The sequence below is a fragment of the Halobacillus sp. B29 genome (assembly GCF_052246755.1).
GTDB classification, from domain to species: Bacteria; Bacillota; Bacilli; order Bacillales; family Halobacillaceae; genus Halobacillus; species Halobacillus halophilus.
In genome coordinates this window covers 1-180,071 of the sequence record NZ_JBQQCM010000009.1, presented here as the reverse complement: position 1 = coordinate 180,071, position 180,071 = coordinate 1, and the positions used below count along the sequence as shown (strand labels likewise).

The 180,071-nt window shown below is 41.6% G+C and carries 167 protein-coding genes, 3 pseudogenes and 1 riboswitch; of the genes and pseudogenes, 40 read left to right on the top strand and 130 right to left on the bottom strand.

Annotated features, from left to right (window positions below; translation table 11 throughout):
• Positions 1-169 precede the first annotated feature (169 nt).
• Entirely contained in the window at positions 170-1,156 is a 987-nt protein-coding gene (locus tag ACTWP7_RS13270; protein ID WP_443123593.1) for a potassium channel family protein, read from the bottom strand.
• 265 nt (positions 1,157-1,421) lie between these two features.
• Between ACTWP7_RS13270 and ACTWP7_RS13265 the strand changes: the two genes are divergently transcribed.
• From ACTWP7_RS13265 to ACTWP7_RS13235, 7 genes are all read left to right on the top strand, one after another.
• Positions 1,422-2,639: a M20 metallopeptidase family protein gene (locus ACTWP7_RS13265; RefSeq protein WP_443123592.1), complete on the top strand. Its 1,218-nt coding sequence runs from the start codon at positions 1,422-1,424 to the stop codon at positions 2,637-2,639.
• A complete protein-coding gene (locus ACTWP7_RS13260; protein ID WP_443123591.1) occupies positions 2,629-3,930 on the top strand; it encodes an amidohydrolase in 1,302 nt (433 codons plus the stop codon). The genes ACTWP7_RS13265 and ACTWP7_RS13260 overlap by 11 nt, the downstream gene beginning before the upstream one ends.
• A complete protein-coding gene (locus tag ACTWP7_RS13255; RefSeq protein WP_443123590.1) occupies positions 3,923-5,176 on the top strand; it encodes a M20 family metallo-hydrolase in 1,254 nt (417 codons plus the stop codon). Before ACTWP7_RS13260 ends, ACTWP7_RS13255 begins: the two co-directional genes overlap by 8 nt.
• Positions 5,173-6,477 carry a hypothetical protein gene (locus tag ACTWP7_RS13250; protein WP_443123589.1) on the top strand — a complete coding sequence of 435 codons (1,305 nt, stop codon included), beginning with the start codon at positions 5,173-5,175 and terminating at the stop codon, positions 6,475-6,477. Before ACTWP7_RS13255 ends, ACTWP7_RS13250 begins: the two co-directional genes overlap by 4 nt.
• Positions 6,478-6,584: 107 nt before the next feature.
• Positions 6,585-8,114 (top strand): AbgT family transporter, encoded by a 1,530-nt coding sequence (locus tag ACTWP7_RS13245; protein ID WP_443123588.1) that lies wholly within the window; start codon positions 6,585-6,587, stop codon positions 8,112-8,114.
• Positions 8,115-9,039: 925 nt separating this feature from the next.
• A complete protein-coding gene (locus tag ACTWP7_RS13240) occupies positions 9,040-9,399 on the top strand; it encodes an STAS/SEC14 domain-containing protein (protein ID WP_443123587.1) in 360 nt (119 codons plus the stop codon).
• A gap of 42 nt (positions 9,400-9,441) precedes the next feature.
• The gene (locus tag ACTWP7_RS13235; RefSeq protein ID WP_443123586.1) at positions 9,442-9,798 is read left to right on the top strand and encodes a DUF488 domain-containing protein; all 357 of its coding nucleotides are present in this window, start codon (positions 9,442-9,444) and stop codon (positions 9,796-9,798) included.
• Between the two features lie 23 nt (positions 9,799-9,821).
• Here the strand turns inward: ACTWP7_RS13235 and ACTWP7_RS13230 are convergent, their stop codons facing one another.
• From ACTWP7_RS13230 to ACTWP7_RS13125, 22 genes are all read right to left on the bottom strand, one after another.
• A complete protein-coding gene (locus ACTWP7_RS13230) occupies positions 9,822-10,226 on the bottom strand; it encodes a PaaI family thioesterase (protein ID WP_443123585.1) in 405 nt (134 codons plus the stop codon).
• Entirely contained in the window at positions 10,210-10,614 is a 405-nt protein-coding gene (locus tag ACTWP7_RS13225; RefSeq protein WP_443123584.1) for a PaaI family thioesterase, read from the bottom strand. The genes ACTWP7_RS13230 and ACTWP7_RS13225 overlap by 17 nt, the downstream gene beginning before the upstream one ends.
• Positions 10,615-10,629: 15 nt before the next feature.
• Complete coding sequence (locus ACTWP7_RS13220) at positions 10,630-11,814, bottom strand: thiolase family protein (protein ID WP_443123583.1); 1,185 nt, start codon at positions 11,812-11,814, stop codon at positions 10,630-10,632.
• Between the two features lie 19 nt (positions 11,815-11,833).
• Entirely contained in the window at positions 11,834-12,985 is a 1,152-nt protein-coding gene (locus ACTWP7_RS13215) for an acyl-CoA dehydrogenase family protein (protein ID WP_443123582.1), read from the bottom strand.
• A gap of 53 nt (positions 12,986-13,038) precedes the next feature.
• Positions 13,039-14,673: a long-chain-fatty-acid--CoA ligase gene (locus ACTWP7_RS13210; protein WP_443123581.1), complete on the bottom strand. Its 1,635-nt coding sequence runs from the start codon at positions 14,671-14,673 to the stop codon at positions 13,039-13,041.
• A gap of 16 nt (positions 14,674-14,689) precedes the next feature.
• Entirely contained in the window at positions 14,690-15,898 is a 1,209-nt protein-coding gene (locus tag ACTWP7_RS13205; protein WP_443123602.1) for an acyl-CoA dehydrogenase family protein, read from the bottom strand.
• A gap of 827 nt (positions 15,899-16,725) precedes the next feature.
• Positions 16,726-17,949 (bottom strand): ABC transporter substrate-binding protein, encoded by a 1,224-nt coding sequence (locus tag ACTWP7_RS13200; RefSeq protein WP_443123580.1) that lies wholly within the window; start codon positions 17,947-17,949, stop codon positions 16,726-16,728.
• Positions 17,950-18,022: 73 nt separating this feature from the next.
• Complete coding sequence (locus ACTWP7_RS13195; protein WP_443123579.1) at positions 18,023-18,730, bottom strand: ABC transporter ATP-binding protein; 708 nt, start codon at positions 18,728-18,730, stop codon at positions 18,023-18,025.
• A complete protein-coding gene (locus tag ACTWP7_RS13190; RefSeq protein WP_443123578.1) occupies positions 18,723-19,487 on the bottom strand; it encodes an ABC transporter ATP-binding protein in 765 nt (254 codons plus the stop codon). The genes ACTWP7_RS13195 and ACTWP7_RS13190 overlap by 8 nt, the downstream gene beginning before the upstream one ends.
• 3 nt (positions 19,488-19,490) lie before the next feature.
• Positions 19,491-20,522 carry a branched-chain amino acid ABC transporter permease gene (locus ACTWP7_RS13185; RefSeq protein WP_443123577.1) on the bottom strand — a complete coding sequence of 344 codons (1,032 nt, stop codon included), beginning with the start codon at positions 20,520-20,522 and terminating at the stop codon, positions 19,491-19,493.
• Positions 20,523-21,386: a branched-chain amino acid ABC transporter permease gene (locus ACTWP7_RS13180; RefSeq protein WP_014641812.1), complete on the bottom strand. Its 864-nt coding sequence runs from the start codon at positions 21,384-21,386 to the stop codon at positions 20,523-20,525.
• Positions 21,387-21,481: 95 nt separating this feature from the next.
• Positions 21,482-23,152: a long-chain fatty acid--CoA ligase gene (locus ACTWP7_RS13175; protein WP_443123576.1), complete on the bottom strand. Its 1,671-nt coding sequence runs from the start codon at positions 23,150-23,152 to the stop codon at positions 21,482-21,484.
• Positions 23,153-23,221: 69 nt separating this feature from the next.
• Positions 23,222-24,001, bottom strand: a complete 780-nt coding sequence (locus ACTWP7_RS13170; protein ID WP_443123601.1) for an SDR family NAD(P)-dependent oxidoreductase — start codon at positions 23,999-24,001, stop codon at positions 23,222-23,224.
• Positions 24,002-24,021: 20 nt separating this feature from the next.
• Positions 24,022-24,429, bottom strand: coding sequence for an acyl-CoA thioesterase (locus tag ACTWP7_RS13165; RefSeq protein WP_443123575.1), 408 nt, complete (start codon positions 24,427-24,429; stop codon positions 24,022-24,024).
• A gap of 69 nt (positions 24,430-24,498) precedes the next feature.
• Positions 24,499-25,068: a TetR/AcrR family transcriptional regulator gene (locus tag ACTWP7_RS13160; RefSeq protein WP_443123574.1), complete on the bottom strand. Its 570-nt coding sequence runs from the start codon at positions 25,066-25,068 to the stop codon at positions 24,499-24,501.
• A 72-nt stretch (positions 25,069-25,140) separates the two neighbouring features.
• Positions 25,141-26,313, bottom strand: a complete 1,173-nt coding sequence (locus tag ACTWP7_RS13155; RefSeq protein WP_443123573.1) for a thiolase family protein — start codon at positions 26,311-26,313, stop codon at positions 25,141-25,143.
• Between the two features lie 646 nt (positions 26,314-26,959).
• Complete coding sequence (locus tag ACTWP7_RS13150; protein WP_443123572.1) at positions 26,960-27,733, bottom strand: SDR family oxidoreductase; 774 nt, start codon at positions 27,731-27,733, stop codon at positions 26,960-26,962.
• Positions 27,723-28,952 carry an acyl-CoA dehydrogenase family protein gene (locus tag ACTWP7_RS13145; RefSeq protein WP_443123571.1) on the bottom strand — a complete coding sequence of 410 codons (1,230 nt, stop codon included), beginning with the start codon at positions 28,950-28,952 and terminating at the stop codon, positions 27,723-27,725. The genes ACTWP7_RS13150 and ACTWP7_RS13145 overlap by 11 nt, the downstream gene beginning before the upstream one ends.
• Before the next feature lie 25 nt (positions 28,953-28,977).
• Positions 28,978-29,397 carry a MaoC/PaaZ C-terminal domain-containing protein gene (locus ACTWP7_RS13140; RefSeq protein WP_443123570.1) on the bottom strand — a complete coding sequence of 140 codons (420 nt, stop codon included), beginning with the start codon at positions 29,395-29,397 and terminating at the stop codon, positions 28,978-28,980.
• Positions 29,394-29,828 (bottom strand): MaoC family dehydratase N-terminal domain-containing protein, encoded by a 435-nt coding sequence (locus ACTWP7_RS13135; protein ID WP_443123569.1) that lies wholly within the window; start codon positions 29,826-29,828, stop codon positions 29,394-29,396. Before ACTWP7_RS13135 ends, ACTWP7_RS13140 begins: the two co-directional genes overlap by 4 nt.
• A 21-nt stretch (positions 29,829-29,849) precedes the next feature.
• Positions 29,850-30,614, bottom strand: coding sequence for a beta-ketoacyl-ACP reductase (locus ACTWP7_RS13130; protein WP_443123568.1), 765 nt, complete (start codon positions 30,612-30,614; stop codon positions 29,850-29,852).
• 23 nt (positions 30,615-30,637) lie between these two features.
• A complete protein-coding gene (locus ACTWP7_RS13125; protein ID WP_014641801.1) occupies positions 30,638-31,807 on the bottom strand; it encodes an acyl-CoA dehydrogenase family protein in 1,170 nt (389 codons plus the stop codon).
• 301 nt (positions 31,808-32,108) lie between these two features.
• A riboswitch (SAM riboswitch) is annotated at positions 32,109-32,217 on the top strand.
• Between the two features lie 121 nt (positions 32,218-32,338).
• Between ACTWP7_RS13125 and ACTWP7_RS13120 the strand changes: the two genes are divergently transcribed.
• On the top strand, positions 32,339-32,497 hold the full coding sequence (locus ACTWP7_RS13120; protein ID WP_443123567.1) for a hypothetical protein: 159 nt from the start codon (positions 32,339-32,341) through the stop codon (positions 32,495-32,497).
• Positions 32,498-32,560: 63 nt separating this feature from the next.
• On the opposite strand, the gene ACTWP7_RS13115 is transcribed toward ACTWP7_RS13120, so the two are convergent.
• The 4 genes from ACTWP7_RS13115 to ACTWP7_RS13100 all read right to left on the bottom strand — a co-directional run bounded on the left by ACTWP7_RS13115 (position 32,561) and on the right by ACTWP7_RS13100 (position 36,022).
• Positions 32,561-32,953: an ectoine synthase gene (locus ACTWP7_RS13115; protein WP_443123566.1), complete on the bottom strand. Its 393-nt coding sequence runs from the start codon at positions 32,951-32,953 to the stop codon at positions 32,561-32,563.
• Entirely contained in the window at positions 32,950-34,239 is a 1,290-nt protein-coding gene (ectB, locus tag ACTWP7_RS13110; RefSeq protein ID WP_443123565.1) for a diaminobutyrate--2-oxoglutarate transaminase, read from the bottom strand. The genes ACTWP7_RS13115 and ectB overlap by 4 nt, the downstream gene beginning before the upstream one ends.
• Positions 34,240-34,254: 15 nt before the next feature.
• Positions 34,255-34,767, bottom strand: a complete 513-nt coding sequence (gene ectA / locus ACTWP7_RS13105; RefSeq protein WP_443123564.1) for a diaminobutyrate acetyltransferase — start codon at positions 34,765-34,767, stop codon at positions 34,255-34,257.
• A gap of 436 nt (positions 34,768-35,203) precedes the next feature.
• A complete protein-coding gene (locus ACTWP7_RS13100; protein ID WP_443123563.1) occupies positions 35,204-36,022 on the bottom strand; it encodes a hypothetical protein in 819 nt (272 codons plus the stop codon).
• A 207-nt stretch (positions 36,023-36,229) separates the two neighbouring features.
• Between ACTWP7_RS13100 and ACTWP7_RS13095 the strand changes: the two genes are divergently transcribed.
• Complete coding sequence (locus ACTWP7_RS13095) at positions 36,230-36,583, top strand: DUF4870 domain-containing protein (protein ID WP_443123562.1); 354 nt, start codon at positions 36,230-36,232, stop codon at positions 36,581-36,583.
• An 18-nt stretch (positions 36,584-36,601) separates the two neighbouring features.
• Here the strand turns inward: ACTWP7_RS13095 and ACTWP7_RS13090 are convergent, their stop codons facing one another.
• Entirely contained in the window at positions 36,602-38,656 is a 2,055-nt protein-coding gene (locus ACTWP7_RS13090; protein ID WP_443123561.1) for a LuxR C-terminal-related transcriptional regulator, read from the bottom strand.
• A gap of 240 nt (positions 38,657-38,896) precedes the next feature.
• Between ACTWP7_RS13090 and ACTWP7_RS13085 the strand changes: the two genes are divergently transcribed.
• Positions 38,897-39,160, top strand: a complete 264-nt coding sequence (locus ACTWP7_RS13085; RefSeq protein ID WP_443123560.1) for a hypothetical protein — start codon at positions 38,897-38,899, stop codon at positions 39,158-39,160.
• Positions 39,161-39,240: 80 nt separating this feature from the next.
• Here the strand turns inward: ACTWP7_RS13085 and ACTWP7_RS13080 are convergent, their stop codons facing one another.
• The 19 genes from ACTWP7_RS13080 to ACTWP7_RS12990 form a co-directional block, all read right to left on the bottom strand.
• Positions 39,241-41,262, bottom strand: a complete 2,022-nt coding sequence (locus ACTWP7_RS13080) for a penicillin-binding transpeptidase domain-containing protein (RefSeq protein ID WP_443123559.1) — start codon at positions 41,260-41,262, stop codon at positions 39,241-39,243.
• A 1,120-nt stretch (positions 41,263-42,382) separates the two neighbouring features.
• A complete protein-coding gene (locus tag ACTWP7_RS13075; RefSeq protein WP_443123558.1) occupies positions 42,383-43,675 on the bottom strand; it encodes a Zn-dependent hydrolase in 1,293 nt (430 codons plus the stop codon).
• Positions 43,676-43,810: 135 nt separating this feature from the next.
• Positions 43,811-44,263 carry a hypothetical protein gene (locus tag ACTWP7_RS13070; RefSeq protein ID WP_443123557.1) on the bottom strand — a complete coding sequence of 151 codons (453 nt, stop codon included), beginning with the start codon at positions 44,261-44,263 and terminating at the stop codon, positions 43,811-43,813.
• Positions 44,264-44,278: 15 nt separating this feature from the next.
• Positions 44,279-45,070: a DUF3100 domain-containing protein gene (locus ACTWP7_RS13065; RefSeq protein WP_443123556.1), complete on the bottom strand. Its 792-nt coding sequence runs from the start codon at positions 45,068-45,070 to the stop codon at positions 44,279-44,281.
• Between the two features lie 305 nt (positions 45,071-45,375).
• Positions 45,376-46,071, bottom strand: a complete 696-nt coding sequence (locus ACTWP7_RS13060; RefSeq protein WP_443123555.1) for a nucleotidyltransferase domain-containing protein — start codon at positions 46,069-46,071, stop codon at positions 45,376-45,378.
• Positions 46,072-46,222: 151 nt separating this feature from the next.
• Positions 46,223-47,077, bottom strand: a complete 855-nt coding sequence (locus ACTWP7_RS13055; protein ID WP_443123554.1) for a PHP domain-containing protein — start codon at positions 47,075-47,077, stop codon at positions 46,223-46,225.
• 39 nt (positions 47,078-47,116) lie between these two features.
• Positions 47,117-48,295, bottom strand: coding sequence for an alpha-D-ribose 1-methylphosphonate 5-triphosphate diphosphatase (locus ACTWP7_RS13050; RefSeq protein ID WP_443123553.1), 1,179 nt, complete (start codon positions 48,293-48,295; stop codon positions 47,117-47,119).
• Positions 48,292-49,002 (bottom strand): phosphonate C-P lyase system protein PhnL, encoded by a 711-nt coding sequence (gene phnL / locus ACTWP7_RS13045; RefSeq protein WP_443123552.1) that lies wholly within the window; start codon positions 49,000-49,002, stop codon positions 48,292-48,294. The genes ACTWP7_RS13050 and phnL overlap by 4 nt, the downstream gene beginning before the upstream one ends.
• A gap of 13 nt (positions 49,003-49,015) precedes the next feature.
• Positions 49,016-49,660, bottom strand: coding sequence for a DapH/DapD/GlmU-related protein (locus ACTWP7_RS13040; protein ID WP_443123551.1), 645 nt, complete (start codon positions 49,658-49,660; stop codon positions 49,016-49,018).
• A gap of 19 nt (positions 49,661-49,679) precedes the next feature.
• Entirely contained in the window at positions 49,680-50,558 is an 879-nt protein-coding gene (locus ACTWP7_RS13035) for an ATP-binding cassette domain-containing protein (protein WP_443123550.1), read from the bottom strand.
• A 1-nt stretch (position 50,559) separates the two neighbouring features.
• Positions 50,560-51,426: an alpha-D-ribose 1-methylphosphonate 5-phosphate C-P-lyase PhnJ gene (locus ACTWP7_RS13030; RefSeq protein ID WP_443123549.1), complete on the bottom strand. Its 867-nt coding sequence runs from the start codon at positions 51,424-51,426 to the stop codon at positions 50,560-50,562.
• Positions 51,410-52,528 carry a carbon-phosphorus lyase complex subunit PhnI gene (locus tag ACTWP7_RS13025; protein ID WP_443123548.1) on the bottom strand — a complete coding sequence of 373 codons (1,119 nt, stop codon included), beginning with the start codon at positions 52,526-52,528 and terminating at the stop codon, positions 51,410-51,412. Before ACTWP7_RS13025 ends, ACTWP7_RS13030 begins: the two co-directional genes overlap by 17 nt.
• Before the next feature lie 6 nt (positions 52,529-52,534).
• Positions 52,535-53,149 (bottom strand): phosphonate C-P lyase system protein PhnH, encoded by a 615-nt coding sequence (phnH, locus tag ACTWP7_RS13020; RefSeq protein ID WP_443123547.1) that lies wholly within the window; start codon positions 53,147-53,149, stop codon positions 52,535-52,537.
• Complete coding sequence (phnG, locus tag ACTWP7_RS13015; protein WP_443123546.1) at positions 53,142-53,573, bottom strand: phosphonate C-P lyase system protein PhnG; 432 nt, start codon at positions 53,571-53,573, stop codon at positions 53,142-53,144. The genes phnH and phnG overlap by 8 nt, the downstream gene beginning before the upstream one ends.
• Before the next feature lie 37 nt (positions 53,574-53,610).
• A complete protein-coding gene (locus tag ACTWP7_RS13010; protein WP_443123545.1) occupies positions 53,611-54,336 on the bottom strand; it encodes a GntR family transcriptional regulator in 726 nt (241 codons plus the stop codon).
• Between the two features lie 199 nt (positions 54,337-54,535).
• Positions 54,536-55,390 carry a PhnE/PtxC family ABC transporter permease gene (locus tag ACTWP7_RS13005; protein WP_443123544.1) on the bottom strand — a complete coding sequence of 285 codons (855 nt, stop codon included), beginning with the start codon at positions 55,388-55,390 and terminating at the stop codon, positions 54,536-54,538.
• The gene (locus tag ACTWP7_RS13000; RefSeq protein WP_443123543.1) at positions 55,390-56,175 is read right to left on the bottom strand and encodes an ABC transporter permease subunit; all 786 of its coding nucleotides are present in this window, start codon (positions 56,173-56,175) and stop codon (positions 55,390-55,392) included. The genes ACTWP7_RS13005 and ACTWP7_RS13000 overlap by 1 nt, the downstream gene beginning before the upstream one ends.
• Positions 56,165-56,953, bottom strand: a complete 789-nt coding sequence (gene phnC, locus ACTWP7_RS12995) for a phosphonate ABC transporter ATP-binding protein (RefSeq protein WP_443123542.1) — start codon at positions 56,951-56,953, stop codon at positions 56,165-56,167. The genes ACTWP7_RS13000 and phnC overlap by 11 nt, the downstream gene beginning before the upstream one ends.
• 46 nt (positions 56,954-56,999) lie before the next feature.
• A complete protein-coding gene (locus ACTWP7_RS12990; protein WP_443123541.1) occupies positions 57,000-58,064 on the bottom strand; it encodes a phosphate/phosphite/phosphonate ABC transporter substrate-binding protein in 1,065 nt (354 codons plus the stop codon).
• Positions 58,065-58,435: 371 nt separating this feature from the next.
• Between ACTWP7_RS12990 and ACTWP7_RS12985 the strand changes: the two genes are divergently transcribed.
• Entirely contained in the window at positions 58,436-59,212 is a 777-nt protein-coding gene (locus ACTWP7_RS12985; protein WP_443123540.1) for a sulfite exporter TauE/SafE family protein, read from the top strand.
• A 24-nt stretch (positions 59,213-59,236) separates the two neighbouring features.
• Positions 59,237-60,361: an MBL fold metallo-hydrolase gene (locus tag ACTWP7_RS12980; protein WP_443123539.1), complete on the top strand. Its 1,125-nt coding sequence runs from the start codon at positions 59,237-59,239 to the stop codon at positions 60,359-60,361.
• 123 nt (positions 60,362-60,484) lie between these two features.
• On the opposite strand, the gene ACTWP7_RS12975 is transcribed toward ACTWP7_RS12980, so the two are convergent.
• The 15 genes from ACTWP7_RS12975 to ACTWP7_RS12905 form a co-directional block, all read right to left on the bottom strand.
• The gene (locus ACTWP7_RS12975; protein ID WP_087946031.1) at positions 60,485-60,931 is read right to left on the bottom strand and encodes an OsmC family protein; all 447 of its coding nucleotides are present in this window, start codon (positions 60,929-60,931) and stop codon (positions 60,485-60,487) included.
• Positions 60,928-61,494, bottom strand: coding sequence for a TetR/AcrR family transcriptional regulator (locus ACTWP7_RS12970; RefSeq protein WP_443123538.1), 567 nt, complete (start codon positions 61,492-61,494; stop codon positions 60,928-60,930). The genes ACTWP7_RS12975 and ACTWP7_RS12970 overlap by 4 nt, the downstream gene beginning before the upstream one ends.
• A 387-nt stretch (positions 61,495-61,881) precedes the next feature.
• Positions 61,882-62,859: a phosphotriesterase family protein gene (locus ACTWP7_RS12965; RefSeq protein WP_443123537.1), complete on the bottom strand. Its 978-nt coding sequence runs from the start codon at positions 62,857-62,859 to the stop codon at positions 61,882-61,884.
• Between the two features lie 1,342 nt (positions 62,860-64,201).
• Positions 64,202-65,554, bottom strand: a complete 1,353-nt coding sequence (locus tag ACTWP7_RS12960; protein WP_443123536.1) for a GntP family permease — start codon at positions 65,552-65,554, stop codon at positions 64,202-64,204.
• 28 nt (positions 65,555-65,582) lie between these two features.
• On the bottom strand, positions 65,583-67,130 hold the full coding sequence (gene gntK, locus ACTWP7_RS12955) for a gluconokinase (RefSeq protein ID WP_443123535.1): 1,548 nt from the start codon (positions 67,128-67,130) through the stop codon (positions 65,583-65,585).
• Positions 67,131-67,427: 297 nt separating this feature from the next.
• Positions 67,428-68,576 (bottom strand): galactonate dehydratase, encoded by a 1,149-nt coding sequence (gene dgoD / locus ACTWP7_RS12950; protein ID WP_443123534.1) that lies wholly within the window; start codon positions 68,574-68,576, stop codon positions 67,428-67,430.
• A complete protein-coding gene (locus ACTWP7_RS12945; RefSeq protein ID WP_443123533.1) occupies positions 68,573-69,580 on the bottom strand; it encodes a 2-dehydro-3-deoxygalactonokinase in 1,008 nt (335 codons plus the stop codon). The genes dgoD and ACTWP7_RS12945 overlap by 4 nt, the downstream gene beginning before the upstream one ends.
• Before the next feature lie 12 nt (positions 69,581-69,592).
• Positions 69,593-70,228 carry a bifunctional 4-hydroxy-2-oxoglutarate aldolase/2-dehydro-3-deoxy-phosphogluconate aldolase gene (locus tag ACTWP7_RS12940; protein ID WP_443123532.1) on the bottom strand — a complete coding sequence of 212 codons (636 nt, stop codon included), beginning with the start codon at positions 70,226-70,228 and terminating at the stop codon, positions 69,593-69,595.
• Between the two features lie 124 nt (positions 70,229-70,352).
• On the bottom strand, positions 70,353-71,120 hold the full coding sequence (locus ACTWP7_RS12935; protein WP_443123531.1) for an IclR family transcriptional regulator: 768 nt from the start codon (positions 71,118-71,120) through the stop codon (positions 70,353-70,355).
• A 174-nt stretch (positions 71,121-71,294) separates the two neighbouring features.
• Positions 71,295-72,383 (bottom strand): FAD-dependent oxidoreductase, encoded by a 1,089-nt coding sequence (locus ACTWP7_RS12930; protein ID WP_443123530.1) that lies wholly within the window; start codon positions 72,381-72,383, stop codon positions 71,295-71,297.
• 216 nt (positions 72,384-72,599) lie between these two features.
• Entirely contained in the window at positions 72,600-73,820 is a 1,221-nt protein-coding gene (locus ACTWP7_RS12925; protein ID WP_443123529.1) for a hemolysin family protein, read from the bottom strand.
• Positions 73,821-74,127: 307 nt separating this feature from the next.
• Positions 74,128-74,742, bottom strand: a complete 615-nt coding sequence (locus ACTWP7_RS12920) for a PH domain-containing protein (protein ID WP_443123528.1) — start codon at positions 74,740-74,742, stop codon at positions 74,128-74,130.
• Between the two features lie 122 nt (positions 74,743-74,864).
• Entirely contained in the window at positions 74,865-75,596 is a 732-nt protein-coding gene (locus ACTWP7_RS12915) for a ZIP family metal transporter (protein ID WP_443123527.1), read from the bottom strand.
• A 230-nt stretch (positions 75,597-75,826) separates the two neighbouring features.
• Entirely contained in the window at positions 75,827-76,198 is a 372-nt protein-coding gene (locus ACTWP7_RS12910) for a VOC family protein (protein WP_443123526.1), read from the bottom strand.
• A gap of 513 nt (positions 76,199-76,711) precedes the next feature.
• Entirely contained in the window at positions 76,712-77,929 is a 1,218-nt protein-coding gene (locus ACTWP7_RS12905; protein WP_443123525.1) for an SGNH/GDSL hydrolase family protein, read from the bottom strand.
• 265 nt (positions 77,930-78,194) lie between these two features.
• On the opposite strand from ACTWP7_RS12905, the gene ACTWP7_RS12900 reads away from it, so the two are divergent.
• From ACTWP7_RS12900 to ACTWP7_RS12890, 3 genes are all read left to right on the top strand, one after another.
• A complete protein-coding gene (locus ACTWP7_RS12900) occupies positions 78,195-78,410 on the top strand; it encodes a spore coat protein (RefSeq protein ID WP_443123524.1) in 216 nt (71 codons plus the stop codon).
• Positions 78,411-78,570: 160 nt separating this feature from the next.
• Positions 78,571-79,050: a spore coat protein gene (locus ACTWP7_RS12895; RefSeq protein ID WP_443123523.1), complete on the top strand. Its 480-nt coding sequence runs from the start codon at positions 78,571-78,573 to the stop codon at positions 79,048-79,050.
• A 27-nt stretch (positions 79,051-79,077) separates the two neighbouring features.
• Positions 79,078-79,506 (top strand): spore coat protein, encoded by a 429-nt coding sequence (locus tag ACTWP7_RS12890; protein WP_443123522.1) that lies wholly within the window; start codon positions 79,078-79,080, stop codon positions 79,504-79,506.
• Between the two features lie 329 nt (positions 79,507-79,835).
• Here ACTWP7_RS12890 and ACTWP7_RS12885 read toward each other — a convergent pair whose 3' ends face one another.
• The 5 genes from ACTWP7_RS12885 to ACTWP7_RS12865 all read right to left on the bottom strand — a co-directional run bounded on the left by ACTWP7_RS12885 (position 79,836) and on the right by ACTWP7_RS12865 (position 84,876).
• Complete coding sequence (locus ACTWP7_RS12885; RefSeq protein WP_443123521.1) at positions 79,836-81,311, bottom strand: protein adenylyltransferase SelO; 1,476 nt, start codon at positions 81,309-81,311, stop codon at positions 79,836-79,838.
• 228 nt (positions 81,312-81,539) lie between these two features.
• Positions 81,540-81,791 carry a GlsB/YeaQ/YmgE family stress response membrane protein gene (locus ACTWP7_RS12880; RefSeq protein ID WP_443123520.1) on the bottom strand — a complete coding sequence of 84 codons (252 nt, stop codon included), beginning with the start codon at positions 81,789-81,791 and terminating at the stop codon, positions 81,540-81,542.
• Positions 81,792-81,901: 110 nt separating this feature from the next.
• Positions 81,902-82,624, bottom strand: a complete 723-nt coding sequence (locus ACTWP7_RS12875; RefSeq protein ID WP_443123519.1) for an exonuclease domain-containing protein — start codon at positions 82,622-82,624, stop codon at positions 81,902-81,904.
• Positions 82,621-83,589, bottom strand: coding sequence for a DUF294 nucleotidyltransferase-like domain-containing protein (locus ACTWP7_RS12870; protein WP_443123518.1), 969 nt, complete (start codon positions 83,587-83,589; stop codon positions 82,621-82,623). The genes ACTWP7_RS12875 and ACTWP7_RS12870 overlap by 4 nt, the downstream gene beginning before the upstream one ends.
• A gap of 24 nt (positions 83,590-83,613) precedes the next feature.
• Positions 83,614-84,876, bottom strand: coding sequence for an ammonium transporter (locus ACTWP7_RS12865; RefSeq protein WP_443123517.1), 1,263 nt, complete (start codon positions 84,874-84,876; stop codon positions 83,614-83,616).
• A 492-nt stretch (positions 84,877-85,368) separates the two neighbouring features.
• On the opposite strand from ACTWP7_RS12865, the gene ACTWP7_RS12860 reads away from it, so the two are divergent.
• On the top strand, positions 85,369-86,067 hold the full coding sequence (locus ACTWP7_RS12860) for a DUF421 domain-containing protein (RefSeq protein WP_443123516.1): 699 nt from the start codon (positions 85,369-85,371) through the stop codon (positions 86,065-86,067).
• A 110-nt stretch (positions 86,068-86,177) separates the two neighbouring features.
• Positions 86,178-86,612: a YndM family protein gene (locus ACTWP7_RS12855; protein ID WP_443123515.1), complete on the top strand. Its 435-nt coding sequence runs from the start codon at positions 86,178-86,180 to the stop codon at positions 86,610-86,612.
• Positions 86,613-86,678: 66 nt separating this feature from the next.
• Here the strand turns inward: ACTWP7_RS12855 and ACTWP7_RS12850 are convergent.
• A pseudogene (locus tag ACTWP7_RS12850) lies at positions 86,679-87,023 on the bottom strand (sortase); the annotation flags it as partial.
• The gene (locus tag ACTWP7_RS12845; RefSeq protein ID WP_443123600.1) at positions 86,941-87,438 is read right to left on the bottom strand and encodes a processed acidic surface protein; all 498 of its coding nucleotides are present in this window, start codon (positions 87,436-87,438) and stop codon (positions 86,941-86,943) included. The gene ACTWP7_RS12845 and the pseudogene ACTWP7_RS12850, both read right to left, overlap by 83 nt.
• A 644-nt stretch (positions 87,439-88,082) precedes the next feature.
• Between ACTWP7_RS12845 and ACTWP7_RS12840 the strand changes: the two genes are divergently transcribed.
• Both ACTWP7_RS12840 and ACTWP7_RS12835 read left to right on the top strand, forming a co-directional pair.
• The gene (locus ACTWP7_RS12840) at positions 88,083-89,597 is read left to right on the top strand and encodes a glycine betaine uptake BCCT transporter (protein ID WP_443123514.1); all 1,515 of its coding nucleotides are present in this window, start codon (positions 88,083-88,085) and stop codon (positions 89,595-89,597) included.
• 208 nt (positions 89,598-89,805) lie between these two features.
• Entirely contained in the window at positions 89,806-90,504 is a 699-nt protein-coding gene (locus tag ACTWP7_RS12835) for a class I SAM-dependent methyltransferase (protein WP_443123513.1), read from the top strand.
• Between the two features lie 65 nt (positions 90,505-90,569).
• Here the strand turns inward: ACTWP7_RS12835 and ACTWP7_RS12830 are convergent, their stop codons facing one another.
• Together ACTWP7_RS12830 and ACTWP7_RS12825 are read right to left on the bottom strand one after the other, a co-directional pair.
• Positions 90,570-90,836, bottom strand: coding sequence for a stage VI sporulation protein F (locus ACTWP7_RS12830; protein WP_051005583.1), 267 nt, complete (start codon positions 90,834-90,836; stop codon positions 90,570-90,572).
• Between the two features lie 73 nt (positions 90,837-90,909).
• Positions 90,910-91,764 carry a DUF2268 domain-containing protein gene (locus tag ACTWP7_RS12825; RefSeq protein ID WP_443123512.1) on the bottom strand — a complete coding sequence of 285 codons (855 nt, stop codon included), beginning with the start codon at positions 91,762-91,764 and terminating at the stop codon, positions 90,910-90,912.
• 165 nt (positions 91,765-91,929) lie between these two features.
• Here ACTWP7_RS12825 and ACTWP7_RS12820 point away from each other — a divergent pair, with 165 nt between their 5' ends.
• Positions 91,930-92,175, top strand: coding sequence for a hypothetical protein (locus ACTWP7_RS12820; RefSeq protein ID WP_443123511.1), 246 nt, complete (start codon positions 91,930-91,932; stop codon positions 92,173-92,175).
• Between the two features lie 438 nt (positions 92,176-92,613).
• On the opposite strand, the gene ACTWP7_RS12815 is transcribed toward ACTWP7_RS12820, so the two are convergent.
• From ACTWP7_RS12815 to ACTWP7_RS12800, 4 genes are all read right to left on the bottom strand, one after another.
• Positions 92,614-94,173 (bottom strand): BCCT family transporter, encoded by a 1,560-nt coding sequence (locus ACTWP7_RS12815; RefSeq protein WP_443123510.1) that lies wholly within the window; start codon positions 94,171-94,173, stop codon positions 92,614-92,616.
• Between the two features lie 183 nt (positions 94,174-94,356).
• Positions 94,357-95,799: an FAD-binding oxidoreductase gene (locus tag ACTWP7_RS12810; RefSeq protein ID WP_443123509.1), complete on the bottom strand. Its 1,443-nt coding sequence runs from the start codon at positions 95,797-95,799 to the stop codon at positions 94,357-94,359.
• Between the two features lie 44 nt (positions 95,800-95,843).
• Positions 95,844-97,286: an FGGY-family carbohydrate kinase gene (locus tag ACTWP7_RS12805; RefSeq protein ID WP_443123508.1), complete on the bottom strand. Its 1,443-nt coding sequence runs from the start codon at positions 97,284-97,286 to the stop codon at positions 95,844-95,846.
• 28 nt (positions 97,287-97,314) lie between these two features.
• Positions 97,315-98,070 carry an SDR family oxidoreductase gene (locus ACTWP7_RS12800; RefSeq protein WP_443123599.1) on the bottom strand — a complete coding sequence of 252 codons (756 nt, stop codon included), beginning with the start codon at positions 98,068-98,070 and terminating at the stop codon, positions 97,315-97,317.
• A gap of 285 nt (positions 98,071-98,355) precedes the next feature.
• Here ACTWP7_RS12800 and ACTWP7_RS12795 point away from each other — a divergent pair, with 285 nt between their 5' ends.
• On the top strand, positions 98,356-98,922 hold the full coding sequence (locus ACTWP7_RS12795) for a glycerol-3-phosphate responsive antiterminator (protein WP_443123507.1): 567 nt from the start codon (positions 98,356-98,358) through the stop codon (positions 98,920-98,922).
• An 847-nt stretch (positions 98,923-99,769) separates the two neighbouring features.
• Here ACTWP7_RS12795 and ACTWP7_RS12790 read toward each other — a convergent pair.
• Both ACTWP7_RS12790 and ACTWP7_RS12785 read right to left on the bottom strand, forming a co-directional pair.
• Positions 99,770-101,323 carry a PTS transporter subunit EIIC gene (locus ACTWP7_RS12790; RefSeq protein ID WP_443123506.1) on the bottom strand — a complete coding sequence of 518 codons (1,554 nt, stop codon included), beginning with the start codon at positions 101,321-101,323 and terminating at the stop codon, positions 99,770-99,772.
• 87 nt (positions 101,324-101,410) lie between these two features.
• Positions 101,411-102,760: a 6-phospho-alpha-glucosidase gene (locus ACTWP7_RS12785; RefSeq protein ID WP_443123505.1), complete on the bottom strand. Its 1,350-nt coding sequence runs from the start codon at positions 102,758-102,760 to the stop codon at positions 101,411-101,413.
• A 147-nt stretch (positions 102,761-102,907) separates the two neighbouring features.
• On the opposite strand from ACTWP7_RS12785, the gene ACTWP7_RS12780 reads away from it, so the two are divergent.
• Positions 102,908-103,621: a GntR family transcriptional regulator gene (locus tag ACTWP7_RS12780; RefSeq protein WP_014641749.1), complete on the top strand. Its 714-nt coding sequence runs from the start codon at positions 102,908-102,910 to the stop codon at positions 103,619-103,621.
• Between the two features lie 68 nt (positions 103,622-103,689).
• On the opposite strand, the gene ACTWP7_RS12775 is transcribed toward ACTWP7_RS12780, so the two are convergent.
• The 9 genes from ACTWP7_RS12775 to ACTWP7_RS12735 all read right to left on the bottom strand — a co-directional run bounded on the left by ACTWP7_RS12775 (position 103,690) and on the right by ACTWP7_RS12735 (position 111,375).
• Positions 103,690-104,424: a TspO/MBR family protein gene (locus ACTWP7_RS12775; RefSeq protein WP_443123504.1), complete on the bottom strand. Its 735-nt coding sequence runs from the start codon at positions 104,422-104,424 to the stop codon at positions 103,690-103,692.
• Positions 104,425-104,579: 155 nt separating this feature from the next.
• Positions 104,580-104,774 (bottom strand): hypothetical protein, encoded by a 195-nt coding sequence (locus ACTWP7_RS12770; RefSeq protein WP_014641747.1) that lies wholly within the window; start codon positions 104,772-104,774, stop codon positions 104,580-104,582.
• Positions 104,775-104,892: 118 nt separating this feature from the next.
• Entirely contained in the window at positions 104,893-105,444 is a 552-nt protein-coding gene (locus ACTWP7_RS12765) for a hypothetical protein (protein ID WP_443123503.1), read from the bottom strand.
• A complete protein-coding gene (locus ACTWP7_RS12760) occupies positions 105,441-106,145 on the bottom strand; it encodes a hypothetical protein (RefSeq protein ID WP_443123502.1) in 705 nt (234 codons plus the stop codon). The genes ACTWP7_RS12765 and ACTWP7_RS12760 overlap by 4 nt, the downstream gene beginning before the upstream one ends.
• A 324-nt stretch (positions 106,146-106,469) precedes the next feature.
• Positions 106,470-108,002, bottom strand: a complete 1,533-nt coding sequence (locus ACTWP7_RS12755; protein ID WP_443123501.1) for a hypothetical protein — start codon at positions 108,000-108,002, stop codon at positions 106,470-106,472.
• Positions 108,003-108,024: 22 nt separating this feature from the next.
• The gene (locus ACTWP7_RS12750; protein ID WP_443123500.1) at positions 108,025-108,330 is read right to left on the bottom strand and encodes a hypothetical protein; all 306 of its coding nucleotides are present in this window, start codon (positions 108,328-108,330) and stop codon (positions 108,025-108,027) included.
• The gene (locus ACTWP7_RS12745; RefSeq protein ID WP_443123499.1) at positions 108,323-108,892 is read right to left on the bottom strand and encodes a hypothetical protein; all 570 of its coding nucleotides are present in this window, start codon (positions 108,890-108,892) and stop codon (positions 108,323-108,325) included. The genes ACTWP7_RS12750 and ACTWP7_RS12745 overlap by 8 nt, the downstream gene beginning before the upstream one ends.
• Before the next feature lie 193 nt (positions 108,893-109,085).
• On the bottom strand, positions 109,086-109,730 hold the full coding sequence (locus ACTWP7_RS12740) for a hypothetical protein (RefSeq protein WP_443123498.1): 645 nt from the start codon (positions 109,728-109,730) through the stop codon (positions 109,086-109,088).
• 379 nt (positions 109,731-110,109) lie between these two features.
• Positions 110,110-111,375, bottom strand: coding sequence for a surface carbohydrate biosynthesis protein (locus ACTWP7_RS12735; RefSeq protein WP_443123497.1), 1,266 nt, complete (start codon positions 111,373-111,375; stop codon positions 110,110-110,112).
• A gap of 635 nt (positions 111,376-112,010) precedes the next feature.
• Between ACTWP7_RS12735 and ACTWP7_RS12730 the strand changes: the two genes are divergently transcribed.
• The 4 genes from ACTWP7_RS12730 (at position 112,011) to ACTWP7_RS12715 (ending at position 115,096) form a co-directional block, all read left to right on the top strand.
• Entirely contained in the window at positions 112,011-113,645 is a 1,635-nt protein-coding gene (locus ACTWP7_RS12730) for a hypothetical protein (RefSeq protein WP_443123496.1), read from the top strand.
• Positions 113,642-114,055, top strand: coding sequence for a Mov34/MPN/PAD-1 family protein (locus ACTWP7_RS12725; RefSeq protein WP_443123495.1), 414 nt, complete (start codon positions 113,642-113,644; stop codon positions 114,053-114,055). Before ACTWP7_RS12730 ends, ACTWP7_RS12725 begins: the two co-directional genes overlap by 4 nt.
• 57 nt (positions 114,056-114,112) lie before the next feature.
• A complete protein-coding gene (locus ACTWP7_RS12720; RefSeq protein ID WP_443123494.1) occupies positions 114,113-114,262 on the top strand; it encodes a hypothetical protein in 150 nt (49 codons plus the stop codon).
• A gap of 381 nt (positions 114,263-114,643) precedes the next feature.
• Complete coding sequence (locus ACTWP7_RS12715; protein ID WP_443123493.1) at positions 114,644-115,096, top strand: hypothetical protein; 453 nt, start codon at positions 114,644-114,646, stop codon at positions 115,094-115,096.
• 177 nt (positions 115,097-115,273) lie between these two features.
• Here ACTWP7_RS12715 and ACTWP7_RS12710 read toward each other — a convergent pair whose 3' ends face one another.
• From ACTWP7_RS12710 to ACTWP7_RS12700, 3 genes are all read right to left on the bottom strand, one after another.
• On the bottom strand, positions 115,274-115,927 hold the full coding sequence (locus ACTWP7_RS12710; protein WP_443123492.1) for an SDR family oxidoreductase: 654 nt from the start codon (positions 115,925-115,927) through the stop codon (positions 115,274-115,276).
• 205 nt (positions 115,928-116,132) lie between these two features.
• On the bottom strand, positions 116,133-117,077 hold the full coding sequence (locus ACTWP7_RS12705) for a ribose-phosphate diphosphokinase (RefSeq protein ID WP_014641733.1): 945 nt from the start codon (positions 117,075-117,077) through the stop codon (positions 116,133-116,135).
• A 320-nt stretch (positions 117,078-117,397) separates the two neighbouring features.
• On the bottom strand, positions 117,398-118,027 hold the full coding sequence (locus ACTWP7_RS12700) for a 2OG-Fe(II) oxygenase (protein ID WP_443123598.1): 630 nt from the start codon (positions 118,025-118,027) through the stop codon (positions 117,398-117,400).
• 942 nt (positions 118,028-118,969) lie between these two features.
• Here ACTWP7_RS12700 and ahpC point away from each other — a divergent pair.
• Entirely contained in the window at positions 118,970-119,536 is a 567-nt protein-coding gene (gene ahpC, locus ACTWP7_RS12695; protein ID WP_014641731.1) for an alkyl hydroperoxide reductase subunit C, read from the top strand.
• Positions 119,537-119,548: 12 nt separating this feature from the next.
• Positions 119,549-121,081, top strand: a complete 1,533-nt coding sequence (gene ahpF / locus ACTWP7_RS12690) for an alkyl hydroperoxide reductase subunit F (protein ID WP_014641730.1) — start codon at positions 119,549-119,551, stop codon at positions 121,079-121,081.
• An 888-nt stretch (positions 121,082-121,969) separates the two neighbouring features.
• On the opposite strand, the gene betA is transcribed toward ahpF, so the two are convergent.
• Both betA and betB read right to left on the bottom strand, forming a co-directional pair.
• Entirely contained in the window at positions 121,970-123,652 is a 1,683-nt protein-coding gene (gene betA, locus ACTWP7_RS12685) for a choline dehydrogenase (RefSeq protein ID WP_443123597.1), read from the bottom strand.
• A gap of 170 nt (positions 123,653-123,822) precedes the next feature.
• Entirely contained in the window at positions 123,823-125,295 is a 1,473-nt protein-coding gene (betB, locus tag ACTWP7_RS12680; RefSeq protein WP_443123491.1) for a betaine-aldehyde dehydrogenase, read from the bottom strand.
• Positions 125,296-125,579: 284 nt separating this feature from the next.
• Here betB and cudC point away from each other — a divergent pair, with 284 nt between their 5' ends.
• From cudC to ACTWP7_RS12650, 6 genes are all read left to right on the top strand, one after another.
• Positions 125,580-126,128 carry a choline uptake/conversion transcriptional regulator CudC gene (cudC, locus tag ACTWP7_RS12675; protein WP_443123490.1) on the top strand — a complete coding sequence of 183 codons (549 nt, stop codon included), beginning with the start codon at positions 125,580-125,582 and terminating at the stop codon, positions 126,126-126,128.
• 187 nt (positions 126,129-126,315) lie between these two features.
• Positions 126,316-127,215 (top strand): glycine betaine ABC transporter substrate-binding protein, encoded by a 900-nt coding sequence (locus ACTWP7_RS12670; RefSeq protein ID WP_443123489.1) that lies wholly within the window; start codon positions 126,316-126,318, stop codon positions 127,213-127,215.
• Positions 127,216-127,491: 276 nt separating this feature from the next.
• Positions 127,492-129,288, top strand: coding sequence for a hypothetical protein (locus ACTWP7_RS12665; RefSeq protein WP_443123488.1), 1,797 nt, complete (start codon positions 127,492-127,494; stop codon positions 129,286-129,288).
• 400 nt (positions 129,289-129,688) lie between these two features.
• Positions 129,689-130,660, top strand: a complete 972-nt coding sequence (locus tag ACTWP7_RS12660; protein ID WP_443123487.1) for a C40 family peptidase — start codon at positions 129,689-129,691, stop codon at positions 130,658-130,660.
• Between the two features lie 657 nt (positions 130,661-131,317).
• Positions 131,318-132,313 (top strand): metallophosphoesterase, encoded by a 996-nt coding sequence (locus ACTWP7_RS12655; protein WP_443123486.1) that lies wholly within the window; start codon positions 131,318-131,320, stop codon positions 132,311-132,313.
• 633 nt (positions 132,314-132,946) lie between these two features.
• A complete protein-coding gene (locus ACTWP7_RS12650; protein WP_443123485.1) occupies positions 132,947-135,196 on the top strand; it encodes an HYR domain-containing protein in 2,250 nt (749 codons plus the stop codon).
• 228 nt (positions 135,197-135,424) lie between these two features.
• Here ACTWP7_RS12650 and ACTWP7_RS12645 read toward each other — a convergent pair whose 3' ends face one another.
• The 12 genes from ACTWP7_RS12645 to ACTWP7_RS12590 all read right to left on the bottom strand — a co-directional run bounded on the left by ACTWP7_RS12645 (position 135,425) and on the right by ACTWP7_RS12590 (position 147,805).
• A complete protein-coding gene (locus tag ACTWP7_RS12645) occupies positions 135,425-135,940 on the bottom strand; it encodes a pyridoxamine 5'-phosphate oxidase family protein (RefSeq protein ID WP_443123484.1) in 516 nt (171 codons plus the stop codon).
• Positions 135,941-136,156: 216 nt separating this feature from the next.
• Positions 136,157-136,897 (bottom strand): cytidylyltransferase domain-containing protein, encoded by a 741-nt coding sequence (locus tag ACTWP7_RS12640; RefSeq protein WP_443123483.1) that lies wholly within the window; start codon positions 136,895-136,897, stop codon positions 136,157-136,159.
• Positions 136,898-136,912: 15 nt separating this feature from the next.
• Positions 136,913-137,962 carry a pseudaminic acid synthase gene (gene pseI / locus ACTWP7_RS12635; protein ID WP_443123482.1) on the bottom strand — a complete coding sequence of 350 codons (1,050 nt, stop codon included), beginning with the start codon at positions 137,960-137,962 and terminating at the stop codon, positions 136,913-136,915.
• A gap of 1 nt (position 137,963) precedes the next feature.
• Positions 137,964-138,497 (bottom strand): UDP-4-amino-4,6-dideoxy-N-acetyl-beta-L-altrosamine N-acetyltransferase, encoded by a 534-nt coding sequence (pseH, locus tag ACTWP7_RS12630; RefSeq protein ID WP_443123481.1) that lies wholly within the window; start codon positions 138,495-138,497, stop codon positions 137,964-137,966.
• Positions 138,494-139,534, bottom strand: coding sequence for a UDP-2,4-diacetamido-2,4,6-trideoxy-beta-L-altropyranose hydrolase (gene pseG / locus ACTWP7_RS12625; RefSeq protein ID WP_443123480.1), 1,041 nt, complete (start codon positions 139,532-139,534; stop codon positions 138,494-138,496). Before pseG ends, pseH begins: the two co-directional genes overlap by 4 nt.
• Positions 139,534-140,691: a UDP-4-amino-4,6-dideoxy-N-acetyl-beta-L-altrosamine transaminase gene (pseC, locus tag ACTWP7_RS12620; protein ID WP_443123596.1), complete on the bottom strand. Its 1,158-nt coding sequence runs from the start codon at positions 140,689-140,691 to the stop codon at positions 139,534-139,536. The genes pseG and pseC overlap by 1 nt, the downstream gene beginning before the upstream one ends.
• Before the next feature lie 63 nt (positions 140,692-140,754).
• Complete coding sequence (locus ACTWP7_RS12615) at positions 140,755-141,696, bottom strand: dTDP-glucose 4,6-dehydratase (protein WP_443123479.1); 942 nt, start codon at positions 141,694-141,696, stop codon at positions 140,755-140,757.
• Positions 141,697-141,745: 49 nt separating this feature from the next.
• Entirely contained in the window at positions 141,746-143,338 is a 1,593-nt protein-coding gene (locus ACTWP7_RS12610; protein ID WP_443123478.1) for a CDP-glycerol glycerophosphotransferase family protein, read from the bottom strand.
• A gap of 1,076 nt (positions 143,339-144,414) precedes the next feature.
• Positions 144,415-145,023 (bottom strand): class I SAM-dependent methyltransferase, encoded by a 609-nt coding sequence (locus tag ACTWP7_RS12605; RefSeq protein ID WP_443123477.1) that lies wholly within the window; start codon positions 145,021-145,023, stop codon positions 144,415-144,417.
• Between the two features lie 174 nt (positions 145,024-145,197).
• The gene (locus tag ACTWP7_RS12600; RefSeq protein WP_443123476.1) at positions 145,198-145,737 is read right to left on the bottom strand and encodes a hypothetical protein; all 540 of its coding nucleotides are present in this window, start codon (positions 145,735-145,737) and stop codon (positions 145,198-145,200) included.
• Positions 145,738-145,764: 27 nt separating this feature from the next.
• A complete protein-coding gene (locus ACTWP7_RS12595; RefSeq protein ID WP_443123475.1) occupies positions 145,765-146,769 on the bottom strand; it encodes an SDR family NAD(P)-dependent oxidoreductase in 1,005 nt (334 codons plus the stop codon).
• A 313-nt stretch (positions 146,770-147,082) separates the two neighbouring features.
• Entirely contained in the window at positions 147,083-147,805 is a 723-nt protein-coding gene (locus ACTWP7_RS12590) for a sulfotransferase family 2 domain-containing protein (RefSeq protein WP_443123474.1), read from the bottom strand.
• A gap of 161 nt (positions 147,806-147,966) precedes the next feature.
• Between ACTWP7_RS12590 and ACTWP7_RS12585 the strand changes: the two genes are divergently transcribed.
• The gene (locus ACTWP7_RS12585; RefSeq protein ID WP_443123473.1) at positions 147,967-149,214 is read left to right on the top strand and encodes an SLC13 family permease; all 1,248 of its coding nucleotides are present in this window, start codon (positions 147,967-147,969) and stop codon (positions 149,212-149,214) included.
• A gap of 254 nt (positions 149,215-149,468) precedes the next feature.
• Positions 149,469-151,523 carry a hypothetical protein gene (locus tag ACTWP7_RS12580; RefSeq protein WP_443123472.1) on the top strand — a complete coding sequence of 685 codons (2,055 nt, stop codon included), beginning with the start codon at positions 149,469-149,471 and terminating at the stop codon, positions 151,521-151,523.
• A 204-nt stretch (positions 151,524-151,727) separates the two neighbouring features.
• On the opposite strand, the gene ACTWP7_RS12575 is transcribed toward ACTWP7_RS12580, so the two are convergent.
• The 9 genes and pseudogenes from ACTWP7_RS12575 to ACTWP7_RS12535 form a co-directional block, all read right to left on the bottom strand.
• Positions 151,728-153,059, bottom strand: coding sequence for a glycoside hydrolase family 30 protein (locus ACTWP7_RS12575; RefSeq protein WP_443123471.1), 1,332 nt, complete (start codon positions 153,057-153,059; stop codon positions 151,728-151,730).
• Between the two features lie 78 nt (positions 153,060-153,137).
• Positions 153,138-156,305: a cellobiose phosphorylase gene (locus tag ACTWP7_RS12570; RefSeq protein WP_443123470.1), complete on the bottom strand. Its 3,168-nt coding sequence runs from the start codon at positions 156,303-156,305 to the stop codon at positions 153,138-153,140.
• 67 nt (positions 156,306-156,372) lie between these two features.
• Positions 156,373-156,531 (bottom strand): hypothetical protein, encoded by a 159-nt coding sequence (locus tag ACTWP7_RS12565; RefSeq protein ID WP_443123469.1) that lies wholly within the window; start codon positions 156,529-156,531, stop codon positions 156,373-156,375.
• Positions 156,532-156,598: 67 nt separating this feature from the next.
• The gene (locus ACTWP7_RS12560; RefSeq protein WP_224895111.1) at positions 156,599-157,423 is read right to left on the bottom strand and encodes a carbohydrate ABC transporter permease; all 825 of its coding nucleotides are present in this window, start codon (positions 157,421-157,423) and stop codon (positions 156,599-156,601) included.
• The gene (locus tag ACTWP7_RS12555; RefSeq protein WP_443123468.1) at positions 157,389-158,375 is read right to left on the bottom strand and encodes a carbohydrate ABC transporter permease; all 987 of its coding nucleotides are present in this window, start codon (positions 158,373-158,375) and stop codon (positions 157,389-157,391) included. Before ACTWP7_RS12555 ends, ACTWP7_RS12560 begins: the two co-directional genes overlap by 35 nt.
• 149 nt (positions 158,376-158,524) lie before the next feature.
• Positions 158,525-159,865 (bottom strand): ABC transporter substrate-binding protein, encoded by a 1,341-nt coding sequence (locus ACTWP7_RS12550; protein WP_443123467.1) that lies wholly within the window; start codon positions 159,863-159,865, stop codon positions 158,525-158,527.
• 136 nt (positions 159,866-160,001) lie between these two features.
• Positions 160,002-161,009: a LacI family DNA-binding transcriptional regulator gene (locus tag ACTWP7_RS12545; RefSeq protein WP_443123466.1), complete on the bottom strand. Its 1,008-nt coding sequence runs from the start codon at positions 161,007-161,009 to the stop codon at positions 160,002-160,004.
• A 450-nt stretch (positions 161,010-161,459) separates the two neighbouring features.
• Positions 161,460-162,523, bottom strand: a pseudogene (locus ACTWP7_RS12540) (RNA-guided endonuclease TnpB family protein).
• A gap of 23 nt (positions 162,524-162,546) precedes the next feature.
• Positions 162,547-162,687, bottom strand: a complete 141-nt coding sequence (locus ACTWP7_RS12535) for a hypothetical protein (protein WP_443123465.1) — start codon at positions 162,685-162,687, stop codon at positions 162,547-162,549.
• Between the two features lie 269 nt (positions 162,688-162,956).
• Between ACTWP7_RS12535 and ACTWP7_RS12530 the strand changes: the two genes are divergently transcribed.
• Positions 162,957-163,145 carry a YjzC family protein gene (locus tag ACTWP7_RS12530; RefSeq protein WP_443123464.1) on the top strand — a complete coding sequence of 63 codons (189 nt, stop codon included), beginning with the start codon at positions 162,957-162,959 and terminating at the stop codon, positions 163,143-163,145.
• A 147-nt stretch (positions 163,146-163,292) separates the two neighbouring features.
• Here the strand turns inward: ACTWP7_RS12530 and ACTWP7_RS12525 are convergent, their stop codons facing one another.
• From ACTWP7_RS12525 to ACTWP7_RS12515, 3 genes are all read right to left on the bottom strand, one after another.
• Entirely contained in the window at positions 163,293-163,523 is a 231-nt protein-coding gene (locus ACTWP7_RS12525; RefSeq protein ID WP_443123463.1) for a hypothetical protein, read from the bottom strand.
• A gap of 283 nt (positions 163,524-163,806) precedes the next feature.
• Positions 163,807-165,426, bottom strand: a complete 1,620-nt coding sequence (locus ACTWP7_RS12520; RefSeq protein ID WP_443123462.1) for an FAD-dependent monooxygenase — start codon at positions 165,424-165,426, stop codon at positions 163,807-163,809.
• 324 nt (positions 165,427-165,750) lie between these two features.
• Complete coding sequence (locus tag ACTWP7_RS12515; RefSeq protein ID WP_443123461.1) at positions 165,751-166,320, bottom strand: hypothetical protein; 570 nt, start codon at positions 166,318-166,320, stop codon at positions 165,751-165,753.
• A gap of 370 nt (positions 166,321-166,690) precedes the next feature.
• On the opposite strand from ACTWP7_RS12515, the gene ACTWP7_RS12510 reads away from it, so the two are divergent.
• Complete coding sequence (locus ACTWP7_RS12510; RefSeq protein ID WP_443123595.1) at positions 166,691-167,071, top strand: phosphatidylserine decarboxylase; 381 nt, start codon at positions 166,691-166,693, stop codon at positions 167,069-167,071.
• Here ACTWP7_RS12510 and ACTWP7_RS12505 read toward each other — a convergent pair.
• The 6 genes from ACTWP7_RS12505 to ACTWP7_RS12480 form a co-directional block, all read right to left on the bottom strand.
• Positions 166,994-167,224: a phosphatidylserine decarboxylase gene (locus ACTWP7_RS12505; protein ID WP_443123460.1), complete on the bottom strand. Its 231-nt coding sequence runs from the start codon at positions 167,222-167,224 to the stop codon at positions 166,994-166,996. The two genes, ACTWP7_RS12510 and ACTWP7_RS12505, sit on opposite strands and share 78 nt — an antisense overlap.
• A gap of 81 nt (positions 167,225-167,305) precedes the next feature.
• Positions 167,306-168,097 carry an MBL fold metallo-hydrolase gene (locus tag ACTWP7_RS12500; RefSeq protein WP_443123459.1) on the bottom strand — a complete coding sequence of 264 codons (792 nt, stop codon included), beginning with the start codon at positions 168,095-168,097 and terminating at the stop codon, positions 167,306-167,308.
• Positions 168,098-168,323: 226 nt separating this feature from the next.
• Positions 168,324-168,530: a hypothetical protein gene (locus tag ACTWP7_RS12495; RefSeq protein WP_443123458.1), complete on the bottom strand. Its 207-nt coding sequence runs from the start codon at positions 168,528-168,530 to the stop codon at positions 168,324-168,326.
• Between the two features lie 69 nt (positions 168,531-168,599).
• Positions 168,600-168,785, bottom strand: coding sequence for a hypothetical protein (locus ACTWP7_RS12490; protein WP_014642764.1), 186 nt, complete (start codon positions 168,783-168,785; stop codon positions 168,600-168,602).
• Positions 168,786-169,001: 216 nt separating this feature from the next.
• Complete coding sequence (locus tag ACTWP7_RS12485) at positions 169,002-169,574, bottom strand: class I SAM-dependent methyltransferase (protein WP_443123457.1); 573 nt, start codon at positions 169,572-169,574, stop codon at positions 169,002-169,004.
• A 668-nt stretch (positions 169,575-170,242) separates the two neighbouring features.
• On the bottom strand, positions 170,243-171,022 hold the full coding sequence (locus ACTWP7_RS12480) for an alpha/beta fold hydrolase (protein WP_443123456.1): 780 nt from the start codon (positions 171,020-171,022) through the stop codon (positions 170,243-170,245).
• Positions 171,023-171,414: 392 nt separating this feature from the next.
• Here ACTWP7_RS12480 and ACTWP7_RS12475 point away from each other — a divergent pair, with 392 nt between their 5' ends.
• Positions 171,415-171,864: a DUF1569 domain-containing protein gene (locus ACTWP7_RS12475; protein WP_443123455.1), complete on the top strand. Its 450-nt coding sequence runs from the start codon at positions 171,415-171,417 to the stop codon at positions 171,862-171,864.
• Positions 171,865-172,256: 392 nt separating this feature from the next.
• Positions 172,257-173,460, top strand: a pseudogene (locus ACTWP7_RS12470) (IS110 family transposase).
• A gap of 226 nt (positions 173,461-173,686) precedes the next feature.
• Here ACTWP7_RS12470 and ACTWP7_RS12465 read toward each other — a convergent pair.
• The 9 genes from ACTWP7_RS12465 to ACTWP7_RS12425 all read right to left on the bottom strand — a co-directional run bounded on the left by ACTWP7_RS12465 (position 173,687) and on the right by ACTWP7_RS12425 (position 179,394).
• Positions 173,687-174,226, bottom strand: a complete 540-nt coding sequence (locus ACTWP7_RS12465) for a hypothetical protein (protein ID WP_443123454.1) — start codon at positions 174,224-174,226, stop codon at positions 173,687-173,689.
• Between the two features lie 349 nt (positions 174,227-174,575).
• Positions 174,576-174,707, bottom strand: coding sequence for a hypothetical protein (locus tag ACTWP7_RS12460; RefSeq protein WP_443123453.1), 132 nt, complete (start codon positions 174,705-174,707; stop codon positions 174,576-174,578).
• 93 nt (positions 174,708-174,800) lie between these two features.
• Positions 174,801-174,983, bottom strand: coding sequence for a hypothetical protein (locus ACTWP7_RS12455; RefSeq protein WP_443123452.1), 183 nt, complete (start codon positions 174,981-174,983; stop codon positions 174,801-174,803).
• Positions 174,984-175,360: 377 nt separating this feature from the next.
• On the bottom strand, positions 175,361-176,026 hold the full coding sequence (locus tag ACTWP7_RS12450; protein ID WP_443123451.1) for a tubby C-terminal domain-like protein: 666 nt from the start codon (positions 176,024-176,026) through the stop codon (positions 175,361-175,363).
• A gap of 142 nt (positions 176,027-176,168) precedes the next feature.
• A complete protein-coding gene (locus ACTWP7_RS12445; protein ID WP_443123450.1) occupies positions 176,169-176,711 on the bottom strand; it encodes a 2'-5' RNA ligase family protein in 543 nt (180 codons plus the stop codon).
• Between the two features lie 259 nt (positions 176,712-176,970).
• Positions 176,971-177,153 carry a hypothetical protein gene (locus ACTWP7_RS12440; protein ID WP_443123449.1) on the bottom strand — a complete coding sequence of 61 codons (183 nt, stop codon included), beginning with the start codon at positions 177,151-177,153 and terminating at the stop codon, positions 176,971-176,973.
• 803 nt (positions 177,154-177,956) lie between these two features.
• Positions 177,957-178,208, bottom strand: a complete 252-nt coding sequence (locus tag ACTWP7_RS12435) for a hypothetical protein (protein WP_014642733.1) — start codon at positions 178,206-178,208, stop codon at positions 177,957-177,959.
• Between the two features lie 595 nt (positions 178,209-178,803).
• Complete coding sequence (locus ACTWP7_RS12430; protein ID WP_443123594.1) at positions 178,804-178,986, bottom strand: DUF6199 family natural product biosynthesis protein; 183 nt, start codon at positions 178,984-178,986, stop codon at positions 178,804-178,806.
• Positions 178,987-179,145: 159 nt separating this feature from the next.
• Positions 179,146-179,394: a hypothetical protein gene (locus ACTWP7_RS12425; RefSeq protein WP_443123448.1), complete on the bottom strand. Its 249-nt coding sequence runs from the start codon at positions 179,392-179,394 to the stop codon at positions 179,146-179,148.
• Positions 179,395-180,071: the final 677 nt, after the last annotated feature.

Below are 180,071 nucleotides of genomic sequence, written 5' to 3'. Positions count from 1 at the left end.
GAATTTCTCCACATTGTATTACTATTATTGCTCTGCATATTCATTCTAGACGAAAGTGACTTACTAGGTTACTTTTTCTTTCATTCATAGACGAACAAGAATAATTAATTTCTATCATAGCACCTGAATGAATCCTCGTCAACCTTGCCCCAAACTTTTTTGTCAAAGGTCACATGGATGCCCCTTCAAACCGCTTCAATTGTTCCGAAGTTCCAAAAACGATAACAAGGTCATCTTCCATTATCGTTTTAGCAGCATCGGGGTTGTTAATGATCTCCGGCCCGCGTTTAATAGCTACAATGTTCACTCCATATTCTTCTCTGATCCTGGCTTCCTTTAAAGTTTGACCGATAAGTACAGAAGTGGATCTGATTAGAATTTCCTCAATATTGTAGTCATTGCTCTGATCGTGAAGCACGGTCTCCACGTATTCGACGCTGATTGGTTTCGTAATGGCAGTCGCCATTCTCTTTCCACCTATGTTTGAAGTGTTAATCACTTTATCCGCACCCGCCCGGTACAGCTTCTCTTCGGAAAAGTTCCGTTCAGCTCTTACGACCGTATAGATGTCAGGCTTAATCCCTTTTACCGTAACGGTGATAAATATATTATCCGCATCATTAGGGAGAGTGACAACCACCCCTCTTGCGCTCTCCAGCCCTGCCTGCAGCAGGATCTCGTCCTCGGTAGCGTTTCCTGTAATGCATAACGTCCCCTCTGGCAGCCGGGCAATCACGTCTTCATCTGATTCAATGACTACCAGCGAGTGACTTTCTTTATGTAACTGATGAAGGACTTGCTGCCCCACTCTGCCGAACCCGCAGATAATGATGTGATCCTTTAGGTTTTTAATTTTTTGATTCATTTTCCTTTTCCTCATTTCATTGGAAAATTCACCGTTGATAATTGCTCCAGCCGCTTGAGCCAGAATATAAGTTGTTACCCCAATTGCAATCGGAATGAGAATAAGGGTTAAAATCTTGCCTGCCATTGTATCTGGAGAAATATCCCCATACCCAATGGTTAACACGGATACAACAGCCAGCCACAAAGCATCAAAAAAAGAAAGCTGCTCCGTAATCATATATCCAATAATTCCGAAAAGAACAAGCATATGCAACAGTAATAAGGAAACGAAAACTTTGCGTTGATCCATCAATCCCACCTCAAGTTATCCCTTTCTTTTCCTATAATACCATTAGAGGCGGTTACGGAGTAAGATGAAATGTATCATTTCGGAAGCCTTCCCGTATAGACAACAAACGAGAAGTACCAAACTATGCTTTTTCCCTTTTTAAACCACTCTATTCAAATTTTCTAAATTTTTTGTCGAAAAAGGATGAAATTTATTTATATTTTGTTATACTACTTATTAACGGAACATTTAAGGAAAATGTCCTTAATTTAAAGGAGGAACATTTTTGAACAATATAAAAGAACTCATTTCATTTATAGAAAGCGATATTCTGAATATCCGCCGGACGCTGCATCAGCATCCAGAGCTCAGCAACCAGGAATATCAGACATCTGCTTTAGTAAAAGAGAAACTTACGGAATACGGTATTGAATTCCAAACCGGCTTTGCTAATACCGGCGTTCTCGGAATTATCCAGGGAGGACATCCGGGAGGGACAGTAGCGCTCAGAGCCGATATGGATGCCCTTCCGATCCAGGAAGCCAACCAGCATGAATTCGCATCTAAAAACGACGGAAAGATGCACGCATGCGGACATGACGCCCATACGGCTATGCTGCTTGGCGCCGGTTACGCTCTTCAACAGCAAAAAGAAGACCTTCATGGCACGGTTTTACTCGTCTTCCAACCTGCGGAAGAGACGTCTCCTTACGGCGGTTCACAACCTATGCTTGACGATGGAGTGTTTGATCAATACACCCCGGACGTCGTTTACGGTCAACATGTATGGCCAAGCCTCCCTGTAGGTCAAGTAGGTATTCGGGATAAAGAAATGATGGGAGCTTCCGACCGATTTAAAGTGACTGTTAAAGGAAGAGGAGGCCATGCGAGCATGCCTCATGATGGCAATGATGCTTTAATTATTACCAATCAAATCATCTCTAGTCTTCAAACAATTGTCAGTCGGAACGTAAATCCTCTTGATTCAGCAGTTGTAACCGTTGGCCGGATTGAAGGCGGTTATGGGTACAATGTTATTCCCGAACAGGTGGTTTTCGAAGGTACCGTACGTACTTTTAAACCAGAAGTGAAGGAAAAAGTAAAACAACGTTTCCACAGGGTCATTCAGCAGACGGCCGAAGCGTTCGAAGGAGAGGCAGAAGTAACTTATTATGATGGCTACCCCGCGACCATTAACACACCAGAATGGGCTCAGACAGCCCGCAAATCGGCCCAGCGTCTTTTAGGTGAAGAGGCAACACCTTCTCTCGATCCAGCTTTAGCCGGAGAGGATTTCTCCAGATTCCTGCTTCACTATCCGGGTGCCTTTATCTGGCTCGGCACTCAAATTGAAGATGCCGACAATCAAAAACCACTTCACGATTCTGGTTTTCAATTGAATGAAAAGGCCCTGCCGATCGGAAGTCGTTATCTAGTCCAGGTGGCACTGGATACACTACAAATCCTGGCTGAAAGTAAAGAAGGTGACCGAAGTGCCTCATAACGATTCATTCATTCAGGCTATCCAGCCTAAATTAACTGAATGGCGCCGTCACTTTCATAAATATCCTGAACTTGGGTTTATGGAATACTGCACCACCTATACCATTGGCCAGGAATTAGAGAAATTGGGCTTTACTTTATATGTAGGAAAAGATGCTCTACAAAGCGATTCCAGATACGGTGTTCCTGATGAAGAAACGCTTCAGGAAAAGGAAATAGTAGCTTCCGCGTCCGTAGATGACCGATGGCTTGCAGACATGAAAGGCGGTCACACCGGATTAGTCGCGGTTTGGGATACAGAACAAGCCGGCGACCACCTTGCTTTCCGCTTTGATATCGATGCTTTGCCGATTACAGAAGCTGAAGATGAACAGCACTTCCCTTCTAAACACTCTTTTGTATCCAAACATAAAGGTGTGATGCATGCTTGCGGCCATGACGGACACACCACCATCGGCCTTGGACTCGCTCATTTCATTGCGGAGAATAGTTCAGACTTAAACGGGAAGTTTACCCTCCTGTTCCAGCCGGCCGAAGAAGGCGGGCGAGGCGCAAGAGCGATGACAGACAAAGGCTGGCTCAATGGCGTGGACTATTTTTATTCCGGACATATCGGAATTCAGGATCTGCCTGTTGGAACGGTGGCGGCCACCACCAAAGGGTTTCTGGCATCAGCGAAATTAGACGCCCATTTTAACGGCCAGTCCTCTCATGCGGGTATGAAACCCGAAGAAGGGCGCAATGCCTTACTCGCAGCAGCCACGGCAGCGACTCAATTGCATTCCATCCCCCGGCACAGTGAAGGCATCAGCCGGGTGAACGCAGGAAAACTGATAGCCGGCAATGGACGTAATATTATATCGGACCGCGGCTTTCTGGAAATCGAAACACGCGGGGAAACGAAAGCCATAAATGCTTATATGCAAAAGGAAGCCAGACGTATGATTCAAGCTGCGGCGGACATGCACCAGGTCGATGTAGACATTGATTTCGTAGGTGAAACGGAGCAAATGATTTGTGACGATGCCCTTGCTACCTACATTTCAAAAGTCTGCGAACCTAGTGAGTACATTCAGAAGGTTTTTCCGGTGGCTCGCGTATCAGGCTCAGAGGATGCCAGTTTCATGATGAATGAAGTCCAATCCCAAGGCGGCCAGGCAACTTATATGCTCTTCGGCACTCATTTACCAGATAATCACCATTCCCCTTCCTTCGATTTTGAAGAAGAGGTCTTAACCACAGCACTGGATACGTACATTCACATCATAAAAGGGGGGCATTTGCTTGACTAACTTAGAAGAATGGCTGAATCGACATCTACTTGAATTAAATCTCACAGACGAGATGGATTATGAAAATGGATTTACAAGGCTGAGCTACACGGAAGAGGAAAAACAAGCCCAGCAGGCCTTTAGCCGAATTGCTGAAAACCTTGGGCTTGATGTTCATTCCGATCGGGCCGGTAACGTATGGGCAGACTGGAAAACGGATACGGAGGCTCCAGTTGTCGCTCTTGGGTCTCATGTCGATACAGTGAGTTCCGGCGGAGGGTATGACGGTGTTGCTGGTGTATTGACAGCCCTTGCCGCAATTAAACTTCTGAAAGATGAAGACTATACTCCTCATAAAAATATAAGCGTCATTTGTTTTGCTTCAGAAGAATCAGCCAGATTCGGTGTATCCACGATAGGCAGTAAAGCTGTCAGCGGACTACTCGACAAAGATGATGTGGCCGCTGTTGAGGACGCAGAAGGCGTAACCATTAAGGAAGCAGTAGAATCATTCGGCTTATCCTGGGATACGATTGATCAGGCTGAAAAAGGCGAGAAAGAACTAGAAAGCTTTTTAGAACTTCATATTGAACAAGGCACGCAGATTGAAAATAACGGAGCAGATATCGGAATCGTTCGCGGAGTAGCCTGTCCGATTCGTCTGCAGATAACAGCTGAAGGAATGGCTAACCACACAGGTACAACACCGATGCACCGAAGGTCCGATGCTTTTGCAGCTATCGCGCCGCTTATCACGTTTGTAGAAGAACAAGCCAACCAAATGAATGAAGAGCAGGACGTGCCTCTGGTAGCGACCGTGAGCACCGTTCAGCTTCATCCGAATGTGATGAACGTCATTCCGGGTCAGGTAGAGCTTGGAATTGATATCCGCAGCGTGGACGACACTTTGAAAAAAGAGCTGGCCGATCGAATTGAATCTTTTTGCAGGAAAATTGAAGCTAAACGAAAAATACAGGTTCACGTCAACACACTTGTGAACAATAACTCCGTATTCTTAGATCCGAATCTTCAAAGCAAGCTCGCAAAAGTAGTAGACCAACTCCAGTTAAACTCTATGGAAATGGATAGCGGTGCCGGGCACGATGTTATGAATATGGCTGAAAAATGGCCGTCTGGTCTCCTCTTCATTCCTTGCGAAGAAGGGATCAGCCATCATCCGAAAGAATACGCGTCCAACGAAGATCTGGCCAAAGGGGCCAGAGTAATGGCTGAATATCTAAAAGTTGAAACAGGTGAAAAGCCATGAAAACAACGATCGGAGTCATTGCACCTCATGACTCCTTGCAACAGATTATGTATGTAGCCAAGGAATTTGAGACGATCACATTTGTTCCTTATTCCTATGAACAGCTATCGGAAGTAAGCGACATTTTAACTCAACACCGATATGAAGTTGATCAATGGTTTTTCTCAGGCGTTTTGAATTATACGTACGCGATCGAAAATGAATTGATTACCGAAAATGAAGGAGCCTATCCTCCTCTTCACGGAGCGAGCTTCTTCGGAATTCTCCTTGAGGCTCAATTGGCCTCAAACCAAGTGTACCGGAAAGTCGGTATCGATACGATTGAAAGTGAAGAGTTTGAAAAGATTCTCTCTTATTACCAGCTTGAGGAATTATCCTATTATAATCATCCTTTTAAAAGTGGACAAAGTTCTGATGATCTCGTTAACTATCACACTCAATTATTTGAAGAAGGGAAGACGGAAGTCGTTATTACCTCTATCAAATATGTTTACCAGAAACTAAAAGATAAAGGGATCCCGGTTTTTCGTGTGACTCCATCTTATTTATCGATAAAGCTGATTATCCAGTTTCTTGAAGAACGGGCGCAGACAAACCTCTATCGTAATTCACAGGTAGCTGTCATCGGTTTCCGAATTAATCTGGATCCTGAACACTTAGAAGAACTCTATTACTCCTTCAAAACGAAGTACCAGGAACTTGATGTCCGACGTGCGCTTTATTCTATTGCCGAGAAAACCAATGGCTCAGTTATGCAGATGGGCGATGGGTTATTCTTCATTTTCACAACACGTGGAGAACTAAGCCATGAATCAGAAGCCGATTTATTTACCCTGATTCAGGATATCCGCCTTCAGACGAACCTTCAAGCTAAAGTATCGATTGGGTTTGGCGAAACAGTCCTTCAGGCAGAGCAGCACGTAAGAATTGGTTTCCGTCACGTTAAAGAGTACGAAGAACCCGTCATCCTGGTGGTCGATGACGATCAATCAATTTCGCTTAAACAGCAGAAAGAACAGATTGATTATCAGACGACCGATGTAGGGCAAGCCTGGAAAGAGAAGCTGAAAGATGCGAACCTCAGCCCAGGCGTCGTCTCTAAAATAGTCTCCTATGTGAAACATTACGGACGTGAACAGTTTTCGTCTCAGGATCTTTCCAGGTGGCTGAAAAGCACAGAACGAAACGGAAGACGAATTTTATCCGAAATGGAACGTGTCGGCATTGTGGAGCAAGCCGGTGAATCACAATCCGGTGAACGAGGCCGGCCGAGGAAGGTCTTTCAGTTCCTCCCTTTTTAGGGAGGAAGAGCCCTTCTTGCTACTAGACTCATGACGTTTACACAGTTTTTGGCTTAAAACGGAAGTATTAAGGAAAATTTCCCAAATTAATTGGAAGGGTGAAGCACATGAGTAACAACAATGAACAAACGAGTAAAGGTATGGCAAGGTTTTTAAACTTTATTGAACGAGTCGGTAACAAGCTGCCAGAACCGTTCATGCTATTTGTGTACTTGGCCGGATTTACGATTCTCTTCTCCTGGGTCGTTTCCCTATTTGGAGTCACCGTGGAAGAACCCGGTACGGGGGAAGAAGTTGCGATTCAGAGTCTCGTTTCAGGTGACGGTCTTGAGTATATCTTAACTTCCATGCTTGATAATTTTACTGGATTCGCGCCGCTAGGCCTTGTATTGGCTATGATGTTAGGTATTGGCCTTGCTGATAAAGTTGGCTTACTGGAAACAGCTATTAAGAGTACCATCTTGAAAGCACCAAAATCACTGATCACTTATGCGGTTATATTTGTCGGAATATTAGGAAACCTGGCTTCCGATGCCGCTTTCGTTATTGTGCCTCCTCTTGCTGCTATGGTTTTCTATACAATTGGACGCCACCCGCTGGCTGGTTTAGCCGCAGGTTTCGCAGGAGTCGGTTCCGGTTTTACAGCTAACATTATTATTGCTGGTACAGATGCCCTGCTTTCTGGAATTTCAACAGAGGTTATGCAAAGTATCGGCTCTGATATCGTGGTAACTCCTGTAGATAACTGGTATTTCATGATTGTATCTGTCGTTGTTCTCTCTATTACAGGGGCTCTTGTTACTGAAAAAATTATTGAACCCCGCTTAGGAAAATACGAAGGTAAAGGTTCCGAAAACGAATTGGAAGCAAGTACCACACTAGAGAAAAAAGGTTTTAGAAATGCTGTTATATCAGGCTTAGTCTTTATCGCTATTCTTATTATTGCTCTTGCATGGCCTGGGTCCGCTTTAAGAAACGAAGAAGGCGGTATTATTCCGTCTCCATTCTTAGATGGCATTGTTCCAATTATTCTATTCTTCTTCATCACCATCGGTATTACCTATGGTGTGACGGTTAAAAAGATCGAATCTACTCGCGATATTTCCGGGTTTATGAGTGATGCGATGAAGGATATGTCCGGATTTATTGTCCTGATTTTTGCGGCCGCTCAGTTTATTGCTTACTTTGACTGGACCAACATTGGTACGTGGGTCGCTGTCAGCGGTGCGAATGCACTTGAAGCTATGAATATGACAGGCTTGCCGGTCGTTGTTGGCTTCTCCATGCTGACCGCACTGATGAACCTGCTAATCTTCAGTGGATCTGCCCAATGGGCGCTTGAAGCACCGATCTTCCTGCAGATGTTCTATCTATTGGACTATCACCCGGCATTCATTCAAGCGGCTTATCGTATTGCCGATTCCTCAACAAACATTATCACCCCAATGAACCCATATATCATCGTGGTTCTTGCCTTTATGCGGGAGTACAACAAGAAAGCTGGCTTAGGGACATTGATTTCCCTCATGCTTCCGTACAGTATTATCTTTTTTGCCATCTGGGTCGTACTGTTAGTTGCCTTTGCACTGCTTGGCATTCCATTCGGTCCTGGTGTCGATATGTATATTAATCAATAATTGGATTTATAGAACGCCTGCTATTTAAATAGCAGGCGTTCTTTTTTATTGCTTAACTTAACTTTGGCGGATTGTGGAAGACTCCGTTTCGAGATAAATCGGGGTCCGTTACTTAATAGGTATAGGGATGGCGGGGAAATAACTCGTCTTGTTCCATCACCCAGACACTCGAGACATAAGCCGTTCATCAACGGACGGAAAGACCACCGTCCTTTTGATGCTCGGCTTATGCTGTTCGTGTCTTTCGGGGTGATTCCACATTTGAACACTTTCCTATGGCCCTACACGACGTAGGGTCGATCGACGTTGCCACAGGACGTGGCGACCTTAGTCGATCCTCCTTTTACTATGAGCTTCCTCACTCGTTACACTCCCTGCGGGATCTCCCCTAATTCCTTCTCCCATGGGAGTCTCGCCATTTCCCCACCAACCCCGCCGAGTAAGAATAACGGACGCTTTTATAAGAGAGGGTGCTCACCTTCTTAATCGGTCCAAAATGCTTTTATGCCAGGCTATTCCACACCGGTATAGGCTGAAAATAGCCTCATGATCCCATGATTTTTTCTCGTGAACCCGTCGATGTCTTAAATGGTTTCGAGTTTCTGATTTGGCCAGGTCCGGAGGGGGACGATGCAGACTCCTGCGGGATGGACATGATCGGTGAGATCCCGCAGGGCTGTTAAGCCCGAGGAAGCTCAGCACATGCCCGCGGAAAGCGAAATCGTCCCCCGAAGGACCTTCCGCATAACCAATATCTCGAAATCAAGTCTTACAGAAAAGGGAGCTTATCTTTAAGAATCAACTTGGAGATTTAATAGAGCTATCAAAAAACCTCACTCTATCGATAGCACTATGTTTATACAATGACTCAATGGGAACAGGTAAACACACGAACCTAATCTACTATAGAAAGCAGGTGTCTTCTATGTTTACGTTTCTTTCAAGTCGAGACGCATCCACTATAGTAATAGACATTAGAGAGAAATTAACGGGTCATGATGCGAGAATGCTTGATGATTATATACAAGGCTATTTTGATGATGATCAAAATTTTAAAGTTTTAGCCTTTGTTCCTGAACTTAACGGTTCCACTCTTGAAGGTTTCTGGGAAGGGACAAAGGTTAATTTAAAACGATGGAGACAGTTTTCAAAATTCGCAGTAGTTACTGAAAGAGCACTGATAGAGATCGGCACACAGGCAGCAGATTATTTACCAGGTTTAAAGGCACAGGATTATAAACCGAACCAGTTGGAAGAAGCGTGGAACTGGTTAATAGAAGATTGAGAAACTGACCTTAAAGAATCACCCCCCGGGGAGGTTATTTTTTTGTCCATTTTATTAAGGCGGATTTATGATGAAAATAAAACTTTAGGAGGCCACAGGGTACTGGTTGATCGTGTCTGGCCAAGAGGAATTTCCAAAGAAGATGCGGAACTTGACGAATGGCTTAAGGAAATTGCCCCAAGCCCGGATCTTAGAAAATGGTTCAACCATGACCCTGCTAAATTTAATACTTTTAAGGAAGCTTATCGTAAAGAGATTAAGGCTAATTCTGAAGCACAATCGAAAATTCAAGAATTGAAGGCAGTGGCAGCGGATAAACGTTTACTTCTCCTCTTCGGATCTAAAGATAAAGAACATAATCACGCGGTCGTGCTAAAGGAAATAATAGAAGATAAATAAAAGCTCAGTCCTGGACTGAGCTTTTATTTATCCCTTATTAATTTATACGTACCGATTCCTTTTGCCAGCATAGTCCCTTCAGAATCATATAGCTCTCCTTCTGCCGTTACAATCCGGTAACCTTGCTGCAGGATCCTCCCCTTTGCCGTTATGCTGCCGCCTGCCGAAGGTGCCAAATAGTTAATATTTAAATTCATGGTTGTACACCGGGTTTTAGTCGTAGAGCGAATAGCCATTCCTATAATTAAATCAAGCATGGTCGCATGAACGCCTCCATGCAGTGTGCCATTTACATTGAACAACTTTTCCTGAACAGGCAGGTTCAGAAGAACATTTCCCTCTTCGAAATGAATAATATCAAACCCAATATGGGAAAAGAATGGACTGGCTTCAAAACTTTCACGTACTTCATCAATTGTCTGTGTCATGCCTTTGCCTCCCTATTGACCGGTTCATTACTTTAAAAGTCCCGGCCGCTCTGGCTGTCAGGTTTCCATCACGGTCCATTACGCTTCCTTCTCCTGCAATCACTTTTCCATTTCTCCAGATTATTGTGCCCACTGCTGTAAATGGTCCACAATTCGTAAAGTCAAAATAATTGATATTTAAATTTACTGTTGTGGTCGGCTTCTGGACTAACTCTGCTATGGTTGAACCAATCACAATATCGAGCAAGCTAGAGAATATACCAGGGGGGATGGTGCCTTCGGCCGATAGAATTTCCGGCCGCACTTGAAGAGTGAGAATAATTTCACCTTCTCGACCCTTATGTTTAGTACAGCCTATGTGTTCAAAAAAAGAAGATTGACCTCTCACTCTCAAATCCCCTCCCTATATTTTTTCAACCATCAGGGCCATTCCCTGGCCTCCGCCGGCGCATAAGGTAGCAATCCCTCTTTGTGAATCACTTCTTTTTAAAGCATGTAAAAGGGTGGTCAAAATTCGGGCTCCGCTTGCACCAACAGGATGTCCAAGAGCAATTGCCCCACCGTGAATATTTACTCGTTCTTGATTCAGACCGAGCTCACGAATAACCGCCAGGGATTGAGAAGCAAAGGCTTCGTTCAACTCTACAAGACCAACGTCTTTTATCTTGGTAGAAGTCTTTTCAAGTAGTTTCTTAACAGCAGGTATGGGGCCGATTCCCATCACTTCAGGGGAAACGCCTGATACAGCCCAATCTGTAATTCGGACCATCGGCGTCAGACCAAATGACCTTGCTTCGGACTCCCTCATGAGCACCAGGGCAGCCGCCCCGTCATTCCGACCGCACGCATTCCCCGCCGTTACCGTCCCATTTTCCTTGAAAGCGGGCCGTAACCTCGCTAGCTTATCTAACGTCGTTTGAGGCCTGGGGTGCTCATCACGATCTACAATGAAAGATTCTTTACGCTCCCTTACTTCAACCGGTACGATTTCATCTTCGAACACTGCTTCCTCCATTGCCCTTGATGCCCGTCTTTGGCTTTCAAGAGCAAAAGCATCCTGGTCTTCCCTTGAAATCGAATAGCGTTCGGCAACGTTTTCAGCCGTTATCCCCATTCCAAGATCATCTCCATAGATTTCCTTCGGCTGCTGTCCAGCTTCCTTATTCGAATCGATTAATACAGGCTGATCACCTCCAAATCTCGAATTTCTTAGATAGATTGGAGATTGACTCATACTTTCAGTGCCCCCAGCCACAATGACCTCCGCTTGATCAAAATCAATTTGCTGAACCCCGGAGGCTACAGCTTGCAGGCCAGACGCGCATAGCCGGTTAATCGTATAAGCGGGAGAAGCTTCAGGAATGCCTGCTCGTAAAGCTGCGACTCGGGCAACATTAGAAGACTGAGTGGTCTGCCGGACCTCTCCCATAATCGCTTCGTCCACCTGCTCCACGGAAAGACCTGCCCTTGAAACAGCTTCTCTTATGGCGATGGAAGCTAAATCGGCCGAGGATAGATTTTTAAAGGCTCCTCCATATTTTCCTATTGGTGTTCGGACAGCACTTACAATCACAACCGGTTCCTTCATAAATTCTCCCCTCTCCCGTTCACAAGCTGTATTCCTTTTTCAACTGGCTGGAAATAATATTTTTCTGAATTTCAGACGTTCCTTCATAAATTCTCGTAATTCGTGCATCGCGAAAGAAGCGCTCAATTGGATAATCGGATATGTAACCAATGCCGCCGTGAACCTGAACAGCTTTATCAGCTACCCGGTTGTACACTTCTGATCCATATAATTTGAGCATCGCTGCTTCTTTAATTACTTTCTGACCTTGATCCACCATCCACGCAATCCGGTACGTAAAGGAGCGAAGCGCTTCGATTTCTACTGCCATCTCAGAAACCATATGGGCCACAGCCTGATGTTCAATGATCGGTACACCAAATTGTTCTCGTTCCTGGGTAAACTGCATCGATAAGTCCAGCAGCTTCTGGCAGGAGCCTAGATTTCTTGCGGCCAGCCCTGCTCGACCGTTCGCAAGGATTTTAAGGGCATTCACATACCCCTCCCCCTCTTGTCCCAGTACATTTTCGATAGGAACTTTACAATCTTCTAAGATAATTTCGGCTGAATGAGAACCATGCAGCCCCATTTTAGGTTCAATAGCTCCTACCTGGAAGCCCGGAAAATCTTTTTCCACAATAAATGAAGTGATCCCTTTTGCCCCTTTATTTGCATCTGTGACGGCCATTACAGTGAAAATATCTGCTTCTGTGGCGTTCGTAATGTAGTGTTTCGTCCCATTAAGAATGTACTTATCTTCTTGTTTAACCGCGGTGGTCTTTAAATTTGTCGCATTCGAACCAGCACTTGGCTCGGTGAGGGCAAAAGCTCCGATCGAATCTCCTCGCGCGAGCTTCGGCAGATATTTTTGTTTCTGAACTTCATTGCCCATTTCTACAATACCGACCGTGCCTATCCCCGTGTGACCTCCGACCAGCGTAGTGTAGCCATTATGAGTGGCTCCAATTTCTTCATACAACGCACACTTCCCTACCATCCCTATCCCAAGACCACCGTATTCTTCCGGGATACTGAGACCAAACAACCCCATTTCTTTAGACATTTCAATAATATGATCAGGAATTCTATTCTCTCTCTCAATCTCCATGGCTACCGCTTCTACTTCAGTTTGAATAAAATCGCGCACACTGTTCTTCAACATCTGAATATCTTCATCAAAATTAAAATTCAACTGTACCACTCCTCTGAATTATAAAATTGTAAGGACTTCATCTTTCTAAAAAATTAATATGGACTTGCATGCGGGGGGCTCCCCCCGTTGGACTTACTTTTTTCTTCCTCTATCAGTTTTCGCTTTAATAACTTACCCACTGTATTCCTCGGAAGCTCATCACGAATCTCGTATTGCCTGGGCACTTTATAACGGGTGAAACGAGTCGAACAGTACTCTTTTAAATCATTAATTTCGACCTTGCAATCTTCTTTCAGGACCACATAGGCTTTTACAATTTCCCCCTTATCCCTATCTGGAACTCCTACTACCGCTGCATCTTTTACAGCGGGATGTTCATATAAAACGCTTTCAATTTCCTGCGGATAAATATTAAATCCGCCATTAATAATCATTTCTTTTTTCCGTCCCACTATATAAAAGTAGCCATCTTCATCACACATGGCCAGGTCTCCCGTGTATAACCAGCCATTTCTTAACGTGTTCTTTGTTTCTTCTGCATGTCCCCAGTAACCTTTCATAATCTGTGGTCCTTTAATGATGAGCTCTCCTACGCTATTTACTGGCAGGATCTCATCATGATCGTCTATAATCCGGCAATCCGTACCCGGCATAGGAAGACCAATGCTTCCAATCTTTCGTATACCGCCCGCAGGATTCCGATGAGTAGAAGGAGATGCTTCTGAAAGACCAAAGCCCTCGCCAATTACGGCACCCGTCAAACTTTCAAAACGTTTAATAATCTCTACTGGAAGGGGAGCGGAACCGCTTGAACAAAATTTTAGAGAATCGAGACCATAGGATTCTATATTTGGGTACTGGACAAAAGCACTGTACATCTTTGGAACACCCGGAAAAAAAGTAGGCTGATACTTTTTAATTTTTTCTGCTACATCATTTACTTTGAATTCAGGAATTAACAGAATTGTGGCGCCAAGATAGATACCCAGATTCATAGCACTTGTCATTGCATACACGTGATAAAGAGAGGTAGCAGCAAGGACGATTTCCTTCCCTTTACCCATTAGCTTTCCATACATCGCGTGGCTCTGAGCAACATTAGCCACTAAGTTGTAATGAGTCAGCATAGCTCCTTTAATTTTACCGGTCGTTCCTCCAGTGTATTGAATCACAGCTACATCCTCTTTTACTGAGATAGGAATATCATTTTCCAGAGGATTCGCCTTGTTTATAAGACTTTCTAGCGACTCAGGAAGATCTCGCTCTGCTTTTGAGACAAAGACTAGAGTAATACCGCTTTTTTCCTTTACTTGATTAACAAGTAACCGATTGTTTTCCTCAGCCACCAGATAGTTCATACCGGAGTCTTCAATGATATGAAGCAGTTCCCTTTTTGTATAGCGCGGATTGATTTGAACGACGGTCAGACCAAGCCTTTGAGCAGCATAATAGGCCGTGATATAGTCCGGGTGATTGGAAATCATCAGTCCGATTCGTTCGCCTTTCGTTAATCCAAGTTCATTCCACGCTCCGGCCAGCCGGTCTACATTCTCTTTCAGTTGCTGATAAGTGACCAGGCAATCTTCATACACGATTGCCGTTCTCTCGCCGAATTCATGAGCCGATTCTTTAAGTAGTGTATAGAGAGACCTTTCTGGAAGGTTTATTTCTGTCTTCATTTCCGGAGAATACGATGAATACCATGGGCGTTTTTCTAAGTCCGTCACATACAGTCCCCCTTCTTTACACTTCTTCCTTCACCTCATCATAAGGCCATCCCGGGAGTGATCGTGATAAAGTCTTATCAGACCGGTACCCAAGCACGTATTCCGCCTGCATGACCGTATGAATTTCCCGTGTACCTTCATAAATGACAGGTGCTTTCGAGTTTCTTAAAAATCGCTCTACCGGATATTCATGTGAATAGCCATAAGCCCCGTGGATTTGAACAGCATCATTCGCTGCTTCATTGGCAAAATCACAGGCCTGCCATTTGGCAAGGGACGTTTCCCGCGTGTTCCGTCTGCCCTGGTTTTTTAATTCTCCCGCGCGAAATACGAGGAGGCGGGACATTTGATAGCCAGCTTCCATCTTAGCGAGCATCTGCTGGACCAGCTGATGCTTGCCGATTTCTTTACCAAACGTTTCTCTTTCGTGGCAATACTTCACGCTTTCCTCAAGGCACGCAAGAATCTGCCCGCATGCACCGGCGGCCACCGTAAAGCGCCCATTATCGAGAGCGGCCATAGCGATCTTAAATCCTTCCCCTTCTTCTCCAAGTAGATTTTCTTTCGGCACCTTTACATGATCAAAAAATAACTCTCCCGTGTTCCCTGCCCGGATACCAAGCTTTCCTTTAATAGCCTGGGACGAGAATCCCGTCATAGTCCGTTCCACGATAAAAGCCGATATCCCTTTATGCTTCTGACTTTTATCTGTATAGGCAAAAACGAGGAAATGATCTGCATGGTCGCATAAAGAAATCCACGTTTTCTGCCCATTTAAAATGTAGAAGTCTCCCTCTTTTGTGGCAGTCGTTTTTAAAGAGGCAACATCGGATCCAGCATTGGGCTCAGTTAATCCAAATGCCCCTACTTTTTCTCCTTTTGCCTGCGGAATGAGGTACTTCTGTTTCTGGGCTTCATTGCCCCATTGCAGCAGTGTCATACTATTTAGACCTGTATGAACGGAAACAGCCGTACGGAAGGCAGTATCTCCCCGCTCTAATTCTTCACAAACAATCGCGAGCGTATTGTAATCCATTCCACTCCCTCCGTACTGTTCAGGAATATAAACTCCCATCAGATCAAGGTCTGCGAGACGTTTCATAATTGAGGATTCAAAGTGACCCTTTTCATCCCATTCCTGAATGTAGGGATTGATTTCTTGATCTACAAATTTACGAACCACTTTTCTAACCATTTCCTGTTCTTCCGTTAATTCAAAATTCATCATTAAAATCTCCTCCTTGTTTTATTAATATCAACGCCTAACTCAACAGGAACATTTCGCTTTATAATTGAAGGTAAAACGTTTACTAAAGATATTCATTTAATGCACTCTGAAAAATTCATGTTACCTTTTCTATTAACTCTGTTAAACTCTCAGTGTCGATTCTTAAAGATAAGCTACCATTACTTGAAGACTTGATTTCGAGATGTTGGTTATGAAGGAGGTCCTTCGGGGGACGATTTCGCTTTCCGTGGGCATGTGGTAAGCTTCCTCAGGCTTCGCCTTCCGGGATCTTACCGATCATGTTCATCCCACAGGAGTCTTCATCGTCCCCCTACGGACCTAGCTGAATCAGAAACTCGAAACCACATAACCCCCCTGCTTGCTTGGTAAGAAAAAAGCATGGGATAAGGCGTGTATTTTCATGCTAGGACGATGTGGAAAAGCTTGTCATAGAAGCATTGAGGACCTATTTCGAAGGAGAGAATCCCCCTCTTCTGGCAGGGTTCGTTATTCTCCTGTGGCTGGGTTGGTGGGGAAATGGCGAGACTCCCATGGGAGAAGGGACTAGGTGAGATCCCGCAGGGAGTGAAACGAGCGAGGAAGCTCACCGTTCCCCCATAGGAAAGCGAGTTATTTCCCCGCCCGCTCCTCATATCATAACGGCCTCAACTTATCTCGAAACTGAGTCTTCCGCAATCCGGCCCTTTAGCGGAATAAGCCACTAATGAATTACAACGTTTACTACAACCTTCCTTTCAGCGCTGTCTATGTATAAAAAGCCAGCTATATGGTGTAGTGTTTTCATACAACTGGCTCAATCAGACTTACTCGTTCACGTTAATCGTGACTATTTCACCGTTTTCGACAGCCGCAATCCGTAAACCAGTAGTGAATCCTCCATCCTCTTCAATCCGCTTAATTGTATACACTTCTTTCTCTTCAGGAATCGCATCCAGTCCCTCCTGCATATGAGAGCGGATGGCTGATGGATCCTCCACCGTTCCCGCAGCTTTCATAGATTCCATAAAGGCATATACTGATACGTAGTGATAACCAGCTTCAGATCCTGGCTCTTCTCCATATTTCTCTTTATATTTTTCAATAAATTCATCGGTTCCTGGATAATCTGAATTTATAAGCGGTGTTACACCTACTGCACCATTCAGCATTTCATATGAACCAGTGACGGTTTTCATTTCATTCAGCTTGGCCTGGTCCATCACGATAAACCCGCCTTCAAATCCTAATTCTCTTGCTTGCTTAGCTACCTTAGCCGTTGGCTCGGATGGGCCTCCAATAAAAAGCACGTCCGGATCGCCTTCTAAGGCATTTGTAACTAATGTAAAGAAGTCCGTATCCTTAGAGAAATCGATGGAAGAATTATAGACCACTTCTCCCCCTTGCTCTTTCCAATGTGGCAGCAGGGCCTCTGTCCAATCTTTTCCGTATTGAGAAGACGTTGGAAGAGCCGCAATTTTCTTACCAAAGTTGTCCATAGCATAAGTAGTGAAAGGTTCGATATATCCATCATAGCTCGGTGGAATTCGGACCGTAAGTTCGTTGCCCTCCGCCGTCACTGCCGGCTCACTCGTATAGGCTCCAATAAGAAAGTTTTCCTTTTCATTGAACACTTGCATGGCCTTTACGCCTCCGCTGTGCGGGGTATAAATAATGGGCGTGTTATTTTCCTGAAGGAGACGTTTGGCATTAGCCGCCGTCTCATTCGGCAGGTATTTATCATCCAATGAAACGAGATTATACTTATACGTTTGTCCATCAATCTCAAACCCGCCACTATTGTTGATCTCTTCGACAGCCATTTTCAGCCCGTTCAACGAACGTTCTCCATAATAGGCTGCCGGGCCGCTCAAAGGTCCCGTATAACCAATATTGACCAGTTCTTCCCCCTCTTCCGCTTCTGTTGATTCCGTTTGACTTTCTCCGCCCCCATCACCAGACGCTGAATTTGACGGGTTATCAATACATCCTCCTAACATAAACAGAACCGAAAGCATCACCAGAAAAGCAGATAATCTGAAAACCTTCATTAGATCTCCTCCTTAAGGATAGGTGTTTTCTCTTTGACCGAACGCTGCTCCACTGTCTTCTATTCATTGTTCCTCAGGCTCCAATATAAGCCCTGCGAACCGTATCATTGGCTAACAATTCTTCGGATGATCCCTGCACAACCATGGATCCACTTTCAAACACGTAGCCCCGGTTCGCAATTTTTAATGCAGCAAAAGCATTCTGTTCAGCTAACAAAACTGTTGTACCATCCTTATTGATCTTCTGAATGACCTCAAACATCTGCTCTACAATAAGAGGAGCAAGGCCAATGGACGGCTCATCAAGAAGCATCATTTTGGGGCGGGACATTAGGGCTCTTCCGATTGCGAGCATCTGCTGCTGACCTCCACTCAACGATCCGGCAGCATTTTCTTTTTTCTCTTGTAAAATCGGGAAAAGTTCATAGACTTCGGAAATGGATTCTTTCACTTGTTTTCGCTTTTTCCGATGAACATAGGCTCCCATAATTAAATTCTGATGGACAGACATTTGCGGAAACAGCTTGCGGTCCTCCGCACACTGCACAATTCCTGCCTGGACAATCTTATCTGGTGATAAACCCGTGATCGACTTTCCTTCAAAAATAATGTCTCCGGCGCTTGGTTTTTGAAGTCCGCTGATAGCATTAAACGTTGTACTTTTACCCGCTCCATTTGAACCAAGTAAAACGACAAGCTCTCCCTCTCCCACTTGAATATCAATATCTTTAACTGCCGCAAAGCTTCCATATTTCACCGACACATTCGATAACTCAAGCACTGGCGTCACCTCCCAGATATGCTTCAATAACAGCCTGGTTGTTCATGATTTCTTCAGAAGTTCCCTCCGCAATTTTTTCGCCGTAATTTAAAACCATGATCTTGTCGGCAAGCTTCATAATCATTTTCATTTTGTGTTCAATCAAGCATACGGTGATGCCCCGCTTGACCATTTTTTCCATCAAAGCTGCCAGGCCTTCCGTTTCTCCTGGATTGATTCCAGCAGTCGGTTCATCGAGAAAAACAACCTCCGGGTCCGTAGCCAGAGCAAGTGCGAAAGCAACCCGCTTCTTCTCTTCCTGGGATATATTCAAGGCAAGCTCGTCCCTTACATGCGTCAATTCAACGAAATCAAGAACCTCCATCGCCTTGTCCCGGCACTTTTTCTCTTCCTCTTTATAACGTTTGGTTCGCAGGACTGCATCGAGCAGGTTGGAGCGCGTCCTGAGCCGGTGTCCAACGATCACATTGTCAAGAACGGTGGATTGTTCAAAAAGATTCGTGGTCTGGAAAGTGCGTGCTACCCCTAAAGTAGCGATCTTATTAGGAGGCAGCTTCGTAATATCCTTCCCTTTATAAAAAACCTGCCCGGAACTTGGTGTGTATGACCCACTTACTAAGTTAAAAAACGTAGACTTCCCGGCCCCATTCGGACCGATAATCGCGTTGATCTTACCCTTTTCAATCGTGAAATCTACTTCGTTAACGGCGACCAGTCCCCCAAACTTCTTCGTGAGCTTTCTGGTTTCAATAAACATTCCTTACCCCTCCTTCACCTTTTTCTCTGAATCTTCCTGTGGCTGACGAACATAGGAAGGCTGCTTCGGCGGAACGGCTTTCATTTTCTTCGCCTTTCTCTTCATTCGAAAGTCAAGATACGCACCCGCAATTCCTCTTGGATAAAAAATAATCAGCAAGGTTAAGAGCGGACCGAAAATAAGCATCCGATAGTCTTGTAGAAATTGCAGAGATTGAGAGACGCTGACAATAAGAAAGGTTCCTACAATTGGACCAGCAAGAGTCCCGAGACCTCCAACAAGCAAGTAGGTAAGGAAATCAAAAATGATCGTAATGTATCCAATGTCAGGACCGATAAACCTGATAAAAGAAGCATACAAGGCTCCCGCCAGACCCGCGAAAAACGTAGAGAGGACAAAGACGAGCAGCTTATTTTTCATCGTAGAAATTCCAATAGTCTGAGCCAGGTCTTCACTGTTCCGAATCGCTATAAACGTACGCCCTGTAAGAGAGTGGACAATTCTGTACATAACTAGAATCGTAGCCAGCAAGAAAAAAAGAATCAGGTAATATTGAGAGAGTGGGGTTTCAAACGAGATCGGACCGATGGCTGCGGGTGCAGGAATTCCTATCAATCCGCGTACACCGCCGGTCAGGCTGTCCCATTTATCGATCACTAAGTAGATGATATACCCGACACACAGCGTATAAATGGCAAAAAAGTGTTCCCGGGTTCTTAAAGAAACTAACCCTACAACAAAGCCGATGGCACTCGTAATCACACAGGCAAGCACAAGAGCCACCCAGTAGTTTAAACCCGCTTTAACCGTCAGCAGTCCTAAGGCGTAAGCTCCAATGGCAAAAAATCCAGCGTGGGCAAGGGATAGATAACCCGTATAACCTGCCAGAAGATTCAGTCCATAAACTGCAATCATCCAGATGAAGGCAAGGGTTAGCACATGCAGAAAGTAATCATTTTGCGAAAGAAAAGGAAACACAACCGCCAATAAGACAAATCCGATAAGCCAGCCTCTTTTCCTGAGAAATGCTCCCATTTAAAAACCCTCCCTGGAAAAAAGTCCTTTAGGACGAATGGAAAGAATAATCACAAGCAGTAGAAAAGCAATGAGGTCTTTATAATCGTTAGAAATATAGGTGGCGCCAAGACTTTCCGTAAAGCCAAGGATATAACCACCCAGGATAGCTCCAGGAATGCTGCCCATTCCACCAAGGATGATAATGACAAAGGCTTTCAGGATGACAAGGTGCCCCATTCCCGGAAAAACAAGATTGATCGGAGCCGATAACGAGGCGGCAATGGCTGCCAGCCCGCCGGAAATCATAAAGGTAAGCATCGCGACTTTATTTGTATTAATTCCGACCAAATGTGCTCCTTCCCGGTTTTGCGCCATGGCAATGATGGTGGATCCGATATACGTCTTTTTCAAAAACAGATAGAGCAGAACCATGGCCGCTATGGCTCCGACATTGATGAGCACACGCTGCATCGTAGCCGTTGTGCCAAAAAGGTTAATGACTTGTCCATAAGGCGTGGTCATGGTGCGGTAGTCGGCTCCCCAGATCAATTGAGCAAATGCTTCGAGAAACAACAGCATTCCGATGGCCGCAATTTTATCGTGGATCGGAGGGGCATTTCGAAGCGGGTGAAAAACCAGCCGATCCATAAGAACCCCAAGCAGCCCCACCACAAGAACAGAAACTGCCATGGCTATCCAATAATGAATCCCCCATAACAGCATCATGGTCAGCGTGATATAAGCACCAAGCATGTATAAAGCACCATGGGCAAAGTTAGGAATGTGAAGGATGCCGTAAACGAGTGTCAGTCCTAAAGCAACCAGACTATAAACACTGCCAATTGTCAGCCCATTGAATAGCTGCTGAGTTAAAATATCCATTGAACTTCCCCTTTAACCAGATTTTGAAGTCCGGGAACCCCAGGTGACACAGCAAAAGATCGTCCCTGGGACTCCCTGACCAATTCAATCAATCCTTAACTGCCCTGCACCTTTTCACGCTCCTGCTCCTGAAGCTTACGCCACAAAATTTTCCCACTATTGGTCGTAGGAAATTCTTTTCTGAACTCCACCAATCTTGGATACTTATAGGCAGCCATCCGTTCTTTGGACCAGGCCACAATCTCTTCTTCTGTCACTTCTCCTTCGTATCCATCATTTAAAATGACGAAGGCTTTAATATTTTCACCTTTTCGCGGATCCGGCACGCCCACTACACAAGCCTGCTGAACAGCGGGATGGTCATACAAAGCTGACTCCACCTCTGTCGGCCATACATTAAACCCGGATGCATTGATCATCCGCTTTAATCGATCCACGATAAAGAAATAACCTTCTTCATCACAGCGGCCAATATCTCCTGTCCGGAAAAAGGACTTGCCGTCTACATCTATAAAAGCGCTTTCATTTTCGTCCTCACGATTGTAATAGCCAAGCATGACTTGAGGGCCGTTTACAATAATCTCTCCAATCTCCCCCGTTGGAACTTCTTCATTGGTCGCCGGATCAATAATACGCGAATCCACATTAAAAGACGGGATGCCAAGACATTGAAGCTTTGGCCGGTCAGGCGGATTAAAATGGGTTTGAGCAATGGTCTCAGATAAGCCGTATCCTTCTACAAATTCAAGTTCTGTCAGATTGTATAGCTTTTCTCCAAGGGCTTTTGGAAAAGAGGCTCCCCCGCCGGATATCGCATAAAGCGAGCTCAGATCTTCCGACTTAACATCAGGATTGGCAAGGAAATCAACCAGCATCGTGCTGATCGTCACCCAGTGTGTGCATTGCTGATCGCGAATCAGCTGCCTTGCAGCTTCACGGTTCCATCTGGTCATAACGACAATTTTATTCCCACTGAAAATCGGCATCAGCATGCTGTGAATCATTCCAGTCACGTGAAATAATGGCAGAGTAGCTAATGTACTTGAATCTGAAGTCGCGCGAGCCCAGTGATAAGCTCCAATGGTGTTCGCCTGTACGGTGCGGTTGGTATGCATACACCCTTTTGGCAGTCCCGTCGTTCCTGAGGTATAAGGAAGTACCGCTAAGTCATCCGCTGCCACCGATTGCTCCTGTGGTTCTGCTTTACGCTTCAGAGCCTCTGCCCATATATGAAGATGATCCCCTGTTAAAGACGCTCTTGCTGCAGACACTTCTGGCGGAAGATAATCTTCCAGTTCGTTCCCTTTATAATCGGAATAAGCAGCCACAATCAGATGTCCAAGCGATGTACTTTCCACTAATGGCTCGACCACTTCCAGGAATTCCTGCCCGATCAAAGCATTTCTTATCGAGCCATCCTTAATGTAAAATTCGAGTTCATTTGTTTTCAGCATAGGATTAATCGGGACAACTACTGCTCCCGCTCTTAAGATCGCATAGTAACCAATAATGAATTGGGGAGAATTTTGCATGAATAATAGAATTTTCTCCCCTTTGGTAACTTCTAAGTATTGCTGCAGATAACAAGCCAGGTTATCGACCTCTGCCAGAAGTTCCTGGTATGTCATCGTTGCACCATAATAATAAATCGCTTCGTGATCGGGGTAACGAGCTGCAGATACTTTAAGATTGTCATAAATAGATGTTTCCGGCACGGTAATCGTTTTCGTTAATTTCGGCCAGAAATCATAGTGCTTCGTTTTCATGAATACCTCTCCTTTTTCAAGTTCAAATCCAAAGAATTTTTGTAAGCGTTTTCTTTTTTTCAGAAAAAATTAAGTAATCATCCATCCGCCATCTACTAATAAATCTGATCCCGTCATGTAGGAAGCTTCGTCTGACGCAGCAAAAGTAATCACCTTTGCAATTTCTTCAGGTCTCCCCACCCGCCCGAGCGCCGTATTGCGCTGAATGGCTTCTTCAAATCGCTTATTTTTTAATCCTTCTTCAGTCAATGGAGTTTCTGCAAAACCAGGGGAAACCGAATTCACCCGGATCCCATAAGGAGCAAACTCTAACGCCAGTGACTTGGTAAAATTGATGACCGCTGCTTTGGAGGAGCTGTAGTGAGGGATCTTGGCCCCTGCTTTATGTCCAGATAAGGAAGCGACATTTACGATCGACCGATTGACTTCTCCCTCACCCTGCTCCTTACTATTGATCATAAGACGTCCAAGTGCTTTCGAAACCAGATACACGCTTTTTAAATTCGTGTTCTGAATTCTGTCCCACTCTGATTCTTCCATATTAAGAATGCTAGAATTCCCTGAGGTTCCGGCATTGTTTACAAGAATGTGAAGGTCTCCTGCCTTCTGCTCAATAAAATCAGCCAGCTCCTGTACTTCCTCTTCTTTCGTCACATCCGCCTGAAAAATATCAGCTGCGGGGTTACTCAGGCCATCATTAATCTGCTGAGCTGCTCGCTCGAGCTTAGATACAGTTCGTCCCACCAGAATAACTTGAGCCCCCTCGGAGGCAAGCCTGGCAGCTGTTTGTTCGCCAATTCCGCTGCCCGCGCCCGTTACCACAGCTATCGTACCTTTAAATCTAGAAATGATTACCCTCTCCTTTCTTCTTATGAATTCTGAACATGATGACTTTCAAGTGCATCACGCAAATGTTGTGGGATCGTTTCACTTTTCTGCGCTTCATAATTAAAATGAACGACTACGGCTTCCGAATCTGCAATCTGTTCTCCTGTGTCGGCTGCTTCTATGCTGTGAGTAAAGTAGAAGCTGCTGTTTCCAATGTGTGATACCCAGGAAGATACGATCAATTCCTGCCCAAAATAGGCCTGACTGACGAAATCGCACTTCGTGGAAGCCAAAATGAACTGGCCAGATGAGTTCAGCTCCTCCGGAATCACTTCCTGAAAGAATTTCCCCCGGGCTTCCTCTAGATAAATGAAATAACTCGTATTGTTTACGTGCCCCGCCATATCCGTTTCACAGAACCGGACTCTCACTCGTATTTTATGATTCAAGTTTCACTCCCCCCTTCTAACCGGTTAGTATCTTTTGAATAAACCCCTTTAATAAGGGAAGCGATCACGTTAGTCGCTTTTATTAATTCCATTTAACAGGATCTCTACATAAATGTCTGTGAGTTCTTCAGCTGATACCTCTCCCTCAGGGTTATACCAGTAATAACTCCAGTTTGTCATTCCTAGTATTCCGCGCGTAACCATGTCGGCATGGAGGTCTTCCTGAAACTCTCCTTTACGAATACCTTCTTCCACAAGCTGCTGTAGATTTTTACGAAACTGATCTCTTTTTTCAACATTCTGCTCCAAGTACTTGGGCCCCAAATTACGCATTTCACGGAAAAAGATCCTCGCGCTTTTTTTTCGCTCGTTAATACTTTGCAGAACCATATAAATCATCGCACGCAGCTTTTCCCTGGAATCCTTTGCTTCATCCTGAAGAATTTCATCCTGTTTTTTAAGGAGAAATTCAATGAAGTTTAAATGAATCGTCGTTAACAATTCCTGTTTATTGGTAAAGTAATAATAAAATGTACCTTTGGTGACTTCCAGTTCGTCCACGATTTCCTGAATCGACGTTTCCGTGAAGCCTTTTTTGTCAAATAGATGAATGCTGACATCAATCATTTTCTGTTTCATCGCTGCATTGTCCTCTCGTTTAGGGATGATACGTTATTATAACATTCCTAAATCACACAAAAACGACGGATTTCATCCACGTTCAAGAATCATGGCAATTCCCTGACCACCGCCGATGCAAGCTGTAACTAAAGCGTATTGACCACCACTTCGTTTCAGTTCATAAATGGCTTTAGTTGCAAGAATGGCTCCTGTCGCTCCAAGAGGGTGCCCGTGAGCAATCGCTCCTCCATTAACATTCACTTTCTCAAGATCCATCTCCATTTCTTTATTACAAGCAAGTACCTGCGCAGCAAACGCTTCGTTAATCTCGATAATGTCCATATCATCCAGACCAAGACCCGTCTCTTCCAATACTTTCTGAGTGGCAGGCACAGGACCTATTCCCATAATATTTGGATCTACTCCGGCCACGGCGCAAGCCTTCACAGTGGCTAATGGAGTCAAGCCTGCTTCATCTGCTTTTTCTCTCGACATAACCATCAAAGCAGAAGCAGCATCATTTAAACCAGAGCTGTTTCCAGCGGTTACCGTTCCTTCTTCAAGAAAAGCCGGACGTAATTTAGCCATACCCTCCACGGTTGAATCGGGTCTTGGGTGTTCATCTACCTTAAATTCAATGGGGGCGCCTTTTCGAACGGGTATCTCAAGCGGTACGATCTGCTCCTCAAACCGTCCTTCCTCTATCGCCATCCCCATTCTTTGCTGGCTTTGCTGAGCGAATTGATCCTGTTCTTCTCTTGGAATGCTGTATTTCTCCGCAAGATTTTCAGCCGTTATCCCCATCGGAGGATCACCAATCTCTTTTGGTGCCAGCTGTGATTTCTTAAACTTCGGAGGAACCGGGCTGAAAGCTCTTTCCGGACGCTCCATCAAGTAAGGGGCCTGACTCATACTCTCCGTGCCGCCCACCAGATATACATCACCACTGCCTGCTCGAATGGCCTGCGCAGCGAGATAAATCGCATTGAGACCGGAGCCGCATTGCCTGTCCACTGTTAAACCAGGAAGGTTAATAGACAGCCCCGACTGTAAAGCCGATAGACGCGCCACATTGCCTCCACCGCTTAACACGTTGCCCATAATCACATCTTCAATCATATCCACGTCGACTCCAGCTCGTTTGACTGCTTCCTTAATCACTTCTGCTCCAAGGACATGAGCTGGTACTTTTGCCAATGTCCCTCCCTGCTTACCGATCGCTGTTCTTACCGCTGATACAATAACCGCATCACGTTCTGTCATAATTTCACTCCTCAATTAATTGTCTCTATTAAAATTCCGTATTGATCTTCCAGTTAAGCTCCTGATTGCGTAAGACTCCGTTTCGAGATATTGGTTTTCGAGGAAGGTCCTCCGGGGGACGATTTCGCTTTCCGTGGGAATGCGCGGAGCCTCCTCAGACTTCGCCTTCCGGGGTCTCCCCTGTCATTTTCATCCCACAGGAGTCTTCATCGTCCCCCTACGGACCTTGCCATGTATAGATCTAGAAACCACTACGAAAGCGTCTGCTCAATGAGTAAGGGGAATCTGGAAGCACTGCTAAGTTTCTAGCGTGTCACAGTGTAATAACCTTGGTATAGAAGCATTTAAGGCTGATTCAGGACGCTGACTTCTCTTATGGAAGGGTCCGTTATCAGATATCGTTGGGGTGGCGAAGGAAACGACGAGACTCCCACGGGAGAAGGAGCTAGGCGAGACCCCACAGGGAGTGAAGCGACCGAGGAGGCTTGCCAGTTCCCCCGTAGGAAAGCGAGTTGTTTCCGTAGCCCCCCTCATCGATTTTAGGCAACGGGCCCAAGTTATCTCGAAATTGGGTCTTACAGTATATGGCCTGATTGCTTAATAAGACTTTTCATGAGAAATCAACAATAACGTTTAACAGAACTTTTTACATCGCATGGGTGCCGCCATCCACGATGATGACGTCCCCTGTCACATGGTCAGAAGCCGCTGAGCTTAAGAAAATAGCCGCTCCTTTTAAATCATCTTCGCTGCCAAACTTCCGTAAAGGTGTGCCTTCAAGAAAGGCATCTCCGCCTCTTTCCATAAGTACTTTGGACATCTTCGTCGGGAAAAACCCTGGAGCAATCGCATTCACGCATATTCCCCTGGGTCCCCACTTGACCGCAAGATCCTTGGTGAAAGTAAGAACAGCACCTTTACTTGAGTTATAGCCAATCGTGTCCATGTATTTTGGATCTGATCCTTTTAAGCCGGCGACAGATGAAATGTTAATGATTTTGCCTGACCCTTGCTCGAGCATAACTTTTCCTGCGATTTGAGACATGAGAAATGTCCCCGTCACATTTACGTTAAACACTTTCTGCCAGGCTTCAAGCGGCATTTCCTCTGCCGGAGCTCCCCAGGTCGCTCCGCTATTATTTACTAATATATCGATGCGTCCAAAATGACTGACGGTTTCGTCCACGACATTCTGCATACTGTCGGGATTGGTAACATCACACTCAAAAGCAAGTGAGTCTACGCCTAGTTCTTTTAATTGGCTGCTTACTTCTTCGCAGGCATCCAGCTTACGTGAACAAACCACAACGTGGGCACCTGATTCCGCAAAGCCTTCTGCGATTTGTTTACCAAGTCCCCGGCCTCCTCCGGTCACAATGGCCACTTTATCCGTAAGATCAAAAAGCTGTTTAGCGTGCATATTCGCCACTCCGATCCTGAGTCTTCTTAAGCTCATATTTAGCAACCGCTCGTCGATGGACTTCGTCTGGCCCATCCGCCAGTCGCAACGTCCGGATATTTGCCCACTGCGACGCAAGAATCGTATCCTGGCTTACACCCGCTGCGCCAAACGCTTGAATGGCTCGGTCAATGACTTTCAGCGCCATATTCGGAGCCACTACTTTGATCATCGCAATCTCCGCCTTCGCTTCTTTGTTTCCGACCGTATCCATCATATGAGCCGCTTTTAACGTAAGAAGCCTCGCCTGCTCAATTTCGATTCTTGAGTCCGCAATCCATTCACGAATCACACCCTGATCCGCAAGCTTTTTCCCAAACGTTTCGCGCTCCTGCACCCGTTTACACATTTCTTCCAGCGCTCTTTCTGCTGCTCCAATTGTTCTCATACAGTGATGAATTCTCCCCGGGCCCAGTCTGCCTTGAGCAATAGCAAACCCTTTTCCTTCTCCCCAAATCAAATTGGAAGCAGGAACTCGAACGTCCGTAAACTCAATCTCCGCGTGCCCGTGCGGCGCATGATCGTAGCCAAAAACCGGAAGCGTTCGTTTAATCGTCACTCCCCTAGTATCAAGAGGAACCAGAATCATTGACTGCTGGTCATACTTAGGAGCATCCGGATCGTTTTTTCCCATAACAATACTAATCTTGCAGCGAGGATCTCCCGCTCCGGATGACCACCATTTCGTTCCGTTGATCACGTATTCGTCGCCGACTCTTTCTATACTCGTTTGAATATTAGTCGCATCAGATGAGGCAGCATCCGGCTCCGTCATAGAAAAGCAGGAACGGATTTCTCCATTCAATAAAGGACGCAGCCACTGCTCTTTTTGTTCCTGAGTGCCATATCGCTCTAATACTTCCATGTTTCCTGTGTCCGGAGCAGCACAGTTGAACACTTCTGGCGCGATACTCGATCGGCCCATAATTTCGCAGAGAGGGGCGTACTCCAGGTTGGAAAGACCCGCTCCCCGTTCACTATCCGGTAAAAATAAATTCCACAACCCGGCTTCTTTGGCCTTACCTTTCAACTCTTCCATAATAGGCGACACATCAGCAAAACGGTCCTTCTGATTAAGCTGGGATTCATAAACCGCTTCATTGGGATAAATATAGTCGTGCATAAAGGCATTCAGTTTTTCCTGAAGATCTTTCACTTTATTTGAGTACTCAAAATCCATGAAATTGTCCCTCCGTTACCCCGTTTTATGTAGCTGCTGTGATAGAACGCTTACAAAATACAACATTTCCTTTGATGACATCCTTACCATCCTGATTGGCTGCATGGACGGAAAACGTCAGCTCTTCTTCACCTTGTTCATCAAGAACCGCATGCAGAGTAATCACATCGTTCAGGAAAACCATTCCTTTAAAGCGGATCGAATAATCCTGGATAAAACCTTCCTCAAAATAAGGAGTGAACAGCTTCGCTAAGTTTCCCATCGTCCACATCCCGTGAGCAATAATCCCTGGAAGACCAGCCTTTTCTGCTTCCTCATCAATCGTGTGAATCGGATTGTAATCTCCTGAAGCACCCGCGTATTTAATAAGATCAAGCCTGGATACAGGAGGCAGTGTGATCGCTTCCAGCGACTCGCCCACTTGCAAGTCGTTCAGTCCAGTCATACCGTCATCCCCTTTCGCACTGCTTCCGTAATAATAACCACCTGCTCTTCTGAGAAAATAAGCTTGCCTTCCGGATCTTCGCCATATCTTTTCACTTTTAAAAATCCCATATTTCCGCTTTTACCGCTGCGTTCATAGTAATCTTCTACTTCGGCATAGCATAGAATCTCTTCTTCAACGAAAAGCGGCCGCTCGTAATGATAGTTTTGTTCGCCGTGAATCAACCCTTTATTCGGCAGGTTCAACTCTTCAATGTCTCCGTAGTCAAATACTCTTGGAAACGTCGGCGGCGCTATATTCCGGGAATAATTTTCTTCATCCGTATAAATAGGATGCAAGTCCCCAATAGCTTCCGCAAACTTTTTCACGGCGCCTCGCTCTACCCTGTTTTTTACTTTTTCGGACCTTTTACCAATCGTATGCTCAAACATAGTAAGCTTCCTCCTCCCCTGTTAGTCTTTAGGACCACCGGCAACATAAATGACCTGGCCGTTTACAAACGACGAGCGCTCATCAGCATAAAAAGCAACAGCGTTCGCAATATCTTCTGGTTTCCCACTCCGTCCTGCCGGGATTTTCTCCACGCTTGCCTGCACCAAATCCTCGAACGAAACCCCGATCCGGGCAGCTATTTCCTTCGTCATCTCGGTTTCAATAAACCCTGGAGCTACAGCGTTTGCCGTGATTCCAAATTTTCCTAACTCAATTGCAAGAGTCTTGGTAAATCCCTGCAGACCAGCTTTCGCTGTTGCATAGTTTGCCTGTCCGCGATTACCTAGTGCTGACGTTGATGAAATATTAATAATCCGTCCATACTTATTTTCAACCATATACTTTTGTACCGCGCGTGCTGAGTTAAAGGACCCTTTTAAGTGAACATCCATCACCGTATCCCAGTCGGAATCGGTCATTTTAAACAGCATATTGTCACGAATAACCCCGGCATTATTAACAAGAATATCAACCGATCCGAATTTCTCATGAACCTCCTGAACAGCCGCTTCCACTTGGCTGAACTCTACAACATTGGCTGTTTTGCAGTAAATATCAAAACCATCTTCCTTAAATTCACTCTCAACTTCCTGTAGAGCCTCTTCGTTCACATCAATAATGGCTACATTAGCTCCTTCTTCCGCGAATCGACGGGCAATTCCCTTCCCGATCCCACGGCTTCCACCGGTTACAAATGCGGTTCTTCCTTCAAACTGAGTTCCCATGTCCATTTTCCTCCCTTAGTGATCTAGCCGATTTTCACATGTCCTTTTAATAGATTCCTGGAAATGATTAATCGCTGAATTTCGTCTGTACCGTCATAAATCCTCCATAGTCTAGCTTCACGGTACCAACGCTCGATTGGAAGCTCTCTTGTGTAGCCCATACCTCCATGGATTTGAAGCACGCGGTCTACCACGTTATTCCCCATGGTTGCGCCGTACAGCTTAGCCATTGAAGCGTAGTGACGGTTATCTTCTCCGTTGTCGAGCGTAAAGGCTGCATTCAATACGAGCCATTTGGCTGCTTCGATCTCCACCGCTGAATCGGCAATCTGCCACTGAATAGCTTGTCTGGTTCCAATCGGCTTTCCGAAAGTCTCGCGCTCATTAGCATAATCAATCGCCATATTTAGTAACCGTTCTGCTGCTCCCACAGCCCTTGCTCCAACAACCCACCGAGCAAAACCGATCCATTCAAGTCCAAGTTCATACCCCCGGTTTATCTCACCTAAAATATTTTCTTCCGGTACCCTCACGTTATCGAAAACGAGCGCCGCCGGACCCCACTCGCCCATCGTATGGATGTATTCAGACTTCCATCCCATCGAGCGGTCGGCAATAAAGCAAGTAACCCCTTCTCTTCCAGCTGACGATTGGTGAAGTTCCTTGTCGGTAACCGCAATGACCATGACAAAGTCCGCTTCATTTCCGCCGGTGATAAATGTTTTCTCTCCATTTAACACCCACTCATTCCCGTCTTTCACAGCAGTCATGCGGATATTCCGCGTATCAGAACCAGCTCCGGGCTCTGTCATGGCAAAACAGGATTTTAACTCGCCGTTAATGGTAGGGATCAAATATTTCTGCTTCTGCTCCTCATTTCCGTAATACAGAATGTTGTCAGCTGAACCGCCGAACTGGAAAGGAACGAATGTCCTTGCCACTTCCATTTGCACAATGGCAAGCATCATCTGTCCAAGATCAGCACCGCCATATTCCTCCGGCGTATTGATTCCCCAAAATCCAGCTTCCTTCGCCTTCATCTGGAGCTCTTTCATCTTACCTTCGGGCAGGCTTGGCTTTCCTTCCCGCTCGTTACGTAGAACATCATTTTCTAAAGGTATTAATTCCTTTTCTACAAATTTACGAATGGTCTTTTTAACCATTTCCTGTTCTTCTGTTAATCGCAAATGCATATCACTATCCCCAATCTTTGTTATTTTAAAAAGATGGATTAATTACATACCAACTGGTTAGTATGTTTAGTTTTATATTATTTTAAATTTTCGGAAAATACAACACTTATTGCATAAAATCTGGATGTAAATTCCGAAATGATTGCGATCATTATTATCTTTCGATTTTTTTCATTGGAGATCGAATAAATTCGTCATTTTTTGCATAGTAATTATGAACGATTCCAAATTGATTTTCCAAAATATGATTAACATATTCTGTTATGTGGTACATATAAAATCGTGTACTTTAAAACCGAATTCCTTATAACGAGCCGGGGGAGGAAACTGGTCTTTTGATCCCGCAGCAACCTCTATCAACAGTCATAGAAGGTGCTCCTTCCAGCAGACCATGGTCTGAAAGATAAGGAGAGGACGACGAACGCACAACCTCTTCTCACTAGAAGGGGTTGTGTTTTGTTGATATATCTTAATAAATTTATAGATTCAGGTAATGTTAAATTTTTTTCATAAACAAAGGAGGAATCATCAATGTCCAGACTTCGAGATGCCGTGATTCAGCGCAGGAACTTCCTAATCTCCCAACTAACTCAAACTCGTAACTACAAATATAAACGAAATAACCTTTTAAATATGCCACTGGAAAACCTGGAAAGTGAATACGATCTTCTCAAGGATAAAATTAGTTAACCAGCTCGCTTTCCATTAAAAAGAGCGCTTGGAAGTAAAATGACTTCCAAGCGCTCTTCGTTTTTATTTACTTTCTTCCGGCAGGCGGTAAACACCTTCTTCATCATGTACTTCATTTCCTACCAGTGCAGGATTGAATACACAAACAACTCGGAAATCCGTTTTCGCACGTAAATAGTGTTTCTCATGTCCATCCAGGCAATACATCGTACCAGGTTTTATCTTATATTTCTTCCCATCTTTAAGCGTTTCAATCTCAGCTTCTCCTTCAATGCAGTACACCGCTTCAATGTGATGCTTATACCAGATATACGTTTCTGTACCTGCGTATAGCACTGTATCATGAAGGCTGAAACCAACATTATCATCCTTCAGAAGGAACCTTCTGCTTTTCCAATTATCATCTTTTACTTCGCGTTCTGTTCCGATTAGGTCTTCGAGTTTTACTACATTCATACTTTTGCTTCCTCCTTGCCTAGCACGGCTTTTATGCTTTCTTCAATAATATCTAAACCTTTAGAGATACCTTCTTCGTCGATTACTAACGGAGGCAGCATCTTAAGAACTTCATCGTCTGGTCCTGATGTTTCAATAATTAGACCCTTCTTAAAGGCTTCACCGGCAATTTGCTCTGTCAATCCTTCCTTCTTACTGGCAATTCCGAGCATTAATCCACGCCCGCGGACCTCACCTTCCATCTCAGGATAATCCTTCACGAACTGATGCAGGCGTTTTTGAAAAAGTTCACTCTTCTCTTCAATAGATTCGCTGAAGTCATTCGTTTTCCAATAATTCAACGCCTCTGCTGCTGTAACAAAGGCCAGGTTGTTTCCACGGAATGTACCGTTGTGTTCACCTGGACCCCACTGGTCATACTCAGGCTTGATCAAGGTAATGGCCATGGGCAGCCCGCTTCCACTGATCGACTTGGAAAGGCACACTACATCTGGTGAAATTCCTGCTTTTTCAAAACTGAAGAATGTACCTGTGCGCCCACATCCTGCCTGCACATCATCTACAATCAGCATGATATCCAGACGACGGCACAGTTCTTCCACTTTTTTCAGCCATTCGAAGCTTGCTGCATTAATTCCACCTTCTCCCTGAACAGTTTCCAGGATAATAGCAGCTGGAAGATCAATACCGCTTCCGCCGTCCTGAATCATTCTTTCAAGGTAATCCAGGGAGTCATAGCCATCCATATAATCATCGTACGGCATCGCCATGCTGTAGGTCAGTGGAATGCCAGCTCCGTGACGTTTAAAGGAGTTTCCTGTAACAGAAAGCGCACCGATCGTCATACCATGGAATGCATTCGTAAACGTAACAACCTTTTCACGGCCGGTTACTTTTCTGGCAATTTTAAGCGCACTTTCGACGGTATTAGTTCCTGTAGGACCAGGAAACATAATTTTATAACTCATGTTTCTAGGCTCAAGAATAACTTCGTTAAACTTTTTCAGAAATTCAGCCCGGGCATTTGTTGCCATATCAAGACTGTGAAGCAATCCGTCACTTTGTATATATTCAATCAGCTTTTGCTGCATAGCGTCATCGTTATGGCCGTAGTTCAGGGCTCCTGCACCCGCAAAAAAATCAATGTAGGAGTTGCCATTCCCGTCCCACATTTGATAACCCTTAGCCTTTTCAAATGTAGTTGGAAAACTGCGGCTGTAACTTCGAACTTCTGATTCAAGATTTTCAAAAACACTCATGTCCGTTTTTTGATTAGAATTAGTCATTAAAAGTAGGTCCTCCTAGTTTTTTAGTGGTCCGATTTTGAATGTGTTTTCCTGCTCATGGTCCTCCCCAGGGAAGTCGTCTTCCTCAAAACAAACACTGATGTCACAAGATACTTCTTTCTTCTTGGCATAACCCTGAAATAATTGTTGGGAAGGTTTGTTTGAAGGGGAGACTGTCGCTTCTATATAGTTCACATCTTCATGACGCTCCACAATATGATCAATCATCCTTGTGGCGAGGCCTTGCCCCCGCTCCGATTCAGCTACCGCCACCTGCCATATAAATAAGGTATCTGGTGAAGAGGGGTGGATAAATCCTGAAATAAATCCAACCGTGTTCCCTTCATCCTTTACGACTACTGAGGTATCGCTGAAAAATTCGCACCACAGCAGGTAGCTATAAGAGGAATTCAAGTCAAGAATGGGGATATTTTCAATCATTTCATACACTTCTGCTCCATCTGATTTCTCTGGTTCACAAAATTGATATTTTTTTACTTCCTTTGTAGTTGTTGGAATTGATATCACCTCAAAAACTTATTTTTTCTGAAAGTTCTGGCAAGTGCACAATTAGACACTAATAAAGGAGCGCAAATAAGTCAAAGTCGCTCAATAGCGGTTTGTTAGGCAATGAGGTGATAACACGTGCTTGATGGTAAATTTTAGTATCATTGCTTTAGCAAAGCGCCTCATAAGTCCTTATCCTCTGTTTTTTAAAAAAACATATCTGAAACCCCTTGATACATATAGACTCTAGATCATTTGAACTATTTCCGAAAAATCTTATTAAATTGATAAAAAGGTCTTGCACAGGTACGGGGACGTTTTTCACCGTGTTTCTGTATGAAATATGAACATTTTTATTGGATTTATGTAAACTTTGAGATTATAAGTCTTTTTGCTCTCACAAAAAAAGACTTCCTAAAACAGAAAGTCTCTTTTTCTAATATCATTAGATTTTCTTTTACCTCCGAAGTTCTAAATCTGAAATCTGAAAGCTGGCATCTCCCTGGTCCTGTTGCACCCTCCAGCTGGTCATAACTTGATATTCTCCTAAATCCCCGACTTCCCAGGTGGATTTTTCTCCTTCACTTGTCACTTCATATGTGTAAGTATCCATTTTCACTTCTCCAATTGTCTTCTGATCCTTGCCTAGTTTTGATACCTTCACACCCGGGTACTCAGTCTGGTTTTTCAAGATATTTGTCACTTCCGTGCGATCTGTCATGTTAAAAGGCATTAAGAGCATCATCACATATGACTGCCCTGCCATTTGCAGCATTTCGCCTTCCATTCGCTCTCCACCGGCAACCATGCGTTTCGTTTCACCTTCACTGCTTACCCACAGTTCTATAGCCTCTCCTGATCCTCCGTCTTCTTCCATGTTAACTTTGATATGGTTCGTTAACTCCCCATTCACTTCTTCTTCGCCCACTCTTTGCATCGTAATCTTTAAACTGCTTCCAGGGGAATCAAAAGAGTAGGATATAAGAGAGAACTTATCCATAATATCCGTAAACCCTTTGATTTGCTTTAGTTTGCTTACATCCCACTCGGCTTCAGTTTCCGTACCTTCGCTTTCACTGGTGTCTGTGCCGGTGTCTGTCAATTCACTTACTTCCTCCGTACTGTTTTCTTCATCCATTTCCTCTCCACTGGATTCTTCTACGGCTTGATCATTGTTTTCCTTTTCATTCGTACTGTCCGATCCACCGCATCCAGAAAGTACCCACATAAACATCATGGCGATTGAGATAAAACGAATGAATACCGGCAGCTTCATTAAAGACGCCCTCCTTTTTAATTGCCTTTACCAATCCGTCTCTTTCTCATTAAGCTTACCAAGCAAACACGAGAAGAAAAATTATACCCCAGTATAGTTTTTATGGATCCATCGAAAAAATTATACCTAGGTATAATTCCTTTTGGTGAACATCCGTATTACTTTTAAAGTACAGCATTTACATTAAACAGAAAGGCGGGCGACATGATGGATTCACAAAATGTTAAAAATAACGGCGGAGTTGCAAAGGATATTGAAGACAATAAGGTCATTGGCATCTTAGCGTATCTTGTATTTTTCCTCCCTCTCTTGGCCGCTAAAGACTCAAGATTTGCCATGTATCATGGAAACCAGGGGTTTCTTTTGTTTCTGTTGCTTTTAGCCGTTAATACAGTGGGAACCGTTGTCCCTATTCTCGGCTGGCTGATCATTCTCCCTATTGGAAACCTCTTAATCTTAGCTCTTTTGATCATGGGAATTATCAATGCCTCCAAAGGGGAAGAAAAACCCCTTCCTGTTATAGGAAAATATACAATTATCAAGCCTCCGGAATCTCATTAATTCAGGTGTTGGGGGAGCTTAAATGTAAGGAGACATTTCCATAATTCTTTTCATAAGCTGGGTTCGGTTTTTAACCTGAAACTTTTTCAAAATGCTGCCCACATGTTTTTTCACGGTAATTTCAGTAATATGCAGCTGCTCGGCTATGGCTTTATTGGAAAGTTCCCCGTGAATACTCAGCAGAATTTCTTTCTCCCGTTTCGTTAACAGATGACGGTCTGCGACATGAAGCACATGATCTTTCTCAAGAGAAACAGTCTGTGAAAATTGTTTTAAATACTGGATTAAACGCGGTCCTCTCACGTCCAGTAGAAATGTTGGAGAAGGCTGATCAGGACCAAAATCATAATGAGTAGCATTCGGAACCTTTTCGAATCCAAAAGCCTGAGTTAATTGCTGAAAGAAAGGAATGGGGGTAGAAGTGATGATTCTGCCCCCGGACAATAAAAGTGGAAATAAACTGTACAAGAGAAAAGACCGTGTATGACTATCTTCCGGATTTAAACAATCCAGCATGCGAATAAACCACCCTGAATAAGAATCTTCATCTACACGGTATTCTTCTTCCTCTTCCTTAGATAACTGCCTGAAGTAAGCCCGGGAAACCGGCTCTTTTTTTAATTGTTCAATGGTGTGCTTATTAATCGGCACGATAAGGGAAAGTCCAACCATTTCTCCTTCCTCGTTTTTTACAATCCTGCCCACGTTGAACCCTAGTTTTCTTACATACTCAGCTCCTATAAGGTCATTTTCCTTTTGATTATGTTCAGCGGATACATAGTAGTGGTAAGTTGTGTCTGTCTCCCGGTTATAGTAATGTGCTACACTGTCTTGATCGTAGCGGTTTCTTTTCCGGAAATATTCTTCTACCTCTTTGAAGTTATGTGCCCCGACAGGTTCAATATATTTTTTCTGTTGGTCTTTTTCCTGAAAAAATGCAGACCGGATCACCTCTTCACCAAGATGGTAAAAATATTCGGCAATCTCCCAGGTAGAACTCTGATTTCGATTAATTTGCTGGAGATAATAGGAAGCACTCCGCCTTTTTAAAGACTGATAGTGTTCAGGGGTCCGCTCCTGTATATTTAATACAATGGCTGATCTGATAATTTCATGAATGCCCCATCCATGATTGGTGCGGTTCACAAAGGATAGAGAGGTAAGCCTGGTAAAAGCGGTGGTGGTCGTTCTTTCATCTAAAATGAAATTAAGGGTAGCTTGATCAAAGTGACGCAGCACAGCAGCAGCTTCTACCAGTCGCTGAAGCTCCGGGTCGTTTACTTCACTCAGCCACTTTGAGGTGAGGTAGGTGAGAATCTCCTGCTTTTCGTGAGGGTGATGATCTGTATCTTCTTTATTGCCGTAAGCCATGGCCGACAGGGATAAGGTAAGGGGATGCCCATTAGTAAAGCGCCAATAGTCCTGGATCTCCGAGTGTTTCGTTACGCCTGCCTTATTCAAATACAGTCGCGTCTGGTCATAGGTAAAGGCGGTTAATTTCATTTGCGTTATGATGGACCGCCAGGCGGGTGACTCCATCCAGCCTGCTGTCAGAGGATAGCGGCCGGCAAGAATGATCGAAATCGATTCAGGGAGGGATCTAAGAAAGACTTCACGGAACCAGCGGTCCAGTGAACCTATCTTTTCATAAGTATCGACAGCTATAATAATTCGGTGGTTTTTAGAAGATTCTTTTAACATATGCAGGCACTGATTTAGAGGGGTTTCCTGAGAGTTGGAGAATTCCAGGGACAATTTGGCATCTATTTGAAATAATAACTGCTCGGCAAGCATGGAAGGGGATTGTGCAAAATCCTCACTATCCAACCCCAGAAAAACCATTCCATTCAGGCGTTCTGCCAGGCGTTGAAACGCATGAATTAAGAAAGTTTTACCAATCCCTCCCATGCCATAAACATGTAAAATACGTTTTGTGTCCTTACTACTTTCAATAAATTCACGAAAATACTGCAGTTCTCTACCCCGGCCTACAAACTGGTCATTTTCCAATTCCATAAGAGTGGTATTCCATTCCTCCTCACGAAGTTCTTTATCCGCATTGGATAACCACATATCCAGCCCTCCATTATGAAGTACACTTCAAGGCCTTATCATTTCATAAAAAAAGGTAAAAAGACCTGACGTGCCTTTTTCTTTCTATACTATAAATTTACCACATTTTTCTCTTCCCTTTAGCAAATGAACGTAATTTATTTGATAATTCCCCGTTAAACAACTTATCGATTCTGAAACAAATTCATTTACTATTCGTATATTGGATAGCAGATCATTCTGAAAGGAAGTGTGGCATTTATGAAAGTTTTAGAAATCCTCTCATTAATCGCAGCCATAATTTCTCTCAGCATCTCTTTATTTGTTCAAATTGACTTCCTGATTATGACTACTCTATTTGGAGGGATCGGTTTCTCTGTCTTACGATTCATACGTACATATGAGCAAAGAAAAAACCAGGTGCTGGGGAAACCGGATGCTAAATACTACTCATCTGGAGGAGACTCATTCGACATGGATGGTGAATTTGACATTGGCGGGGATGCTGGTGGCGGCGATGACTAATTGGTGGCCAGCTTCATAATAAAAAAAGGATTCCCTCAACATTGTAAACTGAGGGAATCTTAGGTAAGAAGCAGCCGAAATCAGCGAATTTCCTTAAATACATTTTTCACTTTTGGAACGACGTAGTGGCTGCCGCCCTCGACGTCCTCGATCATCATAGAAACCATCAAATCAGGATTCTCGGTATCCCACGCAATAAACCATCCGTTCTCCTGCGCATTTTCCTGATCAAGAGATTGTTTTAACTCGGCCGTTCCGGTTTTTCCTGCGAGTTCAAGCCCTTCTACCTGTGGTTCGTACCCTGTACCATTTTTATTTTCGACTACTGCTTGTAAGGATTCGCGTACGGTAGATGCCGTTTCCGGACTCATGATACTTTCATGCCATGCCTGCCCATTCTCTTCATTTTTCATTAAGACAGGTTTTAGCATTGTACCTTCATTAATAAAAGGGGTGTAAGTCATAGCCAAGTGTAACGTACTCATCTGAACTTCCCCCTGGCCATAGCCTGTATCTGCAAGCAGCGGTTCGTTGTTCCCAAACGAATCTCCATTCAGAATCTGTGAAGAGCTTATTGGATAGGATAGCGGGATGTCTTCTTCAAAACCAAAATCCTTCGTCTGCTCTAAAAAGGTTTCTCCACCAATATTTAAAATAGAACGCGCAAAATAAATATTATCTGATCGTATGAGCGCATCACGCAAATTCACCTGCTTCTCTTCGTTGGCTCCTGGAACACGTGTCACTGAATACCCGCCCCAACCTTCTTCACTGTAAGTTCGCTCAGGGATTGACATCTCTGTAACTGGATTAATTGCACCTGATTCCAGACCGATCGATGCCGTAATCGGTTTGAACGTCGAGCCCGGAGAATAGGTTTTAGTAAATTTATTCACAAATGGTCGATCCGGGTTTTCCGTCAACTCGTTTCTACGTTCCTGACTCATCCCTAAGACAAATTGATTTGGGTCATAGGAAGGAGCACTCACAAGAGCACTTACCTCTCCAGTAGAAGGATTGATCGCAGTAGCAGAACCGGAATCTCCTTTTAATTGGTCGTACACCGATTTCTGTACATCCGTTTGGATCGTAAGGGTAACATTCTCTCCATCTGAAGCAGGCTTTTCGGCCAGTACCTCTTTCACCTCGTTATTTTCATCTAAGATCGAAACTTTACCACCCGGTGTGCCTCTCAATTGCTGCTCCATCACTCTCTCAAGACCAGTCTGTCCAACCTGATCATTGGAAGTATAGCCTTCACCTTCACGCTCTTTCAGTTGTTCAGCTGTAATATCGTCCACATAACCGGTCAGATGAGCGGCGGCTTTGCCTAGTGGATAAACACGTGCATTGTCAATCTCATTAAATTGGGTCCCTGCCAATTCTTTAATGGCAGCAATACTTTCTTCATCATCATTGGCCACCGACCCTATAGGTACATAAGAGTCAGCCTTTACCCAGGACTGCTTTAGCTTCTGATCGATGCTTTCCACAGAGATGTTCAAGATCTCTGATAAACCTTCTTTCGCTTCCTCTTCCTCGCCTTCCATTCTAGACGGTACCAGCCCAACTTCCTGAATGGTACCATTCACGGCAAGCCCTTCTCCATCCTGGTCGAAGATCTCTCCACGCTCAGGAGAGAGGGTTTCTGGATAAATGGTATCGCCCTCTTCCATTCCTGCAAAGACCATGGAAGGGTTCCATTTTAACGCCCACGGCACATTATCCTCATCTTCTTCAAATACAAGTTCAGCTTCATGCGAAAAATTAATCGTTCCGGCCATGGAATTCATGCTTGCCTTATAGGCAAACGTTTGGGTTTCCTCCTGGTCATATTCCTGTTCTTCTTCAGGAAGACTATATGTAACTTCTAAGTCACTTACATTAATATCTTTGTAAATTTTCTTGTACCTCTCTGTAAACTCTGCTTCGCTTATCTTCTCTTTAGAATCCTCTCCCAGCAGTCCATACATTGTTTCATAATCTTGATCTTCCCACGCCGCCATATAGCCCTTGAACGTTTCTTCCGGACTCGGGTTTTCAGAACAGCCTGCAAGACCTATGAAAGCAAGAGAAAGAATAATAACCTTTAGCCACTTCATTGATAGCTGCCTCCTTCTAGACAAAATAGGACAAATTCCATCTTAATAGTAGATATTATATCAAAATTCTGACGATAACGTGGGAACCACAACCTATCAATTGGAAATTTAACCCTCTTTATTTGGAGCGATAATGAAACTATCTGCTTATAAGAACTGTACGATAGTATTTAAGTTTACTAATCTATTAAAATAAAAAGATCTGTTAAACGATGTTGTTGATTTTTTCAGAAAAGGTTTATCAAGCTATAGGGCCGTATACTGTAAGACTCATTTCGAGATATCTTTGGTCCGTTACTTAATATAGAGGAGGGATGGCTGCGGAAACAACTCGCTTTCCTACGGGGGAACTGGCAAGCCTCCTCGGTCGCTGTCACTCCCTGTGGGGTCTCGCCTAGCTCCTTCTCCCGCGGGAGTCTCGTTTCCTTCGCCACCCTGTGATTGAAGAGTGAACGGACCCTTCTATAGGCGATAAGGGGGGGCTTGATCGTCCTCAAATGCTTCTATAACGCGATTCATCCAGGTCGACAAGCTAGTTCTTAAACCAGTCTCCACCTTAAACCAGAGTTTTTCAAACATGATTTAGAGCTCCCTATTTCGCAAGGTCCGGAGGGGGACGATGTAGACTCCTAGGTTAAAAGCGGAAGCACCTTGGTCAGCGTCGTATGGACTGGACTGAGCTGGCGGAGATAAAGAAAACACGAAGAGCGGAGCGATTCGATGTTGCCTTATCGTACAGAAGTGAGGGAAGTCTCACTAGACGCTAGGTGCTGGAGCTGGATAGCTCTCCATGTCGTTTATGTTCTGATATTTGAATAAGACAAAATAAAGTGTAAGAACAGGATGAACATGATCGGTAAGATCCCGGAAGGCGAAGCCTGAGGAAGCTTACCACAGAAGAGGAGGTTCGACTAAGAACGCCACGTCGTGTGGCAACATCGAACGACCCTGCGTCGTTCAGGGCCGGAAAGCGAAATCGTCCCCCGGAGGACCTTCCGCTCCTCCAAATGTCTCGAAACTGAGTCTTAAATAAACGGGAGCTTATGTGTAAGATCAATACTGCGATTTAAACAGAATAAAAAAGAAGTCCCCATTAAGGGAACTTCCATAAACTACACGATTAAGTTAACGATTCGATATATGATTTCAATACTTGTACTCCCTGGACACAATCATTCAGCGAAGACCATTCATCCGGAGTATGGCTGACACCATCTTTACTATTAACAAACAGCATAGCGACAGGCAAATAATGGCCGACAATCAAAGCATCGTGTCCGGCTCCGCTTGGCAGCTCCATTCGCTCAATACCGTGTTGCTCTATAGCCTGACCCAGCTTTTCCTTTAAGTGATCAGGAATTGGTACAGGATCTACTTTCAAGGTCTGCCGAAAGCGGTACTCCACCTCAAACTCTTTTGAAATCCGTGCCGCTTCTTTCTCAATCCGTTCAATCAATTGGTTCCTAGTTTCTTCGAAGATATCACGAACATCGACATTCAAAGCAACTTTTCCAGGAATAACGTTAATTCCATTCGGATATACATTCAGCTTCCCTACCGTTGCTACAGCAGAATCACTATATTCTCTCGGAAGATCATAAATATTTCGAATAAATTCTCCAGCTGCCACCAGCGCATCCTGACGCTCCGTCATAGGCGTATTGCCGGCGTGACCAGCTTTTCCAATGAAATCAAATTCCAGCCAGCTCGGTCCAGCAATTCCTTCGACAATACCAACTGGCAGGTTATTCTGCTCCAGTCTCTTTCCTTGTTCAATATGGACTTCCACAAATGTCCCGATCTCTTCTAAATTTCGAACAGCACCGGCAAAGGTTTCAGTAGAAAGCCCAATGCCATTCATGACTTCCTCAAAGCTTTTTCCATCCTGATCAGTAAGTTCTCCTTGCAGCTCAATATCCGCCGTTCCTGTCATAGCACGACTCCCTGTAAGACCACTGTTGAAGCGGGCTCCTTCTTCATCGGAAAAGATAACCACTTCGTACGGCACATCAGGCTGATAACCACTTGCTCTCCACGCCTCAACTACTTCAAGAGCTGAAAGAACTCCGAGAGGTCCGTCAAAGTGGCCACCGTTAGGTACACTATCCAGGTGTGAACCACTTAAAACAGCGGGTTTATCAGGATCTTTACCTTCTAAAAGACCGAATATATTTCCAGCCCCATCCTGAGATATCGCAAGCCCCGCTTCCTTCATCCACTCGATGGCCAGCTCTTTAGCCTGTTTTTCTTCTTGAGAGAAGCCAATGCGCATACTTCCTCCATCATCTGTTAAACCGATCTCAGACAGGAGATGCAGGCGCCTGGCCAGGCGGTCTCCGCTTACGCCATTATAATCATAACGATTATCGTAATCCTTGATAAGTTCTTGATGTAAATCCCATTCCGAACTCACACAATCACTCGCTTTCCACTGTATTTTTATATAACTTTCCTCTTTCATACCGTGACAACTCTATCTTTATTCTCTAATACGCGAAGTTTCGGGACTAGAACCGTGCAGTACTCCAAGATAGTTAACTATTCCCTCTTAAATAATACCTTGAAGACTTAAAATCAACTCAGAAATCAACGCAGATCCAAGAAAAGTACCAAGCAGTACAAGGCTGGCAACTACGATAGTTCTCCAGCCCAGTCGTACAAAATCGGTCCATGAACGGCCGATCGCGATTCCCGCGTAGGCCAGTATAGGTGTGGTAAGAGCCAGCAGTTCAACTTCATTCGTCCAGGCGACAATATAATCCGAGCCAGGCATCCACGGCATGGAAATGAGTACACCGATAATCGCTATGTAGGCGACACTAGGGAATTCAATAGGGATAAGCCTGTGCAGGATAAATCCTGCCAGACAGACAAGCACCAGAACAAGCATGCCTGGGGCTGCAGCCAGAGGCATAATGTCATATCCTAGCCAGTTGCCAAGCAAGGATGTTACGCCAAAAATAACTAATAATAAAGACCATTCCTGAATATTTTTTAACATGGCAAGCTTCCTCCTTTACCCTTTCTTGTTTCGAGTCATGACGCCATACAGCTTCTCTGTCAGGGGCAGCCCTATAAAAATACTAATGTAAAGGCCTGTTGAAAGAGATAATAGATTACTTGCGCCAGCGAATGCTACTATCTGGTTTTCTAAATCAGGAAACGCTTCAATCAGCGAGCCGCTTGCTGCTGCCATCATACTGCCGCTCCCGATTCCGGAGGCCATTGCAAAAGAAAGAGGATGAAGCGGGGTCACTGTAGCCAGAAATCCAGAAATCAGCCCCATAAATACCGCTCCAAAAACCGTCCCAAAGATATAAACCGCCATAACACCCTGACCTTCAGCTGAACTGATGCCGTACTTGTCCATAATCAGTCCAACGTTTGGTTCCCTCGCTACAGAGTGCGTCATTCCAATCGACTCACGTTTTAACCCAAGCCATACGGCTACAGGTAAAGCGAGAAGAATCGTACCCAGATTCCCTAACTCCTGCAGTAATAAAGCTGGGCCTGCTTCAATCAGCTGAGGTAAGGACGGACCAATGATAACGCCAATCTTAGCCAAAAGAAGGGCTACACCGAGAACGATAATCGGCTCAGCGTTCTTAGACTGCTTTTCCTTCACAATAGGAGTAAAATACAAGATCAGACCAATAATTAACGCATACAGCATCGGCAGCAGCAGAACCACACCCGGGCCAATGGTAAAACTGTACGTGCCAATTGCTTCCGTTACTAACACGGTTATTAATACAAGAACATGCAGCCTCCAGTCTTTCCATAGTCCAGAGCCCATTCCAGTACTCATACAACCACTCCTTTCACATCACTTTATCACTTTCACTCGTTGCAGTGTCATTCTATCACAATACTAAAGATTATAGAGTATCGTACCTCACAATTTAAAAATTGAAAAGAGCCTGCTATGCACGTTTTTATCAAAATTAAAAACGCAGCCAGCCGGCTGCGTTTGATCATCCCTTTACCTTTTCGGGAGTCCATGAGGATCCAGTACAAATTTCTTAGCTGCCACTTTCAAACTACTGGAGCATCTGCAACATCGCAATATATTGAGTTGTCTAAGTCTTCCATAGTTCAGCCACTCTTACTCAATTAAAACCTGGCATAATAATCATAAAAAAGCCTGCCCCCATAAGGAGCCAGAATTTCATCCACGAAACTGATTAACTCACCTTTTTCCTGACGAGTATAAAAGGATTGAAGACATTTCGTTAACCTTCCAGCCAAAGCTTCATCATAGTTTTTCAGAGAACGATACATCCATTTACCCTCTCCTACCCATCTCTGATTGGTTCTTAGGATAAACTGGTGCAGACTTTCTATCAGCGCACTGACGGAATAAATATCTTCTTCCGGCATGGTGGATCCCTCCAAATCATCCAGCTTGTCGGAAATCGCGTACCGTAATTCATCCAGTTTACTCAAAGATAAAGCACTAGGCCCTTCTATTAAGCTTCTTTTAGCTTGGTCTTTTATCTTTTCACCTTTACTGCCCCCTTTGAGTACCGTCCCCTCCGCACACATGCGGGTCATTAAGGGTACTCCATGCTGAGTTTCTATAAAAAATGCATCTTCCAGGGAATTTTCATTATGGACAAACGCTTCAATCGGCCATTCGCAATAATAATACGATTTTCGAAAGGGTTCCTGATCAATAATCACGATATCCAGATCTGATGAAGGCGTCTCCTCGCCACGAACGACGCTTCCTGATAGTACAGCAATCTTGCAATCCGGAAAATATAATTCAATAAATGCTCGGGCTGTATGAAAGGCATCTCTTTTCATGGGATCATCCCACCTTTTATGAATCTTTTATCAAACGCGCGAAGGCGTTCAACTTTATCATATTCAGAGATCAGGACAGTGTTCGACGGACAAAATAACGAAAAACAGAGAGTCTCTTAAAACGAAGAGACTCTCTGTTAGTCTATCAAACTTATATATTTGACGGCACCAGCGCTTTCATCGAATCTAATGCGCCGTTTCCCGGACTCTTGCACCCGAGTGGGTACTCCTCCGAGGGTCCGTATCCCCCATGGAAATCGGATCCGCCCGTTATGATTAAATTAAACCGCTCCGCATAGTCTATTGCTTTCTTTTCTAACGATTGATCGTGAAGAGGATGGTAAACTTCAATGCCTTTTAATCCATACTTAGTCCATTCTTCAATGGCATCAAAATTATCAAACTGCCCAGGATGAGCCAGTACGGGAATACCTCCCGCCGCTTCAATTGTACGAATGGCATCGATCGCATCCAGATAGTGGACAGGCGTGTAGGCAATTCCCTCTTCCCCGCTCTCTGTTTGAGCAGCAAATAACTTTTTGTACAATGGGCTGTAAATTTCATTGGTAAATCCATGGTCAATCAGTGTTTGCATAATATGCTGCTTATAGACGGCAGTGGAACCTTCCGCATGGGACTGGACTTCTTCCCATGTAATCGGGTATCCTGCCTGAATAAGTTTCTGTACCATTTCATAGGAAGCAAAATGTCTTCTTTTCAACATCGGACTGCATAAATGCTGTAACTCTGTACTATCTTCTGGAACGTGGTACCCAAGGATATGCGCACGTCTGTTACGCTTATAGTCAAAGGCTGAGATTTCAATGCCGGGAATGATTTCAATGCCTTGCTGTTTTCCAAGTTGTTTTGCTTCCTGTAAACCCGCTGTCGTGTCGTGATCCGTAATGGCCAGATGGGTCAACTGCTTGGTTTTTGCCAGATCAATTACCTCTTGAATGGTCATCGTATTATCTGAAATGCTCGTGTGACAATGTAAATCTATCAATTATTTTCAACTCCAATCTCACTAGAACGTTGACCGTTATCACCCAATCAATGAACGCTGGGCGTGATATACCGTTTGACCATCAACCATTGTGCGGCGGACAGTTGGATACGAGCCATTCATATCGATAAGGAGAATGTCCGCCTGCTTCCCTGACTCCAGACTGCCCCGTTCCTCAGCAATTCCAAGGGCTTGAGCCGGATATAAGCTTACCATACTCCAAGCTTTCGGCAGGGATATACCTCTTTGATTAATTTCCGCTACTGATGGAAGCAAGGCTGAAGGATGATAATCGGAACAAACGATGTGGGCTGCACCATCCAGGACAGCCTCAATCGCACGCATATTGCCGCTGTGAGAAAAACCTCGCACGATGTTCGGTGCTCCGACGCTCACATATAACCCCTTAGCAGAGGCATGGCGAGCCGCTTCCATTGTTATTGGAAATTCGCTGATCTGGATTGGAAAATCATTCATAATGTAATCAATTTTCTCGACCGTGTCATCATCATGGGAAGCAAGGCTGATCCCTTTTGAATGAGCATACTGAGCCACTTTACGGAGATCTGCCCAATCCACTTCTTCTTTCAGGCTTAACACTTCTTTTGTCATGGTAACCGCTTGTTCATCGGTGATGTTGTACTGTTTTTTCGTAAATTCCTGGAATCCATCCATTGACTTAAATTGACCCTGCCCCGGTGAATGATCCATGAACGATAAGAGATCAATCTTCTGATCATGAATAAAGGATTCAATGACTGGAAGAGCATCCCTGTTCGTCAATTCATAGCGGAGATGAATACGGTGGCGCACCATGGACGGAATATTCTTGCGTCGTTCATCAAGGCTATTCATCAAGTTGACCGCCTGCTCGTCCCCGCGGATGCCGGATCCATCGGACAAGGAGATGGAATGATAAATCGTCGTAATTCCGTTCCCTGCAAGCTTACGCTCCATCTCGTTCATCGCCATTTCTAACGGAAAGAACGTGTTAGGTCTTGGTTCCATTTCTTTTTCAATTGCATCACAATGGGTTTCAATCATACCAGGAGCCACATGCATTCCTTCTGCATCAATCGTTTCATATTCATTCTCCATCCAGTCTTCAGGTGAACCTCCCACTTGCAAAATCCGTCCGTCTTCAATCCATACATCCGCTTCAATTACTTTCTCAGGCGTAATGACTTGTCCATTTATGATCACTAATCTCCTATTCATGTCTGCACGCCCTCCTGCATCATTCCTTGCTTCATGTTGTATTGCTGATCAACCACCGACTCCATAAATTCAAGGTCATGGAAAATACCGAGCATGCTCGTTCCGGCTTCCTTTAAGCGGACGATCATATCTTTCACGGACTCCTTAGTGGCTGCATCAAGGGATGCGGTCGGTTCATCTAATAGAAGAAGTTTCGGTTTTTTAACCATCGCCTGAGCAAGGTTCAAGCGGAGTTTTTCTCCTCCACTAAAGGTTTGCGGATACGCGTCCCATAGTTCTTCCGACAGATGGAAGTGGGAAAGCATCTGTCTTGCTTCCTCAAGTGCTTCTTCCTTAGAATACTTCATTTCCTCCAGAGCTTTCTGCACCACTTCAATCGCCGTGACACGCGGCATCACTTTTAGAAATTGAGAAACATAGCCAATTTCATTGCGGCGTATGGACAAAACCTCTCTCTCCGTGGCCCCGGCTAAATCCAGCCACCCATATTGATCAGAGTGATACATGATCTGTCCTGATGTAGGAAGATAGGTGCGGTAGACACTTCTAAGAATTGTAGATTTACCAGCTCCGCTCTTGCCTGTAATTCCAATAAACTCTCCCTGATCCAGGGTAAAAGTAACATCGCTGCACCCCTGGATCGTTTTATCGAAGTGATGCATGTAGAACGATTTTTCCAATCCCTTTATTTCCAGTAGCTCTGACATACTGCTCCCCACCTTATTCTTCTCTATTTCCGTAACGCTCGATAAAGAGCTCTACATCGTTCAAATCCTTAAAACGCGCTTCCAGAGTTGCCCTGTCCCAGTTCCACCAGGCGATTTTTTGCAGTTGATCCGCAACGTCTTCAGAGAACCTCCTGCGAATCGGTTTGGCTGGTACACCGGCCACAATCATGTATGGCTCTACGTCTTTTGTGACTACAGCCCCGGATCCAATCACAGCACCGTTTCCAACGGTAACTCCCGGCATAACAATCGCGTTATGACCAATCCATACGTCGTGTCCGATCGTGACTGCATCTTCCTTTCGCCATTGAAAAATTGATTCATCATCTCGTGCATCCAGCTGATATTGTTTCCTTCGATAGGTCATGTGGTGTTGAGTGACCCTCCACATCGGATGGTTGGAAGGGTTAATCCTCACGTGTGAAGCAATGGAGCAAAACTTCCCTACGTGAGCATGAGCGATGTTCACATCCCCATCTGTATAGGTATATTTACCTATTTTAGAATCCTGAATAAGTGTGCGATCCGCAATAGATGTCCATTCTCCCAGGTCGCTATTGAGCACGACACTGGATTCATCGACAAAAGGACCAGGTCCCAAAATTCGCTTTGTTTTTTCTAGTTGATCGGCAGACATAAGACACCTCCTAAAGATATTAAAGCAGAGAATGAACGAGCAGCTGGGTGTACGGGTGCTGAGGATCTTCAAGAATCTGGTCCGTTAATCCCTGTTCTACCACTTTTCCCTGTTTCATGACCATTGTTCGATCAGCAAGCATACGTATGACGCCCAAATCATGTGAGACGACGATCATCGCTACCTGAAGTTCCCGTTGAATACTACGAATTAAATCAAGGACTTTCGCTTGAACAGACAGATCTAAACCAGTGGTTACCTCATCCAGCAATAACAACGGGGGATTATTGGCAAGCGCCTTCGAAATTTGAACACGCTGCTGCATACCTCCACTGAACCGTTGGGGTTGTTCATCCATTCTTGAGACAGGAATTTCAACCTTTTCCAAAAGCTCTGCTGAGCGGTCCCGGATATTTCCGACATGAAAGTGACCAGCAGAGATTAATTTCTCAGCCACATTGCCGCTGCTTGAGTAATCCATTTTCAAGCCCAGATGAGGGTTCTGATAAACCATGCCCATGATATAGTTTCGAATGTAGCGCTGCTGTTGAGCCGACTCGGTAAAAATATTTGCTTCCCCGTTTTTATAGTCCTGGATGTGCGCGCTTCCGGACGTTACCTGCTGGTCAAAGTAAAGACTTTTTACTAATGTACTTTTCCCAGAACCGCTTTCGCCGACAATCCCTAAAATTTCACCCCGGTCTAAGTCAAAGCTCACGTTGGAGCAGGCTCGGACACTGCCGCATACCGGACAGTAGTTCTCTTCCAGTTCCTCATGTTCACAGAAAGAACAGCCCGGTCCAAAACGTTTCGTTAGTTGGTTCACTCGAAGAACTGCCGAATCCGCCTGATTATTTTCATCAGTCACTGACCCTTCCCTTGTTTGTATGGACGTCATATTATCTCACCCCGCTTTGTTTCTGCATCTTATTACAATAGCCCGTATCCGAGCACTGATAGAATTTGTCCCCACTGTGGCTGTCGTAGATTTCATCCAGGAATACATCGTCACTTCCGCACAGACGGCAGGATTCGCCGTTGAATTCTTCTTCCTCAAACTGATAGTCTTCAAATTGAAGCGGCTCGACATCTGTGTAAGGCGGGACCGCATAAATCTTTTTCTCCCGGCCGGCTCCAAATAAGTACAGGCCATCAGCCTGATGAAGTTTTGGAACATCATATCTTGGGATCGGACTAGGATTAAAAATATAGCGTCCGTGTACGATGCAAGGATAGTCCGCACCGATGGTTATTTCACCGTATCGAACAATATCCTCATAAAGACGCACCCAGATACTGCTATATTCTTTTTCACCGTGAAGGCGTTCCGTTTCTGTTTCACGCGCTTCAACCCTGCGCAGAGGCTCAGGTTCAGGCACCTGCAGGACAAGAATCTGGTCGTCGCGAAGCTTTTCTTCCGGAATTCGGTGTCTTGTTTGAATCACGGAAGCCTCCGCAGTATCTTCTGTCGTTTCAATACTGCTGCTTGTTTCCACAAGTTTTCTAATACTCACGGCGTTGACGCTGTCATCGTGACCCTGATCAATCACTTTCAGGCAGTCTTCCTTTCCAAGTAACGATAAGGTAAGTTGAAGCCCTCCTGTTCCCCAGCCGCGGCCGATAGGCAGTTCCCGAGACGCAAAAGGAACCTGGTACCCCGGAATGGCTATTCCTTTTAAAATGGAGCGGCGGATTTCCCGCTTAGAACCTTCGTCAAGAAAGGCAAAATTATATTCCTCCATCACAAAGCTAGGTTGTTTCAGCATATTCTTCCGCTCCTTTTCCTGACTGTTTCTGCTGAGCTTGACGGATGCGGTCAAGCTTGGACTGGAAAGTGATGTAGTGTGGCAATTTCAGATGAGATACGAATCCGTATGACTCAACGCTGTCGATGTGAGTGAGTACGTATTCCTCGTCCTGAGATACTTGTTCACCTGAGGTTTCCAAGCTGCGATCCAGAATCGACATCGCAATCCCCTTCACCTCGTTTTGCCCAAGCGTCAATCCATAACCTATAGCAAACTGTAGATCGTCATCATCTTCATTTCCAGCGAATGAGTTAATGCTTTCTACCTCCGTCATCATAACCTCTCCCAGATAAATCCCATCCTCATCATTTTCATCAAACGGATACGGAATGGTAACTTCAGTGTAGCCGACTCGCAGTTCCCCTACGGTAGGGTGAATTACTCCAAATCCGCGCATACTGCTGTAAGCAAGAGACGTCATGGCCCCTGTTTCACCGCGCGCTAAGGTTTGCAGCCGGGCTGATCGGGAAGCAGGAAAAGTAAGTTTTTGGCGAGTGATATCATAGGGTACAACTTCTTCGTCTTCTTTCGTGCTGGCGACAAGTCCCTGCTCCCTTAAGAGATCTACGATTTTTGGAAAAGTTATCTGCTCCTGCTCTTCTTCATCCACCAGCCCATAATCTGCAGCAAACTGCTGAAGTGCTTCTTCATTTTCGTGGCGAAGACTGAATTGAAGGAGCCGGTGTGTATAATCGTTCGTCGGTCCAAGCATCTGGCCGCCTGGAATGTCTTTAAAAGAGGCTGATATCCGTCGGATGACTCTCATGGAGGAAGTATCTACCGCATGGGAGTAAAAATGGCGTGGAAGCGTTGATCGATAAGCTCTCAACAAGAAAGTCGCCTCCAGTGGATCTCCTTCTGCCTGCTTTAAAGCTATCGCTGCATATTCCGGCGCATACATACCACCTTCTCCCATAATTCGATCAATCAGCAGCCGCATTTGCTTTTCAATCATTTGCGGATCTAGTAAGCTTGTTATTTCACTCGTTCGGTAATATTTTGATAGTTTATCAGCCTGTTCAATGGCTTCCTGACCGCCAGTTACTGCTACATAACCCAATTCGATTCACCTTCTTTCAACTTTTGTTGTTCTAGGGATAGCTATCAGCTGTCCTGTTCTCGTAACGAGACATATATCAATTCCAAGAGGGTACTCATCTGTCAGGTTGTCCCGGTACTCCATCCAATTCGGGTTTAATCCTTCAACGTAAATGGATTTTTTGCTTTCTATTCCAGGTCCGGTCAAATCGTATGATTTTGCAGACTCGCTTTTTTCAAATCCATCAACGAGAAGAAATAACGTCGCACTCTGGTGGGGCTGATATAGCGTTCCTGTCTTTAACTGCTTCATAAAGGGTACGATTCGTTCTTGTTCCATAGATTCTACAAAATGATAATCTGCCTGTTCACCACTTGCTGATTTACTGAACGTTTCCCAGTGAATGTATCTTCTTACTGCTTCAGCTTGTCCCGATTCAATATGAAAAGTTGTTTCCTGATCCAACAACGTGAAGGCAATACCCATCATTGCTTTTGGAAACGCTGCGGGCGGTTGTGTGGCCTCGCAGAACCTTTGTACATCTGCTTGTGTACCTGGTCGGCTAAAGGCATCTACCATTTCACGGAAAATATGCTGGGAATCATGAACGGGATCGAACCCTGTTATCATTGTGTTAGTCATCATAATCCTCCATTGTGTCAAAGTTCACTTTTGTTCTTGCAGCCCTGACTGCTTCTTCCTGATGCCGCTTTTGAATAGCTTCTTCCTCTTCTAACAGACGCGTGCTCCATCCTTCTGTTTCCTTTAAGCGAGCATTTAGAGCAGCGTCGATGACAGCAATGTGGTAGGCTTTCTGCGGCTGTTCTCCCATAATGACTCCTATGCCTTTCTTATCCTCAATGGAGACGCCGCACTCAGTAACGAGTACCTCGCCTGCATAAAAGGGCTGATTCGAGACTGAATCATTATTTTTCAACATAACCAGACTCTTTTGAGGGTGCTTATCCAAATGGATCGCATAGCTTTTCTCAATTTCCTCTGCCAGAGACTCGGCTAATTCATCTCTGCCTTCTACTAAAATTTTGGTGAGGCGTTTCTTTCTCATGGATCGTGACCTCCTCTAATAGTCATGTTCAGAAACCTTATAATTCAGAAGTTACCTGGCAAAGATCTCCTCGATATTTCGCTTTTGTGTACTCCATTCGTCCTGCAATTTCATCCTTTACTATGCTCTCTATTTGTAATAGGGGTGTGCTTGGAGATATTTGTAGATACGACCCTTCATTTCCTGTTGGAACCACAGCCTGGAACGTTGAATTGATCCGCTTAGGCAGCACCTTGTAATTCTTTTTTAAGATGTCATACAAAGATACAAAGCTGGTCAAGTGCTTGCTGATGTCCGGAAACATGGCTGCCGGCAGCCACGTTTCATTCCAGGCGAGCGGAGTATCATCCGCAAAACGGAGAAGCTCAAAGCGATAGACTTCATCGTTAGCTGACAAACGGAGAGCCTCCTGCACTTTTTTAGAAGGAAGCCGCTTCTCCTGAGAGACAATAATGGCTGACGGTTTCATACCAAGGTTTTGAACCATAGATGAAAATTTTGTAAAAGGAGTAATGGTATATTGCAGATCAAGCGGCGGCTCGTTTACAAAATAACCCACTCCTTTTTTACGGCTGATCATTCCTATATCTGTCAGGCGGTCCAATGCCTTTCGAATCGTATAACGATTGGTATAGAACCGGTGGCACATAGACGCTTCGGAAGGAAGCCGTTTGCCATCACTGTAAACCCCTCGTTCAATTTCATTTTGAATCTCGTCGGCAATCGACATGGCCATCGATATATTATTGTTTTTAAGTTTCATCTCTGCACCTCCATGAAAGGATATCCTTTCTCTACAACCTACGGTAATAAATAGAGATGAAACCGGCATTAAGGTGTGTTATATGCACTTAAAGATCGTGTAAACCTGTACGACTAACTTCTTTACATTCAGTGACATAATCTCAAAAAATCCCGTCATATCAAGTTTTTCTACTTGTTGAACGATTTTATAAAACGAATTAATTTCCATTAATATTTGTTTTGAAGCGAATTGCGATGACTTCAAGCAGCACAGCAAAAGCTAAAATGTAGTAGGTGATCGCTCCTATCTCATTCAAATCGAAATAGAAAGAGCTCGCCATGAACATGTTATAACCTATACCTCCTGCTCCAGCGGCGGCACCCATGGCTACTGCAACCGAAAAATTAATCTCAAACCTCATAAAGGTCCAGGAAACTAAATAAGAAAGAGAGGTAGGAATGACCGCCTGCACGACAATTTGCCACCAGGAGGCACCGCTTGCTCGCAGAGCTTCAATCACGCCTTCATCGAGTTCTTCAAAAGATTCAGAGTAGGCTTTGATCAAATACCCCGCTGAGTGGAAGGTCATCCCAATAACCGCAGCCACACTTCCAAGCCCGGCAGCTACCGCAAAGATCAGTACCCAAAGCACGGTAGGAACGGCCCGTATAAAGGCGACAAAGCCTTTAATCACGTTCGAAACTCGTTTGTTAGATAAATTCTCCGCTGACAACAGACCGAAAAACAGACCTAACGCTGCCCCGAACAAAGTCGTTAAAAAAGCAAGCCCCATGGTAATCAAGACGGCGTAAAAACCTTCCCAGAACGAAAAGTGATTTAACTGAGGATTAGTGAACATAGTTTGAAAGTTAGCAACCGTATCAACGAGTCCACTCCAAAAATCAATGGTCTGAAAATTAATGGTTGCGAAGCTTAAAACCGTAAGAATGGCCATAACAGCCAGGGTAACCCTTAGCACAAGTGTGGATTTAGAGAACGGCTTGATTTTAATCCGATTCGATTTGCTGTGCCGTAAAATCGTACTGGACTGCTGAATCGATTTGGCATCCATTATAAAACCACCCTTCTTACATAATTGGAAAGGTATTCGAGAATCAGGATCACGATAACAATTGTAATGACCACCAGACTGGCCGTATTGTAATCAAGACTCTTGTAATAAAGATCAAAAACAAATCCAATTCCAGTCCCAGTAAGGATTCCAACCAGCGTGGCACTTCGGATGTTCATTTCAACCATAAACAGGATCCAGCTCATCATCTGCGGAGTGCTTGAAGGCAGAATAGCCTGAATAATGATGGAAGGATAGCTTGCTCCTGTAGCACGTAAAGCTTCAATTGAATGACCTCCTACTTCATCCAGCGTTTCAATAAAAGCTCTGGTGAGGAAACCAAAGGAAACAAAGAACAAAGCGAAATATCCCGTTAACGCACTCTGCCCGAAGGAAAAGAGTAAAATCAGAGCCCAGGCCGCCACATCAATATTACGGAACACGGTAGCCGTCCCTCGGCTCAGCACACTCAGGAAATTGTTAACCTTCGTTACTTTAGATCCAAACAGGGCAAAAAACAAAGCGAATACAGCAGCGACCGTCGTCGCAGCTACAGAGGTCAAAACGGTTCTCCCAAGCTGCATCAATATACTCGGCAGATTCTCAAAAGAAGCAGCTGTCGGGTAAAAGCTTGACAGGCCCCATTGAATCGACTTCGGTATGGAAGCAAATCCTTTGATGACATCATATTGAGTAATAATCATAGCTCCATATGTGAAAGCTGCTAAAACAGCGAGCATCAAAAGTGAACTTAGTCGCTTTTTCTTGAAAATATCAAATTGCATTTTGACCACCCAGCTTCATCATTAAATCGTTAGCTTCTGAACCATAAATCGATTGGATGATTTCTTGAGTTACATCTTCAGGGGCGCCGTCGAAAACAATCTTCCCATCGCTTACACCTATAATTCGGTCTGAGTAGCTGAGAGCCACATCCACTTGGTGGAGGTTTACGAGGGCAGTAATTCCCATCGATCTTGAAATACTCTTTAAGTGATCCATAATTTTCTTTGATGCATTCGGATCAAGAGAAGCGATTGGTTCATCACACAAAAGCATCTTTGGTTCCTGAATCAGCGCACGGGCAATCCCTACACGCTGCTTCTGGCCACCGGATAATTGGTCACAGCGTTTATAGATTTGTTCACGAAGACCAAGCATCTCGAGCAGTTCAATGCCTCGTTCTTTTTCCTCTTCCTTATAAAGCCCCAGCATTCCAGCCATGGTCGTTTTATAGCCAAGACGCCCATGCAGAACATTCTCAATGACCGTCAATCGTTCAACTAAATTGTAATGCTGAAAAATCATACCGATATTGGTTCGTAAACCACGAAGTTGTCGTTTATTCATCTGCTGAAGGATGGCATTATCGAAATGTATTTCCCCGTCAGTCGTATCCACCATTTGATTGATACAACGAAGGAGAGTTGATTTTCCTGCACCAGATGGGCCGATAACAGAAACAAACTCTCCTTCATTGACAGAGAAGCTAACGTCAGATAACGCCAACGTATCATGACCATATTGCTTGGATACATGTTGGACATTTAATAACGTTGTCATAGTTAACTCCTTTTTATTTGAAATAATAGTCTAAAGGCAGTCTTTATTATTTAGAAAGCTCGCGGATCGGATCAAACCAGGAATCTTCTACTTTTACAAAGCGCTCTTTCCCAGTTGTGTAGAAAAGTGCATTGTCGCTGCTGTCTTCTGGTACAAAGATTTCTTCGTTATTGGCCGTTTCATCAGATGTGAAAGCATCCACTAGCGTTTTCTGTGTATCTTCGCTAAGCGTGTTGGTATTCATTGCGAAAGGTGCGTTTAGAACAGGTGTTACGGAGATTAGACCAAATCTTTCACCTGCCAGGTTACTAAATGGCTCGGCTGCATCTTCCGCTACGCTGTAAACAGCCCCTGGACGGTTATGCTCACCTTCTACGTTTTCTACATAGTTCCCTACACAAACGTCGCAGAATGCGGCTACTTCTGTTTTACCGGTAATGAGATTGACAGCTGAACCCTGGTGAGAACCGCCGAATTGCACCTGGCTGAAAAATTCTCCGCCTTTTAATAGATCTTCCTGAGTGAGTTCACTATACTTGTCCATTTCGCTGAAGTGAGAAACAATTCCAGCAGATGGAACTTTGAATCCAGATGTTGAACTTTGAGATACGAAGGAGAAACTTTTACCTGCAATATTGTCGATCGAGAACTCTTCGCCATTTTTGTAGTTGTCCATGTTCCCTTCCTTAACTGCAAGCCAGCTGTAATACTGGGCATCTTTCAGGGTTCCGGATTCTCCGCTGGATACGGCAAGGGGCTTCACGTCTTCATTCTTCTTATGAGCTTCAATGTAACCTTGGGCTCCCATATAAGCTACATCTGCATTTCCATTAGCAAGTGCTTCAATCGCGATAATATAATCAGTAGTTGTTTTATGCTCGACTTTTTTTCCTGTTGCTTCTTCTACCATTTTACCAATGCTCTGACGTGCTTCTTTCAAATCGCCGCCGGACTCATTTGGGTACCAGGCAATTGTTAGCGTATCGTCGCCAGATCCGGAACCGGAATCTGATTCAGATCCTGAAGTACCCTCTCCACTGGTTTCAGAAGAAGCACACCCTACAAGTGTTAAAAACATAAGTGTCAGAACAGATAAAAACAATTTCTTCATTTTCGAATCCCCCATAAAATTAAATGATTATCCTCCACGAAAATCCAACTTTCGCTGGGACAATTCATACTATAGGGAAAGAAGGTCAATGAACTATTAAGAAAACACAGTTTTGTATTAAGAGTATATTGACTAGTTGTAAATTAGGAGCAGCTGCAAATACTAACTAGCAAATATTAAAGAAAGACAGACATAATAGACCGTTTTCCTTTTACTGGATGACCTGAGGTGGTAAATAAAGGGTTTTTTTGGATCTGCTGTTTTTACATTAATTTTTTCGTTTAACTAAATACCTGTGGTGGTACCCATACTATGTGAGGGGATAAGTAAATAAACAAATGTGAGCTATGCTGGGTGAGGTGATGATTGTTATGAGTGCGGCTTTTTTAATTACAGTGTTTATTATTGGTCTGGCAGGGTCCTTCCTATCTGGACTTGTTGGTATAGGAGGCGCTATCGTCAATTATCCAATGCTTCTTTATATCCCGCCCTTACTTGGGTTTAGCGGATTCAGCGCCCATGCGGCAGCAGGTGTCGTAGCTGTACAAGTATTAGCCGCTTCTTTTGGAGGAGCATTCGGGTATCGGAAAGGTAATCAACTCTATAAACCGCTGATTTTATATATGGGAATTGCTGTTTTGATCGGCAGTCTGATCGGCGGTTTTGGAGCAAAGTATCTATCTGAACACATCATCAACTTGATCTATGCTATATTAGCTTTGATAGCAGTCGTTATGATGTTCATCCCTGCCAAAGCCAGCAATGAGCAGCCGGAAAATATCTCATTCAATAAATGGATTGCCTCTGGCTCTGCCTTTATTGTCGGAATAGGTGCCGGTATTGTGGGAGCAGGAGGAGCGTTCTTACTTGTCCCTATCATGCTCGTTATGCTTCGAATACCGACGAGAATCACGATTGCTTCTTCCTTGGCAATAACGTTCATCTCCTCAGTAGGAGCGGTAACAGGTAAGCTGTTTTCTGGAGATGTCCCACTCTTGCCTGCAGCCGTCATTGCCGTTGCAAGTATCCTCACTTCCCAGCTTGGAGCTAAAGCAGGACAAAACACGAATACAAAAGTACTGCAATGGATTTTAGCATTATTAATTGCAGGAACAGCTATTAAAGTATGGTCAGATATTTTATTCTAACGATTTTAAATTGGAGGGGTAATTATGGCATTGCAACCATTAACAGTTAAACAGCTAGCACAAAAAATTCTCTCAAACAAAGAAGTATTCATTCTTGATATTAGGAAAGAAGAAGATTTCAATGATTGGGCCATTGAAGGCGAGAATGTCCGCAGTCTTAACGTCCCTTATAAACAACTGGAGAACGATCCATCTTCAGTAAAAGAGCAACTTCCTAAAGATCAGACTATCTATGTAGTTTGTGCAAAAGGGATTTCCTCCCAAAAAGGCGTGGAAATGCTGGAAGAGGCTGGAATCACAGACGTCACCTACGTGGAAGGTGGTATGACAGCCTGGAGCGAACATTTAGAACCTATGAAAATTGGGGATCTTTCTGGAGGAGGAGAACTTTATCAATTCCTTCGCCTTGGTAAAGGCTGCCTATCCTACATGGTTATTTCGAATGGTGAAGCTGCGGTAGTTGATGCTGTCCGTATGACAGACACTTATAAGAATTTTGCGGATGAAAAAGGCGTGTCCATTCAATATGTTCTGGATACTCATCTCCATGCTGACCATATCTCAGGTGGAAAATCATTAGCTGATCAAGCAGAAGCCGATTATTACTTCCCGCCTAAAGATGATGAAGGCTTAACGTTCAACTATAACAAACTTGAAGACGGGACCGAGATTACCGTGGGCGATACCGCTAAAATCTCTGCCTTTTATTCACCGGGGCACACGATAGGAAGTACAAGCTTTATTGTAGATAATCAGTACTTGCTCACAGGCGATATTCTGTTCTTAGACTCTATTGGGCGACCAGATCTGGCTGGAAAAGCCGATGACTGGGTGGATGACCTGCGTAAGACACTATATGAGCGTTATCAGCTTCTTTCTCAAGACTTAACGGTACTACCGGCTCACTTCGGTGCTATGAAGGAAATAAATCAAAACGGCACCGTTCAGGCGAAACTTGCCGAGCTATATGAGCATAATGACCGTTTAAATGTAGAAGACGATGAGGAGTTCAGACATCTCGTCACGGATGGACTGCCTCCACAGCCGAATAGTCACGAAGAAATCCGTCAAATTAACATGGGCCAAAAAGATCCAGATCAGGACGAAAAACGCGAAATGGAAGTTGGTCCAAACCGCTGTGCTGTATAAGCGGAGCCATTGACTACCAAAGCGCTGCCACTTGAAAAGACAGTGACTCGTCAAAAAACTTAGATACACTAAAAAAGCTGGAGCAGATAGGAATACCTTTCTGCTCCAGCTTTTTTACTATAATTATGCTTTAACCCAATTCGGTGTGAGTTCAACATCTGCTGCTTCAAGTGTCGTATAAACAGGGCAGCGGGAGTCTACCGTTTCCTGTAATTCTTTCACGCGCTCTTCTGATTCACTGGTGTGCACTGTAGCATTTACCGTAACTTTCTGGAAATAAGGACGTACACCTTTTTCTCCCATCATTCCTCTGGAATCCAATTCTCCATTGATCTCAAAATCAATGCCCTGAAGATCAAAATCCATTTCTTTAGCCACAAAGTTGGCTACGGCATTCTCACAGCCAGCCAGTGAAGCAAGCAATGTCTCAAGAGGATTGGCACCTTCGTCGCTTCCACCCATTTTTGCTGGCTCATCAATTACGATCTGATGATCGCGAGCTGTACTTTTCGTGTTCATACCTTTTGCCACTGCTGATATTTTTTCGTTCATTTTAGCCAATTGAATCATTCTCCTTTATCTAGGTAGTTTAATCGAATCATAGCAATAATATCTTTTAAGATGGAAATGTCCTGATAATTTTTCATTAACAAGATTCCACCTTCAATTTGAGCAACCACAACACGAGCATGCTGTAAAGCCTGATCTTCACCACGTAAATCTTTCATTACGTCAGCAAGATGATTAATCCATTGATCGATCAGATTATTGATCTTAAGACGAAACTCTTCATCATGTTCACTCATTTCAATAGCCAAGTTTCCAAAGGGGCATCCACTGAGTGCTTGAGTGCTCACATGATAATTCACAGCCCATTCCAACATGTTTTCCATCTTCTTTTCTGCAGAAAAAGAAGAGTGGAAAACACCTTGAATCAATTCCCGATCCCACATTTCAGCATAATAATCCACAATTGTTAAACCTAACTCTCTTTTTGAAGAGAAATAGTGATAGAACTGACCTTTTCCTATATTGGAAGCCTGCATAATATCACTCAATTTTGTGGCCTCATAACCTTTTGTGTGAATTAATTCAGCTGCAGCGCTAATGATTTCTCTTTTCTTTTCACTCACAATATCACCCAATCCGTATTTTTATACCTACTGGCCGGTACAGAAACACGACCGCCTATCCTCCTTTTCAAGGTAGGAAGATATGAGCAGCCATTTTGCTAGGTGAATTGCCCTGACGTTCGATCACTTATCTGTATTCCCCAATACGATAAAATACCAAAACCAACCGGTTGGTACAAAGTAACTATAACATTCAGGTATTTTGAATTCAAAGAAAGTAGACGATGATGTCATTCAGCTTACAATTTCTCTATTTCAGAAAGCATTCGTATATTAATTGAAAGCACATTCGATGCTCAGCTATCATCGGATGTGCTTTCTGTAATTATGTTCTTTTACTTGTATAGTAGAATGTCCACAAGAATTCAACGGGTTAATCTTGATCGCTTATGAAAACAAACGAGAGCTATTCGAAATAAAGATTTGCGCCAGATGTTCTTCTGTTATCGCATTCTTTTCTTTAAGTTCTGGCACTACTCGTTTAAATAAGTGATCCGGCTGCCAGTTTTGAAGCAGATTCATAAGCTGGTCTGGTAAAACGGGAGGGCGTCCCCACCATACATTGACCGTATCATGGGAAAGAAACAATTGTTTTTCATAACCTAATGCAAGCAAACCGGCGAGTACAGCCTTTCTCTCTTCGTCCATAGGGGCTCCTACAATCCCCTGTAACCCCCATCGGTCCATCGCCATATAAACTCCCTGATTGAGTACCTGTAAGTGCTGATTTATATCGGTTGCTCCGCACATATGGCCAATCACAACTTTTGAAGGATCCGCTCCTTCTTCAATTAGAAACGCTGCCTGCTCAGGCCCCATTGTTCCCTCCTGGGTATGTGTTAAAAGCACAATACCTGTCTCTTTCTGCGCCCTTACCGCTGCTCGAAAAAACATACGTTCATAAGATGTAATTTCGTTTTTACTGGAGGCAAGTTTAATAATCCCTGGTTTAATACCTGTCCCTTCAATTCCATGCGTAATCTCTTCCATGAACATTTCATAAATTTCTTCTTCTGCCGTTCCCAGCTGCTGGCGGAACTTAAAGTATGGAGTTGCTCCTTCTCCTTCATAATAAAAACCGGTTGCGCAAATAATGTTCAGTCCGGTAGCTTCCGAAACAGCCTGAAGCAGCCGAACGTCACGCCCACACTCATTGGGCGTGGGATCCACCACTGTTTCCACGCCTTGCTGTTGGACCATTTCAGCAATTTCTACGCCCTGAAGCTTTTTCTCTTCAAAGTCAAATCCTCCGAGTGTCATATCACCTTGAAATCCTGGATAACCAAAATAGAAATGCTCATGAATCAATGTTTTTCCTAACTTCTCTGTGTCCAACGGCCCAAGTACAGTTTCTACCATTCCCATGTAATCATTCACCTCCGGAATTTCTTGACATACTAACTGGATAGTATGTCATTTTCAAATAAAAAAGCCATTTCTTTTTAGTAAAACAACTTCAATACTTTCACTATATCTGTAGTTTTCTGAAAATTCAATGGATTGTTAATAGAATTAGTTTAAGATGACCGTGCCCTATTAAAAACAAAGCAATTTTAAAGTTATTGTTGGTCTTTTATCAAAGAAGTCTTCAGCTATCGAGCCGGTTATTGTAAGACTCAGTTTCGAGATATCTTTGGTCCGTTACTTAATATAGAGGCGGGATGGCTGCGGAAACAACTCGCTTTCCGCGGCCCTGCACGACCCTTGAGCCTCCTCGAGCTAACGCTCTCCCGGGTCTCACCGATCATGTTCATCCCGCTCTTACCCTTTAGGAAGTTGCAAACGTCAATCATGTCCTAAACGACATGTAGTGCTCTCCAGCTCCAGCACCTAGCGGCTAGTGAGAATTCCCTCACTTCTGTACGATAAGGCAACACCGAATCGCTCCGCTCTTCGTGCTTTCTTTATCTTCGCCAGCTCTAGGCTAGTTTCGGTACCTAGCCTCTCGAGGTCTTAAGTCCAACCATGATAGGAAGAAGAGCCCTTCCTTTCATGGTCGTTCTTAAGCTTGTCGAGGCTGGACAAGGCACCTCCACATTTGGCCCGGCATGACGTAGGTTCGTTCGACGTTGCCACACTACGTGGCGATCTTAGTCGAACTTCCTTGTACCTCCAATCCATACGCCGCTGAGCAAGGTGCTTCCGCTTTAAAATAGGAGTCTTCATCATCCCCCTCCGGGCCTGGCCAAACCAGAAGCTCGAAACCACTCCAACCATCACCTGCATAATGAAGTATTAGACCATGTAGTTAGGATGTAACGACCCACTTGGCCCGTCAAGAAAGCAATTCATACAGATTACGGAGGAGAACCAATCTCTTCCGGAAGGGTCCGTTCGCAACATTATAGTTAAGGTGGTGGGGAAATGATGAGACTCCCCTGGGAGAAGGGACTAGGTGAGATCCCGCAGGGAGTGAAACGAGCGAGGAAGCTCCTGGTAAAAAGGAGGATCGACTAAAGTCGCCACGTCCTGTGGCATCGTCGATCGACCCCACGTCGTGTAGGGCCATAGGAAAGTGTCTATCGGGGTGATGGAACAAGACGAGTTATTTCCCCACCAGCCCTCCTCCACATAGAATAACGGACCCATTTATCTCGAAACGGAGTCTTACAGAAAAGGGAGCTTTACTGTAATAAATCAATATGTAGATTAACAGAGCTAAAACGCAAAAAAGAGACTCCCTATAAAGGAAGTCTCATCATTGTTTTTATACAAAAATACTCAGAATCAATGCAACACCAAATCCTACAAGACCGATAATGGTTTCCATAACCGTCCAGGATTGAAGCGTTTCTTTTTCCGTCAATCCGAAATAACGGTTTACCAGCCAGAAACCAGAATCGTTTACGTGAGAAACGACGGTGGCACCGGAAGCAATCGCAATAACCAGTAGACCGAGCATAGGTTCACTTACATCAAAGGTATCAAGCAGTGGAGAAACTAGTCCAGCCGCTGTAATCATTGAAACAGTAGCAGAACCCTGCGCGACACGTACAACTGTAGCTGTAAGGAAGGCAAATACAAGGATTGGCATCTGCGTCTGTTCCATGGCATTGGCAAGAATATCCCCGATGCCAGATTGAATAAGCATTTCACCGAATACGCCACCGGCACCAGTTACCAGGATAATAATACCGGCCGGTTCAAGGGCTTTCGTCGTAATTTCCTGTACTTGTTCCTTAGAATAACCGCGTTTAATTCCGAAAATGTAGAACGTCAGCAATGCAGCTATCGTTAACGCAACAAATGGGTGACCCACGAACGTAAGAATGCTCTGTGCCGTGCTGTCATCGGGCAGCACAAGACCTGACAACGTATTGATTAGAATCAACACAAGGGGAAGTGTGATGATCGCTACAACACTCCCGAAGCTAGGGAGATTCTTTTGATCGTAATCCACATTCTTCACTTGTTCGAGCATATATTCTGGAACTCCAACGTGAATTTTATTGGAAATATACTTACCAAAGACTGGTCCCGCAAGAATCATAGCCGGAATACCAGCTAAGAAACCGAATAGGATCACCCAGCCCAGGTCTGCGCCAAGCAAGGAAGCTACGGCGATCGGACCAGGAGTAGGCGGGATGAAACTATGCGTAACCGCAAGACCCGCAAGTAATGGAATACCAAAGTATAATAAAGATTTTTTCGTACGCTGTGTCAAACTGTAAAGCATTGGAACTAAGATAACGAGCGCAACATCAAGGAAAACCGGGATCGATACAATAAAACCAGTTAGGCCGAGCGCCCAGCTAATGTTCTTTTCTCCAAATTTATCAATTAGGGTAAGAGCCAGTCGTTCCGCTCCTCCTGAAACACGAAGGATTTCACCAAACATGGCACCAAGACCGATAATTACGGCTACGTAACCAAGGGTACCTCCCATTCCGTCCTCAATTGTTGTTATGATATCTCCTGGATTCATTCCTACTGCCAAACCAACTAAAATACTGACGGTAAGTAACGCTACAAATGCTTGAAGCTTGGTTTTCATAACTAAAAATAATAAGGCCACAACCGCTAATACGGCTACAATCACTAACCCCGCTGTCGATTCCATTTTAATCTTCTCCTCTCTTTATTAGTATTTATTTATGGTGTTCCATAAGTTCTCGCTGAACGTCTGAAATAGCACTAAATTCATCAGGCAATTTCCTGGCTAATCTTAAATAAATAGGTTTTAGTAAGCGATACGTGTGTACATTCTCTGCAATCGGCGTGTGTTTCACTGTCGTTTGAAGAATGCTCTGGATACTTGAGAGATCATCAATCCAGTTTAAAGACTTCATAGCAAGCCAGGCAGCACCTAAGCATGAACCCTGGTGGCTTTCTGGAATGATCATGTCCGTTTCAAACATGTCTGTCATAATCTGGCGCCACAGCTCAGAGCGTGCGAACCCTCCGCCTGCGCGGTATTCTACCGGCTCCACACCCGCTTCTGTCAACGCAAGCGCTACCGAATACATTTGGAACATGACGCCTTCAAGCACACTGCGAATCATATGATCTCTTCCATGATCAAGCGTCAATCCGAAGAAAACACCTTTTGTGTCTGCGTCCCAGAATGGAGCGCGCTCTCCCGTTAAATAAGGTAAAAACAACAATCCGCCTGACCCGGCACTTACACTGGAGGCACGTCTGGTTAATTCATCGTAAGCACTCTCTCCATTGGCAGCTGCTTTCTCTTGTAAGTCCGGAAACAATTGGTCACGCACCCAGCGGAATGATATCCCACCGTTATTAATCGGTCCGCCAATTACCCACTGATCTTCCGTAAGCGCGTAGCAGAACGTTCTGCCTTTGGGATCAACCGCCGGCTCAGACACCACTGTTCGAATCGCCCCACTGGTTCCTACCGTACAGGCAATTGAGCCAGGCGTAATCGCCCCAACGCCTATGTTCGCAAGTACTCCATCACTTGCACCGATTACAAAAGGTGTTTCAGAGGCAAGGCCCAGTGCCTCAGCATGTTCACTGGAAAGTCCGCGAATGATTTCTGTCGTAGGGACAGGTTCAGACAGCTGTTCGGCTGAAACTCCTGCTGTTTCCAGAGCTTCTTGATCCCAAGTCAGTTCCTTTAAGTTAAAGAGACCTGTTGCTGAAGCAATGGAATGATCGACGACGAAGCGGTTAAATAACTTGTAGAAAACGTATTCCTTAAGGGAAATCCATTTAGACGTCTTAGCAAACAGTTCAGGTTCATGCCGTTTCATCCAAATCAATTTTGTAAGTGGAGACATCGGGTGCACCGGCGTTCCAGTGCGCAAGTAAATTTCATGTCCCCTTCCTGCTTTCAACTCTTCCGCTTCTTTGACTGAACGCTGATCAGCCCATGTAAGAGCGTTGGTAAGTAAACGTCCATTTTCGTCTACAGCCAAAAGGCTGTGCATAGCTGCGCTGAAACTGACAGCTGCAATCTCTCTACCTTTTTGCTTAACCGTGTGTGAAACCTCTGTCAGCGTATAAATAACAGCCTCATAGATTTCATCGGGATCCTGTTCTTTACGATCCGCTTCAGGAGAATAGAGCGGATACTCTTTTTCTACCTCTGCATATATACGACCTTCCTGATCGTAAGCTAAAGTTTTCGTACTAGTTGTACCAATATCGATGGCGACAATAAGTTCTCTTTTCATATCATTTTCCTCCACGACATGTGCTAGATTGATAAGTTAAACGGTAACCGCTTTCAATTCGCAGAAAAAAATATCTTTTAAAAGCTGGGTTTGCTAACGAAATTTTTTTCTTTCACTAATGATTATACATAAAATTTTTTTCAATTCAACCCTGATTATGAAACTAATTTTCATAGAAATCGTGATTGTATCCTTTTTCCACTCCCATAATAAGGATTTCAATCCATCTCAAGGCGTAATAAAAATTTTTTTCATTGAAAAAGGAAAACCCCGTTGAATAGGGCTTTCCTTCTTCCCTTACCATTCAGCTATACTGTTATCATCGTGACGCCAAATCGGATTATGCCAGTTATGACCTTCTTTTGCTCGTTTTCTAACATACTCTTCATCAATTTCAATGCCGAGCCCAGGCCCCTGTGGAATCTTTACAAAACCATTCTCATAATCAAACACACTACGGTCTTTTATATAATCCAGCAGATCATTGTCTTTATTGTAATGAATCCCAAGGCTCTGCTCCTGAATGGTTGCGTTATGAGATGTAGCGTCCACGTGCAGGCAGGAAGCAAGAGCGATAGGTCCAAGTGGACAATGCGGAGCCAGAGCTACATCGTACGCCTCCGCCATCGCAGCAATTTTCTTAGTTTCCGTAATTCCTCCTGCGTGGGAGATGTCCGGCTGGATCACATCAACATATCCATCGGATAATAGATTCTTAAAGTCCCAGCGGGAGAACATTCGTTCACCCGTCGCAATAGGAATATGGGTATGCTGGGCAATTTCTCTCAGTCCTTCATTGTTCTCAGAAAGTACAGGTTCTTCCAGGAACATAGGGCGGTAGGGTTCCAACTCTTTAGCAAGCACTTTAGCCATTGGCTTATGTACTCGTCCGTGGAAATCGATTCCTATCCCTACTCCTTTGCCAACCGCTTCCCGTACGGATGCTACCCGCTCCACAGTTTCATCGATTTTTTCATAGGAGTCAAGATACTGCACTTCTTCCGTTCCATTCATCTTAATCGCCTGAAATCCTGTATTTACCGCTTCTTTAGCGGCCTGACCTACATCAGAAGGACGGTCCCCGCCAATCCATGAGTAAATTTTGATAGAGTCACGACATGCTCCTCCCAGCAATTGATAGATGGGCGCATTGTAATACTTCCCTTTAATGTCCCATAAAGCCTGGTCAATTCCGGAAAGAGCACTCATCAGAATCGGGCCTCCCCGGTAAAAACCAGAACGGTAAAGCATATTCCAGTGATCCTCAATGCGGAAAGGATCCTTACCGATCAAATTCTCCATCAGTTCTTCAACGGCTGCCTTCACCGTGTGAGCTCTTCCTTCAATCACCGGTTCTCCCCACCCGGCAATGCCTTCATCCGTTTCAATCTTTAAGAATAACCACCTTGGCGGTACTTGAAATAATTCATAACTTCTAATTTTCATATCTGTTCCTCCTCATAAGCTTTTATGACTTCCAGCGCTCCATGAAACGCGGCCATATCACTGCTTTTTTCATCCAGTTCATGGATTTCCCAATGCTGTTCAAGCTTTTGCAGTAGATAAACAAATAGTTCTCTGAGCGGACTGGAACCTCCAACCATAACCCAATCAAGTCTATCTAGCTTTGAAATTGCTAGTTTAAGAGCTTTCCAATCTTCATGAAAAAGTACGCCAGCCAAATAGTTGGCTCGTTCATTAGCATCCAATTCACCTTGGAGATCCAGGAGCCTCACGTGGAACAAGGCACGCGTCACTCCAACTTTCTCACAGGCTTCAAACCCTTTATTAAAAGAGTCAGGAGCGAAAGATTCGATAAGTTCCTCCTGAAGTGAACCCGATAGAATCGTTTCCGATTGAACCGCTTTCAAAAGTTCACCGGCAAGCGTAGTATAGCTTTTCTTTAGGGTACCGTCCGCTTCAACAAAAACAAATTTCGTATGAGATCCGGGCAGAACCATCAGTCCTTCCCCTTCTGGCCTCTGTTGGTTCCAAAGCCCGATGGATTCCACCTCTTCTCCGCGCATCACATCATATTCATCTATCGAACTACTTTCTGCCGTTCCTTCGAGACTGATACTCTTCATACCAGGAATAAACAAGCAGGGAATATGAAAAAATTCTTCGAGCCTGACCATCTTTGCTTGAGCCGCTAAATCTTTCATTCCTGCAGGTCCAGTCACATGTGGAACTTCGAAAAGACCGATATTTGATGTAATCATGCCCGAAGCCGCCATATAATCCACATCTGATAGTTCTAATCCATTACGCTCAACCAGTGACCGAATCCCTTCTTGCAAATACGCTTTTAGACGATCTGTATTTCCATCCATTGCTGTATTTCGGATACCAGCTTCTATTCTAAGAACATCGGTCAATTGACCTTCTTCTCCTGCTGACAAGCGCAGACGCGAATTGGTCGTTCCACAATCGATGATTATCTTAGCCATAAAGTCCCCTCCTCAATCTTTAAAGACTTGATCTCGAATGGAGACCAGCTCTCCCGCCGCTGCTTGGATTTTATGAAATTCCTTTTGCTCGACCCATTTGGGATGAACCAGCGAACTTCCAAGGCCTACGGAGTGCCAGCCGCTTTTTAGGTACTCTTCCAAATTCGATGTTGAAACCCCTCCGACAGCCATTCCGTTAATAAATGGCATGGGGCCTTTAAGATCCTTTATATAGCCAGCATTCACCTGAGTGGCCGGGAAAATCTTTACCAGTGATGCTCCATACTCGTAAGCGGTTAATACCTCAGTTGGTGTAAAAACTCCTGGTATAACTGGTACGTTGTAACGATTTCCAGTTTGAATTGTTTCTTCCTTTAAAGTAGGGGCAAGCATGAAGTCAGCACCTGAATGAATGGCGTCGCGGGCCGAGCTTTCATCAAGTACAGTCCCTGCTCCAACGATCATATCAGGATATTGCTTCTTCACTTGTTGAATAGTTTCGAGCGCACGTGGTGTATTCATCGTTATTTCAAGAATACGAATCCCACCATCATATAAGCTTTTCACTATAGACTCAAGAGATTGTGTATCTTGAAGCCGCAGAATGGCTACCAGTTTTTCCTTTTCAATCATTTCTAGTACTGTCATTAAAATCTCCTTTCTGTAATATTCCTTATTACGGAACAACGTTCCACTTTATAGTTATAAAAAAATTTCAGCTACTAAAAACCTAAAGTATTCCAACTGTTTTTGTCAACTGTCCTTCTCTTCTTCAATATCCAAGCCTACGTGAAATCTCAAGGGATGTACGCAAGAGACTGTCCGTACAAGATTCAACTTTTTCTTCTGTCATCCTTGAAGTGGAACCTGCTACACTAATAGCCGCTATCGCTTCACCGCGATGATTCCAAATCGGTGCTGCCGCACAACGAATTCCCCTCTCATGTTCTTCATTATCTATCGAATAACCATGTTTACGTATGTGCTCCAAGTGATTCTTTAGCACGTCCTTATCCGTAATTGTGTAGGGTGTATACTCCTTTAAGGTAAGGATACTCATTAAATGATCTTGTACTTTACTAGAGACAAAAGCGAGCAGTGCTTTTCCAATCCCCGTGCAATATAACGGGGCCCGCTTACCAACGGAAGAGTACATACGAATCGGCGCATACCGCTCTACTTTATCCACATAAATGACTTCGGTCTCTTCTCTTATTCCTAAATGGATCGTCTCACCTGTCTCCTGGGCGAGCTTAACTAAATAAGGATTTGCCGTTGTTCGAATATCTATGTTTTCAGAGACGGTCTCGCCAAGTTCCAGCAGTTTTAATCCTAGACGGTACTTCTCAAGCATCTCATCTTGTTTTACATACCCTTTTTGCTTTAATGAAGCCAGCAGTCTATGGACCGTGCTTTTCGCTACACCTAAACGATGAGCAATTTCTGTAACTCCCATCCCCTCAGAATTATCCTGTAAAAGCTGAAGAATAGATAACGCCCGGTCTACAGATTGTACGGTTGCAGCTGATCGTTCACCCATTCCTATTCCCCTCCTCTATTATTCCTAGCTTATCACATTCAACTTTGCTTCAGGTGAATGATCATTGATTCAATCCGTTCAAGCTAATACATTAGCATCAGTCCTTCGTTCCAGGAGAACTGGAATAGACCTATGTTCTTAGTTAATAAACGAGGGGAATGGTTAAGAGGTGTCCTATGCTTTTCGACTAAACGGATGAATGATGCGGCTCAAGATCTTCATTACATTTAAATTATTATTCGTAATCATACTCTCAATTAACTGAATGTTAATTGACTTTGTAATTAGATCCAAATGATCATTGTTGAATTTCTCCATGGTTCTACGTAAGGTAAGAGAATCATGATAACTCTGAGAAAGCGGCTTAACAAGTATAGTGTAATCACCAACACCTGCAATATCATGCGCGGCGTAGATTCCTGTCAGCATCGATTCAAATTGGCCAAAGCCAAATACAGGCGTAATAGATCCCCAGCAGTTTCCGATAAAAAATGTATTTCCAATACGATCGGTTTCTGACTTTCCAATGCGATAATCTTTTATGGAATACTCATTAATAATTGCAAATTCCTGATCCAAGCGTTTACAACAATCATCCCAACACATCTTCCATAACTGGTCCTTATCTAAATGCTCATTCTCAGGATATTGTGGATAAACTAGTACAAGCGAAGCTTCGCAATCAGAATGGGGCAGTAAATAGGCCATTCCTTTAGGGGCATAATCATTATTAAAAAATACATGAGCCTCTGTCCTATTAAAATCCCCCCTGATGACTGCTCCTTTAAAACTTGCTTTAAAAGCAACGTCATAGGGCTGGATTTTTTTAGTATCCAGTGGATCACCTGTAGCTAAAACAATATGTGTATATTCCTTTGAGAGGTCCTCATAAGTAACATTCTGGTTATATTTAATTTTTCCTTTCAGCTGACTTTCCATTTGCTTTTCATAAGAATGAGGGTGCTTCCCTCTCATATTGGCGAATCCAAGATGTCCATCGATAAAAGAAGACTCATTCTTTGAATAAAAATATACTTTTTGCAGATTGCTGGAAGGCTTTAAGTGAATATCATGTGTCTCCGATAGAAACTTAATCGCATCATCATAAGGAGTATGAAACATGGAAAACATGGCTTCCGCTATGACAAATCGATCACCTACTTCTTCCCGTCTTTCAAAAATATCCGCTTGATATCCATATTTTTCAAGGGTTAATGCACACGAAAGTCCTGCTAAACCGGCTCCCATAATTGCTATATTCATACGCAGACACCTCCAAAGAATTCTTGATTCCTTTAGTATGAATAAAAAGATTCAATTTATGCGGCTGAACCCAAGAAATGGACTAAGGAAAGCCGGATTAAGCACACAAAAAGGAGCGACCTTATAAGATCGCTCCTCTAAATTTTTAGGGAATACCATTGTAAGCGGGTAAGTTTATCATTCTTCAGTATCTTCTGAACTCCCTGGTTCACAAATTTATTTAACCACCTGGACTTTTTTGATCTTTCTGCCTTGAATCTCAAGTATTTTAAATGAAATGCCGTTCCTCTCCAATACATCTCCTTCTTCTGGAAAAACGTTAAACTCCTCTAACAAGTATCCTGCCAGTACATCTTCTTCTTCAGGTATCTCCGTATCGAAAATAGAATTCAGCCGTCGCAGGGTTATTTTCCCATCACAGATAACCTCATTTTCTGAGACTTTCTCAATAATGGTATCCGTTTGAGTGTCCATCTCATCTTCAATTTCGAGCCCAATCATAGCTTCAATAACATCTTCGTGTGATAAAATCCCTTCGGTGCCGCCATATTCATCGAGAACAATAGCCATGTGCTTTTGTTCTCTCGTCATCTTTTTAAATACCCACTCAATTTTCTGGAACTCGTAAATAATTAATGGTTCCTTGTAAGTAAAAGCCTCCAATGGTTTTTCAGGATCCATGGACCAGGAGGTCAAATACTTCGAGTGGAAAACCGCTATGATGTCATCCATGTCTTTTCTATACACAGGATATCGTGTGTAAGGGTTCTGAATTACGATATCCCTCACTTCTTCAAAAGAAGCATCTGCGGGAAGAGCAATCATGTCTACCCTCGGGGTCTTCAGCACGTCCTTTACATTCAGATTATAGAAATCCAATACACCTTTGATACGAAGAGATTCTTCTTCGTTAAAGGTTCCTTCAGAGTCTGCAATATCTACCATAGTTCTCAACTCTTCCTTAGAAATGGAAACTTCATTAGGTTGACCTTTATCAAGGGCCTTAGTGATAACCCCTGTCAGTTTATTAAGTACAATGGTAATTGGTTTAAATACAAATACAAAAAAACGAATTACAGGTGATACCAATAGAGAAATACGATCAGGAAATGCAGCTGCTATAGATTTCGGAATGACTTCGGAGAAAATGATAATCGTCACCGTCAGAATAGCTGAAGCTAACCCTACACTGAACCCATATTGAATCGCAAGGGTGGTCACAAGAGTGGGCAATAAAATGTTCGCAATGTTATTCCCGATTAAAATAGTGGTAATGAACTCACTCGGTCTTGAGATTAGCTGGAGCAGATTTTCTGCTTTCTTGTCATTATTATTTGCTCTTGATTGTAACTTCATTTTATTGGCAGCTGTTAAAGCTGTTTCGCTCCCCGAAAAGAAGAGTGACACAAATAATAAAAAAATAATCGCAATAATCAAGGTACAGTTTCCTCCTAAAATGGACATATTAAAACCTTAAATGGACTACTTCTTCTGTAGTAAATTCTTTAATAGTAAATTGTTCTCCCTTAAAACCGTTCATGAGTAAAGATCGGAAGTGGGGAATATATGCGCTGGCAAAACCTCAATCATACTTGCAGCGAAAATACCATTAATAAGTTTAACAATATTTCTTGTTTCAAGCGAGTTTGAGATTTCATAAAGAAACAAGCAGGTCGCAATACCATCTGTACCCCCTAACTTACTAACAAAAAAGGAGAACCTTTAGAAAGGCTCTCCTTTACGTTTAATTATGGATATACTTTTCAAATACCTCTTTGAAATCCTTCTGTGTATTTTCGCGATGCTTTTGTTCATACCAGTTATAAGCAAAATTAGCTGCCTGTTCGAATTCCTTCGATATATCATGATCATGGAAACGGTTATCCTTAATCAGCGAGCTTGCTGTGCCAAGGCTATCTCTGGCAAAATCCGAATATAGGCGATTTTCCTCCTGAATATGAGAAATTGCTACCAGTGATTTATACAAATCAGCGATCGCTTCGCCCTCATCCTTAGCAATATCAATACTGAATACTTTATTTCCCATGGTGAATTTAATTTCTAGATCCAAATCTATGGTACCGGCCGTTTCAATCGAGGGGTTACTGATATGGTGTTTGTAGTAATCGTACCGCAGAATATTACGTTTACTGCTGGACGCCTTTTCTCCATCCAAATGGATTAGTGCTCTGTTAGTAAAGCAGTATTCATCCGATTTTGATTTAATGAGGAAAAATATCTTCTCCTCATCCTCTGTCAGTACAAAGTCATCCGACTGTGTTTTATCAAAATCTTCTTTATTAATAATTTTACCAATATCACTTAATCCTAAAGCGTCACTGGCCAGTTTCTTAAACAAAAGAATCTCCCCTTTCATTGATAAAACCTAAACTCTTCATCTGCTTTACTTCGACAAAAAGTGTAACTATCCTTCCCCTAATGGAAAGACTTATAACTTTTTTCAGTCTCCTAATTTCCTGTCTATCTGAACCACTCGACTAATCCAATCATACTGAGTAAACCGAGCAGGAATGAAAATGTCGCCAGTCGCTCATATCCATGTCCATGACTTTCCGGCATAAGTTCTTTGTAAACAATGAACAACATGGCTCCTGCTGCAAATGCTAGTCCATAAGGGACAAGGAATAATGCAATTTGAACGAGATACAGGCCTGCAAATCCTGCCAGACATTCCATAATTCCTGTGGCCATCGCAAACGTAATGGCTGTAGGTTTTGAAACTCGTTGATTAACTAAAAATATGGCCACCAGGAACCCTTCCGGTGCGTTTTGAAGAGCCATGGACAGAGCAACAACCAGACCAAGGTTTTCTATTTCGCTGGCTAGACTCGCACCTACTGATAGCCCTTCCGGAATATTGTGTAAGGTCATTGCCATAATCAGCATCCATGATTGAGAAGAAAGCGTAATATCAACCCTCTGATGATCCATGTCTGTATGGGGGATAAAATATTCAAGCATATTTAATAGCAGCGCTCCAGCGAGCACACCAAACGTAAGAATATATAAGTTCGTTAGTTTTAAGGAAGCAGGTATTAAACCATAAGTTGAAGCCGCCATCATTACCCCTGCCGTATAAGCTAATATTGCATCCATTCTTCTGTGGGAAATGTTGCGAATAAATAACACAGGGAGAGCTCCCAGTCCCGTAACCAAAGCCGAAGCCATTATTACCATAACATTTGAATCCATAGCCAGCCTCCTTGGCTTTGATGGAAGAGTGAGACGTTCATGTTCTTATTCACTATATGTACAGGCATAACCTGGTTATGCAGGAGAAGAAGGGTTTGAACCAAAAAGAGAGATTCCCGAAATCGCGGAATCTCTCTTTTTAACACGTATAATTTGATCTTTTTCATAGAAACACATACTGACCTATTATGCACACACCGTCAAATTAACGATGGCTCATACTCTGCTTGTTACTTGTTAAATTCAATAACATTTCCGTCAGGATCACAAATATATACTTGGTGCCAATCTGTTTTGTTATGAGGTTTATTTAACATCTCTACATCATAGGCTTCCATTCTTTCAAGGAATGCCTCTATATCCCTTACTCTCACAGCAAAATGACCGTCTCTTGAATCAATCTCTGTGGTTCCACGTAGAGTTTCACCCTCACTATGTACAATTAAATGAACCTGAGTTTCTCCCACCTGATACCAGGCGCCGGGAAAACCAAAGTCTGGACGTTTACTACTTTCTTCAAATCCTAACACCTCACCGTAAAAATGCTTGGCTCGTTCAATATCTGTAACCAGCAGAGAAACGTGGTGAATACCTTTATACATATGAATTGTTCTCCTTTCCTTATACAATATATAAATTTTAAAGATTGCTTTTCCTAATTATTATAATACGCTATATATAGAAAAAGAAAAAAGGCTGCCTCTGTGGCAGCTTATTAAAATTAAATTAATCGTCATCCTGTTCTCTCTTTGATTCAATGACTTCTCCAGTCTGGCAATTGATCATATATGTGCTCGATTTTGCTGCAAACCCTCTAAACCATCTGTGGCTTTCACTACTTTATACCCTTAGTACTCAAGCTTGAGCTCTAAGACTCTCGCAATTTTCTCTTCATCCTCTACTACTAAAATAGAGCTTCACTCATACTTGGCACCCCTTATGTTTAGATCTTATTGCTATAGTCTTCAAAGATTAACTTCTACTATTATAAAACGGACTTTCAAAGAAGCCGCACAAAGAATCCACTCAGATTATGTTGAAATAAATATTCCCCGGGAAATAAACCAATTTTTTTAACGAATCATAGAGAAAACTGAGCAGTCAGGATAAGTCATTTAATTAAACTTAGATAAATCTATCGATTTGGCCATTTTCTTATAGCCTAAATCGTTAGGGTGCAAATGGTCCCCAGAATCATATTCAGGAAGATACCGCTTAGGATGATCAGGATCTCGCACTGCTTTGTCAAAGTCAATGATACCATCAAACGCTCCACTGGTCCTGATCCACTCATTAACCGCCTGCCTGGTCTCTTCTCCTTCTTTCGTGTACATACTTGAACCTTTAAAAGGAGTTAACGTCCCGCCATAAATTTTAAGTCCTTCATCGTGAGAGGCCTGGATAATTTCTTTTATTCGTTGGATTATTCTTTCCGCTCCATATTCAGGGTGATGTCTAATATCGTTTAGTCCCTGATGAAAAATGATTGACTTAACCGCCGTTTCATTAAACACGTCGCTCTCTAACCTTGCTAACGCATTTTCTCCTCTTTCTACTCCGCTATTGATCAAATGATTCCCCGAAACGCCGGCGTTTAATACGGACAATTTACTCCCTGAGGTTTCCCGATTCATTCGTTGCGCTAAATAGTCCGGCCAACGATGGTCAGCATTGACTGTCGAATAATTCCCATTTGCAATGGAACTGCCCATTACTACGATAGATCCTTTTACTAGAGGTTCTGCGATAACATCAACTCCGTCCAGCCAGAACCAGGCTTCTTCGTTCCTCTCAAATGCGGACGCACTAGAATTAGACACGTGATTGCCGGATGCTGAAATATACGTCTCCTGGATGGAGAGAGGGTGCCACGTAGCAGGCCCGGTAGATTCACGAACATAAAGGCTGACCGCTAATTCATCCATGTGATTCACCTTTAGCGGAACGGGATCACTCACCATTTTTTCACCAGGAGGGATACTTATCTTTTCTTCCCCGCCAAATGTGACTTTCCGGTCTGTTCCCGCGATCGTTTCTGCTTTATTTTTGGAAGCAGCTACATGTATGTCTTCAACGATTAAAGGAGAAGACCCAAATTCATTCGACAGCCGTATGCGCATCTTCTTCCCATCAATGTGGGGCTGAATAATCGAGCGAACAGTTTGATTCTCAAATCCCTCTTGGGAAATTCCTTCTGTATAAGGAGCTATCATACTTGTACTCCATGCCCCCACCCAGTCTCCCTGCTCAGTTGAGAATATCCATCCTCTTGCTCCATAAATGCAGAGAATAATAATGATAATCGTGAAAAAGACATAAATCCGACGCCTCATATATACTCGCCCTTCTAGTTGCATTGATTATTCTAGACTGTCTATTTTAACACTTGCGCTCTTTAATCACACAAGACTGCGAATTTTTAGCATAAGGTTGGAAAGCTTTTATCCCAAGAGATCTTAGATGAAATAAAGAGTGTCTGAGTTATTAGTAAAGCAGGCATTGTTCCTGTTTTTATAAAAAGGCTAATAGCATGGTGTCCCTATAAAAGTTAGAGCATATGCTATTAACATAAAACTCTTATTAGGAGGGCTATTTACTATGAGTGAAGATTCTTCAAAAAAGCATTCAAAACCAATTCCCAATTCGGTTCTAGACCTATTAATTAGTGATATTTTCAAAAAGAATGGCGTCAATGAGAATAAAATAAAGGAAAAACTCTCAGACGAACAAAAGAAGCGTATTAAAGACATGGTGGATGATCTCAGCAGTCAGGTAGATACATTGATAGACTCTAACAAAAAGGATAAACAATAATAGTTTATAAAATATCCCAAGATAGCTGCCGAAATGGCAGCTTTTTCTATGAAATATTCTAAATCAATTGAAAATGGTTACTTTAATCAGCCAAATAGCACACTCCATCTCTCCATAGAAATAATACTATATATCATACCAAGAAAGGGAGTGTTAAATAATGAACAAGAAATACAGTTATGACCATAACTATTACCATGGAGATCACCATCATGGAAACTACTATCACGGAAAACATGAAAAAGATTGCAGAGATGATCATGATGCGGCAATTATACTTGAGGATGGTACTCAAGTTTCTTTAAATGACCAGGAATCTGACGAACTGATTTGGATTAGAAATTCATGCAATGTGAATGTCCACACCACAGATACCCAAGCAGCTATTTCTCTTCAAGTCGGTCTCCAATTAGCTATTGCTCTAGTAATCAGTATCACTATTGGGGATTCTGATAAGGGCAAGGCAATCGCTCAAGAAATCGTTCAGAAGTTCGATTCTGAACAAACAAACTATCAAAAAATCTTCGTTGATAACTCAAAAGATGTAGATATAACTACCACAGATACTGATTTGACGGTAAATATTCAAGCTTTGCTTCAAGTACTTGTAACTTTAGTCGCTGAGTTAGATGTATTTTAATTAAATATTTAAAAGAGGTGAAAAAACATGGAAGAAAAGAAATGGAGAGCACTAGACCATTATTGTGGTGCTAAAGACGATGGAGCCGATGAGATGCAGGACGCCGACCAAATTGTTAAAAATGAACAAAAATCCTATGAATGGATTATTGTAAAAGACTCCGAAGAAGTACACGTAAAAACTACTGATACTCAAGCGTCTGTTTCTCTGCAATTGGGAATCCAGGCTGCTATTGCCGCCGTAATCAGTATTACTATTGGCGACTCTGATCAAGGTAAGGCAGTAGCACAAGATATCAAACAATTTATTAAAACAAAACAAAGCAACAGACAGAAAACCATTATTGAACATTCCAAAAATGTAAAAGTAGTAACAACTGATACTGATTTAGCCGTAAACATTCAAGCGCTCCTTCAGGTACTTGTCGCCATCGTGGCTAAACTGGACGTACTATAATAGGCTGCCAGAATAGAAAGAGGACAAGAAACCAGCGTTTAATGTAAAAGAAAACTTAAAAAGTATTCTATTTCCCAATATCCTGACTTGCCTGAACTACGGAATAATCCGTAGTCACTTTCATAGTCAGAGGGACCATACGCAAGGCTTGCTGCCTGCCATTTTGGCAGGCAGTTTCAGTTTATTAAAAAATCAAGTTTTTATAAACTTGATTTAATCATGTATAAAAGAACTATTAAAACTTTTCTCATACTATTATCCGTCAAGCGTTAGCCACAAAAAGATCCTCCTCCTAATATGGAGAAGGATCTCTTTATATTTAAGAGCCTTCAGGTTCCGCAAAACGTACGATAAGGCCGGGAAGTTGGCTCCGGAGGCGCCGTATAGGCTTCCTGTTCACAGGAATGCGCATAAGGGTTGGAAAGAACCCCAAGGAGCTGCTCCAGCACGCTAAAGTCTTCTTCTTTCACTGCAGCTTCAATCGCTTCTTCTACCCGGTGGTTCCGGGGAATAATAGCAGGATTATTATTCTTCATCAACTGGTAGGAAGTGTCTTTTGATTCTTCCTGCCTGTCCAATCTATTGCGCCATTGTTCCAGCCACTTTTTAAATTCAGGAGCTTCAAATATAGATATATCTTCCAATCGGTCAAATGTAAGCGCCCGGAACGTATTGGTGAAGTCTGCTTTATATTCCTTCATCATACGAAGCAAGTCTTCTGCAAGTTCCTTGTCTTCTGTTTCTTGATTAAAAATACCAAGTTTTCTTCTCATGCCGTCCAGCCAGTTTGCCTCGTAAAGACTGGTGAAATGTGAAAGTTCGCGTTCAGCTATTTTTATCGCTTCATCCTGATTCTCATGAATCAAGGGGATCAGGGTTTCAGCAAATCGCACGAGATTCCAGCCCGCAATATCCGGTTGATTGCCATAAGCATATCTTCCTTGGATATCGATAGAACTGAACACGGTTGCCGGATCATAGGTGTTCATAAAGGCACAAGGACCGTAATCAATAGTTTCTCCACTAATCGCCATATTGTCTGTGTTCATGACTCCATGAATAAAACCGATCATCTGCCACTTAGCAATCAGCTTCGCCTGGCGTTCAATTACTTGTTGAAGCAGAGATAGATAGCGATTTTCATCCGATTCAATAGTTGGAAAATGTCTGTGCACAGTGTAATCAGCCAAAGCTCGTAAATCCTCCAACGTTCCCCATCTTGCTGCAAATTGGAAAGTTCCAACCCTCAGATGACTGCTGGCTACTCGAGTAAGAACCGCTCCCGGTTGTTCCGATTCCCGAATCACGGACTCACCCGTTGCAACGACAGCCAGACTGCGGTTCGTAGGAATACCAAGTGCATGCATAGCCTCACTTATTATATATTCCCGCAGCATCGGCCCCAGCGGTGCCCGCCCGTCACCTCCGCGAGAATAAGGGGTGCGGCCTGATCCTTTAAGTTGAATATCTACCCGTTCGTCCTGAGGGGTAATCTGCTCGCCTAGCAGTAAAGCCCTTCCATCACCCAGCATGGTGAAATGCCCGAACTGATGACCCGCATAAGCCTGAGCTAAAGGAAACGCACTATCGGGTACTATATTACCAGCTAGAACCTCTTTACCTTCCTCACTATGAAGCCACTCCGTGTTTAACCCCAAATAGTCAGCAAGTCTATCATTAGCAATTATTAAACGAGGGGCATGCGCAGGTTCCGGGTCAGAACTCTGAAAAAAAAGCTCTGGCAGACGCGCATAGCTATGGTCGAAGTTCCATCCAGTTTCTACTTTTTCTTTTCGCTGTGTCATCAACGCATCTCCTTTTTGATATACGTATTTATAAATATTCGATCAATGTTCAGGTCTCTATACCTGCTCCCAACAAACCGTATCTATTTAATGTTTGATTCTTGAAATTTATTATACCTGCTCGGCAGGCCTCTTTCCTTTTGAAAATGAAACCTTATTTTATTTTATACAATATTCTTCTGTATAAAAACAACTCAAGACTTTTTCGGCCTTGAGTTGTTTGATATATTATTTCTTTCGTGTATTTTTCATAACTAAGCTGACAATAAACACAAAGATTATGGCCCCTAATAAGGCAGGGATGATTGCTATTCCTGCTAAACTCGGTCCGATCGATCCTAGTAATTCGCCGCCGATCCATGCCCCTACAATTCCAGCAATAATGTTACCTATAATTCCAAGTGGCATATCACGGCCGATGATAGCTCCAGCAAGCCAGCCGATTAAACCTCCGACAATTAAATATAATATAATTCCCATATTGATTATCCTCCTTTACTCACTCTATGTGACTGTTTCCTGTATCATCTCCCCTCAAACTTAACTCATTTAAAAAAGCTCTGGCCTCAGCCAAAGCTTCCTTAAGGATCTTACTCTAAAGTCGCGAGATGTGCATAAACGTCTCCCAAATTTGTGTAACCCATTTGCTTGATGTCCTGAATACTTTCCACCCATAGCTTTGCTGTCGCCATTGCATCATCCAAAGCATGATGACGCTGGTCAATAGCAATGCCATAATGTTTGCAACATTCATCCAGACTGACCAGCTTTTTTTCCTGATGAGCAATTCTGGTTAAAAAAGTGGTATCTACAATGCGGTGCTGAAAATTTTTTCTTAAGGCGAGCCATGTGGCATGATTCATAAACTGCTTCTCGTGATTCGCATGATGGGCCACGAGTACATCACTCCTAATAAAAGAATAGAAGTCATGAAGTACGTCTCGAAGAGGTTCCGCATCTATCAGCATATCGCTGGTGATCCCAGTTAGATCTTCAATTTCTTTCGAAGGACCTGATTCGCTATAAACAAGGGAGTAAAATGTTTTTTCTTCCATAATGTTAGTCCCTTCTACTTTTACAGCGCCTATGGATAAAATTTCATCACCTTTGTAAGGATAAAACCCGGTCGTTTCCAAATCAAACACCACAACATTTAATTCATCAAACGGAACATCCAGGTCATCTTTATTTTTTAACTGCCGCTCCAGGTTTCTTATATAAGCTTCTTTAGAAGGGTCATTTCGATTTAAGGATGAAAAGCCGCTCCCCAGGCGACCTGAAACATCCTTTACAAATTGCATAAATGGATTCATAAGGAACTCTCTTCTTTAAGAATTAATTTGGATTTAGCAAACAGCTGCTGCCCCCGTTTAATCAAATGTTTGAGTTGCTGCTTATCTTGTTTCGACAATCGATCCAGCGGAAGTAAGTGAATTTTTTCATAGCTTTCCGCTTCTTTTTTATAGCGCAGACGAAACGTGAGCAGCTCCCGAAAGTCGTTCTCATAAGCTTCGATGAATGGGTAGGAGTAAGACAAAATTTCAAACCGGTCCAATGTAGGAGCAGCGGACACTCCTTTTTTCAAGGAGAGGATTCTCAAGGCATTCACATAGGGGAAATAAGCTGTTTCCTTCAAATGGATCTCCCCATTCATTCCCTGTCGCTGTTCCGGAAGCAGCTGCCCAAACACACCCACCCCTTTTTTGATAAACTCAAAGTTTTCGACCAACCGGGAATATAGCCGTGGACAATCTTCTAAGACTGAAAATGATTCGCGCTTCACTTTTAATAAAAATTCATCATTTCCATCTAACACTCGCGAATCAAAAAATATCGAAAAATTTCGCAACGATTGCCAACTGTCTTCATTAAGCCAATCATGAATCTGTTTTTTGTACGACTCAATTGATCGACACCACAAAGGATTCGAAGCCATCACGTTTCCTTCACATTTTTCATAACCCGCGATAGCTAAACCATGGCTGATTTCAGCGCCGAGGTTTAAAAAATACTCCTGGCATTGAGATGCGCCTTCAAAAATAATACCATGATCCTGATCACTCCAGACTGACTGCTCAGATCGTCCCGCACTACCCATTAGAAAAAACGCAAAAGGAGCAGGAGGCGGACCCTGCTCACTTTCGATCGTTTCTTTGGCAATTCGTAACGTCTGATACATTAACTGGTCATGAAAAGCATTTAATTGGCGATGATCGTCAACAACAGACCCCATGGTCTCTTCCCGCCATTGCCTGATTTCCTCATAAGTTTCAAACATAACGATCCATCCCTTTGTATATGTCTACGCTCCTGGATTCTTTTCCGGAGAATTAAAGTTTTCTGGATAGCCATAGCCTCCATGCTCACTCAAATCAAGACCCATAATCTCTTCTTCTTCTGTTACTCGAAGACCTCCCATGGCTTTATCCATAACTTTTAGGATGATGTACGAAACAACAAAAGCATATAATCCACTGCTGACAACACCTAAAATCTGAACACCAAGCTGTTCAAAACCACCACCATAAAATAAACCTGGACGGCCGACTGTAGCTAGTTCCGGTGTGGCGAACAATCCGTTCGAAAGTGTTCCCCATATCCCAACCGTCCCGTGGACAGATAAAGCAAAGATCGGGTCATCAATTCTCTTCTTATCAAAGAATCTCATACTGAAGAATACAAAAGCTCCCCCGACAAGCCCAATGATGACAGCAGCCCATGGTTCAACGAATGCACAAGAGGCAGTAATGGCAACTAGACCCGCAAGCGCACCATTTAGCGTGGTAGGTACATCCGCTTTACCGGTTACAGCCCAAACCATCAGCATAGCACCGATTGCCCCTGCACCTGCAGCAAGCTGTGTATTCAACGCTACATAACCAAAGAAAGCATCAGCTACACCAAACGTACTACCCGCATTAAATCCGAACCAGCCTACCCATAAAATAAGTACACCTAACGCTGTAAATACCTGGTTATGTCCGGCAATCTCGTTAGAAGATCCATCTTTATTATATTTACCAATACGTGGTTTCAAAATCATCGTAGCAGCAAGGGCAGCCGCTGCACCAGTTAAGTGTACGACGGTCGACCCAGCAAAATCCTGTTTACCATGGCCGGCCAACCAGCCTCCACCCCAGATCCAGTGGGCGATCACAGGATAAATAACAATAGAAAATAAAATAGCAAATATCACATAAGCCACTAGCTTCGCACGTTCCGCAAAACCACCAAATGCGATCGTCATGGCAATAGCTGCAAACGCAAGCTGGAACATAAAGTCAACGGAACCCGCAAGTCCCTCTCCCATTGTAGTCGCATCACCATAAAAGAAATTAGAAAATCCAATAAATGCATTTCCTTCTCCGTAAATTAAGCCATACCCTACTGCCCAGAACACCAGGGATACAATTCCTATCGTAAACACTGTTTTCCCCGCAATATGACCCGCGTTCTTCATTCGTGTGGAGCCTGCTTCAAGTAAAATAAATCCACCCTGCATCAACAAAACCAGAACCGTACAAACGACAATCCATAAGTTGTTCATTAAAAAAGTTGCATCCATATAATAGCCATCCCCTTCTATGTGATATTTTCTAACATCTGATGTTATATTACACTTTACCAAATTCTAAATATTAAAACAACTCTTATGTTAAGAAAGTTCACATAAATATGTATCTTCCTATTTATAAAGCGTTTCCATCTTCGCAACCTGCCAAAAAACTTTACTTTGTTCTTTTTTTTGCACCTAAAATTGGCTTTCCTCATCTGATTAGATGATCTCCCCCACGATAAGTGAACGGCTGTTACTCCTTACCATTAAGCCAGGGCCATACATCTTTAACCGCTAAATCCTGATTATCTCAATTAAAACCAAACCATCAGGTCGAAACTTGGCGGTTTAGCTTTTTGCTTTAAGAACGTCTTCGTATAACCCATAGGTTGTTAGGAAATATCTAGAGAGAAAGTTAACAACAGCTATTGCATCCGTAAATCAGTCCTGGAAGCGTTTAGAAATACCACAAAAAGAAAAGCAACAGAAAGGATCTCCATCATGGATGTTATTGAATTACTGTTAAGACTGGCACTCGCTTTTACTGTTCTTTTAGTTTTAACAAGAATAATGGGAAGAAAAGAAATCTCTCAACTCACGTTTTTTAATTTCGTTTCCGCTATTTCCATAGGTACCATTGGAGGGTCACTTGCCATTGATGCTTCCTTGAGCGTTCGGAATGGATTGATTGCATTAGTAAGCTGGGCTGTCTTTACTGTTTTTTTAGGGTATTTGGATATTAAATCAAAGGATGTCCGCTCTTTTATTGACGGCCAGCCCATCATCGTTGTGAAACAGGGGAAATTGCTTGAGGATGAGCTACGCAAAGCACGACTTGACCTGGATTCCCTGAACGTATTACTTCGAAAGAAAAATGTGTTTTCTTTAAATGAAGTAAGTTATGCTATTTTCGAAACCGATGGAACCCTGTCTGTTATGAAAAAAACAGGAGACCAGCCATTTACCAAAAAAGACGGAAATGTCGTTTCAAACAGCCCTGCAGTTCACCCCATCCCTACCACTGTCGTTTCGGATGGAAAAATAAACGATGCTAATTTACAAAGCTTAAATCTGGATCAGAAGTGGCTCCACCACCAGCTTAAATCAGCCGGTGTACCGTCCATTTCCGATGTCTTTTACGCAGAAGTTCAAAAAGATGGAAGCTTATATATTGATAAGAGGAACGATACGATTCACTAAATACACACCTGCTTAACACTGTATTCTTCGATACATTTGTAAATTAACTGTAAATATGGTATAGAGCGAATGGTCTTGAAGGAAGCTATAGACGCAGGAGGTGATTATTCATGGAACACTTGAAATTAATCGCTATGAAGTTTTTGTTCACTTTCCCCATCCTTCTTATTATTTTAGGAGGCGGATTTGACGTATCCTTTGGGAATGTGTTCTTAATCTCGTTGGTTTTAACGGGGGTTTCTTATGCTGTAGGCGACTTATTAATCCTGTCCCGATCCAGTAATACCACAGCTACGATTTCAGACTTTGTATTCACATTTCTGGTGGTTTACTTGATGACGGATGCACTCACTGTTGGAAATAATGTGTTTTCAGCTACACTAATATCGACTATATCACTCACTATTTTTGAATACTTCTTCCACCAGTCTATTGCGCGTAACTTGGATGGTGAGGAAGCAGGTACAGAGAAGATGAGCCCCGCCCCTCAATTAAGTACGGAAGCTTCTGAAGAGCTTTACCCTTATGAGGATGAGGATAAATAATGATTATTTATTATAAAAATTCCCTGACTCGCAAATAAGCAGAGCCGGGGATTTTTATATTCTTTATTATTTTGTTTTTTCGCCGCGTAAATCAGCAACCAGTATAAATCTTTGTGGAGGCGAAAATTGAAAAGGGTAACAGGTCGTCAACGTTAAGGTCGCCTTTGGTTTCGGCACGAGCACCGTTCGATCATCCTCACCCACAATTCGGACCTTCCGCACTTTATACGTGAATTCTCCTGCTAATGTAGTTAAGACCAGCAGATCATTTATTCCAATTTCTCCGAGCTCAAGAAAAACCGTGTCACGGTGGCCGGATAATATACTGTTATCCGCTTTCCCTGGGAGTACACTCCCAGCAAAATGCCCGACACCTTTTTCCAGTTCTTTGCCATGATAAATGGGCAATGAGGGAAGAGATAGAAACCGGCTCTTTTTCTGCGCCATCAGCTAAATAGAAAGATACATCCAATTGAAATATTTTCGTTATCTGCGTAAAGATATCCAGTAATTCAGCTACTTGTTCCGCAGAAAGTTCGGTAGCAACCTCAAAATTTTCAAAAGCCATCATGCGCTCCGAAAGATTTTCTAATTTTTCTAACAAAGACGGATCTTCAAAATCAATTTCCATAAAATGCTCCGCCAATCGTTCCATCTCTTCCTCAGTTAGCCCTATATCATGGAATTGCCCATCCATATAACTATCGTCCACTTCTTCACCATACAGATAATACCATACTGCAGAACCTAAGTCCTCTATATACTCATAGTTATCAATGGAATCTTCATTTTGTTCAAGCAGTACAATAAGCTCCTCATACGACATTTCATAACTCTCTGCCAGCTGATTCATGGTCTCATCTGTTAAGGGGGTCATTGAATAAAAGTAGAGATTCGTGGCAAGGTCATCATAGAACGTATAACCCCCGAGAACGCTCTCCCCTTCTTCCAATTCTCCAATCTCCATTAGTACTTCGACCGTTTCTTCAAGCGTCCACCCGTATTCTTCCAGAAACTCCTGTAAATTATCCTCCGTCAACGGTTCACCCAAAATTCTTTCAGGCCCTCCATATCCTCAAAATCTGCTATCCGAATCTCATAAAAATCTAAGTATTCCACTAAATCTTCTTACGTCCAGCCTAATTCCTTAAGATAATGTTCTAATTCACCTGATGAGGGAGCGGCACTCCCGGCAGAGGGGACAAAACTAAGAAAAACCGACAAGAACAACCAAAAACAAACCTTTCACCTATCTTCCTCCTACTATTAAATTGTTAAATACTAGAATACTATAAGACTATTTTCGCAGGAAAGGCACATTTATTTTTGGGAGAGGTTCATTCATTTAACCTATAAAGATTATTTATAAGAACCTTATCTGTTTACATTCCCACCTTGCGGGTATAGAAATTACATAATATTGAATTCTTCCTATTATTTGCTTAGGTTGAATTCCGAAAGGAGAGTCTAATGAAAAGATTAACATCCGTATTTTGGATTACGCTGGCCATTACATTATTTGCATCAGCCTGGGGGGCATTGGCTCCTAAAAATTTCGAAACGATCTCAGCGAATGTGAAGAACTACATATCCATTCACTTCGGGTGGTATTATCTATTAATTGTATCTTTGTTTGTAATTGTCTGTATTTATTTGATTTTCAGTCCTTACGGCAAGATCAAACTCGGAAAACCTGATGATAAACCCGATTACAGCTACTCTACATGGTTTGCCATGTTATTCAGTGCAGGCATGGGAATTGGACTTGTCTTCTACGGCGCCGCCTCCCCGGTATCCCACTTTATTAAAACTCCTCCCCTTGCTGAACCAGGAACCACGGAAGCAATCAGGGATTCTATGCGCATTACCTTTTTCCATTACGGGGTTCATGCATGGGCCATTTATGCTATTGTCGCTTTAATCCTGGCCTATTTTAAATTCCGACACGGAAAACCCGGCTTGATCAGTGCCACGTTAGAGCCTATTTTTGGAGATAAAATGAAAGGGGCTTGGGGTAAAGTCATTGATGTAATCGCTGTATTTGCCACTATTGTAGGGGTAGCCACAACGCTTGGTTTTGGTGCAGCCCAAATCAATGGAGGGTTTACCTACTTGCTGGATATCGAAAAACAATTCTGGGTCCAGCTCCTCATTATTATAGTCGTTACAGCTTTATTTATGGTGTCAGCCTATACTGGGCTGAGTAAAGGAATTAAGTACTTGAGTAACGCGAACATGGGTCTTGCGGCTATTTTATTTATCACCATGCTGATTATTGGACCCACTGTATATATAGCCAATACCTTCACGGATACGCTTGGTTCCTACATTCAAACCCTTGCTACCGAGAGTTTACGGATGAACCCGAACAGTGAGGAAGAAAAACAATGGGTTATGGATTGGACCGTATTCTTCTGGGCCTGGTGGATCGCCTGGTCTCCATTTGTAGGTATTTTTATCGCACGTGTATCGAAAGGACGCTCCATAAGAGAATTTCTTTCCGGTGTTCTTCTAGTGCCTTCTGTGGTCAGTTTCCTATGGATGACTGCCTTTGGAGCAACCGGTATTCAAACCCAGCAAAACGGTGCCGACATCGCCAGTCTTCCAGATGAACAGGCTTTATTTGGAGTATTTGATCAATTTCCTTTGAGCGTGTTTCTGTCCATTATAGCAATGATGCTGATTGGAACTTTCTTCATTACTTCCGCAGACTCCGCTACCTTTGTTCTAGGGATGCAGACGACCAATGGATCGCTCAATCCCCCGAAAACAGTAAAGTTTATTTGGGGAATTGCACAGTCCACTATAGCCGCTGTACTTTTATATACAGGAGGTCTGACTGCCTTGCAGAATGCCTTGATTTCAGCTGCATTCCCGTTTTCATTTATCATGCTGCTCATGGTGTTCTCCCTGTTTAAAGCCTTGAAAGCAGATAGGCAGGCGCTTCAAAAAGATAAAGAAGAGCTGGAAAATAAATCGGCTTAATAAATGGCCATACAATAAACTTCTTCATGAAAGTGGCAAGGAAAATTTCTTTCAAAACACTCCCATTGTAATCATCTGGGAGAAATAAAGCAGTCCTCCGCAAACTTGGAGAGACTGCTTTTTTGCTAACCAAAATACACGATGCTCACTCGTTCCGCTCTTAATCATACACTGTTAACAACTCAAAGCGGAAGGAAGAAAAGTAATTATGGGCAATCGTTATCTTGATTTACTAGCTGAATTCGGAGTCGGAGGCGCCCACCCAGGTGGTTTTCCTTTAACCAAAGAAGTGTTGTCATCCTTACATCTGCCTCCCTCATCATCCGTATTAGACATCGGCTGCGGAACCGGTCAAACAGCCGAATATCTTTCCGATCACTTCAGTTGTAAAGTTACCGCTATAGACAATCATCCCGTTATGGTAAAAAAAGCATCCGAACGACTACATTTAAAAGCAGACGTTCGGTACGGAAGCGCAGAGGATCTCGAATTTGCGGACCTCACTTTTGATATGGTACTTACCGAATCCGTCCTTTCATTTACTGGAGCCGCTCATGAAACGCTCAAGGAAATTCACAGGGTTTTAAAAGAGAAAGGAACATTCTTATGTAACGAAATGACCGCAGCCAAACAATTATCTAAACAGCAACTCTCCTCCATTAAAAATTTGTATGGAATTGAAGAGGTTCTAACAGAAGAGGAATGGATACACAAACTGAAGGGAGCTGGATTTACGACCGTTTCCCGTGTCCCCGCCATTGAATCATTAGACGAAACCCAAGTTACAGACCTCCGCCCTTCACCAAATATCAGTGAAGATCTGTACGACCTTTGGGATGACCACCACTCTTTTTTTAAAGCTCATAAAGAGTCGATAAGCTACCGTATCTTTATCTGCGAAAAGTAATGTATGTATATGAAATAGAGACTCTTCAACCATGTCCATTATCGAAGAGTCTCTTTTCCTCTATATTATTTCTTCTTTTTCATCATTTTCTCTATCGATGACAGATCTTTCGGTACTTTTCCATCCAGAATCGCCTTCACAATCATATCTTCCTTCTGTTTGGAAACTCGGCGGTTTGCCAATGCGGACACTTTATTTACTACGTTTCGGACTGTTTTCTCATCTTTGAAATTCGCACCCTGCAGCGACCTCGCTAATTTAAAAACTTCATCCATTTTAACGCCGGTCTTTTTCTCAAATTTATCGAACAACAAGTAAACCTCCTTCGTCATTTCCTAGAATTCTTAAATATTCTATGAAAATGACACGAAGAACGTATCAGCAGTTGTCCCTGTTTACATGAATTCAATCACTCTCGGCCAATGGGAAAGAAGATCCTTTAACCAAATCATCGGCCTCAAGCTTCATCATCCGTGGAAGATTTTGGTCTGGATGGGCTTTGTGGTACGACTCGATAATTTTATAACCAATCTGATACCCAGACCATCTGGGAAGGCCTCTCTTTTTGTTTCCGTAAAGAAAATCCATTTGACTTTCACGCTCTCGGTTTGAAAGATTGCCCCTGAATTTGTCTATCCATAATTTACTTAGCTGCTTGTCAGTGTATTGATTCGTCCATGGTGATATATAATCTTTGCCATAGACCTCTTTAACAGCGTACTCTCCCAAACCTTCAATCACCAGGGTCTCGAGCAGTGTTACGTGCTCCATATCCACATTCTTTTCTGTTAAGCGGCAGACGTGGTTATATTCGTGAGCCAGAACTGCTTTCCAATCCTCTTCTTTTACTGGGTCTCCATAAAAAAGGTATAAACCTTCCTTGAACGCTACTCCCCCTTTATTTTCTTTGCTTTCCCTCAGGAAAGAACCACCCTCTTGGAAGGGATAAAGATACACAGGAACCTCCGGACCATTCCACATTTTTTTTAAATACAGGTATTCTTTTTCCAACTTTTCGTACAAACCTCCCTCTTTCCATTTCTTCACCAATTTCCCCGCTCTTCTCCAAGCATCCGGATTGAATAAACCATAGGTTAACAAAAGATATTGAATTTCTTCTTCTTGCAGTCCGTCGAAGGGATGTTGAGCAGGCTGACAAATCGTTTCTCTCTGGACGATATAGGGAGATTGAAACGGGGCCTTTCTTTTACATTTTTCATTAAAAGCTCCCAATGCACGTGAAGTGTCTACAATTCCCAATCCATACACCCTTTCTAATGATGTTCTCCTACATTCTATGACTTGAGGGCAAAAAACATTTTTCATTAAACTATGCAGAATATCTACATTCGTCTACGCAAAACTCGTCTGCAAACATATTCTATAATCATAGTCCTCTATGCAGGAAAGAAAGGAAGTGTTTACTTGTCTCAATCCAACATTTATGGTCTCTGCTGCCGTTATCATGGTAGAGATGTCCGTCTAACCGGTCGTGATGGTCGTGTTCATTACGGTAGAATTACCCGAGTGACTCGCAACCATGTGTGGCTGCGCCCATTCCCGGGTCCACGTGGATATGGTTTTTTCTTTTACGGAGGGTACGGGTTCGGTATTCCATTTGCAATCGGAGCTATTACTGGGGTCGCCCTGGCTTCAGCTTTCTTCTGGTAAAAAAATAAGAGCCGCTCTATCTAGAGTGGCTCTTACCTTTTTAATCTGTCGTACAATAGCTGCTTTTAAAATACATACAATGCCAAAAATATATCTAGTTTTTCTTTAAAATCAGCACAGTTTACACTAAATATATCTCTCTGACCCTTGGTTTTGATTTTATAGTTATGCTCCCATACTGTAAGACTATGTCCTGTAGTCTTACAGTATGGGAGTTTCTCCTTCTACCAGGAGCTTTCTCGCTCATTATCACTCCCTGCAGGAACTCCCTCTAGTTCTTTTTCTCATTGGAGTCTCGCCCCTCCACCCCAATCATTAATGAACAGAGGACCCTTCTGCAGGGAGCTCGGAAGGGAAGTATAACGCTAGGAAGCTCACAACTAGTTGAGTAAGCATCTTATAAACCATCAACAATAACATTTAATAGATCCCAGTCTTTTATGCTGAATTTCTTTGTTGATTCTTTTTTGAATGCCGGTCAAACTTTGCTGGATTTCTCATCACCACTATTAGCGATAATATACTGAGGATTCCTAAGAAAAGTGCTGGAAACCCTCCCAGGTAGGATAAGGTCATAATCCCATTGATACCGAGAGTCGAAATGAAAATAAGCGCTACAGCTCCAACGATCAGACCCCAGGTAATCTTAATAAAGATAGGGGCCTCTTGAGCACCTTCCGTTATCCCGGTAGCACTGATACTCGCCATCGCATTGGTTGTCGAGTCCGTTGCTGTTACGAAGGAAATCATTACGGCTAACAAATAGAGAACAATCAAAATGCCGGAAAACGGAATTTCACTTAAGACAGCATACCCGGCTGCTCCTGTTCCTTGAGCGTCGATAACAGCTGCGATATCTACTTTTCCTGTCATCTGGAAGTTGATAGCTGTTCCGCCTAGCACAGTCATCCAAATGACACTGAAGAGCCCAGGAATAACAAAGTTCATCATGATTACTTCTTTAACCGTATAACCATAGGCAATCCTCGCCAGAAAAACGGCTGTTACAGGAGCCCAAGCCATCCAGTTTGACCAATAAAAGGTGGTCCAGCCCGTAGCCCATGAATCCCCAGCGGCCTGACCTGTAAAGAGAGCTTTATCAAAGAATCCTGACAAGAAGCCTCCAAAACTCTCCGTTCCTAAACTGAACATATACACAGTCGGACCTAAAATAATGAGAGCAGCTAAAATCACATAATAAAGATAGATATTGAAGTCGGCTAGCACCCGGATTCCTTTCATAAGTCCAGTACTGGAAGAAACGATGAAGGCAATCGTTCCAATAATCGTAATTACAATCCATAGAGACTTATCATTATCAATACCAGTTAAGGAGTTAATGCCTCCCCCCATATTCATAACGGAAGTACCGAATGAAGATGAAATCGCAGCAGCAACCGCAAAAAGTATTACAGCATCAACGATGACGTTAATTTTATCCTGGTTATAGTTTCTTAAAGCCGGAGATATTTGTGCGCCTACACTAAAGGAACGTTTCATATTGTAGTAAGCAAACGCAAATACAATGGTCGGGACGGAATAGAAGGCATAGGGGATGAATGTCCAGTGAAGATACAATGTTTCCATTGCGAATAGCACAGCTTCAGGGGACATCGGTTCAATTCCCAGAGATTTAGGAGGAGAAGTCAAGTGAGAAATAGGCTCGGCGGTTCCCCAAAATAAAATACCTGCGGCAATCGTTGTCGTTAATGTAATCGCAAACCAGGTCCTCTTTTTCAACAGCGGCTTCGCATCTTCTCCTCCAATTCTTACGTTCCCAAGAGGTGAAAAGTAAGCAAAGATAATTAGAATGACACAAGCCACTCCCGCTAGACTGAAGACCCAGCCTACTTCTTGAGTCATAAAGTTCTGTGCTGCGGTCGTTACACGAAGAAACCAATCGTAATTAACAAAGTTCAGGATAATAGTAATTAAAAGCAATATAAACGCCGGAAAAAAGACCAGCGGCCGAATCATATTCTTCTTTAAATTGTTCATATTTTTCCTCCTTGATTTAATCAGTTGATCCTAAGTCTTCTATGTTCAGTAAACGTTTTCATTAATGGAGATTACTTATGTTAAAGAAGGATACCCTTCTTCTTTTCATCATGTAGGAAGGCAACGAGCCGCTATTTTTCACGCAGCTCGTCCTCCCAGCACTATTTTTAAACCGTGTATTTCTTAGTCTTCTTTAGGAAAAATTGTGCCTTTATTCATAATTCCATTAGGATCAAAGGCTTTCTTCAATGTTTCCAGGATGTAATAAGAAGAACCGTACTCATCTTTAATCCAAGGGGTCCGATGCTTTCCAACTCCATGATGGTGCACCATGGATCCGCCTGCTGCGATGGTTTCTTCTACAATAATCTTGTTAATTGGATAGTGATATTTTGTAATTTCTTCCTCTGGCTTAATATCTACAAGATCGTAGTAATAAACGAAATACATATTTGTTCCATTCATATAGCTGTGGGAAGAGTGTCCGCCAAGCATCGTGATATGAGGGATTTCCTCACGAACGCGCTTAATGCAGCGCTCATAAATATCGTTAATTACCCCCCAGGAGCCGGATACTTCTGTAGTAAAACCAATGTTGTCGGTTTCTTTAATCTGCTGACGTTCTTCTATAACCTTGGAAGGATCCCAGTTCAGATTCTCGAACCAGTTTTGGATTAAATTGCTTTCCACTCGTTCTCCTTCATTATATGGAGCAACTATATCTTCAATCGCCTTTCCGGTTGCTTCAACAATAGGCTTCGGTCCTTCCGCCATGAAGATTAAAACACACTTTCCTTTAGAGAACGTAAAATGATCCGCTGCATCCTCCGGGTCATACAAACGAGCGACAGAAGGACGATAGCCCTGAACCATGACCTCTCTTAAAATTTCGAAGCCTGTTTTCATATCGTCTAAAAGATAGCCATAGTACTGGTTATTTTCCGGCTGATATTGGAACACTTTCACCGTAACTTCTGTAATGTAGCAAAGGGCTCCTTCGTTACCAATGATGACATGGCGAATATCCGGCCCTGCCGCACGTCTTGGTACGTTCTTTATTTTCGTAATTTCACCGTTCGGGAACACGGCTTCGACGCCGATCACCATATCTTCAATACCGCCGTATAGAGTAGAAAGCTGACCGATACTTCTAGTTGCTACTAAACCACCCATTTGAGCAAGCGGCTTAGACTGCGGAGAATGCCCGGTTGTTAATCCTTGCTCGCGCAATTGATCTTCAAGCTCTTCCAAAGGTACTCCGCACTTAACCGTGGCCAGCATGTCGTAAGAATCAATGCTCACGATTTCATTCATAGCTGATCCATCAATCACAAGGGAGTTCTCCACTGCGGTTTCAAGCCCGCCTTCTGTAGCGGATCCGCCTGTTCTTGGCACCGCGTTAATGTTATTTTCATTCATATACTTTAGAAGCGAGGATACTTCCTGTTCATTTTTCACTTTCACGACGGCAGCCGGAAGCGGCTGTGTATAAACACCGTGAATCGTTTCATACTTTCTGAAACGGTCCACACTATTTTCCTTTAACACTTCCTCATCTGTAATCACTTGTTCCGCAGAAACAATGGACTGAACATCGCTGATAATTTGTTCTTTCGTTAACGTCATCATTAAAAACTCCTTTGCGTATTATTTATAAAAATTGAATGAGCTTATGATTCATGAAAAAGCTGGTAAGATTTCTTCAATAGTTCGTTTGTATGCGAGGTTATGTGCTGGTAAACCTCGTGATTCATTCGGGTATAAAACTGAAACTTATTCTCCTCTGGAAGGAACGTATCCTCCACTTGAACCATCTGTTCAATCGCCTCTTCATAAGTGGGATGTACTTCTAGAGCTACAGCCGTGTTAATCGCAGAACCCAGACTGGCCGAACCGTTAACTTTTGTCCGCTTGGCCGGGATCCCAAAAACGTTGGCAAATATCTGCATCATCAAATCCCCGTTAGAACCTCCGCCCGTAATGTAAAGACTACGAAGTGTCTTGTTAAGCTCTTCACTCATGGCATCCACATTGGTTTTCATTGTGAGGGCAATGCCTTCTAGAATGGAATGATACATATGAGCCCTGGTATGACGGCCATCAAAGCCAATCATCATCCCTTTTTTAAAGGGTTCGTCCGGCGGAGAAAGCCAATCCAGCACGGTCATTAAACCATCACTGCCAGCTGTTACATTCTCCGCAGCTTCTTTATTTAAGTATTCTTCGGGGGAGAAACCAAGCTCATCTGCTTTTTTCGTGAGCTCTTCTCCCAACAGATCCTTGAACCAGCTCACCGTCCACATCCCGCGACGTATGCCGCTGCATTCGTAAAGGTACTCATTGGGAACAGCTGCAAAGTTAGCAAAGTAATGTTCAGGGGAGTCAGGATTCTCGTGCCCATGAACCATACCCGCTATGTAAGTTCCAAGCGAAACAAGGGCAGCATCCTCCGAAATCATACCAGCCCCCAGAGCTTCCACCGCTTTATCATTCGCGGTTGCAACGACTGGCAGACCCAAAGGAATTCCTGTTGCCTCAGAAGCTTCCTTCGTAATGTGGCCAAGAGCCGTACCTGGATATTGAAGATCAAAGAGCATATCTCGTGGAATGTTATATTGTTCAAAAACCTCTTCGCTTTCACTCCAATCCCACGTATCTGTATCGATCGGCCACATCCCCTGGTAATTACCAGCTGAATCCTTGAGCTGCCTAGTCAGCCGATGTGTGATATATCCAGAAGAAGTAGTGACATAGGCAACCTCAGAATTGACATGTTCATAAGGCTTAGCCACTCGTTCGTCCATCCAGCTGAGCGCAGGGGAAGCAAGCGTTCCGTCCTTTTTGAGTAAACAGCGAACAAAGCGGATGGTGCAGAGACCAAGTCCAATTATATCTTCCTTGTTTCCTGAAAAATTGCTCATCGCTTCTTGACTTGCATCAATCAGGGAATCCCACAAATCATCCTCAGGATGCTCTACCACCCCAGGTTTTGGAAGATCCATAGGCTTTAGCGCTTTCTTTCCTTCACTGACAATTGTTCCTTGCAGGTCAAAGATCACTACTTTCGTACTCTGTGAACCGCCATCTACTCCGATTAAGTATTTATTATTCATTTTGTGCCACCTTCCCTTCGATTCTGTCTTATCGAACGAGATAGCCGCCGTCCACTGCTACAATATGGCCATTAACATAGTCTGACGCACGACTGGCCAGGAAGACGACTGCCCCCATCAAGTCCATAGGCTCTCCCCATCGATTGGCCGGTGTATGATCCAATACTCTTTGGTTGGTCTCCGGATTATTTCTTGTTTCCTGAGTGAGCTCCGTAGCATAGTAGCCAGGTGCTATACCATTCACCTGGATGTTATAACCTGCCAGCTCATCACAGTATGCCTTCGTTAATCCTGCTACTCCATGCTTACTGGCTGCATAGGCAGGTGAGCCGCTCCCTCCGTGAAAAGAAAACACGGAACAGATATTAATAATTTTCCCGCGCTTCTTAGGAATCATGGTTTTTGCAGCTTCATGACTAATTTCAAATGCAGCCGTTAAGTTTACCTGGATCAGTGGATCCCATTTATCTCTTCCGAATTCATCAAACCCGGCAACCTTATTCATCCCCGCGCTATTTACTACAATGTCGAGTGAGCCCATCGTTTCTACACACTGCTCAATCGTTCGCTTGGCAGCTCCATCTTCTGTAATATTTACTTGCATAAATTCCATGCGGGAGCCTTTACTTTCAATAAGTTCTCTCGTTGTTCCATCATCCTCTGTCAAACTTGCAATAAAAACATCTGCACCCGCTTCAGCTAAAGCAACAGAAAACGCACGGCCGAGACCAGAGTTCCCTCCAGTTACGAGAGCCGTTTGACCTTCGAGGGAAAAGAAATCCATCGTAAAATCTGTCAGTTTCAAAGCTGTATTCACTCCTTTCTCCTAGAATAATGAGCCAAAAAAAGAGAGAAAAGCATACTTCCCCCAGGGGAAGTTACTTTTCTCTCGGCTCTAGTAACTTATCTGTCTATTAGTATAGGACTCTCTCCAAAAGCTGTCAACTTTCTCCTTTATACGACTCTAAAGCCGAACCAGTCCCATTCAACAAGCAACCCGTTTAATTTTCCATCCATCGGTATCTGCTATATACTAATTAGAGAAAACTTACAGGATAAGGAGATTGTCATGAAACAGCATGTAGAAGAAGTCCTCGAAGAAAATCCCGTCATCGCTGCGGTCAAAGACAGCAATGGACTGCAGGAAGCCATCCAGACTGACTGTAACATTATCTTTATTTTAAATAGCGATATCATTAATGTCGGAAAAATTGTGGATCAAGTTAAAGATCATGGAAAGCTTGCTTTTGTACACGTGGATCTCTTAGAAGGTACGTCTAATAAGGAAGTCGCTTTGCAATTCTTAAAAGAAAGCACCAAAGCTGACGGCATTATTAGTACAAAAGCCCAGATGGTTCATGCAGCAAGAAACTATGGCTTTTACACGGTACACCGCTTCTTTCTGGTGGACTCCATTTCTTTCAAAAGCATTGATAAACAAATTGCAAATTCCAACCCGCACTTTATCGAAATTCTTCCAGGCATGATGCCAAAAGCGATCGGATGGGTAAAAGATAAAATTGATGTACCCATCATAGCGAGTGGCTTAGTTTGCGAAAAAGAAGATGTCGTTACAGCCTTACAGGCAGGAGCCATCGCTATTTCCTCTACAAATAATGAAGTGTGGTATATGTAAAATTCGAATTTAAGTCTATCTCCCCCTCCCCACTCCTTCTTTCATACTCCTCGTTAATTGAATTAACGCTTTTTTTAAATATCGGTGTGGATTTTACAGTAAAGCTCCCGATAGTTGAAAACTCAGTTTCGAGATATTTTGGGTTCGTTACTTAATATAGAGAAGGGGTGGCTGCGGAAACAACTCGCTTTCCTGCGGCGGAACTGGCAAGCCTCCTCGCTCGTTTCACTCCCTGTGGGGTCTCGCCTAGCTCCTTCTCCCGCGGGAGTCTCGTTGTTTCCTCCGCCACCCAGCCATTTCACATGAACGGACCCTGGGCAGTAGAAAAAGCAGGAAGAAAATCGTCTTAAGTGCTTCTATAGCGCCGTTCATACCCTTGAGGCGCTCGGTATTTAGCGTTGATCACATAGGTTATTTCCCCTCATATTAAGGCAATTACGTAAAGGATTTGAACGCTCTATGATTGTAAAGGGGTGGAAGGGAACGGTGAAGACTCCTGCGGGATGAACATGATCGGTGAGATCCCGCAGGGCTGTTAAGCCCGAGGAAGCTCAGCACAAATAAGAAGTTCGACTAAGATCGCCACGTCCTGTGGCAACGTCGAACGACCATGCGTCGTGCAAGGCCGGAAAGCGAAATCGTCCCCCGAAGGACCTTCCTCATAACCAATATCTCGAAACTGAGTCTTCCACAATCCGGCCCTATAACTTAATAAAACTCTGTTAAATATCAACAATAATCTTTATAAAATTAAAGCCTGCCATGAGCTCCTTGAACTCATGGCAGGCTTCTTTTGATCCAGGTTTTTATCTTCACTCAAATCCTTTTTAAATAGGAAGACTATTATTTAAGCACTTGACTCATCCCTAATACGATTAATCTCATTTTTATAAAGATCAGAACGTCCTCCGAAGATAGCTTGAATATTCTTATCCACTTTAACTACACCAGCGGCTCCCAGTGCTTTTAACTCATCTTCATCGATCTTGCTGACTTCGTTTACTTCGACTCTTAATCTGGTGAAGCAGGCATCCACGTGTTTTAAGTTGGATTCCCCGCCTAACGCCGTCATAATTGATGCGGCCGTTTCTCGAGTCTGCTCGGATTTTCCACCCTTTTTCTTTTCGTTGAAATCCTTACGTGTATAAAGCTTGTTCTCTTGACCTCCACGACCTGGAGTAGCCAGATCCCATTTTTTAATGGCAAAGGAGAAGGAGAAGTAATATACCACAAAGAAGATAGCTCCGACCACGATATTCATCCACCAGTTGTTTGTACCTGGAATGGCATTGACCAGTACATAATCGATGAGTCCGGATCCTCCTGCCCAGCCAATATTGGCATCTAACATATACATAGCTGCAAAAGATACACCAGCCAGGACGGCGTGAAACACGAATAGAAGAGGTGCTACGAACAAGAATGTAAATTCAATCGGCTCTGTGATTCCGGTAATAAAGGCTGTACCAGCAGCAGCCACAAGCATTCCTTTTACTACGGGACGGTTTTTCTTGTCCGCCTGACGATACATAGCAAGAGCCGCTCCAACAAGTCCAAACATAATGACAGGGAACTTACCAGCCATGAAACGTCCAGCCGTTACTTCCACTCCTTCAGCCACTTGTGCTAAAAAGATATATTGGTCTCCGGATACAGCGCTTCCAGCCACTTCCGCTGTACCGCCCAGTGAAGTCCATAAAAACGGGGCGTACCAAATATGATGAAGTCCGGTTGGTATTAGAACCCTTTCAAGGAAACCGTATAATCCAATGTAAAGGGGGTTCGTTGCTCCATTCGCAATTACGTTAGCCACGGCATTAATGCCGCCTTGAATCGGCGGCCACACGACCATCATAGCCATAGCAAGGAATATGGAAGAGAAAACCATGGCAATCCCGACCGAACGATCCCCGGCAAAGAAGCCCAGTACTTCCGGTGGATCAAACTCGTGAAATTTATTATAAATGAACACAGCGAGTAAACCGACTACAATCCCTCCGAGCACTCCTGTTTCCAGGGTGGGAATGCCGAGGGCGGAACCATATTCTCCGCTTTCCTGTACCATCTCAGGTGTGATGCTGAGCGCAAAAGAAATGGTTTTATTCATGATTACGTACCCTAATAGTGCAGCCAGTGCAGCAATTCCGGATCCATTTGTTAGACCGATCGCGACCCCAAGGGCAAATATAATAGCCAAGTTATTAAATATGCTGATTCCGATGTCGGACATCCCTTGACCGATGAACTGAATCGCATCATTTTGTAAAAAGGTCAGTGTTTCTGACAGTGGGCCGGTAAGGGCTGCGCCAATTCCAAGTAATATACCTGCAGCAGGCAAGAGGGCGACTGGCACCATTAACGACTTTCCAAACTTCTGTAAAGCTCCAAAATGTTTTTTCATGATTTAGCTTATCCTCCTTTTAAGCAAACGCTTTCTTATCAAGGGAAAGAATAGACCCGAATACACGGTCCGGGTCTATAAATTTGATTAAACCGTCTGAGCTTTTTTACTGGCGTACAATGCAGGCCAGTAGTCTTTGTTTGCTTCGATCATATCATCAAGAATCTTTCTTGCCCTTGGAGCGTCAATAACCGTTCGGTTCAAGGTCAAAGCCTGCAGGGCTTTTTCGTAGCTATTTTCATAATAAGCATCCACCACAAGTTTCTCATAAGCCAACTGTCCCTCAATTAACCCTTTGTAAAAGGTAGAAATATGGCCTACAGCGAAAGGTTTAGGACCGCGATTGGTAATGACTGAAGGAACCTCCACCATGACATCATCAGGTAGATTGGCAATCGCTCCGTTGTTCTCAACCATCACTATAAAAATATCACCGTTATTATAAGCCATAGACGCCGCAACACGAATCATATAACGGCCATGGATATCTACTTCAAGCTCCACATTTTCAGTAGTATCGTCTGCAATAATTTGATCAGCCAGGGTATGGACCCGCTTTTCGCGACCGTTAATCACCTGACGGGCACGGGTATTATCCGGCTCTTCTTTATCCACCATCTGTGAAGGATATAAATAATACTGCAAATACGTGTTAGGTAAATACTCCGGAAAATCCGTCACCATCTGCTCCACTTGTTTAAACGTTTTAATCCAGGAAGGATCATTAGCGATCTCAGCATCCTCCGGAATAAAGCCATCCTCTGTAATAGCACGCTTAATCGTGTCTGTATGATCCTTGCCATCTTTATCTAAGATTCTAGTAAACCAGCCAAAGTGATTAAGACCAAAGTATTCAGGGACAAGATCAAATACGTCCTTACCTAGTATTCCGGCATAACTCACCATAATTGCCGCCGGCATATCACAAATATTCAGCAGCTTCTTATCTTCAGGAAATTCACGGCGGAGAGCTTCCGCAACAATGGCAGCTGGATTCGTGTAATTCAAAATCCAGGCATCCGGGGAGTAATGGCGAATATCATTGACGAGATCAATCATATCTCCAATGGAACGAAGCCCGTAAGCCATGCCTCCAGGGCCGCATGTTTCCTGCCCTACAGCTCCGTATCGAAGTGGAATCTGTTCATCCTGCTCACGCATCGCAAGCCCGCCGGTACGAATTTGAACAAAAACAAAGTCAGCGTTTGTTAATGCTTCCTTCTTATTCGTCGTATAGTTGAACGACTCAAGTTCTGGATATTTCTCACGCAAAATGATTTCTGAAGCTTTTGCTATTTTTTCCTGGCGCTCAGCATTTGTGTCATAGAATGTGATCGACTTTAACGGAAACTGTCCTTTTTCCGCCACTAAACTCATGATCATACCAATGGTGTAGGTACTACCGCCGCCCACAACTACAAGGTTTTGCTTTTTCATAGGGTACGCCTCCTAATAGGTATTATATTTGTATTAAATAATTGTTAATATGAATATAATACATATTTGTGAAAGCGTCAACATTTGTATCGAAATTTTTATGATATTTGGTTATAATATGGATATAGATGAACAGGAGGAATTCGTATGGCAGCTCCTTTATACCGGAGAATTGCACAACAAATAAAAGAAGATATTTCCGAAGGGATTTGGAAAGAAGGAGAGGCTATACCAACGGAACTCCATCTTTCTGAACAATATCAGGCCTCACGCGTCACCGTACGGCAGGCTGTTAAAGTACTTGTGGAAGAAGGATTATTGGAAAGAATTCAGGGAAGCGGCACCTATGTAAAAGAGCAAAAGATTGAACATAATATATTTGAATTAATCAGTTTTACAGAAGAAATGAGAAAGCTTGATAAACAACCGGTCAACCGCATTCTTGACTTCCAATTGATTGATCCTACTGATTATATAAAAAGAATGCTCCGGCTTTCCGACGGGGAAAAAGTCTTTTTCGTACGCAGGCAGCGACTCGTGGATGAAATTCCCTATGTATTGGAAGAAACCTATCTTCCGGTAACGATGTTTCCAAATCTATCGTATAGCATTATGACTGGATCAAAATATGACTATATTGAGAAAGAAGTAGGGAAAAAGATCAAGGAAAGCTTTCAGGAAGTGATCCCGGTTTTACCAACTCCGGATATTGCGGAAGCTTTAACTGTTGATGACTCCACCCCGATTTTAAAAATGCAATCCTATAGTATTTTTATAGATGGTACGGTATTCGAATACAGCGAAAACTATTTTAAGAGTGACGAATATAAATTCACTCTTCGGGCTAAGCGACTCCAATAATCAGGTCAGACAGAACAGGAAAAAAGGGTGCTTCTCACTAATTGGAGAAGCACCCTTTTCTTTTGAATTTATTCCTGTTTTCTTTGCTTCAAAGCAAAAAAGACTGTAACCACCAGAATGAGAGCGGCAAAAATATAAGAGGAGTACACCACAAGAGGCACATCTGCATCCTGATTTTGAACCCCTATTCCGACGAACGCCCAAACAAACACGAGCGGATACACCCAGTCATTTTTCGTTATTAAAATATAGAAAGCAAGCAGAGTCGCTATAATGAGAAGAATGAACGTCCAGACAGAAGCAGAGATCCCAAATCCGCTCCACTCAATATAAGTGAGATAGTAGCTGATGTTAGCAATCGTAGCTACGCTGATCCACCCGAGATATACGGAAAATGGCAGCCGGTCCAGAAACGAAGCATCGACTGCTTCCGCTTTTATATAAAGACGAATAAGAGTAAGCAGTAAAAGGATCATGACGATGACCGATAATCCAAAGAAGTTGTAATGCCACATAAAAATCCAAAGACTGTTCAGAATGCAGCTTAACACGAAGAGTCCACTTACCGCTTGATAAATAGGCAGATTTCGTCTGCTGACTGGAAACTGGCGGAGAACCCAGATGCCAAGCAGGATGTAGATTAACCCCCATATACTGAACACATATCCAGCTGGAGTAAACAGGACGTTCAGCCTGTTGGAAATTTCTCCTGTTGTCTGACCATTAAGCGGCAGCGTATTGGCGAGTCCATTAACGACCACAACAAGTAAATAAGCGAATAGATTTAAAATAAATTTGCCCATAGGAACACTCCTTTTCAATAACAGCTATGATACATATTATTCCTTCTCCCCCTTGAATAAAACGTTTTTCTTCAGGAAACAAGAACATCGAAAATGAACATAAAAAAAGACTGCTGATAATTTCTCGACAGTCTTAAAAATTTTTTGGCGATTTTTTACTTGTATTGATATTTATTTGAGTTTTCCAGAACTAAAAAATAGTTGAGAACAAACTGACGAACTTCCCATTCAGGTACTTCCTGATTACCGTCTGTAAATCCAGATGGACTATAAGAATAGTTTCCGAACTGGGATCGCTGCTCTTCCTTCATTTCCGCAATTACCTGGTTGGTTTTCTCCATATAACTCATGCTTATCATCCTTTTTAGAATCAGTATGGACAAATGGAAAAAGATTTATAAGGCATTTTATAGTTTGCTATGAAACATTCGTCTTACAAGCGTGTAAAACTGAACTTATGGCTGCCTGTTACCATAGGAGACTATCGATCTTGCTTTTTAAGTTACTAAACTCCACTGGAGAGCAAAATTTATGGATCGTCGAAAGTGAAATCGTTTTTTGCTGAGGAAAGAATTCATCCAAAAATGATGTAGACAACACAAAGTAATCCCAGCGGTTTACATCAAGAATGTCATAATCAGATTTATCCTGATCCGTGTACACGCAAAATACATAGCACTCCGAATTGCGCTGTGCTTCAGAGCTCATTTTTCCTGTAGTAGAGTTCCACGCTTTTGCCTCAGATATATTAAATATAATTTTAGAAGGCTTCTGTTGTTCCCACGCCTGTAAATAAGCTGACGATTTCACTTCTATTAATCTTCCTTTATAGAAAAAGTCCGCTTTATCCCACTCAACTCGGGGTTCATGAGTTAGCCCTAAAGCATACCCAACTAAAAATTCAGCGAAAACCCCTCTAGTTGTGTTACTTAATAGATCTGAATAAGCCCAGCGCCAAAATTCAACAACCGTCGTATCTGTTCCTTTTATATGTTTTTCTTCACATATCTTCGCGGTCATTCCACCCCTCCATTGTCTCCTTTTAAGCTATCCGGATACAAGGTCACTAAACGATTGAGCAAATTTGAAGAGTTAAAATTTATATCCATTTCTTCAAAAACTTCCTGGTAATGATTCATCCATTGGCTAATGGGAGTTGGCTTATGACTTTCATCATCGACAAAATTCACAAGCGCAAGCCAGGTTGGTATCTTCATTTTTTCATTCAATATATACAAGTAAGCTAAACGATTGGAGAGTTGATAGTAATGATGCAACCATGTATGCATAGTGGCTTCTGATCCTAAAAATGTTTTTGTCTCTTTAATTGTTCGTTTTATCAGTTCTATACTGTGGGGATCCGTTGCTTTTATCTTAGATGTCATTTCGTTTACGTGAGCTTTTGCTTCTACTAACAATAACCCTTTCGTCCCACCCTTACCCTGCACCATGGCTATGCCATCCCACCTTGGACCCTGGGCAGGCCAGTAGTCCTTTATTTGAGATTGAGCGCTCTTCCATTCATCATACAAGTCGAGAAAATCATTTCGATACTCTGTAGGAGTTCTGTTTTCTAGTGGAGAATGCCAAATAATATTCTTATCTTTATCCAAAAACGAAAGCAGTGACGGGGAACTCATTAGAAGCCTGTTATTAAGATCACGTGAAAAATGATTAACATACGTTTCAATTAAATATTGACTGCCTTTACTAATTTCCATTCACCTCACTAACTTGAATATTTTTTACCCCTTCATGTTTTAAGTATTCTCCAGAATTATGTAATCACCTTTATTATCACGCTAAATTAAAGATAAGGAATTAGTTATAATCTCCTCTCCTTGAATGGAAAGATATGATCACTGCAATTCTATAAGAATACTAAAAAGACAACCCGCCATACCGGTGGATTGCCTTTTTGCGACAGCATCATTATATGAATAGGATGACATTGCATCTTGGCCTCTTTTTATGCTTCGACATCTATTTCTTAACTGGTACAGCCGTACTGAATACTGCGATCGATCCAAACTAGTACTCCGTATTTAATCTCCTTCATCAATACTTTCTTCTAACTCATGAATATCACTCGTCAGCTCCTCTAACTTTCGTTCTAATGCTTTAACAAAAGCAACCTTTCCATTAAATGGATTATCTTCTCTCATAGTTCCACCCAATAGAAAATTCATTTGCTTCTCCATATCCGTTAAAAGAACCGCCTCCTCTTCTTTTTCTTTTTCTAAAGCTGCTTTTTGATCCTCATATTGTTCCTGTATATTCGCGTTCGCATTTTGTAGACGTTCTATTTCAGCATACAATTGCTCCACTTTTGCTTGATCTTCCTCCTTTTGCTTGGACCAGGAGGATTTATGGTTTTCAAAGTCTTTGACCAGTTGTTTCTTTTCATTTATAGCTTTTTTCATCTCCGCCTGCTGTCTTCTATTTTCATCCTCATACACATTGATTTTACTTTGTAAATTTTCCGTTTCTTGCTCGTATTTTTTTTTCCATTGATTTTTTTGAGTCGTAACTTTTTCTATTTCCGTTTGCAAACTCTGTATCTCAATAGATTTATTTTCATTTTCCTGCTCCTGAAGGATAAGGGCGGCCTCTAAATTACTCACCTTAGACTTTAGAGATTCCTGGACCTCTTTAGATTGGGAAATCGTTTGATCGGCTTCTTTAAGTTTATCTTCCATCTCTTGTTTAAATTCGGATAACGTTTTTCTTAAATGCACATTTTCTTGATCAGAAGAAGACTTCGCCTCTTTTGCCTTCTGAAAATCTTTCTTTACCTGTACATAACTGACATGAAGGAAGTTCTTATCTTTCTGTGACTGGGAAAACCTCCCACGAACTTCTCCAAGGTTTCCTTCCAATTCCTTAACTGTGTGAATCAAATCTCGTTTTTGATCTTTTAATTCCGAATTCTGCTCCTGCCAATCTTTTATTTCTTTTTGAAGCCTTTCCTCCTGCTTTTCTAAACGGGCCGTATGTTCTTCAAATCCCTGAATACGTTTTTTCAACTCTTCGTTGGCCGCCCGTGTATCTTCCATCTCCCGCTTAACTTCGGATAACGTTTTTCTTAACCATACGATTTCTTGATCAGAGACCGACTTCGCTTCTTTTGCCCTCTGAAATTCTTTCTTCACCTGTACATAACTGACATGAAGAAGGTTATTATCTTTCTGTGATTGCGATAACCTTACACGAACTTCTCCAAGACTTCCTTCTAATTCCTTAACTGTGTGATAGAGATCTTGCTTTTGCTCTTTTAATTCTGAATTTTTCTCCTGCCAATCTTGAATTTCTTTTTGGAGCCTTTCTTCCTGCTTTTCTAAACGAGCCGTGCGTTCTTCAAATCCCTGGAGACGTTTGCTCAATTCTCCTTTTATATTGGTTTCCTGCTCCCTCCACTCTTCTATTTCCTGTACTAGATTTGCATTTTCAATTTTTAATTTCTCCAGCTGTGAGTAATGATAATTATTTTGATAGTCTTGGACTTTCTTTTTATATTTATCCAGTTCAGCCCTATAATAGATGATCCTTTGCTGCAACTGAATCGGATCCTTCTTCATTAAAAAGTCCTCCCATTCAAAATTAGGATTTCCCTTCTATCATTGTGAGCACTTCTTCAAACTCCCGCCTGCTCTCATCGGTCATCCGTTCGACTTCTTTAATGGCAGCACTAAAATCTTCTGAAGGTGAATCTACTGCAGAAGGAACATATGAACTTCCACCGCTTCGGGACAAATAACTGAGTAGAAGCAAATTCAAGGTATGGTTCTCTAAAAATACAAAACTACTGTTTCCCTTATCGTTTTGCCGCACTTCTTTGAGTTGATTTTCCAATAACCCCTTCATCAATTGCTTCATTAATAATTCATGGTTATCCTGTTCATTCATTTTGCTCCACCTCCTTCTTTGGCACGGCACCATTGAGATTGATGGAATTAAGGGCAGCCACACCCGCCTTATTTTCCTCACTATACACAAAACCCGTAATGCTTCCTGCATAATTGTCTTCCGCAGTCCATTTGACTTGAAAGTTATTAAAAGTAAGCGTTTGACCTGGAGGGATAGTGGATTGCTCTAACGGTTTTAACCAATACTCTTCTTTATTATCTCTTTCGTTCAACCGCTTCCACCCTCCCTGAGCACGACGGGGCATTTTTGACTCGTCGTACACAAATCGACCGGAAAAAGAGAAAGGTGCCCCTTCAGAAACCTTGATACAGATGTAAGGATTGTTTATTGGACTAGAAGATAAGTTTTGGATATGAAAAGATCCCAAGCATAAGTTCTCATCGTCTGGAACATGGGTGATGCTTAGGCTGTATGTAAAGTAGCCGATAAATGGTGTGGAAGGTGCAGAATTTTGAAGTAGCTCTTTCATTCGATTCAAGTAATCCTGGGTTTGCTGATGGTAAGCGTGAATCTTGGATGTCAGATCATGGCTGTCGTTCATCGTTTCCACCCTTTCTAAAAACCAAAATAAAGAGATAGAAGGTCTCTCTTTATCTTATGATTGGCTATTAGCTATTATCACCACTGTTCCCCCCTCCGATCACATAATGAAAAAGCGTGAAATCAGGATTGTTAAAATCCGATTTCACGCTCTCTTCATTGTGGGGAGTTTTCCTCCACCGTTGGCCGGACACTTAACCCTCTCCGTTACCACCGTTAATATTAGGGAAAACAATTGGACATTGCGGCGGACGTACAGGAGTTGGACAAGGAGTCGGTAAAACATCTCTTGGCTCACAGAATTCAGCTAAGAACTCAACCGTTACAGGGAATGAAGATTGAATACTTTGGCAAAGTCTTACAGTGATCTGAGCATCAAATGTTGCTAGTTCATCTGTATCTGTTCCATCATCGGTACAATCAAACGTACATACAAAGCAATCTGCATCTGAGTATGTTACATCCACATCTGTACCTTCTGGTGCGCACAATACCACTTGTTCACAGCGAGAGAACTCCAATTCCACTTCTTCTACAGTTCCATTGATCGGGATTGAGATTGTTACGGTGAAGTTCTTACGTAGGTTAACCACCTGAAGAATTGTTTCTACACCATCAATAACGAATGTACGATTATTACGTTCCAGAATATCAACACTGTCCGGAGTAACCGTACAAGTTACATCTGCAGGGTCAAAATCATCACATTCTACTCCATCTGGCAGATCAATGTCAGTCAAAGTAAGGTCAAATGTTGCCTCGTTAATAACCCAATCGTACACCTTATCGACGTTAATACAAATTAATTCTTGCCCACCACTTAAATTGTTTGCTTGCATAGTTGCAAACACCTCCAAGGAAATTATTGTTCTTGCATTCGTAGCATATGATTGCGATTGACATTTGGTACAGTGCATTAGCGGAACTCTGGGTTAATTTTCATAATAAGTACTTGAGTAAAACTGTGCTTTCTCCATAGTTTATTACTGTTTAACTAAATGGTGACAAATGTCTAGAAAAAATTTCTAAGCGAGTTAAAGCAACTGATATTTATATGAAGGGGAGCAATCATTGAAGTAAAAAATTTAAAAAGAAGCAGCTTGGAGGAATCTACATTCTTCCAAGCTGCTTCCTTTTCTTAGGGTCAGACTTCACTTATTAATGAAGAAATTAAAGACCCACTTTGATAAAAAGTCAGTTTGCTGACAGATGAATTTTTTAATCTGAGCGCAATTCAAACAAATTGGCCGTTAATTCCCTGATAGTAACATTAGATGATGAAGATTGTTCAATTTCATCCAGTTTACTAAAAAAATAATCAATTTCTTCTCTCCTCAAATAAGGGAATCGATACTTAATCTTATCCTTTTTTTCCGGTTTTAATGATGTGGGCTCCTGATCGAGGGGGGGACTTTTAACTTTAAGCTTGTTCAATAAGTGGATAATGTCTTTATAGGCGTATCCTCTTTTCACTCCTGCATAATAATCAGGTAGTGAAGTGGACCTAAGTCTTTCAGTAGCATGATCACTGTTTTGGGTACCATAATAGCTATCAATGAACGAGAACAAGTCCTCCTCGTTTGATGCAATTAAACTTACTTCATTTGGTAAATCCACGTCATACTTGCCCGATTTAAAAGGCATGTAGGAGATAACTGGTTTCGCGAGCAAAGCCGCTTCAATACCTGTGGTGCAGCCATTGTGTATGACCATCCTGGACGCGAGTATCCAGTGAATAACATTACCAGCTTGAATAATTTTGACATTTTCACAATTCGATAATGCACTTCGATAGGACTGAACATTCTCAGTCGGATGTGGTCTAATAATAATAGGTACGGATGGATATTTCTCGCTTATCTTTCTGATTAATGTGATGAAAGAATAATAAAGTTTTTTTATATAGAGAGACGAAGGGTTCGAAGTCCCCTTCTTCTTTCCTCGTCTATGATTATAAAGTGAAAACCTTGTATTAATTAATATGAATTCTCCATGTTTCCTCCTGAGGGAATTAGCTTTTTCTTCGTAAAGCCCCCTGAATTTTTCCTGTAATAAATCAAATCGAGGATTTCCTACTGTATAACATTTACTTTTCTCCCCCGGATACGCAGTACTAATTAGGTTTTGCTGGTACTCCCCCCAACAATATTCCTGTTCCACTAATCTCAACATCCCTTTATTCATCCTGTCTGATAAATAAGCCGTTTTATCAGGGATGATCAGACCTTCCTCATCTAACTCCACTAGAGTATGACCTAATCTTTTGGCGTTGGTAAGCATTCTTTTCCTAATACGCTCCGGATATCCTTTTGAAAAGAAAATACCTTTTGGGAAGTGGTGTGAAGCTGTCTCCACCGCCTTGTGTTCACCTATAATCACCCGATAATTTTCCTTTACAGCATAATACGCAAGCAATAATTTCGCATCTAATTCCCTCGACTTTATTTCTATAGGCAAATAAAGAACGGTGTTCTCTTTTTTCATTTTCCCCATCCAAGTTCCTGCCTTTCCTGTAGTCTTTGTAAAAGGTTAGTGTTGGTTTTTTCATATAAAGACTTATTAAGCTAAAGGGTCGTTTAGTTGAAGACTCCTGCGGGATGAACATGATCGGTGAGATCCCGCAGGGCTGTTAAGCCCGAGGAAGCTCACCACATGGGATGTTCGACTAAGATCGCCAAGTCCTGTGGCAACGTCGAACGACCCTGCATCGTGCAGGGCCGGAAAGCGAAATCGTCCCCCGGAGGACCTTCCGCTCCTCCAATGTCTCGAAACTGAGTCTTTAACAAACGGGAGCTTAACTTTAATATCAACAGGAAATTTTTAGAGAGCCTTCCTGTAAGTGATTATTTCATTCACCAATCCCCTAATCCTAATAGGATCGTAAAAGGTGTTTACAAAATGTATTTTCTATTATTTCTACATAGTCATTCGTTTTGTTTGGGAGTTATTGCCGGACCTTCCTAATATCCGTAGAATTATATTCTGTTCATGTGAAGCATATGATTGGTAGTAGCTGTATGATACAATAGTCAGCTTTGTTGTTTTCCGCATAGATACCGTTGTAACGATTTAATATTTCTCAAATAACATGTTATTGAACGGAAAAGAGTGAAGACGAAATGGATAAAAAAAAGTTCGATCCAGATGACCTGCAAGTCATTAAAGCAAAGATCGATTTATATAAAGCTACCATTGAATCCTTGAAAAAGGAGCACCTAGCTTATCAGGAAATTCTTTGTGAGCATGGTCATTACCAAAAGAAAGAGGAAGTGATACCTTTGAATAAGTTCCATAATAAAGATGAACATATGGAGAACGAATACTATGAGGAAGAGGAGTATATGGAGAGCGAGTATTATGATGAAGAAGAACATTTGGACAGCGAATATCAAGATGAAGATTATATGGAGAATGAACAATTAGAGGCGAATCATTACTTTACCGAACAGTTCGATTACCTTCATGGCTATCTAAATGAACTAGGGCAGGAACTCCTTTCTCTTAATAAAAAAATTGTTCTGATTCTTAAAAAACAGGATCAATTACTGAAAAATAATGGACTTAAGGAGATAAAAGAGGAAATTGCCAGCCTGAAGAAATCATTACAACCAAAAGAAGCCCCAGCTCCACCTGCCACCAAAGCACCACAAGGATTCAGCCAACTTAGAAATATGGTGCGTTCAAACAGTCATGTTTATGATCCAAACGAACAAAGTCGCTTCCAGGGACTTGGCAACTACCCCTCACCGCCTAGAAATTATCCTTCTAACCCAACACAACAAGGAACATCGAAAGGTCGCCGGCCGCTTTCACCAAGCAAAAAAAGTAAAACAGTTAAATCAAATAAGTTAAACTCACCAAAACAACGCACTTCTAGCCCTAAGCCCCCCAAATCAGAAGGCACAACGATTAAAAGAAAGGATGAGCCTGACGCCAACCTCCAAAAAGCAAGTGTGGAAATAAACCAACGACCTCCAGAACCAGCAGTTACCGATGTCACACAGGTACAGCATGAAATACTAACGAATGCTCAAGTAAAAAATAAAAATATGTCCAGACCTAAGCTTTTAGAAACAGAGTCACCAAGCGTCGTAAAAAACGATTCCATTCCAAATGAAAAACCTATCTCCATAAAAGAAGATGTGATGGCACAGCCCACTCCTCCAGAAACAGAACCAGAAGGTGTTATTAATACAAACTCAACTCCCAATAAAGAACCTCTACACGTGCAAGAAGAAGGGACGGCACAGCCCACGCCTGTAAAAACAGAACCAGAAGGTGTTATTAATACAAACTCAACTCCCAATAAAGAACCTCTACACGTGCAAGAAGAAAGGGCGGCACAGCCCACGCCTGCAAGAACAGAACCAGAAGGTGTTATTAATACAAACTCAATTTCCAATAAAGAACCTCTACCCTCACAAGAAGAAGGGACTATTGACTCCCCTGTTTCACAACCAGAAACAGTCCCCGTTGAAAATGAAGGCATCGCCGGGAATCATCACCTACCTGTAAAGGAAGATAAGGTTATCGAACCTTCTAGTCCAGAAACAAGGTTAATAAACGTTCCAAATGAAGAGTTAGAGGTCAATGAAAAGCCTATTATTGAAAATTTAGAGGAACCAAAAAAAAATAAAGAAATGAATCCAGAAGAAAAAAAAATTGAAAAGTCTTTTGAAGGAACTACTAAAAACGTAGAAACACAGAGGAAGCCGTCTGTGAACTCCTTTTTCTCCCTTTTTCAAAGAGGATGAAAGATATTCATTTTATGGTCCCTTTCACTATTTTCCAAGAAATGATCGCTCATTGTCACAGTTATCTACCTTATGAGGGGTGCGGTTTATTGTCGGGAGTGGGAAATCAAGTTCGCCACATCTGGCCTTTACACAACGAAGCAGAATCAAACAAAAGCTTTTATGTTAGTAAACAGCATGTGGAAAAGGCCATTAATCATGCTGTACGAAAGAATGACAGAATTTTAGCAGTCTTTCATTCTCATCCGACGACATCAGCCCTGCCTTCAAGCTATGACCTCTTACAACATGCGGACCCTGAAGTACACATGGTCATTGTTTCCTTTAAGAGAGAGACACCTGAGGTGAAGTGCTACCAAATAGTGAACAAACGACCGAAGCCTATTCGAGTCTCTATATTAACTGACTGAGAGCCGTCTCCTTTCAAGGAAAAATGAATATTGTATTATTGAAAGGAGAGATGGTTGGTGAAGAGGAAAATTAAAACCACAACTACCCTTCCCAAAATATCGCAAGACAAAGATGCCCCGGTCGTCATTAATACGAAAAACGGAAAGCGGACAGCGGCATACAAAAAGTCTGGCGGCTGCTGCGGAAAGCGTCGTTACTCCCAATAAATTAGCGTCAATCCCCTTTAGGGACTGACGCTTTTAAATTAATATACGGAATAAGGATGAGGTTCTCAACACGAATCTGATCCTTTTTTAATTCATAAAAGGGAAAAAATCCCTCCAGATCTTCTATTTCTTATGACCTTACTACCTAAACAATCTTCTAAAATGCATTTCATACATTATTCCATTCGGTACAACCTTCTACACTACATCTGGTTTTTGAGACCTCTGAGAAGACTCCAACATTTCAAAAAAACTTCAATCTCTTGTATGGCCAGACTTTATATATAACAACATAGACAGCGCTCGACAATTACCATTTTATTACCACGTATATTTCCTATAGATTGTTAGAAATGATGGATAGCAAAGGAGGTGGTTACTATGTTGTTAATGATTGTTCTAGGCTTCATCATTCCTTGGCTGACCGCTGGATATGTCTATAAGAGAGCTCCTAAGATTTTCTTTACCGTTGCCCCATTCGCTGCTTTAATCGCATTGACACTGAACCAGCTTGGAATTCAGACAAACCTCTGGACAATCCACACGTCTTCAAATGTGGGGCTTTTAAATACGATGTTTCTTGATTTAGGTATTTTTACAATATCAGCTGTATGGTTTACGTATTTTATGTACTATAAGGAGAAACAACCTGCTTGGATTTACACATTATTTGTTCTTGGAATGACTGGTATTGAATTTACCGCTCTTTCTATTCATCTTTTGACTTATCATGAAAAATGGAGTATTTTCTATACTTTCCTGATGTACCTAGGTGGTTTTATTACGATTCACCTGATTATTCGCAAACTGGACAAACTTGAAGTCTACCCCTAGCCCCCCTCTCTCGGTAACCAGCTACTGATTGAGCTTTACCATGTACCTGGTGCCCCGCTTCATTTTTTTTAAGTTCTTTATGGCACTTTCTTCTTCATACCCCAGCTGATCATCATCAGATAGAGAAAAAGACAATTCACCATTCCGGTGAATTGCCTTTTCTATCGCCTTATTTAATTAAAGAGATTGTATCGCTTCCTTAATCGATTTCGTTCCGCTCACGACCTGAAATTCTTTACCAATTGTTGAATCATCTTCCAAAGTGGCTGCGATCACGTTTGCTACATCTTCTCGTGGGACTTCTCCTCTTTCTACTTTGGAAGCAGCTTCTACCTGGCCGGTTCCTTCATCATTCGTCAGCATACCAGGATGGATGATTGTATGATCCAAATCTGTTCCTCTCAACCATTCATCTGCGTAATGTTTCGCTGCAACGTATGGTGCAAAGGATGAAGGGGCACTCTGAATAGCTTCACGACTTGTATCAAACGAGCTGATCATCACATATCGTTTCACGCCAGCTACTTTAGCTGCTTCGATTGTCTTCACTGCCCCGTCCAAGTCAATAAGAACGGTTTTGTCGGGACCTGTATGAGGTCCAGACCCTGCAGTAAATACAATCGCATCTACTCCTGCAGCTGCTTTCGCAATCGTTTCAATGTCATCCTCTAAATCAACGACTACTGTTTCTGCTCCTTTATCCTCAAAAAAGGACGCCTGTTCCTGCTTACGGATCATAGCTTTAGCTTCCAATTTTTCGCTATCCTGAATAGTGGAAACCAGGTGTTTACCAATTTGACCGTTTGCTCCAACAACAAGTACTTTCATCATTTCTTCATCCTTTCTAAGTTCCAATCTGAATGCATTGCGTGACCCATATTATTATCGTAGATGAAAAAACAGAAAGATGTCTAGAAACTTGCCTTGACAAGTTGGTAACTGCGTCATGATTTGATAAAAAAGATGACCTCTTTTTAACAGAGATCATCCTTTTCACGGGTATTACTTTAAATTTTCCAAGATAGTTATTTCTCTTTTAATCGAACAGTTCACTTACTGAATGATCCGTTTGAACACGTACGATCGCATCTGCAAACAACGGGGCGACAGACAGTGATTTGATTTTGTCAATCTGCTTTTCTTCCGGTAAGAAAACAGTGTTGGTGATGACCAGTTCCTTAATTGGCGAATCAGCAATTTTTTGAACGGCAGGTTCTGATAAAACCGCATGGGTTCCGCAGGCATAAATATCGTTAACTCCGCTTTCCACCAGAGCAGTCGCCGCCTGCACCACCGTTTCTGCTGTATCAATCATATCATCCACGATAATGGCTGTTTTCCCTTCAATGGATCCAACAACATTCATAACCTCATCCGCATTCGGTTCAGGTCTCCGCTTATCAATAAAAGCAATCGGGGTATCTAACAAGTTTGCCATCCTTCTGGCACGACTCAGACCACTAGTTGCTGGTGCTACCACAACGATGTCCTTCATATCTTTTTCTCTGTAGTATTGACCCAGAATAGATGTGCCAAGCAGCTGATCCACAGGGATGTTGAAGAAGCCTTGAATTTGAGGCGCATGCATATCCATAGTAATGACTCTGGAGACCCCTGCCGATTCAAGTAAATCAGCAATCAATTTAGCTGTAATCGGCTCCCGCGCACGAGCCTTTCGATCCTGACGGGCATATCCATAATACGGAAGCACCACATTAATGGTCCTAGCTGAAGCCCTCTTCATTGCATCAATCATAATTAATAATTCCATCAAGTGTTCATTAACTGGCTGAGAGGTGGATTGAATAAGATAAATATCGTCCCCCCTCACACTTTCTTCAATATTAATTTGCACTTCACCATCACTAAAACGAACAACGGAGCTTTTTCCTATTGGCGTCTCTAATATCTCAGATATTTCCTGCGCTAAAGGTTCATTGGAGTTTAACGTAAATAGCTTCATTGCGGATTTTGAACTCATGTAAATCTCTCCCGAACTTCAAATTTTTAACTCGTTTATGTAGCTGTCCACCCTTCAGATAAAGAGGACATTTCTAGTTATTATTCTGTTAAGACATTTACGATATTATAACATATAGACACCGGTCTTTCAGATTTGAACGCTTCTAAGCGTTATTTAACCACAAGTGCTATAGAGATTAGATGAAAGGATTGGATTTACCTCCGTTATCATGACTGTAAAAGACTATGGTAAGGCATGGCATAGAAAAAACACCTTCAAAGGAATACATAACCGCTTTAAAGGTGTTTCTGATTTAATTGCACATGCGAGACTTACCCTTACCTGTATTGTTTTCTTCTTACCCACATCGTCGCAGCCCACTTTTCACCGGAAGTGACCGGCGAACCGCCGTGGAGAGTCCGTTCATTGATGAGTGGATCGGAATAGAAATATTCAAAATAGACGGCCATGCCTTTATGAGGGGAGATGGACAAATTCATATGTGGAAAGTAGGTTTCTCCTCCCTCTTCCACATCATTCAAATACAAAACCAGTGTACTAATCCTTGGGTTGTTCGCTGCTTTAACCTTTGAACGGAAGTAGTCGTAATGGGCTTTATATTCTTGTCCTTGTTTATAATTTAAAATGTGAAGTCCTTCTCCATGTTCTACGGGTACATTCATGATTTGTGCCACACGTTTTTCTATTCGGTCCGTGAGTTCATCTTCTGGCAGGAAGGTACTGCTGCTCGTCCGAATGTCGCTCACCTCGTGTTGTGATCCAATTTTTGATCGGTTCATTTTGTTTTTGGACAGAAAGATGAGCTGTTCACACTCTTCCTCACTCACCACATTACCCAGGATAGCGATCAACGGATTGTCCATCTTAGCGATAATCGCTATTTCGCGATCTTCGGTAATAATTTTATGCCCCGTATGATCGAAAATGGAGGGTTCTTTCACTGGCATTGTCACTTTTCATCAACCTTTTCTAATTTTAATATAACGCTTTCAAAATTATTCCATTATTATAAACCAATAGATTATAAAGAATATATTACCATTTAATTACTATTATTTCCTTATATTTAATGAAATTTATTTAATTGTTCACAATTGAAAATAATAGCTAATCTTAGGGGACGGTACCTAATGGGATGAGCTGGACAGAGGGCTATATCTTAGGGTGGTGTCTACGGCTGGCGGATTCTACTTTTGGAATAATGTCTTGGAATTGATGGAAGCAGGTGTAGAACCATGCTTTTACTTCCTCCTGCCTCTAGAAGAGGCCCTGTTTTGGTGGTCACTATAAGGGGAATCGTGGAAAATGCATTTCTTTTACTAACTTTACTCCGAGCGTGGCACCAATAACAGTGGTAACACTTCGCTCGCCTCATAAAAGAATAAATCATTCTCGAAAATGACAATTGCTTTATTTATTAAGGAGTTTATCGTTTCACCCTTTACATTAAATAATCTTTCGAACAGGGTAATTATTTAATGTTTACTTCTTCTTTGTGAAAATAACTGTTTTCATGAGCACTTTTTCTCTAATGGTACTAATTTCAATTATCATGAGTCATTGATAATGTGTGGGTGTAACTATCCCCTTGTATAAACCTACAGCCAAACAAAACCACTATCTAGTGCTTCCTGGGGAAATCCTCTTAACCCTTTTGCCTAGACAGTCACTCATGTCTTTGTTATAGGTAGAGTGTAAGGAATTATTTAGCCCCCTACAGGTTGTTTAATTCCACCTACCAACCATTGGAGAAATGTTTTTTCGACGGAATTATGGATGTGTTGACAAAAAACGCATTCTATATAATAATAGTTACTGGATTAGAATTATTATAAAAAACTGCTTAAGAAAAGCAGAAATCTTATCACAAATACAGGAGGAATTCTACTATGGCTCTAATCGGAAAAGAAGTACAACCATTTCAGGCAAAAGCATTCAAAGACGGTGAAGACTTTATTGACGTAACAGAACAGGATTTCAAAGGTCAGTGGAGCGTTGTTTGCTTCTATCCAGCAGACTTTTCTTTCGTGTGCCCAACTGAACTTGAAGACCTTCAAAATAACTATGAAACTTTGAAAGACCTTGGTGTTGAAGTATACTCTGTTTCTACAGATACTCACTTCGTACACAAAGGCTGGCACGATAGCTCTGAAAAAATCAACAAAATCAAGTACCCAATGATCGGGGATCCATCTCAACAGCTTTCCCGTCAATTCGACGTATTGAACGAAGAAGATGGCCTGGCTGAACGCGGTACTTTCGTAATTGATCCGGATGGTGTTATCCAAACCGTAGAAATTAACGCAGGCGGAATCGGCCGCGATGCAGATAATCTTGTAGGTAAAATCAAAGCTGCTCAATATGTACGAAACAATCCTGGCGAAGTTTGCCCGGCTAAATGGGAAGAAGGCGAAGAAACCCTTACGCCAAGCCTTGATCTAGTTGGCAAAATTTAAGGAGTGAAATAAATGGTTCTAGATGCACAAATAAAAGCACAATTAGAAGAATATCTAAAGCTTTTAGAAGGTGACATCGAACTGAAAGTCAGCGCGGGAGACGATGATGTCTCCCGCGACATGCTGGCTCTCACCGATGAGCTTGCCTCCATGTCACCGAAAATTACCGTTACAAATGCAGAACTTAAACGCACACCCAGCTTCAGCGTAAACCGTCCTCAAGAGGAAACAGGAATTACCTTTGCCGGTGTTCCGCTCGGTCATGAATTCACATCGTTAGTGCTTGCTTTACTTCAAGTAAGCGGAAGACCTCCAAAAATTGATGATACAATGGTGGAACAAATTAAAAACATCAGCGGAGAATATAAATTCGAGACCTATGTAAGCTTAAGCTGTCATAACTGCCCTGATGTGGTACAGGCTCTAAATATTATGAGCGTAATAAACCCTGGCATAACTCATACCATGATTGATGGCGCTGCTTTTAAAGAAGAAGCAGAAGAAAATAATGTAATGGCAGTTCCAGCTGTTTATCTTGATGGAGAATTCTTCAGCGGCGGCCGTATAACTCTTGAAGAAATCGTCGCAAAAATCAGTGACGGTCCATCTCCAGAAGAATTTACAAACCGTGACCCATACGATGTGTTAGTTGTCGGCGGTGGCCCTGCAGGTGCCAGTGCTGCTATTTATGCTGCACGTAAAGGAATCCGCACGGGAGTTGTGGCCGAGCGCTTCGGCGGTCAGGTTCTTGATACCATGACCATCGAGAACTTTATCAGTGTCAAAAATACAGAAGGACCGAAATTCGCAGCAAGCCTTGAAGAACACGTGAAAGACTATGATATCGATATCATGAACCTTCAACGTGTTAAAGGGTTGGAAAAGAATGACGGCATGTTCGAAATTGAACTTGATAATGGTGGTGTTCTGAAGAGTAAGAGTGCCATTATCTCTACAGGTGCACGCTGGCGCCAGATCGGCGTGCCAGGTGAAGAAGAGTTCAAGAACAAAGGTGTAGCCTACTGCCCTCACTGTGACGGTCCATTGTTCGAAGGTAAAGACGTAGCGGTCATCGGCGGTGGAAACTCCGGCGTTGAAGCAGCTATCGATCTTGCCGGTATTGTTCAAAACGTTACTGTACTTGAATTTGCCGACGAGCTGAAAGCGGATGAGGTTCTCCAAGAACGACTAAATAGTCTTCCAAACGTTAATGTGAAGACAAATGCTCAAACTACAGAAATCACCGGTGACGAAAACGTAAATGGTATTACGTATATCGATCGTGAATCTGGTGAAGAACAGCACATTGCCCTTCAGGGTGTCTTCGTTCAAATTGGTCTTGTCCCAAATACAGAATGGTTAGACGCAGACGTAGAAACCAACCGCATTGGTGAAATCATCACCAATAAGCAAGGTTCTACGAATCTACCTGGTCTGTTTGCTGCCGGTGACGTAACCGACTGTCCAAACAATCAGATTATTATTTCTATGGGCGATGGTGCAAATGCCTCTCTTGGTGCATTTGATTACTTGATTAGAAACTAATAGTAGAAAAAACTTTCTTCTATTACAGATAAAAAACTCCGGAAATAGGGTTGAATATAATCCTGTTTTTCGGAGTTTTTTGTCTTTAAGAGTGAAAATTAATTGTGTGGATCTTACAGTAAAGCTCCCATTACTTGAAGACTCAGTTTCGAGATAACTCGGGTCCGTTGTCAACGATTTGATGAAGGCGGCTACGGAAACAACACGTCTTGTTCCATCACCCAGACACTCGAGACATAAGCCGCTCATCAACGGATTGAAAAACCACAATCCTTTTGATGGTCGGCTTATGCTGGTCGTGTCTTTCGGGGTGATTCCACATTTGAACACTTTCCTGCGGGGGAACTGGCAAGCCTCCTCAGTCGTTAACACTCCTTGTGGGGTCTCACCTAGCTCCTTCTCCCGCGGGAGTCTCGTCGTTTCCTCCGCCACCCCAACATGATTAAGAAAAACGGACCCTCCTAGAAGAGAAAGGTTTTCCTCCTTAATCTGTATGAAATGCTTTTATGACAGGCTATTGTGCATCGTTACATCCTAAAATAGGTACGAAACCACATGGTCTCATCCCTCATCACTCAGGTGATGTTTGAAGTGGTTTTGAAATTCTGTTTTGGCAAGGGCCGGAGGGGGACGATGAAGACTCCTGTGGGATGAACATGATCGGTGAGACCCCGGAAAGCGAAGCTTGAGGAGGCTCAGCACATGCCCACGGAAAGCGAAATCGTCCCCCGTAGGACCTTCACGGCAAACCAATATCTCGAAACTGAGTCTTTAACTAAACGGCCCTTTAGCTTAATAAGCCTATAAGGAAAAAAGAAAAGGCCTTCTATCTAAAAGGTTTGCTTCATAAACAAACTCTTTTTGATAGAGGCCTTCTCACAAGAAGCGTTATTTAGTTACTGTACCTGCTTCAGCTGGATGCTCACCATGACGATAGTAGTCAGCATCAATGGCATCAAGTGTTTTACGCCCAAGGATAAGGTCCGCTGCCTTTTCTGCCAGCATCAATACAGGAGCGTGGATATTTCCGTTTGTTACATAAGGCATGGCAGATGCGTCCACCACTCGCACATTGTCGAGTCCGTGAACCTTCATTGAGTTAGGGTCAACCACTGCCATCGGGTCTGATTCAGGTCCCATCTTAGCTGTACAAGACGGGTGAAGCGCCGTCTCAGCGTCTTCCCTTACCCAATTCAAAATCTCTTCCTCGGTTTGAACCGTAGGACCAGGTGAAATTTCTCCAGCATTGTAAGGTTTCATAGCCGGTTGAGACATAATTTCACGAGTGATGCGGATCGCTTCTACCCACTCACGTTTATCTTGTTCAGTAGAAAGATAGTTGTACACCATGCTTGGGTGCTCTTTCGGATCTTTCGACTTAATCTTCAAGGACCCACGTGCATCTGAATACATAGGTCCGATGTGGACTTGGAATCCGTGATCGGTTGGTGCTTTTTGTCCATCGTAACGTACCGCTACCGGAAGGAAGTGGAACATCAAGTTCGGATAGTCAACGTCTTCATTTGAACGGACAAAACCTCCCCCTTCGAAATGGTTCGTTGCCGCAGGTCCTGTACGTCCAAGCATCCACTGTAAGCCGATCCAAGGCATGCGTCTCTTCTGCAGGTTAGGCTGTTCGGAAACCGGAACCGGGCACGCATGTTGCACATATACTTCAAGGTGATCTTGAAGGTTTTCCCCTACTCCCGGTAGATCGACAACTGGCTCAATGCCAAGGGAGCGAAGGTGCTTCGCATCACCAACACCAGAGAGTTGAAGCAACTGTGGCGTGTTGATCGCCCCACCTGAAAGAATAATTTCTCCGGCTTGTACTTGATGCATTTTTCCGTTTCGTTTATACGTTAATCCTTTAGCTTTCGTCCCATCGAAGTCAATGTTTGTAACAAAAGCACGTGTCTTGACTGTTAGGTTCTCACGGTCCATTACCGGGTGCAAGTAAGCACGGGATGCAGACAGACGTTGCCCTTTGTACACGTGTTTATCAAATGGTCCGAAACCTTCCTGACGAAATCCGTTTACATCAGGGGTTCTGTTATACCCAGCCTGTACACCTGATTCAAAGAAAGCGTCGAACAAAGGATTTTTAGCTGGACCGCGTTCCAGTTTGATTGGACCATCATTACCGCGAAGTTCATCATTCGGCGATTCAAGCGCATTCTCTAGACGCTTGAAATAAGGAAGACAATGCTTCCAATCCCAACTTTCCATCCCTTCGTCAGCTCCCCAGCGTTCATAGTCTTTCGGATTTCCACGTTGATAGATCATACCGTTAATGGAACTGGAACCTCCAAGTACTTTTCCACGCGCATGCGGGATTCGTCGCCCATTCATATAAGGCTCAGGATCTGATTCGTACTGCCAGTCATAAAGATTCTTCCCTGAAGGGAACGGCAATGCTGCCGGCATTTGAATGAGTAAGTCCCATGAATAGTCACTGCGTCCAGCCTCTAGAACAAGTACGCTTTTTTTACCGTCTGCACTCAAACGATTGCCAAGTACCGAACCTGCACTACCGCCACCAACAATTACATAATCATATGATTCAATCATAGCCATTTTGTGTTCCTCCTTAGATGTTATGTTTCGAAAAAAATATAAGCAAAATAAAATCCTTGCTAAATAGACCTTCTTCATTATGAAATTTATTTGATTGATCGTTATCATCCATAAACCTGGGGAGAGACTTAGGCCTCTCCCTTAAAGATTGCTAGATAGATAGCTTAAAACCAGTTAATCGGTTCAGGTTTAAGGTTTTGGAATATATGTTTCGTCTCTGTATATTCTTCAATCCCTAATTTGCCTAGTTCACGCCCAATGCCAGATTGCTTAAATCCACCCCATGGGGCGTGCGGGAAATATAGGTTGAATTCATTGATCCATACCGTTCCCATACGCATTTTCGCTGCACAGCGTTCAGCTTTGGCAATATCATTTGTAAAGACACCGCCCGCAAGCCCATAAATGGAATCATTAGCAAGCTTAGTCGCTTCTTCTTCTGCACTGAATTTCTCAACTGTGATAATTGGACCGAAGCCTTCTTCTTGAACAATGTGCATGTCTGTGGTGCAGTCTGTGAAAATAGTAGGCAGATAGAAGAAGCCTTTTTGCAACTCCGGATCTTCTGGGCGCTTGCCTCCAACGGCTAAAGTTGCCCCTTCTTTTACCCCTGCTTCCACATACTTCTCCACTTTCTCAAGGTGTTCAGCTGAAATAAGCGGCCCCATTTGAGTATCTTCATCAAATCCGCTGCCCAGTTTGAATTTTTTCACTCGCTCCACAAGGGCGTTGACGAATTCATCGTGAATGCTTTCTTCTACAATTAGTCTTGTACCAGCGGAACAAATCTGTCCTGCGTGGAAAAATACTCCGTTTAACGCCTGGTCGACAGCTAAGTCAAAGTCAGCATCCGCGAAGATAACATTCGGGTTCTTTCCGCCGAGTTCAAGCGCGAGCTTCTTCACATTCACGCTCGCCGCCTGCATAATTTTCTTACCTGTCGCAATGCCACCTGTGAAAGAAATAAGATCTACATCTGTACTGCTGGACAACTCAGCACCAATCGTATTGCCTGCACCAAGAACAAGGTTAGCCACACCAGCAGGTACGCCAGCTTCTTCCATCAATTCGAAGACTTTAATTGTAGTAAGAGGTGTAATTTCACTAGGCTTCATGATTAAGGTATTTCCTGTCGCAAGAGCTGGGGCCAGTTTCCAGGACGCTTGCAGTAACGGATAATTCCAAGGTGTAATCTGTCCACAAACTCCAACTGGTTCGTGTACCACTTTGCTGCTTGAGTTCGGTACAGGAGAATCAATCAGTTCTCCTCCATCTTTATCTGCAAGTTCTCCATAATAACGAAACACTCCAGCGATATCCTCCATGTCTCCACGACTTTCTTCTACTGTTTTTCCAGTATCCAATGATTCTAAATAGGCTAGTTCTTCTTTGTCTCTTTCAATTAATTCAGCAATTCTCGTTACGATAGTTCCTCGTTCAGTTGCTGGGGTTAAAGCCCATTCCCCGTTATCAAATGCTTCTCTTGCCGCAGCAATGGCTGCTTTTGCATCTGATTCATCACCTTCAGGAACCGTGGCAATCATTTCCTGATTAAATGGATTGATAATGTGGCGTGTCTTTCCTGAGTGCGCGTCCACCCATTTGCCATTGATGTATTGTTGTAATTTTAGATCCATATCTATCAACTCCAATTCTGAAGTAAATTAAGTTTATTAAAAATTTATTTAACAAATTAAACATTAACACGTCTTTTAAATGCTGTCAAAACTATTTAGAATCTAAAGTACAGGAAGAAATGGAGTAAACTATAATGCTTATGATTACTAAGGTGGCGGAGTTTCATCAGATCCAAAAATCAGATTCTTATTTGACATTTCAACTGAACACGTTAATATAAGTCTTGTGAAGAATATTTGATAAAAATTTAACACAGTTTACTTTATATTGAAGGAGCGACCTTATGAGTGACACTGAAAAATCAAGCATTAAAATGGAGGAAGCCAAGGATAAAGTTATTGGTGCCATTGCAGAGACAATGGATTTATATGGAGTGACACCAGCTGCTGCAAACTTATATGCGACGATGTACTTCAAAGATCAGATGACACTTGATGAAATGCGTACCGAACTTGGAATGAGTAAACCGAGTATGAGTACAAGCGTCCGCAGGCTCCAAGATATAGATATGGTGAAAAAAACATTCACCCGAGGTTCCAGGAAACATACGTATGCAGCTGAGAAAAATTTCTTCAGATCCTTTATGTCGTTTTATTGTCAGATGTGGGAACGTGAAGCGAAAATGAATTTGGAAGCCATTACGGAAGCTCAAGAGGATTTTATTAATGTTATAAAAGATTCTGCCAGTACACCTGAAATTGTCGCAGAAGCAAAAAAATTCTATGACCAATTAGAGGAATCTAAAACATACTACCATTGGTTAGAGGACTTAGTTGAAAGTATAAGAAGCGGTAAGATTTTCGAATTCTTACCGAAAGATCCACAAGATTAAAGTGCCAAGAAGTGATAAGACAGTCTATAGAAAACAATTACAGCCTGCCTTGTCACAGGGTTAGTCCCCTCTTTCCTAAGAAAGAGTGGGCTTATTTATACCTTTATGTTAAAAAAATTCTTAACGTATTTAATTTTTTACAATCTGTAAAAATTAAAATAAATAACAACAAAGGGGAGTTTTCAACATGTACAAGTGGAAAAAAGAACTTAGTTTTATTTTAGCGATTCTAATGGTTGCTGTACTGGCCGCATGCGGAAGCAATGGTGAGGAAGCAAACAGTGAGCAGACAGGTACAGAATCAGAAGCAAAGGATAAAGAATTAACGATTGGTCAAGTTAATTGGGCTGAAAACATCGCTGTAACAAACATGTGGAAGGTCATTTTAGAAGATAAAGGATATAACTTGAAATTAAACAACTTGAATATGGGTAGTACGATGAAGGCGTTAGAAAGCGGCGATTTAGATGCTAGCTTAGAAATTTGGCTGCCGGTCCAGGATGCTAATTATTTGGAGAAGTATCAAGATACCGTCAATTTCTCAGATGCAACCTGGTATGACAACGCAAAAGTAGGACTTGTGGTTCCTTCCTACTTAGATGAAGTGAATAGTGTAGAAGACTTAAATAAACATAAAGAAATGTTCAATAGTGAAATTGTTGGTTTTGGTCCTGGAGCAGGTACTATGGAAGTAACGGAAGATTTAATTAAGGACTATGAACTCGACTTTGAACTGCTTTCAAGTTCTGAATCTGCGATGATTGCTGAAATTGGAGAAGCAGTAAAAGATGAAGAACCCATCGTAGCACCACTTTGGAGCCCCCACTGGGTGTTCTCCAAATATGATTTGAAGTTCCTCGAAGATCCACAAAACACATACGGTGGAGTAGAAAAAATTCACCATGCCACAAGACAAGGGTTTGAAGAAGAATACCCTGAAGTAAGCGAATGGTTAAAGAACTGGAAAATGGATGATCAACAAATCGGCGAGCTTATCGAGTATGTAGAAGGCGCCGAGGAGCCTATTGACGGTGCTAAGAAATGGGTAGAAGAAAATCAGGATTTGATTGATGAATGGGTAAAATAAAGGTATATATTTAAGAAATAACGAAGCTGGTCTTTTGCTTATCATCGGAGGCCAGCTTCGTTTTATTATTATTGGAAAAATTCCCTCAATGAATAAACCATCAAGTATATCATGAAGCAGATTCTGGCCTATTTCCCCTCCCGCACAATCATAAGAATTTAGAAAAGCATATAAATACTATATCTTTTAAACTTCAATACAAGTAAGGGAGTAAAATGGAAATGATGGTCAACCATTTTTTATTTTTGCTCACTTATCAAAAGGGGATCAGTATTCATGTGTGTTATTACCAATATAAGTTGTTCAGAGGTTCCTCAGCCCGGCGGACGCCGAGAACAACAGTTTACGCTTCCTAGCGGTGCAGTCATTACCCTCCAGAAAGTTCGGGTTTTAATTACAGGTACAGTCAACGTGACGCTAGACGATGGGAGAAGTGGGACAGCAGATTTTAGAATATGTGAAACGTACTACTTATGCGCACCACCCGGTACAAGTTTAGAATGCCAAATCACTAGCTCGGACTGTTTTGTGTGTACGATTGTCGATAATCCAATTGAAACTCTCGCTGATGTCAATGTGAACTTGTGCGTGGGGGTTCAAACGACGGCTAACGTCACTGTGGCGCTTGAGGCAATGTTTTGCCAGCCAAGAGAACAAGAATTCCCGCTCCCTTGCCCTAAGCCGACTCCTCCACTTTCATGCTCGCCGCAAATGACTGAGGAGCCTCTACCGTCTCCTGAACGGAATTCCATAGGTCCCAACCAAGCCGAAGAAGCATTTTGTTTTAATACCGACCGCGTATATGATTGGGTACAAAACCAAATAGAGAGATCTGTAACCGTATCGATACCACCGCTTGTATGTGTCTATGAAGTAACAGCCGCAGAAGGAGAATGTATAGGGATTGCTCAAGGAGACTTGATCTGTTATCCATGCACCACTCCATGTGAGGAAACACTAGTCTGTACAAACGGCGTTTGTGGTTTAGTCCTCACTCTAACGTCCGAAACTTGTGTGCCATGCCCTTCGGATGCTATAGAGCTTTCCCAGGATTTCAGCTGTCAAGTGCCAGGCGGAAGAGTTTTTAATGTGACTCAAGGCATCTTTTATAATGAAATACAACCAGCGGTAGATGATGCAAACCCTAATGATTTCTTGATTGTCTTTCCTGGTGAGTATCCGCAAACCACGTTCCTTACGATTGATAAACCATTAACGATTACAGGATTTTCAGCTGAGGTAACGAACGTAATCTTCCCAGACTCTTTGACCAATACAACCAGTCTAAGGCTGCAGGCGGATAACATTACCATATCCGACCTTTCCTTCTTTGGACCCACAGATCTAGCTGCTGGAGATGAAGCCTTGCTGCTAATTCCTCAAAGAGGAACTGCGGATTATTATCAAGGGATTACAATTAGGGACTCGGTGATATCAGGTGGGGAACGAAATGCTTTTATTAAAGCGGAAGACCTGACACTTACAGGGAACACCTTTTTACACACCGGGGATGAGAACTCTATAGAATTCGAGGGGATTTTAGGAGAAACGATAATTACCAACAATACTTTTCTAGGAAGTCCGACAAGTAGAGGAACACTAACGTTCCAGCAGGCAAATAACGATGATGTTTTTGATGGTACGATTCGAATCGAAGGCAACACGATGGAACAGCATACCCAATTCGCCCTTTTTAACACTTCAGGTTTTATAAACGTGTCTGTCTTTATTCGCGAAAATAAAATTGATCACCAGGACCGCTCTGGTAGTTCGATCATTTTTCTACCGTTTAACTTTCCCGGTCTTGATACCATCCTGATAGAAGAAAATACAATTACCAATCCAAATGAGAATCGGTTTGCTGTTTATGTGGATTACCGCTTTGGAGGAACCACTTCACCAAACGACGATCAAATCCAAGTGGTTCGAAATTTCCTGGATGTCGCACAGCCCTGGGGGACTGCATTAGATACAGCTTCGTTAATCGCCCCGGTCGGATTCACTACTACTGGAGCTGCTTTTACCATGTCGCTGGGTGATTTTGATCTGGTTGATAATACAGTGATTATGTAAAAAACAACTACTATGATAGCGAGTTGCCATGTTAAGGCACAGAATATCCACTAGTATTATAAATCGAAATCGGAACAGGCAACTACCAGCATTTCTCACATCGCTCCAATTTATGTTTAACCCAGACACCTACAACTGATCAAAATGCTATAAGGCCAGGGCGACACCTGTAAGTGGTGTCGCCCTGGCCTTTGAGAGGATTTTTGTAATTTCGTCAGATTAGAAGATATTACATTATATATTCAAACTGCTTTTTATTAATAACGTACACATAGATTACAAAATTAATAGAAATTTATCATATTTGTTATACAACTGTAAAATAGTGTCGAATTATAATATGCTACGATATTATATGAGAACAAGCTACCAATCCATACATAATTTAGGAGGTATTTTTTTGGGGAGGAAATTTGTCAGTGTCGTTATAGCTAGTTTTATGGGAATGTTTTTCTTTATACCGCATACGTACGCAGCAGCAGCTTCAGGCTATGAAGTGATCGAGCGCGCAAAAAAGCATCTTGGAACTCCATACCAATGGAGCGGCGAAACACCAGATGGATTTGATTGTTCGGGATTTACATACTATATAATGGATCAATTTGGGATTGATCTTGCAAGAGGTTCATATGATCAATATAAACAAGGTACATATGTAACAGCGTCGAATCTCCAAATAGGGGACTTGGTTTTCTTCTCTGGCACACATAAAACAGGTATTTCCCATGTTGGGTTTTATATAGGTAATGGGGAAATGATTTCTGCTTCCAAAAGCAGAGGAGTAGCTATTGATCCGGTCTTTTCTGGTTATTGGGGGGATAAATATACGGGTGCTAAAAGATTTTTAGATGATAATTTCTTCAGCGATGTTTCACCTGATTACTGGGCTTATGATGAAATTAAGCACTTAAATGATGAAGGAATTATCAATGGGTTATCTAATGGCAATTTTGGCCCTACCGCCAATGTCACCAGAGCGCAAGTTGCTAAAATGGTGAGCGAGTCACTAGATCTTCAACCTTCTTCGTCCGGCCAATTTGAAGATGTTTCTTCCTCTCACTGGGCCTATGAATACATAAACGCTGCAGTCGAAGCTGGTGTAATCAATGGTTACGGAAACAACACATTTAAACCAGATGAAGATATTACCAGAGCTGAAATAGCAGCCATGATTACTAGAGCTTTCGAATTAAGTAGTACAAGCAGTTCTTACAGCTTTAAAGATATCACATCTTCTCATTGGGCACATGAAGATGTGTACACATTAGCTGACAATTCTATAGCTACAGGATACTCTGACAACACATTCCGACCTAATGAAGAAGCAACAAGAGCTGAATTCAGTGCTTTCTTATACCGTGCTTTAGATTAAACAATTTCACAATACATAACAATAACTCAAATGGTTGGTGATTAAACCTCTTATTTGGGTTATTTTTATTTTATTTAATCAAGCAGAACCGAGTATGAGGCTTGATAAACCAATTCAGGCGTTATAATTGCAAAAGAGGATTCCACTTTAGCGGTGCCACGCATCATAAACTCCAAATGACTATATTCGGTACTATTTATAATGGCTCTCTGCAACTTAATATTAAGGATACACAAACCAGTAAAAGTTCCTTCATAACCATTTGTAACTTTTCCACTTTTATCTATTCCCTAATTCACGAGCGAATATGTGATTACGTCACCGTTTCTTACCATACCTGCTGTTTGTTGTATTGAATCGCTTAACCCCCTCTTTTTCACATATAGAACAGCTTCATTAATGCTGCTATTTCTTTTCACATCGCTAGTCACCGTAAGCCTTTAAACCTACACACAAAAAGGCATACTGATTAGAGAAAAAGAGATGTCAATCCCGCTTGAACGATGGGTTTGGCTTTTTTGTTTACCACTTTTAAATTTTACCAACCTCCGCCGCTCCTCCCTGCTGTATAATAATTTCCTTGTGAAGCTACACTAAATTCAATGGACCAGTAACCAACATGATTTAATAAAATTCACAATTTAAAGGGGGACAGCTATGGAGCAGATCCTTAAAAAAATGCTGGTCGCCACCCTATTTGCAAGCTTTTTTATGATTATCCTTTTCCAGGTAACAATCGCTTCTGGTGAAACGCCCAAGTCTTCCATAACGGTTAACAGTAAAAGCGAAAGAGATTCTCCTTATAATTACACGTTCGTGTGGATGTCAGATACCCAGTATTATTCAAAAAACTACCCTCATATATACAAAAATATGGTTGATTGGATTGCTGCAAACAGAGACTATATTAACATTCCTTACGTCTTTCATACCGGCGATATCGTAAATGAATGGAATAATGAAGAACAGTGGCAGTACGCTGATATGTACATGAAAGTTTTAGAAAAAGCTAAAATTCTTTATGGAATTTTAGCCGGAAACCATGATCTCGACTTAAATAGCCCCAGTAAATATATACAGTTTTCAAAGTACTTTGGAGATCAACGTTTTGAGAAGCAGCCATCCTACGGCGGGTCATATAAAGATAACCAAGGCCATTATGATTTAATCAGCGAGAACGGGGATGATTATATTATGGTGTACATGGGCTGGGGAATTTCTGAGGACGAAATCGACTGGGTAAATCATGTGTTGGCCAAATATCCGAATCACATTGCTTTTCTCAGCTTTCACGATTATTTATTAGCTTCAGGAAAACACAGCCCGATCGGTGAGGAGATATTTAAGAACGTCGTAGAACCTAATAAAAACGTTGTAGCCACCTTGAGCGGACACTACTATGGCAGTAAAACTCGCATTGATGAAATTGACGATAATGAAGATGGTAAACCTGACCGAAAGGTATATCAGATGATGGCCAATTATCAAAATGGGCCAGAAGGCGGGAATGGCTACATGCGACTGTTGAATGTTAAATCAAACGAAAATAAAATTTATGTAAACACATATTCACCTTATTTAAACGCTTATAAATATGATGATGCCAAATCGAACCCTGTAAAAGAGGAGTTTGTCATCGAGCTTCCAAAATGAAGTAAAAAAGAAGTCTTTACTCCTTATTAAAGAGTAGGAATTATATCCACCTATGCAGCGGCTTCTTCCCAGATTACTCATCTGAACGCTTACATTTGAGATGTGGCTATACTAATCCAACACCAAAACAATAGTGAAATAAAACCAAAAATTAACCCCACCTTAGTTCTAAGGAACTCTGGTAGGGTTTAATAATTTTAAATGAATATCTTTTCTAGTGCACTCTTCTTAAAGTTATCTGTACTTTTCATCAAAGTGAACAGTATTTTTTTATTATTTTCTTCTTCTATTGAATTACAGCCATCAACCTTTTTCACAAATTCCTTAAAGGTCTTAATATTAAAGTCGGATTTTCAGTATTTAGCGCTTGCGAGCTTCACTTTTACCAGGACAACATTTGGATCATCGACGGAAGCATTCAGCACAATCTTATTCCAGAATTCTTTCTATTCTTATATTAAACGGATCCACCAGTACCGATGGTGTTTATACATAGGATCTTAAAGTGCAAAAAAGCCCTAATCAGAAAACTTATCTTCTCTAAAGTGCCTGAAGGCAGCCTAATCACCTGCCCTTACCCTTTCCTTCACAAAACCATACAATAAGATAACTAAAGATGAAGGAGGGACTTATATGCCTTCACCCGTTTATGTAAATGATGATTGGACTGGACTTCCTCCAGGTACAGTAGTAGGACCCGGTCAGGTCATCGGAACGAATGCTTTTGCTACAATTGAAGCTGGTTATGTGGCTGTTGATTCCCCCGGTACGATTATTGTTGAACCGGGTTTATACGAGCCAGCAGCAAGGATTGACATTACCAAAGATGGGGTCACTTTTTTAGGGCCGCAGGCTGACGTGGATCCTAGACCTGCATTTTTATCGACTAGAACACCAGGCAGTGCAGATGAGGCTATAGTAGATGGCAGAGGCGTTCTATCCACTATATTCCGGATTGAAGCGAATGACATAACAATCAATGGGTTTGAGGTACGCAATGGTACTGGGGATTTAATTGCTTCACTAGCTGCAGCTCCAATTAAGTTTAATCCTGTACTCAGTTATAATATTATACACCAGGCAACTGGAGATGAAGGGATTCAACTAAGAAATATCCGTAATGGTGTCATTGAATATAATTATGTATTTGACACGTTTGGTGACGGGATTAATGTGTGTTGTGAATCATTTGATAGCTTCGTTCAGTATAACGAAGTAAACAACATCAGCTCTCCGGATGCGGCTATTTATATATATAATTCAACCAACATTACAGTCCAATGGAACTTAGTGCAAAATGTACTAGTAAATGATGGAATTAAACTGGGGTCCGCTTCTGCACCATTTGATTTAAATCGCTTCGTTGGTCGAGTGCTTAATAACGTAGTCCGTGATGCAGTGGCAGATGGAATAACAGTCATTTCAAGAGATGCCATCGTTGATGGAAATGATGTGTATCGAAGTTTCAGTAATAATGGGGCTGTATATATAGATCGTAATTTAGATAATATCCAAATTACTAATAATTGTATCCACGATAATGGAGTACTTGGTGATGGAAAGACGACTTATGGTATCCGAATTGGAGGGGGCATCAATATCTCTACAAATGTCCACGTAAATAATAACAATATATTTAACAATATCGATGGCGGACTTATCTTTAACCCGGCAGGTGTCCCTCAGCCACCTGTCCCTCTGGATGCTGAAAACAACTGGTGGGGCAGTCCGAGTGGTCCACCGAGCACCATGGCAGGAGATCCCAACGCCGTAGTCGGCAATGTCGATTTTATCCCTTTTTTAACGGAACCAGGGCCAAGTTGCCTGAGCCAGCCAGCTATAACCAGCCCAGATACTATCATTGTTGATAACGATACAGGGGAATGTTCTGCTTTTGTGGAGTATACGATTACTGCCACAAGCCCTTTTTTTCCTATTAATGAATTAACGACTCCAGCAGAAACCTATATCTTCTCCCCGCCCCAGGATGATATTTCTGTGGATGAGGAAGGAGTCTTCCCGGTTGGTACGACAGATATTCCTATTACAGTGACCAATATTGATGGAAATACGGCTATCGTTACTCTTTCTATTACCGTCACGGATACCGAAGCGCCAACTATCATGTGTCCGGAAGATAGGGTCGTCTTTATTGAGACAGGGGAAACTGGGGCAGTAGTAAACTTCCCAGCCCCTATCGCTTCCGATAACTGCACAGTGGTCGATATCTCCTGTACACCGGAATCGGGTTCCTTCTTTACAGTAGGCAGGACGGAAGTTACTTGTAGCGCCGAAGACTCTGCCGGGAGAATTACCAATTGTACTTTTAATATTGAGGTAGAACCAGCTCCACCTCTTGTTTTATCCCTTAACTTAGTATTCAGCCAAAATGTCCAGGTAGTGTCCGATGTGACCTTGGAAATAGAGAGACCTTTATCTCCATCACAACAGCTTCCTGCTCCTCCAGCAGCCCGGCAGGAAAATAATACGAAAGAATGTATTAGGGTTGAGCGAGTATATGATTGGATTGCCTTTTGTAAAGAGGTAGACCGTGACTTTCCCATTCCACCTGATTGCAATTTGACAATCTTAGAATGTGAGAATGACGGTGGAGAACTTACCATACTTTGTGAAGCTGATCCAGATGCCAGCAGCTTTACTGTATTAGAACCTATTCGGCCATACCCCGATCTTCCTTTCGTCCAGATCGTCCCAATACGTTTCCAATTACCCGTGCAGATCCAATATTTATGTAATGGTGAACAGGTGTGCGAGTTTGAGGTTACCGTCTGCCACGTAGAAACCTTAGCCCTTTGTTTTCCGGAAGGTACAGAGATTAAATCTTCTACTATAGATGTTAGATGTTATGCGTGTGGAGGTTGATAGAAGAAGCATCCAATATGGGTCTATTTTTTTAAAAAATTTACTATAATATTCAATACTAAAATTCCATTTATGACGAGTGACTTACTTCCTTCTATTCAAAATCAAACTTCTTATTGAAGGCTGCCCCTGCTTTCTTTTAAGTTGAGGGCAAAGATGATAACGAAATAAAATGAATAACCCTACCATAACTCTGAGGTGAGCAGGTAGGGTTAAACTCTAAACTTTCTATCTCGACTTTTCATCGAAATGAACCGTGTCTTTCAATTCATTTTCTTCTTCTATCGAATTGCTGCTGGCCATCTTTTTCACAAATTCCTTAACAGTCTTCACATTCAAGCCGGATTCCCAGTATTCAGCGATTTCTGGCTTCACTTTCACCAGAATAACATTCGGATCATCGGCTGAAGCGTTTAGCACTTTTTCGACAATCTTGTTCCAGTATTCTTTCTTCTTATCTTCATCCTGAACGAATTCAGCCGTCCCGCTAATCGATACATAGGAACTTCCGGAATAGGCCAGGTTTACGGCCGAATTGCGTCCAATATCCCTATATTTTTCTGTATCTTTTTCTGTAATAAACCAAAATTCTTCCTTGTCCAATTTTACTTCCTGAGTGTGCATGGGCCGGGACATAAGTTTGCCTTCAGGGGATATCGTTGTCAGCATTGCCACTTTCTCATCTTTAATCAAGTCTTTAATTTTCTTAAGGGCTTCCTGGTTTTCTGAGTTTTGATCAGCCATTTTCACTTACCTCCTTCTAACTAATTAGCCGTAACTGCTTACTTTTTCTAGCATCTATAACATCTTATATTTTCATTCTTTTCCCGAATGGCCATAGGATTACACTTTTCAACAACTATCCCTACTTTATTTCAATTTACAACTCTCTTAAGCACCATCATGAGTACAAAAAAGCCGATAAGCTCCTTAGCTTCGGCCTCTTGATCAAATAATATATTAATTAGTACCATCTTCTTTTTGCTTCACTTTCTCATTAATTTGTGTCCATGCTTGGTTTCTTTCTAATAAGTCCAATACATCTTCCATAGAAAACTTAGGCTTTGAAGGATAAAGTGTACTCAGGATTTTTTCGATCAATGTGAAATCCTCCATTGTATCTACTGTCCATCGGTGCTTACTTTCATCACGATGGTACACGATTTGTCCCACAGCAGAACTATCGATTCTTTTGATCATAAAGGGGGTGACGTGTTCCAAGTCATGTGGCATATTGGCATTCATAAAAGCGTCTTTCAGTAATTGATAGGAAAAAACTTCTGTGTCCATCCCTCTGGGGTAGGATCTTTTTCTCGTGTTGGAAACATATAGGAACTTAGGGTAATTCTTTAGATAAAAGGAAATTCCACTGTCGATGACCTCAGGATCAATGAGAGGGCAGTCCGCTGTTAAACGCACAATAACCTCTCCCTTATAAAAAGAACTCGTTTCATAAAACCTCCCGAGTACATCATTTTCTGAACCGCGAAACGTATCCACCTTCGATTTTTTACAGAGTTCAATAATGGGATCGTCAACCCCCCTGGTTGATGTACTAATAACCAATTGGTTAATGTTCTTTGCCCGCTTCATTCTTTCAATCTGATATTCTAGTAACGCTTTACCGTTTACTTGTTTCAGAACTTTCCCGGGGAGTCGAGTTGATCCCATTCTTGCTTGCACAATTGCCAGCACTTTCATAGATTCACCTCTTTCCTATCCAATAAAATCCCAGGACATCGGCGTACCTCTTTTCACATCAGCATTTACTTTCTTACCGAGCAGCAATTCGTAGTACTTTGGAGGTAAACCAAAACCTGGACGAATGGGACGCAAGTTATCTTTGGTAAGGGAATCGCCTACTTTCAGATCTTCGGTAATGTATAACGACCTCCGAAACTTGCCTGATTCTTTTTCGCTAGCCGTGGGGCCATATTGTATATGTCCAATCGATTGCCAGGCGCGTGTGGTCTCTTCTACCAGCGCTTTCATCTCAGATGGTTCTAATGAAAATTGGGCATCCACTCCCCCATCTTTCCTCGCCAAGGTAAAATGTTTTTCGACGACCGTAGCTCCTAGAGCCACACTCGCAACGGCTACCCCCGTCCCGAGCGTATGGTCAGATAATCCGACCTGGCATTGAAATAAGTCCCGCATGTGAGGAATGGTGGAAATATTAGAATACTCAGGGGTTGCGGGATAACTACTCGTGCACTTAAGTAGCACAAGCTCATGTCCTCCCGCTCGCTTAAATGTTTCTACCATTTCAGATATTTCACCGGTTGTTGCCATTCCTGTCGATATAATGACAGGTTTCCCCGTTTTTGCTACCTTACGGATTAATGGTAAATCCGTATTCTCAAAGGATGCGATTTTATACATAGGTACATTTAGACCTTCCAGAAAGTCCACGGACGATTCGTCGAATGGTGTACTGAAACCAATTAAACCAAGTTTACGGCATCTAGTGAAGATTTCCTCATGCCACTCCCAAGGTGTGTAGGCTTCTTTATATAAGTGATAAAGATTCTTGCCTTTCCATAGACTTCCGGAATCGGAAATCTGAAAATCCTGCCCCTTATGATCTAAAGTCATCGTTTCTGCTGTGTATGTTTGGATTTTCAATGCATGGACGCCCGCACGGGCAGCTTTTTCAACAATTGCAAGGGCCCGCTCAAGAGACTGGTTATGATTCCCCGACATTTCAGCAATGATAAAAGGGGGAGATCCATGTCCAATTTTCCTGTTTCCAACTCTTATTTCCATATCACAGCCTCCCATCCAGAATTTTACGTTGCTTGATCCATTGATCTTTAAACAACCCCATTGGGAAAACGTCGATGAGAAGCTTCTCCCTTTTTAGCTGTTGGAAAAGACGTCCCTCTTGTTTAAACCCTAGCTTTTCATGATAACGGAGACTAACCTGATTGGTATCAAGCACTTCCGCACACACTTTCCTGATTGGAAAAGTTCCGAAAATAAAGTCGAGTGCTAATATACCCATGATGGTCCCGGAGCCCTTAGGCGCATCTTTATCTCCGATATAAAAACCCCACTTACACGTCTCATTCTCCTGATCGATATCTGTAAACCGGACGACACCAAGAGGGCGGTCCTGGTGTATAAAAATTTTGGAAGCGGAGGATGGATTGGACTGTTCCTTTTCAAACCAGACCAGATGGTCTTCCCAGGGAATTATTTGATTGTTATACATGTGCTTTCTAATATGTTCAGCATTTCTCCACTGCCATACCAGCGGTAAATCAGCCTTTTCCATATCCCGTAACTGAAAATCTTTCATGATGTTTCTCCACCCATCATGTATTTGGAAACCCCGTAAGGTTGATGATCTTTCCAAATCTCATTCATAGATTGCCAAACCCCCATGATATATGGCTTGTCATCTAAGACTTTTTTCAGTTGAAGGAAAATATCATCAACACTGACCGTGACGCTATGTCCTAAAAACACGATCCCTCCTCTTTCCTGTAAAAAAGTTATGATTTCTTTTTGGTTCGCTGCCGTTTCTATAACAAGTGAAGGAAGACTCATATAAAATCGTTCCCACACCGTACTCCCTCCAGCCCCTATGGCAAGATCTGCAGCTTCCATTAGCTTTGCCATCTCTTTTGTCTGAATATGAATCTTAGTCCATGTCTTCTCCTGACAATAGTCGCAAATTTCCTTTATATTTGGACTGGATTCCCCGATCACAACGTCCACGTTCGGTTTTTGAACTAGCATCTCTATAGCTCTCAGTACTTTCATCGTTTCATTCGTCGGGTCAGTTCCTCCAAATGAGACAAGGATCCGTTTAATTCTTCCGTCCCACTCTTCCTTCTTAGATGTTAATAAAAATTCTTCTCTTAAAAGTGTGTGGGAGGGGCCCAAGAATAGCTTCGCACTCTCAGGAACAAGCCCAGCGTACCTAAGGTTCATGTTTTGATATAAGTTTTGGTCAAGGAGCAAGTCACAATCATGGTGGCGATCAGCCAAATCATCAATCACCATGACCTTATGAACACAGGGACGGACGATTTTCTCCCACTGCGCATCCAGACCATAATGATCCACCACAAGCCATTCTATCTCCGATTGTTTTTCCAATATCTGTATGACCTGGTCTACCTCATATTTCCAAGTATCCGATCCACCTGAAATTTCATAGACGTGATATCCTTGCTTTTTAATGTGTTCGATCATGTCTCCGGGCTTTTTACGGCATATAAAAAAGGACGCTGCCCCTAACGTTCGAAGTTCATTCGCAAGGGTGAGACATCTCATAACGTGTCCTGTGCCCACCTCTGATGATGCGTCTACTCTGAAAGCAACTTTCATCAAACACCACCAGCATTATTCACATAGTAGGCTGTCACTTTTTTTACAGCTTTGACAACATCCTGAACATCACGGGGACTCATTCCTGAATATAAAGGTAGACTTAGGATCTGTTCATATACGTGTTCGGCAACCGGGCATAATCCCTTTGTGTACCCTCGCTCTTTATAATAAGGTTGGGTATGCACGGGGATGTAATGGACGTTCACACCAATATTCTCTGCGCGAAGAGCCTCAAAAACTTCTTTTCTCAAACCTTTTAATGGTCCCTCCAAGCGAATCACGTATAGATGGTAAGAAGATACCGTATCGGCAAGTTGCTTCTGAATTCCAATGTAATTCAAAGTTGCAAGCGCCTCATTATAATCCTTCACATACTTCCGACGTTTTGCTACAAAACGGTCCAGCTTCTTCAATTGACTGCTCCCTAAAGCTGCCTGAATATCGGTCATTCGGTAGTTATAACCTAAAAATTGCATTTCATATTCCCAGGGATGACGCTTCTCTAAAAGCTTCTCAAGATCTCGGGTAATACCGTGAGTTCGGAACATCATTAACTTCTCGTAATAATCACGGTTGTTTGTTGCAATGACGCCCCCTTCCCCTGTTGTAATGTGCTTAACAGGGTGAAAGCTGAACATTGTCATATCGCTATAGGAACCTACTTTTTTCCCTCTATATTCAGCTCCAATAGCATGCGCGGCATCTTCAATAATGACCAAACCGTATTTGTCTGCAATCGCTTGAATCTTTTCATAATCTGCCGGCTGCCCAGAGTAATCCACAGGAATGATCGCTTTCGTTCTTCGAGTCACCAGCGACTCAATCGAAACAGGGTCGATGTTGTATGTGTGTGGGTCAACATCAGCGAACACTGGTCTTCCACCTGTGTACCACACACAATTTGCACTGGCGACAAAAGTCAATGGAGTGGTAATCACTTCATCTCCTTTACCGATTCCTGCCGCGAAACATGCAGCGTGTAAAGCGGCAGTACCATTGGAAAAGGCGACAGCATGCGCCGCTCCTACATAATCAGCCACCCCTTTTTCGAATTCCCTGATAGCCGGCCCCGTGGTGATATAATCACTTTTCAAAGTTTCGACGACTTTTTGAATATCCTGGTCATCGATCTCCTGTTTTCCATAAGGAAGCATGGAATCACGTACGGGGGTTCCCCCAAAAATGGCTAGCTTTTCTCCCACGTTCTTAAGCCCCTTTTAAATTAATCTCGTATTGGCGATCCACTCTTCCGTTTTTTGAATCCCTTCTGATAAGGAAATCGCAGGTGCCCACCCAAGCAAACGTTTTGCCTTACTGTAGTCACAAAGCAATTTAGGAATTTCACTTTGTGGGTGTATGTGCTCCACATGCCTAACATGACTGGGGTCGCTTGCAATCATTTCAGCCAGCTCGTTTATGGAAATATCACGGCCTAACCCGGCATTCACAATTTCTCCATTTACTTCATCCCTGTAGCCAGCCTGCACCACAAAACGTGCGCAATCCTCTACATACAAGAGATCTCGCGTCTGTGTTCCATCTCCATATATTTGCAGAGGACGGCCGTTTAACTTATTTTTGATAAAGATTGCAACGACCCCACCTTCTCCCCCAGTCTTTTGGTAAGGTCCATAAGTGTTGAATGGACGAACCACCGTTACAGGAAGTCCATAGGCGTAATAATAGGATAAAACCATATTTTCAGCGGCAATTTTTGCCCCTGCATAAGGAGAAGCCGGCTTAATCGGGTCTTTTTCGGTAATCCCTTTTTCATCCGCACGGTCATACACCATGCACGTGCTCATGAAAACCATTTTGGTGTTGCGCTTACGGCATTGTTCCAGCAAATAAAAAGTACCGATTGTATCATTATTAAAAGTGGTTTCTGGGTCATCAATACTATCCTGAACATTAATGCTGGCTGCGAGGTGATAACACAAATCAATCCCAGGATAAAAAAGACTCTCTATCGTTTTTTGATCCTTGATATCCCCATGAATAAATGCCTTGAAATTTTTATACACCAGCAGGTCTTCAATGTTTTGAATACTTCCGTTCGACAAGTCATCTAGCACCCACACATTGTGCTGTTCCTCTAATAAGAGTTTCACTACCCAGCGACCGATGAAACCAGCGCCTCCTGTGACCAGGATATTCATAAGTCCACTCTCCCTTTATATTCACCATATATATTTGCCGCTGAGAATATTATGAGGTTAACCTTCGGATTAACTTCATGAGTCGTACGTTAGAAAGTTTTCCACCAGGATAAGCGTAATCCAGAAATTCCCTTTTTATTTCCGAGTATTTTTTATGATTTTTCTTAGATTTGATGTACTCATTAACAGTCTTAGATAAGGTGGCTGGAGTCGAATGGAACAAATCCTTTAACCCATCATAATAGCCAACATAGCCAGGGATTTGTTCATTCATAATGAAGACAGGCTTTCCAGCGATCATAGCCTCAAGAGCTACCGTAGAACAATAAGATACAACTACATCAGATGCCTTTATAAGATCATAAAGACGGATGTGTCTTGAAGAAAATGTGAATGGATGGGATTGAGTTAATGAATGTGGTTTAGTGGTAAAGTCGCGGATAATAATATTTGCTTCCTTTTTAAAAGGTATATGATCAAGAAATGTTCTCCACATACCAAGTTGTTTATCTCCCCGTACGACTACCAAAATATTCTTTTTATTCGGCTGCAACCCTAAAGTGTTGATCACATCTGTCTTTTTCATAAATGGTGGTCTACTTAAGAAATCAAACCGGGGATGGCCTATGATACTCAGTCCATTTTCATCAATCCCCTTTGACTTAAACCAATCCACTTCAAACTGACCATATACACCATCAACATCAGCGATCTTAGGTAAATATCCAAACTCACTCGAGATGATCCCGTGCTGCATACATATAGTAGGGATCCCTTTTTCCGCTGCCACCATGACTAAGGTTCTACTTTCAGGGTAGTGCGTAGATGGAACAATGACAGCAGATACATCCTCTTGTTCAAAAAGACCGTTGCACTCTTCAATTCGACTTATTATTTTGCTTATTTGCGCGAAAAATCGTTTTTTAAATAGTTTGTCATGATATAAGTGGTTCCTTGGAAAAGTTTTTATGATCAGGGTCGCTTTAAACTGCAGACGTTTAATAGTAGATTGATCAAAGGACGGAAGATAAGAGTTGAAAGTCTTACGATGGCTCGCGTGATTGGTATTACTATTATCTAAAGTCGAGCGACTTCTTGCTTTAACTTTCACCTTAATACCATTAGACACTGTGATTTTTTGTTTCTTTCTTTGTTTCTGTGGCCTGCTTATTTTTTTACTTTTTTTATATCTCGGTTTACTTTTTTTATTTCTTTGTTTAATTTTCTGTTTGTTTTCCTGTTTGTTTTCCTGTTTGTTTTTTGGCTTACTCTTCGTGGACTCTATCAAAAACAAGCTATTATCTTTTGTAAAAATATTCCTCTTCGTTTGTATAGGGAAACGCAAAAGATTATAAACATCATGTATAACGACTTTGCCTGTTGTTTTAACCTTTCTTTCTTTTTTATGAGTATTTATAAAGTCATTAAACTTTTCCTGAACTTCCTTTGAATCATAAACTTTTACCTTTAAGCTTTGGAAAAATTTTTTATTATGAAGTTTCGCTACTAACCTTTTATTACTTCTAACCAAGCTTGCATAATGACATAGGTAAGGTATTGAATAACCTTTATATTCTAAATCCTGAAAATCTTCAAGGAAGTTCATGTAAACCGACCAGTAATTTTGTTCATAAATATTCATTAAATTTACCTTTCTTTTTTCAAGTTTTTAAATCTAACAAGCCTATGTTTTTCAGTTCATGATTCCGTTATCGGAGTCCATTCTTCGAGAGTCATAGCGAGTTGCCTCTTCATTATTTATATCAAGGGGCCCAGCGTATGATGGAAACACCTAAAGTGAAGTTTCCTTTTCCGCACTTGTAAATATTGCAGATGTTGATTCAACACGGCTAGGGGCATATCAATGGAGTCCAATAATTAATAGTTTTTTCCTGTAATAAATTCATCCTTTACTAAAATTGACTAAGCCTATGAATACCTCAAACACATAAGTCTGATTAATACAATATTCATAAATGAAAAGCGCGGTGAAAATAATTGTTATAAGACTGGGGAGCGTGACGTAACACATTAAAATGACTTGCCGCTTAATAACGAAAAGAGATTTTTTCATTATTAAGCTAAAGGACCGTTTACTTTAAGACTCAGTTTCGAGATATCTTGGGTCCGTTGCCAAAAATAGATAAGGGTGGCTACGGAAACAACTCGCTTTCCTGCGGGGGAACTGGCAAGCCTCCTCGTTCGTTTCACTCCCTGTGGGGTCTCGCCTAGCTCCTTCTCCCGCGGGAGTCTCCTTGTTTCCTTCGCCACCCTATGATTGAAGAGTTAACGGACCCTTCTATAGGCGAAAAGGGGAGCTTGATTTGCCTCAAATGCCTATACAACGGGGTTCATCCAACTGGATAAGCTCGTTGTTAAAAATGTCTCTCCACCATAAGCCAGAGTTTTTAAACATGATTTCGAGCTCTATATATCGCAAGGTCCGGAGGGGGACGATGTAGACTCCTGCGGGATGAACATGAACGGTGAGATCCCGCAGGGCTGTTAAGCCCGAGGAAGCTCAGCACATGCCCGCGGAAAGCGAAATCGTCCCCCGAAGGACCTTCCACTCAACAAATATCTCGAAATCAAGTCTTCCAGAAAAGGGAGCTTAACTTTGATATCAAAACAGAACTTTAAAAGAGCCTTGGAGGAATAAAAAAATACTATGGAATATGATATTCCATAGCTTAATTAGCATCAGCATACTTCATAATTTTACTTCGTTTGTTTTTTAAATATCCTAATTGTATAGTTACTTAACCCCATATCTCTACAATGGTTTTCTTTTATTTGTTTAAGCCCGATTTTTTCAAAAATTGTTTTATAGTTTCTTGGAAACAAGCGCCAATTTTCAGCTTTTTCCGCTTCAACGGTAATTAAATATCCTCCAGTGATTCTCGCAATATCACTAAATATCCATTCACTATCCGGGTGAATATGTTCCAATACAGCCATTGTAAAAACTAGATCATAATCATCAGAAGGGAGCGTTTTAATTATATTTTCCACAGGGGAGGTAATTATATTGGAGTTATCGATTAACGATGGATAAGTCTTCTTCATTTCTTGGATTGCTTGTTCACTAATCTCTATTCCCGTCAAATTGTGAAAGCCCTGTTCATAAAGATAATTTAAGTTTCTCCCCACATTACAACCTATCTCCAGGACCTTGCCCTTTTTCTTAATATACTTGTTTACATAGTCCGCTAATACTTTACTCCTCTGCACATGAGGGACGTAACTCTGGGGGGTGTTTCCACCTGATGTTCCCTCAGCCCAATAATCATGGATTTCTCTTAGCGTCTTACTCTTTTTCTTCTTCATTAATCTGCACCTTTCAGGTTAATACTAAATTAAAAAATTAAACTTCTATCATAAACTTACTTGATCAAACGAATCTGCATTAAACAGAGTCTTATCAGGTTTTAATCTATGCTATAGATTCGCTTGTATGAGTCCAGTGTGCTCGAAAATATTTATTAGATTAGCTTAATTATCCTATAGAACTTCATTACTCTCTCCAGTCCTCTTTTGTACATGTTTCCTATTCAATACAATATTACTTGATAGCGAAACCGACCTTATTTTTTTCGATTTAAACTTTTTAATAGAATGGTTTTGGGTTGAAAGACTTTCTCTATTCTTATTTTTATCAGTTTTTTCTTTGTCGTCTACAAAATTTAGTTTAATGGTCTTTTTTGAATTCAAATACTTAACAAAGGCATTAGGAGGATAACGAAGTGGTTTCGTAATATGAACAGCACTTTTATGCAGCGGGGAATTTATGGATGGGGATTTGATATATGAGCCGATGATCTTAAAGAGAACCTCTGGTAACTTCTTTTGAAGACCTACATGTTTTTCAGATTTAGTTATAAATTTTTTCTCAAACAATCTATTCAGGATTTTTTTATTGTATAAAACGAAGGCTTGTAACTGGTATAAATATGGAATAGAAAAGCCTTTATAAGACAACCTCTCAAAAGCATTAATGAAATTCAGATATAAAGACCAATAATTTCTTATAAAATTATCCATTACTACCTCCTATACAATGCTCGGGTTTTACAATAAGCCTGCTTTTTTAAGCAATTTTCTTAATTCAATAGTCTTTATTACGTCTCTGTTCATCGAACCATAAGATCCGACGCTCGCCTTTTTAGCGTTACTATACTTTTCTTTCTCGAATATTTTTCCAGGAATAATATACATATCTGGCAGTTCTAACGCTGACTTTGATTCATCATATGTCATCAGTTCTTCATACATTTTTTCTCCCGGTCTTGCTCCCATAACATTAACTTCAATTTGTTCAGGATTAATATTATGATTTTTACACGTTTCTTCTAAGACCATATTTACTAACTCTCCTAAAATAATGACAGGCATTTTTAGAACAAACACTTCTCCGCCCTGGGCTTCTTTTAAAGCTTTTATAGTTAACTCAGTTGCCTGTTCCAAAGTCATCATAAAGCGTGTCATGCTTTTGTCTGTAATGGTAATTTTCTGGTCTGAGAGTATCCCTTCCTTAAAAACCGGGATGACTGATCCTCTTGAGCCCATTACGTTGCCGAACCGAACACTTGCAAACCTGGTTGGCGTGTCAGCATGGTTAATTTGGGCAGCTGATATTAACCTTTCGCCTATGAGCTTCGTAGCACCATACGTATTGGTGGGAGAGACAGCTTTATCCGAACTAGTAAAAATTACTTTTTTCACACCTTGAGCAATTGCAGCATTTATTACATTATTAGTCCCCTGGACATTTGTCTTTACAGCTTCAAATGGGTTGGTTTCACAAGAGTCAACACGCTTCATTGCTGCTAAATGAAGCACATAATCAACTCCATGCATAGCAGTAAATAAACTATCATATTCACGAACGTCTCCAATGATACATTGTACTTTTTTATTATTATCTAGTTCGGCTTGAAGTTGTTGCTGCTTATATTCATCCCGGCTGAATACCCGGATATATTTAGGATGATCTTTCAATAAATGCTTCACAATACATTTACCTATTGTGCCAGTGCCTCCAATAACCAAAATTTTTTTGTCTTTAAAGTACACACCATTTCCTTCTTTCCTATACTGTTACTTTTTATGATATTAAAAAAGAAGATATTGGTTAAAGACTCGCGCCTACTTGTCTGCAGTATGTAAAGAATGGGTGATTTACTAAAAGTATGAATCTAACTAAAGTTTTTTTTTATTACTAAAAAAACTATCGATTCACGATATGACCGATAGTTTTTTATCCTGGCTTAATTACAACTCATATAAAACTTATATAAGCTGCCCTATGAATACTCAGTTTCGATAAGGGTAGGTGAGGTGAGCAAGGTATGTCTAAGTACAGCCGGAGGAGTTACTCCCTTACTTTCTATAAACCCTTAGCGGCTTTCCATTTTTTAAGATGTTGTAATTCTTCAGCGGAAAATCTCCCCCATTTCCTTATAAAGTCTCTTTTTGCCTTGTTGTAAAGTTTAATATCTAATTCATTGAGTCTTTTTATTTCCTTAATAAGGTCGTCTGGTATTTCATTCACATCTAAACGCTTCGATGTTACATTTACTTTTTTCACATCTTTGACATGAAACCATTCAAATTGCTTTTCAAGCATATATAAAGATTCGTTATAATAGTCGGTTATCCCGACAAAAGACATTTCATTGTTCATGTTTTTTAAGGCTTTTTTGTAATCGTTCGGATCCCCACCTGATAAATAACGTGTGGCCATATTGACTGTTCTAAAACGAATATTGCGTAAATCTTTCTTGTGGAATGGACGATTCCCCAGATCTTCTCTCCCCATGTAATCAACAAATTCTGTTAACGTGACATTCTGCATTTGTTCAAGTAGTGGTTCCCTTTCATAGCTCCTCATATAAGAGTATGTTGAAATGACACGATCGACCGGGTCCCGCAGCATCGTAAAATAGGTAGTTGGCTTATTAAATTTTTTAAAGAAGGTACCATGACGAACAATAATATCCACCTCCTGTTTATCCAGAAGGTTCCACAACGTTCTTCCTCCTGTCTTGGGCACGTGGATAAAGCAAATGAGTTTCTCCTGATCTAAATCTTCCTTATTAAAATGAATCACTTTAATCAACCTTTCTCTTGGCTTCTATATTATAAGTGAACAAAAGAAGGAACTTTGTTAGGAATACCCAATAAATGTGCGTATGTTCGTTTTGATAACCTCTCCGAATAGGAAGCATATGCTATCTAACATAGATTAAACTGAGAATTTGAGGAAAATGAATGGAAACCTTTATTTTCATATTCGCTTTCACATGTATGTTACTTGGACTGCTTAGTGGAAGGTTTCATCCATCTTTAGTTTTAAGCATCACTGCAGTCTTTTTTTTCTTCACAGGTTTGGTTTCATTTGCGGAGTTTATTAGTTCCTACTTGAATAAAACCGTCCTCACCATAATATTTTTATTTATAGTTGGAAATTGTATGGCATCGAATAATTGGTTCGTAAGATGGTGTAGTCTATGGTTAAATAACGAACAATCTCAAGAAAACGCAGCGTTAAAGTTGATGACTCAAGTCGCAATAGTATCTGGATTTGTGAACAACACACCTGTAGTGGCTATGTTCATACCTACTGTTCAAAAGATGAGGACAAAAATAAACATTGTTCCCTCGAAAGTGTTAATTCCCATTTCTTATGCATCGATTTTGGGAGGCACCACCACGTTATTAGGTACATCTACAAACCTTATCCTCCATAGTATGCTAATTGAGAAAGGATATGATGGTTTTGGTATATTCGAATTTGCCTGGATAGGTGTTCCCTTAACCATTGCAGGAATTCTTTACATCGGTTTTATTGGAATTCACTTTTTACCTTTCCATTCAAATACGCAAAAAGCCAAATTACTCGATGAAGTTAGTTTAGACTACAGAAAGAAAAAACGGATCCGCTGGCTGTTTCCAGTAATGTTTGCTGGTTTTATTGTCTTAACCTCTACTCAGACCACCTCAATATTCACCGCTGCCTTTTTATTTACCTCACTTCTTTTCGTAACTAAATCATTTACGCTCACAGAAGCAAAAAGCTATGTAGATTGGAAGGTTATTTTACTCATAGGATCTGCTATGGCTTTAGGCAAGGTGATCAAGAATATAAGTCTGGATGTTTTCATTTCCCAACTTTTAATTGAATGGTATTCATTGGGTGGATTATTTTTAACATTAATCTTATGCTATCTTATTACGAATCTCCTTACAGAATTCACTCATAACATTGCAGCCGCAGTCATGATGTTTCCAGTAGGTGTTTCACTCGCTGAAAGCGTAGGTGTTGATCCGAAGATTTTCATCATTAATGTGGCAATCGCAGCATCGTGCAGTTTTTTAACGCCAATTGGCTATCAGACAAATATGATGGTTTATGAACCTGGAAATTACAAATTAATGGATTATATAAAAGCGGGAATAGGATTAAGTATTTTATGCCCGATTATATCTGTGTTAATGACACTTCTCATCTGGGGGTAAAAAAAGACGACATTCTAAAATCACCACTCTTCTTTTCCTTACTATGTAATGAATAGATCGTCCCCTGTATATAATCGTGTACCTGTATTTTAATATCTCCACAAATGTTTACTCAAAAAAGTACCTCGCACCTTTTCCCTTCTTCATTATACTCCATCTGTTACCAGAGCCTGTAGACACATGACCATACCGCAAGAGTGATCTTCACATATACTATTTTAATTTACTATGCTTTGTGAATGGAGTGGATAAGGATGAACCCCGATATATGCAGTCTGTTTTCAAACGATAGCGTGCTCGTGTGCTATCTGACGGATGAACTAGGAGAAACTGTTGAGTCTATTACCTGCCGGGAATCAGGCAGCAGGGAAGACGTAACAGTAACACTCTCAGGAGAATCAGTCGTTTTACAACGCGTTTCCCTTATCAATCAAGGCTTTGTAGTAGTTGAAATCAGTAACGATGAAACTACTTGTATCACAGATCCGATTCCCTTTTGTTTTGTGGAGACTTTACTATTATGTGCACCTGATGGTACAGATATTGAATGTAAAGTAACAGAGTTTGACTGTCAGGCATGTGTGAACTGTCAGAATGGAGAATTTCAATCCCTTGATATCTTTTTTGACGTTTGTCTGAGTGTTCAAACAGTTGTAGATACAGTGTTTGAACTTCCCATCAGCTTTTGCGTGCCACGCAAAGAGATTGAACAACCGCCCTGCACTTTTAAAATACCGGATCAATGTTCGACGATTTTTTCAGAGGACACTACTGAAGGAAAACAAGCTCAACCCAAGGTTAACTCTGAGATACTTAACCTACCTGCTCCTCAGCCCACTCCATCCCAGCAACAGGAAGTCGCTTGTGTGTCTGCCACAAAAGTGTATGACTGGGTGGTTTCACAAAATTCTTTCCGAATCACTCGGAATCAGGCAGATATTACATTCCAATGTTTCCCTTGTGAAGTAGACCTCTTTGTTCCAGCCGATATATTCTGTACTAATGTGATAAGCGGCAGGGTGGTTTGTGCCACTATTCCAATTGAAGGCGCAGAGGTCACCCTCAGTGCGTCCCCTGATTTAGTTTTGTATGATATGAACCCTGTAACAACTGATGAAAATGGTTATTTTGATGTAAATGTAGAGATACCCGAAGATACCGAAGCTACCGACGTGACCATAATGGCAGAAGCGATCGTAAGAAGTGTGGTAGCGTCAGCTTCTACGGAGACCGTTGTCGAATGTCCAGAAGACCCGTGTGGAATTGATTTATTTGCTCCTGCAACGATTACCTGTGATGATTTCATGGATGGAAGGGTCCGCTGTAATGGACGATTAATTGAAGGAGCGTTGGTGACCTTCGATAGTAACGCTCCAGGAATCGTAACCTTTGAACCTCCTCAAATAGAAACAGATTCTCTCGGGGACTATTTCACCGGAGTCCGCATTACGAATGGTACCGCTCCTCAAACGGTCACCCTCATAGCCTCAACTACTGTTGAAGGACAAATGGTCAGTGATTCAGTTGACGTTACAGTCAATTGTCCTTTAGATGCTTGTATCTTAACCATAAACGTACCTCAGCTCATAGACTGCATGGCTGTCATTACAGGAAATATCAGCTGTAACGGGATGGGAATTGAAGGAGCAGAGATTTTTTTCAGTGATTTTCCAGAAGATGTTGTCACGTATGAGCCCAATCCTGCCATCTCAGATATCAATGGGGATTTCACAACCACCATTATGGTACCAGAAGGCACCTCACTAACAGATATCGATGTTGAGGCGACAACCACCGTTCAGGGACAGATGGTTGAAGCTAATTTCGGAACACAAATTATCTGCCTCCCAGAAGAATGTCCATGTAAATTCAGGATCAGGCCGCGCGGGTCTCGTACTAGGGCTACAGTGGAGCTTACCCAGAATGGAATGGTTACTTTTTTAGATGGAATTATTAATCTATCTGCGATTCAATGCTTTAGAATTGTTCCTGGGTGTAACCCTGACGTTGATGATTTCTCGGTTGTTTTCAGAACCGATCAAGAAGTTATCCGGTTCGTGCAAGGAAGAAGACTAGATATTGAGTGCGAAAGCAATACATTTGCACGCGTCCACGGTACCGCAACGGCAGAAGGAAATGTTCTCAACGGCTTATTTGATGTCACTATCGAGCTTTCCATAACGGCTCCAGATATAGGAGTTTGGACAGTTAGTGCCACAGATAATATGGGCAACACTTTCTTCACGAGTTTTGTCCAGCGTGTGAGTCGGTCAACATTCATTGGAGATTGTGATGATGCTCCAAATTAAAAAAAGCCTCTCAAAAGTTAATTAACTCTTGAGAGGCTTTTTAGATTACGGTGGACGTTTGGGCTAATGCATTTTTTAAACATTGAGTTTCACTAACTAGAAGGATCACAGCGAGAGAACCACCTAAGCCTTCACCCATAGCAATGTCTAACCCTACCCCAACACGAGTGAGGTCAACTAAATATACTGCAACCTTATTTCAGTTTATATCACTAACGTGGAAATGGAATGGGACGGAAACTCTACATGACAGGCTTGATCTTCTAACACCAGGTTTGTTTCTGCAGATTCATCCATTTCGTTCATGACCACCACAACTATGGAATCATCTTCATTTTGAAAAGCAACCACCTGTAACGCAGGATGCTCGATTTCATGCTTAATTCTTACGGCATTTGGCTTAATATACTTACTAAAGTGGCCAATATAGTAATACGAGCTATTATAGTGCACTTGTCCCTTCTTTGTATCTACAATAATGGGAGCGTCGCAATAATTCCCAACATGATTAGGACCACCTTGCTCATCCAGGACCAGATTCCAGTCGATCCACCCTTCCAGCCAATTATTTAAATCCCCTATAATGTTACGTCCGTATCGCTCGCCTGTGTGCCAAGCTCCTAACTGAACGCCGCCTTCTATACATCCTTCAGTAAACATAATGTGTTTATCTGGAAAATCATTATGAATTTTAGTTAGGTTTTCAAATTCCTCACTAACATACCAATGGATTCCTGTACCCCAGATATATTTAGCTGCTTCAGGGTCAGACAAAACCGTCCTCGCTCGCTCATAGGCAATATCGCGATTGTGGTCCCAAATTACGATTTTTTTATGATCCAGCCCCTCTTTTTCCAGAGTGGGCCCTAAGTAATCCCGTACAAAATCACGCTCTTCTTCTGCTGTGTAACGGCAAGAATCCCATATTTGAGTGGCATCTGGTTCATTTTGAACCGTAACTCCCCAAATGGGAATCCCTGCTTCCTCCATTGCCTTTATATACTTGCTATAATAAAGGGCCCAAGCGCTTTGATACTCTGGTAAAAGCTTTCCACCATTATTCATTTCATTATTTGTCTTCATCCACGCAGGAGGACTCCAAGGAGAGGAAAGAATGGTCAACTCCTCTTTCCTTGTTTTTACGGCATCCTTAATAAATGGAATAACATATTGGTGTTCTCTTTCAATGGAAAAAGTGCGTAATTCCTCATCATCTTCTTCTACATACGTGTAATTTCCCAGGGAAAAGTCGCAGCTATGAATGTGTGTTCTTCCAAGGGAATAAGCTAACCCATGCACAGGATGAAAGTAACTCTCGATGATTTCCATGCGTTTCTCTTTGGAGATTTGGGACAAGGTATAAGCTGCCGCTTCGGTAAAAGCACCACCAAACCCCATTACTGTCTGGTAGCGTTCCCCCGGTGTGATCTTTAAAGATGGTCCTTCCGTTGTACCTTTTTCTTTAAATGGGAGCATTCCCTTTTCTGCTAAACGGTCATTTGTACCTTTTATCGTTTGGATCAATTTTGCATCCATGTTGGACCTCCTGTATTTCAGATAAATGAGCTGTTCTGTTTACGCAAGAAATAAAATGAAATCGTACATCATTTCCACTTACGTTAATATAGCTTCTATTTTCCCAAAGTCTCTATTTCGAACTTTCTCAGCAAGCAACCCTTGAATCTTCTCTCCATCCACTGTGGTGGTTCCTTCTTCATTGTGAAGAAGATAACGTGTCACTTTGGCTCCTTTATCACCAAACGTAGCTTTCCGATTTTCATTATGATAAGTAACCTCAATCTCACCCAGGAATGTAAAACTTAATTGGTTCTGTTCATCAAACAGCCATTCTGGAAGGAGCGGTTGAAGCGTTAGGGTTAATTCACCACCTTCAATAGAAAACATACCTTTACCAGCCATCATGGTTTGCCACATGGACAAAAACTCAGCCGTTGTGCCACTTAATCGTGCTACAAACCCTCTGCCGTGCATACTTTCATCAGGATTCACGCTGCTTGCGATAAAGGAAGAATTCTCTAAGGTACTTCTTCCATATACGGATGGATCCATAAATGGTGGTAATGCGTTCTTCAAATCCTCAAAGAAGTCTTCATATATACCAGCACTTAAGAGACTTAATAAATATTTAAATTCCATGTGCATGAATACTGACTCCCGCTCTAACCATCCTGGGGTAAAGGCTCGTGCACGGCCAAGTTCATAGCTCATGTCCTCTAATGACGTAGATGTCTTATACATGCCGAGCTGTTTGTCATATATATCAGATTGACGTACTTGCTGGTGCAGTTCCCTTGCTTCTTGAGCATTCATTCCTTTTAATGCTCGTGCTGGTCCTTCCAAGAAGTGAGGAAGTACATGAACCTGGAAACGTTGAACATCCACAAGCGAATAGCCTTTTTGATTCTTCTTAACTTGACCTTCCGCGTCCCTTTGAACCTCAAATTGATCCGCTTCATAATAAAAGTAAGTAGGAACCAGACCGTCGCCAAGCTCTTTCGCCTTTTCTATTCCAGTATCTACTTTCTCCATAAATAAATGAAGGAGTTCCTGAACCTCAGAAGCTGATATTGATTCTTCTTTTCCGTCCAGATTATACCTAATCGCTTCTCGATAAGATTCTCTAGCTGATGATACCGTATCCCAGTATTCAAAGGAGGAAAGATCCTGCTGTAACGCTTCTTTAATCTCTTGTACCATAGTAAAGACTTCAACGGGTAAAACCGTATTCTTTTTATACTCACAATCTACCAAGAATTGAAGTAACCGCTTCAACTCTACTGTTTCACTCATCCCTGAACCAAAAATGCCTGGAAGTCCATTCATGGAATCATTCCATCCAGGTTTATTCGCCTCCATTTCAACTCCCATACCATAAGGGTCTAGTGTCGCGAATTTCATTAGGGCCAACGAAAACAGTTTCGAGAACAAGGTACTTTGATATATTTGTCCGTCCTTTGTCTTCAACCAGTTTCCATCCGTTGTTTCATGGCTTTCAGTGAGAGCCCCATACTGACGAACCTTATCGCCTGCTAATACATATTTTTTTGAACGCGGATTGATGAAAGCTGGACTTTGAAAATAACGATATGAACGATCATGAAACAATAAATGTTGTTTTTGATCTGGATATACTTTTAGGTAATTAATGATCAAATCTAAGTTATACGTCCAATGATCTACCCAGTACCCTTCCCCGAACTCTGCGTCGATTTCCTGTGTACTATGAGAAAGTACTGTTCTTAAAAACGCTTCCGGCGAGACTTCCAAACTTATCTTTCGGTCCACAACCGATTGCATAATCGCTCCTGGTGTAAACGACATCTCCAACAGGTTTCTCATATATTCATAATCTTCCTGACGGGTAAACAGCCTTTGTAACCATGACCAGTCTCCCTGTTCGGTCACCTCAAAGCGTGCTCCCTTTACCACGAGTGGGTTATAACCATCTGCCTGGATCAAACTCATAAATAGCTTTATATTGTAATCTCCCACTTCCGGCTTGAAGAAGACGTCGTTCCGGCGGTTTTGATTCACATCCCGAAAGTTTCCATTCCCTTGTGAGAAAAACTCCGGTGCCACAGAAAAGAAATTATAATCTCGTTCCAGATCCCCATGTTTACGAGAATAGACATAATAGAGAAACGGTTCTTTATTATTCTCCAGTAAAACTGGATACCCTCCACGTAGTACGTTATCTAAATAGCTCTGCTTCGTGTATGCATCAAACCTGTCACTTCCGGTATTAGAATGAACATCGCTTGTTAGATCATTTACAAGCCGTTGTGCTTCCTTATACTTCCTATCAAAATAAGCAGCTGAACTAATTTCAGATTGCTTCTCTTCCAAAATAGTAAGGTCATTCACGTGACCAATCATCGTACGTAAATTCGTGGATTCATTCGGGGATAGAACACTTGAAAAAGCTGAAAAACCACACGGCACCTTGTTTGCCGTGATTTGTTTTGTTTGTAAAAGGTCCTGTACCGAATTGCTTTCAAACCTCTCCGGAAAGCGTAACGATGTATTTTCACCAAAAAGAATGGATGCATCTACTATAGGCTTTAACAGCGAGCCATCTTCTACAAAGCTTGCATAAAAATGACCCTTTGTAACTTCCTCCACTTCAGCTGTATCTTGTGTAGAAGAGCGAACGCGATAATAGGGAATGTGATTCTCTACATTAAACACATCCATCCAGCTTTTCAGTGTGTTCCCTACTGCTTTATAAGCTGCATCTTCTATTCCAAAAGGAATGATGGCAGGTAAGCCATCTACAATCTCAAGACTTATTTCCTCATCCGAAATATTTTCTACCTCCACTTTACGCATTAATGCCGCGAAGTTTTCCTGTGGTAATGTAAAATAGGTCACGTTCGTTTGAATTCCATAGTCTTCGTTTCGTTCCGTTATAACGAGTTCATTTTCTTTTATATACATGTTCCTGGTTACGGTTTGTTTCGAATCTGTACTAAACGGTTCGAATAGGAAGCTTTCCTGGTTACGCTGAACCTTGATGAACGTGCGGAAGCCATTGGTTGAAACACGCTCATAAGCCTGGTTGGCGGGAAAAAACTCAGTGATCGCATTATCTTTATCTTGTATCCCGAAGCTCGCCATCCCTTGTCCTCTGTTCACATAAAACGCCCACATCGGAACCCCATACAATCCAGCTATACCCGGCAAAAAACTCGAAAACGTCTTAGCCCGATCAAACTCTTCAATAACAAAATACTTTTCCTCATTAAATGCATAATTTACCATAGTTGAACCCCTCTCTATTCTTGAATGGCTTTATAATAATATGGTCAATACTAAAAACCTGCGAGCCTCATGCCCTCTGCCACTTCTCCAACACAATGAACCCGCCCTTCAAAAGATAGCTTGATTTCGCGTATTCCGAATAGTTCACATATGCTACCAGCTCACTATCTTTTGTAAATGTAGCAAAAGCCTTTTTCTTATGTAGAAATAAGGTGAAGGTAATCATCCTTCACCCCCTCTTTCTTTTTATCAAAATTTATACGAAAGCGGTTTCGATAACATTGTAACATATCTTATCCTTTAACTGACCCTGCGGATATACTACTAATGATATATTTAGAGAAGAATAGAAATGCAATCATGATTGGGACAACAGAAATAGCGATCCCTAGATACATAGAGCCTAGATTCTGGGCTACTTGAGAACCTTTCAAGAATCCCATTAATACAGGCAGGGTGTATTTTTCTGGTGAGAAAATAACAACCAAAGGCAAGATATAGTTGTTCCATGAGCCGATAAAAGTAAAAATGGACATCGTAGCTACCGCTGGCATCATAATCGGTAGGGCAATCGTATGGAAAATTTTAAGTTCACTTGCTCCATCCATACGAGCTGCCTCCAATAGGGAAGGATGCAGAGTCGAAGCAAGATATTGTCTTAAGAAAAACACCACAAACGGACTAGCAATAGCCGGGACAATAAGTGGAATGAAGGTGTCTAGAAAACCTAGTGCCTTATTCAACTCGTAAAATCCAATTAGCCCTAGTTGTCCTGGGACCATCATCATAAGCAGCATAAAGATAAACAATTTATTTTTTCCTTTGAAATTATAAACAGCAAATCCAAATGCCGTTAATGCAGAAAAATAGCCACTTAATACTGTTACGGTCACAGAAACGATTAAACTATTTTTAAAACCAGCCCAAATGTTGACGTAATCCATCATAGTTTTGTAGTTTTCGATTAATGCATTTCCTGGAAGGAAAGAAAATCCCATAATGATATCCTTAGTTTCTCGAGTGGCATTAACGATCATCATGTAAAATGGAATAAAGCTAATAACCGCTAATAGAATCAAGAGACTATATATAAGTGTTTTGTTTAGATACCTTCTCATATACATGCACATTCCCTCTCTTCTTCGCCTTTTTTGCTTTGCGTTTTTTGGATTTACTGGTAGCCTTAGCACCTTTTACTTCACGGTACATCGATTTAAAGGTTATCGCTGAGAACACCACTGTGATCAAGAACAACATATACGCAATGGTTGCTGCATATCCATAGTTGTTATAACGGAACGCTTGATTGTATAGATAAAGAACCATTGTATTTAAGGCCCCTTCAGGGTTACCGAGTCCGTCTGTTAACAGCATCGGTAAATCAAACAATTGCAATCCACCGATAAGAGAAGTGATCATAACATACAACATAATAGGTTTTAATAATGGTAACGTGATATAAAGGAAAGTTTGCATTCTGTTAGCACCATCGATTAAAGCAGCTTCGTAATACTCTTTTGAAATCCCCGAAACCCCTGCCATTAATACGATAAAGGTGTAACCAAACCACATCCACGTTAAGATAAGGGAAACAGATACCTGAGCTGTAAATGGCTGATTCAACCAGTTAATTGGCTCTGAAATCAACCCAATATTCATTAGAAATTGGTTAACCGATCCATAATGCCAATCAAGCATGATATTAAATAGAATAGCAACGGAACTTATGGTAATTAAGTTCGGCAAATAGAAGATGGCTCGGAAAAATCCAAGACCTTTAATTCTAAAGCGAAGATCAGAGAATAAAGCTGCCAGAAATAAGGCAATTCCTAATTGTAGAGCAAAGTTGAACCCCCAGATCTTCCATGTGTTCATAAAAGCTTCTAAAAATTGTGTGTCCGTAAAGATACGAGCGTAGTTCGCTAAGCCGATAAATTTAGGGGAACCATAGCCTTCATAATGGGTAAACGTATAGTAAAAAGTTAATAAAACAGGGTATATGTTAAATATGAGGAAAATGATAAAGAATGGAGCGATAAAATAGTATCCTTTATGATCTAATTTCTTCAACGTGTACACCTTCTTCCTTTATACTTACAAGGGTGTCTCCATACAATTGGGGATACCAATGTTCTTTCATGTTATGTCATCCATGAAACACTCACGTAATGGATAAAAGGGAGAGGGTAGAATATTTCTATCCTCTCCTCCTTTTGTGTTTATTTTGGCGTTTTAATCATTGGATAAGCATTTTCAACTGCTTTGTAAAACTCTTCAATCGCTTCTTCTTTGGTGAGTTTTCCATCTACATATTCAAGAACCTTTGAACCTAGTAATGTATCTATTTGCTGGTCGTACTCGGTTACGATGCCAGATTCAATTTTATTAGCTTCCTCCAGGAAGAACTCGTAATTGTTTTGTCCATCTAAGAATGGTTCGCTAAAATCATCTTTAATTTTGTTTGTAACTGGAAGATAAGATAGTACATCGCCGGTATCTTTCGCCCAATCTGTCAAAAACTCTTCGTCATGCGTCATCATTTTCACAAATTCCCAAGCCATTTCCTTGTTTTTAGAACCACTATAAATTCCTAACCAAGTTCCACCCCAGAAATATGGTGATGGACCCGATGTAACCGCCCAATCTCCAGCTGTATCTTCCGCATTTAACTTAAGTACACTGTGCAATCCCCACGTTGGCAGGGCATAAGAGAATACTTCCGTCTTATCCTTTGAATCTTCTTTCACCTCATCCCAGCCACCGTTATAGGCAATGGGACCATTCATAGAAGCAACCCAGGATGGAGACCATTCTGGAGCAAACGCTGTGTAATCTTTTTCACGAAGTTTCTTCGCATGATCAAAATAGTTCAGCTTTGCTTCCGTCATAATTAACTCATTATTTTCATTAACCCATGGCTGTGGGTCTTCACTTTTAGAGAACCAGCGAATAGCGCCTTCATCCGGGAACAGGCGATAGCCCTCTTCTTTTAACTTGTCTCCTACTTTAAACATACCGTCCCATGAAGACATCATCTCTCCGATTTCTTTCGGATCATCTGTACCTAATACTTCGTTCGCAATACTACGACGGTAGAAAATTCCGCCAGGCGTTGTTTGCCATGATAGGGCTTTAACATTTCCTTCTGAGTCTTTGCCTAAATCAAAGACGTATGGTACGTAATCTTCGCTCCACTTATCTACGCTATAGGGTTCAGCTGATAGATTTTCCCAATAATCGCGTTCCGTCCACTCTTTTAAGAAAGCAATTTCACCAGTAAATACGTCAGGTGCTCCAACACCACTTTCCAAAACTGGCTTCAACTTTGTTGGATAATCAGCGATTGGTATAATAGTTAACTCTACCTTCATACCATGTCTTTCTTCAAAGGTCTTAATAGGCTCCTTCAGTTCATCTGTAAAGGACCAGACCTTCAGGACGTCATCTCCTTTTTTACCTGAGTCTTTTCCTTCATTTGAGGATGCCGTATTGGAAGAACATCCAGCAACAAATCCTACTAGTAAAACAAGGATAAGCATCATACTTAAAAACTTTTTCATTTCCCCTACCTCCTATTAGTTTGACGATGTTATAGTTAGAAAGACACTTCAGTCTTTTTCTACCAAATTCACTAAACCGGTTTCGATTTTGAATAAAAAATATATGAGTTCGATGATATTACGTTAGTTTGTGTGATTAAATACTTCTGCATGAACCTCTAATCATAAGTTCAACTGGAACAACAATACTCTTCACATCTTTTTGCTTTGCATGGATTTGATAGAGTAAGAGCTCCCCAGACTTTACACCGATTAATTCAGTTTGCTGTCTAAGGGTCGTTAAGGATGGGTAAAGCACTTGAGAGATATCGATATCATCAAAACCAATCACCGAATAATCCCCAGGCACCTCAAACCCCGCCTCCCGAATTGCCTGAATAGCCCCAATTGCCAAATTATCTCCTGCTGCATAGATAGCTGTGGGTGGGTCCGTTATGTTTAATAGGTTCCCCATAGCTTCTTGTCCACTGTCTCTTGATAAGAAACTTCCAACCATAATGTACTCTTCTGGGACCGATAAGTGGAGGGATTTCATAGCCTCCATATATCCTTTAAGCCTTTGTTTCCCAGCGAAAGTGGATAGTTGGCCTGAAATATGAGCAATTTTACGATGACCTAATGAGTGCAAATACTGTACGGCTTCTATACTTCCTCGAATGTTATCTGAATAGACGACACTGGAAGTCGCACCTGGCAGGTCAATGACAACGGATGGTAGTGAACTGTTCATTAACTCTCTTACTTGCTCATCTTCATATGCCGAGCAAACAATGATAACCCCATCGACCCCGCGGTACTTGAAGTAATCGAGATAAGTTGTTTGCTTATTTCTTATACTCCTTGAAGCAAAAAGCAGATCGTACCCTTCGGCATCTACATACTGCCGAAAGCTTTCGATGACGGCTTTAAAGAATGGATGATTCATTCCTACCCCTTGTGATTCATCGAATACTACACCAATAATCCAGGATTTCTTCGTTGTTAATGATCGGGCATGTAAGTTTGGTAGATATCCTAATTCCTCTACAGCCTCTAATATGGTTTTCTTCGTTTTCAAACTTACACTCTTATAATTGTTTAGTACCTTTGATACTGTAGCTGCCGAATATCCTGTTTCCTTTGCAATCTGGTAAATGGTTACCATATTTGAACACCTCTTGCATAGTAAGCACGCAATCTGAACAGATAGACAAATAATTGAAAACCCTTACATTCATTCGCTAAAAAACGAGTTCATTTGCCTTCACTCCAAAATGAAAACCAATGGTCTCTTATGCCTCATCCCCCTCTTCTTTAGTGGTAAAGCGTTTACATTATTATTGTAATGCAGTATTCTCATTTACATAATGCACCAAATTTCATATATGGTGACAGATTTTCAGGTTTGACTTTTTTAGTCTTAAATTGTTTTTTAATAATGGAATCTAGATACGTTATATCTACCACAGCCCCCGTCTTCCACAGCCTAAAAAAACATTGCGTTATCAAGAAAACAGGAATAGTGATTTCTATTGAACTACCCCCACTTACTCGCTGACACTCCTTGAAGTTGGGGGATTCCTAAGAGCACGAACCTAACGGTTCGTTCAAATGATTAGGCTAACCCCGTCGCACCGACGGTTGTAAGGATTCTTTGAATCTCCTTCAATATATTGAAGCTCGCATTTAGGTCGCGGTCGTGGTGGCAGCCGCAATTTGGGCAATCCCACGTTCGAACAGCGAGATTCTTCACCTCACGGTTCTGGTATCCGCACTTGGAACACAGCTGTGAACTCGCAAAAACTTTCGACACGGTTACCAACTGCTTCCCGTACCACTTTGCTTTGTATTCGAGCATAGACGTGAACATCGACCAGCTCACATCACTAATCGATTTGGATCGTTTTCGGTAGAAATCTTATGCAGATAATCTTTGCGGGAGTTCGCTATCTTCTCGTGAAGTCTAGCTACTTTAATACGTTGCTTATGCCAATTCGAAGATCCCTTTTCCCTTCGGGAAAGGATACGTTGAGCTTTTGCTAGTTTCTTTTCGGTCTTACGTAGGTATCGTGGGTTTTGATAGGTGGTGCCATTCGAGAGAGCAGCGAAGTCTTTCAATCCGAGATCAATGCCAACATAAGTGTTGGATTTAGGAAGTTCCTGAATATCTGTTTTAACAAGAATGGATACAGAATATTTTCCGGTCGGATTGCGGCGAACCGTCGCACTCAAGATGCGACCTTTCACTTCACGGCTCTTGGCAAATCTCACAAGCCCCAGCTTAGGCAGCTTGATTTTGCGATCCTGGATGGCAATATTTCCGTTTGTGCATTTTGTGGTGTAGGACTGGACTCTGTTCTTCTTTGATTTGAACCGTGGAGCTTGGTTTTGCTTTTTGAAAAACCGTTCATAAGCGTCAGAAAGATGTTTGACCGACGTTTGGATGGCCGTGCTATCCACTTCCTTTAACCAAAGGAATTCTCTTTTAAGCTTGGGTAGTTGTTTGGAACAAGTAGCGTAACTCAAACCTTTTCCGGTTTCCTTGTAGGTACTGCTCCATTCGGAGAGGAAATGATTGAAGACAAAACGAGCGCAACCGATTGTCTTAGCGATGAGCGATTCTTGGGTTTTATTTGGATAGATACGAAAATTATACGCTTTATGCTTCAACCTTTCCACCTCCTAATCAGGAACGTACGTTCTTACTTTAGGATATCACGGAAGGGAGAATATTCAAAGGCATTCGCCTTACGGCGACGGCATTCATCTCCCCCTTTCCACCGGTCTTCGACACGGCGCTTGAAGAGGGAGTCTTCTGCCGATGAATGATAAAAACAAACCATAACCTTTTCTTCTTTACATAGGGGGACAGAAATTCCTCGCTTTAGAAATGGACTACTGAAAGTTTAAAGTCGCAGCACTATCTTATGAGGGTTTGCGCGCAGTCCGCAGTGCTCTCAGCTTCTCGAATAAGGGGGTTGCACATAGCTTTTTACTCATAAATTTTCGAAGCACATCCATCTAGAAAAAAATGGATAAAATGGGTTTTAAGTTCCTGGTAAGGGGTACATTTGCTATGTAAGAATAATAAATTAAAAAGGAGTTTTCAATTATGGCAGATCGTTTCAAGACTGGAGAAAAAGCACCTGAAAAGGGTACGTATGAATTTGATGGTTTAGTAAATGAAGGAAATGAGAATAACGTAACGGAAGATGAAAAACATATTGAACTGAGTAACGGAGACACTTTCCCTCCAACTCGCTCTAATAAGGATGCCGCTTATTGGAAGAAGTCCAGCTAATCATTTTTTTATCCTCTAGTTTCTAACTAGAGGATTATTTTATCGGCAAACAGGGAGAAGGTTTCAAAGCCAGACCTTCCAAAAACCCATTTCCCATTATAGAAAATGAACACATTATTATTTTTTCTAATATAATGTCCTACCTCGCTAAAAAGAACCTACAATAGTAGAAAGACACAATAATGATGTGCCAATACATATATAGCCCATTAAGGAATTGCGTGTTTTCTTAAATTCTTCGAGCCCCATGACTAACGAAAGGGAGGCTAACAACATCATTAAATATGGAAGTAGATAAGCAGATTCATCGATTAGTAATGCATAACTGGAAAGGCAAACGACTATAATAGCCAGAATAACTCTCATAACCCTCAGCATATAACCACCTCATTATTTTATGGAAGCTTCAAACCTTGGTACTTTCATTGGTTTCTATTATACACCGTACTCTTAAGGCTCAGAATCATTTAAAGAATGTTAAGTATTCCTATCTCCAGGTACCTATGGGACAGCATCAATCCAGCCAATTATAAAAGTAAGGATAAGATTAAGAGACAGTAGATCTATCCGGACATATAGAATGCTCTTCTATTTTTTTGAAACTGAGCCTTATGTAAGTGCCGGCACACTTTTTAACAGTTGTACCGGCTTATTTAGCAGTCTAACTAAAAAATCGAGCAAGTTTGTCCATCATGGCTTCCGCATCGGTCGACGTTTCATGAAAGGCAACATGACCGTCAGGACGAATAATTAACGTGTTGCCTTTTTCCATCCCGAGTCCCTTTTTCAAGTCCCGATGAACGTCGTAGATAATCGGAAGTTCGTCCCCATCGGTTCTGACGGTACCGCCCTTCGCAACGAGGAAGATCTTGAATAAATTCGCGTATTTTTCTTTTACTTTCTCATAAAAAGCGTAGGCATAGTCGATTAACTCCTGGTTCTGAGCGTCAATGTAAATAAAGCAGAGGTACCCATGTTTTTGAATAAGCGGATACAGTCTTTCATCATTCGTTCCATCGAAGAATAACAAGTGATCCGGAATTCGTTTTCCCGCTTGAAGAGCTCCTCTTGAAAGGGAAAAATCCCGCAGCGCTTTGTTGCCAGCCGTCTTCGTGTACTCGTTATAAACATGGGACAAGCGATTAGCTACGATTCCTTCAATCCAGCTCTGTGTCAGAGCTGCTTTTCCTGTCCAATTCCGTATTTTGCCTTCAATTCCATCTAGATTGATAATCTTCAGCATCGTGGAGGTTTCCTTCAAGATATCTGCCCCAATGGGAGACCGCTCTTCATGGTAGCTGTTAAGAAAGGAATCCTTCGCATATCCTTTTAACACGGCATCCAGCTTCCATCCCAGGTTGGATGCGTCCTGAAGTCCGAGATTCATTCCCTGGCCGCCTAAAGGATTATGGATGTGAGCCGCATCCCCTACAAAGAATACCCGCCCTGTTCGATAACTAGGAACCTGTCTGTGAGCGGTACCAAAATAGGTCAGCCACTTCGGATTCTTCACCTCATAAGAAACAGGAAGAATCCTGTTCATGCTCTCCTGCAATTCTTCCAGGGAGAGACTATCCTTTTGGGGGAGACCCTGCTTGGCCCGGTCCATCCCTACCACGCGGTAACTACCGTCTGCATAAGGAAAGAAAGCGATGGCGCCGTGGTCGTTAAGGGTCATATCAATGTAAATCTCGTTAAAGTCAGGAATATCTACATCCCCAAGGAAAAAGGTGAACCCTTCATCTTTACCGATAAAATCGACACCCAGGTCTTTACGGACTTTACTATGAACCCCATCACAGGAAATTAAGTACTTGGCAAAATAGTTTTTAAGTTCACCCTCATGTTTCGCAGTGACATAAACGCCTTGATCAGACTGGAGAACTTCTACCACTTCATGTTCACGCTCGACCGTACCTCCTGAAGATTCTAAATGATCTTCTAAAATAGCTTCTGTCTCACTTTGAGGGATAATGAACAAATAAGGATATCTGCTTTTAATGTGGTAAAGTTCGACCAGAGATGGTTTTTCTCCCCCTAAGTGAAGTTTCGCCCCAGGTCCGGGATATCCCTTTTTTAAGAAAGATTTGTGAATACCTAACAACTCAAACATTTCAAGCGTTCTTGCCTGGATGCCCAGCGCTTTCGACAAATCGGAGGGTTCTGCTTTCTTTTCTAAACAGATGAAATCCACTTCTCTTTTCTGTAATTCATTGGCTGCCATAAGTCCTGAAGGGCCTGCTCCAATAATGAGTACATCGGTTTCGATAACGGAACTCATAAACAGCGCTCCTTTCCTTCGTTTATATAATGAACTCTGATTGCTTGTTTACATTACAATAGTCATTCCGGAGTTAAGTTAATCTTTCAAGCCAATTTAAACCACACCCATCAATTCCTTCGCTTCCGGTCATAATCAGCTCGTACACATGTCATAGTACGATACCCGTAATCCACACCCTCATGCACAGCGTGACACATCCAAACACATACCATATTTATACATATCCTAACGCTAAAGTAAAAACCCCTTTAAGCCATATACGGTTAAAAGGGGTTCTGTAAAGCCTATGTACAAGTTTCGTGAGCCTTTTTCCATCCCATTTCACTCGGATGTTCTATCGTCCAGTATCGTAATTTTGCGATTTCCGCTGATTAAACTCCTTAAGCGAGGATCTACCTTTCTCGCTCTCCATATAATTTGAGAGAAGTTTGCCGGGGTGAATTTGTAGTGATCGATCAAGTATTGCTCAAATGCTTCATGATCCACTTGATTATGATGTTCCTTTGCATAATTAATTAGAATACGGGTCAATTCCTTATAACTCATACTCTTATTCGAATCTTTTGATAAGGCTTCAGAGTTCGTGGACAGAATATAATCATGCTTGGACGTTTCTTTTGGTTGATCTTCCTTATAATGATTTGTTGTTTTCTCTATTAAAAGATCAGCAGGAATATTCGCACCGTATCCCCTTAAATCTTCATCCGTCTCGGCAAGTGTCTTTAAAATAGCGGACGTATCCGGATCCTCATTTCTCTCATCCAGACGTTCCAGGCGTCGTATTAAATCCTGCTGTTCGTCCGTAAGCTTCTCGATCATTTCCCTTAGATGCTTTTTCTCTTCTAGTATATTCTCTAAACGCATAGCTATCGCTTGTTTTAATGTAAACATGCGCAGGGGCCTCCTTTAAACGTACCACTTATAGAATCATGATAGCATATGAAAAAGGAAGGATATTCTAATATATCTCAGATATCCTAAAATTGATAAAAAAGTTGCTGTTATTGATCGTGATTTCCCCTATTTCCAAACGTTAAAAACAGGTTTTCACGTAAAAACACGAGTAGTTCTGCCCAGTAAAGTAAAAGACGTGGGGGGAAGTCGCGAAATTCTCTGGCCGGATTGTAGAGATGTTTTCCCAGAAGGCTGTGTTAGCTTTTTGTATTGATATTCCCAGCAAAAAACTTCCAATATCATGGAAGTTCTTCTTTTTATATTGGGGTTATTGAACTGGCATCCTCGATACTTTAATTAGAAATATATTTACTTCGTAGCTTTTTTTGATTTACATAATGTAAGAACTATGGTTAAAACAAATATAACTGTAGAAAAAATGGCTTTAGAGCTCTCTCCAATTTCAACTAATCACCGAATTGTTACGGAATTAAAACAAGATGATGGGATGTATATTGCTCTCGTAAAGGTAGGAGCAATGTGGGTTAACACTATTCAATTATCTCATTCTACTTCGCATCTAAAAAAAGGGGAAGAAGTTGGCTTCTTTAACTTTGGTTCGACCGTTGTGCTATTGTTCGAAAAAAGAAAGGTTAGTCTTAATGAAAAGTTAAAGCGCGAATCCTTTATTAGGGTTGGAGAGCCTTTGGCGAATAAAATAGATGTTAAATTCCACACTTCTGTTTAAGATAATATAGAGGATGGATCTTTGAAATAATCCCCACTTATTAACAGAGATAGACTTTCCACCAAGCTCATACTGCTTGGTAACGACAGCCTCTCCGGGAGAGTGGATTCGAGGATAATCTTGCGGACTAAGATAAACTGAAAACCCCCACATACAAAAGACGCTTACATATGAATATATAAGCGTCTTTTATAGAGGAATTTTTAAACCCCCCATATAAATGCTCTGCTATAACTACATTTCTTCTATTATTGATCGAATCATGTGTTTTGAATCATATTCATAACCCGAATGAGGCACAATCACCGGTACGTCAGGAAATAATGTTCCGTTTATCTCTTCAATAGTAAATCCTTTCTTATACAGCATCTGCACTTGTTCGCTCAACCCTTCCAGATAGCTAAGTTTCTTTCTCATAGCTGATTTCCCATCCTGTATGTATCCTGCATGCTGGCAGTACATCTCTTGAAAATCGAATTGGAGAATGTTTCTGATGGATCGAATCATAACAGGGACGGATTCATCTTCCATAATGACCTTGGGTTTTGGATGTATGAACAGATCTCCCGAAAACAGTCTCCCATGTCCCTTATCAAATAATGCCATATGGTTCTTTTCATGCCCCGGTGTATGTATCAGTTCATATGAATGATTCATAGATTCTATGGTTTCACCAAACGGCCAAGGTGAGAATGGCTCTCGCCCTCCCCATATGCGCTTTCTGTACAAAGGAAGATCTGCTTCAACCTTACACCCAGTAATTGCTTCTTTTTTTATATATACAGGAATGTTCAATTCTGTTTGCAGCCACTTCGCTGTGCCTGTGTGATCCTCGTGAGGATGGGTAATGCTCACAAAATCAATAGGGGTTTCCTGATAGAAAGATTTAAAATCTTCAAGCATCCGCGAAGCTCCCGTATCAACCAGCATCCCATCTATATAAAATATATAAACGGACATGGAAAAATTTCCGCGTCTTACGTTTCCTAATACAGAGGTTACTTCACCATGATGACCAACTTTCATTTGACAACACTCCCTCAAATAAAGCGCTTTCTTGTAATTTTATCAAATATTTACCACAAAATAGAGAGATAACCTTTTACTCACCAGTATCTTGAAATTGAGTTTCCACAAACCTGCCCAATTCTTTAATAAAGAAAAGGCAACTATTCTTATCGAATAATCGCCCCTTTACATTAAGACTTGAAATCGAGTTAAATTAAACAAAGAGGTTCATTTTATGTAAAAATTATTCTTTATTTTTCTTCCCCATAAAGTAAATTTGCAAATAGCAAAATAAGGTAGCTATAACGACCGCACTTACCCGTTCTGCTAAACTATAATCAAATATTGGACCCAATAATAAAATTACCCCGGTAAGAAAAATAGGTGGTCCTAATACTTTTAGTATAATCAATAAATAACCCTTCCTCACTTCATCTTTACAGGTCTTCATTTAAACTACCCCGAACCAGTAAAAAGATAGCAATTTCAATATTAAAGAATAGCGACCAAAGTTCTGAGTCTAATCACTCTCTTTATTACCTCTACGCTTAAAAGTATTCTTTACTGCAATCCATATTCCAACCACTGCAATCAAGCACTTAATAAGCAAAGAACCTCCATCATCCATGTAATCCGTAATACCAATAAATAAGATTATTATCGTAGCAATAATTCCTATAGGTAAAACAACACTTCTTTTATCCAAAGTATAACCACCCTAAGTATATTAATAGAGTACGTTCCCTTAGAACTACAAAACAAACCATACTTGGATTAAAATCCCATAAACTAGGAAAATAAAGGCTGGAAAGACCTAAATAGAATGAAGATCCTAAAAAAACTCAGAAACATTACTATACATTTTCTACAGATTACTCAACAATAAAGCGATTGCTCTTATTGAACAATCGCTCCCGTTTGTTTAATTAGACGTTTCAATTTGTTTCCTTTTTTTAATAGCAAGTAGGTGAAATTCAGCATTAACTTCCCTGTACTCAGTATAAGTATCAGTTAATGTTTCCCATTCATATGGAGACTCATTAATAATTTTTTTCAAAGTCTTTTCACGTTCATCTCCTTTTAAAATACAGTTTACAAAAACTCCGCCTTCTTTGAGTTGAATTAGTACTTTATTTACAAATTCGGTCTCTTTATGTAAATCATTTTTATAAAAATGTAACATTGAATCTAATAATACAATGTCAATGTCCTTGGATATCGGGAAATCATATACGTTATCTACTATACCTTCAACGTTTATATTTCTTTTTTTAGCTTCCTCATTAAGCTGATTTATCCCGACTGTTGAATGGTCAATTCCCATAACTTTGTATCCTAATTCTCCAATAAACAATGAATCTCTTCCTTGCCCACAGCCTAAATCAAGAACAATACCTTTAGGTTTATAATTTGTGAAAAAATCAATGAGACCTGGATATGGATTTCCAAAATAATTAAGCTCTTGGTAATAGTCGTCGTATGCTACTTTTTTCAATAAAATCAACCTCCCCTATAATAAATCCCGTCTCTATTAACATAGTTCATTATTCTGCCCCTTATATGTGATATCAGCGCGATTCCTTATTAGGGAAAACGCCCCCGATGCGTGAAGAATTGATTTCAAGATATTCTTTCTTACAAATATACTTATTTTATATGCTATTAAGAATTGATATTCTATTGAAGTCGTTCTGGATTATCTACATACCACTCTAGAATATAACCACATTTAGCACAATACATCGAACTAATTGGAGAAGATTGACTCCTTTGATTCTCTATTGGAAACATATGTACTACACCAAATGATGAATTTACAATTCCTTTTTTTAATTCTTTATTGTCACATTTCGGGCATTTATCCACTGAGGACATTTTTTCTTCCTCCTTATTCATTAACACCTAATTCTCCTAACCTAATTACGAAATAAGACAGTTTTAGTTTAAATACAGTAATTATCTTGAAATCTGATGCTATACACTTCGGCACGTTAGCAAAAAAGCGATTGCTCTAAGTGAACAATCGCCCCCCTTTACTGGAAGACTTGATTTCGATATAACTTGGAGCACAACTTAAAATAACGTCCCGATAGCCTTTTACACCTTAATATAAACTCCAATCCATGATCTTATAAAGTCTAGACCACAAATCATCCACTTTTATTACTTGAAAAAGGTCGAAAGTATTGGCAGCAGTTTTTTTCCATTAACCATGTGGTCTTGCTTGGCGAGTTGTACAAACCTTGCATTTGGAATTGCCTTTGTTAATCTACGACCAACATCATATATTGAGGCCGGGCTTTTTTCGCCAACGATTATTTGCGTAGGTATGGAAATTCGAGTAGCTCGTTCAACGGGTGGCATATCCTGAGTTAGAGTAATATCATAAGCAAGGGTTGGAGCTAAAGCTTTCGTAGTTCTCCATCCAGGAAATAACGGCAGCATTAAAACAAATACTTTGGGCATCCCAATCCCCTTTAAAAAGGTAATCATTGCTTCTGCATTTTTCTCGTTATCGAGAAGTTTGTGTATTTTTTGGCTTAATTGTTTGTATTCGGCTTTTTCTTTCTCGTCACGTACATATGGCGCATCATACATCGTTACTTTTTGCACTTTGTTGCCAAGTCGAAGTGCTGCCTCAAGTGCGATTACAGCACCAGAAGAATGGCCATACAAATACGCCTTGCCGCCTGCCGTATCAATCATTGCTTCGATATCTTCAATTTCACGTTCTATAGTATAAGGCAGTGTGTTACCACTATCGCCGCGTCCACGGCGGTCATAATTGTAAACAGTGAATTCTGTGGCAAATATTTTGGCATCTCGCACTATGGGCTTAAATGAGCGATGGCAGCTTGCTCCCGTAATGTAAATGAGCGCTGGGCCACTACCGTAAACATCGTACGCCAAGGTTGTGCCGTCTTTAGACTGGGTTGTTTTCATATATATCACCTTTTCCCTCAAAAAATAGATGAATTTCACCCACATACATTTGCCAACATTTCAATCAATATTCTACCAATACATACATTAAATTACATAAATATTAATTTCTACATCACCAATAAATTTCCTTCTTTAATTCAATAAAGCTGGTTGTTGAAAGGTAATCAGACCATAATCATTATCTTAACTACTCTGTTAGCACAATAAGAGATAGTCACTATGCAGCTATCATCCCCTTAAACGGAAGACTTATTTCCGAGGTATCTTGAAGCAGATTTCAAACTAAAGCACCCGTTATATAAAAGGATTAAATTACGTTGGCATTGAAGTATATATTAAATAATCAAGAGCGTTTCTTGGTTAAAATAAAAAACTAAAGGAGTATTCTAATGAATAATATTTTTGAGATCACGTACACGGATGAGATATTAAATCGTATCGAAAACTTAAATGTAGATTCACAACCAAAGTGGGGAAAAATGGATGTCTCTCAAATGTTAGCTCATTGCTCAGCTTTCCAAGATATCGCAATGGGATACTCTTTACCCCCAAGAGGTTGGTTAGGGTTATTAGTAGGTAGATTTGCAAAACCCATCTTCTATAATGACAAACCTTTAGACCACAACATGTCGACTATTCCAACCATTTTAATTACAAGTAAAAGAGATTTTGATATAGAAAGAGAAAAACTGAAACAAAAAATAATAATATTTCAAAAGAATGGACAAGAGGCTTGTGCAGATCATCCACATCCTTTTTTCGGAAAACTTACTTCCGAGCAATGGGGAAAAGGAATCTACAAGCATCTTGACCACCATTTAAAACAATTTGGTGTTTAGTGACAGGAGTTTAAATACATCGTACCATCTTAAAATAACCTGCTTTGTTAGTTAAATAGACTAATGCCCTGATATTCCTTGTGCTTATGTAATAAAGGCTAAGGCTCTATTGAACAATCGCCCCCTCGTATATTATTATTAACCAGATTTTTTCTGGTTTTTAAATCCATCATACCTTTATCCAAAGGTATAATGGGGTTAAATCAGATTGAGGTTGTCGCTCTGCCCCCTTGAAGCATTGTCTTCGTGCTAAAGACTGACACCTCTTTCTTTATAGAACTATTCGTATGAGCTGGATGGTACATCGTTGCCGTATATCTAACGAGGTTGAGTATCTATAAAGGTAAGAGGTCTCCTTTCATCTGATTAATATTATGTGGGTGGGATCGTTGATGATTTATCTTGGTATTGATATTGGAAAACGTCATCATGAAGCCGGATTAATCAATGAAAGTGGGAACCCTATTGGGAAAACCATTCGGTTTGCTAATTCCAAAAAGGGTAGTGAAAAGCTTCTGAATTTCTTAAACCAACACCAGGTGACACCTGAGAATTGTGCTTGTGGAATGGAAGCCACAGGTCACTATTGGTTATCTCTCTTTTCTTTCCTTTATCAACTTGGATACAAAGTGACGTCTTTCAATCCTATGCAATCAGACGCCCTACGAAATTTTTATATTCGCAAAACCAAAACAGATATTAAAGATGCGTACTTAATTGCTCAAGTGATTCGCATCGACTCTCCAGAAGCGACCCCTTTTGTTCAAGAAGAACTCCTTCAACTCAGACACCTTGAGAGGCTTCGTTATGCTTTGGTAGACCAAAGCTCAGACGTTAAACGTAAGATCATTGCTTTACTAGATCAGGTTTTCCCTGAATATGAACAAGTATTTTCTGATGTATTTGGGTTATCTTCCACAGAAATTCTTTTAAACTATACCCTACCTGAAGACCTTCTTGAGATTGATACAGATCAAGCTAGCCGATGTCCTTTACCGTGTCAGTAAGGGACGGTACGGGATTACAAGAGCTCGTTGGAAAGCTGAACAATTGAAAGAAAGTGCCCAAAATACCTTTGGTATTTCCATAGGTACAGAGGCCTTTAAAATGCAAATCCATCTTCTCCTGGAACAAATAGCTCTTTTTGAAAAACAATTGGGTCAAATAGAGAAGGAATTAAAGGAACTCTCAGATCGTCAAAATCATTATTTAACAACCATAACAGGCGTGAATGATGTCACAGCGGCAGTCATTTTAGGTGAAGTTGGTTCCATTGATCGCTTCGAACATCCAAAACAATTAGTTGCTTTTGCCGGCCTTGATGCTTCCGTACACCAATCCGGTGACTTTAATAGATCTAAAACGAAGCTTTCTAAAAGAGGATCTCCTTACCTTAGACGTGCAATATGGCAAGCAGCATTCGTGGCTAGTTTTAAGGATCCTGCCCTATCCCTTTATTATCAGAAGTTACGCAAACGCGGGAAGGCTCACGGTACTGCGGTAGGTGCCGTAGCACGTAAATTGACACACATTATTTTTGCCATTTTAAGAGATCAGACGCCCTATGTCCCTCGCCCTCAAACCAATGAAGATTAACGACTTTTGTCGTTTTTATAATTTTATAAGTGAGGTTTATTTGGTATGCCAAATTTCATTTCAATGAGTTCACAAGAAGCATCTATTTAGTTACTTGACATTTTATAGCTGGTCTTTTCTATAAGATTCGAATTCAAGGTATTCTAAACATATACTGACTTGGCCAGCCTCCAATTTCATAATAACCGGCTACCCTTTACACTTACTGGCCTCGTTATTATCTCTTTTATGTTGGATTGGGAACCTCAAAATAGTAAGCTACTGAATAGATGTTTTTTGTATTGTCGTTGTCGTTGCTTTTCCAATTAAAATTCACTATATAAGTGATTTCCTCTCTCTTATCACCAGTGACTTCAATAACATTCTTATCTACTGTTTCTTGAATTCCAGTAGCGCCTTGTTGCTGATGATACAAAATTTGATCAGGCGAAGGGAAAGTATTTGGAATTCTAATTTCTATTTGATCGCCTATGTTAGCATCAATTTTCTTTGGTTTTATTTCTTTTTTTATTTTATCTAATGGGAAATAGTCATTACCCTCTGAACATTCAGCAGAAGTCTTACACTTCAGTTTATATTTCGCCTCATAAGCTTTATTGTTATAAATGAATTGCACTTTATCAAGTTGAACTACATCTATTTTGTCTGCTACTTGATTCGTACTATCTTTACTTGAGTTTTGAGACTCCTCCTTATTAGGAGTCCCTAGTGGAGAACACGCTCCTAAAGCAATTGTAACTAGCATAATAAAAATTAGCTTCTTCATTCTTAGTCTCCCTCTTTGGTAAGTAAAATTTTAATTATTAATTCACCGAAAAAAAGACAGCTCGAGATGTGGACTTAAGGACTCGGTAATTCAGATAAGCCCCCTACACATGAAAACCAGTACTGAGATAAATATGCTTATCCTAACAGAATTGATCCGAAATATAAGAAACTCATACTGAGAAAGACAAAAGAAAACGTGGTTATTGGTTTTGGTAATTTCCCTTTGAAATAAATCAACACTAAGCCGATCAATATATGAACAGCTATAAATAGGAAAATGAACATCTTATTCCGTCACCCCTAGCAATTTAAGACTCGATATCAAGATTATTTTGAAAAGGTAACTTTTACTCATTCTCTTCTTCATAATATTTTTCTAAAATTCGAACTCTTTTCTCTAACTTCTTATTTCTAACAGCAGCTTCTAAATATGCCCCGACTGCCACTGCAAATGCAAACCAAGATATTAACCAATCCAACTGATTTTCCCTCCGGTACAATATTTTATCTTATTACAGAAAAGCCCCCTTTACAGGAAGACTTGAATTCAAGATATTTTCTAGATTTACCTACTATTTATTAGGCGAGTGTTTATTTTCTACAATTTTAGATATTCCCGTAAGAAGCAACCCAATAGTAGCAATAATATAAGAAAAAAGATTACTTCCATTTAGTTCATTATCCATAATAGCTAAAGCTAGACCTCCAGCTGCAAACATTAAGAATCCCAGCCAAAATAATTTTCTATGTATCATACTTCACCTCCAGCAACGAATTCCCTTAAGATTTTCTATTCTAAAGAACCTGGGAGGCGCCATCATCCTTATTGAACAATAGCCCCCAATACATGAAGACTTGAAGTCAAGATAATATTTTATAGCTGAAGTGCCTACTTTTCCCTTACGCTCGGGACTAGGTCAGTAAACTTTATATTATTCCTTTTTTTGTTCGACGTTTCCTACTTTCCAAGCCAAGAATAATACGGAAGTAGTTAATATAAATGGTACGAAAATATTCATCTCCCACCCTCATTTCATTAAGATTTAAAACTCACCTATTATAATGTGATTTTTACTAATCTGAAGCAACCAACTCTGATTTTACATCCTGTTGTCTTCTTATTTACAGAAATTTATTTATAGAATTTAATTAGTTCAAATATACTTGCTAATAATAAAATTGGTAAATCACTTCCTTCTTGTGCATCGATGATTATCCTTCGAGGCGGTAATTTTCCATTAGTGGATATATATGCAATTTGCTTCCCACCTTTATAAAAATAAACCACGTTTTCATCTGCATTTTTAGTAACACTAAATTTATCTTCTTTATAAGAAAAAGATAAAATTTCATTAGATATCAATTTCTTGTCACCTTTTATCAAAAACTTTTCTTCACTATCATAGGTGTTTAATTTTACTTCCCATCTGCTTTGAACCAAATCTTTTCTCTCTCTTAACTTATGTATTCTTATATGTACATCACTATAAGCGTCTTCACTGGAAACATCTACAAAATAATTTGGAATAAATAACGATGCTAACATTTGAAAGACATTATCAAATTCCCTTTTTACAAAACCTACATAGTTAGTTTTCAAATCAATTACTTCTGCTTTTCTTGTCATTATCTTTATGGGATTTTCAAAATAAATTGCTTTAGTTCCTATCACTCCATCTCCTCCAGTTGCCTCCGCCTTTCCCTTGGTTAACCAATGACTAAAAACGATAAATAAAACAAAAATAACAATTGCAAACAACACGAACCAGCCAGGAACATATTGCCATCCATATGTCATTTAAAACCCACCTTTCTCCATAATTCTGCTCTGCCCGTTAGGAAAAAAACGATTGCTCATATCGAACAATCGCCCCCTATTGCTTAAGACTCAGTTTCGAGATAATCCACTCATTCTAAGAAATGGAGCAAATGCTCGTCTATTACTGAATATCAATTTTTTCTAATAGTTCTACATCACCATTAGTTTTAAATTCCACCAGCGCAATATTATTGATTTCTTGAGTGAAATTTTGAAGACTTTTATATTCACTTTTAAATCTATTCAAGTCTTCGTCTGATAAATCTTGCATAGCTAGAGTGATATGTGGCACCCAATTATCGGGTTCATATAGCTTAAAAACTTTGTCACAATGTCTCTTCATAAGATTATTAAGAGCGTTATGTAATTCTTTTAGACTGTGCTTTTTATCAACACTTAAATAAACTACATTAGATGTATTTTCAAAATAACCAATTCCTTGAGTTTCAAATTCAAATGAACGAACCTTTTTACATAATACTCTCAAATCCTCTATTAAAGAGTTTATGTCTTCACAACTCCCCCCTTGAAAGCCAAGGTTGGGATAGTCAAAAGATTGGACGCCTACAGAATTGTATTCTTCCTCAAAAACATTCCAAAATTCAAGCACCTTTTGCTTACCTTGTCCGGTCAATAATGTAGCTAGGCCTATGGTTTTAGTCACCTTTATTCTCCTCTACTAATTAATTCGACTATCTTATAAAGTGTTGGGCAAATTTCACAATACCACCCTAATGAAAAGACTTTATTAAGCAATCGCCCCCTTTAACGGAAGAATTTAATTCGAGACATTTCCATCACTATAACTATTAAGAAAACCTACCTTAATAAACCAAATGACTCTATTTTCCAGGCTGAATAAATTTCTTTTTAGTGTCTTGAGTTATGTAGATTGTTTTCTGAGAGTAAAAGTTGCATACTAATCAATCATCACTTTTCTTTAATTGCCTTTGAATATAAGCTTGAATTAAAGCCACCACCAAACCTATGACAGCTAAAGTATTTACAGCCACGTAGGGATATTCATTTTGGACATTAACAATTACGATTATTGCCATCATTATAGTAACAATAATTACTTGTGTAATAACCAAATTCCTTTTCATTTCTATCCCACCTTCTCTTTAAAATCTGCTTTAAACTTGATTGCTCCGTTAGATTATAAGCGATAGCTTTTCCCACTGTGCAGCTATAGCCCCAGTTAACGTAAGACTTGAATTCGAGATATAAAAGAAGAACACTAACTACTAATGCATCATTCTGTTTATAATAATACACTCCATTTATTTCTTCTTTTCTTCATCATCTTTTATAAGCTCGATGTAAGAAAATACCCCTATTATTATTATTGGAACCCATATCACCCAGTTCAAATGACCACCGCCTCTATTTATAAATAACAAAACACACTACCACTTTCATAAATAGGTTTCAACACCCTTGTATAAAATACGAACAGCCCTTTTTAAAGTTCCAAAAATCATCCACTTTTTAAATATCATCTCGAAACTGAGTCTTCAACTAACCTGGCCAAAACAATAAAAAGGCAATTCTTCTGTTAAAGAATTGCCCCCTTTACAGGAAGACTTGAATTCGAGATATAGAAGCAGATTACTAACTAATACTACATTATGTTTATAATTCCACGCACCCTTTACTTCTTCTTTTTATTCATCATCTCTAAATAGAGCGATGTAAGAAAACATCCATACTATTATTATTGGAACCCATATCAACCAGTTCACCTTATCACCTCTTCTATATTAAAAATAATGCTTTTTACAGATTGTTAAATAAAGTGAATTTTATGTATTAAAGGCGAGCACTTTTTTAAGTAATCGCCCCCTTTTCTTGATGACTCGAATTCGAGATACTTTGGATTTAATATTTTCAACTAACAAAACCGCCCTCAGCCGATGATTAAATCTAAAACCGCCATCCCAAATACGAGAGAAAGCGCAGCTATGCAAACCATTGAGTATATCCTACTTTTTCCTTTAGTAGGCATCTCTATGAACTCTTGAATTATCATTGCTGGAGCTAAAAACAGCCATACACTCATCCACCACGAAAAAGGCCTATCAGTAAATAATCCCATTAGACACAATAGAACCGCGATTAATAACAAACTTTTACTTATGTACTTTGCTTTCTTTTGCATATGCCCTCCTAACGGAATAAAATCTCCATTTAAAGTAACAGAAAACACCTTCTTATAAGAAAGACTTAATTATTTTTATTTAATTCTATAGCCAATAAATCTTCTAGTATTGCGGAAGCGAACGTTTCGCTATCATGCCATTTAGTTTTAAAAGTTCCACAACTCTTATTGAGTAATCGCCCCCTATTCTGGAAGACTTGATTTCGAGATATCTTGCAGTATATCTTAAGCTACCGCGCCAGTTTCTTAAACAATAATTAAAATAGAAAGAAAATAACTCCCCCAAATAATAATGAGAAAAATATTGGTATGACGCAACCAATACCAATACACCCTTCAAAAATATTTTGAAAGAAAGAACGAATTTTATCCCTTTTTGTCTCCTTATGGGTAGTCAATTTAGACACAAATTTGCACATCCTTAATAAATCCACAACAGGACTTTTTAATCCTCATTCTTCCTCTTTTCCTGTTCAACTATTCTGCTCCATTAATTCAATAAGCGATAGCCAATGTGCAGCAATAGCCCCATTTACAGAAAGACTCGAAGTTGAGATAAATCATAAAAATTCTATTACTTAATTCATCAGTTAGGTTAAATTAGGGTAGCTATAATTCCGCTAATTCCTATTAACACAAAGACTATCCCGGCGATTTTTGTAGACCAAATAAAAAATGTAGAAGGTCCATCTGCGCTCTTTGATTTCCAACTTTCTCCGATTAACCACCAATAATATGGTGAAGAAATTCCCCAAACACCCATTAATAAGAAGAAAATACTTATAAATATAGAAAATCACCTCTTCTTTACGGTCTTCTCCTCGTACTACCCCCAACTTAAACAGAAGAATATTCTTATTGAACAATTGCCCCCATATCCGGAAGACTCGAAACCGAGATACTTTGGATTTAATACCTTCAACTAACACAACCGCCCTCAGCCGATGACTAAATCTAAAACCGCCATCCCAAATAGGAGAGAAAACGCAACTATGGAAACCATTGAGTATATCCTACTTTTTCCTTTTGCAGGCATCTCTATAAACTCTTGAATTATCATAGCTGGAGCTAAAAACAACCATACGTTTATCCACGAAAAGGGACTATCAGTAAATAATCCCACCAAACAGAATAGAACTGCGATTAATGCCAAACTTTTACTTATGTACTTTGCTTTCTTTTGCATATGCCCTCCTAACTGAATAAAATCTCCATTAAAAGTAACAAAACCACCTTCTTATAAGAAAGCCTTAATTATTTTTATTTAATTCTATATCCAATTAATCTTCTAGTATTGTGGAAGCGAACGTTTCGCTATCCTGCCATTTAGTTTTAAAAGGTCCACCACTCTTATTGAGTAATCGCCCCCGTTCACGGAAAACGCGAATTCAATATTCCTTCAGGACGCCCTGTTAGTTAAAATTATTAACTTTTGGAGATTTCAGTAAAAGCAAATAGCAAACCATTAATAATCCTATAGGTATACTCATTTCCCATTTTATCGAGTCACCCAATATCGTACTGTAATAAATCAACACTAATATACTTAGAATAAAAATAGCATTTGATAAGGTATTTATAAAATTGAATGTTTTCGTGGATATTTTCACGCATAATCCCTCCTTTAGCAACTTGCATAATCTAATTATTCATACGATTTAATAATAAATTCGTTTCAAAATCCTCTATTATCTCGAAACTGAGTCTTCAACTAACCTGCCCTTCGTATTATAAGGTTAACCAGAATTCTAGATATTTCTGGTTGACCATTTTTAATATGGTCTTATTATTACAGTAGCCAGGGTAGAACGCCCCTGCCCGTGGGACTTAGATCCCGTCCTGGTAAACCGTTCACCCCCTACT

Bases quoted from the DNA above. Each gene is read 5' to 3' on its own strand.
- ACTWP7_RS12945 (WP_443123533.1), bottom strand. From the start codon at position 69,580: ATGGCTAAGATAATCATCGATTGTGGAACGACCAATTCGCGTCTGCGC.
- ACTWP7_RS12770 (WP_014641747.1), bottom strand. From the start codon at position 104,774: ATGAGTTATATGGAGAAAACCAACCAGGTAATTGCGGAAATGAAGGAA.
- ACTWP7_RS12515 (WP_443123461.1), bottom strand. From the start codon at position 166,320: ATGTTTACATTAAAACAAGCGATAGCTATGCGTTTAGAGAATATACTA.
- ACTWP7_RS13155 (WP_443123573.1), bottom strand. From the start codon at position 26,313: ATGACAGAACGTGATGCGGTTATTGTATCAGCGGTAAGAACAGCGATC.
- ACTWP7_RS12700 (WP_443123598.1), bottom strand. From the start codon at position 118,027: ATGCCAGTGAAAGAACCCTCCATTTTCGATCATACGGGGCATAAAATT.
- ACTWP7_RS13090 (WP_443123561.1), bottom strand. From the start codon at position 38,656: ATGTGGTTATCCAATGCGGATAAAGAACTTCGTGAGGAGGAATGGAAT.
- ACTWP7_RS13120 (WP_443123567.1), top strand. From the start codon at position 32,339: ATGTCCAGACTTCGAGATGCCGTGATTCAGCGCAGGAACTTCCTAATC.
- ACTWP7_RS12880 (WP_443123520.1), bottom strand. From the start codon at position 81,791: ATGGGAATTATATTATATTTAATTGTCGGAGGTTTAATCGGCTGGCTT.
- ACTWP7_RS12980 (WP_443123539.1), top strand. From the start codon at position 59,237: ATGGCATTGCAACCATTAACAGTTAAACAGCTAGCACAAAAAATTCTC.
- ACTWP7_RS12560 (WP_224895111.1), bottom strand. From the start codon at position 157,423: ATGAGAAGGTATCTAAACAAAACACTTATATATAGTCTCTTGATTCTA.
- ACTWP7_RS12480 (WP_443123456.1), bottom strand. From the start codon at position 171,022: ATGAAAACAACCCAGTCTAAAGACGGCACAACCTTGGCGTACGATGTT.
- ACTWP7_RS12570 (WP_443123470.1), bottom strand. From the start codon at position 156,305: ATGGTAAATTATGCATTTAATGAGGAAAAGTATTTTGTTATTGAAGAG.
- ACTWP7_RS12740 (WP_443123498.1), bottom strand. From the start codon at position 109,730: ATGCAAGCAAACAATTTAAGTGGTGGGCAAGAATTAATTTGTATTAAC.
- ACTWP7_RS12855 (WP_443123515.1), top strand. From the start codon at position 86,178: ATGGAACACTTGAAATTAATCGCTATGAAGTTTTTGTTCACTTTCCCC.
- ACTWP7_RS13085 (WP_443123560.1), top strand. From the start codon at position 38,897: ATGAAAGTTTTAGAAATCCTCTCATTAATCGCAGCCATAATTTCTCTC.
- ACTWP7_RS13245 (WP_443123588.1), top strand. From the start codon at position 6,585: ATGAGTAACAACAATGAACAAACGAGTAAAGGTATGGCAAGGTTTTTA.
- ACTWP7_RS12745 (WP_443123499.1), bottom strand. From the start codon at position 108,892: ATGAACGACAGCCATGATCTGACATCCAAGATTCACGCTTACCATCAG.
- ACTWP7_RS13095 (WP_443123562.1), top strand. From the start codon at position 36,230: ATGGATTCACAAAATGTTAAAAATAACGGCGGAGTTGCAAAGGATATT.
- ACTWP7_RS12505 (WP_443123460.1), bottom strand. From the start codon at position 167,224: ATGTGGGGGTTTTCAGTTTATCTTAGTCCGCAAGATTATCCTCGAATC.
- ACTWP7_RS12890 (WP_443123522.1), top strand. From the start codon at position 79,078: ATGGAAGAAAAGAAATGGAGAGCACTAGACCATTATTGTGGTGCTAAA.
- ACTWP7_RS12650 (WP_443123485.1), top strand. From the start codon at position 132,947: ATGCCTTCACCCGTTTATGTAAATGATGATTGGACTGGACTTCCTCCA.
- ACTWP7_RS12895 (WP_443123523.1), top strand. From the start codon at position 78,571: ATGAACAAGAAATACAGTTATGACCATAACTATTACCATGGAGATCAC.
- ACTWP7_RS12935 (WP_443123531.1), bottom strand. From the start codon at position 71,120: ATGGGTGAACGATCAGCTGCAACCGTACAATCTGTAGACCGGGCGTTA.
- ACTWP7_RS12735 (WP_443123497.1), bottom strand. From the start codon at position 111,375: ATGAAAAAAGAGAACACCGTTCTTTATTTGCCTATAGAAATAAAGTCG.
- ACTWP7_RS13010 (WP_443123545.1), bottom strand. From the start codon at position 54,336: ATGAAACTTAAAAACAATAATATATCGATGGCCATGTCGATTGCCGAC.
- ACTWP7_RS13080 (WP_443123559.1), bottom strand. From the start codon at position 41,262: ATGAAGTGGCTAAAGGTTATTATTCTTTCTCTTGCTTTCATAGGTCTT.
- ACTWP7_RS12815 (WP_443123510.1), bottom strand. From the start codon at position 94,173: ATGAACAATTTAAAGAAGAATATGATTCGGCCGCTGGTCTTTTTTCCG.
- betA (WP_443123597.1), bottom strand. From the start codon at position 123,652: ATGATTGAATCATATGATTATGTAATTGTTGGTGGCGGTAGTGCAGGT.
- ACTWP7_RS12885 (WP_443123521.1), bottom strand. From the start codon at position 81,311: ATGACACAGCGAAAAGAAAAAGTAGAAACTGGATGGAACTTCGACCAT.
- ACTWP7_RS12670 (WP_443123489.1), top strand. From the start codon at position 126,316: ATGTACAAGTGGAAAAAAGAACTTAGTTTTATTTTAGCGATTCTAATG.
- ACTWP7_RS12715 (WP_443123493.1), top strand. From the start codon at position 114,644: ATGTTGTTAATGATTGTTCTAGGCTTCATCATTCCTTGGCTGACCGCT.
- ACTWP7_RS12495 (WP_443123458.1), bottom strand. From the start codon at position 168,530: ATGAAGACCTGTAAAGATGAAGTGAGGAAGGGTTATTTATTGATTATA.
- ACTWP7_RS12465 (WP_443123454.1), bottom strand. From the start codon at position 174,226: ATGAAGAAGCTAATTTTTATTATGCTAGTTACAATTGCTTTAGGAGCG.
- ACTWP7_RS12725 (WP_443123495.1), top strand. From the start codon at position 113,642: ATGAAAGATATTCATTTTATGGTCCCTTTCACTATTTTCCAAGAAATG.
- ACTWP7_RS12525 (WP_443123463.1), bottom strand. From the start codon at position 163,523: ATGCTGAGGGTTATGAGAGTTATTCTGGCTATTATAGTCGTTTGCCTT.
- ACTWP7_RS12475 (WP_443123455.1), top strand. From the start codon at position 171,415: ATGAATAATATTTTTGAGATCACGTACACGGATGAGATATTAAATCGT.
- ACTWP7_RS12870 (WP_443123518.1), bottom strand. From the start codon at position 83,589: ATGTTTGAAACTTATGAGGAAATCAGGCAATGGCGGGAAGAGACCATG.
- phnG (WP_443123546.1), bottom strand. From the start codon at position 53,573: ATGAGAAAGAAACGCCTCACCAAAATTTTAGTAGAAGGCAGAGATGAA.
- ACTWP7_RS12710 (WP_443123492.1), bottom strand. From the start codon at position 115,927: ATGATGAAAGTACTTGTTGTTGGAGCAAACGGTCAAATTGGTAAACAC.
- phnH (WP_443123547.1), bottom strand. From the start codon at position 53,149: ATGACTAACACAATGATAACAGGGTTCGATCCCGTTCATGATTCCCAG.
- ACTWP7_RS12530 (WP_443123464.1), top strand. From the start codon at position 162,957: ATGGCAGATCGTTTCAAGACTGGAGAAAAAGCACCTGAAAAGGGTACG.
- ACTWP7_RS12520 (WP_443123462.1), bottom strand. From the start codon at position 165,426: ATGAGTTCCGTTATCGAAACCGATGTACTCATTATTGGAGCAGGCCCT.
- ACTWP7_RS12575 (WP_443123471.1), bottom strand. From the start codon at position 153,059: ATGGATGCAAAATTGATCCAAACGATAAAAGGTACAAATGACCGTTTA.
- ACTWP7_RS13145 (WP_443123571.1), bottom strand. From the start codon at position 28,952: ATGGATTTTGAGTACTCAAATAAAGTGAAAGATCTTCAGGAAAAACTG.
- ACTWP7_RS12550 (WP_443123467.1), bottom strand. From the start codon at position 159,865: ATGAAAAAGTTTTTAAGTATGATGCTTATCCTTGTTTTACTAGTAGGA.
- ACTWP7_RS12755 (WP_443123501.1), bottom strand. From the start codon at position 108,002: ATGAAGAAGGATCCGATTCAGTTGCAGCAAAGGATCATCTATTATAGG.
- ACTWP7_RS12910 (WP_443123526.1), bottom strand. From the start codon at position 76,198: ATGTATAAAGGTATTCACCACGTTTCTCTGCTGGTTACAGATATTGAA.
- ACTWP7_RS12760 (WP_443123502.1), bottom strand. From the start codon at position 106,145: ATGGAAATTAGTAAAGGCAGTCAATATTTAATTGAAACGTATGTTAAT.
- ACTWP7_RS12975 (WP_087946031.1), bottom strand. From the start codon at position 60,931: ATGATTCAATTGGCTAAAATGAACGAAAAAATATCAGCAGTGGCAAAA.
- ACTWP7_RS13040 (WP_443123551.1), bottom strand. From the start codon at position 49,660: ATGTCTGCCGATCAACTAGAAAAAACAAAGCGAATTTTGGGACCTGGT.
- ACTWP7_RS12905 (WP_443123525.1), bottom strand. From the start codon at position 77,929: ATGAGGCGTCGGATTTATGTCTTTTTCACGATTATCATTATTATTCTC.
- ACTWP7_RS12940 (WP_443123532.1), bottom strand. From the start codon at position 70,228: ATGACAGTACTAGAAATGATTGAAAAGGAAAAACTGGTAGCCATTCTG.
- ACTWP7_RS12965 (WP_443123537.1), bottom strand. From the start codon at position 62,859: ATGGGAATGGTAGAAACTGTACTTGGGCCGTTGGACACAGAGAAGTTA.
- ACTWP7_RS13005 (WP_443123544.1), bottom strand. From the start codon at position 55,390: ATGGATGCCAAATCGATTCAGCAGTCCAGTACGATTTTACGGCACAGC.
- ACTWP7_RS12930 (WP_443123530.1), bottom strand. From the start codon at position 72,383: ATGAATATAGCAATTATGGGAGCCGGTTTAGCAGGACTTTCGTGTGCA.
- ACTWP7_RS12615 (WP_443123479.1), bottom strand. From the start codon at position 141,696: ATGAATATCCTGGTCACAGGAGGCGCTGGTTTCATCGGTCGCTGGGTA.
- ahpC (WP_014641731.1), top strand. From the start codon at position 118,970: ATGGCTCTAATCGGAAAAGAAGTACAACCATTTCAGGCAAAAGCATTC.
- ACTWP7_RS12640 (WP_443123483.1), bottom strand. From the start codon at position 136,897: ATGAAAGTGCTGGCAATTGTGCAAGCAAGAATGGGATCAACTCGACTC.
- ACTWP7_RS12665 (WP_443123488.1), top strand. From the start codon at position 127,492: ATGTGTGTTATTACCAATATAAGTTGTTCAGAGGTTCCTCAGCCCGGC.
- ACTWP7_RS13140 (WP_443123570.1), bottom strand. From the start codon at position 29,397: ATGACTGGACTGAACGACTTGCAAGTGGGCGAGTCGCTGGAAGCGATC.
- ACTWP7_RS13220 (WP_443123583.1), bottom strand. From the start codon at position 11,814: ATGAAGGAACCGGTTGTGATTGTAAGTGCTGTCCGAACACCAATAGGA.
- ACTWP7_RS13100 (WP_443123563.1), bottom strand. From the start codon at position 36,022: ATGAAGCTGCCGGTATTCATTCGTTTTATCTCAATCGCCATGATGTTT.
- ACTWP7_RS12730 (WP_443123496.1), top strand. From the start codon at position 112,011: ATGGATAAAAAAAAGTTCGATCCAGATGACCTGCAAGTCATTAAAGCA.
- ACTWP7_RS13130 (WP_443123568.1), bottom strand. From the start codon at position 30,614: ATGGGAACTCAGTTTGAAGGAAGAACCGCATTTGTAACCGGTGGAAGC.
- ACTWP7_RS12580 (WP_443123472.1), top strand. From the start codon at position 149,469: ATGAACCCCGATATATGCAGTCTGTTTTCAAACGATAGCGTGCTCGTG.
- ACTWP7_RS12440 (WP_443123449.1), bottom strand. From the start codon at position 177,153: ATGAAAAGGAATTTGGTTATTACACAAGTAATTATTGTTACTATAATG.
- ACTWP7_RS13135 (WP_443123569.1), bottom strand. From the start codon at position 29,828: ATGTTTGAGCATACGATTGGTAAAAGGTCCGAAAAAGTAAAAAACAGG.
- ACTWP7_RS12600 (WP_443123476.1), bottom strand. From the start codon at position 145,737: ATGGATAATTTTATAAGAAATTATTGGTCTTTATATCTGAATTTCATT.
- ACTWP7_RS12610 (WP_443123478.1), bottom strand. From the start codon at position 143,338: ATGAATATTTATGAACAAAATTACTGGTCGGTTTACATGAACTTCCTT.
- pseH (WP_443123481.1), bottom strand. From the start codon at position 138,497: ATGAAAGATTTTCAGTTACGGGATATGGAAAAGGCTGATTTACCGCTG.
- ACTWP7_RS12565 (WP_443123469.1), bottom strand. From the start codon at position 156,531: ATGATTACCTTCACCTTATTTCTACATAAGAAAAAGGCTTTTGCTACA.
- ACTWP7_RS13175 (WP_443123576.1), bottom strand. From the start codon at position 23,152: ATGAAAACGAAGCACTATGATTTCTGGCCGAAATTAACGAAAACGATT.
- ACTWP7_RS13035 (WP_443123550.1), bottom strand. From the start codon at position 50,558: ATGACGTCCATACAAACAAGGGAAGGGTCAGTGACTGATGAAAATAAT.
- gntK (WP_443123535.1), bottom strand. From the start codon at position 67,130: ATGAAAAGAGAACTTATTGTCGCCATCGATATTGGTACAACTAGTACG.
- ACTWP7_RS12655 (WP_443123486.1), top strand. From the start codon at position 131,318: ATGGAGCAGATCCTTAAAAAAATGCTGGTCGCCACCCTATTTGCAAGC.
- ACTWP7_RS12845 (WP_443123600.1), bottom strand. From the start codon at position 87,438: ATGTCGTATGAGGAGCTTATTGTACTGCTTGAACAAAATGAAGATTCC.
- pseI (WP_443123482.1), bottom strand. From the start codon at position 137,962: ATGGAAATAAGAGTTGGAAACAGGAAAATTGGACATGGATCTCCCCCT.
- ACTWP7_RS13205 (WP_443123602.1), bottom strand. From the start codon at position 15,898: ATGAATTTTGAATTAACGGAAGAACAGGAAATGGTTAGAAAAGTGGTT.
- ACTWP7_RS13125 (WP_014641801.1), bottom strand. From the start codon at position 31,807: ATGCATTTGCGATTAACAGAAGAACAGGAAATGGTTAAAAAGACCATT.
- ACTWP7_RS12900 (WP_443123524.1), top strand. From the start codon at position 78,195: ATGAGTGAAGATTCTTCAAAAAAGCATTCAAAACCAATTCCCAATTCG.
- ACTWP7_RS12800 (WP_443123599.1), bottom strand. From the start codon at position 98,070: ATGGATTTCTTTTCCCTCGAAGGTCAAACGGCTCTCGTAACTGGAGGG.
- ACTWP7_RS13250 (WP_443123589.1), top strand. From the start codon at position 5,173: ATGAAAACAACGATCGGAGTCATTGCACCTCATGACTCCTTGCAACAG.
- ACTWP7_RS13240 (WP_443123587.1), top strand. From the start codon at position 9,040: ATGTTTACGTTTCTTTCAAGTCGAGACGCATCCACTATAGTAATAGAC.
- ACTWP7_RS12835 (WP_443123513.1), top strand. From the start codon at position 89,806: ATGGGCAATCGTTATCTTGATTTACTAGCTGAATTCGGAGTCGGAGGC.
- ectB (WP_443123565.1), bottom strand. From the start codon at position 34,239: ATGACTAATTCTAATCAAAAAACGGACATGAGTGTTTTTGAAAATCTT.
- ACTWP7_RS12795 (WP_443123507.1), top strand. From the start codon at position 98,356: ATGAAACAGCATGTAGAAGAAGTCCTCGAAGAAAATCCCGTCATCGCT.
- ACTWP7_RS12985 (WP_443123540.1), top strand. From the start codon at position 58,436: ATGAGTGCGGCTTTTTTAATTACAGTGTTTATTATTGGTCTGGCAGGG.
- ACTWP7_RS13270 (WP_443123593.1), bottom strand. From the start codon at position 1,156: ATGGATCAACGCAAAGTTTTCGTTTCCTTATTACTGTTGCATATGCTT.
- phnL (WP_443123552.1), bottom strand. From the start codon at position 49,002: ATGTCAGAGCTACTGGAAATAAAGGGATTGGAAAAATCGTTCTACATG.
- ACTWP7_RS12915 (WP_443123527.1), bottom strand. From the start codon at position 75,596: ATGGATTCAAATGTTATGGTAATAATGGCTTCGGCTTTGGTTACGGGA.
- ACTWP7_RS12750 (WP_443123500.1), bottom strand. From the start codon at position 108,330: ATGAATGAACAGGATAACCATGAATTATTAATGAAGCAATTGATGAAG.
- ACTWP7_RS12860 (WP_443123516.1), top strand. From the start codon at position 85,369: ATGGATGTTATTGAATTACTGTTAAGACTGGCACTCGCTTTTACTGTT.
- ACTWP7_RS12960 (WP_443123536.1), bottom strand. From the start codon at position 65,554: ATGGAATCGACAGCGGGGTTAGTGATTGTAGCCGTATTAGCGGTTGTG.
- ACTWP7_RS13070 (WP_443123557.1), bottom strand. From the start codon at position 44,263: ATGTTAAAAAATATTCAGGAATGGTCTTTATTATTAGTTATTTTTGGC.
- ACTWP7_RS13060 (WP_443123555.1), bottom strand. From the start codon at position 46,071: ATGAAAAGAGATGCCTTTCATACAGCCCGAGCATTTATTGAATTATAT.
- ACTWP7_RS13200 (WP_443123580.1), bottom strand. From the start codon at position 17,949: ATGAAGGTTTTCAGATTATCTGCTTTTCTGGTGATGCTTTCGGTTCTG.
- pseG (WP_443123480.1), bottom strand. From the start codon at position 139,534: ATGAAAGTTGCTTTCAGAGTAGACGCATCATCAGAGGTGGGCACAGGA.
- phnC (WP_443123542.1), bottom strand. From the start codon at position 56,953: ATGACAACGTTATTAAATGTCCAACATGTATCCAAGCAATATGGTCAT.
- ACTWP7_RS12500 (WP_443123459.1), bottom strand. From the start codon at position 168,097: ATGAAAGTTGGTCATCATGGTGAAGTAACCTCTGTATTAGGAAACGTA.
- ACTWP7_RS12765 (WP_443123503.1), bottom strand. From the start codon at position 105,444: ATGACCGCGAAGATATGTGAAGAAAAACATATAAAAGGAACAGATACG.
- ACTWP7_RS12990 (WP_443123541.1), bottom strand. From the start codon at position 58,064: ATGAAGAAATTGTTTTTATCTGTTCTGACACTTATGTTTTTAACACTT.
- ACTWP7_RS12805 (WP_443123508.1), bottom strand. From the start codon at position 97,286: ATGAATAATAAATACTTAATCGGAGTAGATGGCGGTTCACAGAGTACG.
- ACTWP7_RS12645 (WP_443123484.1), bottom strand. From the start codon at position 135,940: ATGGCTGATCAAAACTCAGAAAACCAGGAAGCCCTTAAGAAAATTAAA.
- ACTWP7_RS13230 (WP_443123585.1), bottom strand. From the start codon at position 10,226: ATGACACAGACAATTGATGAAGTACGTGAAAGTTTTGAAGCCAGTCCA.
- ACTWP7_RS12455 (WP_443123452.1), bottom strand. From the start codon at position 174,983: ATGATACATAGAAAATTATTTTGGCTGGGATTCTTAATGTTTGCAGCT.
- ACTWP7_RS12775 (WP_443123504.1), bottom strand. From the start codon at position 104,424: ATGGGCAAATTTATTTTAAATCTATTCGCTTATTTACTTGTTGTGGTC.
- ACTWP7_RS13190 (WP_443123578.1), bottom strand. From the start codon at position 19,487: ATGTTTATTGAAACCAGAAAGCTCACGAAGAAGTTTGGGGGACTGGTC.
- cudC (WP_443123490.1), top strand. From the start codon at position 125,580: ATGAGTGACACTGAAAAATCAAGCATTAAAATGGAGGAAGCCAAGGAT.
- ACTWP7_RS12840 (WP_443123514.1), top strand. From the start codon at position 88,083: ATGAAAAGATTAACATCCGTATTTTGGATTACGCTGGCCATTACATTA.
- ACTWP7_RS13065 (WP_443123556.1), bottom strand. From the start codon at position 45,070: ATGAGTACTGGAATGGGCTCTGGACTATGGAAAGACTGGAGGCTGCAT.
- ACTWP7_RS12785 (WP_443123505.1), bottom strand. From the start codon at position 102,760: ATGAAAAAGCAAAACCTTGTAGTTGTGGGCGGCGGTAGTACCTACACC.
- ACTWP7_RS12790 (WP_443123506.1), bottom strand. From the start codon at position 101,323: ATGAAAAAACATTTTGGAGCTTTACAGAAGTTTGGAAAGTCGTTAATG.
- ACTWP7_RS12545 (WP_443123466.1), bottom strand. From the start codon at position 161,009: ATGGTAACCATTTACCAGATTGCAAAGGAAACAGGATATTCGGCAGCT.
- dgoD (WP_443123534.1), bottom strand. From the start codon at position 68,576: ATGAAAATTAGAAGTTATGAATTATTTCAAGTACCGCCAAGGTGGTTA.
- ACTWP7_RS12450 (WP_443123451.1), bottom strand. From the start codon at position 176,026: ATGACATATGGATGGCAATATGTTCCTGGCTGGTTCGTGTTGTTTGCA.
- ACTWP7_RS12830 (WP_051005583.1), bottom strand. From the start codon at position 90,836: ATGACGAAGGAGGTTTACTTGTTGTTCGATAAATTTGAGAAAAAGACC.
- ACTWP7_RS12810 (WP_443123509.1), bottom strand. From the start codon at position 95,799: ATGACGTTAACGAAAGAACAAATTATCAGCGATGTTCAGTCCATTGTT.
- ACTWP7_RS13000 (WP_443123543.1), bottom strand. From the start codon at position 56,175: ATGCAATTTGATATTTTCAAGAAAAAGCGACTAAGTTCACTTTTGATG.
- ACTWP7_RS13115 (WP_443123566.1), bottom strand. From the start codon at position 32,953: ATGAATGTAGTAAAACTCGAAGACCTAATCGGAACAGAACGCGAAGTA.
- ACTWP7_RS13030 (WP_443123549.1), bottom strand. From the start codon at position 51,426: ATGCTGAAACAACCTAGCTTTGTGATGGAGGAATATAATTTTGCCTTT.
- ACTWP7_RS12605 (WP_443123477.1), bottom strand. From the start codon at position 145,023: ATGAAGAAGAAAAAGAGTAAGACGCTAAGAGAAATCCATGATTATTGG.
- ahpF (WP_014641730.1), top strand. From the start codon at position 119,549: ATGGTTCTAGATGCACAAATAAAAGCACAATTAGAAGAATATCTAAAG.
- ACTWP7_RS12780 (WP_014641749.1), top strand. From the start codon at position 102,908: ATGGCAGCTCCTTTATACCGGAGAATTGCACAACAAATAAAAGAAGAT.
- ACTWP7_RS12535 (WP_443123465.1), bottom strand. From the start codon at position 162,687: ATGGTTTGTTTTTATCATTCATCGGCAGAAGACTCCCTCTTCAAGCGC.
- betB (WP_443123491.1), bottom strand. From the start codon at position 125,295: ATGGATCTAAAATTACAACAATACATCAATGGCAAATGGGTGGACGCG.
- ACTWP7_RS13160 (WP_443123574.1), bottom strand. From the start codon at position 25,068: ATGAAACAGAAAATGATTGATGTCAGCATTCATCTATTTGACAAAAAA.
- ACTWP7_RS12585 (WP_443123473.1), top strand. From the start codon at position 147,967: ATGGAAACCTTTATTTTCATATTCGCTTTCACATGTATGTTACTTGGA.
- ACTWP7_RS13150 (WP_443123572.1), bottom strand. From the start codon at position 27,733: ATGCACGCTAAACAGCTTTTTGATCTTACGGATAAAGTGGCCATTGTG.
- ACTWP7_RS12425 (WP_443123448.1), bottom strand. From the start codon at position 179,394: ATGCAAAAGAAAGCAAAGTACATAAGTAAAAGTTTGGCATTAATCGCA.
- ACTWP7_RS12435 (WP_014642733.1), bottom strand. From the start codon at position 178,208: ATGCAAAAGAAAGCAAAGTACATAAGTAAAAGTTTGTTATTAATCGCG.
- ACTWP7_RS12875 (WP_443123519.1), bottom strand. From the start codon at position 82,624: ATGAATCCATTTATGCAATTTGTAAAGGATGTTTCAGGTCGCCTGGGG.
- ACTWP7_RS12865 (WP_443123517.1), bottom strand. From the start codon at position 84,876: ATGGATGCAACTTTTTTAATGAACAACTTATGGATTGTCGTTTGTACG.
- ACTWP7_RS13050 (WP_443123553.1), bottom strand. From the start codon at position 48,295: ATGAATAGGAGATTAGTGATCATAAATGGACAAGTCATTACGCCTGAG.
- ACTWP7_RS13185 (WP_443123577.1), bottom strand. From the start codon at position 20,522: ATGGGAGCATTTCTCAGGAAAAGAGGCTGGCTTATCGGATTTGTCTTA.
- ACTWP7_RS13180 (WP_014641812.1), bottom strand. From the start codon at position 21,386: ATGGATATTTTAACTCAGCAGCTATTCAATGGGCTGACAATTGGCAGT.
- ACTWP7_RS12705 (WP_014641733.1), bottom strand. From the start codon at position 117,077: ATGAGTTCAAAATCCGCAATGAAGCTATTTACGTTAAACTCCAATGAA.
- pseC (WP_443123596.1), bottom strand. From the start codon at position 140,691: ATGCTTCCTTATGGAAAACAGGAGATCGATGACCAGGATATTCAAAAA.